The sequence below is a fragment of the Bradyrhizobium sp. CCBAU 53421 genome (assembly GCF_015291625.1).
In the GTDB taxonomy this organism is placed as follows: domain Bacteria; phylum Pseudomonadota; class Alphaproteobacteria; order Rhizobiales; family Xanthobacteraceae; genus Bradyrhizobium.
The window spans coordinates 5147268-5374097 of sequence record NZ_CP030047.1; the positions used below are offsets into that span (position 1 = coordinate 5147268).

Here is a 226830-nt window from a genome sequence, read left to right on the forward strand (position 1 = left end):
CAATATTGCGAGAATGACCACAATCAGTCCCACCAGATAGATCAACTGGTTCATGCAGACCTCCTCCGTTCAATTCGTTCTGACAATCTGTTCGGAATACCAAGGTTCCTATGCGTCGATCCGGCGCGGTTCGGCATGACCGGCCGACCATGAAAAAGGGCCCCGCCGAAGCGAGGCCCTCCTTTGACTGTGCGAGATGCGTGCGCATCCGTTAGTCGTCGTCCCAGTCACGACCGCGGATCACGACGCCACGGTCGCGGTAGTAGTCGCGATGATGGTACCAGCCATGGTGCCAGCCGCGATCGTGCTCCCGGTAGACGCGCGGACCGTCATATCGATCGCCGTAGTAACCGGGGCCGCTGCCGAAATAGACGCCCACACCTTGCGCGCTGGCAATGGTAGGTGCCGCTATCGAGAGCGCCGCCGCTGCGGCAAGTGCGTAAGTAAGCTTCGTCATGACATCCTCCTTTGCAGTCCCCGGTGCTAACGGCTGGCGTCCGCGCATGTTGCAGGAACACGCTCGGAACTTTCCTGAACGCCTGTTCAACGTCGTGGCGAGTTCGACGCGCCGAATCTCGCGTGTCCGCGCGATCCGTGTTTCTTCGGATTCCAATTTCGTAGGAACCGCGCTAACAGCCGGGAACCGGGGCTCGTTGGCGGCTCGGTTGATTTTTTTGGAATGCCGGCTGGGGCCGTTGGCCGAGCATACCCTGATCTACGTCAGTCGTAGCACCAGCAACTTACACGACAGTTCCGCGAGCGAGATCATTCGCAGCATCCTGCCCTAATCCCGTTCGAGGAATGCGCGGCGCGGCGTGACCGGCGCCCTGCTGTTCAGCGAGGGTTACTTCTGCCAGATCCTCGAAGGCGAGCGGGCTGCCGTCGAGGAGATTTTCAGCGCGGCACCGCGGCAGTCCCGATGCGAGGCTGCGTCAGAGCCTCAGGCATCGAAACAATTGGGCGAGCGCCGTGTTGGCGGATTGGGCGCGCCGTTCGAGGATTTCGGCAGCCGTAGCGTAGTTGCGAGCCAGGATCTGGAGCGCGCGCCGAGCATCCGGCAGCGTGGACTGCTTGGCCATCTCCAGGCACTGGTGCTCGAAGTAGCGAAGCTCCTCAAGTTCGGTCATTGCGATTCGTCCGATTTCAGCTGCATCTTCGAACTCAGTGCGCCAACGGCCTAGTGAAAGTTTGGCAAGATTGTTGCGGACGCGCGATGATCTGGTCGGAGTGTTTCTGGACGCATGATTTGACAATCACTGCTCCGTGACCAGTGCGGGTCGCGCGGATCGACAAGCGCGCCCGATCGCATCACAATGCGTGAGTCTTGCTTCGGACGCAGCAACGTCCTGACCGCAGTGTCGGGGTATCCTCGCGCGGATTGCGGTGGCCAGGCATTCGGTGGAGTGGTTGGCGCGGGCCCGTGGCCGGCATCCTTGAGCGGTCTTGTTGTATCAGATGATGAAACGCGATTGGGCCTTCGTGGCCGCCTGTGTGGCCGGTGCGCTGCTGTTCGGTGTCTGGAGCTTCGAGATGGGTAGCGCGTTTCATCGCTCCCGGCAGCGCGCGACCGATCTCTCCAGCTCGCACCGGCGTGGCCAGCACGGCTCGCAGGACGGCTCGTTTGCAAGCAGCCCTGCCCGGCCCGCGGCCGACGACGGCGAGGAACAGGCCCGGCCGCCGCGATAGGTGGCGCAATTGCGTTCCTCATCAAACTAAGCCCACGCCAGGCCGGCGACGACCGCGGGTTCATCATCGTCGGTCCTCGCGCTCGTCGGCCGTCTGCGGCGCGCGCTGTCCTTGGCGCGACGATGACGCGTGTCGAGCCGGCGTAGCGCCATCGGCACGCGCCGCGCGAGGCTTTGAGCGAACTCCATGGCCTGTCTGACGACGGCCATGACGGTCGCCACGCGCGTGAACAGGCCGATCAGGAAGATCATCGAGAAGACGTCGATATAGGCCAGCACATCGCCGACCAGCATCAATTCGGGAGGCAGCGGAATCCGGTGCAGATAGGCCGCGATCACGATGACGACCGGGATCAGGGCAATCAGCTTCCGCAACGTCAGTCGATCCAGCAGGGCGGCGAGCTCAACGACCAGGATCTGCCAGAGCCAGTCGCCAAGCGCGGCCGGCTTGTCGATCGTCCAGGTCCGCCACAACGACTGCCAGAACCGTTTCCACATCGCGGCGCCCGCATCCTCTCGCACGCAATACCGAGGCTATGGCTTGGACGACGCTTCGCTGCCGTCGTCCTCGAGCGCGGCGCCCTGCACGTCGGCCGAATCGGCAGACGGAAAGATGCGCTCGTAGTTGGCCCTGGCCTCGCGAATCAGCCGTGCACGTTCGCGTTCCGACTTCGAGATGAACCTGATGATCTCGCCCATGTGCTCTCCAACGCAGGGGGAATTATCCGATCATCGGCAATGCAACCATCGTGCCTGATGGCCGCCGAGCCGACATGCTGGCGGCGCTTACCGGATCCGCCGCGGCGATACGCGCTGCTGGCTGAACGCAACCCGCGGATTGATGCCGCAATAGGCATCGCGGCCTGACGCCGACGCCTGGCACTGTTCGTAGGTCTGGTAGCCGCAATAGCCGGGATATCCCTCGTCTCTGCCCTGGATGCACCAGGGATAATCGTAGGGATCGGCAGCCGCCGGCTGTGCGGAGCCGACAATCCAGCTCGTTCCGAGCGCCGCGAACGCCAGAATTGCCCAATTCGACCTGCGCATGATGCTGCTTCCTTCCTCGATCGGCACCCAGCGGTTGATCTAGGTACGCCGGGAAAATCCGCGAGGTTTCCGCTCACCGCCTCAAGAAGGTGTGACCCGAGCGCGAAGCAGGACACCGGAAGCAAGGCGCCCTCGATGGGTGGGGCACCCAACAAAAAACACGAGGCCCGGTGTGCCTAGGAGCCCGGGCCTCGTGTCTGATGTCCCCCGCCTCAGTGGCGGATCAGGTGTTTTGGTTACGCGAGCTTGTCCGCGCGATCCATCCCGGATGACTACGGGGTCGGGCGCGCGCAGATTTCACTTGCCGTAGCTGTAGAACCCCTGCCCGGTCTTGCGGCCGAGATGGCCCGCATCGACCATCTCCTTCAGCAGCGGCGCCGGCCGGTATTTGGGGTCGTTGAAGCCGGTGTAGAACACCTCCATCACCGACAGCATGGTGTCGAGCCCGATCAGGTCGGCAAGCGCGAGCGGGCCGATCGGATGGTTGCAGCCGAGCTTCATGCCGGCATCGATCTCTTCCGCGGTCGCAATGCCTTCCTGCAGCGCGAAGATCGCCTCGTTGATCATCGGGCACAGGATCCGGTTCACCGCAAAGCCCGGGCTGTTCTTCGCCGTGATCGCCACCTTGCCGACCCGCTTGGCGAACGCTTCGGCCTTGGCGACGGTGTCGTCCGAGGTCTGCAGGCCGCGGATCAGTTCGAGCAGCGCCATCACCGGGACCGGATTGAAGAAGTGCATCCCGATGAAGCGGTCGGGGCGATCGGTCGAAGCAGCCAGACGGGTGATCGAGATCGACGAGGTGTTGGTCGCAACCAGCGCGCTCGGCTTCAACCCGGCGCAGAGATCCTTCAGGATCTTGACCTTCAGCTCCTCGTTCTCGGTGGCCGCTTCGATCACGAGATCGCAGACGGCAAGCTTCGACTTGTCGGTGGTCGCGGTGATCCGCGCCAACGTCGCGTCGCGATCGGCCGCGGTCATCTTCTCCTTGGAGACCAGGCGGTCGAGACTGCTCCCGACCGTCTTCAGGCCGCGTTGCACCGCCGCGTCCGAGATATCCACCATGGTCACGTCAAGCCCCGCCGCCGCGCAGATCTGCGCGATGCCGTTGCCCATGGTCCCGGCGCCGATGATGCCAACCGTCTCGATCATTGTGTCAGTCCTTCCCGTCGCTTGCGCCGCCTCGCGGCCGCATCGTCAAAAACGGCGGACCCTTATGGGGTCCGCGGATGGCGCATGCATAGCAGTCCGGCTGAACGGCCGATACAGGAGGCGACGGTATTCCGGTGCGGTCTACTCCGGGCGCGGCGGGACCGGCCGCCGTGGCGGGGTGGCAGTGCGGGGCGGCAATTGGGTGCGCGGCGGCTCTGCCGCACGCGACGGCTCGAGCACGCGGTTGAGCCGCACGATCCACCAGGCGAACCGCCCGTAGCTGCGGCGCAGCGCCGACCCAAAGCCCTCGTCGATATCCTGGTCACGATCCATACCTCTATCGTTAACGTGCATCATTGAAGGAACGGTGAGCGCCATCACGCGCAGCGCCGGCAATCGTTAGGAGTTTGGCAACTATTTCGCGCAAGCCTTGGTGCGTTAACGGCGCGGGCACCGGTAATCTTCCGGATTGCGTATTGAAGACCCCGCGCCGCAGCATCGCCATGCTGGTGCGACTCGCATTTAGTTGATCGAATTTTCCGCGGAGCGCCGCGACATAAGGAAATTAGACGACGAGGGCTACGCCCATGCTTTCTGAAAAATTCTTTTTGGTTCTCGAGACATTGCTCAACGGCCAGACCCATTCCGACGGAAGCCCGCGCGTGGTGAGCACATCGCCCCACATCCCGGTCAAGCTGCCGCAGGAAAGCCAGCCGGAACGCAAGCTCCCTCGCTAGGCTTCTAGCCGGCGGCGCATCCAGTTGTCAGTCGCCGCGACGGCCTTGCGGAATCCTGCTCGCCGTTCCCGCGCCTGGTCGGCTCGACCGATCACCGCGATATGCGAAGCCTGTCGGCAGGCGCGTGCCCGTGATCCAGCTCATAGTCGGTGAAAGGTGAGCCGCGCTACACCACTCCCGCAACGAAGTGGTGCCGCCGTGGACCTTGAAACCGACAGCAAGACCGATTTCGGGAGCATCGCCGTCGCGATCTGCGTCGCCGCGTACACGGCGATCATGCTTGCCTATCTCGCCCAATACGACCTCGGGCTGACGGCCACGGAGACCCGTCATCTCTCGATGGCGGCTGCGCTGTTCCTCGCGCTGCCGATCGCGCTGGATTTGCTGCGCACCGGCCAGGGCAACGCGCGCTGACACGGATAGCGGCACGCCTGCAGCGTCCGATCTCCCCTGTCATAGAGGCGCCCGCACAACATAGCGCTAGGTGAAGCGAGGCGAATCAGCGTTACCTTGCAACCGATCACTTCGTGGGATTTGGCTGCATGACCCAGCCCAGCGTCCTGGATCAGAAGAGTTTGGATCAGAACATTCGCGAGCTGCAGGAATGGCTCCGCAACGCCTGGCAGCAGCTCGCTGACCCCACGCTCACCGCCTTCTCTCGCCGCGAACTGCGCAACCAGATGAAGCAATGCAACGCCGATCTGCGCGTGCAGCTGCAAGCCGCTTCCAAACAAATGCTGAGTCAGCCGGCCGCGCGGGGCAAGACCTTCGTCAAACCCGAGCTGCGGATACTCGCCTAGGAACGCTTTCCAGCGCGGCGGATTGCGGCTCGCGTCAGGAAAACGCGTCGGCGTCACGAGCGCCAGCGCGCCAAAATGCCGCGATCTCCTGCTGCATGCACGCCATACGCACCCTCTGCTTGTGCAGGAACGCCCGACAAGGCACAGCAAAACCGCGCCGGAATGCCTATATTGGGCGTCGTCGAGCGGCCAATGCCGCCAAACCTCAGGGACTCCCGTGTTATATCTGGAACTTGCGATCGTGGCGGTCTTGATCGTCGTCAACGGTCTGTTGTCGATGTCGGAGCTTGCGATCGTCTCCTCCCGTCCGGCGCGGCTTGCGGCGCTGGTCGAGAAAGGCGTCAGCGGCTCGCGCCGCGCGCTGGCGCTGGCCTCCGATCCCGGCAAATTCCTCTCCACGGTGCAGATCGGCATCACGCTGATCGGCGTGCTGTCGGGCGCCTTCTCGGGCGCAACGCTCGGCCAGCGCCTCTCGCAATGGCTGTTCGAGCTTGGCCTGCCGGCAAACGTCGCCGACGCGGCCGGTGTCGGCATCGTCGTCGGCGTGATCACCTATTGCTCGCTGATAGTCGGCGAGCTGGTGCCGAAGCAGATCGCGCTGCGCGATCCGGAAGCGATCGCGGTGCGCGCCGCGCCGGCGATGACCGTGATGGCCAAACTGTCGCTGCCGGTGGTGTGGCTGCTCGACCGCTCCGGCAAGTCGTTGCTCTGGCTGCTCGGCCATCGCGAGGATGCGCAGGACCGCGTCAGCGAGGACGAGATCAAGACGCTGGTGGTGGAAGCCGAGAATGCCGGCGTGCTCGAGCCCGGCGAAAAGGAGATGATCGCCGGCGTGATGCGGCTCGGCGATCTGCCGGTCGGCGCCGTCATGACGCCGCGCCACGAGGTCAGCCTGATCGATCTTGCCGCCCCCGCGCCCGAGATCCTGGCGGCGCTGCAGAAGAGCAGCCACTCGCGCTGCGTGGTGTTCGACGGCAACCGCGATCATGCGCTCGGCATCGTGCAGGCCAAGGACGTGCTCGACGTCTACCTCGCCGGCCAGACGCCCGACATCCGCGCGCTGACGCGCGATGCGCCGATCATCCCGGAGACCGTCGACGCCCGCGACGTGGTCGCAATCCTGCGCGACTCCGCGGTGCATATCGGCCTCGTGCACGACGAATACGGCACCTTCCAGGGCGTCGTCACCAGCGCCGACATCCTCGAGGCCATCGTCGGCGCCTTCCATACCGAGGAAGGCCCGGCCGAACCCGCCTATGTCAGGCGCGACGACGGCTCCTATCTGATCGCGGGCTGGATGCCGGCGCTCGAGTTCAGCGAACTGCTCGGCATCGCGCTGCCCTCGCCGCGGCCCTACCAGACCGCGGCCGGCTTCCTGCTGCATGCGTTCGGCGCGATCCCCGACACCGGTGCGAGAACCGCTGCGCAGGGCTGGGATTTCGAGATCGTCGATCTCGACGGCCGGCGCATCGACAAGGTGCTGGCGAGCAAGCGGCCCGCAGCCTGACATTGCCAGCCGGCCGGCCTGTTGATAACGGGCAGGACAGCAAAACAGGCGGCCGCTGTATGCTATCGGCATAACGGCCGCCGAAATCCCCTTCGAGTAAACCCCACGGAATTGATCCCATGCGCATTACCCTTGTCGGTTCCCGCCATTTCGGCGTGACGACCCTGAACATGCTGCGCGAGCACCACGTCACGCTGGTCAGGGTGGTCGTCCATGACGGCGAGGACCGGCTGGCGGCAGCGGCCAGGGCTGCCGGCGTCGAGGTCGTGGTCCAAGCCGATCCCAAGCTGGTGACGGCCGCCGAGATCGCCCCGGGCACCGACCTGATCGTGACCGCCCATAGCCACGCCCGCGTCAGCAGGGAGGCGCTTGCCGTGGCCAAGTTTGGCGGCATCGGCTACCACCCATCGCTGCTGCCGCGTCACCGCGGCATCGCTGCGGTGGAGTGGACCATCAAGGAAGGCGATCCGATCGCCGGCGGGAGCATCTACCACCTCGCCGACCGCATGGACGCCGGCGCGATCGCCGCCCAGGACTGGGTGTTCGTCAAGAAGGGCGAGACGGCCCGCGAGCTCTGGGAGCGCGCGCTGGCGCCGCTCGGGCTGCGTCTGCTCGGCGAGGTCATCGACTATGGCAAGGTCAATGGCGCGCTGCCGGCCAAGCCCCAGGACGAGCAGTTTGCGACCAAGGCGCCTAACCTCAGTCCCGGCAAGCACTAATCCGGATATCGGTATCGAGATACCAAAGTATTGAACATCCAGATCGGATTTTCCTGTTCCTGATCCGGAACCGAATTCACCATGAAGTGTTTGAGTTCACAGGAACATTCGGGGACTCTCGCGACGCAGCAAATTTTGAACACATTGTGACAGGATAAGCCGCGTCATCACACGAAATTACAGGGATTTGATTCATGCGTTCGATCCGCATTCGCGACCTGATTTTGGTCACTTCGGTCGCTTCGGCTGCCGCGCTCACCGCTGCTCCCGCATCCGCCCAGCAGCCTTATGACGGCCTCTGGAACGTCACTGTGGTCACCAAGACCGGCAGCTGCGAGCCGTCGACCAGCTCGACCCTGACCGTTTCGGAAGGAAAGATCACCGCGCCGGGCGCGACGATCTCCGGCACCGTCGGCAGTGGGGGCCTTGTGCGAGTCTCGATCAATGGTGCATATGCGAACGGACAACTCAGTGGCAACTCCGGATCGGGGAAGTGGAATGGGGCATCAGCTGGCGTACCGTGCAGCGGCCGATGGGAAGCATCCCGTCAGTAAGATCAGCAGCATATCGAGTTTCTTCGCCATCCCGCGGCGGCCAGCATTTGCAGCCGCCGCGTTTTTCGTGACCGTATTGGCAAGCACGGCAGGCCACGCCCAGTCCGGTCCGTTCGCCGGCATGGCGGGCACTTGGTCGGGTGCCGGCTCGGTTACCCTCGACGACGGATCCAGCGAACGGATTCGCTGCCGCGCGACCTATCACGTCGGCGGGCCCAGAATGACCATGAACCTGACCTGCGCCAGCGACGCCTACAAGTTCAACCTGGCGGCCGATGTGCAGGCCGAAGGCAGTGCAGTCAGCGGCAATTGGAGCGAGTCCAGCCGCAACGTCAACGGCTCGCTGGAGGGTCGCGGCGGCGGCGGCAACTTCCAGGTCGTTGCAAGCGCGCCCGGTTTCAACGCCGACATTTCGATGCGCACCAGCGGCAACAGGCAGTCCGTCACGATCAGGGCCGACAGCCAGTTCCGCGGCGCCAACATCACGCTGTCGAAGTAATCGACCGATACGCCGACGAGAAAAGCCCTCGGGTCATCCCCGAGGGCTTTTTGTTTGCTTGTGCTGCGATCGCTCCCGATTGTCTCGATGGTCCTATGCGGCAGGTACGAACGCCGTGACCTCGATCTCGACCTTGGCGCGCTGATCGACCAGCCCGTCGATGTAGAGCAGCGTGGAAGGCGGGAAATTGCGTCCGAGCGTCTCCTTCCACGCCGCCCCGATACCGGCGCCCGCGGCCTCGTATTCGCTGCGGCTGGTCAGATACCAGGTCAGGCGGACGATGTGCTCGGGACCGGCGCCGGCTTCGTTCAACAGCTTGATGATGCGCTTCAGTGCGGTACCGACCTGGGCGGCCATCTCGGGCGCGTATTCGCCCTTCTCGTCGCCGCCGGTCTGCCCAGCCAGCACGATCCATTTGCCGGGAGCGTCGAACGCGACCCCGTGCGAGAAGCCGCGGGGTTTCGACCACTCGGCCGGTTGCAAGACACGCATGAGCAGATCCTCCAGATGTGATTATTCCCGCCCTGCTTAGCAGAGATCACGCGGCCAGCGCACCACGCATCGGCAGAATTGCGCGTTGCAAATTCATGGCGGCTCACCGATACCGGGAATCCCTCCTGATCTCGTTCCCATCACATGGATCGCACGCCCTCAAAGACTCGCGCAGCACTGTGGATGTCCGGTTGGCTCGCGCTGATGCTGATCGTGGCAGTGGCCGGCCGCGAAGCGACGCGCGAGGTGAACGTCTTCCAGCTGATGGCCGTGCGCGGCGTGCTCGGCTTCGCGATGCTGTATCCGCTGGTCCACATCAATGGCGGGCTTGCGACCGTGAAGACCGCGCGCGTGCACCTGCACATCGCGCGCAACCTGATCCATTTCTGCGCGCAGCTTGGCTGGTTCTACGCGCTGACCTTAATTCCGATCGGCCAGGTGGTCGCGATCGAGTTCACGATGCCGATCTGGACCGCGATCCTCGCGGCGAGCTTCCTCGGCGAACGGATGACGTCCTGGAAGATCGTCGCGATCGTGCTTGGCCTGGTCGGCGTCATCGTGATCGTGCGGCCGGCGACCGGTGCGATCAATCCGGGCCAGCTGATCGCGCTCGCCGCGGCGATGGGCTTCGGCGTCTCGATCGCCGTGGTCAAATCACTGACGCGAACCGAGCAGACGCTGACGATCATCTTCTGGATGCTGGTGGTGCAGTCGCTCGCCAGCCTCGGGCCTGCGCTTTATGTCTGGACCTGGCCGCCGCTCTCCACCTGGGGCTGGCTTGCCGTGATCGCGTTCTGCGGCACGTTCTCGCACTATTGCATGGCACGCGCCCTGCTCCACGCCGACGCAACCGTAGTGATCCCGATGGATTTCGTCCGGGTCCCGCTGACCGCGATCGTCGGTTGGCTGATCTATGCCGAGCGGCTCGATGCCTACACGGTGCTGGGCGCGGCCATGATCCTCGCCGGCAATCTGCTGAACCTGAAGCCGGCCGGAAAGATCGCGGCGCGCGCAAGCTGACGCTGGCGCGCCGCCCGGCACACCGCTGCATCCATGATGGCAAAGAACCCGGGGATCATCCCGGGCTCCTCATCTTGGAAGCGTTATTTCCCGGCGGCCTTGCGCAGCGCCGCGTTGATGCGGTCCTGCCAACCGGGGCCGCCCGACTGGAAATATTCCAGCACATCCTGATCGATCCGCAGCGTGACCTGCTCCCGGACGCCGGGAACGGTCACAGTCTTTGGCACCGCGTCCGCGACCTTCGTGGTGGCCCGTTTGAACGCCGCCTCGGCTTCGCTACGGGCATCGTTCAGGGTTCGCGGGCGCCTCGGCTGATCGGCCATGTCTTGGATTCCTGTGTCTCAAATTCCTTCAAACAGCACTGTCGAGAGATAGCGCTCCGAGAACGACGGCACAATCGCCAGGACGGTCTTGCCCGCAGCCTCCGGCCGCTTGCCGATCTGCAAGGCGGCCGCGATCGCAGCCCCCGACGAAATGCCGCCGGGGATGCCTTCGTTGCGCGCCAGCGCGCGCGCGGTCTCGATTGCGGTCGCGCTGTTGACCTTGACGATCTCGTCGATCACCGAGCGGTCGAGGATGTCAGGGATGAAGCCCGCGCCGATGCCCTGGATCTTGTGCGGCGTATGCTGGCCGCCCGACAGCACCGGGCTCTCCTCCGGCTCCACCGCGACGATCCGCAATGACGGCTTGCGCGGCTTCAGCACCTGCCCGACGCCGGTGATGGTGCCGCCGGTGCCGACGCCGGCGACGAAATAATCGATGTTGCCGCCGGTGTCGTTCCAGATCTCCTCCGCCGTGGTGCGGCGATGGACTTCCGGATTGGCGAGGTTCTTGAACTGCTGTGGCATGACGGCGTTGGGCGTCGTGCGCACGAGTTCTTCCGCGGTCGCGATCGAGCCCTTCATGCCCTGCGCCGCCGGGGTCAGCACGATCTCCGCGCCGAGGAAAGCGAGCATCCGCCGCCGCTCGATCGACATCGACTCCGGCATCACGAGCTTCAGCCGATAGCCGCGCGATGCCGCGACATAGGCCAGCGCAATCCCGGTGTTGCCCGAGGTCGGCTCGATCAGCACGGTGTCGGCGTTGATGATGCCGGCCTTCTCCATCGCCACGATCATGGCCGCACCGATGCGATCCTTCACGCTGGCCGCCGGATTGAAGTATTCCAGCTTGGCGAGGATCGTCGCGTTGACGCCGTTTGCCTGCGGCAGTCTGCGCAGCCGCACGATCGGCGTCGAGCCGATCGCATCGACGATGGAGTCAAAGACGCGGCCGCGTCCGGGTTGCACTGCACTCGTTGTCGACGGCGCGTCCATCAAGCGGCTCCTGTTGCGGGATATGCTGGAAATATGCGGTCTTCTCTCATTAGAAGCAGCGCACCATGACGCGCAAGGGAGAAACCGCCGAGGCGCCAATTCGTTGCATCGCAAAATAAGAACCTACGCAAATAACGTAAAACCTACGCATTTGTGTTGCGACAAGGTCAAACAAGTGCGTCTATATACTTTCGTCAGGTGCAGCTCAAAACGCAAAGGGAGGCGCGCATGCCGGCACTTGCTGAAGTTCTGTCGACCGTAGCGTCCAGGCCCGATCCGCGCGGCAGCGATTTGCCGACCTGTCCAGTTTGTGCTGACTCCATGGTAGCGGCAGAAGCGTCCGCCTACCTGTTCGACAATTTGATCAGCTATCTCTGGACCTGCGACAATTGCGGTTACGGGTTCGTGACCAAGCACTCGGTGAAACCGATCGTGTGCAACTGATCACACAGCTCATTTCGGAGCGATGTCACCGCGCGCCCAACCGGCGCGCGTTTTCGTTCTGAAATCCTCGAAGGTGCCGTTTGCCACCGCGTCGCGGATGCCTTGCATCAGCTCCTGATAATAGGCGACGTTGATTTCGGACAGCAGCATTGCCCCAAGAGTCTCGCCGGCACGCACCAGATGGTGCAGATAGGCGCGCGCATAGCTGCGCGCCGCCGGCCACGTGCTATCTTCATCGAGCGGACGCGGATCGTCGATGTGCCTTGCGTTGCGCAGGTTGATCTGTCCGAACCGGGTGAACGCCATGCCGTGGCGCCCGTTCCGTGTCGGCATCACACAGTCGAACATGTCGACGCCACGCGCCACCGCCTCCAGAATGTCCTCAGGCGTGCCGACGCCCATCAGATAGCGCGGCCGATCGGACGGCAGCGCCGGCGCGGTCTCCTCGATCATCGACAGCATCACCGCTTGCGGTTCGCCGACCGCCAGCCCGCCGATCGCGTAGCCGTGAAAACCGATCTCGGTCAGCCCGCGCGCGCTGGCGTGGCGGAGATCCGGGATATCGCCGCCCTGAACGATGCCGAACAGCATGTAGCCGTCCGGCGCGCTTTCGAACGCTCGCTTGGAGCGCTCGGCCCAGCGCAGCGAAAGCTGCATCGCGCGCTCGATGTCGGCGCGCTCGGCCGGCAGCCGTACGCACTCGTCCATCTGCATCGCGATGTCGGAGCCGAGCAGCCGCTGCACCTCGACCGAGCGCTCCGGCGACAGCTCGACCTTGGCGCCGTCGATATGCGAGCGGAAGGTCACGGCCTTCTCGGTCACCTTGCGCAGCTCCGAGAGCGACATCACCTGGAAGCCGCCTGAATCGGTCAGCATCGGGCCGCCCCAGCCGGTGAAGCGCTGCAGGCCGCCGAGCCCTGCGATCCGCTCGGCGCCGGGCCGCAGCATCAGATGATAGGTGTTGCCGAGCACGATATCGGCGCCGGCATCGCGCACCTCGCGCCAATGCATGCCCTTCATCGCCCCGGCGGTGCCGACCGGCATGAATGCGGGCGTCCGGACGAGGCCGTGCGGCGTGGTCAGGCGCCCGGTCCGGGCGGCGCCGTCAGTGGCCAGCAATTCGAAATGATTGGGAAGATTCATGCGGCTGCTTATTGCGTGTCGCCGATGCCCGATCAACCCGTCGGTAACAGCTTCCGCGCGACTTCGTGAACGCCAAAGGCCGGGCGGATGCTTGCCCCGGAACCGTCCTTCGGTTAAACAAAACGAAACCGTATCGTTTTATGTTGAGAATATGGCGGCGGATCGTCCCTGCCGCGACGGCAATGCGCAAAACCTGACTGACCGAGATGTTCTCCCCCTCCAGTGCCCGGCCTGACGGCGTCCGTCATCGGATGACGGGCGCACATGCGATCCGGCAGGCGCTGCTGCTGTGCGCCCTCGCCTTCGCGCTGGCGGCCTGCAGCTCCCTGCCACGCACGCCTTACACGGCTGCCGACGCCGCCAGTTCGCGGGTGCTCGATCTCGACGGGCTGCGCCGCTACGCAGACGAACCGGCGGCCAAATTCCGGCTCGAGAAGAGCGACCATGCCCCGATCAAGACCTATCTCGCCCTCTCCGGCGGCGGCGCCGACGGCGCCTATGGCGTCGGTGTCCTCAACGGCTGGACCGCGGCCGGCAACCGTCCGAGCTTTTCGGTCGTCTCCGGTGTCAGCACCGGCGGACTGATTGCGCCCTTTGCGTTCCTCGGCCCGCGCTACGACGACACGCTGAAGGATGTCTACACGTCAGGCATCGCGGAAAGCCTGCTGCAGGACCCGAGCCTGATGCGGGTGCTGTTCGGCTCCGGCCTGTTCGGCAACAAGAGGCTGCGCGAGCTGGTGGCGCGTTATGTCGGCCCGGACGTCATGAGCGAGGTCGCGCGCGAAAACGCCAAGGGCCGCAAGCTCCTGATCGTCACCACCGATCTCGACACCCAGCGCACGGTGATCTGGGACATGGGACGGATCGCCGCCGTCGGAACGCCCGAGGCGCTGCAACTGTTTCGCGACGTGATGGCCGCCTCCGCCAGCATCCCGCTGGTGTTTCCGCCGATCATGATCGACGCCGAAGGCCAGGGTCGCAGATTCCAGGAGATGCATGTCGACGGCGGCGTGACGGCGCCGGTCCTGACGCTGCCGGACGCACTGCTGTTCCGCGAGCGCGCCTGGCCCGCCAGCAGCCGCATGGACATCTACATCCTCGTCAACAAGAAGCTCGAGGGCAACTTCCAACTGGTGTCGAACTCGACGATCGACGTTGCCTCGCGCAGCATCTCCGCGATCACCCAGGCGCAGACGCGCTCGGTCATTCTCTCGACCTATGATTTCGCCCGCCGCAACCGGCTGGGCTTCCATCTGTCCTATATCGAGCGCGACTATCCGGCGCCGGAAACCCAGGGCTTCGATACCGCCTATATGCGCGCGCTCTACCAGTACGGCTATCAGAAAGCCGCCGCGGGACAGGCCTGGACCTCGACGCCGCCTTGAAGCAGGCCTGCCCCGGGTACCACCGAATGGACGAATCCGCATCGCGCGGGTTATAGACCGGACGGACCCGTCCGAACGCACAACGAGATGAATGGGCAATGGGATTGACGGCAACCAAGGCCAAGGTAGCCAACAAGGCGGCCAAGCGCGGCGTGATCAAGTCACGCGGCGGCCGGCCGACCCGGGATGCTGCGATCGAGCGCGACCAGCGGCTGATCGAGGTCGCCACGCGCCTGTTCCTCGAGCGTGGCTTCGATGCGACGTCGATCGACGCGGTGGCCGAGGCCGCGCGCGTCAGCAAGCCCACCGTTTACGGACAGTATGGCGACAAGCGCGGCCTGTTCGCTGCGGTGCTCCGCCGCGAAATCGCCCGCTGGCTCGCCCCGCTCGCCGCAGCGGCCGCCGAGATGCACGGCGACGGCAGCTGCGACGGTTCGGTCGAGGAGCGCCTGATCGATCTCGGGCGGCAGTTGCTGGTACTGAACTGCAGCGCGGACTCGATCGCCTTCAGCCGGATCCTGACCGCGCAGGCGATCAATTTCCCTGAAGTGGCCAAGCTTGCCGTCGACGAAGGCTGGTCGAAAGCGGTATCGACGACGGCGGATTTCTTCGACCACCTGGTCGGCAAGGGCGCGCTTGACCTCGAGGACACCACGATCGCGGCCGAGACCTTCCTCAACATGGTGGTCGGCCACACCCACCGGATGGCGACATTCGGGATCCCGATCGACATGAAGGCGGCCGTGACGCGGATGGAAGTCTCGATCCGGCTGTTCCTCGCCGGTGCCGTGGGACCGCGGGACCGGCTGCGCGACGCCGCCAAGGCGCGTCGCCGGCCGGCGCGCTGACCGCTTTTTAGGATCGTTTCGTCGTCTTACACGTTGCCGTGATGAACCTTGAATAAACAGAACGAAACCGTATTGTTTAGTTGCAAAGAGGCGCCCGGGCCCGGATCAGCCCCCCAAGGGTTTTGCGTCACCTTGTAAACTTCGACCGTCACGACGGAGCCGCCGCCATCGCTCCGCCTGAACGTTCGGCGGCCGATCTCTGACTAACGGAGGTCGGCCGCAATTTTCCCGGCCCGCTCGACGAACGCGGGTCACGCGCGTGCACATATTTCGATACAGGTTCGACGATGAGGACAGGACGATTGCGCGCACTGAGGCATTGGACATTGGGAACGTGGCTGCTTGCAACCGCGCTGCTGGCCCTGCCCTTCGCATCCCCGGCTCAAGCGATCACGAACTCGGCTGCCGCAGCCCTCACCCCGCAGGACAGTGACAGCGCGCTCGATGTGCATGCGGTTCGCCGCGAGCTCGACAGCTTCCAGTCCGCCCAGATCTCGCTGCGCAAGGCGATGGCGATTGCGGAAGCGCTGCACACAGGTTCGATCACCGCCGATATCAGCTTCGATGGCGCGACCGAACCCGCGGTCTACCGGGTCAAGACCATGCAGCAGGACCGCATCTGGCAGCATGCCATCGACGCCTCGACCGGCCAGGTGATCGGCGGCGAGCCGCCTTCGCCGCTGGCCTCCCTCGGTGCCGAAGACCGCGACAACCTTGTCGTGCTCAAGGCGCTCCGGCATCGGCTCGCCGATGCGGTGCGAGTCGCCGAGCACACGACCTCGGGCAAGGCGATCAGCGGCGGCCTGATGCGCGAACGCGGCAAGCTCAATTTCGTCATCGTGGTGCTGACTGGCAGCGACCTGAAAGAGGTGATCCTCGAGCCGCCCGGCGCACGCCGGCGCTGAGGCCCGTTCAATCGCGGCCAAGTTTTCGCCCAAAAGCCGTTGACGGACGCCGATCTCTGCCGCATAAGTCCGCACCATGATCACCGCGACCAAACGCACCAGCAAAACCACCAAGCCCTCCGGGGCCTCGGGAGGCGTGCGCGCGTAGTCGGTCGTACCGCATCATCTTCACCCGAAGCCCCGCCTGATGAAGGTCCGGGGCTTTTTTGTTGTCTGCAGCACATCTCAAACGGAGGACAAAGTGAGTAACGATCCCGTCGTCGCGATTGTCGGCGTCACCGGCGCAGTCGGCGCCGAATTCATCGCCACCATGGACAAGCGCGGCTTCCGCGTCGGCAAGCTGAAGGCGCTGGCGAGCGCCCGCTCGGCCGGCAAGACCGTCAGCTTCCGCGGCAAGCCGGTCGTGATCGAGGAGCTGACCGAGCGCGCCTTCGAGGGCGTCGATATCGCACTGTTCTCGGCCGGAAGCGGCATCTCGAAGAAGTTCGCACCTGTCGCCGTGAAGTCCGGCGCCGTCGTGGTCGACAACTCCTCGGCGTTCCGGATGGATCCGAACGTGCCGCTGGTGATCCCCGAGATCAACGCCAACCGCATCCGCGACCACAAGGGCATCATCGCCAACCCGAACTGCGCCGCCATCACCGCGCTGGTGCCACTGTGGCCGATCCACCAGAAGAACCGCATCAAGCGCGTGATCATCTCGACCTACCAGGCCGCGAGCGGTGCCGGCGCAGCCGCGATGGAGGAACTCGTCGAATCCACCCGCGCCAATCTCAACGGACAGGTCTACACCCCGAAGGTGATGCCGCACCCCTACGCCTTCAACCTGTTCAACCACAACACGGCGATCGATCCGGAGACCGGCTACAACGACGAAGAGACCAAGGTCATCAAGGAGACCCACAAGATCTTCGAGGACGAGAAGATCGCGGTCGGCGTCACCTGCGTGCGGGTGCCGGTGCTGCGCGCGCATTGCGAGGCGATCACCTTCGAATGCGAGAAGCCGATCACCGAGGAGCAGGTGCGCGCGATCATGGCGCAGGCGCCGGGCGTCAAGGTCGTCGACGATCGCGTCAAGAACTACTTCCCGATGCCGATCGACGCCTCCGGCCAGGACGACGTGCTGGTCGGCCGCATCCGCAAGGATCTCAGCGATCCCTCCGGGCACTCGATCTCGATGTTCGTCGCCGCCGATCAGCTGCTCAAGGGCGCCGCGCTCAACGCGGTGCAGATCGCCGAGCTGCTGCCCGAACGCGCGATGGCGTGAGGGGATGACGCGGCGATGCTAGACCCGTCATCCTGAGGAGCCGCGAAGCGGCGTCTCGAAGGATGCATCGGCCCCAGTCGGGCCGTCGCCCTTCGAGGCCTCCGCTACGCTCCGGCACCTCAGGGTGACGGTGATGGAGCTATGCTTGCGGAGTTAATTGCCCGCGCGAAATAACAGGCAGGCATCACCGTACGAATAGAACCGGTAACCGTCTTTGATCGCGTGCGCATAGGCGCGCTGCATGGTCTCGAGGCCGGAAAAGGCCGAGACCAGCATGAACAGCGTCGACCGCGGCAGATGGAAGTTCGTCAGCAGGATATCGACCGCGCGGAAACGATAGCCGGGCGTGATGAAGATCGAGGTTTCCGCCGCAAACGGCCGGATGGTGCCGTCGGCATTGGCGGCACTCTCCAGCAGCCGCAGCGAGGTGGTGCCGATCGCGACGATCCGGCCACCCTTTGCGCGCGCGGCGTTGAGGGCCGAAGCGGTCTCGGCGGTGATGCAGCCCCATTCGGCATGCATCTTGTGTTCGGAGGTTTCGTCGACCTTCACCGGGAGGAACGTTCCTGCCCCGACATGCAACGTCAGCCGGTGCAGCGCGATGCCGCGGTCCTTCAGCGTGGCCTCCAGCGCCGGCGTGAAATGCAGCCCGGCCGTTGGTGCTGCGACCGCGCCTTCGTTGGCGGCGAACATGGTCTGGTAGTCGCTGACGTCCTTCTCGTCCGGCGTGCGCTTGGAGGCGATGTAGGGCGGCAGTGGCGTGGCGCCGACATCGGCGATGGCCTGGTCGAGCACCGGACCATGGAACGAGAATGACAGCGTCACCTCGCCTTCCTGCCCCTTGGCCTCGACCTCTGCATCGAGATTGCCGAGCAGGCAGACCTTGCCCTCATTGCCGAAGCGGATGGTGTCGCCGGGCGCGAGCTTCTTCGCCGGCTTCACCAGCGCCTGCCAGCGCGAGCCATCAAGCCGCTTGATCAGGGTCGCCTCGATCTTCGGCTCGGTCTCGCGCCCGATCCGGCGGCCCTTGAGCTGCGCCGCGATCACCTTGGTGTCGTTGACGACGATCTGATCGCCCGCCTCCAGCCAGTGCGGCAGATCGGTGATGGTGGCGTCGCGCAGCACGCCGTCCGGATGCACCACCAGCATCCGCGCGGAATCGCGCGGGCTCGCGGGGCGAAGCGCGATGCTTTCGGGCGGCAGTTCGAAATCGAAGAGATCGGTGCGCATGATTCAACGCTGTCATTCCGGGGCGCATCGTAGATGCGAACCCGGAATCTCGAGATTCCGGATGGCCGCGCAAGACGCGGCCTCCGGAATGACGGAAGTCTTGGCTACGCCGCGTCGGCGGCCATGCGCGCCTTGACGATCTTGTCCGGATCCTTCACCGGCTCGCCGCGCTTGATCTTGTCGACGTTCTCCATACCCTCGGTGACCTTGCCCCAGACCGTGTACAGGCCGTTGAGGAAGGAGGCGTCGTCGAAGCAGATGAAGAACTGGCTGTCGCCGGAATCCGGGTTGGCGGCGCGGGCCATCGAGGCGGTGCCGCGGACATGCGGCTCCTTGTTGAACTCGGCCTTCAGCTTCTTGCCGGAGCCGCCCATGCCGGTGCCCTGCGGGCAGCCGGTCTGCGCCATGAAGCCGTCGATCACGCGGTGGAACACGATGCCGTCGTAGAAGCCCTCGCGCACCAGCTCCTTGATCCGCGCGACGTGACCAGGTGCAAGATCGGGGCGCATCTCGATCGTGACCGGGCCCTGGGTGGTTTCGAGGATCAAAGTATTTTCGGTAGCAGCCATGCTCGCTTCTCCTGGCTTCGGGGTGGATACTTCTTATTCCTGAACGGGATCGCGAATGGGCGGCCCGCAACCGCGCCGCCCAGGCTCTCGGTAAATGGCATCGGCGTGCAGCGTTGCAACGCCTCCATCACGGCGACCCGGTACGCAATCCGGTCGTTGTCGCTTGCCTCCTGCGATTCATAGCTGATCCTGGGATGCCCGAGGATCGCGCCTTCACGGTTGAAGCTGACAATGACGGTAATGTCGATCGGCCCGGCCTTGTCCGCCGGCGGCGGCCGCCAGCAGCGATGGATGGCAAGAACAACGTCCCTGATCGTATTGAGTTGCTCCGGCTCGGCCGCCGCCGCTCCGCTCAGCGCGAGCCACACGACCAGCGGCGCGGCGAACCAGGCAAGTGGCTTGCTGCGCGCCGCCATCGCCGATCACTTGATGTCGGATGCGACCTGCACCTTCACCATCTTGTCGGGATCGGTGACCGCGCCGCCGGGCGAGCCTGCGGACGCCTTCTTCAGCTTGTCGACCACGTCCATGCCCGACACCACCTCGCCGACCACGGTATACTGGCCATTGAGGCTCGATCCGTCGGCGAACATGATGAAGAACTGCGAATTGGCGCTGTCGACGCTGTCGCCGCGCCGGGCCATGCCGACGATGCCGCGCTTGAACGGGACCTGCGAGAATTCCTGCTTCAGGTTCGGATATTTCGAGCCGCCGGTGCCATTGAAGTTCTGGCCGTCGCCGGTCTGCGCCATGAAGCCGTCCATCACGCGATGGAACGGCACGTTGTTGTAGAAGCCTTCGCGTGCGAGCTGCTTGATGCGCTCGGCATGCTGGGGCGCGATGTCGGTGCGCAGCTTGATGACGATGCGGCCCTTGGTGGTGTCGATCACGATCGCATTGGCCTTGTCGAGATTGGCAGGCAGCGGTTGCGCGACCGCGGGCACGACGCAGAGCAGCGCGGCAACGAATGCAAGAATGCGGATCATGGAAACTCCGGGTCTCTGGACGTTCTGGGTGTGGCGGGCCGCCGGGATCAGCCGGCGAACTTGGCCTTCAGGCTAGCGGCGACTGATGACGGCACGAATGCAGAGAAGTCGCCGCCCATCTGGGCGATTTGGCGCACCAGTGTGGCGGTGATCGGGCGGACCGCGACCGACGCCGGAACGAACACGGTATGCACCTCGGGCGCCATGGCCTCGTTCATGCCGGCCAGCTGCATCTCGTAGTCGAGATCAGTGCCGTCGCGCAGGCCGCGAATCATCAGCGTCGCCTTCGCCGCGCGCGCCGCTGCGACCGTGAGGTTGTCATAGGTCGAGGCCTCGAAGGCGCAGCCCGCCTTTTGGGCAATCGGGTCGAACACCTCATGGACCATGGCCAGCCGTTCCTCGGTTGAGAACAGCGGCTTCTTGCCGGGATGGACGCCGATGGCGACGATCAGGCGGTCGCAGAGGAAGACGGCCTGTCTCACCACGTCCAGATGGCCGTTGGTGACGGGATCGAAGGAGCCGGGGTAGATCGCGATACGGGACATGGTCCCTCCTAACCCGCCCGGCTCTCCCCGGCAAGCCGCCCGGGTTCCCTCGACCGCGCGAAATAAATCCCTCCTCGTCCAGTGAACGAGTCCTGGGATGCCAGCGTCTACGTGGGTGAATGTTTCGTCGGCCGTTGGCGGACGAAACAAACCGGCCGGCGATGAAACCATTTTCCACCCTGGCGAAGACACCAGGAAACGCGCGGCCGGTAGACATTGGACAACGAAACGACGGGCCCGGGGGGCCCGATCATATGGGGACCGTCATGATCAAGGCACTTTCCGCTATCGCTGTTGCCGCGTTCATTGCCGCCGCGCTCACCGTGCTGCCGGGCTTTGCGCCGCAGGTCGAAGCCTCCACCCCGCAGCCGCTGGCCAAGAGCGATCGTCTCGACAGCCACCCGGTCGGCAAGGACTGCTCGCAGCAGGCCTGGCCGAATTTCGAAGCCTCCTGCCTGCGCAGCGCCGGCAACAAGACGGTGGTTCGCGAAGCCCGCCTCGTCACCGCCGACCGCACCCCGTAGGTGATTTGAGGACACCGGGCACTGGTCCAGGTGCAGACGACGAATCCCCGACAGCCTGCATGGGGCGTTGCCAAAATATCGAAAACAACCCCATGCACAGTAGCCGCCCATCGTAGCAGCTCGAAGCCATCGCCTTGCCGCTCCGGCGCGATCGCACCGGAAACCGGCCCGTCAGTTCGGTGTAAGCTCAGTCCGTCACACAAAACCCAATGGTAATTTGCGACGTCCCGTCGCAGACTATCGTCTAAGGCACCCGACCGGATGATCCGGTGGGCGCAAGCCATTAGGGGATTGCCGTGACCAGTACGCCCGCCATCGTTTCTTCCGGCCACCCTCCAAGCAGTCCGATCCCGGTTGCCGTCACTCTCGGTGCCCTCGGCGTCGTCTATGGCGACATCGGCACCAGCCCCCTTTACGCCCTGAAGGAAGCCGCCAAGGCCGCCGCCCATGGCGGGCCGCTGACGCAAAGTGCGGTGCTCGGCGTGGTCTCGCTGATCCTGTGGGCGCTGATCCTCATCATTTCAGTCAAATACGCGATGCTGATCCTGCGCGCGGACAATCGCGGCGAAGGCGGCATTGTCGCGCTGCTGGCGCTGCTCTCGGCGCGCAACGCGGCGCCCGGCACCTGGCGCTCCCATCTGCTGGTGGTCGGCCTGATCGGCGCCGCCCTGCTCTATGGCGACGGCGCGATCACGCCGGCGATTTCCGTGCTGTCGGCGATCGAAGGCCTCAAGGTCGACGCGCCGTCGCTGACGCCGGCGGTGGTGCCGCTCACCGTCGTGATCCTGATCGGCCTGTTCTTCATGCAGAAGCAGGGCACGGGCTTCATCGGCAAGATCTTCGGCCCGGTGATGCTGTTCTGGTTCGCCGTGCTCGCAGCGCTCGGCATTCACGGCATCGTCAAGGCACCCGGCGTGCTGGTCGCACTAAGCCCGTTCTATGCGTTCGATTTCCTGATCCATCAGGATTTTCACGTCAGCTTCGCCATCCTCGGCGCCGCATTCCTCGCGGTTACCGGCGGTGAGGCGATGTATGCCGACATGGGGCATTTTGGCCGCTTTCCGATCCGGCTCGCCTGGTTCGCCATCTGCCTGCCTGCGCTGGTGCTGAACTATTTCGGCCAGGCCGGCGAGCTCATCAACGACCCGAATTCGATCGACAACCCGTTCTTCCAGCTCGCTCCCGACTGGGCGCATTACCCGCTCGTCCTGCTCGCGACCGTCGCCACCGTGATCGCCTCGCAGGCCATCATCTCCGGCGTGTTCTCGCTGACCCAGCAGTCGATCCAGCTCGGCTTCCTGCCGCGCATGCATATCCAACACACCACGAGCGATGCGATCGGACAGATCTATGTGCCGCTGGTGAACTGGCTGCTTGCAGCCGGCACGCTCGGCGCGGTGCTGGCGTTCGGCACCTCCGACGCACTCGCCGGCGCTTACGGCATCGCGGTGTCGCTGTTGATGGCGATCACCACGCTGCTCGCCGCACTGGTCGCGATCCAGTGGGGCTATTCGCCGATCATAGTGATCGCGGTGAACGGCTTCTTCTTCATCATCGACGCGATCTTCTTTGCGGCGAACACTGAAAAGCTGTTCGAAGGCGGCTGGTTCCCGCTGCTGCTTGCCGCGGCTGTGGCGTTCCTGATGATGACCTGGCGCGGCGGCGTCAAGCTGGTGGAAAAGGCGCGCGGCAAGCTTCGCCAGCCCGAGGAGGATCTGATCGAGACCGCGGTCAACAAGTGCAGCGCCCGCCTGCCCGGCACCGCGGTGTTCCTCGCCTCGGCTCCCAATGGCGTACCGCTCGCGCTGACCCAGTTCGTCAAGCACAATCACGTGCTGCATCAGCGCGTGCTGTTGGTCACCGTGCAGATCGAGGAGCGGCCGAGGATTCCCGACGAGGAACGCGCCGACGTCAACGAGATCAGCCCGGGCATTACAAGGATCATCCTGCACTACGGCTTCATGCAGTATCCGACGATTTACGAGGGACTGCAGCTCACCTGCCGGCAGGGCAAGCTGCCCGGCATCGATCTCTCCGACGTGACCTACTACATCGGCCGTGAAACCATCATCCCGCGCGAGGACATTCCGGGCATGTGGGTGTGGCGTGAATCGCTGTTCGCCTTCCTGCAACGCAACGCCGAACGGTCAGCGGCGTTCTTCGGCGTGCCGACCGGTCAGGTGGTGGAGTTCGGCACCGAAATCGAGATCTGATCGAGCGACCCGCGTAGCCCGGATGCCTCTGCATCACATTCCGGGCTACGGGCGGCAAGGCAAGCCTGGTTTGATCTTGGCCGTCGCCGGCCAACGATCATGCGGCATGCGGCGGGGCCGCGAGCACCATCGCAGGGCTGACAGGCTGCTCCATCACGAGCGTGCCTCCGTGGCCGTCGCTGGAGGCGACGAAGGTCGACGCGATGTAGTTGCCGAGCAGCGCAATGCTCGCGGCATGTGTGCCATCGGTCAAACTGAGCGTCCCGCCCGAGCTGTCGCCCGAATAGCCCGGGATGACAGCCTTCGAAAACGCGATGTCCGCGAAATCGATGGCGTCGCCGCCCGTCATTCCCGCAACCGTTCCGGTGAAGCTCCGGGAGTCGTCCAGCTTCAGCGTCCCGCTATCTGACGCAAAGGAAAGATCGGCAGCGCTCGCCGAAGGCAGATCAAGCGTTTGTCCGGCCGCGATGGTCGGCGGATCCTGAACCGTGAACGGGCTCGACCAGTTTCCCCAGACCGTGCCGTCGAACGCGCGAATCCACAGCGTGTCGCTGCTTGAACCGACCTTGTAGGTCAGCTGCGAAAGTTGGGACGCCGAGACATAGTTGTCCTGGTTCGGTGCCAGCGCCAGCCCATTGAGGTAGAACGCGCCGCCGCCGGCTCCGGTGTCCCATACGTCATATTGCGTGGCCGCGCTGCCGAACGGGTCGGAGTAGCTAAAGAGCACGGAACCGGGATAGATTTGGCCCTGGATGGATGTCACTGTCGGGTTGACCGGGGTGACGACCGGGCCGGTGTCGATCGGCGCGGTGACCGTGAACGCGCTGGACCATGCGCCCCACACCGTCCCATCATTGGCACGCACCCACAGTGTGTCGGCCCCCGATCCCGATTGGTAGGTCAGGTACGGAAGCTGTGCGGCGGTGAAGATGTTGTCGCCGTTGGGCTGGAGTGCCTGCCCGTTGAAGACGAAATGTCCACCGCCGCCGCCAGTGTCCCACACGTCATACTGCGTGGCCGCGCTCCCGAACGGGTCGCTGTAAGTGAACAGCGACGACGCGGCGTAGCTTTGCCCATGGGTCGCGTTCAGATTTTGCACGATCTCGACGGGGCCGGGATCGATCGGAGCCGAGATGGTAAAAGCGTTCGACCAGGCTCCCCAGACGGTCCCGTCATTTGCCCTTATCCAGAGCGTGTCGGTGCCCGATCCTGATTGATAGGTCAGCGATGAGAGTTGGGCGGCCGTGATGTAGTTGTCGCGGCCCGCCTGAAGCCCGAGGCCGTTGAGCGAAAAATGGCCGCCGGGGACGCCGCTGTCCCAGACGTCGTATTGAACCGCGGCGCTTCCAAACGGATCGCTGTAGGTGAACAGCGACGACACGGCATAGCTCTGGGCATGAGCAGCCGCATGGTTGGCAACGGTCTCGACCGGCCCGCTGTCGAGCGGGGCAGTCACCGTGAACGCTGCCGACCAATTCCCCCACACCGTCCCGTCATTGGCACGCACCCACAGCGTGTCCGCGCCGGAGCCCGACTGGTAGACCAGCTGCGAGAGCTGCGCGGCCGTGATGATGTTGTCCGTGTCGGGGTTGAGCGTCACGCCGTTCAGAACGAAATGCCCGCCGCCGGTGCCGCTGTCCCAGAAATCATACTGCGTGGCGCCGGCCCCGAACGGATCGCTGTAGGTGAACAGCGTGCTGGCCGCATAGCTCTGGCCGTGCGCCGCCTGGATCGACGCGACGGCCTCCACCGGTCCGGTATCGATCGGACCGACCACCGTGAACGCATTCGACCAGGAGCTCCACACGTACCCGTCGAACGCACGGACCCACAGCGTGTCGGAGCCGGAGCCAGCCGTGTAGGTCAGACTGGCGAGCTGACTGGCATTGATGATGATGTCTTGACCACCCGCATAAGGTGCGAGCGCGCCGAGCTGGAAATAGCCGCCGCCGGATCCCGTGTTCCAGAAATCATACTTCGTGGCGGCACTGCCGAGCGAGTCGCTGTAGCTGAACAGCGACGCCGCGCTGAATATCTGGTTGTGCGTGGCGGTCTTGGCGAATCCGACAACACTGGGCGTATCGACGGGGGCCGTGATCTGAATGGCCTGCCAGGAGCCCGTGACGCTTCCGTAGACGTACTGGACCCAGAACGTGTCGCTGCCCGATCCCGCGAAATAAGTGGCTTGTGCCAGTTGTGCGGCCGTCAGGCCGACCGTTACGCCGTTCGGCTGAACAAATCCGTTGACGGTGACCTTCGCCCCGCCGCTACCGGTCTCCCAGATATTGTAGAGCGTGATCGTGCCGCTCCCGGATGCGGCTCCCCCGGACACCAGGTTCGCCAGCGGCATGCTGCCGGCGTGCGCGAAACCGAACGAGGAAACGTTCAGTGATCCATACGTGTCGGCGTCAAGGATGTTGTAGTACCCGTGTCCGCCTGTCGAGGGATCTCCCGACCAGCGGCTGACCGCAGTAAAGCCGCTGACCGTGACGCCCCCGGACGCTCCGCTCACCGCCCAGGTCGTGCTCGCACCGTTGATGGCGAGCTGCACGATGCCAAAGTCGATCGCGCCCGCAGAAACCGGCTGGCCGTTGAGGAAATAGACCGGCGTGTCCCACTCAGTAGCGATCTGCGACAACACCTGAACTTCGGAGCCAAGCGCCGAGAAACCTGCATTCGCCAGCTCGGTTGCGTCGTTGGCCAGTTGCGAGCCTATCGCGAGCGGCGACTGTCCATTGGGTTGCAGCAGCGCATTGACCAACGGCTCGATCGCATCGAAGGTGCTCTGGACGCTGTAGCCGTTTGCGATGTAGGCGTTCAACGTCGATACGAATTGAACGTTCGCGGCGATCAAGTTGTTGTAATAGGCAAATGCGCCGACCTCGAGCGTGACCGTGATGGGGCTGCCCTGGATCGAGCCGAACGGTGTGTATTGGAGGAGCGTGAAGACCCCGTTGGCGCCGGTCTCATTGAGGTGGTCGACATATTCCGGGTCGGGGATCAGAAGCACGCCGGCGATGGCGTTTGTCGAGACCGTGTAACTCTGCACCAGCGTGGGCGAGGCCGAGATCGTCGTCTGCCAGGCAGGGCCGCCATTGGCGGCGATCAGTGTCGGACTTCCCAGAATTGAATAAGTCTGTACCGCGTTAGATAATATTATGAGCGCCATGCACCTGTACCTGCCGTCTAGACCGTAGAGGCAATGACAGTGAACTATCAGATGCTGCGGCAAATGGCGAGACGCCGGATTTCAGTTCGCTCAATCGGGGTCACCGCCCCCCTCCCGGACGGCCCATGTCAGACGATCCGCCTCTTCAGCTGAAGCCGCGACTGGCGATCTCGATCGACCAGGCGCAGGCGATCGTCAGCCGCGCCGCGGCGGGCGCACGAGTACGCGACATCACCGAGCTGCGCGGCGGCGAGATCAGCACGATCCTCGAGATCGTGCTGGCGGACGCACCGAACTGCATTCTCAAGGTCTACCCCGCCCAGCTGCATTGGAAGATGGCGAAGGAGGTCTATGTCCACGGGCTGCTGCGCGACGTCGATATCCCCGTGCCCCGCATTCTCCTCGCCGACGACACAAGCTCGGTGATCGATCTCAGCTTCGTGCTGATGAGCAAGCTCGACGGCGTCGAGCTCAGCCGGCGCGATCCTGAGCTGAGCGAGCAGGAGCAGTTTGCGATCTTCGCCGAGATGGGCGCGGCGCTGCGCAAGATCAACGCCATCACGCTCGACAGCTTCGGCTACATCGGCCCGAACGGGGTCTGGACCCCGCACCCGACCAATCGCGCCTACATGTCCGCCCAGTTCGAGCGAAAGCTGACGGAGTTTTGCTCACGCGGCGGAGATGTGGCGCTTGCCAAGCGGCTCCGGGCCGGCATCGCCACCCGCGCCCACCTGCTCGACTCCACCGACCGACCCCGCCTCTGCCACTACGATCTCCATGCCGGCAACGTGCTGGTGACGCCGGACGGCACGCCGCAACTCTGCGGCATCGTCGATTTCGAGAACGCGACGGCCGGCGATCCCCTGATGGATATCGCCAAGGCGCTCTACTACTTCACTCCCGAGGATGCGCCGAAGCGTGACGGGCTGCTTGCGGGCCACGGCACACGCGACCGCCCGGACTGGGAGGCCGCGATCGACCTCTACCGCCTCGCCTGCACCCTGGAGCTCTGGTGCTGGTACGCCCAGGTCGGAAAGATCGACGAACTCCCCAAACTCACTACGGAGCTGGAGAGCGCTGCGTGAACGCGCCTGCCTGACGAGCGTCGGATGCGGCCGACGCTGGCCTGGGCTGTCGTCTGGGAGGAACTCGAAGAGTCAAACAAACATGCCGGATGGTGCCAGCTTCTAGGTCAGAGCCTGACTCTTTTCGGTGGCCTCGATCGTCTTGGCTTTAGACAGACATGGAGCCAATAGATGAGCCTCGAGAATAAAGTCGCCGTCGTCACCGGCGGGAGCCGCGGTCTCGGCCTGGGTTTGGTTGAAGCGCTTGTTGCCGAGGGAGCAAAAGTCACGGTCGTTGCACGTGGAACGGACTCGCTCAAGGCCGCCAGCGATCGGCTCGGGGTGACGACGATCTCGGCGGATGTAACTGATCGCGCCGCCGCCAATCGAATCCTCTCCGACATCAAGCCGGACATTCTGGCGCTCAACGCGGGCATCACGCCGCGGATGGGCCGACTGGATCAGTTGAGCTGGGAGGAGTTCTCCGCAACCTGGGAAACCGACGTCAAAGCAGGTCTGTTCTGGCTTCAGGCAGCCCTCAATCTACCCCTGAAGCCGGGCAGCAGAGTGCTCGTCGGATCAAGCGGCGCCGCTGTCACGGGATCGCAGATGTCGGGCGGTTACGGCGGCTCCAAGCGAATGCTATGGTTCATGGCCAAGTATGCCAATGGTGTTTCGCAGGAATTGAATCTCGGCATCCGTTTTCAGGCCATCGTGCCGCGACAGATGATCCTGGGGACCGGGATCGGAGATGCGGCAGCTGGTGCCTATGCGGGATCGATGGGGATTACGCCCGAACAATTTGTCGCGCGCTTTGGCGCCCCCATGCCTCCTCGGGAATTCGGTGATCTGGTGATCTCAATCTTGAAAGACCCGCAATACTCCGACGGCATCGTATTCGGACTCAATGGCGATGCCGGCGTGACCGTCATGGAGGGAGCGGCAGCTTGACGAGCGGTGAAGAAGACCTTTCGAGCGCCAATCGGTGGGCCGCGCTTCTCGCACTCGCCGAAGAATTGCGGCCCGAGCTTCACCGATATTGTTCACGTCTGGTGGGCTCGGTGATCGAGGGCGAGGACGTCGTACAGGACACGTTCGCCAAGGCCTTCGTCGCCATGGAAGAAATGGTCGAATTGCCTCAACTTCGCGCGTGGTTGTTTCGTATCGCTCACAACCGTGCCTTGGATGTCTTGCGCAGCAAAGCCATCCGCGCCGCCGAGCCGATCGAGGCAGCGTACGACGTTGTCGACGGAGCAAGCCCTGATCCTGTGGAGCAGTTGATGCATCAGGAAGCGGTGCGGACAGCGGTATCGCGCTTTGCGGAGCTCCCGATTCTGCAACGTAGTGTGATTATCCTGAAAGATGTCCTCGATGAGCCGCTCGCCGATATCGCCTCGCTGCTCGGTCTGACCGTCGATTCCGTGAAGGCGCATCTTGCGCGGGGGCGCGCGCGTCTTCGCGAGATCAACGCAACCGCGTCGCGGCCGCCGGATGTCAGACCGCCCTCTGCAGCGGTCATGCGGTATGTCACCCTGTTCAACCAGCGGGATTGGGACGGGTTGCGCGCGATGCTGGCGGAAGATGTGAGGCTCAATCAATCAGCCCACCCCGTCCGGATCGGACGGATAGACGTTGGAATGTTCTTCAGCATCTACGGAAAAATGGACCGGATGCGGCTGGCGCCCGCCTGGTTGGAGGGCCGAGAAGTCATCGCGGTATTCGAGAACGATATGGAGACCAAGCCAAGCTACTTCATGTGGCTCGAGTGGCGAGGCGACGAAATTACGTTCATCCGCGACTACAGGTACGTCCGCTATATCATGGCGGACGCGGAGCTCACATTCTCAACCAGCGACGGAACGCCAGCGTGAGGAACGGTGCGTCCTGGCCAACGGCTGTTCGAAGACTGTATTCGCACCCAATTGCTCCGGGGTGAGCCTTCCGGCTCGCCCCGAGGCTCTCTCGACCGAGCCTGATCAGTTCCGCGCCTTGGCTAGCCGCCGTTGCCGTTCTCGCCGTTTTCCTCTTCCGGAATGTGCTCGACCGAGACCACGTGCTCATCCTCGGCGGTGTCGAACACGATCACGCCCTGGGTCGAGCGGCCGGCGACGCGGATGTCGGCCACCGGGCAGCGGATCAGCTGGCCCTTGTCGGTGACCAGCATGATCTGGTCGGCGTCCTCGACCGGGAACGACGCCACGAGGTTGCCGTTGCGGTTGTTGACGCTCATGGCGACGATGCCCTTACCGCCGCGGCCGGTGGTACGGTACTCGTAGGACGAGGTCCGCTTGCCGTAGCCGTTGACGGAGACGGTGAGCACCACCTGCTCGGCGGCCGACAGCTCGGCATAGCGCTCCTGCGACAGCTGGATCGCGTTCGTGGTCTCCTCGGCCTCGGTATCCGCCGGCTCTTCGCTTGCGGCCTCGCCGGCCACCGCACGGCGCATTTTCAGGTAAGCCGAGCGCTCGTCCGAGGTGGTCTCGACATGGCGCAGGATCGCCAGCGAGATCAGCTTGTCGGCCTCGGCCAGCGCAATGCCGCGCACGCCCATCGAGGTACGGCCGGTGAAGACGCGCACATCGGTGACCGGGAAGCGGATGCACTGCCCGCCGGCGGCGGTCAGCAGCACGTCGTCGCGCTCGGTGCAGATCTGCACGTCGACGATCGCCTCGCCCTCGCCGAGCTTCATGGCGATGATGCCGGAGCGGCGGACGTCGACGAAATCGGACAGCTTGTTGCGCCGGACGGTGCCGCTGGTGGTAGCGAACATCACGTCGAGATTGCTCCAGGAGGATTCATCCTCCGGCAGCGGCATGATCGTGGTGATGCGCTCGCCCTGCTCCAGCGGCAGGATGTTGATCAGCGCCTTGCCGCGCGCGTTTGGCGCAGCCATCGGCAACCGCCAGACCTTCTCCTTGTAGACCTGGCCGCGTGACGAGAAGAACAGCACCGGCGTGTGGGTCGAGGCCACGAACAGGCGCGAGACGAAATCCTCGTCGCGGGTCTGCATGCCGGCGCGGCCCTTGCCGCCGCGGCGCTGCGCCCGGTAGGTCGAGAGCGGCACGCGCTTGACGTAGCCGGCGTGCGACACGGTGACGACCATGTCCTCGCGCTGGATCAGGTCCTCGTCCTCGACCTCGCCTTCCTGCTCGACGATCACGGTCTTGCGCGGCGTCGCGAACTGCTGCTTCACCTCGGCGAGCTCGGTCTTGACGATGCCCTGCACGCGCGCCCGCGAGCGCAGGATGTCGAGATAGTCGGCGATCTCGGCCGCGAGCTTGTCGAGCTCTTCGGAAATCTCGTCCCGCCCCAGCGCGGTCAGGCGCTGCAGCCGGAGATCGAGGATCGCCCTGGCCTGCTCCATCGACAGCCGCAGCGTGCCGTCCTCGTTGATGCGATGCCGGGGATCGTCGATCAGCGTGATCATCGCCTCGACGTCGCGCGCCGGCCAGTCGCGCGACATCAGGGCCTCGCGCGCGGTGTTCGGATCGGGCGAGGTCCGGATCACCCGGATGATCTCATCGATGTTGGCGACCGCGATCGCAAGGCCGACCAGGATGTGCGCGCGATCGCGCGCCTTGCCGAGCAGGAACTTGGTCCGCCGCGTCACCACCTGCTCGCGGAACGCGACGAAGATGGTGAGCAGGTCCTTCAGATTCATGGTCTGCGGACGGCCGGAATCCAGCGCCAGCATGTTGGCCGGGAAGTTGGTCTGCAGCGGCGTGAACCGGTAGAGCTGGTTCAGCACCACGTCGGGCACCGCTTCGCGCTTCAGCTCGATGACGACGCGATAGCCGTCACGATCGGACTCGTCGCGCAGGTCGCCGATGCCTTCGATCTTCTTCTCTTTGACGAGATCGGCAATGCGCTCGACCATCGTCGCCTTGTTCACCTGATAGGGAATCTCGGTGATGACGATGGCTTCGCGATCCTTCCTGATCGTGTCGATCGTCACCTTGCCGCGCATCACGATCGAGCCGCGGCCGAGATGGTAGGCGCTGCGAATGCCCTGGCGGCCCAGGATGACGCCGCCGGTCGGGAAGTCAGGTCCGGGAATGATGTCGATCAGCTCGTCGATCGTGAGCGCCGGATTGTCGATCAGCGCCACGCAGGCGTCGACCACCTCGCCGAGATTGTGCGGCGGGATGTTGGTCGCCATGCCGACGGCGATACCGCCGGCGCCGTTGACCAAGAGGTTCGGGAACCGGGCCGGCAGAACCGACGGCTCCTTCTCGGAGTTGTCGTAGTTCGGCTGGAAATCGACGGTCTCCATGTCGATGTCGGCCAGCACGGCGAGCGCCGCCTTGGTCAGCCGCGCCTCGGTGTATCGATAAGCCGCCGGCGGATCGCCGTCGACCGAACCGAAATTGCCCTGGCCATCGATCAGCGGCACGCGCAGCGAGAAATCCTGCGCCATGCGGACCATCGCGTCGTAAATCGACTGGTCGCCGTGCGGGTGATATTTACCGATCACGTCGCCGACGACGCGGGCGGATTTCACATACTTCTTGTCCGGCGTGTGTCCCTGCTCATGCATCGAATAGAGGATGCGCCGGTGCACCGGCTTGAGCCCGTCGCGCGCATCGGGCAGCGCACGCGACACGATCACGCTCATCGCGTAATCGAGGTAGGACTTCTTCATCTCGTCGAGAATGGAAACGGGACGAATATCTGAGGGCCCCGGCGGCTCGCCGGGCTTGTGGTCGTCGTTATCGGACAAAGGGGAAATCCGGTCAGTTCTGCTGGGGAATCATATAGCCCATCGGGGGCCTGATAACCACCCTTGCGCGGCTCCGGCAAGCCGTTTTTCCCTTCGTTTTTTCATGCACTTACGGGCTTGTTGCCGGCTTCGATCGCTGCATGGCGCGGGAAGCCAATGGCGAGTGCCGAATTGCGCACGGAACGCGCGATTTCGCTTCCCTCAGTGCCCGAACACCACGGCGTGCATGATCCTCCCGGGCACGAAGGTGAACAGGCCGGCGATGACCAGCGCGCCGAAGAAGATGCCGATCATCGTGAACTTGTGGCGGCGAACGTTGTGGCTCCGCGCCGCCGTCACGCCGAGCACCAGCATGGCCAGCGAGAAGATCGACAGCAGATGGATAGGGCTCCACGGGCCCAGCAGCCGGATCTGGTGGATCCAGAACGAGCTCCCGGCGACGACCAGCATCAGGATCACCCAGATCCAGCCCAGCGTCCGGTGCGGCAGCGTGCCCTTCGGTGCGGCGAGCTGGATGGAGCCGAGCACGAAGGCGGCCATCGCGGCAAAGGCGTGGAGCGGGATCGCAGGCGCAGCGTCGAGCAATGGCGCGAGGCTCATGATGGCAGCCCTCGAGTGAAGCTCGCGGCCAGACATCACTTGCCGCAGGCCAATGTAAATATCATTTACATTTGCCTGTGTCAAAGTCCTAGGAACCCACACGGGACGCCATCAGCCGGACAAGACACTACAGACGTTTAGAGAGTTATCATCATAATTCACACGAAGATATTGCCACGACAAAACGCCACGCCGTTCCGCGAAATAATCTTCACGGAACGGCGGAGCGCTGGAACGCGCGAGCCGCGATCAGAACGGGATGTCGTCGTCCATGTCGCTGTTGCGGCTGCCGCCGCCGGCGGCGACCGCACGGCGCGGCGCCGAGCTGACCGGACCGGACGAGCCGAAATCGCTGCCGCCGTCATCGGAGAAGCTGCCGCCTCCGCCGCCCCGCCCGTCAAGCATGGTGAGGTTGGAGTTGAAGCCCTGCAGCACGACCTCGGTCGAGTACTTCTCGACGCCGCTCTGGTCGGTCCATTTGCGGGTCTGCAACTGACCCTCGATGTACACCTTGGCGCCCTTCTTCAGGTACTGCTCGGCGACCTTGCAGAGGCCTTCGTTGAAGATCACGACGCGGTGCCACTCGGTCTTTTCCTTGCGCTCGCCGGTGCCCTTGTCGCGCCAGGTTTCCGAGGTGGCGATGGAAAGATTGGCGATCGGACGGCCGTCCTGCGTCCGCCGGATTTCCGGATCCTTGCCGAGGTTTCCAACCAGGATCACCTTGTTCACGCTTCCTGCCATCGCATCATCTCCACTCAAAACCGGGCGTCCGGACATCGGCCGCCACTCTCAACCTTCGCCACTTACTTTGCAGGCGTCGTGGATGACCCTATACGCCGGAGCCGGCTCGCTGCCTTTGCCGTCGCGCGGTTTATCCACGGATATCGAGATATAGCACCGCCGCCGACAATGTTCCAGTTTTGTTCGCCACAACCAGCCGTAGAGCCCGCCGGCGCCGGTCGAGCGGCATCCGATTTCGATCCGGGGCTGCCTGCCGGTTCCACAGCACGAGAAAACCGGCGAAAAATCAATGCCTTGCAACGGCCACACTTCTTCCGCGAGTGTGGCTTTTGGGAGACGGCGCTTCCGGTTGAATCAGCGTATAGCTAGCACCCATCAGACGGGCGCTCGCGTCTGAGATCGCGCTTCGGGACCCTTTGGAAGCCGATTGGGAGCTGGGAGTTTCACGATGAAGAAGTTTTTGCTCGGTACGGTTGCCCTGATTGCATTCGCTGCGCCGGCCGCGGCCGCCGATCTTGCGGCACGCCCCTACACCAAGGCGCCGCCGCCGATGATCGCCGCCGTCTATGACTGGAGCGGCTTCTACATCGGCGTCAACGGCGGCTGGGGCTCGAGCCACAATTGCTGGGACCAGGTCCCGGGCGGCATCTTCATCGGATCGGATGGTTGCCATGATGCGACCGGCGGCGTCGCCGGCGGCCAGATCGGCTATCGCTGGCAGGCGGGCGCCTGGGTGTTCGGCCTCGAAGCGCAGGGCGACTGGGCCGACCTGAAGGGCAGCAACAACAGCGCGCTGTTCCCGGGCCTGTTCACCAACCAGAGCAAGATCGACGCGTTCGGCCTGTTCACTGGCCAGATCGGCTACGCCGTCAACAACGTGCTGCTGTACGCCAAGGGCGGTGCGGCGCTGACCGACAACCGCTTCAACACCTACTTCACGCCGACCGGCGTCCTCGCCGGCAGCGCCAGCGACACCCGCTGGGGCGGCACCATCGGTGCCGGCATCGAAGTCGGCTTCGCGCCGAACTGGACCGCCGGTGTCGAATACGACCACCTGTTCATGCAGGACAAGACCTACAACCTCACCACGCCGGCCGGCGCGCTGTTCAGCAGCATCCGCGATCGCCAGGACGTCGACCTCGTCACCGTCCGCGTGAACTACAAGTGGGGCGGCCCGGTGGTTGCGCGCTACTGATCGCGCGACTCGGATTTGACCTAAGGAAAGGCCGGCTTCGCGCCGGCCTTTTTGTGACCGGCTTGCCTGCGCAGCCGGCGCGCCGAACCATAGCCACGAATCAAGCGTGGTTCGCCGTCAACTGGTCGGCCAAGCTCGAGTACAACTACATCGATCTCGGCAAGGTCGCGCCGATCCAGTACACGCCCACACTCAACGATCGCTCGGAGTGGAAGGACACCTTCCACACCGTCAAGCTCGGCATCAACTACCACTTCAATTCGCCGGGCCCGGTCGTATCGGCGAAATACTGAGCTACCGGCGGTCGCACACGCACGTACACGACGAACACAAGAGCCGGCCGCGCGCCGGCTCTTGTGTTGCGTGCGAGCGCGCGCCACGCCTGGGCCGTTTTCCGTGCATTGTGGTTTCACGGATACACAACTTCCGAGGTTTCTATGTAGAAACACATGATCGTCACGCGACACTGCTGTGACGCTCCCTTCAACGTTTGAAGGGGACAACAAGAAAATGGGACTGGGACTTTGAAAATCAGGAATGTTTTGCTGGCCTCGGCCGGCATGTTTGCCCTCAGCGCAATTGCACCAGCAATGGCCGCCGATATGGCGGCACGCGCGCCTTACGTGAAGGCGCCGCCGCCGGCCGCGATCTACAACTGGACCGGCTTCTACATCGGCGGCTTCGGTGGCTATGCCAGCGAGGACTCCGGCAATCCGAAGATGGAAGGCGGCTTCGCCGGCGGCACCATCGGCTACAACTGGCAGGCCGGTAACATCGTGTACGGCCTCGAGGCTGACGGCGCATGGGCTGACGTCGACGCTTCGGTGAACACGCTCGGCGTCACCGTGAAGAGCAAGATCGACGCGCTCGGCACCGCGCGCGGCCGCATCGGCTTCGCCGTCGACAAGGTGCTGTTCTACGGCACCGGCGGCTACGCCTGGGTCGACAACAAGATCAGCGTCAGCGCGCTCGGCGTGACCGCCTCGCAGAGCAACTTCCACTCCGGCTGGACCGTCGGCGCCGGCATCGAGGCGTTCATCGCCCCGCAGTGGTCGATCAAGGGCGAGTACCTGTATCGCAGCCTCGGCAGCGAGACCTATTTCGGCGTTGCCTCGCCGGACCTCAACCTGCACAGCGTGCAGTTCGGCGTGAACTATCACTTCGGCGGCCCGATCGTCGCCAAGTACTAAGCTAAGTACTGAGCCGAATACTGAGATCGATCTGCGCGCAGATCGTACGGAAAGGCCGGCCTCGCGCCGGCCTTTTTGCTTATGAGTGCTTTCGAGCGAGGCCTGTCCCGGACTTGATCCGGGATCGATCCCGGTTCGCGTCGAGAAAACCGCGGCAAAACAGAAATCGAGAGCCCGTTCCGCTTCCATCGGAGCGGGAAAAGGCCCTGGCGGAACCGACCCCTGCTGACGGCTGCTGCCAACAGGCAAACTATCCGTTGATGGACGCGACTCAGCACTGGAAATTGTCGACCGTTCTTCCTACGTTCCAGTCTTCACACCCCATCGGCGCAAGCTCCCGGCATCACCGGCGATGCGCGCCCAAAAGGCGCCCGATCATGCGCCCGGAACTGTCGCAATGGATGAAGTGCTCAAGGCGAAGCGCCAACAGAACGCCGGCTCCTCATCGCGCGCCATCACGATCCGCGGCGCGCGCGAACACAATCTGAAGAACATCGACGTCGAGATTCCGCGCGACAAGCTCGTGGTGTTCACCGGCCTGTCCGGCTCCGGCAAGTCGTCGCTGGCATTCGACACCATCTACGCCGAGGGGCAGCGCCGCTACGTCGAGTCGCTGTCGGCCTATGCGCGGCAATTTTTGGAGATGATGCAGAAGCCGGATGTCGACCAGATCGATGGCCTGTCGCCGGCGATCTCGATCGAGCAGAAGACGACGTCGAAGAACCCGCGCTCCACGGTCGGCACCGTCACCGAGATCTACGACTACATGCGCCTGCTGTGGGCGCGCGTCGGCGTGCCCTATTCGCCCGCGACCGGCCTGCCGATCGAGAGCCAGATCGTCTCGCAGATGGTCGACCGCGTGCTGGCGCTCCCCGAGGGCACCCGCCTCTATCTGCTGGCGCCCGTCGTGCGCGGCCGCAAGGGCGAGTACAAGAAGGAGCTCGCCGAGTACCTCAAGAAGGGCTTTCAGCGCGTCAAGATCGACGGCACCTTCTACGAGCTGGCGGAGGCGCCCGCGCTCGACAAGAAATTCCCGCACGACATCGACGTCGTGGTCGACCGCATCGTGGTGCGCCCCGACCTCGCCCAGCGCCTCGCCGAAAGCTTCGAGACCGCGCTGAAGCTCGCCGAGGGCCTCGCGGTGATCGAATACGCCGACGCGCCCGCGGCCGCCGCCGAGGACAAGAAGAAGACCGCGAAGATCCACGACAAGAGCGGGCCCGAGCGCATCCTGTTCTCGGAGAAGTTCGCCTGCCCGGTCTCCGGCTTCACCATTCCCGAGATCGAGCCCAGACTCTTTTCCTTCAACAACCCCTATGGCGCGTGTCCGGCCTGCGGCGGCCTCGGCGTCGAGCAGCATATCGACGAGGACCTGGTCATCCCCGACAAGGAGCTGACCCTGCGCAAGGGCGCGATCGCGCCATGGGCGAAATCGTCCTCGCCCTATTACATCCAGACCCTGACCGCGCTCGGCAAGCACTACAAGTTCACGCTCGACACCAAGTGGAAGGACCTGACCAAGAAGGTCCAGAACGCGCTGCTGCACGGCTCCGGCGACGACGAGATCAAGTTCTCCTATGAGGACGGCGTCCGCTCCTACGACACCAAGAAGCCGTTCGAGGGCGTCGTCACCAACATCGACCGCCGCTACCGCGAGACCGAGAGCGAGTGGGCCCGCGAGGAGCTCGGCAAGTATTTCTCCGACGTGCCCTGCGAGGGCTGCCACGGCTACCGCCTGAAGCCGGAGGCGCTGTGCGTCAAGATCGGCGGCAAGCATATCGGCGAGATCTCCGAGCTTTCGGTGAAGCGCGCCGGCGAGTGGTTCGAGACGGTGCCGGAGGCGCTGAACGCGCAGCAGAACGAGATCGCGACCCGCATCCTCAAGGAGATCCGCGAGCGCCTGACCTTCCTGCTCGACGTCGGCCTCAACTACCTGACGCTGTCGCGCTCGTCAGGCACGCTGTCCGGCGGCGAGAGCCAGCGCATCCGCCTGGCGTCGCAGATCGGCTCCGGCCTCACCGGCGTGCTCTACGTGCTGGACGAGCCGTCGATCGGCCTGCACCAGCGCGACAATGCCCGCCTGCTCGACACGCTGAAGCGGCTGCGCGACCTCGGCAACACCGTGGTCGTGGTCGAGCACGACGAGGACGCGATCCGTTTGGCCGACTACGTGCTCGATATCGGGCCCGGCGCCGGCATGCATGGCGGCCACATCGTCGCCGAGGGCACGCCCGACCAGATCATGCGCAACCCGAAATCGCTGACCGGCAAATATCTCACCGGCGAGCTTTCGGTGCCCGTCCCCGACCGGCGGCCGCCGAACCACCGGCGCACCATCAAGGTCATCAATGCCCGCGGCAACAATCTGAAGAACGTCTCGGCCGAGATTCCGCTCGGCCTGTTCACCTGCGTCACCGGCGTCTCCGGCGGCGGCAAGTCGACGCTGCTGATCGATACGCTCTACAAGTCGATCGCGCGCAAACTGAACAACGCCAGCGAAGGCGCCGCGCCGCATGACCGCATCGAGGGCCTCGAGCACATCGACAAGATCATCGACATCGACCAGTCGCCGATCGGCCGCACCCCGCGTTCGAACCCCGCGACCTATACCGGCGCGTTCACGCCGATCCGCGAATGGTTCGCCGGCCTGCCCGAGGCCAAGGCGCGCGGCTACGAGCCCGGGCGCTTCTCCTTCAACGTCAAGGGCGGCCGCTGCGAGGCCTGCCAGGGCGACGGCGTCATCAAGATCGAGATGCACTTCCTGCCCGACGTCTACGTCACCTGCGACACCTGCAAGGGCAAGCGCTACAACCGCGAGACCCTCGAGGTGCTGTTCAAGGGCAAGAGCATCGCCGACGTGCTCGACATGACCGTCGAGGAAGCCGCCGAGTTCTTCAAGGCGGTACCGCGCGTGCGCGAGACGTTCCAGACCCTGCACCGGGTCGGCCTCGACTACATCCATGTCGGCCAGCAGGCGACGACGCTATCGGGCGGCGAAGCCCAGCGCGTCAAGCTGGCCAAGGAGCTGTCGAAGCGCGCCACCGGCCGCACGCTCTACATCCTGGACGAGCCGACCACCGGCCTGCACTTCCATGACGTCGCCAAGCTTCTGGAGGTGCTGCACGAGCTGGTCGCCCAGGGCAACACGGTGGTGGTGATCGAGCACAATCTCGAAGTCATCAAGACCGCCGACTGGGTGATCGACCTCGGCCCCGAAGGCGGCGACGGCGGCGGCGAAATCGTCGCCTGGGGCCCGCCCGAGGACATCGTCAAGGCGCCGCGCAGCTATACGGGCAAGTTTTTGGCACCGGTGCTGAAGAAGGCGAACAGCAAGCCGAGGAAGAGCTCAGCGAGCGAGGCGGCGGAGTGACATTGGTAGGGTGAGCGAGCCGCAAACAAGCTTCGCGTTCGGAGATGACAGCGCTCCGCACACCGCTGCGGCGCGCGCAAACATTCCCGAAAACGTGACAAGCAAAGCAGCGCTCTTGGCTACGCTCGCAGCGCAGCTCCGATTCCCCGATTACTTTGGCAACACTTGGGATGCATTCGAGGAATGTATTCGCGATCTCTCATGGTTGCCCCGCGGTCCCGTATTCGTAACGCATACGGACGTACCCCTGATTAGCGACGTGTCGAACGCCATGACCTATGTGGCAATTCTGAATGACGCTGTCTGCAAGATGTCGCGACCGGCGGACCATCCGCTTTCAGTCGCATTTCCACCCCAGTATCACGACCAGGTCATGTGGTTGCTTCGAGCGGACCAAGCCCGTCGCACGTAGCGCGTAGGATGGGTAGAGCGAAGCGAAACCCATCGACTCATCTCGCGGCCCGAACGATGGGTATCGCTTCGCTCCACCCATCCTACGGATTTCCTCGGTAAGTGGCTATCTGCCAGACGTTTGCCCAGGAATCCCGGACCGTCGCTCGCCTGTCGCCATAGGGCGTATCGGCAGGTGCCTCGATCGATTCAGCACCGGCCGCTATCGCCCGCCGATAGGTCTCGTCCGCGTCCTCGACGTAGACATAGAGAAAGGCCGGCATGGCCCCGCGGACGCCTCCGCCGTCGCTGATCAGGATGATCGAGTCTCCGATGCGCATTTCCGTTGGCGCGCCGGAGCGGACGTCGCCTTCCGCACCGAAAACGTCTTTCAGGAAGCCGGCCAAACCGGCGAGATCGCGCGTGACAATTCTCGGTATCACGGAAGGCCAGCCGGCGGGCTTGAATTGGGGCATGGGTCTGCCTTTGACGAAGCGACGATGGTGCGTGCTGATGAAAGCTACCAGAAGCGCAGGAGCAAGTAGACCGGATGAGCGAAGCGATATCCGGGACTGTCGGCCGAACAAGTGGATGGCTCCCGCATCTCTCTGAGCCTGTCATCGGGCGCGTGTTCGCGCGACCCGTTGGCTCATGCGGGATACGATGACTGGAGCAGCCCACTCCCGCCCTACACCGCCCAATAATTCGGGTGCGTGTACGCGTGCGAGCGGTCGCCCCAGTCGAATTCGTCGCCGTCGAACTCGGACGGGCCGGTGCGCAGATCGTCCAGCGTCACCTCGGCCTCGAAGGCCTGGCGCGCGGGATCGAATTTCAAGGCCGTCCATTTGACGGGATAATGGTGGTGAGTGCTGAGCACGCCACCAGTCTTGATCACGGCGTAGGCCACCGTGCCGCTCACCTTGTCGAGCATCAGCCGCTCGATCGAGCCGAGCTTCGTGCCGTCGCGTCCGAACACGCAGACATGCTCGACGCGGTCGCTGGGCACCAAGGTATGATGCATGGCATCCTCCCTGTTTTCCCTTGTTCGGCCGGGATTATAGCACCTGCGCGTCCCAATGTGCACAGGTCGTCGGGCGAATTGGCGAAGCGTAATCCGCCGTCACTGCCCGAGAAACTCCGGCGGCACCCGGTCGGTCAGCCATACCCCGTTGTCCGCCCGGTAAAACTTGAATCCCTTGCCGTGCATGGCACCTGCATCGACCTTGAAAATGTGGGGCTTGCCGTGACGCTGACCGACGCGCACGGCTGTCGCTTCATCGGCGGACAGATGCACCTGCTGGCGTGCCTGCGGCTTCAGGCCTTCCACCAGGATCGCATCGACAAACCGCGTCGCGGTCCCGTGATACAGGATCGACGGCGGCTGTTGCGGCGGCAGACCCAGCTGCACCGATACCGAGTGCCCCTGCGCGGCACGGATGTCGCGGCCATCGGCCGAGATCGAAAACCGCTTCTTGTCGCTGGCCGCGGCGACATCGAGCAGGTCAGCCCGGCTAAACCGCGTTCCGGCCGCGTTGGCTTTCTCAACCAGTTCATCAATGTTGGCCCAGCCGTCAGCGCTGAGCGTCAAGCCGATCTCGTCGGGCTTGTGCCGCAGCACGAAGCTCAAGAACTTGCTGAGCTGGATTTGATCGATCGGCATCGGGTGTGGTCCTGTCCGGCTGACTTATACCCAAGGCCAAACGTGACGAGCAAGTCACCCGGCAAGCGAAGAAATCGTAGCGGTGGGTGACGCGTCGCTAGCCCGCCCTGCGCAGCACACCTACTCCGTCCTTCTCAGAAACACCCCGAACGCCCTTGGGCTGTCGCCGACCTTGACCTCGCCAATCACCTTCAGCTCGGCGGCGTCGATCACGGAGAGCGTATTGCTCTCCCAGTTCGCGACCACCACCTGCTTGCCGTCGGCCGTGGCCTCGATGCCTTCGGGGTAATCGCCGACACTGATCCGCTTCACGGGCTGCAATGTCGCGAGGTCGAACACGCTGACCTTGCCGTCATACTGGTCGGTGACGAAGCCGCGGCCCTGCGCCAGCGCCACCGCATAGGGACGCAGGCCGACGTGGACGCGGCCGATCTCGCGCGCGGCCGCGATGTCGATCACCGAGACGTCGTTGGAGCCGACATTGGCGGTGTAGGCGCGCCTGCCCTCTGCATCGACGGTGACGCCGAACGGACGGGAGCCGACCTTCACGATCCCTCGCCGCTCCCGCGTGCCAGTGTCGATGATCGACACGCTGTCGTCGTCGCGGTCGGCCGAGAGCAGCCGCCGCCCGTCCGGCGTCACGGCAAGCCCGGACGGCGAAGCGCCGACCGCAAGATTGGCCACGACACGCTGCTCCCTGGCATCGATCACCCGCACCGCGGCGGCGTACCAGTCGGCGACATAGACCGTCGCGCCGTCGGGCGCCACGGCAATGCCGAGCGGCCCGCCGCCGACGTCGACCCGGCCGACCACCTTGCGCGTTGACGCGTCGACCACCGTGACCGCCTTGGCATCCGGGCTCGTCACATAGGCGAAGCGGCCGTCATTGCTGACAGCGACACCCGCGGGCTTGCCGCCGATCGGGATCGTTGCCACCGGCTTCGAGCTCGCAAGATCGACCACCGTCAGGTCGTCGCTGAGCTGGTTGGTGACGAACGCCTCCTCGGCCCGCGCGGCGCCGAGGCCGGCGAGCAGCGCCAGCAGCGCGATCGCGCGCATGCTCAGCTGCCGCTCTCGATCTTCTTCTTCAGCGCCGCCAGCCCGCCCCGGTAGAGCTCGCTCACCGCCTTCACGGCGGCCTCGTCGTTCAGCTCCGGCGGCGGATCGTTGTTCGGAAAGCCGCGGTAGAAGGCGCCGGCCCATTCCAGCTTCGCCTTGCCGCCCGGCGCCGGCGACACCGACAGGGTCGAGGAATAATTGGTGACCGGCAGCACCTTCACGTCGACCGCGGTGATCCGGTACGAATAGCTCATCATCTCGGGCTCGTATTTGTAGAGCTCCTCGTCGATGGTAATGCCAGGTGCCAGGGTCAGCCGCCGCGTGGCGCCGATCTCGTTGCCCTTCTCGCCCTCGGTCTTTGCGACACCGGCAAGCCAGCTCATGTCCTGGAAATTGCCGATCACCGCCCACACCTTGGCCTGCGGCGCATCGATCTCGATGGATTCCCGTACCTTCTGGCGGGTCGGCCCATGGGCCCAGGCGGCCCCCAACACGGTCAATGCCGCCGCCACCACGAAAGTCCGTGCGATCGTCCGCCTCATCCTTGGTCCTCTCCCGATGCCTGTCGGCCCTGCGCCGCCGGGCGCATGCCGCAGTTTATGATTGGAGGTTCTAGCCTAGACCGGCGACCTGTTTCTTGCACCAGAGCGAAGTCGCCGCCGCCGGCTTCCCCGGGAGGCAAGCCTGCCGGGCAGCGGCTTCAGTCCTCGATCGCCGCCTCGACGAACCCCTTGGGGTCGTCGCAGAACTCGCGCATCAGCCGGTAGTGATCGGTGTCCTTGAGGCCCACCGGCTCCAGCCCATATTTGGTAACCCGCAACAGCGTCGCGTTCGGATACGCCATCAGCACCGGCGCGTGGGTCGCCATGATCACCTGGCAGTGGCCGGTGCCGTTCATCCGGTGCAACAATTTGAGGAATTCGATCTGCCGCGACGGCGACAGCGCAGATTCCGGCTCGTCGAAGATGAAGATGCCCTGCCGCTGGCACCGCTCGTTGAAGAAGCGCAGGAACCCCTCGCCGTGGGAATAGGACAGGAAGTTCGGCGGCACGTCTCCGACATCCAGCGCGGCCTCGTCGACATAGCGCGCCACCGAGAAAAAGCTCTCGGCGCGGAAGAACCAGCCATTCGTGATCTTAGGTAGCCAGCTGGCACGCAGCGCCGACGCAAGTGAGCCGCCCATCTTCTCAACGGCATTGCCGTGGTCGACCGCGCGATAGCCCTTGCCGCCGCCGGCATCGTCATAGCCGGCCATCACCGCGATGCCCTCCAGCAGCGTCGACTTGCCGGTGCCGTTCTCGCCGACGATGATGGTGATCGCCTTGTCGAAGCTGAGTTCGAATTCGTCGCGCAGCAGCGGCAGCACGAACGGATATGCGTTGCGATCGGGAATGCGCGCGGGATCGAGCCAGACGCGCCTCAGGTACGGCGCGGGCATGTTGATCGGGCGGCTTCGTCTGGCCATATGCGCAAATCCGGGGAAACAACGGCGGGTGGCACAGTTTATGATCCCAGCCCGTCACAATCCTAGATGACGTGATATCCGATACCCCGCAAGGCCGACATGCCCAGCAAGGCTTACGGATTCTTCCGCAAGGCGATCCTCACCGAGCAGCAGGCGGTCTGCAGCTATGACGGCCGCCCGCGCCAGGTCTGCCCGCATATCATCGGCCACAACAAGAGCGGCGAAGAGGTCGTGCTGGCCTGGCAGTTCGCCGGCGAGAGCTCGGGCAGTCTGCCGCAATGGCGCTGCCTGCACCTCGCCAATGTCAGCGACGTCAGCCTGCGCAAGGGCCCCTGGTACGAAGGCGGCTCGCACCGCACCGGGCAGACCTGCGTCAGCGCCATCGACCTCGACATCAACATCCATGTCCGCAAGCGGCGGTGAGCGGGCCCTAGCGCCGCGACAAAGCGAAACTGCGTCCACCACCACAACTGTCATCGCCCGGCTCGACCGGGTCCAGTACGCCGCGGCCTCTCGGCTCAAGCAGCGGCGTCTCTGGAATGCTGGATCACCCGCGTGCGCGAAAGTGGGTGATGACCCTGGGTGCTTGGCTGTTTGACAGTTGAATCCGCTCTAAGTCCCGTCATCCTGAGGTGCGAGCGGAGCGAGCCTCGAAGGACGCACGGCCCGGCTGGTGGCCGTCGATCCTTCGAGACGCGCTTCGCGCTCCTCAGGATGACGGGATTAATTGTCGTCTTGTTGCACCGACCTGACCGCGACACTGTGCCCTGCCCCCTAAGGCTGCTCCGCCTCCTCCAGCACCTCGAGCACCAGCTCCATCGTCATCAGCACGGGATTGTCGCCGCGCACCAGGCGTCCCTCGGCGATACCGCCGAGATAGTCGACCAGCGCGACATCGAGACTGGCGCGCAGCCGGCGATTGGCGTCAAGCGCGATCTGCCCCGCGGTCACCGCAAGCTCGGTTGCGAACGGCACAACGCTGTGGCCGTCGCTGAAGACCGCGCCGATGGTCGAGCCGACCCCGCCATGTAGCCGCGCGCGCAGAATGCCGTGCTGGCGGCAAAAGCCTTCCAGCGTGCAGGCGAAATCCTGGTTCGGCCGCAGCCGCAACGCGAAGGCATGGCTGGTGGTCTTCGCACCCGCCGGCGCGCTTTCGACCGGACCGAACAGCTTGAAGTTGGTCTCGCTATCGGACTCGGCCAGGAACGTCGCGCCGTCGATCCCGAACGCGCTGACTTCGAACGGCTCGGCGACGATGGTTTCGTCCGGCAGCATGTGCCCGCCGTTGAAGCGGCCGTCGGCCTCGGTCCACAGGCCGTGGCAATGGAAGAAAGGCGCGCCGTCGCGCTCGCCGAAGGTCAGCGCCGCAAGCTTGAGCCGCGTCACGCCGTCGGGACGGAACGTGTCGCTGTAGAACGCAGCGTTGACGCCGTCCTTCGACAGCGCCGGCATCACATAGGCGAACGGCCCGAGCGCACCACCTGTGGCGCTTAGCACGCCGCCGGAAAATCCTTCCGCCGCAAAGCCGCGGCGCACCGCTTCGAGCAAGGGAATGCCGGCTTCCAGCACGAAGGAAAACGCGCGGCCGCGCGCGGCGACCCATTGGATGCGCTCAGAGACCGGAGTGCCAGGCTGGGCGATGCTGCGCATCGCCTCAATTGCCCGTCGATTTGGCGATCAGCTCGAGTAGCCCGCGCGCCTCGAGCTCGTCGCGGATCAGCCGCTTCGGCACCTTGCCGTAGCCGGACTTCGGCAGCGCCTCCCAGAAGAAGAAGCGTTTTGGCATCTTGTAGCGCGGCACCTTCGGCGCGAGATACGCCGCAAGCTCGGCCTCCGCAACCGCGTCCACACCCTCGCGCGCGACGCAGACGGCAATGCCGACCTCGCCCCAGAACGGATCGGGCACGCCGAGCACCGCGACCTCGCCGACCGCGGGATGCGTCAAGAGCTTCTCCTCGATCTCGCGCGGATAGATGTTGGAGCCGCCCGAGATGTACATGTCGGAGGCCCGGCCGGTGATGTAGACAAAGCCCTCCTCGTCCATGTGACCGAGGTCGCCGGTGCGGAACCAGCCGTCGCGGAACGCTTTCGCGTTGGCCTCGGGATTGTCGTAATAGCCGGCGAACACGCCGGGCCCGATCACGCAGATTTCGCCGGTCTCGTTCGCTTTCAGCTCGCGCCCGTCGTCGCCCTGGATCGAGACCTGCATGCCTGTTCGTTCGAAGCCGCAGGTGCCGATCCGCGCATGCGGGCCGTCCTCGGGATCGTGCAGGCCGGGCGGCAGCACCGTGATGTTGCCGGTGACTTCGCCAAGACCGAAATACTGCACCAGCACGCCGCCGAGCTTGGTCAGCGCGGCCTTCTGGTCCTCGCGGTACATCGGCGCGCCGGCATAGATGATGTAGCGCAGCGAGGAATGGTCGTGCTGGTCGGCGGCGGGATGCTCGACCATCATCTTCAGGATGGTCGGCACCGTGAACATGTTGCTGACGCGGTGCTTGGCGATCAGGCGGAACGCCTCGGCGATGTCGAATTTCTCCGACGGCAGCAGGATGGTCGGCACGCCGCGCGCCGTCTGCACCAGCTGATGCACGCCGGCGCCGTGCGACAGCGGCGCCACCACCAGCGAGGCGTCGTCCTCGGTGGTGCCGGGCATCAGGTCGGCCAGATGGTTGGTGATGACGAAGGCCATCTGGCCGTGGGTCAGGACCGCGGCCTTGGAGCGGCCGGTGGTGCCTGACGTGAAGAAGAACCAGCAGGGATCGTCGTACTCGACGGCAACGTTCTCGACCGCGGCGCCGGCATGTTTGGCGATGACGTCGCCAACCGTCGCCTCGCCAAACGTGCCCTCCTCGCCGATCCGCCAGACGAATTCGAGCGCGGGATTGGCGGCCGCCTTGGCGTGCTCGGGGAAGTCGGCGTGGCAGAGAAACGCCTTGGCGCCGGAGGCCGTCGCCAGATAGGCGACCTCGTCCGGCATCAGACGGAAATTGGTCGGCACCCAGACCGCGCCGAGCCGGAAGGCCGCGAACATCGACCAGAACATCTCGTCGCAGTTCTTGGAATGCACCAGGATGCGGTCGCCCTTGCCGATGCCGCGCGCGGCCAGCGCCGCCGCCAGCGCCGAGACGTTCTGATCGATATGACGCCACGACCAGGCCTTCTCGTTCCAGATGAAGCCGGGACGGTCGCCGTGGCGGCGGGCGTTCTGGGTCAGGAGGTAGGCGAGGTTCATCACCCGGCGCGACACCCGCGCGATCCCGCCGCGCGGCGCGGTCTCAGCCGACCCGCTCATTGCCGCCCCGCCGATACGCACAACAGACAGGGCAAGGTCGGAACGGTCATCGGATGTTTCCTCGGTCAGAACCGGGCGTCTTCAAGCGCCGCAAGGGGTTGATGCCACCCGGTTTATCGCCAAGCCGCCGCCCTCGGCAAGGCCCGACGACCGCGGCGCGACGATACCGCGCCGGCGGCTGCCAGCCCGACTATATTTGGCCCGAATACTTGCCCGAGACTTGGCCGAGACTTGGCCCTGGACCGCTACTGCGGATGCTTGGCCAGGTCCTGCTCGCTCAGGTTCCAGTCCTGCCAGAGCTGCAGTGCCCCGATCAGGGCCACCAGCCCGCCGAGCAGGATGTGCCAGAGCTGCAGCGTCTGGTCCTCCGAATAGCCGTAGATGTTGGGCGACGCGATCAGCCAGAGGCCGAGCGCGATGCTCGCCACCTCCTCCCAGCGATGCAAAGCGACATATTCGAGCTGGGCGAGGCCCAGCACCAGCATCCCGACCACGAAGCTGTTGAGCACCAAATGGCTGCGCTCGACATCGACGACGTCGCTGACCTGCATCGGAAACCAGGGCGAGACCATGATCAGCACGCCGAGCAGCATGCCGAGCCAGTCCTCCCAGGGGCGGTGTGTGCCGAAGAAACGATTGTCCGACATGACGAACCTCCTCGCGACAAGGGGCATACGTCAGCGGCCGGCCTCACCACTCCGTACCAAACGACCATCGGGCCGCATCACGGGCGTATGTCAGGGATCAATCCTAATCGAGTTGCATCGGCCCGCAAGGCCCGATCGGCGTATGTGCGATGCGGCAGGAGCGACGGCTACGGGCGCGGCCGTCAGCGCGTCCCACCGAGCCGGGCCAGCGCCTCCTTGGCGGTCTTCAGATCGGGCTGCAACTCCAGCGCCTTGCGGAAATCGGCTGCCGCGCCCGTCTTGTCGCCGAGCCGCAGCTTGGCCTGGCCGCGGTTGTTCCAGGAATAGACGTCGGCCGGATCGTATTGCAGCGCCTTGTCGTAATCGGCGAGCCCGCCCTTGTTGTCGCCCTGAAACAGCCGGATCATACCGCGGTTGCGCCAGCCGCGGGCGTCGGTCGGCGCCATCCTCACTGCCTCGCCGTAGTCCGCGGCGGCGCGATCGAGCTGCTCGGCATCGCGATAGACATTGCCGCGGTTGATATAGGCGAGCACGTTGGGCTCGAGCTTGATCTCGGCGGTGAAGTCGGCGATGGCATGCGCCGCGTCGTGCTTGCGGTAATAGACGAAGCCGCGATTGCCATAGGCCACAGAGAGTTGCGGGTTGTACTTGATGGCGAGGCTGAGGTCGGCCAGCGCGCGGTCGAGATCGCCCTTGTTGAGCCAGGCATCGCCGCGATTGTTGTAGGCCATCGCGAACGCCGGATCGATGCGGATCGCCTCGTCGTAGTCGGCGATGGCATGATCGAGATCCTGTTTGAAGGCGTAGACGCGGCCGCGATTGGTATAGGCGCAGGCAAAGGCGGGATCGAGCTCGATGGCCTCGTTGAGGTCGGCGAGCGCGGCGTCGAGCTCGCGCTTTTCGGTCAGTCCATGACCGCGGTTGCAATAGGCCCCGGCCAGCCGCCTCCCGGTCTGGGTCTTGCCGTCGATCACCGCCGTGCAGGCGGTGACGCGATCGCCTGGGGCCGTCGCGGCGCCGATGCAGGTCTGCCAGCTCGGATCATCGGCCGCAGCCGCTTTCGGGGGATTTGGCAGCGTCAACGCGGCGCCGAGCAATGCGGCGGTCAGGCAGGCAACAATGCGCATATCGTCAATCCACAAATGCCAATTTGCGGGTTGGTCGCAGCTTTGCACCGGCGGGTTCACGCGCTTAGATCATGGCGGGTGAATCAACCGGGATTTTGCGATGGCTGGCGTCCGCGACAACAAGGCCGAGAAGCGCTTCGAGCTCGATACCGAGGGCGGGCTTGCCTTTGCGAATTACCGGCGGACGCCCTCGGCGGTCATCATCACCCATACCGAGACACCGCGCGCCCTGCGCGGCCGCGGCATCGCGTCGGAGCTGGTCAAGGGAGCGCTGGAGCTTATCCGCGCCGACGGCCACAAGGTGATCGCCGGCTGCGGCTTCGTGGTGGACTACCTCGACAAGCATCCGGAATACGCGGATCTCGCCGGCTAACACCCTGCCCTTCGTCAGACGATCTTGATCGACATGTCGGGCAGGCCCTCGAGCTTGCAGAGCAGCACGTCGCCCTTGACCACCGGGCCGACATTCTCCGGCGTTCCGGAATAGATGATGTCGCCGGCCTTGAGCTCGAAGGCTTCGGAGAGCTTTGCGATCTGCTCGGCGACGCTCCAGATCATGTTCTTCAGATCCGAGCTCTGCCGCACCGTGCCGTTGACCGCGAGCAAGATCGCGCCTTGGGTGAAATGCCCGGTCTTATCGACCGGGTGGATCGGGCCGAGCACCGCGGCGTGGTCAAAACTCTTGCCGATCTCCCACGGCTTCTTCTCCGCGGCCATGCCGTTCTGCAAATCGCGCCGCGTCATGTCGAGGCCGAGCGCGTAGCCATAGACGTGATCGAGCGCCTTGTCGGCGGGGATGTTGCTGCCGCCGGACTTCAGCGCGGCGACCAGCTCGACCTCATGGTGATAGTTCTTGGTCAACGACGGATAGGGATGATCGGCAACCGTGCCGATCGCGACATTCTGGATCGCATCGGTCGGCTTCTGAAAGAAGAACGGGGGCTCGCGCGTCGGATCGGAGCCACGCTCGATCGCATGCGCGGCGTAGTTGCGGCCGATGCAGTAGATGCGGCGGACCTGGAATACCTCGGTGGCGCCGACGATCGGGATCGTCACGGCCGGGACCGGAAACATCGCCTTCGGCGCGGCCTCGGCATGGGCCGGCGCGGATTGTGCCGCGGCGCCGGCCAGTGCGAGGGCACCGGTCGCAAGCATCGTCCGGCGATCGAGATCAGTCATGAGCGTTCTCCTTCTTGTTCGCCGATCTATAGATGTTCGCCCGCGCGTAAAAAAGGGCCCGCGCTGGCGCGGGCCCTGGCCGTCTGCGGGAAGATGATCCCGTCAGTGCTTGATATCGGGCGGCAGCTTGCCGCCATTGGCCGCGAGCTTGGTCATCACCTGCTTGTGCAGCCAGATGTTCATGCTGGCGGAATCGTTGGTGTCGCCGGTGTAACCGAGCTCCTTGGCGAGCTCCTTGCGCGCCGACAGGCTGGAGTCGATGTCGAGCGCCTTCATCAGATCGACGATCGAGGTCCGCCACTCGAGCTTCTCGCCCTTCGCGGCAACAGCCTTGTCGAGGATGGGGGCCACGTCGACGGACTGAGCGGGCGCGGCACCGGCGGGTACCGCGGAAGGAGACGGCGATGCGCTACCGGATCCACCGGCGGGAGCTGCGCTTGTGGCCGTTCCGCCGGCGGGCGCAGCGCTGGCGCTACTGCCGAAGATCGCGCCCATGATTTTTCCGAAAATGCTCATCGTTCGCTCCCAAGAGAGTTGAGATGTGAAGGCCACACGGCAATGCGCCGGCTGACCGAGGTCGCAGTTGAAGTGTATCGCCCCCTCAATACCTTGCCAATGCGACATTCACTTAAGCGTGAGTGCTTTTGCCACGGTTTGGGAGTACCCTCACCAAACAGTTCGCGACACGGCCAGTTCCCTGCTCTGTCTTTCGCGTCTGGCTTGCTCGTGATCGCTTCGAGAGGCAGTACGTTTGTGCCCGCGCGCCGGGCGCAGAATGCGCCCGCCCAGAGGGAGACAACGACCATGGCCAGTCCATACCAAGGCAATGTCACATCGATGACGCAGAGCGGACAAGGCGCCGCATCTGCGCCGGTTATCCGCACCATCGGCCTGTCCGATTTGCATCTAGCGCTGCGTCTCGGCTGGGAAGACTTCAAGGCAGTCCCGAGCCACGCCATCATCCTGTGTCTGATCTATCCGGTGCTCGGCCTCGTGCTTGCGCGCACCGTGCACGGTTATTCCGTGCTGCCGTTGCTGTTTCCCCTGGCCGCAGGCTTTGCCCTGCTCGGCCCGTTTGCCGCCATCGGCCTCTACGAGATGAGCCGCCGCCGCGAGGACGGCGGGGAAGCTTCCGCATGGGACGCCATGGAGGTGTTCCGCTCGCCGTCATTCGGCGCGATGCTCGGGGTCGGAACGATCCTGTTCGCCCTGTTCGTGACCTGGATCGCGACCGCGCAGGCAATCTACACCGCGGTGTTCGGCTATGAGACCGCAGCCAACGTTCCCGATTTTGCCGAGCGCGTGCTCACCACTCCGCAGGGCTGGTGGTTGATCGTGGTCGGTTGCAGCGTCGGCTTCCTGTTCGCGTTGGTCGCGCTTTGCATCAGCGTGGTCGCCTTCCCCATGATGCTCGACCGCCAGGCAAGCGCCGGCGAAGCCATGGTGACGTCGATGCGCGCCGTCGCGCAGAACCCGGTGCCGATGGCGGCCTGGGGCCTGATCGTCGCGGTGTTGCTGGTGCTGGGCACGATCCCGTTCTTCCTCGGGCTTGCCGTGGTGATCCCGCTGCTCGGCCACGCCACCTGGCACCTCTATCGCGAGGTCATCGTCAAGGATCCGAACGCCCGGCCGGTGATCCCGGAGCCGCGCGAGCGCAAGCCCGCCGCCGACTTCCCGGCCAACCTGTTCCCGTGGCGGCGCAGCGATCGCGGATAAGCGCCGGCCCACCCGAGCTCGTAAACGCCAAAGCAACCGCCGGCCGATTATATTCGGCCGGCGGTTTGTCGTTCCGGATCGTCAAATGGGTGTGAAATTGGCGTGGCATTTGCAGCACTGCCTGAGATTTACGGCTCTTTCGCGAGCCTTGTTTTGGCCGCTGTTGCCGCGAACATACCCGCCGGCTTTCGCGACCAATCGATGACATCGCAGACTCCGGAGTGAATTGCTGATGACCTCTCGCTTTCCCTTTCGCGCCCTCGCCGCTGGCGCGTTGCTGTTGACCTCGACCGCCTCTGCGCTCGCCGCGCAATGCGGCACGGGCACGTTCGAGTCCTGGCTCGACGATTTCAAGAAGGAGGCTGTGACGAAGGGCATTTCGCAGAACGCGATCCAGGCCGGGTTGAATGGCGTCACACAGGACAAGGCGATCCTGGCGCGCGACCATTCGCAGCAGGTGTTCAGCCAGACCTTCGAACAGTTCTCCGGTCGCATGGTGCCGCCGCGGCTCAATCGCGGCTCCGACATGATGAAGCGCTACGGTTCGGTGCTGTCGCGAATCGAGGAATCCTACGGCGTGCCCGGCGAGATCCTGGTCGCGATCTGGGGGCTGGAGACCGATTTCGGCGTCAACACCGGCAAGTTTCCGACCCTGCGCTCGCTGGCGACCTTGGCCTATGATTGCCGCCGCTCCGACATGTTCAAGGCCGAGTTGATGGATGCGTTGCGCATCGTCGAGCGCGGCGATCTCGCTCCGCAGGAGATGCGCGGCGCCTGGGCCGGCGAGATCGGCCAGACCCAGTTCATGCCGTCGTCCTACATCAAGTTCGCGGTCGACTTCGACGGCAACGGCAAGCGCGACCTCCTGCACAACGTGCCTGACGTGCTGGCGTCGACGGCGAACTTCCTGAAGAGCTATGGCTGGAAGAAGGGCAAGGGCTGGGAGCCCGGCAGCGAGAATTTCGCGGTCATTCAGCAGTGGAACAAGAGCGAGGTGTACGCCAAGACGATCGGCTACTTCGCGACCCAGCTCGCCAAAGCGCCATAAGGTACGTCAAAGGGCCGACTGCCCCAGGCAATCGGCCTTTTTCGCCTTGATCAGCGGCGCAGCGATGCGGCGCGGATGTCCGACGGTGTTGCGCCGTAATACCGGCGAAACGTCCGATTGAAGTAGGACAGATCGCCGAATCCCGATTCAAACGCGATCGCGCCGATGGTGCTGTCGCTCCGGACCGGGTCCGTCAAGAGGCGATGCGCGCGCACCAGGCGCTGAGTCAGCACGAATTCCGAGAACGTCGTATCCACGCTTTCGAACAGTCTTTGGATGTAACGCGGCGTGAGCCGCAAGCGCGTCGCCACGGCGAGCAAGGTCAGATCGCCGTAGCTGAGATTCTCAGAGATGTCGGCCTTGAGCGCGGCGAACCGCGCGGCCGCCAGCCCTCGATCTTGCGCGACGGCCGTCCCATCCGGATTCGCGCCAACGACCAGCGACCCAAGGTCGATCAAATGGGTGACCACTGCATCGAGCAGTCCGGGTGTCGAAAGACGATATCCGTCGTCCAGTTTCCGAAGGTAAAGCGCGAGCAGCCGCAGTGCTTCCGTGTTCGATGGCAATGCGCGCATGAGCACGTCGTCGAGATTGGAGACCAGCGGCGCCAGCGCCTTGCGGGGCAGCCTGAGGCCGATGAAGCGGGTCGGCAATTGCGGGAGGACGGCCATGCGGCCGACTTCCGTACTGGACATCAGCACTGCTTCACCCGGGCCGATCTCAACCTCCCGACCGCGCTGCGATGCGTTCATGCCGCCGCTTGTTGCGATCGTCAGGACGAGGTCGTCAGTGCCGTCGAGCAGTTCGCGCGGTCTTACGACCCGCAGGTTGGTGCACGCCCAGGATCCGGTGCCAAGGCCGGGCAACTCACGCAACCTCGCTTCGGCATGGAATGCACCTTCGACCAGCGGCTCCGGCTCGAGCTTCATCACCAGCCGCCCGACCTGTTCCCGGAAAATCGCCAATCGATCTCGTTCGTCCCAATCAGCGGTCGAGAACCGAAATTCGATGATATCTTGCATTGTCATCGGTTCATCCTCGTCGGGGATGCGGCCGCCTACAGTCGGCTTACAGCGAGCGGTCAGAACGATGCGCAAGTGGTCGAGAGCGTGAGGCCAACCGACTGTTGATGAAAGCGCTGCCTGTATGCGGTGCTGATCTGTGTCAAGCGTGCCAAGGTCTCCGGGCTCTCGGCCGCGATGATGCGCACGACAAAGGACGGCTCGTGTGTGACCCGGCCGGTATCCGGGTCGCGCCATTGGCCAAAGGCCCTGAGCTGGGTCAATCCATCGGGGAAGCGCGGTGTCACCTCCCTCAGAAGGAAGTCCGACCACTGGGCGTCCGATACGCGGCCATGTCCGGCGATACGGCGTCCAAACAGCAGTTCGGCCTGCATCATCGCCTTGCCATTGATCAGCTGGCAGGACGTTGCCGCGCCTTCGGCGGCGGATGCGTTATTTCCCGCAACGAGGACCAGCCACACCGCGACATGGATCAGTGCGCGCATGAAGTTCGAGCCGTGAGCTTTACCACTCCGGTCGGCGACGTCTTGGAGGCTGCGGTCCGGTACACCATCCAGGCAAACGGTGACATTCCGAGGAACACGGCCAGTACGCCGATGATGCCCATGGCAAGCCCGACGTCGCCGGGCTGAACACGCAAAAGTAGCACCAAAATCACCAATATCCTTTTGCGAGCGAGTCAATATCGCGCTATGGAGTTTATTGACTTGTCCACCCGCCGGCTTGGACAGGCGCGACAACGCATTGGACGAAAACGACCTGGCGGGTCGGTATTTCAATTTGTATACGTTTCGGCCAATGGGACGTGCGTTCCACCTCGGACTGCCGCAGGGGCGAACCACGGATGGAGCATACCTAGGGCGCTTTAACACAGCCGAGTCATTGGCTAGAAGCCCGTGCGTCGCGTGCGGTTTTTGCCGCGGAACCGGGTCGCCTTCGTGAACCAGACGCGGCAAGTCGGCGACACCTATTGCGACAGCTTGAGTTTCCCGATGACCTCGACGGCCGACGACGTTGCACTTTCCAGGTTTTCCTTGGAAGATTTTGCCGAGCAGGACCGCATGGCCGCATGGCGTGATCTGTACGGCCGGCTGGTGCTGAATGCCGACCTCACGCCACTGCCGCATCATACTTTGCATGCGGACGTGACCGTGCGGATGCTGCCCGGGTTGTCCATCACGTCGGCCAGCATGTCGGCGTTTCGCTACGAGCGGGGGGCCGAACTGTTGGCGGATGGCAACGACGGGCTTGTCCTGGTGATGGGTTCGCACGATGCCAGGATGGTGCAGCGTGGATGCGAGGTCACGTGGAGCGCCGGCGACGGGCTGTTGGTCAGCTCGGCGGATCCGGTCGCGATGGTCTGCCCCGCCCCGGCGAAGATTCTGTGCCTTCACGTTCCACGGCCGGCGCTGGCGCCGCTGGTGAGCAGCGTCGATTCCTCCGTGATGCAGCCTATTGCGCACTCCACCGAAGCGCTCAAATTGTTGGTGAGCTATGTTGGGGCGCTGCAGGAGGATTATGCGCTTGCCACGCCTCAGCTACGGCACCACGTGGCCTCGCATGTGCACGATCTGATCGCTGTGGCGCTCGGCGCAACGAGAGACGCCGCGGCCCTTGCCCATGGGCGTGGCGTCCGCGCGGCGCGACTGCGTGCCATCAAAGCCGATATCATCGACCATCTCAATCATGGTAATCTCACGGTCGCGGCAGTAGCGCGGCGGCACGCCGTCACCCCGCGTCAAGTGCAACGGATGTTTGAAGACGACGGGACCACATTTTCACAATTCGTGCTCGGGCACCGTCTCGCGCGAGCGCATCGATTGCTCGTCAATCCGCGCTACGCCGATCGGCCTGTGAGCGCCGTCGCCTTTGAGGTCGGTTTCGGCGACGTGTCGTATTTCAACCGCACCTTTCGCCGGCAATACGGAGCGCCCCCCTCGGACGTGCGTGAATCGGCGCGAAGCGGGCCGATCAACGGCACTCCATCCGGAACACGTGAGGGGCATTCGATCGGGGCGCTCGCGCGGCGCGATGGCGCCCGCCCGCCGGAATAGCACGATTACATCGAGCGTTTGTCGCGGGCGAGACACCGCGCTTTTGGCAATCCGCAGCATGGACGGGCGGGTCTTCAGATTGCCCAAGTTGGTCGACCAATACGGCAGGCTCCGTTACCACACGCATCGAGGTCGGCTATTTCGCCACCCAACTCGCCATGGCGCCATAGAGCGAAGCACGTAACCGGCCGCTTCGATAAGTTTCGAAGCGTGACTGCAAGCAGTGGTTTTTCTGATTCAATCCGAACCGATCACGCGCCACCCAAACCAAAGGGCCGATCGCCCCAGGCAATCGGCCCCTATGCCATGATCAAAAGCTTACTTCGCCATGCTGGCTTCAGCAGCCTTGCCGAGGTGCTCGCCGCACGCGCCCCACTTGTTGTTCAGCATCGCGTCCTGGGCCAGCGAGACTTCCTTCTCCGCCGCGAATTTGACCTCATTGTCGGCCATGGCTTCGACGGCAGCTTCAGTCTTGCCGAAATTGGCACCGCTGCAGCCGACGCCCATGTGATGCCGATGAGCGGCCTGCGCGGGAGCAGCGACAGCGTAAGCAACGGCAGCCATCGTGGCTGCGGCGATGAATGTTTTAATCATGGGATGATCCATCTCTTGTTCTTGGACAGATCCCTGCGTGATTGCGGAATCTGCAGCGCAATTATTCGCTGTTCCCGGCGCCGTTCAGAATGAACTTCGCGCGATACGAATGTGATCGGCGCTGCACGCGGATCGCGCATGCGTTGCATAGTGTTTCGATTACATGTCGGTAAGGAAGCGGCGCCGCATTAGCATTGCCGCTCGCGTTCACTTCAATCGGTACGCATTTCCGGTAATCAGCAAAGCTTCCGGCGCGACATCTTTCTGCTGATCGAAACCCGAACGGGCGGCTTTGCCGTAATACCGTGCAAGTCAATGCGACTGATTGACGCTCTACGGATTAGAGCGGCTGAAGGACGATAAAATGAACTAATAATCATTTCAACGCCGATCCGCTGCATGCGAATCACGCATGGAACACATCGCTGTGATCCGATGCTCAAGCGGCCATTCCAGCTTGATTAGGCGGTCTTTAATTACCAGATAACGGCCAAGGGAAAGTAGGTTGAGTTCTCCTAACAAGCTGATTTCTAGACAGTTTTGTTCGAGTGCGCAACGCCCGTGGAACTTCTGTTGCCAGCCCCGCCTCCCACCCCGCAAACGGTTAACCGGAACTTACCGCCGCCATGCGTTTTGAGCCTAGCTGCATCGCAACATCGGAACTACCGCACTGCACTATATCATCTATATTCACTTCAACGATGAGGCTTTGGAAAAGCTGAATCTGAACTACTAGGAGACTACCATGTTGCTCTCGCTCATCCGCATGATCCAGGCTTTCCGGGATTATCAGCGCAATGTCAGCGAACTGTCCCAGCTCAGCGATCGTGAACTGGCCGATATCGGCCTCGACCGCTCGGACATTCCGCGCGTTGCCGCCGGTACCTACAACGGCTAATCGGCCGCAAGCCATCTGATGAACGGATAACGCCCGCTTCCACAGCGGGCGTTCTCGTTTTCAGAGCCCTTTCCGAAACAACCCGGGCCTGGTCCGCCGACGCGCTCTCAGGACGCGAACCGGTATCCTCTTCAGCTGAGGGCGCTTTGGCGGTTTCAGATGCATAGGCGATCAAAACGCGCTAACGCTGCGCGATGACACCGCATCAATCCTCTTCCCAACCCGTGCACATCGTGGGCGCGGGGCTCGCCGGCTCGGAAGCCGCCTGGCAGGTCGCCAACTCTGGCGTCCGTGCCGTCCTGCACGAAATGCGCCCGCACCGCATGACCGAGGCGCACCGGACCGAAGGCTGTGCCGAACTGGTCTGCTCGAATTCCTTCCGCTCCGACGACGCCGCCAACAACGCGGTCGGGCTGCTGCACGCCGAGATGCGGCGGCTGGGCTCGCTCATCATGCGCTCGGCCGATGCCAACCAGGTGCCGGCCGGCGGCGCGCTGGCGGTCGACCGCGACGGCTTCTCTGCTGCCGTCACCAAAGCACTGAACGAACACCCGCTGATCGAGATCAGCCGCGAGGAAGTCGCAGGACTCCCGCCGGCCGACTGGAGCAACGTGATCGTTGCCACTGGTCCCCTCACCTCCGCGCCGCTCGCCGACGCCATCAGGCAGCTCACAGACGAGAACGCGCTGGCGTTCTTCGACGCGATCGCGCCGATCGTGCACAAGGATTCCATCGACATGTCGGTGGCCTGGTTTCAGTCGCGCTACGACAAGGTCGGTCCCGGTGGCACCGGCGCCGACTACATCAACTGCTCGATGACCAAGGAGCAATATGACGGCTTCGTCGCCGCATTGCTCGACGGCGAGAAGGTCGACTTCAAGGATTGGGAGACCAACACGCCCTATTTCGACGGCTGCCTGCCGGTCGAGGTGATGGCCGAACGCGGCCACGAGACGCTGCGCCACGGCCCGATGAAGCCGGTCGGATTGACCAATCCGCACGATCCGACGGTCAAGCCATATGCGATCGTCCAGCTGCGGCAGGACAACAAGCTCGGCACGCTCTACAACATCGTCGGTTTCCAGACCAAGCTGAAGCATGGCGCGCAGCAGCGCGTGTTCCGCACCATCCCGGGCCTCGAGAACGCGGAATTCGCCCGCCTCGGCGGCCTGCACCGCAATACATTCCTGAATTCGCCGAAGCTGCTCGATGGCCAGCTGCGCCTGCGCGCGCAGCCGCGGCTGCGTTTCGCCGGCCAGATGACCGGCTGCGAGGGTTACGTCGAGTCGGCCAGCGTCGGCCTGATTGCCGGCCTCTGCGCCGCCGCCGACATGCGCGGCACCGCGCTGACGCCGCCGCCTGCCACCACCGCGCTCGGCGCGCTGCTCGGCCATATCACCGGCGGCCATATCGAAACCATCGACGCAGGCTCGCGCTCGTTCCAGCCGATGAACATCAATTTCGGCCTGTTCCCGCCGCTGGCCAGTGCTCCGACCAAGAAGCCGGACGGCTCGCGGCTGCGCGGCAACGAGAAGACCGTCGCCAAGAAGCAGGCGATCAGCGCGCGGGCACTTACCGACCTCGACCAGTGGATCGCAGAGCACCTGCGCGTTGCGGCAGCGGCCTGACCGTCATGAGCTTGCCGAAAGACGACGACGCCACCCTGTCGGCGCGATGGAGCCAGGGCGTACTGCTCAAGCGCGACGTGTTCTCGACCGTCGAGCGCGGCCGTTTCCGGTCCGATGACGGCGAGGTCGAGGGCGTGCTGCGCCGCCTCGATCAGGTGCCGTTCTGGTCGTTTGGCGTAGCGCTGCACCTGTTCTCGCGCGAACGCCGCGCGCTGGCCTTGGCGCGCGATCTCGACGTCGGCCCCAGGCTGTTGTGGGCAGGCAGGCGCGCGCTGGTGCGCGGCTTCATCGATGGCGCGGCGCTGCATCTGGCGAAGCCGCATGGCGACGTCGCCTATTTCCGCTCCGCCAAGGCTGCGTTGCGCAAGCTGCATCGCGCCGGCATCTGCCACAACGACCTCGCCAAGGAGCAGAACTGGCTGGTCGGCCGCGACGGCCGCGCCTATCTCACCGACTTCCAGCTAGCTGCCTGCTTCAAGACCCGAAGCCGGCTGTTCCGCATCGCGGCCTATGAGGATCTGCGGCATCTGCTGAAGCACAAGCGCAGCTACGCGCCGGAGGCGCTGACGCCGAAGGAGCGCAAGGTGCTCGCGAAGAAATCCGCGGTCGCCAGCGTCTGGCTCAAGACCGGCAAGAAGGTCTATCAAGCGATCACCCGCGGCATCTTCAATTTCACCGACCGCGAGGGCGGCGGAAGGCGACTGGTCAACGACGCACCGGTGCTGGTGGATCTGATCCGCAGGAATCCTGAGGTGCGCGACACCGCGATCGTGGCCTTTGCCGACCGGCGCGTCGGCGTCGGGCTCTACGCCTTCGTCGAGGCGGACCAGTCCGCGCTGGAAAGAACGCTGCGCAACGAGCTTGCCGCGGCCCGGGGCGTCAAGCCGCCGGAGCACATCCAGATCGTGCACGCACTGCCGCGCGATGCCGCCGGCAAGCCGCGCACCGAAATCCTGCAGCTCGTCGCCATGAACCAGATCGACCTGATCGAGCCGATGATGCGCAGCGACGCCGACCGCGAGTTCCTCAAGGACATCCTCGAGCAACGCAAGAACCTGCGCGACCGCTTCAATTTCGAGGTCGCCGAGATGGATCGGCCGGCGCGCTAGGGCGCGATGAAGGTGGATTTATCAACGCCGCGCTTCGCTTCCTGTTCGAGCATGATCTTCGCAAAAGACGCTGCGCACTTCCGGGCGCGCAGCCCTCGACAAACGCGGCGCGAAGCCCCACTCTTTGCGAGGCTAGCGCGCTCAAGGGACAAGTCTAATGCCACTCACCCGTGGCCGTATCGGGGGATATGATTCCGAACGCCTGGCGTTCGGCTTCACCATGATGAACGGCGACCAGGAAATCGAATGCCAGATCAGCGACGCCGCCATGGACGAGCTCGCCGGCACACGTGGAACCGCGAGCATGGCGCGACAGGCGCAATTCGTTGCGCTACGCGATGCCGTCGAGCAAATCGCATCCGACATTTATGACAGCAGCCCGGTGGTCAGGGGCGCGACGATCCGGATCTTCACCAAGCACATCTCGAAAGAGAGTAGCTAGCTTCCGAACTCTTCGGTGCGCGCGGCTCGCCACAACGTCCAGAGCGTGCGCAAGCGAGAGACCGGCTTCGGCAGGAACGGATCGTAGTCGGCCGTCCTCGCCCGGTTCAGCTCGCGCCTGACATGGGCGAGCGGCAGGAAGATCGGCCGCACGCCGGACGGCACATCCGCAAGCAGCCCGAATGCGGTCTTGAGATGACCCTGCGCCTCGTCCGCAAGCTGGTCGATCGCAGCGCGGATGTTCGGCGTGGGCTTGCCGGCAAACGCCTCCTCCTTGCTGCTGCCGTGCTGCTGCAGGAGCTCCAGTGGCAGAAACAGCTGCTGCCGCGACGCGTCGCGGCCGAGCGCCACGATGACCTGCGCCATGCCCTGGGCAAGGCCCGCATGACGGGCCAGGTGATCGATCGCTTCCGATGGCCGCGCCACCACGCGCGTGGCCTGCGAGAACAGCACTGAGGCCGTGGCGTCGAGATAGCCCTCGAGTGCGGCCAGCGTCGGCATCGGGTCGTTGTAGAGATCGAACTGATGCTCCTCGACCAGCTGCGAGAATGGCGAGACCGGCAAGCGGTGATTGCGGATCGCATACAGTAGTTCTGCCGCGACCGGATTGCCCTCGACGCCGCCGTGTCCGGCGCCGGCCAGCATATCGGTCCACCATTGCAGCCGCATCTCGCCGGGCAGCGGCTGGCTGACCTGCTCGTGCACGCGCGAGACCTCGATGTTGAAGGCGTAGATCGCAAGCAGCGCGCGGCGCTCCGGACCCGGCAGGAACAAGGTCGACGCGTAGCGCACGAAGTCGTGGGTCCGCACCAGATCGGCGCAGAAGGCCGCGCCGTCCTTCGGCGCCTCGGTCGCGCTCATGGCACCGCGATCAGCGCCGCCGCGACCCGGCGCCGCTCACCCAGCATGATGTTGTAGGTGCGGATCGCAGGGCCCGTCTGCATGGGGTCGAGCACCACCCGCACCGCGCGCAGGGCCTCGCGGAGGCCCTTCGGCGGCACCCAGACCTCGGTGCCGCTGCCGACGATCAACGTGTCGATCGCATTGGCGGCCGCGAATACCTTTTGCAGCGAATATTCGTCGATCTCCTGCGGCCGCGTGACCGGCCAGGCCCAGATCGAGTCCGGCAGGCACAGCAGCGAGCCGCGGTGCGACATATCGGCAAACGCGAAGCCGCCCTTGCCGTAGGCCTCGATCGGCGCCGACCTCGGAAGATGGGGAGCGTCCGAGGGATTGCTCATGGCCGGCTACTTCTTGGCTGCCGCGTTCGGCTTCTTCTCCGATTCATCGTCGGCGGCGTCGCGCCTCGTTGTGCCGACGCCGAGATAGATCAGAATCGGTGCCGCAATGAAAATCGACGTATAGGTGCCGACCAGCACCACGCCGAACATCATCACCGCGGTGAAGCTGTGGATCGCCTGGCCGCCGAACAGGAGCAGCGCGAGCAGCGCGAGGGTGACGGTGACGTGGGTGATGATCGAGCGCGACAGCGTCGAGTTGATCGATTCGTTGAGCAGCTGCGGCATCGGCATCTTCTTGTAGCGCCGCAGCATCTCGCGGATACGGTCGTAGATGACGACGGTATCGTTGAGCGAGTAACCGAGAATCGTCAGCAGCGCCGCGATGCTGGTGAGGTCGAAGTCGACCTGGCTGATCGACATGAAGCCGATCGTCAGCACGATGTCGTGGACGTTGGCGATCATGGCGCCGAGCGCGAACTGCCACTCGAACCGGAACCAGAGATAGATCAGGATGCCGACGATCGCGAGCATCAGACCGAGCATGCCGTAGGCAAGCAATTCGCCGGAGACGCGCGGTCCCACCACCTCGACGCGGCGGTAGTCGACGGAATCGCCGAGCGCGCCCCGCACCTTCGTCACTGCGTCCTGTTGCGCCTGGTCGCCGCCGGGCTGCTCCGCGACGCGGATCAGGACTTCGGCCGGACCTCCGAACTGCTGCAGCTGCACTTCGCCGAGGCCAAGCCCGTTCAAGGTCGTGCGCATCGCTGCGATGTCGGCCGTGCCGGACTTGGCCCGCACCTCCAGCAGCGTGCCGCCCTTGAAGTCGATGCCGAAGTTCAGGCCGTGGGTGAAGAACAGCGTGATGGCAAGGATCGAGAGCAGCGCCGAGATCGGAAAGCTGATGCGGCGGAAGCGCGTGAAGTCGAAATGCGTGTCGTCGGGCACGATGCGCAGCGACGGCATCAGCCCGAGCGCCGCGACCACGGTGAGCACGGCGATCAGGATGCCAAGGCCAATGAGAACAGTATGAGTCACAACAGGCCTCTCAGATCGGCACGGTTTGCGGCCGCTTCCACCGCACCCATGCCGCGACGATCAGGCGCGTCAGGGTAAAGGCGGTGAACACCGTGGTGATGATGCCGATGCCGAGCGTCACGGCAAAGCCGCGAACCGGTCCGGTGCCGATATAGAACAGCACGGCGGCAGCGATGAAGGTGGTGATGTTGGAGTCGAGGATGGTCGCCAGCGCCCGCTTGAACCCGGCGTCGATCGCCGAGATCGCGTTGCGGCCGCCGCGCAGTTCCTCGCGGATGCGCTCATAGATCAGCACGTTGGAGTCGACCGCGATGCCGACGGTGAGCACGATGCCGGCGATACCGGGCAAGGTCAGCGTGGCGTTGAGCAGCGACAGCAGCCCGAAGATCATGGCGACATTGATGGCCACCGCGATGTTGGCGAACACCCCGAACAGCCGGTAGGTGATCAGCATGAACACGATGACCAGGATCGAGCCGACATAGGCCGCAAGCTCGCCCTTCTCGATCGAGTCCTGGCCGAGGCCGGGACCAACGGTGCGTTCCTCGACCACCGTCAGCGGTGCCGGCAGCGCGCCGGCGCGCATCAGGATCGCCAGATCGTTGGCCGACTGCACGGTGAAGCTGCCGGAGATCTGGCCCTGTCCGCCGGTGATCGGCTCGCGAATCACGGGTGCCGAGATCACCTTGTTGTCGAGCACGATCGCGAACGGCTGGCCGACGTTGTCGGCGGTCGCCTGCGCGAATTTGCGCGCGCCCGACGTGTTGAACTTGAAGCTGACGATCGCCTCGCCGGTCCGCTGGTCGAAGCCGGGCTGGGCATCGGAGAGTTCGCTTCCGGAAACCAGGACCTGCTTCTTCACGATGTACGGAACCGGCGGCGGCGATGCGCTCACGAGCCGCTCCGAGTCCGCCGGCACCGTGGCCTGGTCGGGCGACGCCGTGGTGTCGACCATGCGGAATTCCATCTTCGCGGTCTTGCCGAGCAGCTCCTTAAGACGCGTCGGGTCCTGCAGGCCAGGCACCTGCACCAGGATGCGGTCGGTGCCCTGACGCTGGATCACCGGCTCGACCGTGCCGAGCTCGTTGACGCGGCGTTCGACGATCTGGATCGACTGCTCGATGGTCCTGCGCATCCGCTCGATCATAGCCGGCTGCGACACGGTCAGGCGGATCAAGCCGCCCCCGGCGTCGGCGACGTCGACATCGCGCTGGCCGCTGGAGCCGAGCAGGCCGCCGATCGGTTGCGCGACCTCGCGAAGCTTCGCCAGCGCCGCCGGAACGTCGGTCTCCTTCGCGATCCGGGCCTCGACGGCGTCGTTGCGGATCGTGATGCCTCCGGTGAAGCCGATCCGCGCGTCACGCAGCGCCTTGCGGGTGTCGTCGCGAACCTGCTCGAGCTTTTCCTTCTTCACGTAGTTGGCGTCGACCTCGAGCAGCAGATACGAGCCGCCCTGCAAATCGAGACCGAGAACGAGGCGGCGCTGCGCCCAGGCCGGCCAGGTCTTGACCTGCGCCTCGGGGAAGAAATTGGGCACGGCGCACAGGCAGACCACCAGCGCTGTCAGGATAATCCCCAGCGCTCGCCACCGCGTGAAATACAACATCGAATTGACCTGTCAGATTCGGCAAAAGGCTCCGCGATCAGCTCGCGGACGCCTCGTCCTTGGCGTCGCCCTTCGCCGGCTCGCCCTTGGTCCGCACGCCCGAAATCATCTGCCGCATCTGCCGCACGCGGACGCCGTCCGAAATCTCGAACTCGATCTGGTCGTCGTCGACCACCTTGGTCACCTTGCCGACCAGGCCGCCCGAGGTCACCACGGTGTCGCCGCGGCGGATGTTCTTCACGAGGTCCGCATGATCGCGCACCTTGCGCTGCTGCGGGCGCAGAATCAGGAAGTACATGATGACGAAGATCAGCGCGAATGGCAGCAGCGACATCAACATGCTGTTGGTGTCACCACTTGCTCCAGCCTGAGCAAACGCAGGAGTAATCAGCATTCGGACGATCCTCGGATAAGACGGGAAAGGACCGGCAGCGCCCTAGGGGTCGGGGCGGTATGGCGGTCCGGACAAATTCGCGCGGACTATAGCGGCCGCGGTCCCAATTGCAACGTTAACGGACCTTCATTTAGGGCGCTTGCGGGACCGCCGCCAGCCCGATAAGGCTGCGCCGTCAGGAACTGGACAAATGCCGAAAAAAGCCAAGAAAACCGACAAGAAAACCGATAAGAAAACCACCAGCAAAACGGCCGGCGGAGCCGCCGCCAAGCGCGCCGTAAACGCCGCGACAAAACGCCCGGTAATGCCGCTCGATGGCGCCACTGCCGAGCGGATCGCGAGCGCCCTGGAAAGCATCGCCAGCCGCCTTGCGGCCGCCTCCCCGACCCCCGATCCGGCCGAGTCGTTTGGTGCCGCGGACGCCTTTGTCTGGCATCCGGACGGACGCCTTGCCCCGGTGCCGCGCGTCAGCCGCGTCGAGATCGGCCTGCTCAAGGGCGTCGACCGGATGCGCGATATCCTGATGGAGAATACCGAGCGCTTCGCCAACGGGCTGCCCGCAAACAATGCGCTGCTGTGGGGCGCCCGCGGCATGGGCAAGTCGTCGCTGGTCAAGGCGACGCATGCCAGCCTCAATGTCGGCCGCAAGCCCGCCGACCGGCTGAAGCTGATCGAGATCCACCGCGAGGACATCGAGAGCCTGCCCGGTCTGATGGAGCTGCTGCGCAGCTCCTCGTTCCGCTTCATCGTGTTCTGCGACGACCTCTCCTTCGACGGCAACGACGCCTCCTACAAGTCACTCAAGGCGGTTCTGGAAGGCGGTATCGAAGGACGACCCGAGAACGTCATTCTCTATGCGACGTCGAACCGGCGGCATCTGCTGGCGCGCGAGATGATCGAGAACGAGCGCTCGACCGCGATCAATCCGGGCGAAGCGGTCGAGGAGAAAGTGTCGTTGTCGGATCGCTTCGGGCTCTGGCTCGGCTTCCATCGCTGCAGCCAGGACGAGTACCTCGCGATGGTGAAGGGCTATTGCGACCACTACGGCATCAAGATCGCCGACGACGAACTGGAGCGCGAGGCGCTCGAATGGTCGACCACCCGCGGCTCGCGCTCCGGCCGCGTCGCCTGGCAGTACACGCAGGAACTCGCCGGCCGGCTCGGCGTACGGCTCAGCGGGGCATAGCGCGCGCCGCACGTCCGGCCAATTGCAGGCCTTCTGAATCCGGTACGGCATGGGTACACTCGACGCATGCCGGCCGACCCCAGCACGACAGCGAGACGATGTGGCGAGTGCACCGCCTGCTGCGACGGCTGGCTGAAGATCCGGATTCGTGACCACGACGTCCATCCGGGACAGCCGTGCCCGTTCAGCAGCGCGGGCAAATGCACGATCTACGACGAGCGTCCGGTCGATCCCTGCCGGAACTTCGTCTGCGGCTGGCTGGCGCCGACAAGTCCGCTGCCCGACTGGATGCGACCGGACAAATCCAATGTCATCTTTCTTCCGGCAAGCTTCGTCTGGCGCACAATTCCAGTCGACGTTGCGGTTGCCATCGGCGCTCAGCCGAAAGCCAAGGCGCGCGCGTGGCTGGAAGCCTTCAGCCGCGACGCGCGCCGTCCCCTGCTGCTGCAGTCGGACGGGGACTGGCACGCGTTTGGACCGCCGCAATTCCTGAACGACATGGTCGAGCGTCTCGCAGACCGGCGAAACCCCTGGCAGCCCGTCTAGGCCTTGCACCAGGCGCTAGTTCGCTTCGAACCAGGCCGAAAATTGGCATCCATTATTCCAAAACAGCTCTCAGTTTCCGCACTGCAACATTTTATGTCAGCAATGCTGCCTGACTTCCGAGGCGGACTTTATGGTCGGGCATTCAAGTACATGAATGTAAGTCAAATTTTATTCCAGAATCCGATATGCGACAAATTGATGCAGTGCAATAGTATCATAGTACCATTTAAGTCACATCGCGTGTTTATCTCCCATACCTCGCCCGCGTCCATGTATCTGGTGTGTGGTATACATTAACGTCCCTCCACTTTGTGACCCTCAGCACACCGCTGAGGCGGTTTGACAAAGGGGGGATCAGATGAAGAAGGGACTTCTCGCCGGAACCGCGCTCGCGGCGATCGGCCTGGCGCTCACGCAACAGCCGGTGCAGGCAGCAACGCTCGATGACGTGATGGCGCGTCTGGATGCGCTCGAACGAAACAATGCGAAGCTTGCCAAGGAGAACGCGCAGCTGCGCGACCGAGTGAACCACATCGCGACCCGCAGCGCCGAGCCCGCTGCGGCGGCCTCAACGCCAAAGGGCAATCCGGTGCAGCACGCGGCCGTTGCGCCCTCCCCGAAGCCAGCGGCTCCCGAACACGCCGTGGTCAGCATCGGAGGCGCGCCGCTCTACAGCAAGGCGCCGGGCGGCAACGCCTTCGTCGATAACACCACCGTCACTCTCTATGGCCACGTCGATTTGTCCGGCGACGTCTTCAACGCCGGCGTGTTCGATCAGGGCACCAAGTTCGGTGTGGCAAGCAACCTCACCTTCTTCGGCGTCCACGCGCGTCACGATCTCGCACCCTATGGCTTCGAAGGGTGGGCCGCCGTCGCCCAGTTTGAATCCCTCGTCGAGGTCGCCGCGGTTCCGACCGAGCGTGCCGCGCTCGGAACGCGCGACAGCTTCATCGGGATGGCAACACCATGGGGCACGATCAAGGCGGGCAAATCGGACACGCCGTACAAGAAATCCACATCGAAGTTCGATCCGTTCTCGGCGACGCTCGGCGACTACAACTCGATCATGGGCAATACCGGCGGCGACCTGCGCGCGGAATTCGATTGGCGTGCGGCCCATGCCCTCTGGTACGAATCGCCGGTCTGGAACGGCTTCCAGACCACGCTGATGATCTCGCCCGGACAGAACACGGCAAGGGACAACAGCGATTTCGCGCTCGGCGACTTCAACTGTCCCGCCACGTCCGCGCGCGGCAGCGGCAGCGGCTTCCCGCTGACGTCAGCGCCGGAAGGCTGTACCGACGGCTCCTATGGCAACCTCTACAGCGCCTCGCTGACCTACAATCAGGGACCGTTCACGGCGGTCGCCGCCTACGAGATGCATGAGGGCACCAACCGCACCGGCGACGAGGCGGTCACGCCGCTCAGCAACGGCGGCGTGCTGATCGTTCCGCCGGGAGCCGTCGGCATCGCCAACGAATGGGCCGCGAAGATCGGCGCCGGATACCGCCTCGACGACGGCATCGGCAAGCTGCAGCTCTACGGCATCTACGAGGTGATGCGGCGCGAGAACACCGTGGCCGATTTCAACGAACGGTCACGCGACGGCTACTTCCTCAGCGCCACCCAGAGCGTCGGCGCCTGGGACGTCAGCGCGTCATGGGCCCACGCCAACGCCTCGCCGGGCTCGCCCGGGACCGGCATATTCAACAACTACACCGTCACGCCGGCCGCAGGATCGGCCGACTTCGCGCTCAACACGCTCGACAGCAGCGCCGATCAATATGCAGCCGGCGTCAAGTACCACTTCAGCCCGTTCGCGACCTGGTATCTCGTCGGCAGTTACCTGCGCAACGGCCCCGGCGCGCATTACTGCCTCGGCGTGAGCGGTCATGGCTATGGCGTGTGCGGTCGCGACGCCAACAACAACGTGGTCGCCGGCAACAAGGCGAGCGCCGTGACGACAGGCATGACGTTCGACTTCTAGAGCGTTCTCGCGCGAAGTGGATACCGGTTCGCGTGAAGAAAACGCGTCAACCCAAGAAGCTGGAGTTTCGGTTCTGATCCGTCAGAACCGAAACGCTCCAGCGCAAAACAAAACGGGGGAGGCCTGCGCCTCCCCCGTTGTCTTTGTTGTGAGACTTGGAAGTCCCTTGGAAGTCCCGGCGCGTAACTTACGCGCCGTTGAGGAACTGGAGCGGATCGACCGGAGACGATCCCTTGCGAATTTCGAAGTGCAGCTGCGGCGAGCCCGCCTCGCCGGACTGGCCGGACTTGGCGATCACCTGGCCGCGCTTGATGGTATCGCCGCGCTTCACCATCAGCTCGCTGGCATGGGCGTAGGCGGTGACATAGCCGTTGGAGTGGCGAACCAGCACGAGGTTGCCGTAGCCCTTCAGCTCATTGCCGGAGTACGCGACGACGCCGTCTTCGGCTGCCTTCACCGGCGTGCCCTCGGGCACCGCAACGTTGATGCCGTCATTGACCTTGCCATTGGTCTTCGAGCCGTAGGCGGTGATCACCTTGCCGCGCACCGGCCAGCGGAAGGTCGGCAATGCGCCGGTGGCTTCGCTCGACTTGGTGGCAACGGGTGCCTCTGCGGCGGCCGCCGGCTGCTCGACAGTCGCGGTCGGCTGAACCAGTCGGGCGCTCTGCTGCGGCAGCGCCGTGGCGACGACCTTCGGGGCCGCCATGGCCGGTGCCGGGGCAACGGCGACGGGCGCGGCAGCAACGGGTTGCGCAACCGGCGCAGGAGCCGCCATCGCAGTCTTGGCGCCAGGCACCACCAGCTTCATGCCGAGGCTCAGCCTTGCCGACTGATCGAGATTGTTGGCACGGGCGAGATCGGCCACAGGAATGTGGTGCTGGCGCGCGATGCTGTGCAGCGTGTCGCCGCGGTTGACGTAGTGGACGCCAGCAGGCGCGGCTGCCACGGCCACGGGCCGCGTGGCCGGCGCGGCCATCGCCGGCGCGGCTGCGGCGGCCGTCGGACGCGGAATGACCAGCTGCTGACCGGGCGACAGCGCGCGCGGTCCCTTGTAGCCGTTGGCACGCAGGATCTCGGCGGTCGAGACGTTGTAGCGGCGCGCCAGAACGTCGAGCGTATCGCTGGTGCCGACGATGATGGTGGTGCCGCTGTGTCCGGCGTGCGCTGCGGCGACCGAATGCGGAACGGTGCCGGTGGCTTCGATCTGCGGCTGGACAGGCGGCGGCGTGTAGGACGAAAGCCCGCGCCCTCCTCCGGAGACGCCGGCGTTGGCGACCGGGTAGGACTGCGGCGCTGCGACCGGCGGCGGCAACGGCTGTGACTGATATTGTGAATATTGCGGTTGCGTACGGGGCCGCGCGTATTGCGGCAGTTCGCGCGGCGGCTGTGCCTGCACGGTGCCGGTCGGCTGCGGATCAAACGCAAACGGATTTTGCGAGTAGGAGTTTTGCGAGAAGCGCGACGACATGTCGGCGCTGCAACCAGCAAAAGCCATGGACATCAGCGTCAGCACCGCAACCTGCGGTACGCGACGCGAGCGAAGCAACTCAACAACCCCAGACATGGTTACTCACTCGTACGCAACAAAAGACTGTTTTGAGTAAACACGTCGCGAGTAAATAACCGCTTAACCCTGCGAATAAGGCGTTGGCGCCAAGCAGCAAATCGCCAAATTCACAATTCGCGCGCGATTCCGGGCAGTGCCGGCACAAAGCGGACGTCGACCAATTCCTTGCGGTCGAAGCCGCTCTCCGTCCGCACCACGCGGACCAGGGTCTGGGTGCCCTGATGCGGTCCGACCGGGGCGATCAGGACGCCGCCCGGCTCGAGCCGCTCCAGCAGCTTCTCCGGGATCTGCTCCATCGCCGCGGTGACGATGATGCGGTCGAAATCGCCGGCCCCCGCCGGGACGTCGAAGCCGTCGCCGAGCAGCACCTCGATGTTGTAATAGCCCAGCTTTTCGAGGCGCTTGCGGGCGCCGTCGGCGAGCGTCCGGTAGCGCTCGATAGTCAGAACCTGCTTGCACAGCCGAGACAGGACGGCAGCCTGGTAGCCCGAGCCGGTGCCGATCTCGAGTACCCGGTGGTCCTTCTGCAGTTGCAGCTGCTCGGTCATGTAGGCCACGACGAAGGGCTGGCTGATGGTCTGCCCGCATGCGATCGCAAGCGCGCTGTCGCGATAGGCCTCGTTGCGATCGCGCGGATCGACGAACACCTCGCGCGGCACCTCCTCCATGGTCCGCAACACCGCCTGATCGCTGACCCCTCGCCGCCGCAGCGTCAGCTGAAACATCATCTTCTCGGTCGGGTCGGGCTTCACGGCCATGTTCATCAGCGTCTCTGGGCAGCGCTCGGAATCTTGCTCACGCTTGATGCCATTGAAATCCGAAATACCGCGTTAAGGAAAAATTTCCCGTCACCCTTTGTTCCCGGTCAGGAACCGGCAGTCCGATTTCGTGTTGGCGCCAACACGGCAGCTTCCCATATAATCGACAGCGATGCGCGGTGAACGCCCGGTCGCGGGGGCTTGTTCGGTTTACACCCCGCCCAGAGGCTGGACGAATCCCGCGCAACACGTCAGTCAAGGCAATCCGGCGATGCAGCGCGGCGCGCCGGAAACCGACTAATTCCCAAACGTTTGCATTGCGCCTTGTAATGTTATTTGCGAGCCTATTTCAGGGACGGGCAAGGATTCCATCATGACAGCGATACGGCCGGCGGGCTGTTCAGTTTTCCTCGTGGAGGACGAGGTCATGATCCGGATGATGGTCGCCGATATGCTGGAAGAGCTCGGCCATAGCGTCGCGGCCGAGGCCGGCGAGATCGGCGAAGCGGTCAAGCTCGCGCAATCGACCGAATTCGACCTCGCGATCCTCGACGTCAACGTCAACGGCAAGGTGATCACCCCGGTCGCCGAGCTGATCAACGCCCGCAACCGCCCCTTCATCTTCGCGACCGGCTATGGCTCGTCCGGCCTGCCTCCGGAGTATCGCGATCGTCCGGCGCTGCAAAAGCCCTTCCAGCTGGAGACGCTGGCGCAGGTGATCTCAAGCGCGATGCGGAGCGCGCCGGTCTGACGATTAGCTCGATGCCGTAGCCCCGGACGGGCTACAGAAGCTCACTTCAGCGTCGTGGCCAGCGTTTCCGAGAACGCCTCATCGGTGCGGTCGAGCCGCAGCGGCGTCACCGAGACGTAGCGCGCGGCAAGCGCGGCGAGATCGGTGCCTTCGGCCGGCGTATCCATCATCGCCGCGCGCTCGAAGCCAATCCAGAAATATGGATTGCCGCGTCCGTCGTGACGGCGATCGATCTTCAGGAAACCCTGATTGCGCTTGCCTTGCCGCGTGATCCGGATGCCCTTGACGTCGTCGGGCATGCAGGACGGGAAGTTGACGTTGATGACGGTGTTGCGCGGAACGCCCGCGCCGATCACCTTGCGGATGATGTCGGGCCCGAATTTCAGCGCGGTATCCCACAGCGGCGCGTTGCGCGTCTCGATCGAAAACTCCTGCGACAACGCAAACGACGGAAAGCCCAGGATGGTGCCTTCCAGCGCGCCGGCGATGGTGCCGGAATAGACCACGTCCTCGGCGACGTTGCGGCCCTTGTTGACGCCGCTCAGCACGAGATCGGGCAGCTTGTCTCCGAGGATGTGGCGCGCGCCCATGATGACGCAATCGGTCGGCGTGCCACGCACCGCGAAATGACGCGGGCTGACTTCGCGCAGACGCAGCGGATCGTTGAGCGACAGCGAATGCGAGACGCCGGACTGGTCGAGCTCGGGGGCGACGATCCAGACGTCGTGGGACAATGCGCGTGCAATCTGCTCGACGACCTGCAGGCCGGGGGCGTGGATGCCGTCATCATTGGTGCAGAGAATTCGCATCCGTCAAAGTGCCTTTTGTTCCGATTCGACGCGGGTTTTCTTGCGCCGCGGTTCCTGAATTGATTGCCGTCTTAACCGGCTAGGGCCGCGGAGGCAAACCCGACGACGGCCCGCGCCATCGCGCCGACGTCACGCGCCAGGGACGCACAAATCTGCCGCTGCCGGCGATCTTGCGGTCGAACACCGGCCAGGCCGGGCGGACCGACCGCCGGACGGCCTTGAGCACCGGCATGATCGGAGGCGGCGTGGGCGCCTCCGATTTAGGGGCTTCGGACTTTGGAGCCTCGGACTTGGGAGCCTCGGACTTGGGAGCCTCGGACTTGAGAGCCTCGGACTTGGGAGGGGCGTGCTCGGGAGCCTCGGACCTGATGGGCTCTACCTTGGGAGGCTCAGGCTTGGCAGCCTCGCGCTTGGCAGGCTCAGCCCTCGGCGATTCAATCCTGGACGGTTCAGCAGCGCTCCGAGCTTCAGACTTGAGCAGCACAGGCTTGGCAGGCTCAGTCTGTGGGGCTTCGAATGTCCGGGCTTCAGGCTTGAGCAGCTCGGGCGTGACCGAAGCCGCCCGGAGAGGCTCGGGCCTCGGAGCCTTCGGAGGCTCCGATCTTGGGATCTCGGATCTGGCTGGTTCAACCTTGCGAGGCGCAGGCTTCGGCGGTTCGGGATTTGGCGTTTCGAGTTTCGGCGGCGGCGACGCGGGCGCCTCCTCGGCCGGCTTTGCGACGGGCGCTGCCGCATACGATTTCGATTTCAGTCTCGCCAGCAGCTCCTCGATCGAAGGCGCCGATTCCGCGTCAAGCGGAGCCCGCCGCGCCACCGGCGGCGTAGCCCGGACCGGAGGCTGCGGCGGCGCGACGGCCGCGGGCGCGGGCAGATCGGCCGGCGCCAGATGGGCGAACTTGCTGCGCGCGATCTCCAGCGCCTTGTCGAAGTCGGGCCGGTCGATCCAGGCCTTCGTTTGCACCTCGGTCACGCGGGCTTCCCACAACCGTGCGGCCTCGATGTCGTAATAGCCCATCTGCTTCTGATTGATCAGCTGCAGACCATGGCCGGTCACGGCCCATTGTTTGCCAAGCCAGTGGATGTCACGGTGGAGCGGCATCGCACTGGCCCTCGCCTTACATGCCCTGCTCGATGACCTTGAGCCCGCCCATATAGGGCTGCAGCACATCGGGCACGGCGATCGAGCCATCCTGCTGCTGATAGGTCTCCATGACGGCGATCAAGGCGCGCCCGACCGCCGTGCCGGAGCCGTTCAGCGTATGCACGAAGCGCGGCTTGCCGTCGGGACCGCGGTAGCGCGCGTCCATGCGGCGCGCCTGGAAATCACCGCACACCGAGCAACTCGAGATCTCGCGATAGGCACCGCCATCGCCCTGCCCCGGCATCCACACCTCGATGTCGTAGGTCTTCTGCGCGGAGAAGCCCATGTCGCCGGCGCACAATGTCATCACGCGATAATGCAGGTCGAGCTTCTGCAGCACCTGCTCGGCGCAGGACAGCATGCGCTCGAGCTCGTCCTTGCTGGCTTCCGGCGGCGTGATCGACACCAGCTCGACCTTCGTGAACTGGTGCTGACGGATCATGCCGCGCGTATCGCGTCCCGCCGCGCCCGCCTCCGCACGGAAGCACGGCGTCAGCGCGGTGAGCCGCATCGGCAGCTCCTTCTCGTCGAGGATGGACTCGCGCGCGAGGTTGGTCAGCGAGACTTCGGCAGTCGGGATCAGGCCCAGGCGTTCGCTGCGCAGATCGGCATTCGGCGCCGAGAGCAATTCGCCCTTGATCGCCCAGAACTGATCGTCCTCGAATTTCGGCAATTGGCCGGTGCCGAACATTACGGCATCGCGCACCAGGAGCGGCGGATTGATCTCGGTGTAGCCGTGCTCGCCGGTGTGCAGATCGAGCATGAACTGCCCGATCGCGCGTTCGAGCCGCGCCAGCCCCCTCTTCAGCACGACGAAGCGCGCGCCGGACAATTTCGCCGCCGCCTCGAAGTCCATGTCACCGAGCGCGGTGCCGAGATCGTCATGCAGCTTCGGTGCAAAGCCGTAGTCGCGCTTCTTGCCGAACACATGGTGCTGGACGTTGCCGTGCTCGTCGGTGCCGTCGGGCACCTCGTCGAGCGGCAGATTCGGAATCGACGACAGCTGCTTCGTCAGCTCTTCATCGGCGGTCTTCGCCGACGCCTCGAGCTCGGGCATCGTGGTCTTGAGCTCGGCGACTTCGGCCATCAGCGTGGCCGCGCGCGCCTCGTCCTTCGCCTTCTTGGCATCGCCGATCTCCTTCGAGGCCGCATTGCGCCGCGCCTGGGCCTGCTCGGACGCCATGATCGCGGCACGCCGCTTCTCGTCGATTGCCAGCAGCGACGGCGACAGCGCCCCAAGTCCGCGGCGCTTCAGGCCGGCGTCGAAGGCTGTCGGGTTGTCGCGGATCGCTTTGATGTCGTGCATGGCAGTCGGGGTCCTAACGTCGCTCGGGCGGATAGCGTTGTATGTCAACGTTTTGCGGCGTGCCTCAACTAGCACAACTGTCATCGCCCGCGAAGGCGGGCGATCCAGTATTCCAGAGCCGTCGGCGTGTCCCCGAGAGGCCGCGGCGTACTGGATACCCCGCCTTCGCGGGGTATGACATCGAATGTGATGTGAAGACAGCCCTACTCGGCCGGGTTGGTCGCCGACGGCGCTCCGGACGAGGCGCTCGAGGCGGCGGCCTTCTTCTCCACGATCCGGACCGCGATGATCGCGCCCTCGTAGAGCGCGAGCAGCGGGATCGCGAGCGAGGCCTGGCTCAGCACGTCGGGCGGCGTCAGTACGGCGGCGATGATGAAGGCGACCACGATGAAGTAGCGCCGCTTCTCCTTCAACATCTTCGAGGTGACGATGCCGATGCGGCCGAGCAGTGTGAGGATCACAGGCAGCTGGAACGCGATGCCGAAGGCGAAGATCAGCGACATCATCAGCGAGAGATACTCGCCGACCTTGGGCAGCAACTGAATCTGGGCGGTCTCCGCGCCGGCGGTCTGCTGCATGCCGAGCGAAAAGCGGGTCAGCATCGGGAAAACCACGAAATAAACCAGCATCGCGCCCAGCACGAAGAAGATCGGTGTGGCGACCAAATACGGCAGGAAGGCATTGCGCTCATGCTTGTAGAGCCCGGGCGCCACGAACATGTAGACCTGCCCGGCAACGATCGGGAACGAGATGAAGGCCGCCCCGAACATCGCGAGCTTGAGCTGGGTGAGAAAATATTCGAGCAGCGCGGTATAGATGAATTTCGAATTCTCCGGCCCGGCCACCCAGATGAACGGCCAGACCAGGACATTGAATATCTGCTTGGCGAAGAAGAAGCAGATGATGAAGGCCACAGCAAAGCCGAGCAGCGCCTTGATCAGCCGCGAGCGCAGCTCGATCAGATGATCCATCAAGGGGGCCTTGCTGGCCTCGATATCTTCGGCGCTCATGACGCCCTCGCGTCCTTGAGCACGTCAGGCTGTGCCGGCGTCACGTCCTGCGCAGGCGCCGGCTCGGGCTTCACCTCGCTGGTGATCGCGAGCGGCTCGCTCGTGGCGGCGGCGTGCGCCTCAGCCTCGACGAAGGTCTCCGGTGTCGGCTCGGCCGGTGTGGTGGGCGTCACCGGTGCGTCGCTTGACGTCACCGGTGCATCGATCGCGGAGGCGACCTGCGCATCGACCGGCTTGTCGATCTGCAGGGCGTCGCTGACGTCCTTCTGCAGCGAGGTCATGATGCCGCCGCTGGTGATGCCGGTGGCAGCTTCCCTGACCTCGTCAAAACTCTTCTTGAGGTCGGCCATCTCGGCCTCGCGCATGGCCTCCTGGAACTGGCCCTGGAATTCGGCGGCCATCCTGCGGGCCTTGCCCATCCATTGCCCGACCATGCGCAGCACGCCCGGAAGTTCTTTCGGGCCGATGGCGATCAGCGCGACGACCGCGATGACGACCAGTTCACTCCACCCGATATCGAACATGAATTCTTCCGCCTAAGCGCGCCGCGATCCGCCCCATCGGTCCTCACAGGATCTGGGGCTGCCGGCGCCTTTTCTCAATCGGCGTCCATAGCGCGTCTGTGCGACGGCGTCACCGTTTCGCGCAAGGAAAAACGTCGAAATATGCGTCAGTACAAGCGCGTTAGACGGCCTTGCTGCCGACGTCCTGGCGCGCGGCCGACGGCGCCGCATTGTGGTCGATCGCCTTGGTGGACTCCGGCTTGTCCGCAACCTTGTCGTCGTCCTGCATGCCCTTCTTGAAGGCCTTGATGCCTTGGGCGACGTCACCCATCAGGTCCGAAATCTTGCCGCGTCCGAACAGCAGCAGGACCACTGCGATCACGACGATCCAGTGCCAAATGCTAAGCGAACCCATCCTGCAACCCTCCAGAAATGGCCGGGGGACCGGCCTGAACATGGTCGGAAGTTAGGCCCGCGGGGTGTCAAAAACAAGGACCTCGGCCGCGGCAAATCGCTGTCGCGGCTACGTAATATTGCTAGGCTTAACCGGGAATATTCCGGGCTATTCGCCCTTCTCCTCGGCGCCGTCGTCATCGCCCGCGTGGTCGATGTGCTCTTCCGGCTCACCAGCGTCAGGTTCGGCCGCGTCAACTTCGGTCGCGTCCTCCTCGGCGGCGGCTTCCGCCTCGAATTCGGCTTCCGCCTCGACCGTCATTTCGACCTCGGCAGTCTCGACCTCGGCAACCGCTTCGTTCTCGGCCGCTTCGCTCTCGGTCTTCGGTTCCTCGGCTTCCGGCTCGACCGCCGGCGCGAGCAGCAGTTCCAGCGTGTCGCCGGGCTCGAGCGGCTCCTCGTCCTCGCGCAGCGTCGCGTCATCCGACGGCGAGGGAACGGAAAAACCGGTCGGCAGGCGCGAGTCGAGCAGGCCCGTGCCCTTCAGTTCCTCCAGGCCCGGCAGGTCGCCGAGTGCTTCGAGGCTGAATTGCGACAGGAAGGCGTCGGTGGTTCCGAAAGTGAGCGGACGCCCCGGCGTCTTGCGGCGGCCGCGCGGGCGGATCCAACCGGTCTCCAGCAACACGTCGATCGTTCCCTTCGAGGTGACCACGCCGCGAATCTCCTCGATCTCGGCACGGGTCACCGGCTGGTGATAGGCGACGATCGCCAGCACCTCGATCGCCGCACGCGACAGCTTCCGCGTCTCGGTGCTCTCGCGCGTCATCAGCCACGACAGATCGCCGGCGGTGCGGAACGTCCACTTGTTGGCGACCCGAACCAGATTGACGCCACGCGGCGCATATTCCGCCTGCAGCTGTGCGAGTGCCGCCTTGATATCGACGCCGTCGGGCATCCGCTTTGCGAGCGTTGCCTGATCGATCGGCTCGGCCGATGCGAACAACAAGGCTTCCAGGAGCCGCAATTCCTCAGGACGCGCTACCGGATGATCCATAGGAGAAACCTCCTCCTCGGGCTCGTCTCTGCGCACTTCCGCCAAGCTTGCCATGGGCTTGCTCTCCTTCTTCCACTTACTCAACCGACAGGTCCGGCTTCTTCCACTTACTCAACCGACAGGTCCGGCGCGGCGATTGCAGCCTGCGCTTGACGCTTTCGGAAATAGATCGGCGCGAACGCCTGCTTCTGGTTGATCTCCATCTCGCCTTCGCGAACCAGCTCGAGGGCGGCAGCGAAGCTCGAGGCGAACACCGTCGCCTTCTGCTTGGGATCGGCGACGTACTTCATCAGGTACTCGTCGAGGCAGCTCCATTCCTCGGCGAGGCCGACCAGCCGCTCCAGCGAGGCGCGCGCTTCGGCCAGCGACCACACCGTCCGCTTCGCCAGATGCACCGAGGTCAGCACGCGCGACGCGCGCTGCGTGGCATAGGCCGACAGCAGGTCGTACAGGGTCGCGGTGAACTTCGGATGCTTGATCTCGGCGATCGATTCCGGATTGCCGCGCGGAAAGATATCGCGCTGGAACTGCGGCCGGTTCATCAGCCGGTTCGCCGCCTCGCGGATCGCCTCCAGACGGCGCAGCCGGTTGGCAAGCGCGGTCGCCATTTCCTCGGCGCTCGGTCCCTCCGCGGTCGGCGGCTCGGGCAGCAACAGCCGCGACTTCAGGAAGGCAAGCCAGGCCGCCATCACCAGATAATCGGCGGCAAGCTCGAGGCGGATTTTGCGCGCCGCCTCGATGAACGACAGATATTGGTCGGCCAGCGCCAGGATCGAAATCTTCGACAGGTCGACCTTCTGCTGCCGCGCCAAGGTCAACAGCAGGTCGAGCGGGCCTTCATAGCCCTCGACATCGACCACCAGCGCGGGTTCGCCGTCGGCGAGGTCGGCCGGCCGCCCGGTCTCAAACGATAGAATTTCAGCGGTCATGCCGTCCCTACCCGATCCAACAACGCATCCAGTTCAGCCCGTGCCGCCTGCCGGTCGAGCGCTTCAGGCTGCTTGCGCGCAGCGAGCGTCGCCCTGGCCCGCTCAAGCGCCTTGCCGGTCAATTCCGGCGTCTCCCGCGCAACCTCGCGCATTTCGTCGATATTGCCGTTGCAGTGCAGAACCATGTCGCAACCGGCGCTGACGATGGCGCGGGTCCGTTCGGCAATTGATCCGGCCAGCGCATTCATCGACACGTCATCACTCATCAACAAACCCTGAAACCCGATCAGGCCGCGAATCACCTGTTCGATGATTGTCGCAGAAGTCGTTGCCGGATGGACGGGGTCCAGCGCGCTAAACACAACATGTGCAGTCATCGCCATCGGCAGGTCCGCCAGGGGCTGGAACGCGGCGAAATCGGTCCGTTCCAGCTCGGATTTGGCGGTATCGACCGTCGGCAGACGGAAATGGCTGTCCGCGGTGGCGCGGCCATGGCCGGGAATATGCTTGAGAACCGGCAGCACGCCGCCCTGTTCCAACCCATCCGTGACGGCACGGGCGATCGCCGCGACCTTGTCCGGTTCGGTTCCGTAGGCCCGGTTCCCGATCACCGCATCGGCGCCGGCCACCGGAACGTCGGCCAAGGGCAGGCAATCGACGGTGATCCCGAGGTCGATCAGATCGGCCGCAATCAGCCTCGAGCTGAGCCGGGCTGCTGTGAGGCCAAGCTTCGGGTCGATGTCGTAGAGCGCGCCAAAGCTCGCGCCGGGCGGATATGCCGGCCAATGCGGCGGTCCGAGCCGCTGCACCCGCCCGCCTTCCTGGTCGATCAGAACCGGCGCGTCGGCCATGCCGGCCGCAGACCTGAGTTCCCCAACAAGAGCTGCCACTTGGGCAGGACTCTCGATGTTGCGCTTGAACAGGATGAAGCCCCACGGCCGCTCCGCACCAATGAGTTCGCGTTCAGCGTCGTTGAGGACCAGCCCGGATATGCCGGTGATGAATGCGCGGTTCGCCATTCGGCCGATTAGGCCGCATGCGGCCCACCGGTCAAGGAAACGGCCGCTAATTTCTTTGGATGAAGCAGTTCGGCAGGCCTGCCGACTTCAGGCGGTTGCAGAGCTGGTTCGCCTCCTCCGCGGAGCCGAGCGGGCCGGCGAAGGCGCGGTAGTACACCCCCTTCTCGGCGAGATCGACGCGCTTCACGACCAGCGGCTGGGAGGCCAGCAAGCTGGAATACTTGCCTTGCAGCACCTTGTACGACGCCTGCGCGTCCGCCTCATTCTTCTGCGACGACACCTGGACCAGATACCCACCGCCGCCAACCGAGGCCGTCGAGGTCGACGCCACCCGCGTCGGGGGCGCAGCCGGAGCCGCGTCAGCCTGCCCGGGAACCAGCGACATCGGCGCGTTCACGCTGGCATTGGCCGCCGACGGATTGCCGCGCGACACCGGAGGCTTCGCCGCTGCCGGAGGTTTCGCCGGCACGGCCGCGGTGGCCTGTGTGCCGTCGGGCCCATCGCCCTTGACCGAGAGGGTGCGGACCTTGCGCGGCTCGTTGTTCGGCAGGGTCCCGTTCGCGGTGATCGGCGCCGGCGCGGGCTGCGCGGTCTGCACGCTGGCGGCCGGCGGCGGATTGGTATTGGCGTTCAGCGGCGGAAACACCACGCGCGGTCCGGCGGTCTTCGAATTGACGTCGACCGGGGTCTCTTCACGCGACACGATCTTCTCGGAGCCGTCGCCTGTCGCCATACGGTCCGGCGTCTTCGCCGGCGCATCGGCCTGGGCCGGAATCACCTTGGTCGGCGTGTTGTCGGCCTTGATGATCGGCGGCTCGCCGGTACGGGGCGAGCCCACATAGGTGCGGTAGGCATAGGCACCGCCGACGCCGAACACGCCAAGCGCCAGGACAGCGGCGACCGTCATCAGGCCACTGCTCCGCCGGCGCGGTTCAGGCTCTTCCTCATCGGCTTCATAGGCGTAGGGATCGTCCGGATAGGATGGATCGCGCTGCAGATCCTGTTCACCGGCTTCCAGCTGACCGTAGAGCGCGTCGTCATAGCGCGACGGATCGTGGCCCTGATCGCCGCTCTGATAGTGCGGCTCGTCGTCAAAGGCCTCGGGTTGTCGCGGCGGCTCGACCGGCCGATAGGCTGCGACCGGCTCGGGCGCGGGCGGCTGCACCTGCTGGGCAGCGTAGCGGTGCAACGGATGCACCGGCTTCGGCTGGTAGTCCTGCTCGGGCTCTTCGTATTCGGTGTGCTGCACAGGCGGCGGAACGACAGTCTCCTGTCGCGCGCGCTGCATCCACGGCGGCGGGCCCGCGGCCGGCGCATCGTCGTCCTCGGCCTGCGGATCATATTGTTGCGGCCGCGCATTGGCGCGTGACTGCAGCGGGCGCGGCGGCGGCTTGTTGGCGGCGCCGAACGGATCCGTCTGGCCGATCAGCCGAGCCAGTTCCGCAAGCGGATCGCTCTCGGCCCTGGGGGCCGCGTCGGTGGAAAAAAGTCGGTCCTGATATCGATCAGCCATTGTGATGATGCATCCCCTTCGGGACAGCGCCAAGATCGCCGGCACAGCCGGTCCGAACGAGTTGGCCCCTGCCAGATGCCCTCACAAATCCCCACTCGTGAGGGCCTAATGCCCCTGCCTACCGCATCTCGGTCGGAGCGTGGACGCCTAGAACAGCTAAGCCCGATGCCAGAACCGAGACGACGCCCTGAACCATTGCCAGTCGCGCCCTCGTGATCTCTGCATCATTATTGATAATGAAGCGTAAATAGGGCAAATCGCGCCCCTTGGTCCACAGCGCATGAAATTCACTGGCCAAATCATATAGATAAAAAGCGATTCGGTGCGGCTCGTGTGCCACCGCCGCAGCCTCGATCATCCGGGGATAAAGCGCAAGCCGCTTGAGCAGGTCGAGCTCGGCCGGGTCGGTCAATCGTTCCACCGCGGCGTTCCGCAGATAGGCCAGCCGCGCCTCGTCGGTCTCGGGCAGATCGGGAACCGCCTCCTCCCGCGCATTGCGGAAGATCGAATGGCCGCGGGCGTGGCCGTACTGGACGTAGAAGACGGCATTGTCCTTTGACTGCTCGATCACCTTGGCGAGGTCGAAATCGAGCACCGCGTCGTTCTTGCGGAACAGCATCATGAAGCGCACGGCATCCGAGCCGACCTCGTCGACCACTTCGCGCAGCGTGACGAATTCGCCTGACCGCTTCGACATCTTCACCGGCTCGCCGTCGCGCAGCAGCTTGACGAGCTGCACGATCTTGACGTCGAGTGTCGCCTTGCCGGCAGTCACCGCCTTCACCGCCGCCTGCATCCGCTTGATGTAGCCGCCGTGATCGGCGCCGAACACGTCGATCAGGTTAGTGAAGCCGCGCTCGAACTTGTTGCGATGGTTGGCGATGTCGGATGCGAAGTAGGTGTACGAGCCGTCCGACTTGATCAGCGGACGATCGACATCGTCGCCATAGGCGGTGGCGCGGAACAGCGACTGCTCACGGTCCTCGTAATCCTCGACCGGCTTGCCCTTCGGCGGTGGCAGGCGACCCTCGTAGATATCGCCCTTGGCACGCAGGAAATCGATGGTCTCGGCGACCTTGTTGTTGCCTGATGTGATCAGCGAGCGCTCGGAGAAGAACACGTCGTGATGGATGTTGAGCGCGGCGAGGTCGCCCTTGATCATCTCCATCATCATGGCGATCGCCTTGTCGCGCACGATCGGCAGCCACGCGGCTTCGCTCATGTCGAGCAGCTTCTCGCCATACTCCTTGGCGAGCGCCGCGCCGACCGGCACGAGGTAGTCGCCAGGATAGAGCCCTTCCGGGATCGCGCCGATATCCTGCCCCAACGCCTCGCGGTAGCGCAGGAATGCCGAGCGCGCGAGCACGTCGACCTGGGCGCCGGCGTCGTTGATGTAATATTCGCGGCAGACGTCGAAGCCCGCGAATTGCAGCAGGCTGCACAGCGCATCGCCGAACACGGCGCCGCGGCAGTGGCCGACATGCATCGGCCCGGTCGGGTTGGCCGAGACATACTCGACATTGACCTTCTCGGCCTTGCCGACGTCGCTGCGGCCAAAGGCGGAGCCCGCGGCCAGCACGGCGCGCAGCGCGTCGGCCCAGACCTGCGGCTTCAAGGTCAGGTTGATGAAGCCGGGTCCGGCGACATCGACGGAGGCCACCAGCGCATCGGCGCGCAGCCGCTCGGCGATCTTGTCGGCGAGCTCGCGCGGCTTGGCCTTGGCATCCTTGGCGAGCACCATCGCGGCGTTGGTCGCCATGTCGCCGTGGCTGGCATCGCGCGGCGGCTCGACCACGACGCGGGACAGATCGATGCTCGCGGGCCAGTTGTCCTCGGCGGCAATAGCGGCACAGATCGCGTGCACGCGCGCCAGCATGTCGGCAAAAAGGTGTGGTGAAGCAGTGGTGTCGGCCATGGCAGGGCGCTAACGCAAATCCGGGGTCGAGTCAAAAAGCCTTTGGTGCTCGATCAGGGCGAAACGGTCGGTCATCCCGGCAATGAAATTGCCGATCCGCCTGTTCCGCGCGCTCGCGGTCTCCTGCACGCTGCCCTCGATCCATTCCGCCGGCAGATCGCCGGGCGACTGCCGGTAGCGCTCATACAGGTTGCGGACCACCTGCTCCGCTTCCCGCATCACCAGCATCACCCGCGGGTGGCGATACATCCGCCGGAACAGGAATGCCTTGATCGCCGCCTCCTGCTCGGCCACCTCGGGGGGAAACGCAATCAGCGGCGCATTGTGGTGACGCACGTCCTGGGCCGATTGCGGCTGGGCGGCCGCGAGGCGCCGGGTCGCCTCCGCGAAGACTGCATTGATGAAATGTGAGATCAGCTCACGCACCAGCTCGGCACCGCGCCGGACCTCGTCGAGCCCGGGGTAATGGCGGTCGATCTCGGCGATGATCTCTGAGGTCAACGGCATCTCCTTGAGGTCGTCGACCGCAAACAGACCGGCGCGCAGGCCGTCGTCGATATCATGCGCGTCATAGGCGATGTCGTCGGCGAAGGCCGCGATCTGTGCCTCGAGCGAGGCATAGCTCCAGAGCTCGAGATCGTAGGTCTGGTTATAGTCGGCGATCCCGATCGGAATGCCGCTGTCGAGATAGCGGCCGCTAGGTGCGCCGTTGCGCTCCGTCAGCGGGCCGTTGTGCTTGACGATCCCCTCGAGTGATTCCCAGGTCAGGTTGAGCCCGCCGAATTCAGGGTAGCGATGCTCCAGCGAGGTGACGACCCGCAGCGCCTGCGCGTTGTGGTCGAAGCCGCCGTCGTCCTTGAGGCAGTCGTCGAGCGCCCGCTCCCCGGCATGGCCGAACGGCGGATGGCCGAGATCGTGCGCCAGCGCCAGCGTCTCGGTCAGGTCCTCGTCGACCCCGAGCTGCCGCGCCAGCGCGCGGGCGATCTGGGCGACCTCCAGCGAATGGGTCAGCCTGGTGCGGTAGTGATCGCCCTCGTGGAAGACGAAGACCTGGGTCTTGTGCTTTAGACGGCGGAACGCGGTGGAATGGATCACCCGGTCGCAGTCGCGCCGGAACGGGCTGCGGGTCCGGCTCGGCGGCTCGGCGACCAGCCGGCCGCGGCTGCGGTCGGGGTCGCAGGCATAAGGCGCGCGGGGGGCAGCCATTCCGACCGACACGGTATTTTAGTCCTTATCCATTTGATTCCATGGTCCGACGCACTTAACTATGACTGAGGCGGCCGACCAAATGAATTGGGCATGACGCCGGGCATGATCCGATCCGACCATGCTCAAATAGGGTTTCGGAGACCGATATGACTGCTGCCATCACCGTCAGCGAACGGGCCGCCCGCCGGATCGGGCAGATCCTCAGCAAGGAAGGCGACGGCGCCAAGCTGCGCATTTCCGTCGAAGGTGGCGGCTGCTCCGGCTTCCAGTACAAATTCGACGTCGAGCGCACCCAGGCCGATGACGACCTCGTGATCGAGCGCGACAGCGCCGTGGTGCTGATCGATCCCGCCTCGGTCCCGTTCCTCGCGGGCTCGGAAGTCGACTTCGTCGACGACCTGATCGGCGCCTCGTTCCGCGTCGTCAATCCGAACGCCACCGCCTCCTGCGGCTGCGGCACCAGCTTCTCGATCTAACGCTTCCGCATCCCGAGTGGTTTCTTCGCGAGCCGTTTTGCGGCTCGCGCGGTACGGCTGACTATTCCGCCGCGAGCACCTGCGGGCGCTCGCCTTCCGCCTCCGCCTGCGGATCGAGCTTGCGGCGCAGCCGACGGTCGATGCGGTCGAGATAGATGTAGATCACCGGCGTGATGAACAGCGTCAGCAATTGCGACACGCAGAGGCCGCCGACCACGGCGACACCCAGCGGCTGACGCAGTTCGGCGCCGGCACCCGCGCCGAGCGCGATCGGCAGCGTGCCGAAGATCGCCGCGAACGTCGTCATCATGATCGGGCGGAAGCGCAGCAGCGCCGCCTCGCGGATCGCGTGCTCGGCGCTGAGGCCGACGCGGCGGCGCTCCAGCGCGAAGTCGACCATCATGATCGCGTTCTTCTTGACGATGCCGACCAGCATCACGATGCCGATCATCGCAATCACCGACAGCTCCATCCCGAACAGCATCAAGGTCAGGATTGCGCCGATGCCGGCCGACGGCAGGCCGGAGATGATCGTGATCGGGTGGATGAAGCTCTCGTAGAGAATGCCGAGAATCACGAAGGCCGCGAACACGGCGGCGAGGATCAGCACGCCCTGCCCGCGCAACGAATCCTGGAACACCTGCGCGGTGCCGGAGAAGCCGGTCGCAATCGTCGGCGGCAAATTCGCGGTCTGCTCGAGCTCGGTGATCTTGTCGACCGCGTAGCCGAGGGAGATGCCGGGTGCGAGATTGAACGAGATCGTTACCGCCGGCTGCTGGCCCTGATGGTTGATCTGCAGCGGCCCGACCGTCGGCACCAGCCGCGCCACCGCATCCAGCGGAATGGTCTGGCCGTTCGCGGTCTTCATGTAAAGCTTCGAGAGATCGGACGGATCGACGCGGAACTGCGGCTGTACCTCCAGGATGATCTGGTAGTCGTTCGACGGCATGTAGATGGTGCCGACCTGCCGCGAACCGTAGGCGTTGTAGAGCTGGTTGCGGACCTGATCGACAGTGACGCCGTAGACCGCGGCCTTCTCGCGATCGATGTCGACCGTCATCTGCGGGTTCTTGATGTAGAGGTCGGTGGTGACGTCGAGCAGGCCCGGGATTTTCTCGATCTTGTCCCGCATCTCCGGCGCCAGACGGTACAGCGCCTCGGTGTCGCCGCTCTGCATCACATACTGATACTGGCTCTTGGAGATGCGCCCGCCGATGTTGAGGTTCTGGACGCTCTGGAAGAACGCCTGCATGCCCGGGATCTCGCGCGCCTTCTGGCGCAGTCGCCCGATCACGACGGTGGCGTTGTCGCGGGTCTTCTGCGGCTTCAGCGCGATGAACAGCCGGCCGTAATTGGTGGTCGGGTTGGGGCCGCCGGAGCCGACCGTCGAGTTGATGTAGTCGACCGCCGGATCAGTCCGCATCACCTCGACCAGCGCCTGCTGGCGCACCTTCATCGCCTCGAACGAGGTATCGGTCGCCGCCTCCGTCACACCGATCAGGAAGCCGGTGTCCTCCTGCGGGAAGAAGCCCTTCGGCACGATCATGTAGAGATAGACGGTGCCGCCGAGGGTAGCGAGCGTCACCACCAGCATCAGGGCCTTCTTGGCCAGCACCCAGTCTAGCGCCCATTCATAGGCGCGCAGCCAGGCTTCGAACATCGCCTCGAACGCCCGCAGCACGATGTTCGGCCGCTTGGTCGCATCATGCGCGCGCAGCACGCGGGCGCACAGCATCGGCGTCAAAGTCAGCGACACGAAGCCGGAGACGATGATGGCGACCGAGATCGTGACGGCGAATTCGCGGAACACGCGGCCGACGATGCCGCCCATCAAGAGCACCGGGATGAAGACCGCGATCAGCGAGAACGTGATCGAGATGATGGTGAAGCCGATCTCGCGGGCGCCCTTCAGCGCCGCCTCGAACGGCTTCACGCCGTGCTCGATATGGCGGACGATGTTCTCAAGCATGACGATGGCGTCGTCGACCACGAAGCCGACCGAGAGCGTCAGCGCCAGCAGCGTCATGTTGTTGATCGAGTAATCCAGCGCGTACATCGCCGCGCAGGTACCGAACAGCGAGATCGGCACCGCCAGCGCCGGGATGAAGGTCGCCGACGCCGAGCGCAGGAACAGGAAGATCACGAGGATCACGAGCGCGATCGCGATCAGCAGGGTCTCCTCGACGTCGCTGACCGCCTGCCGGATCGAGACCGAGCGGTCCATCATGACCTGCATGGTCACGGACGGCGGGATCGCGGCCCGCAGCGACGGCAATTTCGCCAGCACGGCATCGACGACGGCCACGGTGTTGGCGTCGGGCTGTTTCTGGATCGCGAGCACGATCGCCCGCTCGTCGTTCATCCAGGTCGCGATCTTGTCGTTCTCGACGCTGTCATAGACCTTGGCGATCTCGTCGAGGCGAACCGGCGAGCCGTTGCGCCAGGCGACGTAGATCTGGCGGTAGTCGGCCGCCTTGTCCATCTGGCCGGAGGCCTGCAGCGCGACGTCCTGCTTGGGGCCGTTCAGCGTGCCGACCGGGGTCGAGGAATTGGCGCGCGACACGGCGGCGCGGATGTCTTCCATCGAGACGCTGCGGGCGGCCGCGGCCTCCGGATCGGCCTGGACGCGGATCGCGAATTTCTGCGCGCCGTAGATCAGGACCTGGGCGACGCCCGGCAGCTGCGACAGCGCCTGCCCGATCGTGATGTCGCCATATTCATTGACCGCCGACAGCGGCAGCGTCGCCGACCCCAGCGAGACGAACAGCACCGGGAAATCGGCCGGGTTCACCTTCCGGAAGCTCGGCGGGATCGTCATCTCGATCGGCAGCCGGCGCTGCGCGATCGTCAATGCCGTCTGCACGTCGAGCGCGGCGGCATCGATGTTGCGGTTGAGATCGAACTGGATGGTGATGACGCTCGTGCCCTGCGAGGAATTCGAGTTCATCGAGGAGATGCCGGCTATGGTCGAGAGCTGACGCTCGATGATGCCGGCGACCGAAGCGGCCATCGTGTCGGCGCTGGCGCCCGGCAGCGTGGCGGTCACCGCGATGGTCGGGAAATCGACCTTGGGCAGCGCCGAGACCGGCAGCAGGCGGAAGCCGAACACGCCGAATGCGATGATCGACGCCGTGATCAGCGTCGTCATGACCGGGCGGCGGATGCAGAGCTCGGAGAGCGTCATCGGTCAGGCTCCGGCCTTGCGCGCCCGCAGCTCGACCCGCGATCCCTCCGACAGCAGCAGCTGGCCGTCGACGACGATGCTTTCATCGCCCGCCAATCCGTCCGAGATCACCGATGAGCCCTGGAAGGTGCGATCGACCTTCACCGGCCGGACCTTGGCGACGCCGTCCTGGACGACGAAAACGAAATTGCCGTTCTGGCTGCGCTGCACCGCGACCGTCGGCACCACGACCGCGTCCTCGCTGCGGATGATCAGCTTGGTCTGCACGATGGTGCCGGGCCACAGCGTTTCGCTCGCATTGTTCATGATGCCGCGCACGGTGACCATGCCGGTGGTCGCGTCGACGGCGTTCTCGACCATCGCGACCTTGCCGCTCTCGGAGCGCTGATGGCCGGGAATGGTCGCGATGACCTGGGAATCGCCCTTCCCCATGGCGTCGCGCAGATCGACCAGCGCACGCTGCGGGATTGCGAAGGTGACGTAGACCGGCGCCATCTGGTTGATGACGGCCAGCGGCTGGGTGTCGGCGGGGCGGACGAAGTTTCCGACCTTGACGTTGGCGGCGCTGATCCGCCCCGCGAACGGCGCGCGGATCACGGTGAAGCTCTTCTGGACGCGGAGGTTTTCCAGCGCGAACTGGTCGGCCTTGATGGTGCCGATCAGGACGTCGGACTGGGTCTTGGCGTTGTCGAGATTGACCTGGGTGGTCGCGCCCTTGCCGACCAGCTCGGTGTAGCGGCGGAGGTCGCGCTGCGCGCCCTCGAGCTGGGCCTGGTCGCGGGCCAGCACGCCCTCGGCCTGCTCGATCTGCGCGTCGATCTGCCGCGCGTCGAGCATGAACAGCAGGTCGCCTTCATTGACCTTGGCGCCGTCCTCGAAGTGCACCGAGACGATGGTGGTCTCGAGCCGCGACTTCAGTGCCACACTGGAGATCGGCGTGACCTGTCCGATCGCGTCGACATCGACCGGCACCGATCTGCGTTCGGCCTTGGCGAGATCCACGGAGACCACGCGCGGCCGCGGAGTCCCTTGCGCGGTGACGGCACCGCCACCCATCCATGAAGAGCGCGTCATGTAAGCCGCCCCGGCCGCAATGCCGAGAACAGCGACAGTCAGAACCAAATTGCGTTTTTTCATAAGTCTTGCACGTGCGCCGCCCGCTCCCCCTTGAGGCCGGGACGCTTCGCAACTCCCCCATCGGCAATTGTTACGCCTTGTTTCCGGAGAGGGTTAGCACAGGCGGACCGCCCATGGTATGCCACCTAAGTAAAATCCTGCGGCTCCCCCGAATCGCGACCTTATGTCCAGCTCCGTTCTTGTCTGCACCTGGGAAGAGGCCCGCCAACGCTCCCGTGCCATCCGCTACAGCGTCTTCGTCGAGGAGCAGCGCGTGCCGGTAGAACTGGAATGGGACGACATGGACGCGTCTAGCTGGCATGCGCTGGCTTTTGCCGAGGACGGCATGCCGGTGGCGACAGGCCGCCTGCTGCCCGATGGCCATATCGGCCGCATGGCCGTGCTCAAACCGGCGCGCGGCACCGGTATCGGCGCCCGCGTACTGGACGCACTGATGGCCAAGGCAGCCGAACTCGGCTATCCGGAACTGATCCTCAACGCGCAGACGCACGCGGAACCGTTCTACGCGCGCGTCGGCTTCGAGCGCGCCGGCGCGGAGTTCGAGGAAGCCGGCATCCCACACATCGAGATGCGGAAGCGCTTGGTCTAAGCGGGGCGCTCGGTCGCGTGTCCCATCAATGAAGGAAGTCCGATGGCAGTTCGCATCGCTACGTGGAACGTCAATTCGGTCCGGCAACGGATCGAGCTGCTGGTCAGCTGGCTGAAGGAGTGTTCCCCCGACATCGTCTGCCTGCAGGAGATCAAATGCGTCGACGACGCGTTCCCGCGGCTCGAGGTCGAGGCGCTCGGATATAATGTCGTCACCCACGGCCAGAAGACCTTCAACGGCGTCGCGCTGCTGTCCAAGCTGCCGTTCGATGAGACCAAGTCGGGCCTCGCCGGCGACGACGAGGACGCCCACGCTCGCTTCCTCGAAGGCGTCGTCACGCTGAAGCAGGGCGTGGTCCGGGTCGCGTGCCTTTATCTGCCCAACGGCAACCCCGCCAATACCGACAAATACCCCTACAAGCTCAAATGGATGTCGCGGCTTCTTGAGTACGCGCAGCAACGGCTTAAGGCCGAGGAGCCGCTGATCCTCGCGGGCGATTTCAACGTCATTCCGGCCGCTCGCGACGTCTACAATCCGGCGGCCTGGGCCGGTGATGCCCTGTTCCGCCCCGAGACCCGCGAGGCCTTCCAGTCGCTGCTCGGCCTCGGCCTGACCGACGCGCTGCGGGCGGTCAATGACGAGCCCGGCCAGTACACCTTCTGGGACTACCAGGCCGGCGCCTGGCAGAAGAACTGGGGCCTGCGGATCGACCATCTCTTGATGTCGCCGCAGGCGAGCGACCGGCTGATCGATGTCGGGATCGACAGCTATGTCCGTGCCTGGGAGAAGCCGTCCGACCATGTCCCGGTCTGGGCCGATCTCGACTTCGAGACCGCCTGAGCCCACCGGTCGCCCGGGATCTCAGTCCCGGCGGCCTCTAATCGCGACGACCCTGCACCCAGTGCTCGAGCATCTGCAGCGCCATCGCACGGTCGTCCTCGGACGCCTTGGCGATCGCCCGGTTGTAGCTTTCCTTGATCCAGGCCTCGTCGGGCGTGGCGCTGTCGCGTGCCAGGGTCAGCCACATCAGGCCGCGCGCCCGCTGCGGCGGCAGCCGATCGCCGTTGAACAGCATCTGGCCGAGCAGCGCCTGCGCCTGATGCTGGCCCTTCTGGGCGGCGAGCCCGAGCCAGCGCGCGCCATAGCGGAAATCGTCCCGCGAGGCGTCCGGCGTCTTCAGGTACAGCCGGGCGAGGTCGTACTGGGCGTCGGCATTGCCGAAATAGGACGCGGCGTAGGAGAACATCTCCCGCGCCCGCTCGGTGTCCGCCTTCACCTTGGAATTGGGAATGCCGCTCAGATAGTAGCGGCCGAGCGCCACGAAGGCGTTGGCCACGATCGAGGCCTGCGGCGCCGACGGCGAATCCTCGGCATGCGCATTGGCGATCCGGCTGAAATACTCGAAGGCGCGCATGTCGTCCTGGATGACGCCGTCGCCCTCGGCGTACATCTTGCCGAGCTTCCACTGCGCCACCGGGTGGCCGCCCTCGGCCTGGTACTGCAATGTGCTGAAGGAGGAGGTCGGCGCGGTCGCCGTCGGAGCAACCGTCGTGGCACCGCGCTTCAGCGCGGCGGCCGTCCCCGGCTGCGGGGAAACCACCGGAAGAACCGTATCCTGGGGGCTGACCGGGGCGCCGTCGAATCCGAATCCAGGGCCTGCCACCGGAATGGCCCCTAACGCAAACGCAAAAATCGTACGCTTAAACGTCCGCATAACACTGTTTCTCGTGCGCGCCACCCGGATGGGTGACTGCGCCATCCACCGCCGGCCCCACTTGCTCGGCGTACTTCCACAGCGCACCAGATGTGTGGTTAGTCGCCCGAGGGACCCATTTGGTCTTACGATTTGCGAGCTCGGCGTCGCTCAATTTTACGTCAAGTGTGCCGGCGACCGCATCGATCTCGATGATGTCGCCGTCCTGCAATAACCCGATCGGCCCGCCGACGGCCGCCTCGGGTCCAATATGTCCGATGCAGAAGCCACGGGTGGCGCCGGAGAACCGGCCATCGGTGATCAGGGCAATCTTGCCGCCCATTCCCTGCCCGGTCAGCGCCGCCGTGGTTGCCAGCATCTCCCGCATCCCGGGACCGCCCTTCGGCCCCTCGTAGCGGATCACAATCACTTCGCCTTCCTTGTAGGTGCGCTTCTGCACCGCCTCGAAGGCGTCTTCCTCGCGGTCGAAGCACCGGGCCGGACCGGTGAACTTCAGGTTGGACATTCCCGCGACCTTCACGATCGCACCCTCCGGAGCGAGATTACCCTTCAGCCCGACAACGCCACCTGTCACGGTGATCGGATTGTCGGCGCGCCGCACCACGTCCTGGTGCGGATTCCATTTCACGCTTTTGAGGTTTTCGGCGATCGTTCGGCCAGTGACGGTGAGGCAATTCCCGTGCAGGTGGCCATTGTCGAGCAGCGTCTTCATCAGCAGCGGAATGCCACCTACTTCAAACATGTCTTTGGCAACATAACGGCCGCCCGGCTTCAAATCCGCGACGTAAGGAGTCTTTTTGAAGATTTCGGCAACGTCGAACAGATTGAACTTGATGCCGCACTCATGGGCGATCGCCGGCAGGTGCAGTGCAGCATTGGTCGAACCACCTGAGGCTGCAACCACGGCCGCAGCATTTTCAAGGGCTTCCCGGGTGACGATGTCGCGGGGCCGGATGTTTTTCTCGATCAGCTCCATCACCTTCTCGCCGGCGGCGGCACAGAAGGAGTCGCGGATCTCGTAGGGCGCCGGGGCGCCGGCCGAGTACGGCAGCGCCAGCCCGATCGCCTCGGAGACGGTCGCCATGGTGTTGGCGGTGAACTGGGCGCCGCAGGCGCCGGCCGAGGGGCACGCCACCCGCTCGATCTCGTCGAGGTCCTCGTCCGACATGGCGCCGACCGAGTGCTTGCCGACCGCCTCGAACATGTCCTGCACGGTCACCGGCTGCCCGCGGAAGTTGCCGGGCAGGATCGAGCCGCCATAGATGAAGATCGACGGCACGTTGAGGCGGACCATCGCCATCATCATGCCCGGCAGCGACTTGTCGCAGCCGGCGAGCCCGACCAGCGCATCATACGAGTGGCCGCGAACCGTCAGCTCGACCGAATCGGCGATGCATTCGCGCGACGGCAGCGACGAGCGCATGCCGTCATGGCCCATCGCGATGCCGTCGGTGACGGTGATGGTGCAGAACTCGCGCGGCGTGCCGCCGGCAGATGCCACGCCCTTCTTCACCGCCTGTGCCTGGCGCATCAGCGAGATGTTGCAGGGAGCGGCTTCATTCCAACATGAAGCAACGCCGACAAACGGTTGATGAATCTGGGTTGTCGTCAGCCCCATCGCATAGAGATAGGAACGATGCGGTGCGCGCTGGGGCCCCTCCGTCACATGACGGCTGGGCAGCCTGCCCTTGATGTTCGTCTTGCCGTCCACCTTGGCGTCCATCGCGACCCTGTTCCCGGCGCTCTTTCCTCCATCAACGCCGGAACCCGAAAAAATGTCCCGTCGTCGGAGCGCTGGCTATTCAGCTAGGTGAATATCCTTTCATGTCAGGGTGTGGCCAAAAAGCGGCGCGACTACGGACCGGCTGTGTTTAGGGTTAAATGCACAGTAACTGTTGCGAAGACGCAACAATCGTGGCTCCCGGGCAACCATGTATTATCGGTCCTTATGGGAACCTGACAGGTACCTGACCAAGTAGCCGTAAGATTGCTGTCTCGTGATGGAACGCGCCCGAGTTGTGGATCGATTGCCGCCCTCTCTTCGATCCGGAGGCGCAGAGAAAGCCCGGCGCCGATCGCACGCGCACGCCCCCTCCCTCCGTCGTCCCGGCGAAGGCCGGGACCCACCGACGCTGCTTGTCGCGCAACGCTAGAACGCCGAGTCCCACCTGCAACATCCGCTGCGGCGTATGCGTCCCGGCCTTCGCCGGGACGACAGTGAATTTGCGCCAACCGTGAGTCGTACTTCCGCACCCATGCGCCGTCGGACCACTCAGTAGCAGGGCCGCTGGTGTCTCCCCCTTCTCAATCCGCGGCGCGCCTTGGCGCGAACCCGGAATCCACACCCTCAGCCCGTCTAGCCCTGTGGGCGATCAGCGCGAGACGGTTATCGACCCCGGCTTCCGTCCGTCGCATCTTGAGCGCGATGAGCCGGTGGTTCATCCCGGATTCATGCAACGCGACCAGCAATCGTTCTTCGGTCTCGGTCCAGCCCTTGAATCGGTTCGCACGCATGCGCCACGCTCCCTATCCTGGCAATCATTGCTGATTCCCGGAATTTGCGCGTGTCCTAATTTGAGCCCGCGTGTAACCGGGGTCTTACGGCCTTGCGGTTGATGGCGCGGTCGAGTACCTGCGTACCCGCAACGTGGAGAAACAGTTACCGCCCGGCGGCCGCAAGGCCGCCGGGCGTTGTTCGTTCAGTGCCCTGAGCCCCGTTGCGAGCGTCCTAATCAGGACAACACCGACAAGCGGCATAGTGGATTCCGCGTTCTCGCTGCGCGAGCCCTCCGCTGCGCAATTGCGCTCGGGGGAATGAGGAAAGCAGCTCGAAGACAGTTCTACTCGGCCGCCAACTTCGGCGGCGCCGGCGTCGTCCAGCACGCAACGCGATTCCGGCCGCGCTCCTTGGCCTGGTAGAGCGCGGCATCGGCGGCCTTCATCAGCGCATCGATCCCGGGCATGCTGGTGAGGGCCTCGGCAACGCCGATGCTCACGGTGAGCGGCACCGGACGGTCATCAGTCCGCAACGCCAATCCCTCCGCCCTCTTGCGAATGCGCTCGGCGACGGTCCGGGCGCGCGACAACGTCGTCTCCGGCAGCAGAACCGCGAACTCCTCGCCTCCGACACGGCCGACGACATCGGACTTGCGCTTGCCGCGAACGCAAATCTCGGCGACGGCCTTGATGGCCTCGTCACCGACCGCATGACCGAATCGATCATTGATGCTCTTGAAGTGATCGATATCGACCATCAGGACGGATACCGAGCGATAGTAGCGCTGGAACCGGCTCCACTCTGCATCCAGCGTCGTCAAGAAGTGCCTGCGGTTGAACAGTCCAGTGAGCGGATCGGTGGTCGCGAGCACCTCGAGCTGTCGCGCGTTACCGACGAGATCGGTCACGTCGACAAAGGTCAGCATGCGGCCGCCGTTGGCCATCGTCGAGCAATGGATCCTGATATTGCGGCCATCCGGCGTCTGGACGTCGCGCTTGTGATCGCCTGCCTTGATCTCCGCAATCCGCTTCGCCGGAAAGGTCTTGATCTGCTCCGGAGTAGCGCCGGTCGGAACTGCCCGGCGATTGCGCGTGATGAGTGTGACGTATGCCGGATGCCGGGCAACCTCCTCCTCGCTCACCTCCCAGAATTCCCGCATTCGCCGATTGAGGAAGATCGCGTTGAGATCGCGATCGAGCAGGACGACACCGTCCTCCACGTTTTCCAGCGCACCGGTCAGCACCTTCAATTTGTCCGATGCGCGCACGATGTCGGTCACGGGCGTATAGCTCACCATCCGGCCGCCGTCGGGCAGCGGTGTGCACTGACATCGCACCACGTCGCCATTGCTGCGCCTGAGATCGATCGGATTTGCGTCGCCGACGCTGACCAGACGGACGCGCTCGGCGACGTAGGCTTGAAGCTGCTCAGCCGGCAGCTCATAGGCCATGGTCTTGCAGCCGTGATGCATCAGATCGGTGAAGGTGGGATTGCGGTCGGCAACCGCGTCCGGGAGCTGCCACATGTTCCGGAACGCGCGGTTGATGAACAGGGCTTTCAGCTCCGCGTCCAGCAGCAGGATGCCGACCGGAATCTGATCGAGCGCCGCGCGCAGCGCCAGCATGTGCCCGCGCAGAATATCGCCGCTGCGTCGCTCCGGAACGGCCGACGGTGCAGGCCTGGCAGACACGGCGCCGGCAGGCGCGGGAGCCGGATCGCTCGCCTGCTGCCCCTCAAACACCAGGCCGAGCTGACGGTCCGATTGCCACAGCCGTTTGCAAGGTCTCACCTGGTTGGTACCGACGATCAACAGTTGGACCTGGTCGGGAATGCCAACGACGCTTGCGAGTTCCACGGTCGCGCCCGTATCGGTGAGCTGCCGGACCGTGCAATCGAAGGCCGACCGACCGAAATTGAACACGATCTTTCCGGCCAAAAACGTTCGGCCGCGGGAAGCTGACACCTGTCCGGACATGGCGGGACCACCTGGAGCAAATTGCGAGCCCCCTCACCTCAGCACTTTTGAGTCACCAAGCCATGAACGCTTTCGAGGGGTTTTGAGCCGGAACCCAACGCTGTGTGCGCTGCAAAACGGGTTCCATTCGATGGTCCGCAACGCCACAGTCTCCCCCTTGCAATTCGAGGCGTGCGAAGCACCGGCCCGGAATCCATCGGACCGTTGGTGTGATCGTCATCGAGGGAGCATTGGTGAAGCCGCTCTCTGACTCCACGCCAGCTCAGACGGTATTCACGTTCTTCGCGGATCCGATCATCCTGCTGTTTTTAGTCGGAATGGCTATCGGTGTGTTGAAACGAAACCTGGGAGACCGTTTCGTTGTCCCCTGTCCGCTCCTTGTCGCGGCGGCGCTACTTGCGACACAGATCCTTGCGGCGATCGTTTTTCGAATCCCGCCACGTCTGCCCTTCCCGGAAATCATCTCGATCTGGATAGCTGGCGCTTTGGCTGTTGTGGCGTGCGCGTTCGCCAGGCCCCTATCGCCCGGCCGGTTTGAAACCGTTGCCGAGGCGCTGGGCGACGCATCGTACAGCACGCATCTGTTCCACATTTTCCTCGTCGTGGCGCTGAAAATGGTGTTCCCGATCACGCCGGTCACTGCGGTGTTCTTCGTGCTGCTGGCGCTGCTGATCTCGAACCTGGTCGGCCTCATGCTCTACCGGACCGTCGAGCGGCCGATTTCCGCCCTGCTCCCGATCAAATGGACCGCGGTGGCTGCACGGGCGACGATGCGATAGGGTTGCGGCCAAGCGCTTTCGATCCGTATCGCGCCCGCTCATCGAGCTACGGCGACAGGTCGTCCGACCGATCGTACAATACTGCTCAGGCTTTCAGCCGCTTCCGCTTCGCGTTCAGCGCCGAGGCGACGCGGCTCACCGGCGGGCGGCCGAGCAATCCGGCCATCTCGTTGGTCGTGGCCAGCAGCTTGTCCATATCGATACCAGTTTTCACGCCCATGCCTTCGAGCATGTAGACGACATCCTCGGTCGCGACGTTGCCTGTGGCGCCGGGCGCATAGGGGCAGCCGCCAAGGCCGCCCGCGGCGGCATCGATGACGCGCACGCCCTCCTCCATGCCGGCATAGAGATTGGCGAGCGCCTGGCCATAGGTGTCGTGGAAGTGCATCGCGAGATTGCCGACCGGAAGCTCGGCGCCGACCGCGCGCAGCATCTCCTTCGCTTTGACCGGCGTGCCGACGCCGATGGTGTCGCCAAGCGAGATCTCGTAGCAGCCGAGATCCCACAGCGTCACGGCGAGGTCGGCGACCGCCTTCGGCTTGATCTCGCCATCGAACGGACAACCGAGCACGCAGGAGATATAGCCGCGCACCTTGACGCCATCGACCTTGGCACGCGCCAGCACCGGCCTGAAGCGCTCGATCGATTCCGCAATCGAACAGTTGATGTTGGCGCGCGAAAACCCTTCGGAGGCCGCCGCGAACACCGAGACCACCTGCGCGCCGGCCGCGCGCGCGGCGTCATAGCCCTTCTCGTTCGGCACCAGCACGTGGAATTCGGCGCCCTTGATGTGGCTAACGCCGCGCAGCACCTGGTCGGAGCTCGCCATCTGCGGGATCGCCTTCGGCGACACGAAGGCGCCGACCTCGACGGTGCCAAGCCCTGCCGCCACCAGCGCCTCGACGAAGGCGATGCGCGCCTCGACGCTGACCGGCGTCTTCTCGTTCTGCAGGCCGTCGCGCGGCCCCATCTCGACGATGTGGATTTGATCGCTCATGACGCCGCCTGGGGCTCGACTTCGGCAAGCTCGACGCCCTCGTCGACGATGTCGCCGACCTTGCATTTGAGCTTCTTCAGCACCCCGGCATAGGGCGCGCGCAGGGTCTGCTCCATCTTCATCACTTCGAGCGTGAGGATCGGGGCGCCCTTCTCCAGGGTCGCGCCCTCCTCGGCCAGCAGCGCAACCACGGTGCCCGGCAAGGGTGCCACGATCTTGTCCTCGCCGACCTGCTCCTCGCTCTCGCCGCCGAACGGGTCGACCCAGTGCAGGTCGAAGCGGCCGTTGCGGGTGCGCAGGTACAACTCGTGGCCCTCGATAACAGATGCGACGCGCGACTTGAGGCCGTCGAGCGTCAGGTCGAAGCCATCCTCGCCGGGTGACGAGATGGCAAAGGCAAGCTCGCGCCCGCCGACGCAGAGCGTCGAGGGTCCATTGCCATAGTGCAGCGTGATGGCGTGGGCGGGCTCGTGGCCCTGCCGGAGCGAGAACACCCGCTGACGGCGGCCGACCGGCATCCAGCCGAACGCCTGCCAGGGCGAGTTCGCCTCGTTCCGCGCTGCCTTCTGCTCGGCGTTGACGATCGCAGCCACCGCCGCGCACAGCTCGAACTCGCCGGCCACGCCCGTGCCTGATGTCAGGTTCTTCAGCTCGCGCTCGATGAAGCCGGTATCGATCGCGTTGGACCTGGTGTTGGGATGTGTCACCAGCGCAGACAGGAACGGGATGTTGGTGACGATGCCGCGGACATCGGTCTCCTGCAGGCCGCGGTTGAGCTTCTCGATCGCGCCCTCGCGCGTCGGCGCCCAGGCGATCACCTTGGCGAGCATCGCGTCGTAATACGGTGAGACGTTGTCGCCGCTGCGATAGCCGGCATCGATGCGCAGGCCGTCGCCCTCCGGCGGCGTCCGCCAGGTCTTGATGCGGCCGACCGAGGGCATGAAGTTCTTTTGCGGGTTCTCCGCGTAGACACGCGCCTCGATGGCGTGGCCGTTGAGCTTGATCTCGTCCTGCTTCAGCGGCAGCGCCTCGCCGAACGCGACGCGCAGCTGCCATTCGACGAGATCGACGCCGGTGATCAGCTCGGTGACGGGATGCTCGACCTGCAGGCGGGTGTTCATCTCGATGAAGAACACGTCCTTGCCGTCGGAGACGAACTCGATCGTGCCGGCGCCGACATAGTTGACCGCACCGGCCGCTTTTCGCGCGGCTTCGCAGACGGTGTCGCGCTGCGCGGCATTCAGCGTCGGCGACGGCGCCTCCTCGATCACCTTCTGGTGGCGGCGTTGCAGCGTGCATTCGCGCTCCCACAGCGAGAGCAGATTGCCGTGGCTGTCGCCGATGATCTGCACCTCGATATGGCGCGGGTTCTGCACGTACTTCTCGATCAGCATGCGGTCGTCGCCGAACGCCGCCTTGGCCTCGCGCTTGGCGCTGGTGATCGCGGCCGAGAGCTCGCCCGCCGAACTGACCACGCGCATGCCGCGGCCGCCGCCGCCGGCTGACGCTTTCACCAGGACCGGGAAGCCGATCCGGTTGGCGGCCTCCGCCAGGATCGCCTCGTCCTGCCCCTCGCCGTGATAGCCGGGCACCAGCGGCACGCCGGCCTTCTCCATCAGTGCCTTCGAGCCGGATTTCGAGCCCATCGCCGTCATCATCTCGGCGGTCGGGCCGACGAACACCAGACCGGCATCGAGGCAAGCCTGCGCGAACTCGGCATTTTCAGACAGGAAGCCGTAGCCGGGATGCACGGCCTCGGCGCCGGTCTGCCTTGCGGCCGCGATCACGCGCTCGATGTTGAGGTAGCTGTCGCGCGCCCGCGCAGGCCCGAGCAGCACCGCCTCGTCGGCGAGCGCGACATGCATCGCATCGCGGTCGGCCTCGGAATAGACCGCGACGGTGCGCAGCCCCATGGCGCGCGCCGAGCGGATCACGCGGCAGGCGATCTCGCCGCGGTTGGCGATCAGCAGCGTGCGGAAACGCCGATAGAGTTTTGAACGGTCCATGATCAGATCCTGGGTCACATCCTGAACAGGCCAAACTTGGTGGGCTCGATCAGCGCATTGGCCGCGGCCGACAGGCCGAGCCCGAGCACCAGGCGGGTGTCGGCCGGATCGATCACGCCATCATCCCAGAGCCGCGCGGTGGCGTAATAGGGATTGCCCTGCTTCTCGTATTGCGCGCGGATCGGCTCGCGGAATTTGTCTTCCTCTTCCGCCGACCAGCTCTCGCCCTTGGCCTCGATGCCGTCGCGCCGCACCTGGCTCAGCACCATCGAGGCCTGCTCGCCGCCCATCACGGAGATGCGGGCGTTCGGCCATAGCCAGAGGAAGCGCGGGCTGTAGGCGCGGCCGCACATGCCGTAATTGCCGGCGCCGTAGGAGCCGCCGATCACGACGGTGAATTTCGGCACGCCGGCGGTCGCAACCGCCGTCACTAGCTTGGCGCCGTCGCGCGCTATGCCGCCTGCCTCGTACTTCTTGCCGACCATGAAGCCGGTGATGTTCTGCAGGAACACCAGGGGAATGCCGCGCTGGCAGCACAGCTCGATGAAATGCGCGCCCTTCAGCGAGCTCTCGCTGAACAGGATGCCGTTGTTGGCGATGATGCCGACCGGATAGCCCCAGATATGGGCAAAGCCGCAGATCAGCGTGGTGCCGTAGAGCTTCTTGAATTCGTCGAACTCGGAACCGTCGACGATCCGCGCAATGATGTCGTGCACGTCGAACGGCTTGCGGCCGTCGGCGGAGACCACGCCGTAGATCTCCTCGGCCGGAAACAGCGGCTCCTGCGGGGTGCGCATGTTGAGCTGTGCCTTCGCCGGCTGCTTCAGCGTGCCGACGATGCGCCGCGCGATCCCGATCGCATGGGCGTCGTTCTGCGCGTAGTGATCGGTGACGCCCGACTGCCGCGAATGGACGTCGGCGCCGCCGAGCTCTTCGGCGGTGACGACCTCGCCGGTCGCAGCCTTCACCAGCGGCGGGCCGCCGAGGAAGATGGTGCCCTGGTTGCGCACGATGATGCTCTCGTCGGACATCGCAGGCACATAGGCGCCGCCCGCGGTGCAGGAGCCCATCACGATGGCGATCTGCGGGATGCCCTGCGACGACATTTGCGCCTGGTTGTAGAAGATGCGGCCGAAATGCCGTTCGTCGGGAAAGATCTCATCCTGCAGCGGCAGGAAGGCGCCGCCGGAATCCACCATGTAGACGCAGGGCAGATTGTTCTGCCGGGCGATGTCCTGGGCGCGCAGATGCTTCTTCACCGTCATCGGGTAATAGGTGCCGCCCTTGATGGTGGCGTCGTTGGCGACGATGATGCATTCGCGCCCCGAGATCCGTCCGACACCAGTGATGACGCTCGCGGAATGCACGTCGCCGCCGTAGAGCCCGTTGGCGGCGAGCGGCGACAATTCCAGGAACGCGGTGCCGGGGTCGACCAGGAGATCGACGCGATCGCGCGCCAGCATCTTGCCGCGCGAGGTGTGCCGCTTGCGCGAGGTCTCGCCGCCGCCGCCGGCAACCTGCTTGAGCTTGTCGCGGAGCTCTGCGACCAGGCTGCGCATCACATCGGCGTTGCGGGCGAATTCGGAGGATGTGGGATCGATCGTCGAATGAAGCGGCATCGGTGTTGCACGTTTCGTTGGAGGAGCCGACAGGATTTGGGAAGGCGGGCCGTCGCGCGAGAGGCGCGACGGTGCGCAGGTCAGGCCGTCTTGGCGAACAGCTCGCGGCCGATCAGCATGCGGCGAATCTCGCTGGTGCCGGCGCCGATCTCGTAGAGTTTCGCATCGCGCAGCAGCCGGCCGGTCGGATAGTCGTTGATGTAGCCATTGCCGCCGAGCAGCTGGATCGCATCCAGCGCGCATTGTGTGGCCTTCTCGGCGGCATAGAGGATGGCGCCGGCGGCGTCCTCGCGCGTGGTCTCGCCGCGGTCGCAGGCCTTCGCCACCGCGTACACATAGGCGCGCGAGGCGTTCATCGTGGTGTACATGTCGGCGATCTTGCCCTGCACCAGCTGGAACGAGCCGATCGGCTCGCCGAACTGCTTGCGCTCGTGGACGTAGGGCAGCACCACGTCCATGCAGGCCTGCATGATGCCGATCGGTCCCGCCGCCAGCACCGCGCGCTCATAGTCGAGGCCGCTCATCAGCACGTTGACGCCGCGGCCGACCTCGGAGAGCACGTTCTCCTCCGGCACCTCGCAGTCTTCGAACACCAGCTCGCAGGTGTCAGAGCCGCGCATGCCAAGCTTGTCGAGCTTCTGCGCGGTGGAGAATCCCTTCATGCCCTTTTCGATGATGAAGGCGGTGATGCCCCGCGGTCCGCCGTTCGCATCGGTCTTGGCATAGACGACCAGCGTCTCGGCGTGAGGACCGTTGGTGATCCACATCTTGCTGCCGTTGAGCACGAAGCGGTCGCCCTTCTTCTCGGCGCGGGTCTTCATCGAGACCACATCGGAGCCGGCCGACGGCTCCGACATCGCCAGCGATCCGACATGCTCGCCGGAGATCAGCTTGGGCAGATATTTGCGCTTCTGCGCCTCGTTGCCGTTGCGGCGGATCTGGTTGACGCAGAGGTTGGAATGCGCGCCGTAGGCCAGCCCGACCGAGGCCGAAGCGCGCGAAATCTCCTCGACCGCGATGCAATGCTCGAGATAGCCGAGACCCGACCCGCCATACTCCTCCTCGACCGTGATGCCGTGCAGGCCGAGTGCGCCGATCTTGGGCCAGAGATCACGCGGAAACGTGTTGGAGCGATCGATCTCGGCGGCGCGCGGCGCAATCTCGTTGGTCGAGAAATCATGCACCGTCTCGCGGATAGCATCCGCGGTCTCGCCAAGGTCGAAATTGAAGATTGCTGCCCGGTTCGAGGCCATGATCCCTCCCGTGAGATTCATCTTGCAATTAAACGATCATACGTTTTTTTCTTGGCTTCGCAAGCGACTGTGCTATGGTTTGCGCGCGAAATCCGCAGTTCATTGAATTCACTGGGATTTCATGCGATAAACATACGGTCGTTCGCTTGTTTCCTGCGCTCCCTGGCAAGCCAACACCCTCCGAGGCCCGCGATGGCACGCACGATCGGCTCACATGGCCCCACCACGCTGGAGGCGATCCGCAAGGCCGGCGTGCGCCTGATCTTCGAGCATGGCTACGAGGCGATGAGCCTGCGCCAGCTCGCCGCCGAAGTCGGCATCCAGGCGGGCTCGCTCTACAACCATATCTCAACCAAGCAGGACCTGCTGTTCGATCTGGTGCAGGAGCATATCAACGATTTGCTGCGCGAGCTCGACCTTGCGCTGGAGGGCCAGGCCGATCCGGTCGAAAGGCTGCGCGCCTTCGTGGCCTTCCACGTCACTTACCACATGACCCGCAAGCGCGAGGTCTTCATCGCCAATTCCGAGCTGCGCAGCCTCGATGCCAAGAACTACGACGCCGTGGTGGCACTGCGCGGCGCCTATGAGCAGCGTCTGGCGCAGATTCTCACCCAGGGAGTCTCGGACGGCGTGTTCGAGGTCGTCGATATCCAGGTCGCGACCTTCGCCATCATCTCGCTGCTGACCGGTCTTTGCACCTGGTACCGCCCCGGCGGCCGCCTGACCCGCGACGCCATCATCTCGGCGCATGAGAAGCTGGTGCTGTCGGGTGTCGCGCCACAGGCCGCGCGCAGTCAGGTCCAGAGCGGCGGCAAGAGCCCACGCACTGCGGTAGCGGGCTCGTGACTGTGACAGAGCGCCCACAGCTCGATGACATCGACCTGCGGATCCTGTCCGAATTGCAGCGGGACGGCCGGATCAGGATCAACGAGCTTGCCGAGCGGGTCGGCATCACCGCCCCGCCCTGCCTGCGCCGGGTCCGCGCCTTGCGCAGCCGCGGCGTGGTGCAGGCGATCCGCGCCACGCTTGACGAACGGCTGCTCGGCTATGAGGTGACGACCTTCGTCCTGATCCAGCTCGACAGACAGAACCTGATCGCGATCGAGGCGTTCGAGGCCGCGGTGGCGGCCGTGCCGCGCTTCCTGCAATGCTGGCGGATCTCGGGCGACGCCGACTTCATGCTGAGATGCGTCGCGCCCAGTGTCGACGACATGCGTCAGCAGCTGCTGCAGTTCGCCGGCCTGCCCAACGTGCGTAAAATTAGAAGTTTTCCGGTGCTCGGCATCTCCAAGGATGCGCCGCTGCCGATCCCGGGCGCCCTCGCCGCGCCTACCCCCGCGAGTTGATCGTCAGCCCTGACGGGCCCGATCCAACCCTAATGGGTCCACGGCTCCCAGCGGCGGAATGCGAAATTGTCGGCATAGGCGATCTGGCGGTGCGCCGAATCTTTCGGCTCGATCACCTGGTAGGCGATGCCCTTGCGCTCGCAATAGGCGACCGCCTCCTCCTTGGTCTCGAACTGCAGCGTGAGCTGCTGCTTCATGTCGGTGGACGAGGTCCAGCCCATCAAGGGCTCCACCGTGCGCGGCTGCTCCGGCTCGTAGTCCAGCTGCCACTCCTTGGTCTTGGCACGTCCCGATTGCATCGCGTTTTTGGCGGGCTTAAAAATGCGTGCGGTCATGGATGGTCGGGCCCCGTGGGATGTGCGACATGGAAGCGATTTGAAGGAAACCGCCGGGATAGTATAGAGACACCGTTCAACGAACTGATCGGTGATTCCTCGATCTCGGAGGGAGCCTTCGCCGGACCGGTATAGTCATTCTACCGCGCTGTGACAATCTGGCCCCGGGAGGCTTCCCTTTGGAGTCCCTTGGGCCCGCGGCGCGGCCTTCTCGACAGCATCATCTCGAGGAAGCGGCGCTCCCATGGAAATCCACGCCACCCTGCCCGAAAAAGGACGTGACCTCCGCCTCGACCTGTTCCGCGGGGTCGCGAACTGGGCGATCTATCTCGATCACATCCCCGACAATATCGTGAACTGGATCACGACCCGGAATTACGGCTTCAGCGACGCCGCCGACCTGTTCGTCTTCATCTCCGGCTACACCGCATCCTTCGTCTATGCCCGCATGATGCTGGAGCGCGGCTTCATCGTCGGCGCCACCCGGCTGACCAAGCGGGTCTGGCAGCTCTATGTCGCCCACATCATCCTGTTCGTGATCTACATCGCCTCGATCAGCTATTTGGCGCTGCGCTTCGGCGATTCCGAGATCATCAACGAGTTCAACGTCGCCGGCCTCGTCGACAACGCCACCGAGACGCTGCGCCAGGGCCTGTTCCTGAAATTCAAGCCGGTCAATCTCGACGTGCTGCCGCTCTACATCGTGCTGATGGGGCTGTTTCCGCCGGTGCTGTGGTTCATGCTGCGGCAGCCGAACTGGACCATGATCGCCTCGCTCGCGCTGTGGCTGGTGTCGCGGCACATGGGCTGGAACCTGCCCGCCTACCCCGCCGGGACCTGGTACTTCAATCCGTTCGCCTGGCAGGTGCTGTTCGTGTTCGGCTCGTGGTGCGCGATGGGCGGCGCGCGCGCCAACATGCACATCATCAATTCGCGCTACACGCTGTGGTTCTGCATCGCCTATATGATCTTCGCCCTGATCATGACGATGGCCGGCCGCTTCCCGGACTTCGGCGCGATGTTCCCGGACTGGCTCTATTCAACCTTCAACCCGAACGACAAGACCAACCTCGCGCCCTATCGCTTCCTGCATTTCGTGGTGATCACCGTGCTGGTGATCCGCTTCGTCCCGAAGGACTGGTCGGCGCTGGAGTGGAAGGTGTTCGACCCCCTGATCGTCTGCGGCCAGCAGTCGCTCGCGGTGTTCTGCGTCGGCGTGTTCCTGTCCTTTGTCGGACATTTCGAGCTCTCGATGAGCTCGGGCTCGCTGTTCGCGCAGATTTTCGTCAGCATCTCCGGCATCGCGATCATGACGATCGTGGCCTATTACATCTCGTGGTCGAAGCGGCAGGACAAGCCGGTCAAGCCGCCGGCGCAGAAACCGGCGGCACCGGCGAAGGCGGCCTAACGGGCTTCAAGCCCCGCCGCGGCTGGGATCCTGCGTCGTCGAGGAGACGATGGTGGCGACGTCGCCGAACGTCGTCATCACGGGCGTGACCACCTTGTGCATCGCGGTCTTCGTCACCAGCGTGTCGTGCAGCACGAGGTTGTCGATCCCGGTGGTGAGGAAGCAGCTCACCGCATCCTGCGGCGTCTCGATGATCGGCTCGCCCTTGACGTTGAACGAGGTGTTGATCAAGACCGGCACGCCGGTCAGCGCCTCGAACTCCTTCAGCAGGCGATAGAGCGCCGGGTTGGTTTCCTCCCGCACGCTCTGCACCCGCGCCGAGCCGTCGACATGCACGATCGCCGGGATCCGGTCGCGCCATTCCGGCCGTACCGGCTTTGCGATCAGCATGTAGGGTGAGTCCTCCTCACCCTCGAAGATTTCCTTCATGCGCTCGGCCAGCACGATCGGCGCGAACGGACGGAACGCCTGGCGGTGCTTGACCCGGCTGTTGAGGATGTCCTTCATCTCGGCCTTGCGCGGATCGGCGATCAGGCTGCGGTTGCCGAGCGCGCGCGGACCGAATTCGGAGGGGCCCTGAAACCAGCCGATCACGCGCTGATCGGCGAGCAGCTTCGCGGTATCGCGGCAGATGTTGTCGCTGCGCTTGGCCTCGATCTGGATGCGCACCAGGAAGCCTTGCAGGGCTGCCGCGACCTCGGCGTCGCTGTAGCGCCGGCCGACATAGGCATGGTCCATCACGAAGGAGCGGCGTGCTTTGAGGATTTCCAGCCAGCCGTAATAGGCGCAGCCGATGGCGATGCCGTCGTCGCCGGCGGCAGGCTGGATCCAGACGTTCTCGAAGCCGGCCTCGCGCGCGATGCGCCCGTTGGCCACGCAGTTCAGCGCGACGCCGCCGGCAATGCAGAGGTTCTTCGCGCCGGTGGTCTCGCGCAGCCAGCGCGCCCGCGCCAGCAGCACATTCTCGGTGTCGTCCTGCACCCGCCAGGCGATGTCCTCCCAGTGCCGCATCGTCGGGCTCTTGTCCCAGCTGCCGCTGTCGAGCACGAAGGGCTGCCGGTTCTCCTCGCCCCAGAACGGCACGTGCAGCCTGCCATCCTGCATCTCGAGCAGATGGCCGACCTGCCCATGGCGGCCATAGGGCGCAAGCCCCATCAGCTCGCCGCACTTGTTCCAGTCGCCGAACACATAGGTCGAGACCCGGCTGTACAGCGCCCCTAAGCCCGGCATGTTGTAGAACTCATCCGACAACAGACCGCGCGCCGGCTCCATGAAGACCTTCTTCAGGCATTCGAGCTTCGTATCATCGAACCTGTAATAGCTCTCGGACTCGCGGGCGAGCGGCGACGCCCCATCCTGCGGATAGGACTCCATCGCGTCAGCCTGATAGCTGCCGACGCCGTCGACGATCATCACGACGCCGTCCTTGAACGGCGACACCGCAAACGCGCTGTAGGCATGCGCGAGGTGATGCGAGATCGACACGACCTTGTCGGACTTCGAGCGAAACAGCGGATGCTTGATCGCCTCGTTGCGCTCGGCGATCGGCAGGAAGCCCGGCATGTCCTGGTGGAGCATCCGCTCCTCCATTTCGGGCACCGGCAGGATGTAGCTGTTGCGCACCACGAGATCGACGTCGTCGAGCGTGATGCCCTCGGCGGACAGGCAGTAGTCGACGACCTCCTTGTAGAAGCCGGAGGCGTGCTTCTCGCGGGTGATGCGCTCCTTGGAGATCGCGTAGGCGATCGCGCCGTCACGCAGCAGGCAGGCGCTCACGTCATGGTCGTAGACGTTGAGACCAAGGACGTAGGTGTGTTGTTTCGGCATGGGCACTCTTCAGGGAGGATTCTCGAACGCTCAGAGAACATGATCGTGTCGACTTCAAGTTCTCGACGGCATTTTTCGCGGCCCGCAAATCTCTGCTTCTGCGATGCACAAATCAATTCGACGCAATGCAAGATGAACAGAATGAACGGCGGATGAACGACAAGATGAGCGTAGCAACCACATCATCCTTTGCAGATAGGAACGTAACTTGACCTTACCTGTTGCTCTCAATAGAGTCGTTAAAGCTCGCAAGAACCTTAGTGAAAATATTGTCTTAGCATGCTCGAACCGGACGCCGGTCTCGCGCGTCTAAGCGAGACAGCCAGCATCGGTTCAGATGTTTGGAAGTGACTGGAGATCTTCAGAATGACTAAACGCTACAATATCCTGACTCGTTGCCTCGCAGCGGTCGCTTTGTTGTTCGTCTATGTCGCAAGCACCTCCGCCATCCTGGTCGGCGCCACCACGTCGTCTGCGCAGGCGCAATGGCGCGGACGTGGCTATGGGTATCGCGGCGGCTGGGGACGCGGACGCGGATGGGGTTATGGTCGCGGATATGGTTATGGCCGCGGCTATGGCTACTACGGCGGTTATGTCGGTCCCCGTTGCTGGTGGACCCCGCGTGGTGTTCGCGTTTGCCGGTGGTAACAACCGCTCGGCCGACACAAGCGATATCGAAGACACCAATCAGGTGCGTCGGTCCCGACGCACCTGATTTCGTTTTGGAGCTTGCTTCGTCTGCCGGAGGCTTGGATTTCCTGCTGGGGCTTGGTTCTCTTGGCGGGCTTGGCTCACCAGCGGCGCGCAAGAAAGAGCCCCGGGAGACGCCGGGGCTCTAGTCACGGGAGAGAACGCGTCGGAAATCGGGATGCGAGGAAGAGCCGCCGGCCCGATCACCCAATGCATCTACGACGTGCATCAGAGCAGATTCGCCTGCCTCAGGCTGTAGCCGTGCCGCAACAACCTGCGGGAATGAACGGCCTGTCCACCGGTTCCCGAACGTGACCAAAATCTCCGAAGCGCCTAGAGCCTACCCCGTTCCGATTAAATCGGAACGCGGCTCTGGATTCTTGCTTTGACGCGTTTTCTTCACGCGAACCGGTATCCACTTCGCTCGAAAACGCTCTAGCCATCGAGGATCGCGACGGCCCGCGTCCACCCGGCCGACGCACGTTCGATCTTCACCGGGAAGCACGACACCATGAAGCCGGTCGACGGCAGCTGCTCGAGATTGTGCAGCTTCTCGATGTGGCAGTAGCCGATGTGCCGCCCGGCCTTGTGGCCCTCCCAGATCAGGCTGGCGTCCCTGGTCTCGGCGTATCTTTTCGCGGTGAAGACGAACGGCGCATCCCAGCTCCAGCCATCGATGCCGGTCAGCCGCACGCCGCGCTCGAGCAGATACATCGTCGCCTCATAGCCCATGCCGCAGCCCGAATTGACGTAGTCGGCCTGGCCATACTTCGCGCCGGCGCTGGTGTTGACGACGACGATCTCGAGCGGCGACAGCGTGTGGCCGATGCGCTTCAGCTCGGCTTCGACATCGCCCGCGGTCGCGACGTAGCCGTCAGGCAGATGGCGGAAGTCGAGCTTCACGCCGGGCTGAAAGCACCACTCCAGCGGCACCTCGTCGATGGTCCACGAGCGCTCGCCGCGGTTCATGGTCGGATGGAAATGCCAGGGCGCATCGAGATGCGTGCCGTTGTGGGTCGAGAGCGAAACCTGCTCGACGGCCCAGCCCTGCCCGTCAGGCAGATCCGCGGCCTTCAGCCCATCAAAGAACTGCAGCATGCGCGGCAGCCCTTGTTGATGGTCGATATACTGGATGGTCGGGTGATTGCCCGGCGGATCGGCCGGAACGTCGTTCTGCAGGGGAACGGAGATATCGATCAGTCTGCGCGCCATGGTGCCTCCTCGCGGATTGGTCTTGTCAGGCTGAGCCAACCTGCCAGTCCGCGTGCTCCATCGGCAAGCCACATCCGCTGGAGATCAGGCCGCGGCCTGCCCCGGTTGCGACAGCGGCAAGGAGCCGCAGCATTGAACCTATTTCCCGCGCGGACGACCCATGGGCACTGGGGATTTCAGGGCCCAGTATTCGGCGACGCCGTCTGGGCGAATATATTCCGTCCAGGCGGCGTTGTTGCGTCAGGCGAGACATCCCGGCCGGAGCGTGATTACCCGGGCCAGAGTGCTGTTCACGTACAGAGAGACGCAGAAACAATCCGTGTGCTCATATCGGGCGGATTGCCGGTGGTGTTGCCACGGCGATACAGAGATACCCCTGCAACGATGCTAACCAACCTGCATCTGAACCAAGACGGGGTTGCGTCGTGTCGGGATTTGATCACTGGAACGGTGCAAATAGAGCTTACTCGTCCGCCGAAGCGCCACACCTGCGCGATGAGCAGCAGCAGTTCGATCGCTATCACAAATTCGACGACGCCATCCCGCGGCCGTCGGAGCGTGGCCCAAGAACAGTGATCCTGGATCGCTACAACCCGCCGGCTCGTTGATCTGGTCAGCGCCCGGGCGGCCGAAGTTGCCGGGAACGGACCGCGGGGCTCCGGTCCGCGCTTGCTCTTTCAAAATGCCAACTGACCGCGATTTGTCGATCAACGGCGCATCGTGATGAGCTTGTCGCTAACTACCGGCTGGTTCGGACCCCAGTCATTGGTAAGCTGAGCGAGAGCGTTTCGCCACAGGCGTGCGTTGCCGCCCCAGCCTCACCCGCTAGCTGACCATCAGGATCCGCAAATTCAGCAATGGGCTTCGCTACGAAAGCGATCCGCTAGCGGATTCGTCAAAAACGCCGCCCGCTTCCTTCCGCCCTCTTCCCAAACGCAAAATCTGGGATAAAGAGCCTCGAAAACTATTAAGTCTTTGATCTGGATGGTCGGGGCAGCTGGATTCGAACCAACGACCTGCAGTACCCAAAACTGCCGCGCTACCAGGCTGCGCTATACCCCGACATTTCCGAGAAGCCCCGTGGATACACGCTTCAGCCAGCGCCAGCAAGGCACCGGTGCGGGGCCTGCCGCGACGAAATCGGCGGCGGTTTCCGCCCCCGCAATCGCCTCAAAACGCTAGTGGCCGGCGAACAGCGGGTGGCCGACCCGGTCGCCAGGCTGGATGCCGTATTTCTGCGCGGTGCCGGCAATCACCTCGAGGACGCCCCGGGCGAGCCCCCGCGACGGAATGATCTTGGTCGACATCGGCTCGGTGTTTTCGGCGATCCGCAGAATGCGCCCGTCGGCGCGGATGAATATCATGTCGAGCGAGATGTAGGTGTTCTTCATCCACATCGACACTTCCTGCTCCGGCGTGAAGTCGAACAGCATGCCTTTGCCGTCCGCGAGCTCCTTCCGGTACATCAGGCCGGTCTCCTTCTCCTGCTCGGTGGTCGCCATTTCGACCGAGAAGACGTGCACGCCTGACTTGGTGACGATCTCGAGCGGCTGGACGCTGGCGGCCTGCGCGGCCGGCACCAGCAGCACGCCCAACGTGATGACGAGGCAGGCCAGCAGTTGCGGGTGAAGGCGCCCAACCATGCGAACGAAATTCATCGACAAATACTCACACCGGAGAAGATTTTCCGGCGGACCCTAACCCGATGATTGCGGCAAATGCCAGAGCCCTGAAGGCTCGCCGACGGCTCACGTTTGCGTCAGGCAGTCTCCGCTCGGAGCTCAGTGTGACGACAGCGCCGAGGGGCCGGTCTCCGGATGGATCTCGGCGGCCATCATGCCCTTGGAGCCGGGCCCGAATCGCACCAGCACATACTGGCCGGGGCGCAGCTCGGTCATGCCGAAGCGGCGCAGCGTCTCCATGTGCACGAAGATGTCGGGCGTGCCCTCCCCGCAGGTCACGAAGCCGAAGCCGCGCAGCCGGTTGAACCATTTGACCTGTGCACGCTCGAGCCCGCTGGTCGCCGTCACCGTGACATGGGTCCGCGGCGGCAGCATTTGCGCCGGATGGATCGCGGTCGACTCGTCCATCGAGACAATGCGGAAGGCCTGGTAACCCTTCGCGCGCTGCACGCACTCGACGACGAGGCGCGCGCCCTCATAGGCGGTCTGGTAGCCGTCGCGGCGCAGCACCGTCACGTGGAGCAGGATGTCGGGCCAGCCATTGTCGGGGACGATGAAACCGTAGCCTTTCGAGGCATCGAACCATTTGATGACGCCGGAGACTTCGACGAGGTTGGCTGCGGTGTCGCCGAGACCGGAGAAGGCATCGATTGCCGGATCGCGCGGCGCGCTGCCGTACTCGCCTTGTGCAATCCTGCTTTGCCCAACTCCGCCTATCGGCGGTCCGCCGAGCTTCTTGGACTCAAATCCGTCCGACCCCATGACCCCGGACCCCACACATCAAATGCAGAGCGCCGACGTTGCGGCGCACCCTGTACACGCTGCTTTCCATGACCAACTCATTTGGACGCTGCGCGAATCTCTCAACCAAAAGATAACACTCCCGCTTGCCGGGCATAGCTAAAAAACGATTCTTGCCGGAACTATGAACAGGCTTGCACAGCCGCGAATCAAGCAGGCATCAATTGCCTACGAACGGACCAAGCGTGTCGCCGATGTCGTGGCGGATCACCAGGTCGGCGATGTTGTCCTGATCGGTCGGCTCGTTGTTGATGATCACGAGCCGCGCGCCGCTCTCCTTCGCCATCATCGGAAAGCCTGCGGCGGGCCACACCACCAGCGATGAGCCGATCGCCAGGAACAGGTCGCAGTGCCTCGAGAGTTCCGCCGCGCGGCGCATCGCATCCTCGGGCATCGACTGCCCGAACGAGATCGTCGCGGTCTTCACCGGATCGCCGCAGTCAGCGCAGTCGGGCGCACCACCGGCCTTGTCGAAGTGCAGCTTCACCCACGCGAGGTCGTAGTCCTTGCCGCAACCGATGCAGCGGGCGTAGGTGGTGTTGCCGTGCAGCTCGATGACGTCGTCGGCCTTGAAGCCCGACGCCTGATGCAGATTGTCGATGTTCTGGGTGATGATGCCAGGAACCTTGCCTGCCCGGTAAAGCGAGGCCAGCGCACGATGCCCGCGACCGGGCTTTGCGGCCACAAATGTCGGTTCCATCGCGAAGCGCCGGCGCCATGACTCGTCACGCGCCTCCTGGCTGGCCACGAACTCGTCGAACGGGATCGGCCGGTTGCGGGTCCACAGCCCGCCAGGCGAGCGGAAGTCGGGAATGCCGCACTCGGTGGAGATGCCCGCTCCGGTGAAGGGCACGATCGATGATGCCTCGGCAATCATGTTGCCGAGCCGCTCGACGCCGCTGCGCAGATCTTTTGCAATCACTGGGAATGATCCGGTTGACCGGCGGCGACTATAGCACGGTCGAACCGATTGCGAGCTCAACCATCACGCGAGCGATCTGCTGCGGTCGGGCCGCAGCTTCGCCGGGCGCATCAGCTTCGTCGCTCGTCCGCTGCCTTTCTTCCGCTGCCTTGGCTTCATCACAATCCTGCAAAGCCCGCTCCGCATTGACGCCCAATTCACTGATGCCAATGCGCGGCGGGGATAGGACCATGACGAAGAGGATGGGCAATGGCCGATCAGGAAGACAGTGCCGCGCGCGAGCGCGAAGAGATCGTCGCGCGCGTTGCCAGCTTCCGGGCGACGCAGCGGAAGTTCGAGCGCGATCGCCAGGAATATTACGACAACACGCTCGGCAATGTCTGGAGTGGGTTTCAACGCAAGAGCGCCTGATGTCGCTCGCCGAAGGATCGAGGCCAAAGCGCTTCCGCGCGATCACACCTTGACGCACGGTTGAGAAAGCCCGGAGCGATGTGCTCCGGGCTCGTCGCCGTTACCAGTAATGGCGATAGTAGTGGTGCCGATAGTACGGACCGCGATAATAGCCGTATCCGTCGTCGTAATAGCCGTAACGCGGGCCATAATAGCCATAGTAGTCGGGCCCGTAATAGCGTGGGCCGTAATACGCACCGGCCGCGCCTGCGGCGAGTGCGCCGGCGGCCAGACCGAAAGCCAGACCAGGTCCGATGTGACGCGCCTGCGCCGGCGCGCTGACCATCGTTGCGCCCACCGTCGCAACCGTCGCCAAAACCGCCAATGTCTTTTTCATGGCAACCTCCTCACGTGGTTATGCGCACCAACGCGGGCATAATGGGATGGTTGCAGCAAAATGGCGGTTCGGGTTCCACAGCCATGCGAAAGCGCAAAGCTACCATCGGTTAGCGCTGGAACAAAAACACAACCTCAATGATTAGCTTGAGTTGAGCGAGGTTGGCATCGATGCCGGCGTGGATGGAACTGCTGCTGAACGTGATGGGCTTTGCCGGCTTTATCGGCATCGCGATGTATCACAAGCATCCGAACGGAAAGCTGCCGGACTAGGCGCCGCGGCGCAGCTCAATTTGCCTGTTCTAGTTTGATTTCCGCGGCTCGCCCGCCGTACGGACCAGCCGGTCCGCCTTCACGAGCACCTTGCCACCGTCCGGCTGCGGCCGAAGCCAGAAGCTGATCACGACAAAGGCGGCACAGAACAGCAGGCCCACGACCATCACACGGCGGTGGGTCGATCTGTCAGCACGATGGAACGATGGCGTCATGGCTGTCATCTGCAGCCATCTCAGCTGCAATCGCAGGTAGTGGCAACGCAATATCGCTCTTAACCTAACCTAGTAGGGTTAGCGGTGGTCCGGGAAGGCATCGTCGGACGGCGTCATTGGCCGCGCCGCCTCATCCACAAAGATATCCAACGTTCGTCCGCAGCAAATCCACAGCCGCAGCAGGTCGATTTGCCAAGCAGAATGCGGAGCTTGCTGCGCACCCGTCCACAGGCTGCCGCCAATCAGGCATCGGCGAGGCGCTTGAGGGTCGCCTGGAAGCTCAGACTGCGGGTTCCAACCAGCACGGTCCCGAACACCTCGGCCTCGTCACCGCTGAAGATGCCGGAAAAGCCACTCGTCACCTCCTGCCCTGCGAACAGCGGCCGGGCGAACGGATCGGAAAACGGGGAGTGCTGGTTGGTCCTGAGGTGCCCCTTCCAGGTGCCCTCACCGGCCGTGTAGGCCCCGATCGACCAGAAATACGGCCCGCCGCCGATCAGCAGACCATCGCGCAGGATCAGGACGCCGCTGTCGCGGCCGCGCACGCCATCCATCATATGGATATGGATCGAATAGAGCCCGTTCCTCATCGGTCGCGCCGTCCGGTCCCGAAAGCGCACAGTATGGCGCCAAGCCGGCCGGCACGCGAGCGGCCCGATCCCGCCCGGCCGTCGAATCGGGCCGGACGCGCGGTTCCAGGCCGCTTACAAATCGTTAACAAAGCCCTGACAAGGTCCGACCGCCGGAGGGAGAGAGCCATGCTCATTTACCCCGTACCCGTCGAAGTGACGCAAGCCCGCGTGCATCTCGTCGTCGATCAGACGGCGAAGGAAGAGCCGCGCATCATCAGCGAGGATGTGCTCGACGTCTTCGCCGCCAAGAACAAGGCCGATCGCGACGCCGTCGAGGCCATCCTCGACATCAAGGTGTAAAAGGCGCGAGCGGCAAGTGTTCCCGAGACACAGCGGCACCATTCGCACGTTGGCCGCGGCTCGCCCCATTCCGGTCGACGCGATCAAGAGGAACTACTCGACTGCGCGCGGGTCATCCTGGTGACGCCAGGAGACATCAATGTACAAGCCGATCGTCGTCATCATCTTCACCTTGATCTGCGGCACGGCCTTTGCCCAAGACATAGGTCCAGCCCCGCAAAGCGGGATGGAGCGTCCTGAAAACACCAATGGAGCCACTCCGAACGGCTCGATGGATACCACGGGCATGGATACGAAACGGGCCAATGAAGCCGAGACGAGAGGCACGGCGCGTGGCACGACGGATGCCTCAAAACCCGGGACCAAGGCGCAGAAGCCGAATTGATGGCGAAATATCGAGACCGGGTGGTGCCAGCCGCCCTTGCGGCTTTGGCACTGCGTGTCCCACGCGAGGTCCTTGAACCTTTTGTTTTCCCCGAAGACTTATCCGCACTGGGGATTTCAGGGCCCAGTATCCGGCACAGCGCTGTGGGACGAAGATATTCCGTCTACGCGGCGCTGTTGCATTTTGCAAATTCAACCTTAAGTTTGGTCCCCAACAGTTGACGGCTCACGCCCTGAGAGATCCCCAGTCCGTCAACTGGGAAAGCCCCGCATCCAGCCTGCGGGGCTTTCTATTTTTCGGATGCTGGAACCTTGCGCCGTGCGCATCGTTGGATGTCTGGTTGCCGGCACGATCTCCCCAAGGCCGGTCGGCATCAGACCTCGCGAGCCCCACTCGCGGGGTTTTGCGTTTTAGAGAAGGTCCAACCTCGCGCGTCCTTGATTGGCCGTGATGGGCATTCGATGAGATAGAGGGCCGTGCCTCCAAGGCTCGACCACGAAAGCCCCGTCCCAGAATTTTCCTGGGCGGGGCTTTCCCGTATCGCCCGCCGCATCAGCGTGTCGCAGGTCGCCCCGTCCTCACCCGGCCAGGTGAAGCCATCTCGCTCAATGCAAGGGCTCGCGAAAGCTTGAGAACGCAAGCGCCCGGAGCTGCGGCAAAAGTCGTCTGGGCCCCTGCCGCGCGCAGCGTTTTGCTGCTATTTCTTGGCGCGTCTCGCCCGAGCCCAAACAAAATCTCTGAATTTCCAGGAGGACAAGAAAATGCGCTATCTGCACACCATGCTGCGCGTCCGCAATCTCGATGTCGCGATGAAGTTCTATCAGGACGCGCTGGGGCTGAAGGAAGTGCGCCGCATCGACAACGACAAGGGCCGCTTCACGCTGGTGTTTCTCTGCGCCGAGGAAGACCTCCATCTGCTGAAGTCGCTGCCGCAGACCCGCGGCGCGCCGCTGGTCGAATTGACCTACAATTGGGACGAGGAGAAATACGGCGAGGACCGCCATTTCGGTCATCTCGCCTACGAGGTCGACGACATCTACGCGACCTGCGAGAAGCTGATGAAGATGGGCGTCACCATCAACCGTCCGCCGCGCGACGGCAACATGGCGTTCGTGCGTTCGCCCGACCTGCACTCGATCGAGATCCTGCAGAAGGGCGATCCGAAGGCGCCGGCCGAACCGTGGGCCTCGATGCCGAACACCGGGCACTGGTAAACGCCACGCCTACGCACGCGTTCCTATCCGTGCTTCTCCATCGGTGAAGCGCGGCGCGACCGCGAGGAACGTGGCGCTTTGGTTGACGTTGCCTCCTCACACAAGGAATGCGAGGAGGCAACGAGAGATGGGAAAAGGAATTTTGCTTTGGCTGTTGGGTGTGCCGATCCCGGTGATCATCGTGCTGTGGTTGCTGTTCGGTCACTGACCGCGCTTTGACTGAAATTGAAGAGGCTCTGCCGCATCGCGGCGGAGCCTCTTTTTTTGCGCTCGGTGCAATTCACCCCGCGCATTTCCCCGACGGTTCGGCTAAGAACGCGCGCAAAGCGCAATAGCGGGAAGAAAAGCGTGATGGACAGCAAGCCGCAACTGACGATCTGGGGCCGGCCCAACTCGGTCAATGTGCAGAAGGTGCTCTGGTGTCTTGCCGAGCTCGACCTGCCCTATCATCGCATCGATGCCGGCATGCAGTTCGGCAAGAACGATCAGCCTGACTATCTCGCTATGAATCCGAATGGCCGCGTCCCGACGCTGGTCGACGGCGACTATGTGCTGTGGGAATCCAATTCGGTGATGCGCTATCTCTGCATGGCCTACGGTCAGGGCTCGCCGATCTATCCGCAGGCGCCGAAGGCGCGCGCCGCCGTCGACCGCTGGCTCGACTGGACGCTATCGACGCTGCAACCGGTCGAGCGCCCGCTGTTCTGGGGACTGGTGCGCACGGCACCGGACAAACGCGACATGGTCCAGAGCCAGAAGGACGCCGATGCCGCGGGCCTGGTGTGGCAGGTCGTCGAGGCGCAGCTTGCAGGCCGCCGCTATGTCGAGGGCGATCAGTTCACGATCGCCGACGTCGCGCTCGGCGCCTTTGCGCGGCGCTGGTTCGGCGTCGAGGGCGTGACCAAGCCGAAGCTGCCCCATCTCGAGCGCTGGTTCGGCGAGATCGCACAGCGGCCGGCCTTCGTCCGCTTCATCGCACCGCCGATGTCGTGAGCGGCGAGCCGCTCAGCGGCCGCTCGACACCCCCGCGCCGACACTGATGGCGCCACCTAACCTCACGCAGGTGTCGGAGCCCTCGACCTTGACGAAGCCCGGTCCGTACGAGGAGCAGGGATTGCTCCGCGTCGCGGATTTCGACGGCAGCGTCCTGCCGGCATCGGTCGGCGTCTGGAAATTGCGGCGGTCGCCGGCTTGCGCGAACGCAGCGGCGGGAAGCAGCACGGCGATGATGGCGAAGCAGGTCTTGCGCATCCGGCCTTTTATCGCGCGCCGGCCGGTGAGGCTAGCGCACGAATCTGACGCCGAACGTCCTGCCTTCGCGCCAGACCACTTCGCAGGCGCGCCCGGTGCGGGCGTCGCGCGAAAACGCCAGCCGCAGCTTGGCCGGCAGCGTGTTGTTGTCCTGCACGGTGATCTTGGCACCCGACGAGGACATGTCCTCGACAACGCAAGGCCGTGCGGCGAATCCGCCGTCGAGCGTGATCCAGCCGGATTGACGCAGCGATTTGCGCGTTTCGCGCTTCTTGGACCCTAGAGCCATCACATCATCCCCGGCGACCACGCCTATCGCCGCTGGCTTACCAAAGGGTTGCGAAATCGCGGCGGATTGCAGTGATTGCCGGTTTGTTCACACCCGCCGAACGGCACGGCAAGGCGTTCGCCGGCGCGACAATTGGTTGAGACTGCTGGATTACCGGTTTGGCGCTGGTGGCGCTCCCTAGCGGAATCGAACCGCTCTCTCCACCGTGAAAGGGTGGCGTCCTAACCGATAGACGAAGGGAGCAAAACTCCCGGCAAATCAATACGTTAGACGTGAGATAGGCCGGACTGGCCGTGACCTGCAACCGGCCGCGACGGGCGAACGTATAGTGGCGATTGGCCGGACGGGCAAGCGTTCAGAACGCTTTTCCCGGATTGCCGCCCGGATCACCCGCCGAAGGTCACCTGCAGGATAACCCGGCCTCGATCGAGGTCCAGAAGCCGCAATGCGACGGCGCATGCGCATGGGCACGCGAACCGCCCCCATGAATCAGGATGGCGGCCGCAAGCGCGACGACGACGGCGGGAACAATGAATCTACGGAACGACATGGGCCTGCGCATCGAACGACATCGTGGCCTAACTAAGGCCTGCGGGCCGGACGGCAGCAGCACGCTCCGCGCCGGCGGCTAAAGCGTTTTCAAGCGAAGTGGAACACCGGTTCGCGTGAAGAAAACGCGTCGAAACAAAAATCTAGAGCCCCGTTCCGATTCAATCGGAACGGTAATGGCTCTAATGATTGCTGGCGACGTCCTGACGATTGGTCGGCTGCGCCGCCGCCACCGCCGGCTTCGGCTTGATGCAGGTGCTGCAGATCACGAGCTTGCGCGCCAGCCGGTCGTCGGCATCCTCTTCCGACAGTTGCGTCTCCGCTGCTGCCGGTGACGCATTCCGCGCGTGGCGTCGCGGCTGCGGCTGATTGGGATCCTGCCCGGCGCCATCCCAGGCGAGCGGACCTGCTCCCGGCGGCGTGGTGGTCATGCTGTATTGCTGCGAGTATTGCGCGCAGGCGCCGAGCGCGATCGGGAGAAACAGCACAGCGGCCTTGCGGGCCCAGTTCCTGAATGCAGACATGATCACACTCACACGCTATTCGTACCGCGACATCAGTTCTGCGAACTAAGAGCAGAACCGCTAAGAAATCGTTCACCCTGATTGTTCCGTCGCATCCAACCGCGACGGCATCAAGACGGGATTGCGGCACCAAGAAGCTAATCAAAGACGCTCATCCGGAGTCCAACCATGCCAGGCATCAACGGTCGCTTCGACGGCCAGCGCGTACTCGCCGATCTCAATGCGCTGCGCGCGATCGGCGCCTACAAGACCGGCGTGCACAAGCCGACATTCTCGGAGCCGCATCTGCGCTCGCTGGACTGGCTTGCAACGCACCTGCCCGATGCCGGCCTCACCGCGACGACCGACGGCATCGGCAATGTGTTCGGCGCCAGCGCGAAGACGGGACCGAAGCTGCTCGCAGGCTCGCATCTCGAAAGCCAGAACCATGCAGGCTGGCTCGATGGACCGCTCGGCGTGATCTATGCGCTGGAGGCCGCGCGCGTCATCAACGGCGCTTCCGGCATCAACGGCGCGGTCGAGGTCGCCGCATGGTGCGACGAAGAAGGCCATTTCGGCAGCTTCCTCGGCAGCCGGTCCTTTGTCGGCGCGGTGACCGAGGCTGACATCGATGCGGCGCGCGACCGCTCCAGCGATCGCACCATGCGACAGGCGTTGCGCGATGCGGGCTTCGCCGGCCGCCCGCGCCTCACCGCCGAACCCGGCCGCCATATCGGATATCTCGAAGCCCATATCGAGCAAGGCGACACGCTGGAAAGCAGCGGACTCAAGATCGGCGTCGTCACCTCCATCGTCGGAATCTGGCAATTTCGCATCACCTTCACCGGCGAGCAGAACCACGCCGGCACCACGCGGATGGCGGTGCGCCGCGATGCGGGCCTGGCGCTGGCGCGGTTCTGCGTCGCGATCGACGACAGCTTCCCTGCCCTGTGCGGGCCGCGCACGGTCTGGACCACCGGCCGCATCACGCTGGACCCGGGCGCGCCGAGCATCATTCCAGGCGGCGCCGAGATGCTGTTCCAGATCCGCGACGACAATCCCGAGGTGATCGCGCGGCTCGAGGCGCACCTGCATCAGCTGGCGGAAGCAGCCACCGCGCAGGGCCGCTGCGGCGTGACAGTCGAGCGCATCCGCACCGGCGTGCCCGCCATGATGACGCCGGCGTTCCAGGATGCGATCGAGGCCGCGAGCGCCGCCTGCGCCGGAGGCAAATCAATCCGCATGCCGAGCGGCGCCGGCCATGACGCCCAGGTCCTCGCCACCATCATGCCGGCAGCGATGCTGTTCGTGCCGTCGATCGGCGGCATCAGCCATCACTGGAGCGAGAACACCGACGACGCCGATATCGTCACGGGCGCCGAGGTGTTCGTCGAAACCTGCCGGCGCCTCTTGGCAGGCTAGAGCGTTTTCGAGCGAAGTGGACACCGGTTCGCGTGAAGAAAACGCGTCGGTTCTGATTTAATCAGAACCGAAGCTCTAGCCGCCTTGCGAACGCCGCCCCGCGGTATCGTCGCCATCAGGTCGGACCGCACCGATTCCGGATCGCAGCGGAGCCAGCGCGGGCGAACTCTGCACGTTGCCTCTCCGCGCGGTGAAGAACACGTACAACAGGCAGACGTCGATCAGGATCGTGCAGGCCATGACGCTGTAGGCCCACGGGCTGTCGATCAGCTTCACTTCCATCAACACACGCGACAGGCCGAATCCCACGACCCACGCGTCGAAGCTCATGCAGATCCGGCGAAACGTCTCGGCATCCAGCCGCCGGATCAGCCAGGCACCGAACGGTATGCCGACGGCGACGCAGGGAACCAGCACGAACAGGATGCTCCGGCTCTCCTCGATGAACAGACCGAGCTTGTAGTACGCGATCGCAGTCAGACCGGACTCCGTCACCCGAACCAGCGCGAGGCCGGCCCGAAATTCGTCTTTGACGAGGCCCTGATTGTTGAAAAGGATCGCCAGCGGCGGTCCCGAGATGGTCGTGACCGAGTACAGGACCCCGAGAGCTGCTCCAAACGGCAAACCGACCAGCCATTTCGACTGCATCGGCTTTCGCCAACCGGCCGCTTGCAGCAGGATCAGCGGCAGAATGATCGAGTAGGTGGCGAATTTGATCCAGCCCGGTTGCAGTGACGTCAGAGCAAAGGCTCCGACTGCGATGCCGGGCAGCATGCCGATGAGAATAGGCAGCACGCGCCGCCACACCGCGGGAACGCCGCTCAGGTTGATGCACAGAACATACAGGTTGACGAAGACTTCGACGATGACGACCGCGGGATTGAGAACGCGGTTGGTGTAGAAGACAAGCGCGACCGGCACCGTGAGCGAGGAAAACCCGTAACCCAGCGCACCGTTTACAAAGGCCGCAAACAGAGCGATCACGGCAAGAACGATCACAGCAGAATCAATCGAAAGCATCTTTGGCGTTTACCGGATCAGTCGCTTTGCCCGCGGCATTATAGCCCAACCAAAGGGACGCGGTGCCGAAACTTGATCGCCGCCTCATGGCGCCGCGGCCACGCGCCATGCGGCTCGCGACATTCAGACGAACCGGCTGGACCCACAGGTCGCTGCTCGATCACAGTTAGGGGACCGAAGCTCTCAACCTGGAACGCCGCATCGGCGTTTCGCCGTCAGGAACCTGCCCGGCAGCCCTTGGCCGCCCTCTGCCTTGAGCTGATCGAGGCACGAGCCGCGCTTTGGCGCGCAACCGTGGCATAATGGACACGAGAACGGCACCAGCCGAGCCGATTCCGCCCGCTGCCCGATTTGCAATCCGCTGAACTTGCTGCCATTTCTTCAGCACGCATCGCTTTGGTGCCATTAAGGGAGCCGTCCGGCTCATGTTGTTGCTTGAGTCGCTTCCGACCGTGATTGGCGCCGCCGCCATCGCACCTGCACTCTTGGTACTGTGGCTGGTGATTGCCGCCGACGAGCGCCCCGGACCGCCGGTGCAGGTTTGGCTCGCCTTCGTGCTCGGCGCGGCCAGCATCTCGCTGCTCGGACTGGCGCGAATTCCCTTCAATGCGCTGCTCGCCATTCCCGACAATCCCTGGGCGACGCAGGCGGTGCGCGCGCTGTTCGGTGTCGCGGCGCCGGAGGAGATCGTCAAGGTTCTCGTCATCGTCGTGATTTCGACGCGGCGCCGCGCCTTCGCCGATCCGATGGACACGGTGGTATACGGCGCGGCCGCGGGCCTCGGATTTGCGGCTTACGAGAACCTCGCCTATCTGGTCCAGCACAAGGACATGTGGCGGGCGCTCGCGGCGCTGCGCAGCGTGCTCACCGTGCCGTTTCACGGCGCGCTCGGCATCATCGCCGGCGCCTACCTTGCGATCGCGCGCTCCGGCGGCGCGCTTGGCGCCTACCGGGGCCACCGCGACTGGGCGCGCATCACGAACTGGACGTTGGTGCTGGTCGCGCCGGTCTTGCTCCACGCGGCGTTCGATTTCCCGCTGCTCGCGCTGCAGCGCATTCCCGATCTCTCCTCGACCGCCCGGCTGCTGCTCGGTTCGGCCAGCGTACTGATCGGCTTCTCCTCGATCGGCTTTGCGATTCGCCTGGTGCACCGCCTCGGCAAGCATCATGCCCCGCGCACGGACGTTGCGCGCGAACGGCTGAGCCAGCTGCGGCGGATGTGGGCGCTGCTGCTGGTCGGCGGCGGTGCCGGCTTTGTCGGGGTCGCCTTCCTGCTCACCTCGCTGCATCATTGGTACGTCAATCCCGAGCGCAATGCCTCGTTCATCCTGGTCCCGATCGGCTTCACCTCGATCCTGATCGGGCTGGCGCTCTTGATCGCGACCACCACCGTCTATTTCCTCGGCCGCAACCGGATGCGGACCGCCTCGGAGGGCTTCCCGTCCGCGCCGGGCCAGAGCTAGGATAAGGCGCACGCTCGCAGACCTTGCCGTTGCAGATTCGGAGAGCCGCGATGACCCTGTCCAACGATCTCGACAGACTGCGATCGGAGATGCAGGCCGCGGTCAAGCAACACTGGAAGGCGTTCCTGTTCGAGGGCATCCTGCTCGTGATCCTCGGCATCGCGGCGATGATCGTGCCGACCTTCGCGAGCCTTGCCGTCACCATCTTCCTCGGCTGGATGTTCCTGATCTCGGGCATCGGCGGGCTGATCGTGACGTTCTGGGCACGCAACATGCCGGGCTTCTGGTGGTCGCTGATCTCGGCCGCGCTCGCCGTGCTGGCCGGCATGGTGCTGCTCGCCCGTCCGATGCAGGGCGTGGTGACGCTGACCATCGTGATCGGCGCCTATTTCGTCGCCGAGGGCGTCGCCACCATCATGTACGCGCTGGAGCACCGCCGCGAATTGTCGGGACGCTGGTCCTGGCTCCTGATCGCCGGCCTGATGGATGTCGTCGTCGCCTTCTTCATCGTCGCCGGCCTGCCGGAGTCGGCGGGCTGGGCGATCGGCCTCCTGGTCGGCCTCAATCTGATGTTCGGCGGGGCGACGCTGATAGGTATGGCGTTGGCCGCGCGCAACACCTGACGGCCAACTGGCTGCCCTCGCGGATTTGGGGGGTGACAGGTCGAAATCCCTGCGCTATAGACCCGGCGCATGATCACCGTCGCCACCAGCTATTTTTGGTACTTTAGCTACGACAGCTCGCTGGCGGCAGGAGGATCGCGCTCAATCTGAAGAATTGCAGCAAACGTCCAAAACAAGCCGCCAGACCTGGCGGCTTTTTTGTGTGCCGGCAGGTCCCGAAAATCCAAAGGAGCCAGCCGTGTTGAGTACGACAGACGACCTTCGCATCAAGGAATTGAAAGAACTGAGTACGCCCGAAGAGGTGATGCGGGAGGTCCCGCGCACCCTGACGGCGACCCGCGTCGTGATGGGCGCCCGCAACGCCATCCACGCGATCCTCAACGGCACCGATGACCGCCTGCTGGTCGTCGTCGGCCCCTGCTCCATTCACGATCCCGCGGCGGCCGTCGACTACGCCGAGCGTCTCGCCAGCCTGCGCGAACAGCTTGCCGACCGCCTCGAGATCGTGATGCGGGTCTATTTCGAGAAGCCGCGCACCACCGTGGGCTGGAAGGGCCTGATCAACGACCCCGACCTCGACAACAGCTTCGACATCAACAAGGGCCTGCGGCTCGCCCGCAACGTGCTGTCGGCCGTGAACAATCTCGGCCTGCCCGCCGGCACGGAATTCCTCGACATGACGACGCCGCAATACATCGCCGACCTGGTCTCCTGGGCCGCGATCGGCGCGCGCACCGCCGAGAGCCAGATCCATCGCGAGCTGGCCTCCGGCCTGTCCTGCCCGGTCGGCTTCAAGAACAGCACCGACGGCGGCGTGCGGATCGCGGCGGACGCGGTGAAATCGGCGTCGCACCCGCACCACTTCATGGCGGTCACCAAGGGCGGCCGTTCGGCGATCGCCGCCACCAGCGGTAACGAGGACTGCCACGTCATCCTGCGCGGCGGCCGGGTGCCGAACTATGATGCAGCGAGCGTCGATGCCGCCGCCGCCGAACTCGGCCGCGCCGGCGTCGCAGCGCGGCTGATGATCGACACCAGCCACGCCAACAGCAGCAAGAAGCCGGAGAACCAGCCGCTGGTGGCCACTGACATCGCACAGCAGGTCGCAAGCGGCGAACAGCGCATCATCGGCGTGATGATCGAGAGTAACCTTGTCGCGGGACGCCAGGACGTCGTGCCGGGCAAGCCGCTGACCTATGGCCAGAGCATCACCGACGGCTGCATCGACCTCGCAACGACGGCTGACGTCTTGAAGCAGCTGGCCGATGCCGTCGACGCAAGGCGCAGCGTGCGGCGTGACGGCCTGCAGGAGCGTTCGGCCTGAACCGGCCGGACGGATTGAGCGTTACCGGCGGGGCGTACATCGCGCTCCGCCGGTCTTTCCGTGGCCTAGCAGCCGCGGCAGATGCTCTTGATCTTCTTGTCGAGCGCAGCGTCTTCCTTGTTCGCCTGGCTGTTCGGGTCGCTGATACCCTTTTCATTCCCAACGTCGCCGCGGCGCGGCTGACGATGTCCGATCGGCGCTTCCGGCACCCCCGAATTCTTCTGCATGGAGGACGATCCGCCCTGTTGCTGCGCCCAGGCTTTGGACGTTCCAAGCTGGGGCGCCCCGACCGCAACAATCACCAGAGCCATCAACAAAACAGTCTTCCGCATCTCGCGTCTCCGCTTCTCAACCCTATTGCGCCCGTTCCGGCACCTCGACGGTAGCACAGTTGCGAGGCCCTTGCGCTGCGCAATCCTGGACCTTCCGTATATCGGCCATGGTGCCAGGGAGCCAGATTCCCGCGGCGACCAGCACCACAAAGAGGCCGAACATCACAGCATTTTCGATGCCGCGGCTGCCCTCGCCGTCGGGTGGCTCCTGCCGTCCGCCCCCCGGCCCCGCTCATCACAGGCTCATGATTGCGGCGGGTAGAGATGAACGTCACCGCAATAATCGACGATGCGGTACCGCTGTTCCGAGGAATCTTCACGTTCGCGGGAAGCTGGCTGCGACAAATAGCTCGGGCCGATCGGCGCCTTGCCGTGGCCGCCGGGGATGTCGAGCACATAGTCCGGCTGACACAGTCCGGAGACGCGCCCGCGCAACGCCCGCATCAATTCCTGCCCGGCTTCGATCGTGGTGCGCAAATGCGCGGTGCCGGGTGCAAGGTCGCCGTGATGCAGATAATACGGCTTGATCCGGCACTCGACGAAGGCGCGCATAAGCGCCGCGAGCGTCGCAGCATCGTCATTGATGCCGCGCAGCAAGACGGACTGGCTGACCAGCGGAATGCCGGCGTCGGCAAGGCGCGCGCACGCCGCGCGTGCGTTGGCGGCGAGTTCACGCGGATGGTTGGCGTGGATCGCAACCCAGGTCGTCGCCCCCTCGACCCGCAGGGCCGCGATCATCTCGGGATTGATGCGTCCGGGATCGGCGATCGGAACACGGCTGTGAAGGCGGATGACCTTCACATGATCGATGGCGGCGAGATCGGCCATGATCTCCGACAGCCTGCGCGGCGACAGCATCAAGGGATCGCCGCCGGTCAGGATGACTTCCCAGACCTCTTGATGGGTGCGGATGTAGTCCAGCGCCGCGCGGTAGGCCTCGTCGGACAGGACCGAGGCCTTGCCCGGCCCGACCATTTCGCGCCGGAAACAGAACCGGCAATAGACCGCGCAGACATGGACGAGCTTGAACAGCACCCGGTCCGGATAGCGATGCACGATGCCGGCGATCGGCGAATGCGCATCGTCGCCGATCGGATCGGCGTTCTCGCCCGCCTGCTCCACGAGCTCGTCGGCGCTCGGGATGAACTGCCGCGCGATCGGGTCGTTGGCGTCGGCCGGATCGATCAGCCCTGTGAGCTCCGGCGTCACCGCGACCGCGTAGCGTGCAGCCACCTGTTCGAGCTCGGCAAGGGCTGCGACTGGCACGAGGCCCGCTTCGGCCAGCTCGCGCGGCTGGCGCAGCGTCGCCGCCAGTTTCGGATCGATCCTGTTCATGGCTCTCCTGCAGGCGGCGTCCAGACCACCTGATCAATTCGCGGCGCGCCGCTCGCCAGCATGACCAGCCGGTCGAAGCCGAGCGCGACGCCGCTCGCCTCGGGCATCTGGCCGACGGCGGCAAGGAAATCGTCGTCGAGCGGATAGCGCTCGCCGTAACGGCGGGCCTTCTCGTCCATCGCTGCGGTGAAACGATGGCGCTGCTCGGCTGCATCGGTCAACTCGCCAAAGCCGTTGGCGAGCTCGACACCGCAGGCATAGACCTCGAAACGCTCGGCGACGCGTGGCTCGCCCGCCTTGGTGCGCGCCAGCGCGGCCTCCGGCGACGGGTACTCGAATAGCACCGTCAGACGGCCCTGTCCGAGATGGGGCTCGACGTGCTCGACCAGCACCTTGCTGAAGATGTCCGACCAGGTGTCGTCATCGACGATCCGCACCCGCTCGCGCGCGGCGGAGGCCAGCGCCGCGCGATCGCCCTCGCCGCCCGAGATCGTCGCCAGCAGGTCGATGCCGGCGAAGCGCTCGAAACCGGCGGCAACCGTCAGCAGCTCCGGCTCGGCAAAGGGATCGGCGGTCTTACCGCGGAAGGAAAATCGCCCGATCCCGGTCGCCTGCGCCGCATGGGCGATCACGACGATCGTGTCGGCCATGATGGCGTCGTAACCGGCATTGGCGCGGTACCATTCCAGCATGGTGAATTCGGGCAAATGCAGGTCGCCGCGCTCGCGATCGCGGAACACCCGCGCGAACTCGTAGATCTTGGGCTCGCCGGCGGCGAGCAGCTTCTTGCAGGCGAACTCGGGGGAGGTGCGCAGATAGCGCGGCGCCGGTGAGCCGTCGGGTCGCCTGAGCTCAGTGCGCGGAGCGTGCAGATGCGTCTCATTGCCCGGCGATATCTGCAGGATGGCGGTCTCGACCTCGGCAAAGCCCTGCTCCTCGAACCAGGCCCGGAGCGCCCGCGTGATCGCGGTCCGCGCCTGCAGGAATGGCCGGCGATCGGCGTAGCGTGACGGCGTCCACCAGGACGAGGGGTGGTCACGCGCGGTCATCGGCCGGCCACCCCAGCGGCTGCGGATTCAACATCAACAAGCCACCGCCCCGATTGAGGAGTCGGGCGCAAATCCTTGATTCCATACAAATACATGGTCGGCACGGCCTTGGCCTCAACGGAACACGGCGAAACGAGCCCCTTCTTGTCGAAAGATGCCGGCGTTGTCCATGCGCAGCCTCGACTGAACCTGAGCGGGTGGCCCAGCGTCCTACACCCAACTCAACTCAACTCAACTGGAACGGATCAAGCCATGTTCCGCCGATTGCGAACCGCTGGATGCACTTTGCTGCTTGGGCTGGCCCTGCTCGCGCCGGCCAACGCCGACGGCCCGGGAAAGCAGTTCAAGCGCGTCACCGATGCGGCCACGTTCACCTCACCGGACGGCAAGGTTCGACTGGAGCAATATGCGCGCGACCTGGGCGACGATGGCCTGCTGTTTCAGTTCTGGACCTTTGACCCTGCCCACCAGCACGCCGCGCTCCTCAACGAGGGCGAAACCACCGATCAAGCCGGATATCAGGCCGGCTTCCGCTTCAGCCCGGACAGCCGCTGGCTGGTGCGGATGCAGAAGATCGGCTCCGGCACTCACACCCTCTACCTCTACAAACGGACCGGCGACCGGTTCGTGCCGGCCACCGGAAAGCCGCTCGGCGAGGCCGCGTGGGACTTCTTCTACACCCAGCCGGCGGCTGACGGCGTGCGCCGCGACCCCGAAGACCCCTATGGGCTCGATCACATGCAGGTCGGGCTGATCAAGGGCCTGGAGGACAACTACGCCTCGATGGGGCAGCATTGGCCGGACAGCCGGTATCTCGTGATCGGCCTGTCATTCGACATCCAGGGCGAGGAGACGCCCTTCCCCTGGGTTGAGGACTGGCGCTGCGTTTACGACCTGAAAACCGGGACATTCTCGGTTCCCACGAGCCTCGCCGAACATAACGAGAAGGCCCGAAAGATCCCGGGCAAGGACCCTCGTTAGCGGCTTCCCGGGGGCGGCTACCAGCAATTGGCAAACTGCCGAATCCGGCCGCAAAAGACTGGCATCTCAGGGACAAATCAGTATGTTGCAGCCCGAAATCGCCGCCACGGCCGAGGGGCTGCCGGTCCGGTTTGCGCCCCCGCTTCTCAAATTCAGGAAAACACCTTTGAAAGTCATCGCCAGTTCCATCCGCAAGGGCAACATCATCGAGCAGGATGGCAAGCTCTATGTGGTCCTCTCCGCCGAAAACATTCATCCCGGCAAGGGCACCCCCGTCAGCCAGATCGAAATGCGCCGCATCGGCGACGGCGTGAAGGTGTCGGAGCGCTACAAGACCACCGACCAGGTCGAGAAGGCCACCGTCGAAGACCACAACTACAACTACCTCTATGAGGACGGCGACGGCTTCCACTTCATGAACAACGACAACTACGACCAGGTCCAGGTCTCCAAGGAGATCGTCGGAACGTCGGCGCCGTATCTGCAGGAGAACATGACGGTGAAGCTGTCGATGCACGACGGCAATCCGGTCGCGATCCAGCTGCCGCAGCGCGTGACGCTGGAAGTGGTGGAGACCGAGCCTGTGACCAAGGGCCAGACCGCCTCGTCGTCGTACAAGCCCGCGGTGCTGTCGAACGGCATCCGCACCGGCGTGCCGCCGCACGTCTCCACCGGCACGCGCATCGTCGTGATGACCGAGGACGGTTCCTACGTCGAACGCGCCAAGGACTGAGCGGAAGGATTGAGCATCAACGCGCGGTGACATTCATCACGAATCATCACCGCGCATCAGGTTGTTGTTTAAGCTCAAACTTTCCGGAAAACTGCTACACACTTTTCCGGAACTTGCTCTAATCTCTCGCGATCAAACATGAATCGGGGAGTGCAGTGAACAGGAAGGTCGTCAGCTTCATCAGTTGCTGGCTGGCAGCCCTGCTCTTGCCTCCTCCCGGCGCTCATGCCGACGAATTCCGGACGCCTTCGATCTCGGCGATGCGGGTCGAATGGCGCGCCGTGCTCGACCAGCTACGGCAAGAGATCACCACCCGCCCGGCCGTCGCCACCGGCTTCACGTTCGCCGGACAGCGCCGCGTCGCGGCCTCCGATCCGCGCGCGATGCCCGCGCTGGTGCAGCTGAACGCGGTGACATCGCCGCTCTTCCCCGGCATTGCGCAGAGCCCGATCCCGGTGCTGCTGCCCTTCGACCCCGCAAGCTATCTCGACGCACGACAGAACGGCGCAGCGGCCAGCCTGCCGGTCGCGCGCTACCAGGCCGACTTCCGCGCGGCCGATGTCTTCCACGCCGGCGCGGCCGGCTATGACGCGGTGTTCTCGCTCGACCCGGGCGCCGGCGACGGCATGCCGCCGCGGACCTTTGCAAAACCGGTCGAGGTGCAGATCTCGGGCTCGATCCTGGTCTACGACCTCGCCGACCGACTCAGCGGCAAAGGCGAACCGGTCAAGACGCTGGCCGCGCAATTTCCGGACCTGCGCCGCTTCATCCGCGAAGGCTATGTCCGCTACGCGTTCACGCGCTTCGGGATTCCCTACGTCGTCTCGATCCAGTGCCTCGACAGCGCGCCGCGATCGAAGCGGCTCGCCTGTCGCGAGGCCTATCCGGTCGCCGAGCGCTTCCTCAAGGCGCTGCGCATCGCCGGCGGGCAGCCGTCACGGCCGCGCAGCGACATCGGCTCCGACATCGCCGAGCGGCCGTTCGCGCCATCGGCGGATTTCAGCTACCGCCCGAGCGGCGACATCGTCGCGGGCAGCGGCGGCCGCAGGCAGCAAGGCGGCCACGCCGACTTCACCGTGTATTCGCAGATCCGCTTTCCGCTGCAGAAGGCGCCGGCCTTCGCGCACTCGCAATCCTTCGCCAGGCGCAAGGCCGGCGCGACCGTCGACGAGTATCCTTGGCAGGACAATTTCTGCGAGGCGCGCAGCTTCGAGGTCGGCCAATGCGCCAGCGGCTACGGCCACCAGGGCCAGGATATCAGGCCGGGCGCGTGCCCCGCCGACAGCAAGGACGGGTGCGACCCCAGGCAGCAGGCCGTCGTCGCGGTGCGCGATAGCATCGTGATCCGCTCGGCGCAGCAGCAGGCCGCAACCTTGCAGGTCAACACCCGCACCGAGCATGTCCGCTTCCGCTACATGCACATGAACCCGTCGGTGATGGATGCCGACGGCCTGCTCAACGGACGCTACGTCAGCGAGGGCGAGAAGATCGGCGTGGTCTCGAACTATCTCGACCATCCCAACGGCACGTCACGGCATCTGCATTTCGACGTGCAGGTATTCACGCGCGACGGCTGGCTCTGGGTCAATCCCTACACCACGCTGGTGTCGGCCTATGAGCGGCTGATCCGCGGCCGCGGCCGCGAGATCGGGCCGGAGCCAGGGCCTGCGGCCGCCGTGGCCCATGCCCTGCCCGACGATGTCGTGCATCGCATCGACACCCAGGAAGGCGGCGGCAATTAGGGCGAGCGAACCGCGGTTCGCGGACGCACTGCCGAAATATCGAAAACAACCCCATGCACAGTAGCCGGCGGCTGCCGTCATCAGGCACGACGTCTTGACACGTCGGGCAACTCAGCGGCATCATTCCATTATTCCGAAATCGTGCAGCCGCCGCTCGCCTGGGAGCCATGGCCATCGGCTCCGTCGACACCACTTTCCGGAACGTCCGTTCCCGTGGGTCACATCGACTTGCAGAATGGCGGCGGCGCGATCATGGACGATGGCCCCTAAACATCATCCCACACCCCTCTTCGCAAAGCCGCTAAGAAGCTCCGCGTGCCAGAGCGGTCACGGCGATCCTCGCAACGTGTTGGGCCGAGAGGCGCGCCGCCGGCGAGGCGCTGATCCGCGAGGCCGGCGCCCTGCCCTGCGAGAGCTGGAACGAGAAGATGTGGGCCGGCGGCGGCTCGGTCGATCCGCTGCCCTCGATCGACCATGCCATCAACGCCGGCTACACGTCTGCGAGACCCTCGCGGAGATCCTCGACGGTTTGAGCAGAGGGCGCTCACATGCTGTCGCATTTTTTTTTGCGAAGACCTCTTGACACTTTCTGAGCTCGATTTAATTCGTGGCACGTCGGCCCGCGTGGCCGATCACCTGGACGCCAGTCGGGTCCAGGCGTAACGGGCACCGGTCGTGTCCGGTGCTTCTCATACCCATCTTGCTCTTTGGAGGATTTGGCTATGCGCACGTACGATTTCTCTCCCCTCTTCCGGTCGACGATCGGGTTCGATCGTCTCTTCGATCTGGCCGAGACAGCTCAGCGGGCCACCGAAGACAACTACCCGCCCTACAACATCGAGCGACTTGCCGAAGATCGCTACCAGATAGCGCTCGCGGTCGCAGGCTTCTCACCGGACGAGATCTCGGTTACTGCCGAGCAGAACGTCCTGACGATCGAGGGCAACAAGGTCGAAAAAGCGGACCGCGACTATCTCTATCAAGGTATCTCGACCCGTCGATTCAGGCGGCAATTCAGCTTGGCGGATCATGTCCTGGTGAAGAACGCCGCGTTCGACAATGGTCTGCTCAGGGTCGAACTGGCGCGCGAAATTCCGGAAGCCATGAAGCCGCGGCGGATCGCGATCAACGCAACGCAGCCGAACCGGCCGCAACAGCTCGAATCAGCTGCAGCTTGACACACGAGAAGCCGCGTTCGGAACGCCGAGCGCGGCCTCAACATTCAATTCTCGTCTTAGAACGGAGGCAAACATGCGGCCGACGACCGCCAAAGTTATTTGTTTGAAGTCTGACCGCAGTAAGGCGCGGTTCAATCATCCCCGGGATGTCTTGGCAGATCTCTCCCTGACCATGGAAGAAAAACGTGCTCTCCTGGCGTCATGGGCGTCTGACGCTGCCGCAGTCCCGTGTCGTCCGGACTTACGGGCGCCAACAGAGCTGCGATCACCCGTAACCATCGATGCAATTCTCGACGCGCTATGTCGTCTCGACAGCGATCCTCATCATCCGCCGGGCGGCAAGCCCCATCGTCTTCGTTCAACGGTGCGTCCGCTCGCGGCGTAGGAGGGTGATATGAACGACATCAATCTTCCGAAACACATCGTAGACAGAATCGAAGCCCGCTGGTGCGCCAGGCAGGAGAAGCGCGAGATCGTCGACCGCCAGCTCGAACAGCTTCGGGCGCATCGCAACAACATCCGGCGGTATCGGCGGTTACTCAGCACCAAGCTGAGCGACCTGGAGCGCCAGTTCATCGAACGACGTCTCTCCGAGGAATCCTCGGCGATGGAGGCTCTGGCGGCCGGCATGCCCCCTCTCTTACGTGAACGGCCATCGCTGAGCGTCAGTAGATCGGAAGGCGCCTCACCGTGAGCACGACGCAGTTTCTGATACGCGGAAGCGAGAAGGTAATCCGTCACTATCAATTCTTGCTCGACACTGCCAAATCGGACCAGGAGCGGGAGAAGTTCGCAAAAAGGATCGACGAAGAGAAGCGCAACCTGGAACGGCTGTATGCTCTCACTCAAGCGGCCCAGGCCGCTTGATCGTGTTGCCCATGGACAACGTGTGGATGGCGAGGCTCAACGATGAGAACGCCAATATCGGCAAGAGACCTGGAGTTGATTGCGCTGCGCGAAATACGCAGCTGTCCCGGCGGAGAGCACGTATGCCACGTGGAAGTCGTCTCAGCGAATGGAGACTGGAGCCTTCATGCATCGGTGCGGGACGGCGGAGATATCAACCGGATCCAGCACGCGACGAGCGTCACGGCGACCCGCCTGAAGAGCCGGTATCAACTGCGAAGCGATTGGTGAATAACACCACATTATGCAGCGAGACGTCGGCAACCGCGGGGATCGATGCGGCCATAAAGCCGATCAGCGCGAACGTCGCACCCGTGAGCACGCGCCGGACGGGGGCCCGCATGGTGAGCCGCGTCCGCCTATTTCTTCCACGGGGCATCGCCGCGTGCCGCGGCGTCCGCGAAGATGCCCTGCTCGTAGTCGATGAAAGCGTGCACCATCGCGCGATAGGCGGCTTCCGCGACCTTCGGCGACAGCCCGTCCGCTTCCGCAAGCGCCATCGCCTTCTTTACCACCGCCTCGGCGCGCTCGGGCGCCTCGACCTGCGCGGGGTTGGCCTTGAAGCGCGCGGCTTCATGGACGTAGCGGCCGCGCTCGGCCATCAGGCGCACGATCTCGCGGTCGAGCCGGTCGATGTTGCTGCGTACCTCGCCAAGCGTTTTGCAGCAGGCGCCGTTGTCGACGGTGGGACTGCCCCACAACGCCGGCGCGTTGGTCGCGGGCTCCTCCGCCCACGCCACGGCAGGGATCAGAAGCATCAACAGAGCTACCGGCAATCGCATCGAACGTCTCCCAGTCAACGAGCACGATGGCCGATTGTTATGCCGATTTTGCACGCGCGTGGAAGCCGCGATGGCGCTGCAGCGACCGCGAATTCCGTTGCGAACCGCGGCGATGATCAACCGATGTCCATTCCGGCCAACACCTCGCTGACCTTCTTCTGGGCGTCCGCCGGCAACGGCAGGATCGGACGCGGAGGCTCGGCCGCACAGATCCCCCTGAGATTGGCGATCGCGTAGGCGACCCGCACGCTCGAGAATGTCTTGAACAGCTGCCAGACCGGTTGCAGACGCGCATCAAGCTGCCGCGCCCTGGCGGCGTCTCCATTTGCCACGGCACGGACGATGTCGAGGCAGACCTTGGGGAAAACTCCGGCGAGAACGCTGTACCAGGTCTCGCCGCCCGCCAGCAGAGCTTCGGTGCAATTCCAGTCGGCGCTGTAGCCCAACGAGAAGCCGTTCGGCACCACAGCCCGTAATTCAGCGATATGGCCCGGCACCGCGGCAGCGTCCAGCGCGGGACTCTTCACCGCCACGATTCCCGCAACGTGACTCAATCGGCCGACCAGGTCAGGCGTGAATCGAAAATGCGTCGTGCCCGGATTGTCGTAGATGCAGATCGGCAATCCGCTTTCACGCGCCACTGTCTGAAAGTGCTCAAACACCTCGTCATCGGTCAGCGGCGTATAGGACACCGGCGCCAGCAGGCCTGCCACCGCGCCGGCATCACGCGCATCCTGCGCCAGCTTCACCGCATCATCGGTGCGCAGCGCGCCGACGCCGACCAGGAGCGGCGTCTTGCCATCTGCCAGGCCGGCAGCCACCTGCACCGCACGCCGCCGTTCATCGCGGCTGAAATACGGATATGAGCCGGTGCTTCCGAGCAGCCCGATCGAATTCACCTTCGCCGCAATCAAGGGCTCCAGCAATGCGCGAAGCGCTCCCGCATCGACCTGCCCATCTCGGTTCGAGGGCGTGATCGGAAAGGCGGAAAGCCCCTTGAGATTGATCATCGGTTGCTCCTGTCTGGTGACCCGCCGCGCAAACGGCGAGATCGCATTGCGGCCGTCGCCGCCGCGCCATCAATCACCGCGCCCTACTCTGCCTGCAAGGTCCAGTTTGCTGCGGACTTCACAGCAAACTGGTCCAGTGCGCGGCATCGCTTGCAGCCCGCGGAATTGGGCCGGCTTCGATCGGAATTGCCGGTGGCTATTCCAGCATCGTGGTCAGCTGCGCGCCCTCGTCCGCGACGAACACCGCGATCAGTTCCGCCGGCTCCGTGGTGCTCGCATTGGCCGAGACCACATGGGTCGATCCCGGCGGCTCGAAGAAGGACTGGCCGACCTTGAAGGTCTCGACCGGCCCGCCGCCGAGCTGAGAACGGATCTCGCCCTTGGTGATGTAGGCCGTCACCGAGCCGGAATGGCGGTGCGGCGGCGTGAAGCCGCCGGGACCATAGAACACGCGCACGACGGTGACGCGCTTGCCCGGCACGTTGGGCAGCGCGTGCGAGGTAATGACCTCGACCTTGTCGAGCGGCGATGCCGCGTTGGCACTGGCGCAGAGCGGCGCGATCACCGCCGAGATCGCATCCATCGGGGTCGGCAAGGCCTTGCCGATCACGAAGGCTGAGGCCAGCCCCGCAATCACGGCCAGCGAAACCGCACGCGGCGGCCGCGCGAATGAAACAGATGCTGTCATCGCCATCGAGGTCATCGGTTGTTCTCCCCTGTCGATTGCCGTTCGATCCGTCTCACGAAGCCGCCGGCTGCCGGCGCGGCGGCGGCGTCCAGCGATAGGCGGCGCCGAACCGGTTCCAGACATTGATCGAAGCGATCGCCGAGGTCAGGTAGGTCAACTCCTTCTCTGAGAATTCAGCCGCGACCTCGGCATAGACCTCGTCGCTGACGCCGTTCGGCAAGGTCGTCAGCGCCTCGGTCCAGGCCAGCGCCGCGCGCTCGCGCGCCGAGAATTGCGGCGCCTCGCGCCACACCACGACGAGGTTGAGCTTGTCGACGGGCACGCCAAGGCTCTCGCCTTGCAGGATGTGATACTGCACGCAGAAGGCGCAGCCATTGATCTGCGAGGCGCGCAGCTTGACCAGTTCGAGCAGCTGCTTGTCGAGGCCGGCCTTCGCCGCGAACTGGCCGAGGTCGCGCACGACGGCGAAGACATCGGGGGCGAGCTTCTCGAAGTCGATGTATTCCTTGCGGGCATGTGACATTGGCTCGGCCTCGTGTTATCAGTGTGCTGACATGTTATCAGAGCTCTGATATAGAGCAAGATGCAGATATTCGCGAAGGCAACATGGCGGGAATGCAGAAACGAGGGAAATCCGGCGCCGCCGCGCGGCGGCCGGCGGGGAAAGCGGCGGCGGGCAAGGTCGCGACCGGGGCGGCCGCGGACGCCCTGCCCGCCTCCGTCATCCCGCCGCCGGGCGAGGGCAAGCGCGGCGAACAGGGCTATCTCGCCTATCTGCTGCGCCAGGCGCATGCCGCCTCACGGCTGTCGATGGAGCGCGAACTCGAACATCTCGGCGTCACCTCGCCGCAATTCGTGGTGCTAACGATGCTGAAAGCCTATCCGGGCCTTTCGGGCGCCGATCTCGCGCGGGTGGCATTGCTGACGCCGCAGACCGTCAGCGTGATCATCCGCAACCTCGAGCGCGACGGCGCGATCCGCAAGACGCCGCACCCGGTCCACGGCCGGATGCTGCAATGGACCCTGACCAGCCATGGAACCGCGCTGCTGGAGAAATGCCGCCATATCGCCCAGGCCCAGGAGCGGCGGCTCGCCGCCAGCCTGGACCCGAAGTCGGAACAGGTAGTCCGGCAATGGCTGTCAAAAATCGCCACAGATTTGCAGGATACCTAGAGCATGCCCCGGAAAAGTGGGAACCGGTTTTCCGAGAAGGGCATGCTCAAATAATGCTCCTGTGGCGGCGTGGCTTTTGGCTCACCCGATCGGCGCCGCTAGACTGGGCCGATGAAACAGCCTGATTCTTTGCAATCCCCTGCCCGCCGCACCGTCCTCAAAGCGGCGCTCGCGGCAGGCGTGACGCTCGGCACTCCGCTCGGCGCGCTGGCGGCCGCGCCTGCCGGCTTCGACCAATGGCGCGAGAATTTCCGCGCCCGTGCACTGGCAAAGGGCATTTCGGAGGCGACCTGGAATCGCTGCATGGGACGGGTCGAGCCCGACATGAGCGTGTTCAAGCAGATGCGCAACCAGCCAGAATTCCACGAGCAGATCTGGCAGTACATCAACCGCCGCGTCTCCGACTGGCGGGTCATCCACGGCCGCGAGGCGCTGAAGAAGAACGAGGCGCTGTTCGCCAGGATCGAGCGCGACTTCGGCGTCGAGCGCGGCACGCTGCTCGCGCTGTGGGGCGTTGAATCGGCCTATGGCGATCCGCTGGTGCAGCAGAACCACATGACGCCGGTGTTTCCCTCGCTTGCGGCGCTCGCCTGGAACGAGCCGCGCCGCAAGGCCTATTGGGAGACCGAGTTGATCAACGCGATGAAGATCGTGCAGCGTGGCTGGAGCACGCCGGAGGAGATGAACGGCTCCTGGGCCGGCGCGATGGGCCATTCGCAGTGGATGCCGGAAGTCTGGCTCAATGTCGGTTTCGACTATGACGGCGACGGCAAGGTCTCGCCGTTCGGCCGCCCCGACGACGCGCTGGGCTCGACCGCGAAGTACCTCGTCAATCGCGGCAAATGGCACCGCGGCGAGCATTGGGGCTACGAAGTCCGCGCGCCCGGTGGCGGCGCCAGCGGCAGCCGCACCTACGCGGCCTGGGCCAGCGCCGGCGTCGTCCGCGCCGACGGCCAGCCGTTTCCGCAGCCGAATGCGTCGGCGCAGCTCTGGATCCCGGTCGCGGGCGGTCCCGCTTTCCTGCTCGGCCCGAACTTCAATTCGGTGAAGAGCTACAATCCGTCGATGAACTACGCGCTGGCGATCTGCCATCTCGGCGACCGCTGTCTCGGCGGGCCGCCCTTCATCCAGCCGTTCCCGGGCTCGGAGCGCGCGCTGACGCTCGCCGAGGTGCAGGAGATGCAGACGCGGCTGACCAAGGCCGGCTTCGACACCGGCGGCACCGACGGCCGCGTCGGCAACGACACCATGCAGGCGATCAAGGATTTCCAGACCAGGACGGGCCTGTTGCCCGCCGATGGTTACGGCGGGCTCAAGGTGTTGGCGCGGCTGCGGCAAGGCGGCTAGCCGTCCACCGTTGTCATTGCGAGCGCAGCGAAGCAATCCAACTCTCCGCATATGCGGCACTGTGGATTGCTTCGTCGCTTCGCTCCTCGCAATGACGGAGACTATTTCGGAGGCTGCCGCACCACGCCGCCTGCGTTCATGCCGCCGTCGATCACGAGCTCGGTGCCGGTGACGTAGCGCGAAGCATCCGAGGCGAGATAGAGCACGCCTTGCGCGATCTCGAAGGCCTGGCCGGCGCGGCCGAGCGGCGTTGCGAACCTTGCCCGCTCCTCGGGATCGATCGGCGCGTTCTGGCCGGCGCCGGTCGCGCCGGTCGGGATCTTGCCCCAGATCGGCGTGTCGATGATGCCGGGATGCACCGAGTTGACGCGGATGCCGTCGTTCACCTGCGCGCATTCCATCGCGATCGACTTGGCGAACAGCCGCACCGCGCCCTTGGTCGCGCTGTAGCCGGAGAGCGTCGCCGCACCGCGCAGGCCCGCCAGCGACGACATCATGATGATCGAGCCGCCGCCAGTTTTACGCATCAGCGGCAGCGAATGCTTCACCGACAGGAACACGCCGTCGATATTGATCGCGGTCTGCCGGCGCCAGTCTGCGAGCGACATCTCGACAATCGACGGCGCGCCAATGCCGATGCCGGCGTTCGAGACCATGATGTCGAGGCGGCCGTAGCGCTTGCCGATCTCAGCTACGATTTCGATCCAGCGCTCCTCGCTGGTGACATCCTGCGGCAGGAAGACCACCTCGCGACCGGCCTTCTTGAGCCGCGCGGCGAGCTCGGGTCCCCGCAACTCGTCGATATCGGTCGCAACGACCGTCGCGCCTTCCTGCGCGAACAATTCGACGATCGCCTCGCCGATCCCCGACGCGCCGCCGGTCACCAACGCGACCTTGCCTTCAACCTGTCCTGCCATGTCCACTCCCGACGTTTCTTATCTGATCACCGCCGGGCCCTGATCCGGTGCCGCGACGTCGAGCACACGGAATTGCACACGTTCGGTGCCTTGCCAACGGTCGACTGCAAGAGAGCCCGCCACGTGCAATTGCTGGCCGCGATTTTGCGTCAAGGCGCTGCCGAGCTTCTGTCCGACCGAGCGGAATGCGATACCGTTGACGATGGAACCGTCGCCGGACTTGAAGCGCAGCCGCAAATGCGCCTGCCCGACCTCGTCGGCATAGACCAGCTGGTGTGACGGCAGCGCGATCACCGGCTCGGGATTGGCGGCACCGAACGGACCTGCGCGATTGAGCGTCGCGGCGAATTCCGGCGTCACCGCGCGCGCGGTGACGGCGCCGTCGATGAACAGCTCGTTCTCGTGCCGTGAGTTAGCGACGTCATCAGCCAATGCGCTTTCCATGTAGGCGCGGAATTCGGCGAGCTTTTCCTTGCGCAGCGTGACGCCGGCCGCCATCGCGTGCCCGCCGCCCTTCATCAACAGGCCGTCGTGCACCGCCTGCCGCACGGCCTTGCCGATATCGACGCCGCCGATCGAGCGGCCCGATCCGGTGCCGATGCCGCCGGGCTCGAGCGCGATCGCAAAGGACGGCCGCGCGAACTTCTCCTTCAGCCGCGCGGCGACGAGCCCGACCACGCCGGGGTGCCAGCCTTCCGCCGCGGTGACGATGACAGCGCCCTTGTCCTCGAGCCCGAGCGCGGCCAGCGCCTCGGCTTCGGCCTGCGCCTCGGCCGCCTGCTCGATCACCCGCCGCTCGGCATTGAGGCGATCAAGCTCGGCCGCGATCCGCGCGGCCTCCGAGACGTCGCCTTCGAGCAGCAGCCGCACGCCGAGATCGGCGCGCCCGATGCGGCCGCCGGCATTGATGCGCGGCCCCAGCATGAAGCCGAGATGCCAGGCCTCCGGCGGCCCATTGAGCCGCGACACATCCATCAGCGCGGTGTGGCCGACATGATCGCGGCGGCGCATCGCGATCAGGCCCTTTGCAACGAAGGCCCGGTTGAGCCCGATCAGCGGCGCGACGTCGGCGACGGTGCCGAGCGCTACGTGATGCAGCACGCTGAGCAGATCGGGCTCCGGCATCTCGCGGGTCCAGTAGCCGCGCTGGCGCAGCTCGCGGTTCACCGCGACCAGCGTCACCAGCACGAGGCCGACCGCCGCGAGATGGCCGAGCCCCGAGAGATCGTCGGGCCGGTTCGGATTGACCAGCGCGTCGACCTCGGGCAACTCGTCGCCGGTCTGGTGATGATCGATCACCACGACCGACATCCCGAGCTTCCTGGCTTCCGCCAGTGGCTCGATGCTGGTGGTGCCGCAATCGACCGTGACCAGCAAGGTCGCGCCCTTGGCCGCCAGCGCGCGAACGGCGTCGACGTTCGGTCCATAGCCTTCGAAGATGCGGTCGGGAATGTGGATCAAGGGATCCAGCCCGCAATGGCGCAGGTGCCAGGTCAGCAATGCCGCCGAGGTCGCGCCGTCGACGTCATAGTCGCCGAAGATCGCGACCTTCTCGCCACGTACTGCCGCATCGGCGATACGCTTGGCGGCGTGTTCCATCTCGGTGACGGTGTGCGGGTCGGGCATCAGCTTGCGGATCGTCGGATCGAGGAAGTCGGCGACTTCGTCGATCGCGACGTCGCGCCCCGCCAGTACGCGCGCCAGCATTTCCGGGAGATTGTGCCGCTGCACGATCGCGAGCGCCCGCGCCGCCCCGCGCGCATCCAGCCGGTCGCGCCAGAGCTTTCCGGTCAGCGACCGCGTCACGCCAAGGAACGCCTGTGGCGCCTCAACGGGCAGTGCGGATGCGTGGAGCGTCATGATTCCCTTCCAATCATGCGGGAATCGTAGCGCCTCAGTGAATCCCAAGCCAGTTCTAGCAGCCCATCCGGCTGGCGATTTCCCCGAAATCCTTGGCCACGATGTCCCAGCTACCCGTGGCCTCGAAATCGACTTTCTGCAATGGACCGTATTCGGTCGGCCGCGCCACGAACGCCGTCTTCAGGCCGTGCTTCTGCGCGTTCTTCAGATCGTAATTGTGGGCGGCGACCATCATCACCTGCTCAGGCGGCAGGCAGAGCAGTTTTGCCGCGCCGAGATAGGTTTCCGGATCGGGCTTGTAGTGCTCGAACAGCTCGGCCGACATCACGAGGTCCCAGGGCAGGCCTGCGAACTTCGCCATGTTGGTCAGCAGCGCGACGTTGCCGTTCGACAGCGGCGAGATGATGTATTTGCTCTTCAGCCGGGTCAGGCCGGCGACGCTGTCCGGCCACGCATGCAGGCGGTGCCATCCCAGCGTGAGGTGCTGCAGGTCAGGCTCGGTCAGCCCCTTGATGTCGAACTGCGCGACCAGCGTCTCCAGCGAGCGGCGATGCAGCACGTCGAGGATGACGTAGCCGTTCTGCGGATTCTTGCGCACCTCGTCCATCGAGGCCGCGTAGACCGCGCGCCAACCATCGACCAGCGCCGTCCAGTCGGCCTTGATGCCGCGCTTCTCTCCCCATGTCGTGAAGTCGTTGATCAGGCTGGTGCGCCAGTCGACCACTGTGCCGAACACGTCGAACACCAGTGCCTTGACGCCGGAAAGATCGGACATGCTCGTCTCCCTTGTTGTTTTTGTTGTCGTCATTCCGGGGCGCGCGTGAGCGCGAACCCGGAATCTCGAGATTCCACAATGCGCATTGCGCATTGGGGTTTGTCCTTCGGACGCCCCGGATTGGCTGGGCAGATCAATCCAGGTGGAATTTCTCCAGCTGGCGGTGCTCGGCCTTGATGTAGCGCACGGTGCCGGTGACCGAGCGCATCACGACCGTCTCGGTCTCGATCACGTCCTTCTTGAACTTCACGCCCGTCAGCAGCGAGCCGGTGGTGACGCCGGTGGCGGCGAACAGGCAGTCGCCCTTGGCCATGTCCTCGATGCCGTAGATCATCTTCGGATCGGTGACGCCCATCTTGTGCGCGCGCGCGCGTTTCTCTTCGGTGTCGAGGATCAGACGGCACTGCATCTGACCGCCGATGCAGCGCAGCGCGACCGCCGCCAGCACACCCTCGGGCGCGCCGCCGGTGCCGATGTACATGTCGACGCCGGTCTCGTCGGGCTTGGCGCAGTGAATGACGCCGGCGACGTCGCCGTCGGTGATCAGCTGCACGGCAGCGCCGGTCGAGCGCACGCTGTTGATGATGTCGGCATGGCGCGGACGGTCGAGCACCAGCACGTTGATGGCGGTGGGATCAACACCCTTCGCCTTGGCGAGCCGGCGGACGTTGTCGGCCGGCGGCGCGTCGAGCTCGATCACGTTCTTGGCGTAGCCCGGGCCGATCGCGATCTTCTGCATGTAGACGTCGGGCGCGTGCAGCAGCGTGCCGCCGTCGGCCATTGCCATGGTGGCGATCGAGCCCGGCATGTTCTTGGCGCACAGCGTGGTGCCTTCGAGCGGGTCGACCGCGATGTCGACCTTCGGGCCGGCGTTGAGGCCAACCTTCTCGCCGATGAACAGCATCGGCGCCTCGTCGCGCTCGCCCTCGCCGATCACGACCGTGCCTTCGATCGGCAGCTTGTTGAGCTCGCGCCGCATCGCGTCGACCGCAGCCTTGTCGGCGGCCTTCTCCTGGCCGTGGCCGCGCAGCCGCGCGGCCGACACCGCCGCGCGCTCCGTCACGCGCACGATTTCGAGCGTCAGGATGCGCTCGAGCAGCATCTGCGGCGGAACGGAAATATGGGTCGACATCGGCGTACTCCTTAAGCCTCGGGGACAGGCCAGCCTGCCCGCATCAATCGTCTCACGCTCGACCCGTTCAGGCCATGCGCTAGTTTTTCTCGATCCGGATCACCTGCGGCCGGCCGCTGATGACCTTATCGCGCTGCACTGCGGCCAGCGCACGATGCACGGCATCCTCGCTGGTCGCATAGGTAATCAGAATGACCGGGACCGGTGAAGGTTTTTTGGCCGCACCGTTCACATCGACGCCATCGGGGTGCCGTTGCACGATGGATTCCAGAGATATCTTCTGTTCCGCCAGCCTCGTGGCGATTGTTGCGGCAGTGCCTGCAAGATCGCGCGCCATCAGGCGGATATAGTAGCCACCCTCATGGCGTTCCATCGGCGCCTTGGAGGTGTCGCGCAACCGCTCCACCGGGCGCCCGAACGGCTTGGCACGGATGCCGCGGGCGACATCGGCGATGTCGGCGACCACGGCGGAGGCGGTCGCGCCGCCGCCGGCGCCCGGACCCACCAGCGTGATCGGCGGAATCCCCTCGCCGTCGATCGCGACCGCATTGGTCACGCCCATCACCTGCGCGATCGAGGATGATTTCGGCACCATGGTCGGGTGCACGCGCTGCTCAATGCCCTTTGCCGTGCGCACGGCAACCCCGAGCAGCTTGACGCGGTAGCCGAGTTCCGATGCCGCCTTGAGGTCTTCCGGCGTGATCGAGGAGATGCCTTCGACATAGACCGCGCTTTCCGCGACCTTGGTTCCGAAGGCGAGGCTCGCCAGGATCGCAAGCTTCTGCGCGGTGTCGTGACCATCGACGTCGAATGACGGGTTGGCTTCGGCATAGCCGAGACGCTGGGCGTCCTTCAGGCATTCCTCGAATGACAGGCCCTCCTGCTCCATCCGGGTCAGGATGTAGTTGCAGGTGCCGTTGAGGATGCCGTAGACGCGGTTGACGGTGGTGCCGGCGAGGCCCTCGCGCAGCGTCTTGATGACCGGGATCGCCGCACCGACCGCCGCCTCGAAGTTCAGCGCGCCGCCGTGCTTCTCGGCGGCTGCGGCAAGTCGCAGGCCGTGCTTGGCGATCAGCGCCTTGTTGGCGGTCACGACCGACTTGCCGGCCTTCAGCGCGGTCTCGATCGCAGTGAGCGCGGGATCGCCGGCGCCGCCCATCAGTTCGACGAAGCAGTCGATATTAGGATCTTCGGCGAGCGCCTCGGGGCTTTTCGCCCAGGCGACGCCGCGCAGGTCGAGGCCGCGCTTCTTGGCTTTCGAGCGCGCCGTGACGGCGACGACGCGAACCGGCCGGCCGCTGCGCTCGGCCAGCGTCCGTCCTTGCGTTTCGATGAGGCGGACGACATCGGCACCGACGGTGCCGAGCCCCGCTATGCCCACGTTCAGGGGTGCAACCATGAGATAAAGCAACCTGGAAGGATTAGCGTCGGTTGGCGAGAGGAACGACGTTGTGCAACGTTTCGATGCCGCTTTCAAGGAAGCGGCGCACGCCGCGCGCGGCCTGCCGGATGCGCTGCTCGTTCTCCACCATCGCGATGCGGACATAGCCCTCGCCATGCTCGCCGAACGCCACGCCTGGCGACACCACGACGCCGGATTTCTCCACCATCAGCGTCGCGAACTGCATGCTGCCGACCGCCTCGAACGCCTTGGGCAGCGGCGCCCAGGCGAACATCGAGGCCTGCGGCGGCGGAATGTCCCAGCCGGCGCGGCCAAATGACTCGACCAGCGCGTCGCGGCGCTTGCGGTAGGTGTCGCGCATCTCGCGGATGCAGTCGTCCGGACCGTTCAGCGCGGCGGTCGCCGCCACCTGCACCGGCGTGAAGGCGCCGTAATCGAGATAGGATTTGACCCGCGCTAGTGCCGCGATGATGCGCTCATTGCCGACCGCAAAGCCCATGCGCCAGCCGGCCATCGAGAACGTCTTCGACATCGAGGTGAATTCGACGGTGACGTCGAGCGCACCGGGCACCTGCAGCACCGACGGCGGCGGCTTGTCCTCGTCGAAATAGACTTCGGCGTAGGCCAGATCGGACAGGATGAAGATGTCGTGCTTCTTCGCGAACGCGACCAGATCCTTGTAGAAATCGAGGTCCGCGACATAGGCGGTCGGGTTCGACGGATAGCAGACGATCAGCGCGATCGGCTTCGGGATCGAGTGGATGATGGCCCGCTCGACCGCCTCGAAGAATTGCGGCGTCGGCTCCGAGGGCACCGAGCGGATCACCCCGCCCGCCATCAGGAAGCCGAACGCATGGATCGGATAGCTCGGATTCGGGCACAGCACGACGTCGCCGGGCGCGGTGATCGCCTGCGCGACGTTGGCGAATCCTTCCTTCGAGCCGAGCGTCGCAACGACCTGGGTATCGGGGTTCAGCTTGACCCCGAAGCGGCGCCCATAATAGGCGGCCTGGGCCTTGCGCAGGCCGTTGATGCCTCGGGAGGCCGAGTAGCGGTCGGTCCGCGGCTTGCCCAGCGTCTCCTTGAGCTTCTCGATCACATGCGGCGGGGTCGGCAGGTCCGGATTGCCCATCCCCATGTCGATGATGTCGGCCCCGGCATTGCGCGCGGCCGCCTTGGCCTGGTTGACCTTTTCAAAGACGTAAGGCGGCAGACGACGAATGCGGTAAAAATCTTCCATGGGACCCTTGCTCCGACAACCGCGATGCCAGAATCGACCCCCTTGGTTGAGATGCGGAAGCCGGCTCGGCCTCTTACAGAAATCGCACTGAATCAATGACTTAGAGCGAATTCAGGCGCACGATCGGGGGGCTGCGGCCGGATCTGCGGTTGAATTGGGTTTCTTTTAGCACGGACGCCGGGCGGCGCCAGCGCTGATCGGCCTGTCCCGCGCGCTCACTTGCCGCTTTGGGCTGCGGCCGACGCCTGCGCCTGGGCTTGGGTCTGGCGTTCACGGGCGGCAATCAGCTCCTGCTCGATCTTGGCCTGGTCCGCGGGCTTGATGGTCGGATCGGCGCGGTCGGGCGGGAGATCGTGGACCGGGAGATAGCCGTTTGCATCCTTTTGCCGCGCCGGCGCATCGGCCGGCATGGCCATATCGGCGATCGTGCTCGAGCACCCGCTCAGCGCCAGCATCGACGCGAGCAGCGCTGCGGCTGCGAGCCCCCTGTTCATTCGATCGATCGGCATGCGCCGAATTGTCCCCAACAAGCTAGCGCGCACGTCGCACGTTGCCGACACGGGTCGCACTGGTACGAGCCTTGCAGCGTCCCCGCTGCAATTAATCCTGGCTTTAGTCGTTTCAAACCATTGTCGCCCGAAACGCTTAAAGCGTGAACAGCAAAAGCGACCCCTGAGGCTTCAATATGACGGAACAAAGATTTTTTGTCGCACCGCAACAGAGCGAAACGGCGAATTTTGCCTGATTCTCGTTGCCGCACCGCGCGATGACGCCCTCCAAACGACGCGATATTGTCCTTCCGATGAGCAACGTCAGTACCGACACCCAAGCCACCCCGAAATTCAACGCCGAAGCCTTCGCCATGAATATCGCGCGGGCGATGGAGAGCAGCGGCCAGGCGCTGGCCGCCTATCTGAAGCCGCGCCAGACCGGGGAAGTCCGCGACAAGCCGCCGAACGAGCTCGGTGAGGTCATCAAGACCTTCAGCGTGATCGCCGAATACTGGCTGGCCGACAAGGAACGCGCCTCCTCGCTGCAGATGCAGCTCGGCAAGGATTACCTCGACCTCTGGGGATCGGCCGTGCGCCGCATGGCCGGCGAAGCCGATGCCAAGCCCGCGATCGTGCCGGCCCCGCGCGACAAGCGCTTCCAGGATCCGGAGTGGAAGTCGAATCAGTTCTTCGACTTCATCCTCCAGCTCTATCTGCTGACCGCGAAATGGGCGCAGCAGCTGGTCCACGACGCCGACGGAATCGATCCGCACACCCGCAAGAAGGCCGAATTCTACGTCCAGCAGATCACCAACGCGCTTGCGCCGTCGAATTTCGTGCTGACCAATCCGGAAGTGCTGCGCGCCACGGTCGAGACCAATGGCGACAATCTGGTCCGCGGCATGAAGATGCTGGCCGAGGACATCGAGGCCGGCCACGGCTCCTTGCGGATCCGCCAGTCCGATTCGAGCAACCTCGAGGTCGGCGTCAACATGGCGACGACGCCGGGCAAGGTGATCTTCCAGAACGAGCTGATGCAGCTGATCCAGTATTCGCCGGCGACGGAGAACGTGCTGCGCACGCCGCTCCTGATCGTGCCGCCATGGATCAACAAGTTCTACATCCTCGATCTGCGCCCCGAGAAATCCTACGTCAAATGGTGCGTCGACCAGGGCATTACGGTGTTCGTGATCTCCTGGGTCAATCCGGACAAGGAGCTCGGCAAGAAGACCTGGGCCGACTACATGACCGAAGGCCCGCTCACGGCGATGGACGTGATCGAGAAAGTCACCGGCGAGTTGAAGGTGCACACCGCCGGCTACTGCGTCGGCGGCACCCTGCTCGCCTCGACGCTCGCCTATCTTGCCGAGAAGCGCCGCCAGCGCGTGACGTCGGCGACGTTCTTTGCCGCGCAGGTCGACTTCACCCACGCCGGCGACCTGCTGGTGTTCGTCGACGAGGACCAGATCTCGGCGCTGGAACGCGACATGCAGGAATCCGGCGTGCTCGAAGGCAGCAAGATGGCGATGGCCTTCAACATGCTGCGCTCCAACGACCTGATCTGGTCGTACGTCGTGAACAATTATCTGAAGGGCCAGCCGCCCTCCTCGTTCGACCTGCTGCACTGGAATTCGGACGCGACGCGGATGCCGTCGTCGAACCATTCCTACTATCTGCGCAACTGCTATCTGGAGAACCGGCTGTCGACCGGCACGATGGTGCTCGACAACACGCTGCTCGATCTGTCGAAGGTGAAGGTGCCGGTCTACAACCTCGCGGCACGCGAGGATCACATCGCGCCGGCGGAATCGGTGCTCTACGGCTCGCAGTTCTTCGGCGGCCCGGTGAAGTATGTGCTGTCCGGCTCCGGCCATATCGCCGGCGTGGTCAATCCGCCCGCCTCGAAGAAGTATCAGTACTGGACCAACGACAACATCAAGGACATCAAGCTCGCTGATTGGCTGAAGGGCGCCGAGGAGCACAAGGGATCGTGGTGGCCCGACTGGCGCGGTTGGCTGGAGAGCCATGATCCGGAGACGGTCCCGGCGCGCATCGTGGGCTCGAACGGAGCGTCGGTGCTCGAGGACGCTCCGGGCAGCTATGTCCGCGTCCGCGCGTAGCGCCAAGTCTTCGCGTAGCGCCAAGTCTCCCGCTCAGCTATAAGCAGATCGTCCCGACGGTCGGGAATCGAATTCACGTGAGGGGGAGACGATGACGCGCGAACTGTTCTGGCTGTCGCTGACGGTGATCCTGACCGGGCTGCTCTGGATCCCCTACATCATCAACCGCTGCCAGGTGCGCGGCCTCTCCGGCGCGATGGGCAATCCCTCGCGTGGCGACAAGCCGCACGCCGAATGGGCCAACCGGCTGATGTTCGCCCATGACAACGCGGTCGAGAATCTCGTGATCTTCGCGCCGCTGGTCCTGATCCTCAACGCAGCCGACTATTCCACCAAATGGACGGTGCTCGCCTGCGCCGTCTATTTCTGGGCCCGCGTCGCGCATCTGATCGTCTACACGCTCGGCCTGCCGGTGTTCCGCACCCTGGCCTTCACGGTCGGTTTCATCGCCCAGGCGGTGCTGGCGCTCGCGGTCTTCAAGATCGTCTGAGCGACAATTGGCGCCGGCCATCGTGCCGGCGCTATTCCTCGCGCTTCCGCACCACGATGTGCAGCATCGTCGCGGGCGCCTCGTCGAAGCTCTTGATCTCGCTGGTGTCGGACGAGACCTGCGTCCAGGCCCCCGACGCGGCGTAGGTCGCCGCCAGCCAGTCTGCCGCGGGATAATTGTAGTAGCGGCCGATGCTGTCGCGGCCGTCGCCATGGCCAACCTTGTAGCTCGCGTAGAAGATGCCGCCGGGCTTCAGCGCACGATGGATACGGCCGAGAATGCCGGCCAATTCGATGCGCGGCACGTGCAGCAGGCAGGCGCTGGCCCAGACACCGTCATAGGCCGCACGATCCTCGAGTTCATCGAACAGCATCGCCTCGACGGGATGGTTGATGCGGCGCGCGGCGACGTCAGCCATCTCGGGTGAACCGTCGGTGGCGCGCAGCACGAAGCCTTGAGCGAGCATAACGGCGGCATGATTGCCGGCGCCGCAGCCGAGTTCGAGGATCGCGCCGCCCGGCGGCAGCAGTTTGAGAAAACCGATCAGCCGGGTGGACGGTGCTTTCGCCCACCCGGCATAGGCCTCGGCATTGCGCCGGTAGAATTGCAGCGTGGCGTCGTCCACGATGCCCTGCCGTCAGCTGTCGGAAAGCCCGAGCATCAGCCGCATGTTCTGGACCGCGGCACCCGAGGCGCCCTTGCCCAGATTGTCGAGCCGGGCGACCAGCACCGCCTGGCGGTGCTTGTCGCTCGCGAACACATAGAGCTCGAGCTGGTTGGTCTCGTTGAGCGCTTCCGGCTCGATCTTGCCGCCCTTGCTGGCCTCGTTCTGCAGCGGCATCGCCGAGACATATTTGCTGCCGGCGTACCACTTCGCCAGCACGGCCTGCAAATCAGCGCCGGTCGGCTTGCCCGGCAGCGCGTCGAGCTGCAGCGGCACCGAGACCAGCATGCCCTGTCGGTAGTTGCCGACCGACGGGATGAAGAGCGGGCGCCGCGTGAGATGCGAGTAGAGCTGCATCTCCGGTACGTGCTTGTGCTCGAAGCCGAGCCCATAGAGATGGAATGCCGGCGCCGAGCCGTCCTCGAAGCTTGCGATCATCGACTTGCCGCCGCCCGAATAGCCGCTCACCGCGTTGATGGTGACGGGATAGTCGGCCGGGAGCAGGCCGCCGTCGACGAGCGGCCGCAGCAGCGCGATCGCGCCGGTCGGATAGCAGCCCGGATTGGAGACCTTCTTCGCGTTGCGGATCTTGTCGGCCTGGTCGGGCGCAAGCTCGGCGAAGCCATAGGCCCAGTCGGGCGCGACCCGATACGCCGTCGACGCATCAAGCACCTTCGGCGCCGAATTGCCCATCGTGTCGATCAGCGCGACGGTCTCCTTGGCGGCATCGTCCGGCAGGCAGAGGATCACGAGATCCACCTCCTCCATCAGCGCGCGCTTGGCGCCGGCGTCCTTCCGCTTGTCCTCGGCGATGTGCTTCACCGCGACGTCGCCGATGGAATGCAGCCGCTCCTGGATGCCGAGGCCGGTGGTGCCCGAGCCGCCATCGACGAACACGGTGGCCTTGGTCGCACCGCTCCTGGTTTTCGGCTGGTTGGTGTCGGTGACGGTCATGGCATGGTCCTTTCGAGCTCGTTCGTTTCGTTTAACACATCTGGCCGCGCCGGCGCCGCCAACGGGGACGGGCAGCTACCCTTAGATTGAGCGCACCCTCGCCCACGACAACAACCCCTGCTCATGGAAACAGCGCGATCTGCTCCAGCCCGGTGGTCTCGGGCAAGCCGAACATCAGGTTCATGTTCTGGATCGCCTGTCCGGCCGAACCCTTCACAAGATTATCGAGCGTCGAGAGCACGATGGCGCGGTTCTTGATCCGGTCGGCGACGACGCCGATCTGAACGTAATTCGAACCACGCACGTTCTGCGTCTGTGGCAGCACACCCTTCTTCGTCACATGTACGAACGGCTCCTTGGCGTAGGCCCTTTCCAGCTCGGCGCGCAAATCGTCCGGCGTCGCCCCGTTGAGCTTGACATAGGATGTGCAGAACTCACCCCGCGCCATCGGAATGAGATGCGGGGTGAAGTTCACCGTCACAGCCGAGCCAGCGGCCGCGCCGATCTCCTGCTCGATCTCCGCCGAGTGTCGATGGCTTCCGATCGCATAGGGCGACAACCCTTCGCCGGCCTCGCTGAACAGCGTGTTCTGCTTCAGTCCGCGTCCGGCGCCGGTGACGCCCGACTTTGCGTCGATGATGATGTCGTCGACGTCAATCAGCTTTGCCCTCGCCAGCGGAACAAGCGCCAGCAGCACCGCCGTCGGATAGCAGCCGGGACAGGCCACCAGCCGCGCGGCCATGACCTTCTCGCGGTAGAGTTCGGTCAGCCCATAGACGGCCTCGTCCTGCAATTCGAGCGCCCGGTGCTCATGGCCGTACCATTGCGCGTAGCTGTCCTTGTTGCGCAGCCGGAAATCCGCGGACATATCGAGGATCTTGATTCCGGGATTGGCTTTCAGCACCGCGGCGATGATCTCTTGCGTCGTCCCGTGCGGCAGTCCGCAGAACACGGCATCGAGCCGCGTCCAGTCGACCTTTTCCCATTCCACGAGTTTTGGCAGGTCGAGCATGAAGAAGTGAGGAAACACCTCGCTCATCGCCTTCCCGGCATGGGTGTTGGCGGTAAGTGCGGTGATTTCGGCGTTCGGGTGCCGCGCCAACAGGCGCACCGCGTCGGCGCCGGTGTAGCCGGACGCGCCCAAGATTCCGATTTTCTTCTTCGTCATTACTCGCTCCTCGGAAGCGCAGTCATCTCGGTCTGTGTCATCGCGAAAGCCTGCGGGCGCACCTCGCGCATCAAAGCCGCGATGTCCCGGGCACCAGCTTCGGCCTGCAATGCGAGCGTGTTGCCGACCGCCGCGAAATCGGTTTCAGACTTGTGCTGGTTCAGCTTGAAGCTGCCCTCCACCTCTTCCACCATCATCTCGAGACCCACGATGGCCTTCTTCATTGCTTCCAGCCGCGCGGCGGTCATCTTGCCCGACACCCACGGCTTTTTCGGCAGCAGCCGGTCCTCGAACTTGGCGCTCAGTGCGTCGATCTGAACGGCAAGCTCCTCATCCGACAACCTCCGCACCGGCCCGGTCAGATGCACCGCCTGATAGAGCCAGGTCGGCACCTGATCGGGTGACACGTACCAGTCCGGCGAAACATAGGCGTCGGCGCCGTTGACGGCCAGCAGCCAGGACGTGCCACCCGCCAGCTTTATCAGCGGATTGTGACGGGCGGCATGAAACAACGCCCGCGGCGTACCGTCAGCCGTATAGGTCAGATAGAACGGCAGCGCGGAAGCAATCGGCTTGGCACCGTCCCACGCACAGGCAAGACCGAAACCGCGCGCTTCCACGAACGCAAGGCTTGCGGCGCGGTCGGGCTTGAAAGGCGGTGGCGTATACATGGTCGAAAACTCCTGCATGACGAAGGAGCCGCCAGATCGAACCGCGTGTCTTTTTTCAGGAGAGCGCCGCGGGATCGGGTCCGGCGGCAGAGGCGATGGTCTAAACGCGAGCGACCGCCCATACCGCGAGAATGCGGCGGCGGCGGGCGATGATGATGGTCGCGGCGTTGATCATGGGCGCGGCTATAAGGCCGCGCCGGTTTTGCGTCAAGATGTTGCTTGTCATTCCGGGGCGATGCGAAGCATCGAACCCGGAATAACGGCTCACATGACCGGATTCCACGGCGCCGGCACGACGCGGTAGCCGCTGCCGTCCTTGACCACGTTGCCGAGGCCCGGGAACGGATAGTGGAAGCCCTGCACCTGGAGCCGCTCGGCAACCACCATGTCGTAGATGCGGCGGCGGGTCTTCTCCGCGACGTCGCCGTCCTGATCGAAGAACGCATGCCAGCCGGGATTGGCCGCGAACAGGTTCGGATTGTTGGTGACGTCCGACTGGATGAAGACCTTGTCCGAGCCCGACGCCAGCACGTAGGAGGTATGGCCCGGCGTGTGGCCGACGGTCTCGACCGAGGTCAGGCCCGGCGCGATCTCCTTGCCCCATTCGTAGGGCGTGACCTTCTTCTTCAGGCCCGCCTCGAAGATGTTGCGGTTGTTCTTGAACAGGCCCGCCATGCGCCCGGCCGGCGCCCGGCTCATCTCGCCGTCGTCCATCCAGAACTTCCATTCGGTCGCCGGCACCAGCACCTCGGCATTCGGGAAAGCCGGCGTGCCCTCGGCCGTCAGCAGGCCGTTCACGTGGTCGCCGTGAAAGTGCGAGATCACGACCATGTCGACATTCTTGGGATCGAAGCCGGCCGCGACGAAATTGTCGGCGAACAGACCATTGGCCCCCTTCGTGCTGGCCTTCGCCAGCGCACCATTGCCGGTGTCGATCACGACCAGCTTGCCGCCGGTGTTGAGCACCAGGGGCGCGAACCAGATCGACACCATGTCGCGCGGCATGAACGCCTTCTCCAGCGCAGCGTTCACCTCGTCGCGCTTCGCATTCGGGATGAACGAGTCTTCCAGCTTGAAGACGTTCTTGCCGTCGGACACCACGGTGACGAGGATGTCGCCGACCTTGTAGCGATAGAAGCTCGGCGCCTGCTTGTCGGCTGCGGGCGCTGCGGCGGCCACGGGAACGGCAGGCAATAACGGTGCGGCGGCGAGGCCGGCCGCGCCGGCGAGAGCGTGACGTCGTGTCAAATCCATCTGATGTCCTCCCAGTGAATGATGCGCCCGGCGGAGCCGCGTCTGCCGCAGTGAGCTTCGATCAGCTTTCTTACAGTCGCGCGACGACGGCCGCGCAAGCAATTGTTCTTCCGCCTAACCCCTGCACCGCAGCGATATTCCTGACGTCGTTACACCACCCGCCACATCCACTCGACGACCTGGCCGATGACGTCGCCGAACAACAGCAGCGCCGCCGACCAGACCAGGGCTGAAACGAAATTGGCGATCTGGAATTGCCAGTACGACATTTCGAAAATGCCGGCCGCAAGCGGCACCGAGGCACGCAGCGGACCGAAGAAGCGGCCGATGAAGATGCTGGGCACGCCCCAGGTCTTCACGAAGGCCTCGCCGCGCGGCAGGATTTCGGGATAACGCGACAGCGGCCACATCTGCGCGACCTGCTCCTTGTAGCGATAGCCGAACCAATAGGAGACCCAGTCGCCGAGCGCGGCGCCGATGCCGCCCGCGATCCAGATCGGCCAGAAGTTGATCCCGCTGACGCCGATCAGCGCGCCGATCGCAACCAGCGCGCCCCAGGCGGGCACCAGCAATGAAATGAAGGCGAGTGATTCAGCGAACGCCAGCAACATGACGATCGGAGCGGCCCAGGCCTGGTGGTGGCGCACGAATTCGGCCAGGGCCCGCGCAAAGTCTTCCATCTCGTCGAGTGCCTTCCGCTCCGTTGAACCTCGAATGAACCTTTCTAGCCGCATGCAGCCTAAGAACAGGTAAGCCAGCCCATTGCGTGACATCAAGTCACAAAGGCGGGGATCGATCGTGATTTCCGGTAAGGCCCTGCGGTCCAGGCTGGCTGGCATCTCCCTCATAAGAAAAAGGAATCACTTGATGATCGGGTCACTGATGATGTGCGTCGGCGTTCTCGTCTTGTTGTTCGGAATGCTCGCGGGCATCGCCATGGGTATCCAGCACGACTTCACGTTGGGGCCGGCGCACGCGCATCTCAATCTCGTCGGCGGCGTGCTGCTGTTCCTGTTCGGCCTGTACTACCGGCTGGTGCCGGCGGCGGGAACCATGCTGCTCGCCAGGATCCAGGGCTGGCTGCATATCGTCGGCGGCATCCTGTTTCCGGCCGGAGTGGCCGCCGTTCTGCTGAAGGGCCCCTCGTTCGAGGCGGCGCCGATCGTGGGGTCGCTGATGGTGGTCGCCGCCATGGCCCTGTTCACGGTCGTTGTATTCCGCACCTCGCGGGCGTAATCGCAAGGCGCCTATGTACACAGGCGACCGGGCCCTGACGGCGCGGCCGCCCCCATTTGGCAGCCCATCCGTGGCATAGTCAGAGCAACCGATTCGCTGCGCCATGACCGGCGCACCACTTGAAGAACCATGTCCAAGCCGCTGAAATCAAACGCCAAAAGTAAATCTGCTGACGATCTGTTTGGAGCCCCGGAGCCGAAGGGACGCGCCCCGGCGAAGGCTGCTTCGCGGCCCGCGGGAGGCGCCGAAGCCGGCTATACGGCGGCTGATATCGAGGTACTGGAAGGGCTGGAACCGGTCCGCCGGCGGCCCGGCATGTATATCGGCGGCACCGACGAGAAGGCGCTGCACCATCTGTTCGCCGAGGTGATCGACAACTGCATGGACGAGGCGCTGGCCGGCCACGCCACCTTCATCGACGTCGAGTTGACCGCCGACGGCTTCCTGACGGTGACCGACAATGGCCGCGGCATTCCGGTCGATCCGCATCCGAAATTCCCGAAGAAGTCGGCGCTCGAAGTCATCATGTGCACGCTGCATTCGGGCGGCAAGTTCGACTCCAAGGTCTACGAGACCTCAGGCGGTCTGCACGGCGTCGGCGTGTCCGTGGTCAACGCCCTCTCCTCGCGACTCGAGGTCGAGGTCGCGCGCAGTGGGCAGTTGCATCGCATGACCTTCGAGCGCGGCCATCCCAAGGGCAAGCTCGAAGACCTCGGCAAGGTCAACAACCGCCGCGGAACGCGCATCCGCTTCAAGCCGGACACCGACATCTTCGGCGCCAAGGCGGCGTTCAAGCCGCAACGCCTGTTCAAGATGACGCGCTCGAAGGCCTATCTGTTCGGCGGCGTCGAGATTCGCTGGCACTGCGATCAGGAGCTGTTGAAGGGCGTCGAAGACGTCCCGGCGGAAGCCAAGTTTCACTTCCCCGGCGGCCTGAAGGATTATCTCGCCGCCGCGATCCACGCCGACACGCTGGTGCATCAGGATATCTTCTCCGGCAAGTCCGGCCGCAGCGGCGCGCACGGCGCCTGCGAATGGGCGGTGGCCTGGACGGCCGATGCCGACGGCTTCCTGTCGTCCTACACCAACACGGTGCCGACGCCTGACGGCGGCACGCATGAATCCGGCCTGCGCAGCGCGCTGCTGCGCGGCTTGAAGGACCACGCCGAGCGCGCCGGTCAGGGCAAGCGCGCGGCCTCGATCACATCGGAAGACGTGATGGTGGGCGCGGCCGTGATGCTCTCGGTGTTCGTGCGCGAGCCTGAATTCCAGGGTCAAACCAAGGACCGCCTCGCCACCGCCGAAGCGCAGCGCATCGTCGAACAGGCGATGAAGGATCCGTTCGACCATTGGCTGTCGGGCAATCCGAACCAGGCCAACCGGCTGCTCGATTTCGTGATCGATCGCGCCGAGGAGCGGCTGCGCCGCCGCCAGGAAAAGGAAACCGCGCGCAAGACCGCCGGCAAGAAGCTGCGGCTTCCCGGCAAGCTCGCGGATTGCTCCGATGCCGGCACCGAAGGCTCCGAACTCTTCATCGTCGAAGGTGACTCGGCCGGCGGCAGCGCCAAGCAGGCGCGCGACCGCAAGACGCAGGCCGTGCTGCCGCTGCGCGGCAAGATCCTCAACGTCGCCTCTGCCGGCAAGGACAAGCTGACCGCCAACGCGCAGCTCTCTGATCTCGTGCAGGCGATCGGCTGCGGCACGCTCGCCCATTACCGCGAAGAGGATCTGCGCTATCAGCGCATCATCATCATGACCGACGCCGACGTCGACGGCGCGCACATCGCCTCGCTCCTGATCACCTTCTTCTACCGGCAGATGCCGCGGCTGATCGACGAGGGGCATCTCTATCTGGCGGTGCCGCCGCTCTACAAATTGAAGCACGGCACCAAGTCGGTCTACGCCCGCGACGACGCGCACAAGGAAGAGCTGCTCAAGAGCGAGTTCAACGCCAACGCCAAGGTCGAGGTGAATCGCTTCAAAGGCCTCGGTGAAATGATGCCGGCGCAGCTGAAGGAGACCACGATGGATCCGGCCAAGCGCACGCTGCTGCGCGTGGTGCTGCTTGCCGACGATCGGGAGGGCACCGCCGACTCGGTCGAGCGGCTGATGGGCACCAAGGCGGAGGCACGTTTCGCCTTCATCTCCGACAAGGCCGAGTTCGCCAGCGACGACCTGCTCGACGTCTAGCGTCCAACCGGCTGATTTGAAATGACTTTCCGGCCGCCTCCAAATCGGGGCGGCCGTTTTCATTCGCCTTCTCGGAGAGTGCCTGCGGTTTCGTTTTCGGGCGGTTGTGTCTCACCCGCAACAGCATTTCCGGCGGAACCACGTATAGTCCCGAACATGAGTTTCGGGAATCGGTCCCACCGCGCCCCGTCAGCGACCCGATCGAACGCTAAAGTCGAGGATTTGGATATGAAGAAGATTTTGCTCGCTCTGACCGCGGTTGCTGCGATGACGGGTTCCGCGTCGGCTGCCGACTTGGCCGCCCGCCCCTACACCAAGGCTCCGGCCCCGATCGCGGTGGCGCCGAGCTGGACCGGCTTCTACATCTTCGGCGGCGGCGGCGGCGGCGTCTGGGACGCTGACACCGGTGTCCAGTCGACCGTCACGGGCGCGCCGATCCTCGGCTTCAATCAGCGCCAGGGCGGCGATGGCTGGTTCGGCACCGTCGGTGCCGGTTACGACTGGCAGACCGCCAACAGCTGGGTCATCGGCGTGTTCGCTGACGGCCAGTTCGGCAGCCTGAAGGGCACGATCCAGGATCAGGGTCCGTTCCTCGCCGGCAACATCAAGAACGACTACAGCTGGGCTGCCGGTGCGCGCCTGGGCTACCTGATCGCTCCGAACGTTCTGTCCTACGTCAACGCCGGTTACTCCAGCTCGCACTGGAAGGGCACCACGCTGTTCAACACCGCGACCGCCCTCCCGTCCGGCCTGCACACCAACGGCTTCGACCGCAGCGGCTGGTTCGTCGGCGGCGGCGTCGAGAACAACCTGAACATCTTCGGCATCACCGCGCCGGGCTGGTTCATGAAGACCGAGTACCGCGCTGCCTACTACGACAACAGGAACATCTCGGAACTCGCCGACGTCACCAACATCTCGAACGGCCGCGACATCACCTTCAAGCCGTTCGTCCAGACCATCAGCACCTCGCTGGTCTACCGCTTCAACTGGACCGGTCCGGTTGTTGCCAAGTACTGAGCTGAATACTGATCCCTGCTGATTGAGCAGACGAAAAGCCCCGGCGTTGTCCGGGGCTTTTTTGTTGCCTGAACACCTTCGAGACCGATCTCGCGCGCCTCCTGATGCAGGGCCGACCGGCCGCGCCTGATCTGGTCAGCGCTGTGGCGATCGGGCACTCTCGCGACCAGATTCAAACCACAGCGGACAACAACAATGAAAAACGGACAGTTTGATCTCTCGGGCCGGGTTGCGATCGTCACCGGCGGCAATGGCGGCATCGGGCTTGGCATGGCGCGCGGCCTGGCGGACGCCGGCGCGGCGGTTGCCGTGGTCGGCCGCAACCAGGCGAAGTCGAAGGCGGCCGTCGAGGATCTCGGCAAGCGCGGCGTCAAGGCGATCGCGGTGGCTACCGACGTGACCGACAAGGCCGCGGTCGCGGCGATGGTCGAGCGGGTCACAGGTGAGCTCGGCCGGATCGACATCCTCGTCAACAACGCCGGCATGAGCATCCGCAAAGCCCCGCACGAGCTCGAGCTCGACGAGTGGAGCCGCGTGATCGACACCAACCTCACCAGCGCCTTCCTGTGCTCGAAGGCGGCCTATCCGGCGCTCAAGGCGTCGGGCCACGGCAAGATCATCAATATCGGCTCGATGATGTCGATCTTCGGTGCGAGCTTCGCGGCGGCGTATGCCGCGAGCAAGGGCGGCATCGTGCAGTACACCCGCGCCTGCGCCAACGCCTGGGCGCCCGACAACATTCAGGTCAACGCCATCCTTCCCGGCTGGATCGACACCGATTTGACCAAGGGCGCGCGTCAGCAGGTCGCCGGGCTGCACGAGCGCGTGCTCGCACGTACGCCGGCGGCACGCTGGGGTGTGATCGACGACTTCGCAGGCATCGCCGTGTTCCTGGCCTCGCCGGCCTCGGACTTCGTCACCGGCACCGCGATCCCGGTCGACGGCGGCTATTCAGTGATGGCCTGAACCACAGCATCCATGAAACACAAGAGCCCCGGCGCCGGCCGGGGCTCCTGCATCCTGTTCGCCTCAGTGTAGATTCAGTAGCGCGCGATGGTCGGCGCGTCGAACTTGTAGTTCATGCGGACCACCGCCCACTGGATGTCGCGCGGCTTGGCGTCGAACGTGTAGGTGCCCGCCGCGGTGCCGGCGAGCTGATAGGTCTGGCGCTCGAACGCCGCGTAATTGTATTCGACGCCGATGGTCCAGTTGCGGGTGATACCATATTCCCAGCCGGCGCCGACCGTCCAGCCGCTGGCCCAGTGGGTCTGGCTGCCCGAGCCGGTCGCCGGCGGCAGGTTGTCGACCACGGACAGGCGATTATTCACGCCGGCATAGCCGCCCTTGAAGTACAGCAGATTGTTCTGGATCGCGTAGCCGGCACGGCCGACGATCGTCGCCATCGCGTTCGAGCGCCAGCTGAATTGATCGTCGCGGCTAAGGCCGAACACCGTGTTGGTGACGCGGCCGGAATTGTCGAGCGCGGAGATCGTGCCTTCGACGCCGAACACGAAGTTGTTGGCCTGCCAGTTGTAGCCGATCTGACCGCCACCCATGAAGCCCGAGCCGCGCTGCCGAAAGCCCTGGCCAGGTGCGAGATCGCCGAACACAGTCGTGTTCGCGCTATTGACCCACTGCTCGTTGGTCCATGCGCCGCCGAGATGGCCGCCGACGTAGAAGCCGGACCAGTTGTAGACCGTCTCCACATAGGCCGGCGCCTTGGTGTACGGACGGGCGGCAAGGTCGGCCGCCGACGCAGAACTGAAGCCGAGCGCCGTGGTCACGGTCAGCGCGGCAATGAATTTGGCGTGAGACATGGTGGCACCCCCAGATTGTCCGATGGGGATGAGCTTTCCCAGAGAGACCCTTACCAAACGCAAATCGTGGGAACCGGTCGTGCAGAATCCGTGTGCGCCGGGTTCGAATCATGTCTGTCTGTTGCAATCACGCAACGTCTAACGACATTCTTAAGGTGCTGTTATCCTTGATAAATTCCTTCGCTGCACGCAACGCCTGTCAGCTCGCGGCCGGCGAATGGACGTGCTCCGGCCGCACCCCGACCGCGACAAGACGCGCCGTCAGGCCTTGCAGCCAGGGCATTGCAGTGATCAACCGCAACGCGAACGGCACCGGCTGATCGCCGCCCTTCAGCGCGGCGCTGATGATGTTGTCCTGCGCGATCACCTGCATGCGCTGCGTCACCCGCACCGGGAATTCACGGCGACGGCGCACGGCGTCGAGTTCGTCCTCCGGCGGACAACCTTGCACGAGCTTTGCCGCCAGGATGTTGGCGGTCGCGACCGCGTCCTGCACCGCGAGGTTGACGCCGACGCCGCCGATCGGCGACATCGCATGCGCGGCGTCGCCGATGCAGAGCAGGCCGGGACGGGTCCAGCGCTTCAGGCGATTGATCGCGACCGTGAGCAGCTTGACGTCGTCAAAGCTCTTCACATCGGCAATGCCGGCCTTGAGGATCGGCGCCAGCCGCAGCACATCGTCGAGCAGCGCCGGCAGCCCCCTCGCCTTCACGGCCTCGTATTGTCCCTTGGCGATCACATAAGCGCATTGCCAATAGTCGCCGCGATCGAATGTCACCATCATCTTGCCGTGCTCGACGCGGGCGAACAAATTCTCGGTCTCGTCCGGACGCCGCCCGACGCGAAACCACAGCACGTCCATCGGCGCGCCGATCTCCTCGACGTCGAGGCCGGCGCGCTCGCGCACGATCGAATGGCGGCCGTCGCAGCCGATGGTGAGATCCGCCTCGATCTCGACGCGGCCGTCAGGCGTGTTCACATGGACGCCCGCAACGGTGTCGCCACGCCGGATCAGGTCGGTCACCTCGGCGTTCATCAGCACCTGCAGTGATGGGAAGCGCCTGCCGCTCTCGCGCAGGTAATTGAGGAAGTCCCACTGCGGCATCATCGCGATGAACGGATATTTGACGCTGAGCCGGCTGAGGTCGGCGATCCGCACCGAAGTGCCGCCGAACATGCCGTCGAGCGTCTGGATGTCCTGGTGCGGCAGCTTTAGGAAGCCGTCGATCAGACCGAGCTCGTCCATCACCTGCAGGGTCGACGGATGCACGGTGTCGCCCCGGAAGTCGCGGAAGAAGTCGGCGTGCTTCTCCAGCACCACGACATCGACCCCGGCGCGCCCGAGCAGGTAGCCGAGCATCATGCCGGCTGGTCCGCCGCCGACGATGCAGCAGCGCACCTTCATCTGATGCCTGTTCGATCCTGCCGGATTGCCTGCATCCATGATGCCGTCCTTGCCGTTGCCTCGCCGCTCCCACTGTAACGCGGACTGGACGACAAGGATGCAAGGCTATCGCCTGAACGTCTTGATTTCCGACACGCTGCCGTCGCGGTAGGTCAGCTCCACCGAAACCGACTTGGTCTGCGGCGCGAGCTTCAGATAGGGCTGCGCATCGGACGGGATGGCGCTCGGATCGCGCGAATTGCAGGCCGGCATCTTCAACACCTTGTCCGGCACCGCGGTGTCGATGCCGATCCGCACCTCGCGGATCGCGCAGCGATACGACATCAGGTGCGTATAATAGACCAGCAGCCCGTTGAACTCGCGGAACGACAGCCAGCTCGTCGCGGTCATGTCGAGGATCTTGCGCTGATCGCGGATCAGCGCGGCATCGGGATCGAACTTGATCGGGAAAGGCCCCTGCATCTCGCCCTGGGTATCGACATAGCGAAGCTGGATCGTGGCCGCCGGCGCGTCGGCCGGCAGCTCGATCGATGGATTGGGCATCCGCTTGCGGGTGCGCGGATCGAGCGTGTCCATGAAGCCGGTTTCACGGAAATCGCCGCTATCGCCGATCCGCCAGGAAATGCCGAGCGTCGGATCGGCGATCGAGAACACGACGGTCCAGCCGCCATTGTGCCGCGAGAAGCTCGCGATCGGCGCGTTGATGGAGTCCTCCTTCGGCAACTTAGGCACCGATACCGGCGGCAGCGCGGCCACCTGCTGCGGCGGAGCCGACGGCTTGGCCGCCTCGGCCTGCGCCTTTGCGATCCCGTTCAGGAAGACGTCATCGACCATCTGGTCGAAATAGACCGGGATCTGCTTGTGCTTCACGGTCTCGGCCATCTCGCTGACCAGGCGCCGCGTGCGCTGCGCGACCTGCACGAGGTTTTCGCCGGGCTGCAGCAGCTCCCTGGCGAAGGTTCGCGTGAACACCGAATTGGGATTGGCGTCGTCGTTCGACAGACGATCGAGCGCGGTCTGGCGCGGCCCCGCCGAAAACACCGAGAACACGCCTTCCGGCAGCTGCGTCATCGGCGCCAGACCACCGCCGCCGGCAACGGCGCGCGTGCCGGCGCGCTCGAACGGATTGTTGCGGCAGGCGTCGAACACCAGGATCGAGGTACGCGCTCTCTTGTTCTGCAACCGCTCGATGATGCGGTCGGCGAGCACGGAAGCGTCGCGCACCAGCTCCTCCTGCCCTTCGGTGGCGGCCGGTACGTCGGTCGGCAGCAGGAAGTTCTGGCCGGCGATCTCGAAGCCGTGACCGGCATAGAAGAAGAACGCGGTGTCGCCGGGCTCCACGGCGCGGTCGAAGGCGAGCAGCGTTTCGGAGAACGCTTGCCGGTTCAGATTCTCGGCCACCATGACGTTGAAACCGAGCTGCTTCAGCGTGTCGCCCATGGTGCGGGCGTCATTGACCGCCTTCTGCAGCTTGGGCACGTTCCTGTAGTCATTGTTGCCGATCACCAGCGCGACGCGCTTTTCGGCCTGGGCGGGCGCCGCCGATGCGACGAAGGCGACCGCCAACAGGGTCGCTGAAAGTCTCGAAAGCCAGCTCTTCATCCCAATTCCCGCCTGCACGACACCTGCGCCGCTCGTGCGACCGCCGCCTAATAGTCGGACCAGCCGTTTGGCCGGTTCAAGGCCGACGCCGGATCGCCGCCGTGACCGCCCTGTTTTGCGACCGTCTCGGCCACCATGGGGCGTCCCGTCCGCCCCAGGTCAAGTTTCTTTTTACGGCCCGCGTGCTAGATTCGGGCCCTCACTCCCGCGCAAGCTCTCCACAGGTCCCAAGGGCTTTTCCGTGTACACATGGTCCACTGAGCAGGTCGATCCCCGGGATCGCTTCGACTATTGGCGCGAGGTCCGCGCCAAGGGATTGTTCGGCGTCACCGCTGAACTCGAACCCGAGCACCGCCGCGACTTCTTCGGCGAGTTCTCGCTGCGCCAGCTCGGCGATGCCGGACTGGTCGAGCTGCGTGCCTCGCCCTACCGCGTCGAGCGGCGCGCCGGCGACATCGCTGAGGCGGCCAGCGACAGCCTGTGCATTTACCAGCAGCTCGGCGGTGGCGGCTGGTTCGGCGGCGCACGGCTCGACGAATTCGCGGTGCGCGACGGCATGTTCGCGACCAGCTATTCGGACCTGCCTTATCGCACCGTCCCGCTGCACCATGACGGCTTCCACCTGCGCATCATCAAGATCCCGGTGACGAACATCGTCCCGCCCGGCGCCGAGCTCGGCGAACTGGTCCCAAAACCCGTGCAGGATGAGACCGCGCTGCAGCCACTACTGGAATCCTGCTTCCGCGACCTCGTCGAAGGCCACGACGCCAGCGCGGCGGACGCGGCCCCGCTGGTGCAGGCGCTCGCCCATATTGCGCTGATCGAGCGCGGCATCATGCGACCGAAGAGCAGGCTCGCACAGCAGGCGCTGCGAAGCGCCCATCTGTCGCTGGCCCGCCGCCTGATCCGGCGGCATCTGTCGAGTGCGGCACTGACGCCGACGCTGATCGCCGGCCTGCTCGGCATCTCGGTGCGTCACCTGCACATCCTGTTCGAGGAAACGGGGAACACCTTCTCGGAGACAGTCACCGCGCTTCGCCTCGCGCAAAGCCGCCGCCTGCTCCGCGAGCGGTCGGGGCAGACGATCGCCGAGGTCGCCTTTGCCTGCGGCTTCGAGAGCCTCGCGACGTTCTACCGCCTGTTCAATGCGTCCGAATCCATGACGCCGGGCGATTACCGGGCGCGCGTGGCCTGAGCACCCGTTCGGTCCGGCGGCGGCCTAGCCCGTCGCACGATCCAGCATTCTTCGAGCCGAAGTGATCAGCCTGCGCGCATTGAGAAGATAATTTCCGGCGATTTCGCCAGAACCGCGCAGGCGCTTCGCCCGGACCAGACACAGCCAAATTCCTTACCGGCGACGCGCGCTCTGATGCAGAGCGAGGGGTCATGCACGATGCGCGGTAAGCACGAGGATCACAGCACGGAAACGCTGGCCACAGGCCCAGCGTGCGTTGAAATCCCGGCCATCGAGCCTGCCCGCCACGGCTCGCCAACGACAAGCAACCGCGGCTGGGCGCCGTTGCTCGAAGCCTGCCTTGCCGACTTCAAGGACGCCACCGAGGCCGGTGATACCGCGTGCATTCCTGCGCTGGTCAAGATCGTTGCTGACCTTGCGCTGATCGAGCGCGGCGCGATCCGGCCGGGCAGCCGCCGCGCCCAGCAGGCGCTGCGGGTCGGCCGGCTCAGCCTGGCGCGCCGCCTGATCACGCGCCATCTCGAAAAGCCGGCGCTGTCGCCAGGCATGATCGCCGAGATGCTCGGCGTCTCGATCCGCTACGTGCACGTCTTGTTCGAGACGACGGGGGCGAGCTTCTCGCAGACCGTCACCGCCCAGCGCCTGAGCGAGAGCCGCAGGCTGCTGTGCGAGAAGCCGCCGCGGCCGATCGCCGACATCGCCCTCTCCTGCGGGTTCGGCAGCCTCGCGACCTTCTACCGGATATTCAGCACATCCGAGGGCCTGACGCCCGGCGAATTCAGGGGGAAAAGCGGCACGGACGCCCTCGCCGACGCCTCACCATCCGGTCCGGGGGTGGTGATTCATTTGACCGCCAAATGACGGAAATGACGGTTATTTTGGCGAAAACGTTAAGCTTTTTCGGCTATCCGGCCGGTTCCAAGATTGACTTTACCGGTTTCGCCCCTATGTTGCGGGGCAACGCGGCCCTCGGATCGAAACGCGATTCGTCAGGTTTGCCGTCCGTCAGCGTTAGTCAGAGCCCCCGAGCTTTATAGAAAAGCGAGCCGTTTCGGGGCCGAACGCGACAGCCTTTTACCTTCGATTCCGAACGGCGGTTTCGACCAGAGGCTCAATGTCTTTTTCCAATCTAGGCCTGTCCGATAAGGTCCTCGCCGCAGTTGCGGCAACCGGTTACACCAACCCCACTCCCATCCAGGAACAGGCAATCCCGCACGTTCTCGCCCGGCGCGACGTCCTCGGCATTGCCCAGACCGGCACCGGCAAGACCGCTGCCTTCGTTCTCCCGATGCTCACTCTCCTCGAGAAGGGCCGCGCCCGGGCACGGATGCCCCGCACCCTGATCCTCGAGCCGACCCGCGAGCTTGCCGCGCAGGTGAAGGAGCAGTTCGACAAATACGGCGCCGGTCAGAAATTGAACGTGGCGCTGCTGATCGGCGGCGTCTCGTTCGGCGACCAGGACTCCAAGCTGATGCGTGGCGTCGACGTCCTGATCGCAACGCCCGGCCGCCTGCTCGACCACACCGAACGCGGCGGACTGCTGCTCACCGGCGTCGAGCTGCTGGTCATCGACGAAGCCGACCGCATGCTCGACATGGGCTTCATCCCCGACATCGAGCGCATCTGCAAGCTCGTCCCGTTCACGCGGCAGACCCTGTTCTTCACCGCGACGATGCCGCCGGAAATCAGCCGCATCACCGAGACCTTCCTGCACAATCCGGCCCGGATCGAAGTCTCCAAGCCGGCGACCACCGCCGTCACCGTGACGCAATTGCAGGTTCCGGCCGGTCGCGAAGCGCATGACAAGCGCGAGATCCTCCGCCGCCTGCTGCGCGAGGCCAAGGATCTCAACAACGCGATTATCTTCTGCAATCGCAAGCGCGAAGTCGCCGTCCTTCACAAATCACTGCAGAAGCACGGCTTCAGTGTCGGCGCCCTGCACGGCGATATGGATCAATCCGCCCGCACCGCGGCCCTCGATCAATTCCGCAAAGGCGAGATTCCGCTGCTCGTCGCCTCCGACGTCGCGGCCCGCGGTCTCGACATTCCCGCGGTGAGCCACGTCTTCAACTTCGACGTCCCGCATCACCCCGACGATTACGTCCACCGCATCGGCCGCACCGGCCGCGCCGGACGCACCGGCACCGCGATCTCCATCGTCACCTCGCTCGATAGCAAGTCGATGACTGCGATCGAGAAGCTGATCGGCCAGCCGATCCCGCGCGCCGAGGGCGACTACGCCGTTCACAGCGAGGCCTCCGACGAGGACGCCGCACCGCGCCGCTCGCGCAGCCGCGAAGGTTCGCGCGATGGCGCCCGCGGCGGCCGCAAGCCGCGGCGCGAGCGCGAACCACGCCACGGTGAGCGCGAGGCGCGTCACGGTGAGCGCGAGCCGCGTCAGGACCAAGAGCCACGCCAGGAGCGTGCCGCCAAGCCGGAGCGCGAGCCGCGCCAGGGCCGCAACACCACCCCGTCGCATGTGCCGTCGATCGGGCGTGCCGAACCACGCCGGCCGCAGCGCGAGGTCGACCACGAGCCGGCCGATCATTCGCACCTGCCCGCCTTCCTGCTGCGACCTGTCCGCGCACGCGCGTAAGGTCTGCTGTGTTGCCGCCGCGTCAGCGGCGGCAGTCCGTGCGATTTGCGCGACCGCCGGCGAACCACTCCCACCCCGATCCGCCACGTTTGAAGCAAATGCGCACGGTTTTCGCAGCGCCATCGCGCGCAAGGGAAAGGCTTCCGAAAAGCCCCGGTCGATTCGCAACGGGGGAGCGTTCGTACGACGATAGTCGCGGCGAAATCCCCGTAGTTCCACTGTTTACCTTGCTTTCATCCTCGTCCCGTACCGTCGCGCCAATAGTTTAATTATTGCCGCCGGACACGACCGGCATGGGTGCATTGGGGACGTAACAGTGGTCAAACTACTGGACGAACACGAACGTACGTTGGCCTTTGCCGAAGTCGCGCTTGGCCAGATCCGCTCGCTTCGCCAGACCGCCGTCCCGCGCAACTACGAGATCTGGTACGTCTACGCGACCGGATACAACGCACCGCTCAACAAGGTCATCAACGAGACGCTGGCGCGCAGCGGCAAGCTCTCTGAATCCGATCTCGAGCAGATCTACGAAACCTACCTTTCGCACATCAAGACCTCGGACCGCATCGACAAGGTCGGCGCGCGCGTCATCGGCGAGATCGATGCCGTCATGCGGCTGATCACCGATGCGCTCGGCGTGTCCGCGACCTACGACGCCAGCCTGGCCGGCGCCACCGATCGGCTCTCGACTGCGACCACCCGCGACCAGATCAAGGCCATCGTCGAGGCGCTCGCCAAATCGACGCGCGAGATGCGCGAGACCAATCAGGCCCTGGAGAACCGGCTCGCGCTGTCGAAGTCGGAGATCAGCGACCTGCAACACAGCCTCGAGGCGATCCGCGCCGAGAGCCTGACCGATCCGCTCACCGGCCTCGGCAACCGGAAATATTTCGACCGCTCGATCGACATGGCGGTGCAGGCCGCATTGGCCAGCGGCGAGCCGCTGTCGCTGCTGATGTTCGACATCGATCACTTCAAGTCGTTCAACGATTCCTACGGCCATCTCACCGGCGATCAGGTGCTGCGGCTGGTGGCGCAGTCGCTGAAGCAGACCATCAAGGGCCAGGACATCACCGCCCGCTATGGCGGCGAGGAATTCGCGGTCGTGCTGCCGAACACCGCGCTGCGCCAGGCGCTGACGGTCGCCGACCATATCCGGCGCGCCGTGATGGCCAAGGAGCTGAAGAAGAAGTCGACCGGCGAGATCCTCGGCCGCGTCACGATCTCGGTCGGCGTCTCCATGCTGAAGCCGGCCGACGACACGGATTCCCTGATCGATCGCGCCGACGCCTGCCTTTACGCCGCCAAGCGCGCCGGCCGCAACCGCGTGATCTGCGAAACCGACCCGGAATACAGCGCCGAGACCCAGACCCGGGTGGCGTGATCCGCCGCTTGACGTCCTCCACCGTCATTGCGAGCGAAGCGAAGCAATCCATCGCGCCGCATATGCGGAAGAATGGATTGCTTCGTCGCTATCGCTCCTCGCAATGACGTGGATGTATTCAGCCTCGGGATCAGGACCTTTTCGCTGGCGCCCGCTTCTTCCTGGCTGGCGGCCTCCTCGCGGCCGCCTTCTTCAGTGTTGCCTTCATTGCGGCGCTCTTCTTCGCTGCAGCCTTCTTCGCCGGCGTCTTCGCCTTTCCCGCAGCGGCCCGTTTCCTCGGCCGCTTGCGCAGCGCGGCGCGCTGGGCGGCGCCGAGCGCCGAACGTGCCCAGACCGCGAGCTCCTCGGCATCGTCGAACAACCGCGCCGGCAGCTGCCAGTAGGAGTTCACCGTGACGGTCTTCGAACTCGTCTGGTACTGGAACGGCCCGCAGCCTTCGGCCTCGAATTGCGGGATGGTCTCCTCGTCGGCGCGGAAGTAGAGCCCAGCCCGCAAAGCCAGCGCGAAGTTGGTGCCATCAGCGGAGATGCCGTAGCCGGAGAACATCCGGCGCAGCGTGACCGGGCCGAAATCGGCGAACAGGTCGGTCAGGAATTCGCGGTCCATGTGCGTGCCTCGTGCCCCGGCTCTGCAGCGCAGCGTGGAACGATGCGCTGCAGAGCCGGGGCCCATCGGCCTTTGCGCAATTGAGAAATGGGTCCCGGCTCTGCGATGCGGCGTTACACACCGCATCGCGTCCGGGACACGATGTCTAAACCGTGGCCGGCTTGAGCTGAACCGATTCGCCGCAACCGCAGGCGGAGACCTGGTTCGGGTTGTTGAACACGAACTGGGCCTGCATCCTGTCGGCCACGTAGTCCATCTCGGTGCCGAGCAGGAACAGCACGGCCTTCGGATCGACCAGGATCTTCACGCCCTTGTCCTCGACCACTTCGTCGGTCGGACGGATCTCGTGGGCGTATTCGACGGTGTAGGACTGTCCGGCGCAGCCGCCGTTCTTGATGCCGACGCGCAGGCCGACGATCTCGGAATCGGCGCGCTTGGTCAGCTCGGTGATCCGCTCCGCCGCGGCGTCGGTCAGTTTCATGACCTGCGGGCGCGGCCGCTTCGGCTTGGCTGGGGTTGGTGAAGCTTGCGTCATGTCACTCATGTGGTCAGTCCCAGCGGCAATTCAATCTCGAGCTTAGGTTCAATCCCCTAACGCATCACCACATATTGAGGACGAGGCGCGCCTCATCCGACATCCGGTCCGGCGTCCAGGCCGGATCCCACACCAGATTGACGTTGACGACGCCGACGCCGGGAACGCTGGCGACCGCGTTCTCCACCATCTGCGGCAATTCGCCCGCGGCCGGGCAGTTCGGCGTGGTCAGGGTCATCAGGATGTCGACCGAGCGATCATCCTTGAGATCGACCTTGTAGATCAGGCCGAGCTCGTAGATGTCGGCCGGGATTTCCGGGTCGAACACCGTCTTCAGCGCCGCGACGATCTCGCCGCTCATGCGCTCGGTCTCCTCCGCCGGCAGTGCCGAGGTGGTTTCCATGGTGGCCGTCTTGACTTCGGCTGTATCGGTCATGCGAACAATTCCCGCGCCTTGAGCAGCGCCTGCGCCAGATGGTCGACTTCTTCCCGTGTATTATACATCCCGAAGGACGCCCGGCAGGTGGCCGTGACGTTGAACCGCTCTAAAAGCGGCATCACGCAATGGGTGCCGGCGCGCACCGCGATGCCCTGGCGGTCGATCACGGTCGCAACGTCATGGGGATGCGCCCCCTTCATCTCGAAGGAGATCACCGGCCCCTTGTCGCGGGCGGTGCCGATCACGCGCAGCGAGTTGATCTCGCGCAGGCGCTCCTGCGCATAGGTCAAGAGCTCATGCTCATGCGCGGCAATGCGCTCCTTGCCGATCGAATTGACGTAGTCGATCGCGGCGCCCAGCCCGATCGCCTCGACGATCGGCGGCGTGCCGGCCTCGAACTTGTGCGGCGGATCGCCATAGGTGACCCAGTCCCTGGCCACTTCACGGATCATCTCGCCGCCGCCGTTGAACGGCCGCATCGCCACCAGGTGCTCGTGCTTGGCATAGAGCGCGCCGATGCCGGTCGGCCCGTACACCTTGTGGCCGGTGAAGGCGTAGAAGTCGCAATCGAGGTCCTGGACGTCGATCGGAAGATGCACCGCGCCCTGTGCGCCGTCGACCAGCACCGGAATTCCGCGGGCGTGGGCGAGCCGGATCACCTCCTTGACCGGAACCAGCGTGCCGAGCGCGTTCGACATCTGGGTGATGGCGACGATCTTGGTGCGCGCCGTCAGGAGCTTCTCGAACTCCTCGATCAGGAAATTGCCCTCGTCGTCGACCGGTGCCCACTTGATCACAGCACCCTGGCGCTCCCTCAGGAAGTGCCACGGCACGATGTTGGAGTGGTGCTCCATGATCGAGAGGACGATCTCGTCGCCCTCCTTGATGTTTTCCCCGCCCCAGGACGATGCGACGAGGTTGATCGCCTCGGTGACGTTGCGGGTGAAGACGATCTCTTCGTTACGGCCGGCATTGATGAACTGCGCGACCTTGCCGCGGGCGCCCTCATAGGCCTCCGTCGCCGCATTGGCGAGGTAATGCAGGCCGCGATGCACGTTGGCGTATTCGGACTTGTAAGCCTCGGTCATGCGGTCGAGCACCGCATTCGGCTTCTGCGCCGAGGCGGCGTTGTCGAGATAGACCAGCGGCTTGCCGTAGATCTGCATGGCGAGCGCCGGGAAATCCTGCCGCACCAGCGCGACGTCGTAAGAACCGTTGGCGACCGCCTTGTGCATGCTCACGCCCTCGCCTGAAGCCAGCGCTGTGCGGTGGCAATTGCGACCTCGCGCAACGCGTCGCTGGCAATGGTCTCGATCGCCTCGCCGACGAAGGCCTGGATCAGAAGCGCCTGCGCTTCCTTCTCCGGCAGGCCGCGGGCGCGCATGTAGAACAGCAGGCTCTCGTCGAGCGCGCCGGTGGTCGCACCGTGACCGCAGGTGACGTCGTCGGCGAAGATTTCCAGCTCCGGCTTGTTGTCGGCCTCCGCGTCATCGGACAGCAGCAGCGCGCGGGTCATCATCTTGGCGTCGGTCTTCTGCGCGTCCGGACGAACGATGATGCGGCCCTGGAACACGCTATGCGCACGGTCGTCGACGACGGCACGGAAGATCTCGCGGCTCGCGCAGTGCGGCACCGCGTGATCCATGAACAGCGTGGTGTCGGCGTGCTGTGTGCCGTTGATCAGATTGACGCCGTTGGTCTCGACGTTGGAGCCCTCGCCGGCGCAGGTCACCGTCAGCTGGTAGCGGCTGACATGACCGCCCGAGGTCAGGCCGAAGGTGTTGAAATGGGCATGCGCCCCGAGCGACACGGTCGCCGAGGAAATGTTGAAGGCGTCGATGGCGTCCTCGACCAACCTGATGTGATCGAGCCGCGCATTGTCGCCGATCGCGACAACCAGCCCGTCATGGGTCTGGTAGGCCTTGGCGCCCTCGCCGGCGAGATAGCTCTCCACCAGCGTCACGCCGGTATCGCGGCCGAGCCGCAGCAGCGAGCGCGTGAACATCGAGGCCGGCGCCGTGCCCGACGCGACGTGGACGATATGCAGCGGCTGAGCCAGCACCGTGCCATTGGCGATTTCGATGACGACGCCATCGGTCGCCATCGCGCCGTTCAGCGCGATCATTGGATTGGTGATGTCGGTAGCAAAGGCCTGCGCCGACAGCGCGCCGTCGCCGGCGTCGAGCACCTCGCGCAGCAGGCGGATGCCGAGGCCCTTTTCGAGATTGCCGAGATCGGAGAGATCGGGCGCGAACGCGCCATCGACCAGCACCAGGCGGCGCACGCCGTCGATCGCGCGCAGCTTGACGGCAGCGGCGGCACGCCCCAGCGCTGCGGCGTCCGGCGCAGGGGCCAGCGGCAGCACCTCGCGCATCAGCGCGCGCAGGTCGGTGTATTTCCAGTCCTCGATCCGGCGGTGCGGCAGGCCAAGGCGCTCATAGGCCTCGAATGCCTCGCGGCGCTGATCGGCGATCTTGCCCTTGCCCGGCAGACGGTCGCGCGCGACGGCGAATGCATCGCCCAGCGCGCGCCCGGTCTCGGTCTTTGCAACAACGTTCATCTGAGAACCCGTATCTGTCAGGCAGCGTCTTCGAACTGCGCGTAACCGGACTCTTCCAGCTCCAGCGCCAGTTCCTTGCCGCCGCTCTTCACCACCCGGCCCTTCGACATCACGTGCACGACATCGGGCACGATGTAGTTGAGCAGCCGCTGATAGTGGGTGATGACGACCATCGCGCGCTCCGGCGAGCGCAGCGCGTTGACGCCGTCGGCCGCGATCCGCAGCGCGTCGATGTCGAGGCCGGAATCCATTTCGTCGAGGATGCAGACGGCCGGCTCGAACAGCGCCATCTGCAGGATCTCGTTGCGCTTCTTCTCGCCGCCGGAGAACCCGACATTGACGCCGCGTTTCAGCATGTCCTGCGGAATGTTCAGCGACTTGGCGACCTCGCGGACCTTCTTCAGGAAGGCGGGCGACGACATCTCGTCCTCGCCGCGCGCCTTGCGCTGGGCATTGAGCGCTGCGTGCAGGAAGTTCCAGGTGGTCACGCCGGGGATTTCCACCGGATACTGGAACGCCAGGAACACGCCCTTGGCGGCGCGCTCGTTGGGCTCCATCTCCAGCAGGTCCTCGCCCCTGAACAGGATCTGGCCGCCGGTGACTTCATAGCCCGGCTTGCCCGCGATGACGTGGGACAGCGTCGACTTGCCGGAGCCGTTCGGCCCCATGATCGCGTGCACCTGGCCCGGGTTCACCGTGAGCGACAGTCCGTGGAGAATCTCGCGCTCCTCGACACGGACCTTGAGATCTTTCACTTCAAGCAGAGACATCTGATTTTTCCTGAACATCATCCGCAAGGCGCGTCGGCCGCGCCTTCGAGCGGGATGGATTAGCCAACCGAACCTTCAAGGCTGATCGAGATCAGCTTTTGCGCTTCCACCGCGAACTCCATCGGCAGTTGCTGCAGCACGTCCTTCACGAAGCCGTTGACGACGAGGCCGACGGCTTCCTCCTGCGAGAGCCCGCGCTGGACGCAGTAGAACAGCACGTCCTCGGAAATCTTCGACGTCGTCGCTTCGTGCTCGAACGTCGCCGAGGAATTCTTGGCCTCGACATAGGGCACGGTGTGCGCGCCGCATTTGTCGCCGATCAGGAGCGAGTCGCAGGCGGTGTAGTTGCGCGCGCCGGTCGCCTTGCGATGCGCGCTGACGAGGCCGCGATAGGTGTTCTGCGACTTGCCGGCGGCGATGCCCTTGGAGATGATCCGGCTCGACGTGTTCTTGCCGAGGTGGATCATCTTGGTGCCGCTATCGACCTGCTGGAAGCCGTTCGAGATCGCGATCGAGTAGAACTCGCCGCTCGAATTGTCGCCGCGCAGGATGCAGCTCGGATATTTCCAGGTGATCGCCGAACCGGTCTCGACCTGGGTCCAGGAGATCTTGGAATTCTTGCCGCGGCAGTCGCCACGCTTGGTGACGAAATTGTAGATACCGCCCTTGCCCTCGGAATTGCCGGGGTACCAGTTCTGCACCGTCGAATACTTGATCTCGGCGTCGTCGAGCGTGACGAGCTCGACCACGGCGGCGTGCAGCTGGTTCTCGTCGCGCTGCGGCGCAGTGCAGCCTTCGAGATAGGAGACGTAGGAGCCCTTGTCGGCGATGATCAGCGTGCGCTCGAACTGGCCGGTGTTGCGCTCGTTGATGCGGAAATAGGTCGACAGCTCCATCGGGCAGCGCACGCCCGGCGGCACGTAGACGAACGAGCCGTCGGAGAACACCGCCGAGTTCAGCGTCGCGAAGTAGTTGTCCGAGGTCGGCACCACGGTGCCGAGATATTTCTGCACCAGCTCGGGGTGCTCGCGGATCGCCTCCGAGATCGGCATGAAGATCACGCCGGCCGCCTTCAGCTCCTTCTGGAAGGTGGTGGCGACCGAGACCGAATCGAACACGGCGTCGACCGCGATCTTGCGATTGGCCGACGGCGGCCCGCCAGGCGGCGGCTCGACGCCCTCGAGGATCGCGACCTCGCGCAAGGGAATGCCGAGCTTCTCGTAGGTCTTGAGGATTTCAGGATCGATCTCGTCGATCGAGGACAGCGTCTTCTTCGGCTTCGGCGCCGCGTAGTAGTAGATGTCCTGGTAGTCGATCTTCGGATAGTCGACGCGCGCCCAGGTCGGCTCGGTCATGGTCAGCCAGCGGCGATACGCCTCCAGGCGCCATTCCAGCATCCAGGCCGGTTCATTCTTCTTTGCCGAGATGAAGCGGACGGTGTCTTCCGACAGCCCCTTCGGGGCCTTGTCGGACTCGATCTGCGTCTCAAACCCATATCGATACTGGTCGACGTCGATGCGCCGGACGCGCTCGACCGTCTCTTGTACAGCAGGCATTCAATCCTCCGCTCGCGGTTTCAAGGACCGCGGTGGATCTCAAGTTCCGAAAATCTCTTAGCGATGCTTTGAAGACGAAATCCGCTTAGAACAGTTCAAGCTGTGTTTCGTCGTTCCCCCTTAACTAAGGTATCGGCGAGCTTTCGCCAAGCCTTGAGGGTCAAATCCACGTCTGTCTCCGTGGTAGACCAGCCAAGACTGAGCCGCACCGCTCCCTGGGACACCTCCGAGCGGTATCCCATTGCCTCCAGCACGTGGGATGGCTGGACCTTGCCCGACGAACAGGCGGAACCGGAGGAGACCGCGATTCCCCCAAGGTCGAACCCGATGACCGCCGTTTCCGCCTTCATACCGGGCGCAGTGAACAGAACGGTATTTGGTAACCTCTTAACGTCATCGGAGAACACCTGCACGCCCGGCGTCTGCCGCAACCCGTGCTCGAGCCGGTCCCGCAGCCCCCTGACGCGGGCGGCGTCGGCCCTCAGGGCCGCCATTGCGGCGTTCGTCGCCGCACCAAAGCCTGCGATCCCCGCGACGTTCTCGGTCCCTGCCCGCCGCCCGAGCTCCTGCCCGCCGCCGCGCAAGAATGGCTCCAGTCCCTCGATGCCTTCAGCGAGCATCAGCGCGCCTGCGCCCTTCGGTCCGCCGATCTTGTGCGCCGACAGCGTCACGAGGTCGGCTCCCGTCGAGGCGAGATCGAACGGGACCTTGCCGAACGCCTGGATCGCATCGACATGCAGCAGGCCGCCGGCCGCGTGGACGATCGCGGCGACATCGGCCACCGGCTGGATCGCACCGGTCTCGTTATTCGCCAGCATCACCGAGACCAGAGCGGGCGGACCGTCCGCCAGCAGCGCGCGCAGATGATCGAGATCGATCACCCCGGCGCGCGAGACATTGATTGCGGAGATCGCCTCGCGCGCAAACCGTCCGCCCACGAGAACCGACGCATGCTCGATCGCGGACACGAGCAGCCGACCGACCGGCTCGCTCGCTGCGCGGTGCAATCCCGGCGTCAATGCGAGCGCATTGGCTTCGGTCCCGCCGGAGAGAAACACGACGTCCTGCGGCCGGCCGCCGACCGCCTTCGCCACCGCATTGCGGGCATCCTCGACCAGCCGGCGCGCGCGGCGTCCCTCGCTGTGCACCGAGGAGGGGTTGCCGCTCAACTCCCATGCAGCCGTCATCGCCGCCTTCGCCTCCTGGCGAAGCGGCGTGGTGGCATTCCAGTCCAGATAGACGCGATCGGCCATCGAGCTTGTCCGCGGCAACCACCGTGGTTGCGGCCTTCCACTGCGACATAACGACAGTCGGGCAGCGAGGCCAGATCAGAGTCAGCGGCGCGCGAGATTTTTCACGCGCACGGAAACCTCGCCCGTCTTGCCAGGCAAGACATCCGTTCGCGCCGCGCGCGATAGCAATATGACAAAGCAAAACTTCAGGTAGTTAGCGAACTATTCCGCGCGTTGATCCGGATCGCCGCCAATGCGCCGGCTGTGAGCGCGCCAGGAAGCGGATTCGCCTCTGCCAAGCGGCACAATTTCCTTGATTTTTGCCCCTTGCGTCATGCTAGAAGGCCCTCCAGCGTGCCGCCCGGCGGCGCCTGCGCCCGATTTCATCATGAGCCGCTCTGCTCGCGCCCGTCGCCGAAGATGGCTCCAACCGGTTGATTGATCGACGTCAATCAAGGGAACGCGTCAATCAAGGGAACACAATGCCTGAAGTCATTTTCACCGGCCCTGCTGGCCGTCTAGAAGGCCGCTACCATCCGGCCAAGCAGAAGAACGCGCCGATTGCGATGATCCTGCATCCGCATCCGCAGTTCCACGGCACGATGAATCACCAGATCGTCTATCAGTGCTACTACGCGTTCGCGCATCGCGGCTTCTCGGTGCTGCGCTTCAACTTCCGTGGCGTCGGCCGCAGCCAGGGCTCGTTCGATCACGGCACCGGCGAATTGTCCGATGCCGCGAGCGCGCTCGACTGGGCGCAGGCGATCAATCCGGAGGCGCGTGCCTGCTGGGTCGCCGGCTTCTCGTTCGGCGCATGGATCGGCATGCAGCTCCTGATGCGCCGGCCGGAGGTCGAGGGCTTCATCTCGATCGCGCCGCCCGCCAATCTCTACGACTTCTCGTTCCTCGCGCCCTGCCCGTCGTCCGGCCTGATCGTGCACGGCGACAAGGATGCCGTGGTGCCGCCCAAGGACGTCAACACGCTGGTCGAGAAGCTGAAGACGCAGAAGGGCATCGTGATCGACCAGCAGGTCATCCCCGGCGCCAACCATTTCTTCGACGGCAAGCTCGAGCCGTTGATGGAAACGGTGACCGGCTATCTCGACATGCGCCTCGCCAACGTGCGCTGAGCGACACCGCTCTTGTAGCCCGGATGGAGCGCAGCGAAATCCGGGACCATCCTCACCGCGGATAAGAGACCCGGATTGCGCTTCGCTCCATCCGGGCTACGGCACCGACCTACTCCGGCGCGAATTTCAGCGCGGCGATGCCGACCAAGACCAGCGCGATCCCCGCCACCTTCATCGGGTTCAGCGCTTCGCTGAACAGCAGCACGCCCATGGTCAGCGTGCCGACCGCGCCGATGCCGGTCCACACCGTGTAGGCGACGCCGATGCCGAGCACCTGCAGCGCGCGCCCGAGCAGGAATACGAACGCGGCGAGCAGCGCCAGCGAGACCAGCGTCCAGCCGAGCCGCGTATAGCCTTCGGCATATTTCATCGAGATCGCCCAGCCGACGTCGAGCAGACCGGCGACGACCAGCGCGATCCAGGCAATGGAATGCGACATGGCTTACGCGGCAAGCTTCAGCATATGCGCGCGGTGACCGACCAGGAACGCGTGCAACAGCGCGGGATAGTCAGGCGAGACGGCACTGCGCACGCTCGGCCGCTGCGCCAGCGCGCTGCGCCAGGCGCGAAGCTTTGGCGTGTGGGTGAAGACGGAAAGATCGGTCAGCTGGTCGAACAGATCGAAATAGCGGAAGACCGGAGCGAACACCGCATCCACCAGGCTGAACCGCTCGCCGGCGAAGAACGGACCCGCGCCGAGCGCCGCCTCGACGCGCGCGAATTTCGCGGCGACCGCCTGCCGCTTGCTCTCGAAGGTCGCGGCATCGGTCGCGGTCTCCAGCCCCCAGAGGTCGCCGAGAATCGCCGAGCCGAACTCCATCCAGGCGCGATGCTCGGCGCGGGTCAGCGCATCCTGCGGATGCAGTTTCGCGCCGCCTTGCGTCTCCTCGATGTACTCGCAGATCACGTTGCTCTCGAACAGCGCGACCTCCTTGCCGTCGTCGCCGGTCACGACCAGCACCGGCACCTTGCCGAGCGGCGAGATCTTCAGGAACCAGTCCGGCTTGTTGGCGAGATCGATGTCGATCCGCTCGAACGGCACGCCCTTCTCGCGCAGCGCGATCACCGCGCGTTGCACATAGGGACAGAGCTTGTGGCTGATCAGCTTCAGGGCGGCCATGACGAACCTCGCGTTCAATGCAACTGCATCCAACTAAATGCAGCGGCATGGAACTGTCAAGGTAGATGCATTTGCATCTAAATCACGGTCGCGCGATGATGCCCCCGGTCATCGGGATCGGCACCCCCGTGGTGGCGGGATAGCTCAGCGGCAACCCCTTCATGCCGCGCGCGGCGAGGAAGCCGAACGCCTGCGCCTCGATCGCATCCGCCGCCCAGCCGAGCGCCTCGGCGGGCTCGACGGTCGCCGGCGCCAGGCGCTCGCGCAGCATCCGCAGCATCGTGAGGTTGGAGGCGCCGCCGCCGCAGATGATCCAGCTCTTCGGCCGTTTCGGCAGCAGCGGCACCACCCGCGCGATCGCCGCCGCGGTGAAGGCGGTCAAGGTCGCGGCGCCGTCGGCCGGCGCCACGGCGCCGAGCTTCAGGCCGGCAAAGTCGTTGCGGTCGAGCGATTTCGGCGGCGGAACCGAGAAGAACGGCAGCCTAAGCGCCTGGGTGATCCAGGCTTCGTCCGGTTTGCCCAGCGCGGCGAACTTGCCGGCGGTGTCGAACGGCTGATGCATCTGGCGGAACATGAAATCGTCGAGCAGCGCGTTGCCGGGCCCGGTGTCGCAGGCGATCAGCGTGTCGGCGCCGTCGATATAGGTGATGTTGGAGACGCCGCCGATATTGACCACGACGATCGGCCCCTCGCGGTTCAGCGATTGCGCCAGCGCGCGATGGTAAACCGGCACGAACGGCGCGCCCTGCCCGCCGGCCTCGACGTCGGCGGCGCGGAAATCATGCATCACCGGGATGTGGATCGCCTTGGCGAGCGCCAGGGCATCACCGATCTGCACCGTCAACCTCCGCTCCGGGCGATGCAGCACGGTCTGGCCATGGAACCCGACGATGTCGATGTCCTGGGCGGAGATCCGAGTCTGCGCCGTGAAGCTGGCGACCGCCTCGGCGTGGGCCGTCGTGACGGCCTGCTCGGCCTGCCGCAAGATCCCCGGCCGGGCGTCGCGCTGCGACAGATGAACGGCCTCGGTCAGCGCATGACGCAGCAGGCTGCGCTCGGCGTCGGTATAGGGCCGATAGCCGGTAGGTCCGAAGGCCTTGATCTGGCGGCCGTCGGTCTCGATCAGTGCCACGTCGACCCCGTCGAGCGAGGTGCCGCTCATCAGACCGAGTGCCGTTAACATCATCGTGGAAGCGCCCCAGCCGGGAACCCCCGGCTTGTCTCAAACAAGTACATCCTATAATGCCACTGCGCGTCCGCCTGCGGCAGCCCACCAAGCATCAAGGTTCCGCAAATAGATGCAAAAACCGTAAAACAAGAATGATCTGGCTCGCCGACAAATGACTGCATTTAAATCGGATTTCCTGAACACTCTACAGGAACGCGGCTTCGTCCACCAGTGCTCCGATTTCGAGGGCCTCGACGCGCTTGCCGCGAAGGGCGAGGCGATCGCCTATGTCGGCTACGACTGCACCGCGCCGTCGCTCCACATCGGCAACTTCCTCACCATGATGATGCTGTACTGGCTGCAACAGAGCGGCAACAAGCCGATAACATTGATGGGCGGCGGCACCACGATGGTCGGCGACCCCTCCGGCAAGGACGAGACGCGCGCGATGCGCACGGTCGCGGAGATCGAAGCCAACAAGGCCTCGATCCGCGGCGTGTTCGCCAAGGTGCTGCGCTATGGCAACGGGCCCTCCGACGCCATCATGCTCGACAACGCCGAGTGGCTGACGAAATTGAACTGGATCGAGATGCTGCGCGACATCGGCCGGCACTTCTCGGTCAACCGCATGCTGACGATGGACTCGGTGCGGCTCCGGCTCGAGCGCGAGCAGGAGATGAGCTTCATCGAGTTCAACTACATGGTCTGCCAGGCCTACGACTTCGTCGAGCTGTCGCGCCGCACCGGCTGCCGGCTGCAGATGGGCGGCTCCGACCAGTGGGGCAACATCGTCAACGGCGTCGATCTCGGCCGCCGCATGGGCACGCCGCAGCTGTTCGCTCTGACCACGCCGCTGCTGACCACCGCCTCCGGCGACAAGATGGGCAAGACCGCCAAGGGCGCGGTGTGGCTCAACGCCGACCAGTTCTCACCATACGACTTCTGGCAGTACTGGCGCAACGCCGAGGACGCCGACGTCGTCAAGTTCCTCAAGCTGTTCACCATCCTGCCGATGAGCGAGATCAACAAGCTCGCGGCGCTCGGTGGCAGCGAGATCAACGAGGCCAAGAAGGTGCTGGCGACCGAAGCGACCGCGCTGCTCCATGGCCGCGATGCGGCCAATGAAGCCGCAGAGACGGCGCGCCGCACCTTCGAGGAAGGCGCGCTGGCCGAGACCTTGCCGACGGTGGAAATTCCGCGCGGCGAGTTCGAAGCCGGCGTCGGCGTGCTCGCCGCCTTCGTCAAGGCCGAGCTCGTCGCCTCCAACGGCGAAGCGCGGCGGCAGATCAAGGGCGGCGGCCTGCGTGTCAACGATGCAGCCGTCACCGACGAGAAGATGCTGCTGACGCCGGCCAATCTCACGCCGGAAGGCGTCGTCAAGTTGTCGCTCGGCAAGAAGCGCCACGTCCTGCTGAAGCCTGCATAGGCGCATTCGGATTTGTCGGTTGCAGGGAGTGCCGAAAGCGCGCTCCCTGCTTTCCAAATGGACCAGATCACGACTCCGAACGACACGCTCGCAACGCCGGCGAAACAGTCGCGCGTCGCGCTGAACGTGCTCGCGCTCTGCTTCGTGCTGTCGGTGCTCGGGCGCGGCCTCAGCGACAGCTTCACGGTGTTCCTGAAACCGATCTCGGAGAATTTCGGCTGGGACCGCGCCTCGGTGGTGTCGGTCTATTCGCTGACCTGGCTCGCCAGCGGCTTGACTGCGCCGCTGGTCGGACGGTTGTTCGACCGCTCGGGCCCGCGCGTGGTCTATGCGCTCGGCCTGTCGCTGCTCGGCTGCGCGTTTCTCATCGCCTCGCGCGCGCAAGCGCTCTGGCAATTCCAGCTCAGCGTCGGCCTCTGCGTCGGCTTCGGCACCGCGCTGATCGGCAACGTCTCGAATTCGATTCTGCTCGGCCGCTGGTTCGGCCCAAGGCTGCCGACCGCGATGGCCGTGATGTATTCGGCGACCGGCGCCGGCCTCCTGTTGTTGCTGCCGCTGTCGCAGGTCTTGATCGACCGGATCGGCTGGCGCGAGGCCTATCAGGTGTTCGGCATCGGTGCGCTTGGCCTGCTCGTGCCGCTTGTCTTCCTGCCGTGGCGGCTGCTCGCCGGCGGATCGCCGCACATCGTCAGGAAGGCGCAAGCCGGACTCGCCGAAGAAGGCTGGACGTTGCTGGCCGCGATGCGCCACCACGCCTTCTGGGCATTGTTCTCTACCTTCTTCTTCACCGCGGTCGCGATGTATGCGCTGACGGCGCAGATCGTCGCCTACCTGATCGATGTCGGCTTCCCGCCGCTGCAGGCCGCCACCGCTTGGGGATTCTCCGGCGTCGCGCTGTTCGTCGGCATGCTCGGCGTGTCGACCCTCGACGGCATCATCGGCCGCCGTCCGAGCGTGCTGTTCAGCTACGGCGTCTCGATCCTCGGCATCGTCCTGCTCTGGCTGTTGCAGTGGTATCCGAACTACTGGCTGCTGACCGGCTTCATCATCTGCTTCGGCAGCATGATTGGCTCGCGCGGCCCGCTGATCACCGCGACCGCGCTGAAAATCTTCCGCGGCGAGCGCGTCGGCACGATCTACGGCAGCATCATGATCGGCAGCGGTCTGGGCTCAGGGCTCGGCTCCTGGGGCGGCGGCCTGATCCATGACTGGACCCACAGCTACAATCCGCTGATTGCCTTCGCGCTGGTCAACGTGGTGCTCGGCCTGATCCCGTTCCTGGTGGTGCCGGCGCTGCGGCGCTGAGCCAAAAAGCGATGGCTTGGACCGGATGTTAGTGAACAGCCTCTCCCCACAGGTACATGGGGAGAGGCCGAAGGCTGCCACATCGGTCGTTCAGTCGGTGTCGCGGCAATCGTCGCTGCGGTGATCACGGCCGCAGGAGCCGCGGTCATGGGCCTCCTCCCGGCCATCGCCGGTGCCCGGCGTGAACGACACGCCACGCAGTGCTTCGCCGGAGTTCGCGGTCCGCAGCGTGACGAAGCGCTCGCCGGCCGGCAGCGTGGTCGCGGAAAGCTTGTCCGTGATCATCACGAGCTTGTTCGGGTCGGCACCCTGGTCGCCGCTGCCGCTCACGGTGGAGGTGATCGCCCAAATCGACACGCTGCCGTCACGATTGACGCGGCCGGTGATGTTGCGCAGGCCGTCGGTCGCCGGCGACCACGGCTTGCCGGTCGCGGCGTTGTTGCCGGTTGGATAGCCCTGCACCGTGTACGGCACGCCGAGGTCGAGTCCCGCCTGCAAGGTATAGACCTGCTTCCACGCGCCGGCAGTGCCGTCGAACACCCACTTCTGCAACCCGGCTGATGTCTGCGCCTTGGCAGCGGTATAGCTGTTCGACGTCGGGTCGAATGTCGCGGTGCCGTTTCCTTCGTCGGCGACGTAGAGCGTGTTCGCGTCGGCGAACCAGATGCCGAACGGGAACGAGGTCGTGCTCTTGAGCGCGGTCGGGAAACCGCTCAGCACGCACATGTTGTAGGGCGTGACGCCCTGCGCCGCCAATTTCGAACCGTCGTAGAATATCTGCGTCGTCGGCAGCGATGCGGACGGGGCCGGCACGCCGACGCCGTTCGGGCACGCCTTCGGGTTGCCATTGGCGGCGTTGCCGGTGGTGTCGATGAAGTAGACGGTGTTGATTCCGTTACCCCCGCTGCCCTTGGTCGTGTAGATCACGTTGTTGAACACGGTGAGGCCGCGGAAATTGGTGTCCTTGCCGATCTTGTCGGCCTTCTGGCCGAGCTCGGTGATGTTGAAGCTGCCGAGCGGGAACGGTCCACCCGGATCCGCCTGCCGCGCGAGCGGCGCGTCGGCCTCTTTCGCGATCTGCATGCCGGCGCCGGTGATGACCCCGGCAGGCTGCGGGTTGCCGCCATTGCCCGCGTTGCCGGCTGTGTAGAACACCCCGGCACCATGCCGGTCGTTGAAGATCGCGGCGCGGCCGTTGTTGCCGCTATAGCCATTCACCTTGGTGAAGTGGAAGTGACCGTTCTCGTCGACCTCGGCGACCAGGCGAAAATAGGTGGCGGGCACCGGATTGGTCGGGTCGATGACGTCAGGCGTGTTGGAGTTCGACACGTCGATGGCGCCGATCGGCGCCAGATAGCCCATGAAGGTCACGCTGCGATGATCGAGCGACAGGTTGAGCGCCAGTTCGGATTTCGACGAGAAGCTGGTGACCATCTGGTCCTTGCTTTGCGACACGCCGCGCTGGGTGCTGTTCGGCACCTCGAGCGACTGCACATGTCTGCCGTCGAGACGCAGTTCGTCGAGCAGGATCTTCGCGGTCAGGCCGAATGAGCCGTCGACAGCGTCGTTGTTGAACACCGTCGGATAGGTGCCATCAGCCGTAGCGGTCACGCAATTGGGCGACACGCAATTCGGCGGCAATTGCGTCACGCCGGGCGTGATGGTGACGGCGTTGTTGACGAACACCGCACGGCTCAACAACAGATGACCCGGCCGGAAATGAACATCGTCGCCGTCGGCGTGCGCAAGACTGCCGGCCAGCGCCGTGGAGGCGAGCAGCGTCAACGCAAGTACCGCACGAGACAGCGGAAGCCCCACAGACGGGCGCAATCCTTTGGCGATCATTGCTTTTCTCCCAATGTAAGATTTTCTCAGAAAGCGAGGGGGCGTATAGCCGCCCGCGATGTCGGCGGTCGGCGCGCGCAATCTGCGGGCGGACTGTTACGGGCGTGCGACAATCCACCACACGTCCACAGCGGCACCACACTCGTCACGATGGATGATGAAGCCGGTCATGCCCGGCAATTTTGTCCAGGCCGTCGGCGGCCGCCGAGAGAATGTGCCGGCGCGCTAGTTGTTCGTCGTCGGCAGGTCGGTCGGGCCGTACTGCTTGAACTCGAAGATCTTGCGCGTGAGGCCGGGCGCAAGCGCCGAGATCGGGTTGACGCGCAGCACCGGCGCGCTCGGCGTTCCCACCACTTCATAGGTCACGCCGATCAGGCCTTCGTTGCTGCCGGCGCCGAGGAAAATCCCGAAGAACGGGATCTGGCCGAACATGTTGTTCAGGCCGTACATCGGAATGAAGGTGCCGTTCATCCGCACTTGGTTGCCGACATAGTCGATGCTGCCTTCGATGGTCGCGCCGATGGTCGGTCCCTTGACCACACCGTTGCGGATCGAGAGCTGGCCGCTCTGGCGCGTGAATTCGGCGCGCAGCGCGTCGAACCCGATGCCGTTCTGGGTGCTGACGGGCCCGCCGGCGACAGCGCGGTCGAGCTGGGTTTCGCCCTTCACCGAGAAGCCGGTGATATTGAGCAGCCCTTCCCTCGGGCCCGGATCGGGAATCGGCGGCTCCATCGCAAGCATGAGCTGGCCGCCGACCACCTTCGAATAAGTGTCGATGAAGCGCAGGAACGCTCCGGCGTCAGCGGTCTGCAGGTAGATCACCTCGCGCGCCTGCTGGCGCCGCAGGTCGGCGCTGACCGGGGTATCGCGGCCGACCCTGCCGCTCAGCGTGAACGTCTTGAAGTACCCGTTGCGACGCGAGACCTTGGCGTCGACGCCGCGCAGCGCTTCTCCGTTGAAGCCGGCCACCGCGCCGAGCTTCAGGTCGACGTCGAAATCGGTGGTCTTGGCCTTGTTCTTGGAATCGTTATCGCGGCCGGAGATCGCCGATTTCAGGAAGCCGCGGCCATCGAACACGTCGCCGCGCATCGTCACCTTGATCACGCCGTCAGGACCGCGATCGGCCCGCAGCGATGTCTTGTCGCCGTCCGACGGCGCATAGGTCGGGAAGTTCGCATTCATCAGGTCGCCGTTCTGGTCGACCTCGAGCGCGCCCTTGATCGAGACACCGCTGCCTTCGATCGAGATATCCTCGAACCGCGTCGACTGCCCCTTCGGCACCACGTTGAAGGTTGCCTTGCCGGCCCTGCCCTGCGCCTTGACCCATCCGGGCAGGATGTTGTCGAGCTTGAGCTGGGTCAGGTCGGCCTCGACGCCCATCTTGGTGGCGGGATTGTCGCCGCTGCCGATCTTGCCGGAGAGCTTGATCGGGATCGCGCCTGACACCGCCGGGCCGAGATCAAGCCCGAGCCGTGCACGGCTCGCATCGTCCAGCGTCGCCTGCAGCTTGACGTCGGCATCGCCGTCGGCCGGCTTGCGATAGTCGAGCGAGGCCGCCTGTCCGTTGATCTTGACGTCGCCCTTGACCTGGAAACCGGCGTTGCTGGCAACCAGCTTCAGCGTGTTGGCTTCGAGCTTCTGGTTCATCACCAGCTTGTCGACGGCGACGCCGGAGATGTCGGCAGCGACGGAATAGGTCGTGTCGGCCTTGGTCAATTCGCCCTTCACCGGCATGCCGAGATTGATCGTCGCGGTGACGTTGCCCTTGCTGGCGTTGGGATCGATCAGCGGACCTGAGAGATCGCTGAGCCGGTCGGATGCAAGGATTTCGGCAGCGGCCGGCACCGGACAGTCGACCCGGAACTTGACCTTCGACGGCGACGGCTTCGGCGCCATGTCCGGCACCTCGAAGGTGAAATCCGACAGCGTGATCTTGCGGCCTGCCGGCGTGTCGGCGATGCCCTGATTGATGGTCACGGTCGCGGTGCGCCCGGTGACCCTCGCCTTCAGATCCGCATCATGGACCGCGGGCATCTGATCCACCGGGCGCACCGTGACGCCCGAGGCGACGATGTTGACCGACAGACCGTCGTCCGGAATCGGCGGTCCCTTGCGCGACAGATTATGCACCGGCGAATTGACGCCGACATCGATGCGCTGGAGCGTGCCGCGGTCGATCCGCTCGAGCACCCATTCGCGCACCTCGGGCACGATGATGATCGGCCACATCCGCTTCAGGGCCGAGGCCGACATCGGCGTGCCGGCGAATCCGAGTTGCAGTCGCGGCTCGCCGGAATAGTCGATGCTGCCGGTGCCGGCGACGCCGATCTCGCCATTGGAGATGTCGGCCTGGGTCAGCAGCACCCGCTTCTTCTCGGTGTCGAACCGGAAGCCGATGTTGATGCGATTGAAGATCAGCGGCGGTTCGTTCTTGTCGGCACCGGCCAGCACGATGGTGCCGCCGGACAGGCCGGCCTGCCAGTCGGTGACATTGTCGTTCGGCGGCTCGAGATGGCCGAGCAGCGTGATGCGGTTGGCACCCGAGACGATCTTGATCGGCGCCAGCAGCACGCGCCGCCCCGAATCCCATTCGACGCTCATCTCGGCCGAATCGACCGGCATCGGGTAGTCCGGCGTGTCGGTATCGATGATGTTGCCGGCGCCGACATTGATCTTGCCGCGGAAATAGGTCGGCAGCCCGTCGCGGCCGAGCTCGCCTTTCATTTCGCCCGACAGTGGCAGGTCGGCGGTGTAGGTGAGATCCTTGGTCCGCATCGCGAGCAGGATGTTCCGGGTGGAAACCTTGTCGGCCTTGACGTCGACCGAGCGCACGCCGTTCTGCTGCGGTCCAATCAGGACGCGGACCGACCAGGGCTTTGCGCCATCCTCGCCGAAGCTGAGCGCAACCCCGCCGCCGTTCGGGCGCCGCAGGCTCAGGCTGATATTCTCAAAGCTCCATTTGTTGCCGCGCTGCTGGTCGTCGACGACGAGATTGCCATTCTTCAGACCGATCTCGTTGAGGTTTTGACCGTCGAGGCCGGTCATGCTGAGGCTGTCGAGCCAGTCGAGGCCGGCGAGCAGCCCGCTCTGGGCCGAATCGGCTGAGGCCGCCGAGGGCTCGGAGGCAACCGGCGGCGCGGCAGCCTGCGGCTGCGGAGCGGCAGGCATCGGACGCGGGAATGTCGGCGGCAGCCCCGCTTCCCGCTTGGAGGCAACGCCGGTGGCGAGCGGCTTTGCGGTGTCGCCGGCAGACACAGTCACGTTGCCGTCGGGTGTGATCCGCACCGACAGTTCCGCATCGACCAGATTGAGGCTCTCCGCCCGCAGCTGGCCCATCAGCAGCGCGGTTCCGGATAGGCGCACTTCGGCTTTCGGCGCGCTCGCAACCACCGCATGATCGCGATCGCGGACGATGATGTCGCGGATGCGCACCGCGATCCTGACCCGGCCGGCGCGCTCGATCTGCGTTCCGCCGACCTCGACCGTATTGCCGTGGCCGATATTCTCCTCGATCGCTGCGGCAAGCCACGGCGTCGCCAGATCGAGATTGATTGGACCCGCGCCGAGCCGCCACCACAATGCGCCGAAGCAGGTCGCGAACATCACGACCAGCACCACGAGCACCAATCCGATGCGACGGATCCAGCGCTCGCCGTGCAGCCAGCGCTGCATGCCGGAGCAGAAATCGGTGAAGCGATGCAGGTTGGTGTTGGAACGCGCCAGCAATTGCCGCGCACGGTTGCCCGCCGCCTCATCCTGCTCGTCCCACGCGGCGTCGCCTTCCCATTGCGAGAAGTCGGTCCCGGCGCGCGGATTTGGACCTTGCGGCGACGTGTTCCTTGCCATTGCCTCTCGGTGCTGACGGCGAAGCTGATCGCCGCCATCGGGGCGCCCGTCGATTCGTATCGAGCGCTCCTGTGCCGGCATCGCCGCCTATCCTCGCCTAATCATGTTACTCGCCGATGGCCCCAAGAACGGACCAAAAGAACGGACCCAACCAACCGATCAAAAGCCAATTCAGCAAGCGGACGGGTAACGCGTCGAATTCCTTGTCACCATACTCCGTGGCCATCAAACTTGCCCAGCGGCCGCTGCGAATCCGGCCGCCGCGAATGAGACCCGCAATACCCCAATGGTTGAGCTTCTGAAAGCGACGAAAGGAAGGCGTATGTCCAAGAAAACGCGCAAGAAATCCTCCAACACAACCGGAAAGCGGGTCGCAACAAAGGTTGCGCGCGCCGCAAGCGCAAGCACTGGGAAGTCCGCGACCAAAACCCGCACAACGGTTGCGAAGAAGGCAGCTGCCAAAACCGCAAAGACCAAGCCCGGAGCGGGTGTTCAAGAGAAAGCCTCGCACAAGGCCGCATCGAAACCGTTAAAGGCGAAGCCGGCCGCGAACGTGACCAGGTCGTCCACCATCACACTCACCGAGGGCGCCGCGGCGCCCGGCTTTGACCTGCCGCGCGACGGCGGCGGCAGCGTGTCGCTGAAGGATTTTGCCGGCAAGAAGCTGGTGCTGTTCTTCTATCCTCGCGCCGACACCCCCGGCTGCACCCGGGAGGCGATCGACTTCACCCGGCTCAAGAGCGACTTCATCGCCGCGGGGGCCGAGGTGGTCGGCATTTCCGCCGATACGGTTAAGGCGCAGGAGTCATTTCGAAACAAACACCAACTGTCGGTGCCGCTCGTCTCGGACGGCGCCCATCAGATGCTGGAGGCGTATGGCGCCTGGGGCGAAAAATCTATGTACGGCAGGACCTTCATGGGAATTATTCGCACCACGGTTCTGGTCGATTCCGGTGGAAAAGTCGCCCGTATCTGGCGCCATGTGAAGGTCGACGGCCATGCCGAAGCGGTATTGGAGGCCGCCCGCTCGCTCTGATCGGAGCGGTTCCGTTTCCTGAAAATTAACCATGGCGGGCTCAAATCGGCCCCGCAAATTAGCCGTACGGAGCTTGGTCCGACCGGCCGCGGGAGTACCGATGTCGAGCCGGTCCGGTCATCACCAGGAATACCAGAAACACCATCATCCTCAGGACCATGGCCGGTCACCGGCGCGCCGTCCGGCAGCCCAGCATGGCGCGGCTGCCGTCGCCGCCTCCGGCGAGGGCTATACCCTGGTCCATGCCGGCAAGCAGGTCCGGATCGGGCCGGTGGTGTTCTGGATCATCGTTGGCACCGTGGTGCTGCTCGGCATGTGGTCGGCTGCGACCGCGACCTATTTCGCGTTCCGTGACGACGTACTCACCCGGCTGATCGCGCGCCAGGCCGAGATGCAATACGCCTATGAGGACCGCATCTCGGAGCTGCGCGCCAAGGTCGACCGCACCACCAGCCGCCAGCTGCTCGACCAAGAGCAGTTCGACCAGAAGCTCGACCAGATCATGAAGCGGCAGTCGACGTTGGAATCGCGCGCCACCGCGCTCGGCGCGATGCCCGATGCGACCTCAACCGGATCGATCAAGCCGCAGGGCCGCGCCGACGCCGCGCCGTCGTCCGGCACGCCGAAGCCCTCCCCGATCAGCGACACCGTGATCTTCGTGGCGCCGCCGGATCGCGAGGCGCGGCTGGAGTCGCGCGCGCCGCTGATCGCCAAGGCGCAGCCGAACCAGTTCGCCAAGGCCCAGGGTGTCGACAACGTCCTGGTTCGTCTGCAGACCTCGCTCGACCAGGTCGAGCGTCGCCAGGTCGCCGCGCTGTCCTCGGTCGAGGACGGCATCGAATCGCGGGTGCGCAGGATGCGCGGCGTGATTTCCGATCTCGGCCTCAACATGGCGCAGCTCGAAGCCGCGACACCCCGCTCCGGCATGGGCGGGCCCTATGTGCCCGTGAAGCTCGCGCCCGACGCCGGTTCGTTCGAACGCCAGCTCTACCGCATCAACATCAACCGCGCGCAGATGCAGCGCCTGAACCAGACGCTGTCGCTGGTGCCTTACCGCAAGCCCGTGGTCGGCGAGGTCGAGTTCACCAGCGGCTTCGGCGTTCGCTCCGATCCGTTCCTCGGTCGTCCGGCGATGCACACCGGGCTCGACTTCCGCGCCGCGCAGGGTGATCCGGTGCGCGTCACCGCCAACGGCAAGGTGGTGTCGGCGGGTTGGGCCGGCGGCTACGGCCGCATGGTCGAGGTCGATCACGGCAATGGGCTCTCGACCCGCTACGGCCATCTCTCCGAGATCGGCGTCAAGGTCGGCGAATACGTCAAGATCGGCCAGGTGATCGGCGCCGTCGGTTCGACCGGCCGCTCCACTGGACCGCATCTGCATTACGAGACACGCATCGACGGCGAAGCGGTCGATCCGCAGAAATTCCTCCGCGCCGGCGTCCGGCTCAGCGCGGGCTAAAACTTTCCGATCGCACCGCGTGTTCTGAAACCGGCGCTGGCCCAAGCCCGCGCCGGTCTTGCTTTTGCCGGATCAGCGGCGACCACCGCCACCCATGCCGCCGGGCGGCCCGCCGCCACCGAATCCGCCGCCGGGTCCGAATGGGCCACCAGCACCGCCGGGACCAAAGGGTCCGCCGGGCGAGCCGAAGCCGCCCGGACCAGGACCGGTCGTTCCGCCATTCAGCGGATCGGGCGCAGGACCGCCGCCAGGCGGTGGCCCGCCGCCGGGCGCACCAGACGGCCCGCCAGGGCTGCCACCGGGACCGCCGCCACCAGGCGCGCCGCGCCTGCCCGGCCCGGATCCATGTCCCGGCCCAGAGCCCCCGCCGCCGGACCCGCGGCCCGGCGTGCCGGGGCTCTTCACCGACGAGCCCGGGAATCTCGTGACCGATTGCACCGACTCGACACGCAGCTCGCGCGTGCCCGACAGCTGCGCGTTGACGACCACGCGCGAATCGGCCGCTGGCGAGAACCGCGAGTTATCACGCGCGACGAAGCCGGAACCGAGCTGCAGGTCGTTGCCGACCCGCCGCACATAGGCCTCGATCAAAAGCCGCTTGGCGCCGACAAGATCGGAGAAGTCGTCGGCGCGGCTGCGCGACACCTGCATCACACCCTGCGCGACATGGCCTTCGGCCTGCACGCGCTGACCGACCAGAGCCGCGTCGACACCGCTCAGCTTGAGCTCGCCGATCCGCAACGCGCCGGCGCGATCGCGCTCCAGCGGTCCTGCGACGCGCATCGCGGTGTCATCGCGTTCCTGCACCAGGCTTGCGACCACGACACCGTCGGTGCGGCGCAGGCCGAACACGGCGACATGCGCGCCCGGCTTGAGCCAGCTCTCGCTGCCGGTCCAAGCGACCTTCTGGCCGAGCACGGTCAGCTCGCCCGCTTTCACCTGCTCGACCGGCCCGGTCACTTCGCTCGCGACGTCGATACGCCTGGTCGACAGCGTGCCGCCGGCATCGCGCTCTGCCACCACGCGCGCGAGCTGGCCGATCCGCAGCGCTTTCGCGCTCGCCGCCTCGCCGTCGATCCGGACCGGCACGTCGGCCGCATAGGAAACCCGCTCCCCATTGACATAGATCGAGCCGAACCGCTGGATCACGCCGACAATGCCGGTGCCGCCGATGCCCTGGTCGGAGCCGGTGATCCCGGTGCCGCCGATGCCCTGATCGTTGCCGCGCTTCTTGACCTGTGCGCCGGCGAGCGAGGTTCCGGCAAGCCAGAAGCCGATCAGCAATGCACGGCGCGAAATGACGGGCGGGCGCTTCATGCCGCACCGCCTTCGTCCGCATCGTCATCGACCGGGCCGTCAGGTCCCTCGCGGTAGATGTAGATGCCGAAATTCCAGCGGTAGTCGCCGCCCTTGTCTTTCGCGAGCGCGCGGTTGGCTTCGCGGTTGGCGACCTTCAGCGCCTCCATCGCAAGCTCGCGCGAGCGGCCCTCGAGCCGCTTGGCGAGCTTGGCCGACAGCCCGTCGTAATGCACCGCGCGTTCGAGGAAGCGCGGCGTCGCCGACGACACGTTCATTTCGGCGGCCGCGACATGGTCGTGCAGGTTACGGCCGAGATAATGCCATTTGCGGTCGTCGTCGCCATGCGGGACGAAGGCCTCCTCGACCAGCATGATCTCATCATCGTCATTGATGGTGACGAGCTTGCGGTCGAGCCATTCGTCGAGCACGGCGCGCGGCCGCACGTCCTTGGTGATCGATTCGACCAGCGTCTCGAACGACGGCGCGCCGCCATCGGCAGTGCGCGGCAACGGCAGCGGATCGCCTTTGGCGTCGGTGAATTCGGGCGCGGCCAGCCAGCGCGCGATGATCGCACTGGTGCGCGACAGCGTCGCCGGCACAGCATTGACCGGCGCGCCGGCGCCGCGCAGCCGCGCCACCTCCTTGCGGTGGATGCCGGTCAGCAGGCTGACGCGGCTGTCGGTCTGTTCCTTGCCTTCGAGCGCGAAGTCGTGCTCGGCCACGTTGACATAGAGCTCGCGCAACAGCTGGGTCAGCGCCGGAAACGTCATGCCGCCGCGGATGCAAAGCCGCACCAGCGGACGCAGCATCCGCGCCAGCGGCGCATGCAGCTTCGCGGCGGCGATCGGCGCGGACGATCCCACCTTCGACTTCGGGCCCTTGGCGTTCATGCCTAACTTTTAGCCGCCCTCCGCGTGGGACACAATCCCACCTTACTTGACGTGTGACATTTTCCCACTTATGGGAAACAAAGTCACCTCTGGACACGACGCGCCCGCTGGCACTGGTGTCACGGGTGCCACGGGCACTGCCGCCATCGCCACGGACCGCTCCATGACTTCAACCCGATTCGACCTTGCGATCGCGGAAGCCTGCCGGATTGCCCAGGTTCCCTACGAGGAGTTCGTGTCGACGGTGATGGCGGGCGGCTATCCCTGCCTGCCCGGCGTGGTGCCAGGCTCGCCGCGCCGCTTCGACGAAACCGATCTGCTGGCGCTGTACATTTATGGCCGCCTGCTCGCCTTCGGCTTCGGCGGCTTGCGCGCCGGCGAATATGCTAGCCGCGCACATGCCGGCCTCACCGCCGAGCCACGCGCGAACTCGATCTCGATCGCGCTGACATCGGACGGCGGCAAGCGTGTCGTGATCGAGCAGTATCTGCAGCGGCCCGCCGCCGCGATGCTGCCCGAGCGGATCCATTTCGACATCCCCGCGATCAGGCGTCAGTTGCAGCAATCGACCGAACGCAGTTCGATCGAACCGGCCTGACACCTCGCTAGCACTCACGGCTCACTCGCCTTGTGCTGTCACGGCGCGATCGCGCCATCGCGCCGTCATGCGCGCCGATCCTCTCCCCTCAAAAAGTTTTCCACCGCCTTACGTGGGACATAATCCCACATTTTAGTTCGGTGCCATTGACGTGTGAAATTTTCCCACGTATCCAGAATCCGTTCAGCAGGGAATCCGACGCAATGTCTCTTCATTCGTTTCGCGAACCCGGTTCATCCTACGAACCCGGTTCGTCTTGCGAACCCGGCCGGTTCGCCGCCACCGCGCTCCGTTTCACGCCGCAGGCGCCCTTCTGTTCCACGCCGCAGGCGCCTTGCGGCCCGATCGAGCCGGTGTTTCCGGCGCTGCTGCGCTCGCTGGTGTTCGCCGCCGCGCTGGCACTGCCGTTCATCGTCGCCCTGTTCGTCGCATGATCCGGATCGAGCCGCCCATGACTGGTCTCAACGCGCCGGCCCGGCGTCCGTCGGTGCTCCACATCTTCAAGGTCTACTACCCCGATCTGTTCGGCGGCACGCTGACCGTGATCCGCGATATCTGCGCCGGCCTGAAGGAGACCTTCAACGCCGCCGTGCTGGTCTGCTCGCGCTCCGGCGGCGAGCAAAAGATCGTGGTCAATGACGTTGCGGTCGAGCGCGTGCGTTCGTTCGGCGACGTGCTGTCGCTGCCGGCGGCGCCGACCTATCCGTGGCGGCTGTGGCGCCGCATCGCCGAGCACGATCTGCTGGCGCTGCACGCCCCCTTCCCGCTCGCCGACCTCGTGTTCGCATTCGGGCTCGGCCGCGCCCGTCCGCTGGTCGTGCACTGGCACGCCGACATCGTCTCGCACGCCGCCCTGCGCTTCCTGGTCGAGCCGATGATGCGGCGGACACTGCGCCGCGCCGCCGCGATCATCGTCTCCGAGCCGGTGCTGATCGAAACCACGCCGCTGCTGCAGGAATTTTCCGACAAGTGCCACGCCGTTCCGTTCGGCGTCGATGTCGAGAAGTATGACCGGCCCGCCGCGCAGGCCGACGACGTCAACACCCGCGGCCGCCTCGTCCTCGCCTGCGGCCGGCTGGTGCCCTACAAGGGCTTCGACGTGCTAGTGCGCGCCGCCCACGCCCGCAATTTCGAGGTCTGGATCGTCGGCGAGGGCCGCGAGCGCGAGCGTCTCGAGCAGCTGATCCGCGACTACGGCTTGCAGGACCGCGTCCGCCTGCTCGGCTCGGTGTCCGAGAGCGAACGCGTCAAGCTGATGCGCATCGCCGACGTCTTCGTGATGCCGTCGGTGACCAATGCGGAGACCTTCGGGCTGGTACAGCTCGAGGCGATGGCGGCGAGCCGCCCGATCGTCAACACCGCGCTCGACACCGGCGTTCCGCATGTCGCCCGCGACGGTCTCGAGGCGATCACGGTGCCGCCCGGCGACCCAACCGCGTTCGCCGACGCCATCGAAACGCTGATCGCCGATCCGGAGCGGCGCCGCCGCATGGGCCAGGCCGCGCGGCATCGCGCGATCACGAAATACTCGACATCAGCCTTCAAGGAGGGAGTGGAAACGGTGTATCGCAAGGTCGTTTCCGAACAGGCCGCCGCAAAGGACGCAGGGTCGTCAGCCCCAGCCCCGCGTCCCCGAACGGCCGGTCTCGTCGGCGCGATCCAGATCGCGGCAGCGCTGGCATGGTCGGACGTCCGCCATCGCTACGTCCGCTCCCTCCTTGGACCTTTCTGGATGTCGATCCAGATGGCGATCATGGTGGCCGTGCTCGGCTCGGTCATCGGCCATCTCTCCAACGCCAGCGCAGTGGCGCGGCTGCCGATGCTGGCTGCGAGCCTCACCGCCTGGACCTTCCTCAACAGCGTGGTGCTCGACGCCACCACCGCGCTGCAAGGCTCGGCCAGCCTGATCAAGGATCGCGCGCTGCCGCCGGTGATCTTCCTGCTGCAATGTACCTTCCGGCAGGCGCTGTTTGCGGCCCACAACGCGGTCGTGCCGCTGATCCTGTGGCTCGCGCTGACGCCGCGGGACGTCGGCGGCGCGATCGCCGCCCTGCCCGGCCTCGTCCTGTTCGTCATCTGCACGCTCGGCGTCAGCCTCGTGCTCGGCGCGCTGGCGACGCGCTACCGTGACATCAAGCCGATCATCGAGTCCTCGCTGACGCTGGCCTTCCTGGCTTCGCCGATCATCTGGACGCCGGAGATGATCGATCGCGGCTCCACCGTGATGCGGCTCAATCCGCTGACGCATCTGTTCGCGGTCTGGCGCGACCCGCTGGCATCGGGTCACGTCGCGATGACGAGCGTGATCTACGTGCTGGCCTGCCTTGCTGCGCTCGCGGTCGCCGCGATCGTGACGGTCGCTCAATTGCGCAAAGCGGCATTCTGGATCTAGGACATGGCAAGCATCCACCTGCGCGACGTCTGCCTCGACTATCCGCTCTACGGCGCTTACGACTTCTCATTGAAGCGCCGCCTGCTCGGCCGCCTGTTCCGCCAGGCCAGCGAGATGCGCACCATCCGCGCGGTCGACAACATCTCGATCGAGGCGAAGGCCGGCGCCCGCATCGGCCTCGCCGGGCCGAACGGCTCCGGCAAGTCCACGCTGCTGCGGCTGGTCGCCGGGGTGTTTCCGGCAACCAGCGGCGAGGTCCGGATCTCAGGCAACATCGTGCCGCTGCTTGGCTTAGGGGCCGGCGTCAATCTCGATTTCGTCGCCGGAGACAATATCAGCCTTCTGTTGCGGATATCCGGCCGCAAGCCGACGCCGGCGATTTTGGACGAGATCTGGGCGTTCACCGAACTGGAGGAGCGCATGCGGCGGCTGCCGCTGCGGATGTTCTCGTCGGGCATGCTGATGCGCGTGCTGTTCGCGACCGCAACCGCGTTTCCCGCCGACATCCTGCTGCTCGACGAATGGCTCAGCGTGGTCGACGAGAGTTTTTCGGCCAAGGCCGAGCAGCGGCTGCGCAAGATGGTCGAGGCCGCGGCGATCGTGATCATCGCCTCGCACGATCACGCGCTGCTGCGCCGGACCTGCAACCGCATCGTCAATCTCGATCACGGCCGCATCGCCAGCACCGTCGCGCTGGATCCGCCCGTTCCGCATCACCTCGAGCTCAGAGAAATAACCGCATGACAAAGATCCTGGTCGTCAGCGAGGCGCTCGGTGAACCCAACCACAAGCGCGGCATCTTCCATTTCACCCGCGAACTGATCCGCTCGCTGGCCGGCGACGGCCACGAGCTGACGCTGCTGGTCGAGACCACGCGCCGCTATCGCAAGCTGCGCCAGCGCCAGCAGCGTACCAGGCTGCTGCCTGACGGCTCGCGGTTGATCGAGCTGCTCGCGCTCTATCGCTTCCTCGACGAGGCCGACATGAATGCGTCGGTCATGCGCAGCAGCGGCGGCCTGCGCCGCACCGTCGACTGGTTCCGCGGCAAGCTACGCGCCGCGACCTCGCTGGAATTCGCCGTCAGCTTCCTGCGCGCACTCCATGTGCTGCCGGCCGGCGTCAGCCTGATCGAGAACCACGCCGACGGTCTGGAATACATCCCGACCGATTTGCGCCATCTCAGGCTGTTCGGCGACTTCCTGCTCGAGCCCGGCTTCTACAGCTATCAGGATACGTCGGCACTGCTGCGGCTGCCGCCGCCGCGGGTCGATGCCCGCGGCTACGATGTCATCCTCGTTGACACCCCGACCCGGGTCGCGATCCAGCGCAAGCGCGGCGCCAAGGTGATCTGCGTCGTGCACGACCTGCTGCCGCTCACCGACCTCAAGCTCAGCGACGTCGCGACCCGGCTGTTCCTGTCGCGCCTGTTCACCAGCCTGCAGCAGGCCGACGAGCTCGCCTTCGTCTCTAATTACAGCCTTGGCCGGTTCCGCGCGTTGCTGCCGCAGTTCGCGCATCTGCCGGCGCGGGTGGTCTATCCCCGCACCCGGTTCGATGCAGCGGCGCTGCCAACGGCAGGGCCCCCAAGCGGGCGGCCGTACTTCGTCGTGATCGTTTCCGCCGAGCCGCGCAAGAACCTCGCTGCTGTTATCCGCGCCTTCCGCAAGCTGCCGCAGGCCGATCTCGTCGTGATCGGCTACACCGGCGCGCCCAGCCTGACCCGCAACGCGCCGCCCAACGTCCGCTTCTCCGGCTATGTCGAGGAGCACGAGAAGGCCGCTCTCATTTCCGATTCCCATGGCTTGATCATGCCGAGCCTCGCCGAGGGCTTTGGCGTGCCGATCATCGAGGCGCTGGCCGCCAACACGCCGGTGTTGTGCTCCGACATCGCCGTGTTCCGTGAGGTCGCGGGCGAGCTCGCCGATTATTTCGACCCGTTCTCGATCGAGTCGATCGGCGCCTCGGTCATCCGGGTTCTGGCAGACCAGGAGCAATGGCGGACCAATATCCGCGCGCGGCGGGCCGAGCTCGCCGATCGCTTCGGCCACCACACCCAGGCGCGCGACCTGCTGTCGCATCGGGCCGTCGCGGAAACTGCGACCGCCGTGCCGGCACCGCCGGCCGCGATGGCGGCATTCAACGGCGCGACCGTGTAGGCCGGCCATGACCAGCGATACCCACGCGATCGGCGGCGCCGTCGAGCCCGCACCACGATGGCGCGACCGCGTCCGTGCCTGGTCCGGCTCGGTCGCCTGTGCCCGGACGACGGACGCTCTAATCGTGCTGGCTGCGGCTTCGCTGCCCTGGTCGACGACCGCACTTGCCGTCTTCATGCTGCTATGGCTCGTCGCGGTGATCCCCACCATTGACTGGGAACAGTTCGTTCTCGACCTCGCGCAGCCGGCCTTTGCATTGCCGGTCGCGCTGGTCACCCTCGCCGTGCTCGGCCTGGCATGGTCGGAGACCGGCTGGGCCGAACGGCTGCAAGGCCTCAAGCCGCTCAGCAAGCTGCTGCTGCTGCCATTCCTGCTCAACCATTTCCAGCGTTCGCAGCGCGGGCCCTGGGTGTTCGCCGCTTTCCTGATGTCGTGCACGCTGGTGATGATCCTGTCCTGGATCGTGCTGTCGCTGCCGCAGCTCAAGCTCGCGCACACCGCCTCCGACGGCGTGCCGGTCAAGAATTACCTCGACCAGAGCCAGGAATTCGTGCTGTGCGCCTTCGCGCTGATGCTGCCGGCGTTGACGGCGCTGCGAGCCCGGCAATGGCGCATCGCAGCCGGCGCCATCGCGCTGATCCTGCTGTTCGTCGTCAACATGCTCTACGTCGTCTCGGCGCGGACCGCGCTGGTCACCATGCCGGTGCTGTTGGTCGTGTTCGCCTCGCTGCATTTGTCCCGCCGCGCCACCCGCCTGCTGTTCGCCGCGTTCGCGCTGGCGAGCCTGCTGGTCTGGACGACGTCCCCCTATCTGCGCCAGCGCATCGCCGATGTCGGTATCGAGTATCGCGCGCACGATATGTCCGGGATCGCCTCCACCGCGCAGCGCCTGACCTATTGGCGGAAGTCGCTGAAGTTCATCACCGAGGCGCCGTTGCTTGGGCACGGCACCGGCTCGATCAGACAGATGTTCACGCGGGATGCAGCCGGGAAAACCGGCCTGGATGCCGAGGTGATCAACAACCCGCACAACCAGACCTTCAATGTCGCTATCCAGTGGGGGCTGATCGGCATCCTGCTGCTCTACGCGATGTGGATCAGCCACGTCATGCTGTTCGCTAGCCGCGATCTCGTGAGCTGGATCGGGCTCGCCGTCGTCGTGCAGAACCTCACGAGCTCGCTGCTCAACTCGCATCTGTCCGATTTCCACGAGGGCTGGATGTATGTGATCGGTGTCGGCGTCGCCGGCGGCATGGCGCTGCGCACCTACCGGCCGGAGAAGATTCTGTAAGCGCGCGGCTCAAAGCCCGTGCCACGCATTCGGCGTCGTCCCTGCGAAAGCAGGGACCCATAACCACGAATGGTTATTGCTGCACGATGTCGGGACGACGAGTCCCGTTCACAACGCGGGCCGCGGAGTATGGGTCCCTGCTTTCGCAGGGACGACAGCAGTGGGTTGGCACGAGCAATCGCCTGACCGGCGAACTCCTACCGCGTTGCCTCGTGCCCGACCTCGCCGGTGATGACGTCGCCGAACAGCTCCCACGCCTCGCCGTTGAACCGCATCAGTTGCATCTGCTCGATCGGGAAGTAGTCATCCGGTGAGGTGTTGACCATGACGCCGGGCAGCATCAGGTCGGAATGGAAGTTCTTCAAATTGGCGGCCTGCTTCATGACGTTCTCGCGCGTGAGGTTGTCGCCGCATTGCTTCAGCACCTGCACCATGGCCTCGGCCTGCACGTAGCCATAGAGGTTGTTGGCGTTGCCCTTGTCGCCGTCGGGATAATACTTGTCCATGAAGGCGCGCCAGTTCTGCACGGCCGGATCCTTGTCCCAGGTGGGATCGGTCGGGTCCTTCAGATAGGCCGTCGAGATGATGCCCTTGGAATATTCGAGCCCGGCCGGCTTCAGCACCGAGGCGACCGAGGTCGCGGTGTTGGCGAGGAAGAATTTCGGCTTCCAGCCGAGCTCGCCCACTTTCCGGATCGCCTGCGCCGAGCCCTTCGGCGCCGCCCAGGAGAAGAAGATGTCGGCGCCGGAATCGTGCAGCGCGACGATCTGCGAATCGATCGAGGGGTCGGAGACCTCGTAGGACTTGTCGGCGATGATCATGCCGACCTTGTCGCCGAGCCCGTCCTTCAGGCCCTTGAACTGATCCTTGCCGGCATCGTCGTTCTGCCAGAACACCGCGATCTTGCTGTCGGGGAATTTGTCGCGAATGTATTTCGCATAGATGCGTCCCTCGCTCTGGTAGTTGGGCTGGAAGCCCATCGTCCAGGGGAAGTTCTTGGGGTCGCCGAATTTGGTGCCGCCGGAGGCGACGAACAATTGCGGCACCTTCTTGGCATTCATGTATTTCATGATTGCCGAATTCGACGGCGTGCCGAGTGCCTGGAAGATCAGCAGCACCTCGTCGCTCTCGACCAGCTTGCGCGCCTGCTCGATCGCCTTCGGCGGCGAATAGGCATCGTCGTAGCTGATGAAATTGACCTTGCGGCCGTTGATGCCGCCCTGCTCGTTGATCATCTTGAAGAATGCGGCCTCGGTCTTGCCGATCACGCCGTAGGACGACGCCGGGCCGCTATACGGCATGATGTTGCCGATCTTGATTTCGCCATCACTTGCGCCGGGATCGTATTTCTTCTGCGCGTGGACCGAGGTCGCGGTCAGTGCGACCGAGGTCGCAACCAATGCGGCACTTGCGAAGGCCACGATCGCGCCAATATATCCAGAACGAGCCGGCATCGTTTTCTCCCGATTTTTGTCGTTGGTTTTGGCGGCAAGTCTCGCAAGAGACGCATGTGCTGGCAAGCGCTGGGTTTTTCCGTTGGGCGAAACGGCATTGTTGCCTGGCGCTATTTGTGATTGAAGGTCGATCTGGGGATCACGAGTCGAGGCGTTCTGATTGCGTAAACCCGACATTCGTACCGGTCCGCGGCATCCGCGTATTGCGGCCGCGGGCTATGGGATCACGCGCCAGCTCAGCGAACGTGCGATGGCGAAGCGTGGCCTGCACAAGCTCAATGGCGAGTTCGCGCAGCGCACGATCGCTTCGATCCGCGAGAAGCTGCAACGCGGCGAGACCGTTTACGTCGCAGGCCTCGCCTGCCCCGGCACGCACAACACCGGCGTCGCGCTGGTCGAGATCACCCAGAAGGACGGGCCGCGCCTGATCGTCAACAACGAGGAAGAGCGCTTCTCCGGCAACAAGCACACCAACGAGTTCCCGCGACACGCGCTCGACGACATGCGCAAGGTGTTGCAACGGATGGGCCGCGACATCGGCGACATCGCCGCCTTCGTCACGACATGGGACTATCCGGCACTGCTGGCGATGCTGATCCGCACCTCACTGGAGGAAGCACCGGCGAGCCTCAAACTGCTGCGCGCCCCGATCGCACCCGCGATCAATCTGCGGCAGCTGGATCAGGTGCGACGGCTGTCGCGCAGGCTCGGCAGGATGTACGGGCTCGGCGAGCAGCTGCCGCTGATCTGCATGCCGCATCACGACAATCACGCCTGGTACTCGTTCACCGCCTCGCCGTTCGCCGACGTGCGCGAGCGTGTCGCAATCGCGGTGCTCGACGGCACCGGCGACGTCGGCTCGATCTCGCTCTATGTCGTCGAGAACGGCGAGATGAAGCAGCTCTACTGCAACGAGAGCCTGTTCGATTCGCTCGGCGCCTTCTACACGGTGATCTCGTCGAGCCAGGGCGGCTGGACCTGGCTGTCCAGCGAGGGCCGCTACATGGGCGCCGCGGCGTGGGGCGACATGAACCGCGCCACCAACCCGTATTATTCGCGCCTGAAAGCCGTTTTGCAGCTCGGGCCCAACGGCAGCGTGCAGCTCAATCGCGCGATGGCCAATTGGTATGCCGATCCCGCCGACAATCCCTACCATCAACCGCTGATCGATATCCTCGGCCCGCCGCTCCGGCCCGACCAGCTGTGGAATCCCGACGCCGTGTTGCGCGTCGAGGACATCCATCACAGCCCCGGCACCAAGGACCGCGTCGACAAGGCCGCCGCGACGCAACTGGTGTTCGAGGACGCGATGATCCATGTCATCGATCATCTCCTGCGCATCACCGGCACCGACCGCCTGGTGCTGACCGGCGGCGTGGCGCTGAACGCGCTCGGCAACATGCGGCTGCTCGAACATTTCGACGAAGCCTGGTTCGAACGCGTGCAGCAGCGCAAGACGCTGCTGCATATGTGGGTGCCGCCGGTGCCCGGCGATCCCGGCGTGCCGATCGGCGCGGCGTGGCTGTTCGCGCATATGGCGGGCGCCGCGCGCGGTGCGCCGCTGTCGCACGCATTCTATTGCGGCCTGCCGCCCGCGAATGCCGACATCACCGCGGCGCTGCGTGCCGATGACATTGCCTCGACCGCGATCGGCAATGTCTCAACGCCGGACGGGCGCGATGCGATCGCCGATCTGATGGCCAGCATGGTGGCGCAAGGCGGCGTGATCGCGATCTATCAGGGCGCGGCCGAGACTGGCCCGCGTGCGCTTGGCCATCGCTCGATCCTCGCCAATCCCTGCGATCCCGAAGTGCGCGAGCGGCTCAACGAGCGCGTCAAATATCGCGAGGCGATCCGGCCGCTGGCGCCGATGGCGACGCTGCAGGCCGCGCGCGACTATTTCGAGCTGGAGGACGGCGCCTCGGACGCCGACTACAACGCGTACAACTACATGGTGCTCACGGCGCATTCGAAGCCGGAAGCGCGCGCGAAAATTCCCGCCGTGGTGCACGCCGACGGCACCGGCCGCATCCAGATCGTGCGCGACGCCGACGATCCCCTCACCTACGCCTATCTGAAGGCGCTCGGCCGCCATATCGGCGTCGAGATGTCGGTCAACACGTCGTTCAATGTCGCAGGTCCGATCGCACAGACGCCGGTGCAGGCGATGGACACGCTGCGCCGCTCCAAGGGGCTCGATGCCGTGGTGCTGGTTGCCGACGACGGAGCGACCTATGCCGCCTGGCACGGCGGCGAGCGCGACAGCGGCCGCTTCACCGGCTGGTATGCGGCGTGGAAGCAGGCGCGCGGCTGAACCAGGTTAGCACGCGCCCGTCGATCAAGAGCAGCGCGCTCGCGATCACGAGCGCGCCGATCACCTCGCGCGGCGCGATCGGCTCGCCGAGCACGAGATATCCGAGCAGCATTGCAGTGACCGGAATCAGCAGCGTCACCAGCATCACATTGGTCGCGCCGGAGCGCTGCAGGATCTGGAAGAACACGATATAGGCCAGCGCCGTTGACAGCGCCGCGAGCCCGAGCACGGCGAGCCATGTCGTTGCGTGCGGCATCGCGAGCTGCCAGGGCCGCTCGACCAGGGCGGTGATCGGCGCCATCATCGCGGCCGACGTGATCATCTGGAACGTCGCCGTGCCCAAGGGCGGCACGCGCTGCGGCAGCCGCCGCCCGACCAGCGCCGCGAGGCCGTAGCTGAAGGCGCCCGCGAGGCACAGCAGGATGCCGATGCCCTGCCGGCTCTCGAAGCCGAGCGCGTCGCCATGCAGGATCGTGACCCCGATCAGTCCGACCACCACGCCCGCCACGCGCCGCGCTTGCAGCCGCTCCTCGCCGGCCGCGGCCATCACGATCACCGCAAACAGCGGCGTCGTCGCGTTGAGGATCGAGGCCAGCCCGCTCGGAATGTAGGTCTGCCCGAATACGATCAGCGAGAACGGCAGCACGTTGTTGAACAGCCCCATTGCGAAGAACGGCGCCCAGCCGGATACGCCGCGCGGGAATTCAATCTTCCGGGACCGCAGCAGCGGCAGCAGGATGATCGTGCCGAGCACGACACGCAGCAGCACCAGCGTCAGTGGCGGCAATTCGCGCAGGATCACGCCGTTGAAGAAGAACGAGCCGCCCCAGAGCACCGACAGCAGACCGAGCAGCCCCCAGTCGCGGCTATCAATGCGGTTGTCGGCGGAAGGCATGTCGGGCACTCACCTGCAGTCGGAAGGTGACTAGCGCAGGCTTGCGAATATTCCCACCCGTTTTCCGTGAATGGTGGCCCTGCCTATTTCGGCCGCGACACGATCTCGATCATCTGGCCTTCGTCACCATCGGGCGCGTGAGCCTTCGCCTTGTCGTAGGCGGTGAGCGCGGCGCGGCTCACGGGCACGCCGGGCAGCAGCGTCTCGGCGAGGCGCACGGCATAGTCCGCATCCTTGTGGCGCAGTGCTGCCGTGAACGACGCGCCGGAGAAGTTGCGGTCGATCATTCGCCTCGAGTGGCGTATCACCTGCGGACTTGCGACTGCGCCGGTGGCGAGCGCCTCGGCGACCAATTGCATGTCGAGGCCGGCCTGCTCGGCGATCGCGACGCCCTCGGCGAGGCCCGCGATCTGCACCGCGCCGATCAGATTGTTGATCAGCTTGAACACGGTGCCGGTGCCGACCGCGCCGAAATGGCGGATCGTGCTGCCGATCGGTGCGAGGAACGGTTGCGCCCGTTCGAGATCGGCCGGATCAGCCCCCACCAGCAACGTCAGCTTGCCGCTAGCCGCCGCCTCCGGCAGCCCGGTGACGGGACAATCGATGTAGATCAGGCTGCGGCTCTGCAGCTCGCGCGCCATGTCGAGCGTGTGCTGATACGAGACCGTGGAGCATTCGATCGCGAGCGTGCCGGCCTTCATGGTGGCGGCGGCGCCATCCTTGGTCAGCCAGACCGCGCGCGAAGCCTCATCGTCGGCGACCATGGTCACGACGGCATCTGCATCGATCGCGGCATCCTCGGGCGAAGTCGCCCACAGTGCGCCGCGCGCGATCAGGTCCTCGGCCTTGGTCTTGCTCCGGTTCCACACAGCGACCGTGAAGCCGGCATCGAGGTAACGGCCGGCCATGCCGTGGCCCATGCGTCCCAATCCGATGAAAGCGACGCGCGGCATGGGCTAATCCACATCCTCGACGGAGCCGGGCCCGGTGCCGAAGGCACGCTGCGCCAGGGTCGCCGCCATGAATTCATCGAGGTCGCCATCGAGCACCCCCGACGTGTCGGAGGTCTGCACACCGGTGCGCAAATCCTTCACCATCTGATAGGGCTGCAAGACGTAGGAGCGGATCTGGTGACCCCAGCCGATATCGGTCTTGGCGGCCTGATCAGCAGCGGCCTGCTCCTCGCGCTTCTTCAGCTCGATCTCGTAAAGCCGCGCGCGCAGCATGTCCCAGGCCTGCGCCCGGTTCTTGTGCTGGGAGCGGCCGGCCTGGCAGACCACCGCGATGCCGGTCGGGATGTGCGTCAGGCGCACCGCCGACTCGGTCTTGTTGACGTGCTGACCACCGGCACCGCCCGACCGCATCGTGTCGGTGCGAACGTCGGATTCCTTGATCTCGATCTTGATGCTGTCGTCGATCACGGGGAAAATCTGCACCGACGAGAACGACGTATGCCGCCGCGCATTCGAGTCGAACGGCGATATCCGGACCAGGCGATGCACGCCGGCCTCGGTCTTCAGCCAGCCATAGGCATTGTGGCCGGAGATCTGGATGGTGGCGGATTTGATGCCGGCCTCTTCGCCCTGGGACTCTTCGAGGAACTCGATCTTGAAGCCGTGCTTCTCTGCCCAACGCGTGTACATGCGCAGCAGCATCTGCGCCCAGTCCTGGCTCTCGGTGCCGCCGGCGCCGGCATGGACCTCGAGATAAGAGTCGAACTTGTCGGCCTCGCCCGAGAGCAGCGCCTCGAGCTCGCGCCGGGCGACCTCCTTCTTGAGGTCCTTGAGCGCCTTCTCGGCCTCGGCAACCACGCCCGCGTCGTTCTCGGCCTCGCCGAGCTCGATCATGCCGACCTGGTCCTCGAGCTCGCGCTCGACCTTGCCGATGCCCGAGAGCGAGTCCTCCAATGAGGTGCGCTCCTGCATCAGGCGCTGGGCCTTCTGCGGGTCGTTCCAGAGATTGGAATCTTCTGCGAGCTTGTTCAGCTCAGCGAGGCGTGCCGTCGACTGTTCGACGTCAAAGATGCCTCCTCAGCAGCCCGACTGACTGCTTGATCTCTTCAACAAGGCGTTCGATTTCCGCGCGCATGGTCTTTCAGGTGTTGGCAAAAAAGGTTCCGGGGGATGTAGCGACCGGCGCGGCAAAGCGCAATCGGCTTGGTCGCACTATCCCGGCGATTTGGCCGGATAGGCGGCTAGTAAAGCCCCCCGGTTCCCGGCCGCATGAAGAAGCCGCCATCCGGCTGGGCCCCATTCTGTGACGGCTGCGGGCCGGGCGCAGGGCCGCGCCCATCGGCATCGGCAACGCCGATGACCGAATAGTTCTCCGGCGGCGCGGTGCCCGGCTTGAAGGCTTCGAGGATGGTGTTGCCGCCGTCGCCGGGGCCGGCACGCATACCGGTCTTGGCATCGACCCGGATCAGCTTGATGCCGGCCGGAACCTTGAACGGGGTCGGCGGCTTGTCGGCGAGCGCAAGCTTGAGGAAGTCGCGGGCGATCGGCGCCGCCACATGACCGCCGGTGGCGGTGCGGCCGAGATTGCGCGGCTTGTCGTAGCCCATGTAGACGCCAACAGCGAGATCCGGCGAGAAGCCGACGAACCAGACGTCCTTCTCGTCATTGGTGGTGCCGGTCTTGCCGGCGATCGGCTTGCCGACCTCCTTTACGACGGTGGCGGTGCCGCGCTGGACCACGCCTTCCATCATCTCGGTGATCTGATAGGCCGTCATCGGATCGAGCACCTGCTCGCGGCGATCGACGAGCTGCGGCTCCGGCTGGCTCTTCCAGCCCCCGGGCGCGTCGCAGCCGCGGCATTCGCGGCTGTCGTGCTTGAAGATGGTATGGCCGTAGCGATCCTGGATGCGATCAATCAGCGTCGGCTTCACGCGACGGCCGCCATTGGCGAACATCGAATACGCCGTGACCATGCGCATGACGGTCGTTTCGCCCGCACCCAGCGCATACGATAGATAGTTCGGCAATTCGTCATAGACGCCGAAGCGTTTTGCATACTCGCCGACCAAGGGCATGCCGATGTCCTGCGCGAGCCGCACGGTGACGGTGTTGAGCGAGCGCTGCAGCGCGTTGCGCAGCGTGGTCGGGCCGTAATACTTGCCGGACGAATAGTTCTCCGGACGCCACACGCCGGCGCCCTGCCCTTGATCGATCTCGATTGGCGCGTCGATCACCGTGGTCGACGGCGTATAGCCGTTGTCCAGCGCCGACGAGTACACGATCGGCTTGAACGACGAGCCGGGCTGCCGGTAGGCCTGCGTCGCGCGGTTGAACTGGCTCTGGTCGAACGAGAAGCCGCCGACCATTGCGAGCACGCGGCCGGTCCACGGATCCATCGCCACCATGGCGCCGGACACTTCAGGCAATTGCCGCAGGCGGTACTGGCCCTCGACCGCCGTGCCCTCCTTGGTCACCAGCGGGTCGGCATAGATCACATCGCCCGGCTGCAGCACCTGCGAGACCGCCGTCGGCGCCTTGCCCTTGCTCTTGGCCCAGCGCACGCCGTCGATCGTTATGATGCCGGTCTGCCGTTCCTTGCTGACCGCGCCACCGAGCTCGCGGCCGGGCTGGAAGCCGATTCGCGCCGACTGATCGCTGGTCTCCAGCACCACCGCCATCCGCCATGGCGAAATGTCGGAGAGCGATTTGACGTCGGCTAGCTTGACGCCCCAATCGCCTGAAACGTCGAGCTTATGAACCGGCCCACGCCAGCCCTGCGCCTCGTCATAGTTCACGAGACCCGCGACCATGGTCTTGCGCGCCATCACCTGGATCTTGGGATCCAGCGTGGTGCGGACCGACAGGCCGCCCTCGTAGAGTTTCTTTTCGCCGTAGCGCTCGAAGATGTCGCGGCGGACTTCCTCGGCGAAATACTCGCCGGCGAAGATGTGCGCGCCATTGCTGCGGTTGGTGACGATCAACGGATCCTTGCGCGCCTTGTCGGCGTCGGCCTGCTTGATCCAGCCGTTCTCCAGCAGGCGGTCGATCACGTAGTTGCGGCGCTCGATCGCGCGGTCACGGTTGCGCACCGGATGCAGCGCGGCCGGCGCCTTCGGCAGCGAGGCGAGATAGGACGCTTCCGCGATCGTCAGTTCGTTGACCGACTTGTCGAAGTAGACCAGCGACGCCGCCGCGACACCGTAGGCGCCAAGCCCGAGATAGATTTCGTTCAAATAGAGCTCGAGGATGCGGTCCTTGGAATAGGCGCGCTCGATGCGCATCGCCAGCAAGGCTTCCTTGATCTTGCGGCTGAACGAGACCTCGTTGGTCAGCAGGAAGTTCTTGGCGACCTGCTGGGTGATGGTCGAGGCACCCTGCGGGCGGCGGTTGGAGCCGTAATTCTGCGCGTAGAGGATCGCGGCGCGCGCCATGCCCTGATAGTCGATGCCGCCGTGCTCGTAGAAGTTCTTGTCTTCGGCAGCGAGGAACGCGTTGATCACGAGCTTCGGCACCGCCTGGATCGGCAGATAGAGCCGGCGCTCCTTGGAATATTCGCCGAGCAGCGCGCCGTCGGCGGCGTGCACGCGGGTCATCACCGGCGGCTCGTAGTCCTGGAGCTGCGAGTAGTCGGGCAGATCCTTGGAGAAATGCCAGATGGCGCCGGCAACGGCGGCAACACCGACCAGGAACACGACGGTTCCGGCGGCGAACAAGAAACCCATGAACCGCACGAGCAGGCGCATTATCGACGTTCCGTTCCTACCCTCCGGCGCTCAGTCGTCAGAAGCGCCTGTCCAAAAGTGCGAAGCTCACACAACAGAGGCTCATACAACGAGGCCTTTGCATCGAGGCCTTCACTTTCAAAGCCTTGGCCCAGCGAGCCGCCTTGCGCACACGAATATACAAGAGCCGCCGGACAATATGGTCGATTCTGCGGACCTACGGTGCCTTGTCTATAGCGTCGCCGCTGTGGCCAAACTAGGGCTTCCGGGCAACGGCCCAGGCTTTTCAGGCGGCCAATTTCACTTTGCCGGTCCGGCGGTTGCCAGCCGTTTGGCGAAGAACGTGTCGATCGCCTGGACCATCGATCCGACGGCCTTGTTCCGCCAGTTCTCGGAAACCAGATGTTCGAGGTCGCCTTTGTTGGAGACGTAGCCGATCTCGACCAGCACGGACGGCACGTCGGGCGCCTTCAGCACCCGGAAGCCGGCCGATTTGAGCGGATGCTTGTGCATCCGCACCGTGCTCTTCATCTCGTCCATCAAGAGACGGGCGAAGCGGTTGGAGAAGGTCTTGGTCTCGCGCTGCGCGAGGTCGATCAGGATGTCGGCGACCTCGGTCGGCTCGTCGGTCAGGTTCACGCCAGCGATCGCGTCGGCCTTGTTTTCCGCTTCCGCCAGCCGCTCGGCCTCGGCGTCGGAAGCCTTGTCCGACACGGTGTAGATCGTGGCGCCCTGGGCGTCGCCTTCGCGACGCGGCAAGGCATCGGCGTGGATCGAGACGAACAGCGCCGCAGATTGCGAGCGCGCGATCTTCACCCGGTCGTTGAGCGGGATAAAGGTGTCGTCGGACCGGGTCATGACCACACGGTATTTGCCCGACTTCTCGATCCGGTCGCGCAAAGCAAGGCCAAAGCCCAGCACCAGGTTCTTCTCGGTCTGGTCGCCGGACTGGGTGCCGTTGTCGATACCGCCATGGCCGGGATCGATCACGATCAGCGGGCGCGGGTCAGAGGCCGCAACCGGCGGCAGCGCCGCCGTGGTGACGGCTGGAATGGTCGCCGTGGTGGAATCGGAAATCGCCGGCTTCAATTCCGGCCGGCTCTCCGGCGCCAGCGACTGCACGAAGCTGGTGCGATCGACCTGCTCGAAGTCGAGCACCAGCCGAGGTGGCTGGTCATTAGCGGCATCGAGCACATAGGAATTGGCGATCTTCACCGGGCCGGTCATGTCGAACACGATCCGGGAGCCGCCGGGCATCACGAGGCCGTAGCGGAACGCCTTAACCAATCCCCGCGCCGCCGAGCCGGTGCCGGCAGCGAGCTGGAAATTGACCTGCGGGATATCGACCACGACGCGGTACGGGGCGGCCAGCGGAAAGGCGCGAAACTCGATCTTGCGGTCGAGATCGAGGATGAATCGGGTCTGCTTGTCGTCGCCGGCGAGCCTGGCGCCTGATGCGACCGGGAAATTCTGGGCGCTGGCGGTGGAGGCGCTTGTGGCCGGAACTGGCTGGCCGTCCTGTGGTCCTTCAGCCGCGCTCGGGGCGCTGGCCACGGCAAGCGCCAATGCTGCAGCGCACAACAGCCCGCATCCCAGGAAAACAAGGTGTTTTGCGCGGTTCTCCACCCGATTCGGAGCCTCCCAGCTGTTTATTATCGCATTAGAACCACACGGTTAATCGCACCCTAATGACGCGCCGGCGAAAAGAAGCGAGTGTTGCGGCGGCGTGACGCTTCCCTTGCACGCGACGGGCAATCCACGTATGTACGGGATGCTGACGGCTAGTACTCCCGGTTGTGTCGCGTTCAGCCTCTCGGTGCAGCGGTGGAACCTTCCAAGTTGAAGATCCCGCCGTGTTTTTCCGGTCCCTCCCCAGCCAGCGCCGCGCGCGGCTGACACGGAGTGGCGGATTCAAGCCCGAGCGGTGTCCGGTCCCAGACACACTCCCTCGCCAGAGGGACGGTTTGAGACACGGCGTAACCGATTATCCGGTCCCCTGGTGGATTCCTTGGGGCTCTCGATATGCGATGGCCGGCAGGCGCTTCGGCGCCGGACGGGGCTTTCAGCAAAAGATACGGCGGTAATTTTCGCCGCCAACATGTTTAGACGGGCCGACGCTTAATGCGCCAGACTGCATTGCCGACCAGGATCCCCCGAATGATCGCGCTGACGCGAGGTGAAAACGTCGCCCGTCGCATCATCCCGGTGAGTTCCCGTCCGGCGCTGTGCCGCGAGACGCGTTTTGGCCTTCCCCTCACCCCCGAATCAGGTGGACCGTCGCGTCACCGGGCGGCGCAGTTTGCGCGCGCCATGATCCGCGCCCGCCGCCGTCAAGAGCTCCAAAATGCCCAACAAGATGTTGATCGATGCCACCCACCCGGAAGAGACCCGGGTCGTCGTGGTCCGTGGCAATCGCGTCGAAGAGTTTGATTTCGAGACCGCCCAGCGCAAACAACTGCGCGGCAACATTTACCTCGCCAAGGTCACGCGCGTAGAGCCGTCGCTGCAGGCTGCCTTCATCGAGTATGGCGGCAACCGTCACGGCTTCCTGGCCTTCAGCGAAATCCATCCCGACTACTACCAGATCCCGGTCGCCGACCGTCAGGCGCTGATCGAGGCCGACGAGCGCGCCCACCGCGAGGCCGAGGAAGAGCACGAGAACCGCGGCCATCGCCGCCGGTCGCGCCATCGCAATGCCCGCCGCCGCGGCCATGGCGACCGCGTCCAGAGCGAGGTGATCGAGGGTGCCGCCGACGCGCAGGCGCTGCCCGTTGCCGAGGCTCACGAACATCCCGTCGATGCCGGGCATCCTGAACATGATGCCGATCATCACGAGCACGGCGTGATCGCCCATGAGGGTCACGAGCATGAGGCGCATGATCATGCGCATCACGAGGACCATGGGCATCATCACGATCACGAGCACGATGACCATGGTCACGACGATCATGGCCACGATGATCACGATCAAGACCACCACGACCACGATCATGCGCACGATCACGACCACGCCCCGGTAACCAGCGAGGTGCCGGCCGCCGAGGCCCCGTCCGACCCTGTCGTCGCGGTGGTCGAAGCCTCCGTTGCATCAGCCGCGCCGGAGGCCTTCGAGGCCCCCGAGGTCAATCATGAGCCCGAGCGGGCCCATGAGGAGCAGGTCGAGGAAAACGCCGCGCATGCCGACGACGCGCCGCATGTGGTGGCCGACGAAGTTCTCGCGGTGGCCGATGAGCACGCCGTCACCGAATATGCGACGCTTGCGGAGGTGGCCGCGCCCGAGGCTCGGCTCGGCGACGAGGCCGGCGAAGATGACGAAGAGGACGACGGCGAGGAAGGCGAGGAAGAGGACGTCGTCGAGTCCGTCGGCGGCGACGACGTGCTCGAGGAGGTTCCGGAGCGCGCGTTCCGCCCGCGTCGCCAGTACAAGATTCAGGAAGTGATCAAGCGCCGGCAGGTGATGCTGGTGCAGGTCGTCAAGGAGGAGCGCGGCAACAAGGGCGCCGCGCTGACCACCTATCTGTCGCTCGCCGGCCGCTACGCCGTGCTGATGCCCAACACCGCGCGTGGCGGCGGCATCAGCCGCAAGATCACCTCCGCCCAGGACCGCTCGCGGCTGAAGGAAGTGGTGCAGGACCTCGACGTGCCCGAGGGCATGGGGATCATCCTGCGCACCGCCGGCGCCTCCCGCAGCAAGCCGGAGATCAAGCGCGACTTCGAGTACCTGATCCGGATGTGGGAGACGGTGCGCGACCTGACGCTGAAGTCGCAGGCGCCGACCCTGGTCTATGAGGAAGGCTCGCTGATCAAGCGCTCGCTGCGCGACCTCTACAACAAGGAGATCGACGAGATTCAGGTGGCGGGCGAAGCCGGCTACCGCGAAGCCCGCGACTTCATGAAGATGCTGATGCCGGCCAATGTGCGGGCGGTGAAGCAATATCGCGACGGCCAGCCGTTGTTCTCGCGCATGGGCGTCGAAAGCCAGCTCGATGCGATGTTCTCGCCGACCGTGCAGTTGCGCTCCGGCGGCTACATCGTGATCAACCAGACCGAGGCGCTGGTCTCGATCGACGTCAACTCCGGCCGCGCCACGCGCGAGCACCATATCGAGGACACCGCGCTCAAGACCAATCTCGAGGCGGCGGAAGAAGTCGCGCGACAGCTCCGCCTGCGTGACCTCGCGGGCCTGATCGTCATCGACTTCATCGACATGGACGAGAAGCGCAACAACCGCGCGGTCGAGCGCAAGCTGTCCGACTGCCTGCGCCAGGACCGTGCCCGGATCCAGGTCGGCCGCATCTCGCATTTCGGCCTCCTGGAAATGTCGCGACAGCGCATCCGCGCCAGCGTGCTGGAGAGCTCGACCGAGCCCTGCCCGCAGTGCGGCGGAAGCGGCCACGTCCGTTCGGTCTCGTCGGTTGCGCTACAGCTGTTGCGCGGCATCGAGGAGATCCTGATGAAGGGCGCGACCCACAATCTGGTGGTCCGCACCCGCACCGACGTCGCGCTCTACGTGCTCAACCACAAGCGCGGCCATCTGCGCGACCTCGAGGACTCCTTCCGAGTCTCGCTGTCGATCGTCGCCGACGCCACGGTGCACGGCCAGCAATCCTACATCATCGATCGCGGCGAGCAGGTGCATACGCTCGAAGCCGCCAAGGCGCTGCTTGCCGCGCAAGCTGCCGCTGCGCCGGCCCAGGTCGAAGAGGCCGATGACGAGGAAGAACTGTTCGAATACGAGGCCGAGATCGAGACCGACGAGACCGAAGGCCTCGCCGACGACCGGGCAGCCAGCGAAGAAGCGGGGTCCGCTGAGGGCGAAGGCGACGGCCAGCGCCGCAAGCGCCGCCGCCGGCGCCGCGGCCGTGGTGGCGCCAATGAGCCGCGTGACGGCGCTCAGCCGCCGCGCGAGGACGGCGATCTCATGCATGTCCTGCCCGAGGGCACCGAGGCGGTTGCCGCGGGCGAAGCCGAAGGCGACGAGGACGAAGGCGACGAAGCACAGGGCGCAGGGCGCGACGACCAGGCTGCCAACGGCGATCGCCGCCCGCGGCGCCGCGGACGTCGTGGCGGCCGCCGCCGTCGCGGCAGTGGCGGACCGGATGACGGTCTCGCCGGATCGATCTCCGACGAGTTGAGCCCGGCGGCAGCGCCCGAGGCCACCGATGCGGTCGCCGATTTCGACAGCCATGACGCGGAGCCGGCTCCCTCGCTTGCGCAGCCGGAACTGTTCGCACCGCCGCCGGAATGGCAGCCGGTCGAGACCGCGCCCATCGCGTCCGCTGCAGCGCCTGCTCCGGAGGCCCCGCCCGCGGCCGCCGAGGACACGGCCGCCGAAAGCGACCGCGCGCAGCGGCGCCGCTCGACGGTGCGCGAAAAGGTCAGCTTCGGATCGAGCCCGCAGCCCGAGGCTGCGGCGCCCGCTCTGGTCCAGAGCCCCGCGGAAGAAGCAGCTCCTGCGCCCGAGCCCGCTGCGGCGGCCCCGGAGCCGGCGCCAGCCGCCGCAGCCGAGGCTCCGGCCCGCAAGGGCTGGTGGTCGCGCCGGTTCGGCGGCGGCAACTAGCACCACCCGCAAGTCAAAACGCCCGGTTCACGCCGGGCGTTTTTATTGGACAGGCCATCCGTTCGTCAGACCCCGGCGTGACGGAGCCTGACGGAGACGGATCCCAATGCAAAGCGCGATCGTTCTTGGCGGCGGCATGGTTGGCGTCAGCACGGCGCTCCACCTGCAACGCCGCGGCTGGTCGGTGACGCTCGTCGACCGCAAGGAGCCGGGCCGCGAAACCAGCTACGGCAACGCCGGCATCATTCAGAGCGAGGCCGTGCGGCCCTACCCGATGCCGCGCGATCCGGCCACGCTCGCGAGGATCGCGATGGGGCGCACCAACGACGTGCGCTATCGCCTGGCCTCGCTGCCGCAGCACGCCGGTCCGCTGCTGCGCTACTGGTGGAACTCGACGCCCGAGCGGCACCGCGAAGCCACCCTCGCCTGGGCGCGCCTGATCGCCTACGCCACGGCGGAGCATGACACGCTGATCCGCGACGCCCATGCCGACAATCTGATCCGCTGCGCCGGCTATCGCCTGCTGCATCGCGACCCGGCGGCACTGGAGCAGGCGATCGCGACCGCCGAAGAGAACCAGCGCGACTTTGGCGTGACGTTTCGCGTGCTCGATGGCCGCGAGCTCGCCAAGGCGGAGCCATTGCTGCGCGACGACCTGCCCGGCGCCATTCACTGGCTCGGGCCCTGGACCGTGTCGGACCCCGGCGGTCTGGTCTCGGCCTATGCCGGATTGTTCGAGCGTCTCGGCGGGACACTGCTGCGCGGCGACGCGCAGACGTTGGCGGAGACCGCAACCGGCTGGTCGGTCGAGACGACCGGCGGCCGGATCGATGCCGCCCATGTCGTCGTCACGCTTGGGCCGTGGTCACCGCAATTGCTGCGCAAGTTCGGCTACCGGATCCCGCTGGTGCGCAAGCGCGGCTACCATATGCACTACCAGGGTGGCCGCTCGCTCGACCTGCCGCTGGTCGATACCGCGAACGGCTATGCCATGGCACCGATGGCCAAGGGGATCCGCATCACGACCGGCGCGGAGCTGACCAGCCCCGACGCGCCGGCGACGCCGATCCAGCTTGGCTATGCCGAAGCCGCGGCACGCGAACTGATCGAGATCGGCAGCCGCGTCGAGCCCGAGCCCTGGTTCGGCACCCGCCCCTGCACCACCGACATGCTGCCGATACTCGGTCCCGCGCCGCGCCATCGCGGGCTGTGGGTGAATTTCGGTCACGGCCATCAGGGCTTTACGCTCGGCCCTGCGACCGCGCGGGTGCTCGCCGAAACGATGAACGGCGAGGCATCCGCGGTGGACACCTCGCCGTATCGGCTCGATCGCTTCTGACTCGGGACGAGAGTTAGTCCGTCGTCAGCGCGGTCTCCATGTCAGTCGGGTCGATCTGCCTGGCGAGATTGGCGTTGAGCTTGTCGCGATCGAGCTCGCCCTCCCACCAGGCGACGATCACGCAGGCGACGCCGTTGCCGCACAGATTGGTCAGCGCGCGACACTCGCTCATGAACTTGTCGATGCCGAGCACGATCGCCATGCCCGGCACCAGCCGCGGATCGACCACGGCAAGCGTCGCCGCCAGCGTGATGAAGCCCGCGCCGGTGATGCCGGAGGCGCCCTTCGAGGTCAGCATCGCGACGACCAGGATCGTGAGCTGCTGGCTGAACGAGAGGTCGTAGCCCAGCGCCTGCGCGATGAACAGCGTCGCCAGCGTCATGTAGATGTTGGTGCCGTCGAGGTTGAAAGAATAGCCCGTGGGCACCACGAGGCCGACCACGGATTTCGAGCAGCCGAGACGTTCGAGCTTCTCCATCAATGACGGCAGCGCGCTCTCGGAGGACGAGGTGCCGAGCACGATCAAGAGCTCATCCTTGATGTAGGCCAGGAACCTGAAGATCGAGAACCCGGCGATCCGCGCGATGATGCCGAGCACCACGAGGACGAACAGCGCGGCGGTCAGATAGAACGTTGCGATCAGCCCCATCAGATTGAGGATCGCGCCGGTGCCAAACTTGCCGATGGTGAAGGCCATCGCGCCGAACGCACCGATCGGCGCCGCCCGCATCACGATCGAGATGACGCCGAATACCGCATGCGCGGCGTCGTCGATGAACGAGCGGATGGTGTGGCCGCGCTCGCCGAGGCCCATGATCGCGAAGCCGAACAGCACCGAGAACAGCAGCACCTGCAGGATCTCGCCCTGCGCGAAGGCGCCGACGACGGTGTCCGGGATGATGTGCAGCACGAAGTCGACGCTCTTCTGCGCCTCCGCCTGCTTGGCATAGCCGGCAACCGCCTGGGCGCTCGCCGCCGCGCCGCCGAAGCCCGCGCCCGGCTTCACGATGTTGCCGACGAGCAAGCCGATCACCAGCGCGAAGGTCGAGACGACCTCGAAATAGACCAGCGCCTTGACGCCGATGCGGCCGACCTTCTTGGCATCTTGTATATGCGCGATGCCTGACACCACGGTGCAGAAGATGATCGGCGCGATCACCATCTTGATCAGCTTGATGAAGCCGTCGCCGAGCGCCTTGATCCACTCGTTGGTAGCGAGCGACGGCCAGAATGCGCCAACCAGCGCGCCGAGCACGATCGCGATCAGAACCTGCACATAGAGAATCTTGTACCACGGCTTGCTGCCGGCAGACGCCGGTGAAGCCGTGGCAACGGTTGCCGTTGCCATGTGTCACTCCCCCTCAGAAATGGCGGAAATAGCCAAGATCAACTTGGCCGTTCAAGTCAAATGGAACTGTGTGGGCCCTGCCGTTTATCCGCGGCGATCTGTCGCGTGCTGCTCTGCCGAAAGCGCGGCCAGCGGCTGCGAAACCGATCCAACCGACGAGGCGGAGGGCTCTTGAAGATTGCCGGCTATTTAAGCCAATGCGCGATCCGCGCAACTGCTTCCTGCATCTCCGCCGCCGAACGCGCATAGGAAAATCGGATGAAGGCGCGGCCGTGGATCGGATCGAAATCGACGCCCGGGGTCGCTGCGACGTGCGCCTTTTCGAGCATCTCGCTGGCGAAGGCGAAGCTGTCGGAGGTGAAGTCGGAGACGTCGGCATAGAGATAGAACGCGCCGTCGGCCGGCAGGAACTTGGTCAGCCCGGCCTTGGGCAGGCCTTCGATCAGGATGCGGCGGTTCTCCTGATAGCCGCGCTTGATCGCCTCCATCTCCTCGCGGCCCTCGAACGCCGCTTCGGCGGCGATCTGCGACAAGGTCGGCACCGAGATCGACAGGTTCTGCTGCAGCCGCTCGATCGGCCGCACCAGCACGTCGGGCACCACCATCCAGCCGACGCGCCAGCCGGTCATGCAGAAGTATTTCGAGAACGAGTTGATCACGAGCGCGTTCGGCGACAGCTCCGCCGCCGTCACCGCGGGGAACGCGTAGTCGAGGCCGTGATAGATCTCGTCGGAGATGAAGCGGATGCCCGCGCTGTCGGCGGCCGCCATCAGGCTCGACAGCGCCTCGCGCGACATCATCGTGCCGGTCGGATTCGCGGGGCTGCCGACCAGCACGCCCTTGAGCGGCGCCTTGCGGTGGGCGGCCAGCAACGCCTCCCCGGTCAGCGCATGGCGGGTGTCGCCGGAGGTCTCGATCAGCACCGGCTCGCAGCCGAGCGCGGTCAGGATGTGCCGGTACGGCGGATAGCCCGGCACGGTGACCGCGACCCGGTCGCCCGGCTCGAACATCGCAAGAAACGCCAGGATGAAACCGCCCGACGAGCCGGTGGTGACGATGATGCGCTCCGGATCGACCGCGCAGCCATACGTGTCGCGGTAATGCCGGGCGATGCGCGCGCGCAGACTGGGAATGCCGAGCGCCGAGGTATAGTCGATCCGCCCGCCGGCAAGCGCGGCCTGCGCGGCCGCGATCGCCTGCTTCGGCGCCCCTTCGGCGGGCTGCCCGACCTCCATGTGGATGACATGGCCGCCGGCGGCCTCGATTCGCGCCGCGGCGGCCATCACGTCCATCACCATGAACGGCGGAACATCGCTCCGGCCGGACGCTGTCAACAGGCTGTTCAGTCGGTCTCTCGGTGTCGCTTCACGCATGGATTTCTGCTATTGCACGGCCGCTGCCGAATTCGGGTTCCCGTTACCGGCTACCGCCCCAGACTGGCCGCATTCGGTGGCTCCTTATAACGCTTTCAGGCCAAGTGAATACCCCAGTGCATACCCGGTTCGCGTGAAGAAGAACTGCAAAAACAACAGACTGTGCCACGCGCCTGATCCGGTCGGGTCGGGAACCGGACTCTGCCGCAGCGCGGCCAGTCATCGCCGATAGATCGCCCATGCTGTTCCGCCTCACGCTTCGCACCAGAACCTTCAAGCTGACCGGGTTCAAGCTGACCGCACTCATGACCGCGGTTGCGCTCGCCGTCGGTTCCGTCGTCCCGGCACGCGCCCAGCAGAAGGGCCCGCCGGTGCTGCGCGACACCGAGTCCGAGCAGCTGCTGCGCGAATACACGAGGCCGATCCTGCGCGCTGCGGGCCTCGAGAAGCAGAACATCCAGATCGTGATCATCAACGAAGGCTCGTTCAACGCCTTCGTTGCAGATGGCCGCCGCATCTTCGTCAATTACGGCGCGCTGCTGCAATCGGAGACGCCGAACCAGATCATCGGCGTGCTGGCGCACGAAACGGGCCATCTGGCCGGCGGCCATCTCGCCAAGATGCGCGAGCAGCTCGCGCAGGCACAGACCCAGATGATCATCGCGATGCTGCTCGGCGTCGGTGCGCTGGCCGCAGGCGCTGCCAGCGGCGGCGTTGGAAACGGCCTCTCCAGCGCAGGTGCCGCCGCGATCTCGGCGCCGCAGTCGGTCATTCAGCGCACGCTGCTCTCCTACCAGCGCCAGCAGGAGGAGAACGCCGACCGCGCCGGCGTCAAGTTCCTCAACGCGACCGGCCAATCCGCCAAGGGCATGTACGAGACGTTCAAGCGCTTCACCGACGAAAGCCTGTTCGCCGCGCGTGGTGCCGACCCCTATCTGCAGTCGCACCCGATGCCGGTCGATCGCGTTTCCGCGCTGGAGGAGCTGGCGCGCTCGAGCCCCTATTGGGACAAGAAGGACGATCCGGCGCTGCAGCTGCGTCACGACATGATGCGCGCCAAGATCTCGGGCTTCATGGAGCGGCAGGACACGGTCTACCGCCGCTATCCGCTGTCCAACACCAGCCTGCCGGCGCGCTATGCGCGCGCGATCACCACCTATCTGCACGGCGATCTGCGCTCGGCGATCGCGCAGATCGACGGCCTGATCCAGCTCCAGCCCAACAATCCCTATTTCTACGAATTGCGCGGCCAGGCGCTGCTCGAAGGCGGCCGGCCGGCGGAGGCGATCGCGCCGCTGCGCCGCGCGGTACAGCTCTCCGGCAACTCGCCGCTGATCGAGATGCTGCTCGGGCAGGCCCTGGTTGCCTCGGACAACAAGGCCTACACCGACGATGCAATCAACATGCTGCGCGCCGCCGTGGCGCGCGAGCCCGAGGCGCCGCTCGGCTATACCCAGCTCGCGATGGCCTACGGCCGCAAGGGCGACTATGCCCAGGCCGACCTTGCCTCGGCGCAGGCCGCCTATCTCCGCGGCGACAACAAGACCGCCCGCGAGCTTGCCTCGCGCGCCAAGACGCGGTTCGCGATCGGCACGCCCGGCTGGGTCAAAGCTGACGACATTGTGAGCGCCAAGCCGATGCCGGGTCAGAAAAACAACTAGAAATAAACCGTAGTTCCATACAACGATCACCGAAACCGGCCCACGGCCCCGCCGTGTTTTGGGCCACCTCGAACAAGGATTTTGCCATGCCAGCGCTTCGTTTTCTCGCCCCTGCCCTGCTCGCGCTCGGCATTTGCACAGCGCCGCTGACTGCGTCCGCGCAGAGCTTCAACGACACCCAGCGCGGCGACATCGAGACCATCGTGCGCAACTACCTGATCGCGCATCCCGAGGTGCTCGAAGAGGCGATGAACGAGCTCAGCAAGCGACAAGCCGCCGCCGAGGCCGAGAAGCACGAGCAGAGCGTCGCCAAGAACGCCGACACGATCTTCAACTCGCCGCGCGGCGTCATGATCGGCAACAAGGACGGCGACGTCACCTTCGTCGAGTTCTTCGATTACAATTGCGGCTACTGCAAGCGCGCTATGTCCGACATGCTCGACCTGATGAAGTCGGATCCGAAGCTGAAGGTCGTGCTGAAGGAGTTCCCGGTTTTGAGCCAGGGCTCGGTCGAGGCCGCCCAGGTCGCGGTCGCCGTGCGCATGCAGGATCCGACCGGCAAGAAGTATCTCGAGTTTCACCAGAAGCTCTTGGGCGGCCGCGGCGCCGCCGACAAGGCGCGCGCGCTGGCGGTCGCCAAGGAAGTCGGTCTCGACATGACCAAGATCGAGAAGGACATGGCAAGCCCCGAGGTGAAGGCGACCATCGAGGAGAACTTCCGCCTCGCCGAATCCATGGGCATGAACGGCACGCCGAGCTACGTGATCGGCAAGCAGGTCGTGATCGGCGCGGTCGGCGTCGACGGTCTCAAGGAGAAGATCGGCATTGCCCGCTGCGGCAAGGCGACCTGCTGATCGTCCTTTCGACAGCGCTTATCCACTCAGCAAAATCCGGCTGCCTGGCAGCCGGATTTTTTGTTGGCAGCACCGAACCACTTCCGCGCCGGCTGCAACCAAGGGCGGTCACCAACAATGGAAGCCGCACGCCATGCCCCTGGCCCCGCCAACCTTTGCTCCACCAACACTCGGCTACGATCTCACGCTGCTGAAGACGGCGCCACAGCGCGGCACCGACCAGGATCACGGCTGGTGCTACGGCCTGCCGCCCGGCATTGGCAGCGAGCAATGGCCGCTCAGCCCCCACGACGGCTTTCCGATGCAGCACTGCTTCACGCTGCGTGTTCCGCCGCAGTATCGCGTCAAGGGTGAGACCCATGTCGCTCTCGCCATGTTCGCCGATCAGCAATATGACGAGCCCGTCGAGATCGACGCGGTCGCGCAATATCTCGCGGCGGAGACCATCGCGCGTCCATCCGATCCCAACCTGCTGCCGTACTTCGCCTATCGGCAGAACCGTCATCCGATGGAGTTTCGGATGAAGGACATCATCGACCACAATTTCGCGGCGATCTGGCTCACGGAGACCGAATTCGCAGGACCGCTGTGCCGGCCGCCGGAGCTTGCCGGCAATCCGTTGCTGGAAGCCAATTCGCCGCCGCGCTGGCTCGTGAAGGGCGCGGCGCGCACGGCGTTCGACGTCAACGTCGGCCGCACCAGCCGCATCGACGAACTGGAGAAGACGTACTGGTACCGCCTGTTCGGCCGCATCCCCGAGACCGGGCACCACGGTTACGGTATCGGGCTTGCGCTGCGCGACGACGATCCCAATGTCGGCAAGCCGCCGCGCGATCATCTGCTGCACAAGGGCGAGCTCGGCGATTACATCGCGCCGTACGGCGAGCAAGGCAGTGCACGCGGTCTCGAGCGGTTGCACGGGCGCAACCATCTCGGCGGCACGATGTTTCCGAACCAATGGACGCCGAAATACAGCGCGACCTATCTCGAGATCGAGGAGCATTTCGGCGGTTTCAATTTCGGCGGCGGCAACGGCCAGCTCGATCTTGCGAGCATGGAGTTCGACTGGGCCTGCGGTTGAAGCGCTAATTGTTCATCGCGCATTCACCCAGGAAACTAACCGCGGGGAACCGCAAATCAACAGGAACATCGCACATCCTCTCCCGTTGTCGGCGCGGGCAATGCTGAAAAACGAGGAGGAATTTCGATGTCTAAACGCTTTCTGATTTCGGTTGCTGCGGCGGCCCTGATCGCCGGCACCGGTTTCGCGAACGCACAGGGCGCCGGCGGCGCCAACAAGGAGTCCGGGGCCGGCGGTGGCGCGACCGCACAGCACTCTGCACCGTCCGGTGGCGCGTCGTCGGGCACCATGGAGCACGATAAGAGCGGCATGAAGGGTTCCGAGCATTCCACGACTGGTCAGTCTTCTTCAGGCATGAAGGATGACTCGTCCAGCATGAAGGGCGCCGAGTCCGAGAAGTCCGGTACCGCCACCAAGGGTGCCCAGGAGAATACGCAGAAGTCGAAGGGCATGAGCTCGGAGAACGATGCGACCAAGGGCTCCAAGGAAGGCTCGAAGGACATGAAGGCCGAGGGCCGCGACAAGAGCGGCAACATGAAGGCCGAGGAGCGTGACAAGAGCGGCAAGATGAACGCGGAAAGCCGTGAGGGCCGCGATCGCAACAACGCCGCCGAGAGCCGCGACAAGAGCGGTGCCACCACCAACCAGAACGCTCAGACCAAGAGCCCGACCGACACCAACCGCGCCCAGACCAACGACACCAGCCGGACCCAGACCACCACCGGCAACGCGGCGACGTCGGCCACCGCGGCGCCGCCGGCCGAGAAGCGCACCCAGATCTCGACCGCGATCAAGTCGGAGCACGTCACCGAAGCCACCAATGTGAACTTCAACGTGGCGGTCGGCACCCGTGTCCCGGCTGACGTTCACTTCTATCCGGTGCCGGAGCGGGTCGTGACGATCTACCCGCAGTGGCGCGGCTACGAGTTCATCCTGGTCCACGGCCGCTACGTGATCGTGGAGCCGCAGACCCACGAGATCGTCTACATCATCGAGGGCTGACCCGGGCCTCGGCGCGAGGGTGCCATGACGGGCCCTCGCCGCAATCCCAACCCCGCCCCTTTGGGGGCGGGGTTTTGCATTCGGCCACAACCCGGTGGATGGCTCGCCAGGGACAGCCGAGGGGCGCCTTCCGTCAGATTTGGTTAATCAGTAATTTCCGCAGGTTACGCCAACCACCTAACAGGGTGGAGGAAGCTGTTGAAGACGTTCCGATTTCACCTAAAGACTTCCCCTGCGGCCGGTTGTTACCTATAACCCGGCCCACTCCACCCCTCGTCGGACCCCCTCGGACCCCTTGGCCGGACCCCTTGGCAGGAAACTCTGGAATGGCTGCTGCCGGAACGATCTATGTGCTGAACGGCCCGAACCTCAATCTGTTGGGGACGCGCGAGCCGGAAACCTACGGCCATGCCACCCTCGCCGATGTCGAGAAGCTGTGCGTGGACACCGCGCGCCAGTTCGGCTTGACCGCCGACTGTCGGCAGTCCAACCGCGAGGGTGAACTGATCGACTTCATTCACGAGGCCTACGCCAAGAAGGCGGTCGGCATCATCATCAACGCCGGCGGCTACTCCCATACCTCGATCGCGCTGCATGACGCGCTGGTCGCGGTCCGGATTCCCGCCGTCGAAGTCCATGTCAGCAATATCCACGCCCGCGAGAGCTTTCGGGACCACTCGTTCACTGCTAAAGCCGCCTTCGCGTCACTTTGCGGCTTCGGCATCGACGGCTACCGGCTTGCGATCATCGGCCTCGCCACCAGGATCGGAGCGAAGGCCGATGCCAGGACCGATGCCAAGGCAAAGACTTAATCGTCAATCCTGACGTTCCCCGTCACCAGACAGAGATTTCGGATCAAACAACATGGCGCGCCAGCCAGACGACAAATCAGCCGCAAAATCCAAGGGCGACTCCAAGAATGACGACAGCGTGCTCATTCGCGAGCTCGCGCTGCTGCTTGCCGAGACCAACCTCACCGAGATCGAGATCGAGCGCGCCGGTCTGCGCGTCCGGGTCGCACGCAACATCAGCATCGCCGCATCGTTGCCCACCGCCGCCATCCATGCGGTTGCCGCACCGGCCGCCGTGGCGATGCCAGCTACCGCCGTTGCGGCTGCCACCGACCTCGCAAAGCACCCGGGCGCCGTGCCCTCGCCGATGGTCGGTACCGCCTATTGGTCGCCCGAGCCGGGCGCCAAGCCGTTCATTGAAGTCGGCACCAAGGTCTCGGCCGGCCAGACGCTTCTGATCATCGAGGCGATGAAGACGATGAACCAGATCCCGTCGCCGCGCGCGGGCACCGTGACGCAGATCCTCGTCGAGGACGGCCAGCCCGTCGAATTCGGCGAGCCGCTCGTCATCATTGAATAGCTTCCGTCAACCTCAGGCGCTGCGATGTTCGACAAGATCCTCATAGCCAATCGCGGCGAGATCGCGCTTCGCGTGCTGCGCGCCTGCAAGGAGCTCGGCATCTCGACCGTCGCGGTGCATTCCACCGCCGACGCGGACGCCATGCATGTGCGGCTCGCCGACGAAAGCGTGTGCATCGGGCCGCCGCCGTCGAAGGATTCCTATCTCAACATTCCGGCGCTGCTGGCGGCCTGCGAGATCACCGGCGCCGACGCCGTGCATCCCGGCTACGGCTTCCTGTCCGAGAATGCGCGCTTCGCCGAGATCCTCGCCGACCACAATCTGGGCTTCATCGGACCGAAGGCCGAGCACATCCGCCTGATGGGCGACAAGATCGAGGCCAAGAAGACCGCAAAGCGCCTCGGCATTCCGGTGGTGCCGGGCTCGGACGGCGCGGTGACCTCGGAGGCCGACGCGCTGGCGATCGGCAGGGAGATCGGCTTTCCGGTGCTGGTGAAGGCAGCGGCCGGCGGCGGCGGCCGCGGCATGAAGGTCGCCCACACCGAGGCCGACCTCGCGCTGGCGCTCTCGACCGCGGCCAACGAGGCCAAGTCGGCGTTCGGCGACGCCTCGGTCTACCTGGAGAAATACCTGCAGAAGCCGCGCCACATCGAGATCCAGATTCTCGGCGACGGCCGCGGCGGCGCCATCCATCTCGGCGAGCGCGACTGCTCGCTGCAGCGCCGTCACCAGAAGGTCTGGGAGGAAGGCCCCTCGCCGGTGCTCGCGGCAGCGGCGCGCGCCAGGATCGGCGAGACCTGCGCCAAGGCGATGCGGGACATGAAGTATCTCGGCGTCGGCACCATCGAATTCCTCTACGAGGACGGCGAGTTCTATTTCATCGAAATGAACACGCGCATCCAGGTCGAGCATCCCGTCACGGAAAGCATCACCGACATCGATCTGGTGCTTGAGCAGATCCGGATTGCCGCCGGCGGTGACCTTCCGGCCAAGCAGAACGACATCGCGATCATCGGCCACGCCATCGAGTGCCGCATCAACGCGGAGAATCCGCAGACCTTCCGTCCCTCGCCTGGACGGATCACGCAATTCCATCCGCCCGGCGGCCTCGGCGTGCGGATCGATTCAGCAGTCTATCAGGGCTACGTGATTCCGCCCTATTACGACTCGCTGGTCGGCAAGCTGATCGTGCACGGCAAGACCCGCGGCGAATGCCTGATGCGGCTGCGCCGGGCGCTGGACGAGATGGTGGTCGACGGCATCGAGACGACGCTGCCGCTGTTCCGCGCACTGGTGCGCGAGCCCGACATCATCGAGGGCGACTATCACATCCACTGGCTCGAGCAGTATCTCGCCGGCCAGCCAGCCGACGCCCCGAAATAGTTTGGAACTTCGTGGAACCCAAGGCCCCGTTCAAGCGTACTTAAGGGCTATTGGCTTTCCACGGGGACGCATTGAATCCCACTTCCGCAACGAGACCGTCGTGACGGCAGTTTCACGACGCCGGTCCACGCTACAGATCCTGCTGCTTTCGGCGGGATTTTTCGTGCTGGTCGCGGTCAGCGTCGCATCGGTCCTGCTGGTCAACAAGGCGCGTGAGGACAACGCCCTGGTGGTCCATACGGTCGAGGTCGAGAGCCAGGTCGCCAACCTGTTGGTTGACATCAGGCGCGCCGAAAGCGCGACCAGGGCGTATCTGCTGACGTCAGCACCACAATACCTGTCCGAGTACCAGGCCGCGGCAGCAGGACTCCCTGCCGCGCTCGGTCATCTCCAGATGATGACCGTCGACAATCCGGCGCAGGTCGCCAATACCGCGAAGCTCAAGGCCGCCGTCGAGCAGCGGCTGGCGGAGTTCGCCCTCAGCGTCGAGCGCGTCAAGAACAATGACGCGGTGACCAGCATCGACGTGCTGCGCAAGAGCACATCGACCGATGCGGTGCAAGCGATCGCCAGGATCGGCCGCGACATGCGCGCCGAGGAGGCTCGCCTGCTGGCGCTGCGCACCGCGACGGCGGACCGGACCCAGGTGCTGGCTTCCTCCGTCACCATCGCCGGCTCCTGCATGGTGCTGGCGCTCGCCGCCTTCTCGGTGGTGCTGCTGCGGCAATCGTCGCGGGCGCGCGACGAGGCCGAGGCCAAGCTGCGCGACAGCAACCTCAATCTCGAGACCATCGTGGACGAGCGGACCTCCGACCTGCGCGAGGCCAACGAGGAAATCCAGCGCTTCGCCTATATCGTCAGCCACGACCTGCGCTCGCCGCTGGTCAACATCATGGGCTTCACCAGCGAGCTTGAGGAGCTGCGCAGCGACATCTTCAAGCGCATCGCCACGCTCAATCGCGCCGCGTCGCTGGCGCCGGCGATACCGGAAGATGCGACCGACGTGGCCGAGCCCGAGCTCGAAGGCTCCGACAAGCAGCTGTCCGAGGATTTCAACGAGTCGCTCGGCTTCATCAAATCGTCGATCGCCAAGATGGACCGCCTGATCAGCGCGATCCTCAATCTGACCCGCGAGGGCCGCCGCGAGTTCAAGCCGGAGCGGATCGACACGCGCGAGCTGATCGACGGCATCGTCAAGACGGTCGCGCACCAGGCGGCCGAGGCCAATGCGACCGTCGAGATCGGTGCGCTGCCGAATATCGTCAGCGACCGCCTCGCGCTGGAGCAGATCTTCTCCAACCTGATCGACAATGCACTCAAGTACCTCAAGGACGGCGTCCCCGGCGAGATCGCGATCGAGGGCCGCACCAAGCTCGGCTTTGCGATCTTCGAGGTCACGGATAACGGCCGCGGCATCGATCCGAAGGACCACCAGCGCATCTTCGATTTGTTCCGCCGCGCCGGAACCCAGGACAAGCCCGGTCAG

The 226830-nt window shown here is 64.8% G+C and carries 219 protein-coding genes, 2 tRNA genes and 1 pseudogene (1 of these 222 cut by a window edge); 95 read left to right on the top strand and 127 right to left on the bottom strand.

Annotated elements, in window-relative coordinates:
* Window positions 1-211: 211 nt before the first annotated feature.
* Window positions 212-457: a hypothetical protein gene (locus XH92_RS24585; RefSeq protein WP_194461703.1), complete on the bottom strand. Its 246-nt coding sequence runs from the start codon at window positions 455-457 to the stop codon at window positions 212-214.
* Window positions 458-815: 358 nt separating this feature from the next.
* On the opposite strand from XH92_RS24585, the gene XH92_RS24590 reads away from it, so the two are divergent.
* Together XH92_RS24590 and XH92_RS24595 are read left to right on the top strand one after the other, a co-directional pair.
* Window positions 816-1181 carry a BLUF domain-containing protein gene (locus XH92_RS24590; RefSeq protein WP_194454406.1) on the top strand — a complete coding sequence of 122 codons (366 nt, stop codon included), beginning with the start codon at window positions 816-818 and terminating at the stop codon, window positions 1179-1181.
* A 277-nt stretch (window positions 1182-1458) separates the two neighbouring features.
* A complete protein-coding gene (locus XH92_RS24595) occupies window positions 1459-1686 on the top strand; it encodes a hypothetical protein (protein ID WP_210345473.1) in 228 nt (75 codons plus the stop codon).
* A gap of 26 nt (window positions 1687-1712) precedes the next feature.
* Here XH92_RS24595 and XH92_RS24600 read toward each other — a convergent pair whose 3' ends face one another.
* The 5 genes from XH92_RS24600 to XH92_RS24620 form a co-directional block, all read right to left on the bottom strand.
* On the bottom strand, window positions 1713-2183 hold the full coding sequence (locus XH92_RS24600) for a hypothetical protein (protein ID WP_194454408.1): 471 nt from the start codon (window positions 2181-2183) through the stop codon (window positions 1713-1715).
* A 36-nt stretch (window positions 2184-2219) separates the two neighbouring features.
* The gene (locus XH92_RS24605) at window positions 2220-2384 is read right to left on the bottom strand and encodes a hypothetical protein (protein WP_194454409.1); all 165 of its coding nucleotides are present in this window, start codon (window positions 2382-2384) and stop codon (window positions 2220-2222) included.
* Between the two features lie 87 nt (window positions 2385-2471).
* Entirely contained in the window at window positions 2472-2732 is a 261-nt protein-coding gene (locus tag XH92_RS24610; RefSeq protein ID WP_194454410.1) for a DUF3551 domain-containing protein, read from the bottom strand.
* 297 nt (window positions 2733-3029) lie between these two features.
* Window positions 3030-3881: a 3-hydroxybutyryl-CoA dehydrogenase gene (locus XH92_RS24615; RefSeq protein WP_194454411.1), complete on the bottom strand. Its 852-nt coding sequence runs from the start codon at window positions 3879-3881 to the stop codon at window positions 3030-3032.
* 141 nt (window positions 3882-4022) lie between these two features.
* Window positions 4023-4214, bottom strand: a complete 192-nt coding sequence (locus tag XH92_RS24620; RefSeq protein WP_194454412.1) for a hypothetical protein — start codon at window positions 4212-4214, stop codon at window positions 4023-4025.
* Between the two features lie 254 nt (window positions 4215-4468).
* On the opposite strand from XH92_RS24620, the gene XH92_RS24625 reads away from it, so the two are divergent.
* The 7 genes from XH92_RS24625 (at window position 4469) to XH92_RS24655 (ending at window position 8697) form a co-directional block, all read left to right on the top strand.
* Window positions 4469-4618, top strand: a complete 150-nt coding sequence (locus XH92_RS24625; protein ID WP_194454413.1) for a hypothetical protein — start codon at window positions 4469-4471, stop codon at window positions 4616-4618.
* A 198-nt stretch (window positions 4619-4816) separates the two neighbouring features.
* Window positions 4817-5032, top strand: a complete 216-nt coding sequence (locus tag XH92_RS24630; protein WP_194454414.1) for a hypothetical protein — start codon at window positions 4817-4819, stop codon at window positions 5030-5032.
* 128 nt (window positions 5033-5160) lie between these two features.
* Entirely contained in the window at window positions 5161-5418 is a 258-nt protein-coding gene (locus tag XH92_RS24635) for a hypothetical protein (RefSeq protein WP_194454415.1), read from the top strand.
* A 217-nt stretch (window positions 5419-5635) separates the two neighbouring features.
* Window positions 5636-6925 carry a hemolysin family protein gene (locus XH92_RS24640; RefSeq protein WP_194454416.1) on the top strand — a complete coding sequence of 430 codons (1290 nt, stop codon included), beginning with the start codon at window positions 5636-5638 and terminating at the stop codon, window positions 6923-6925.
* A gap of 119 nt (window positions 6926-7044) precedes the next feature.
* Complete coding sequence (locus XH92_RS24645) at window positions 7045-7644, top strand: formyltransferase family protein (RefSeq protein ID WP_194454417.1); 600 nt, start codon at window positions 7045-7047, stop codon at window positions 7642-7644.
* A gap of 194 nt (window positions 7645-7838) precedes the next feature.
* Window positions 7839-8198 (top strand): hypothetical protein, encoded by a 360-nt coding sequence (locus tag XH92_RS24650; RefSeq protein WP_246787598.1) that lies wholly within the window; start codon window positions 7839-7841, stop codon window positions 8196-8198.
* A gap of 67 nt (window positions 8199-8265) precedes the next feature.
* The gene (locus XH92_RS24655) at window positions 8266-8697 is read left to right on the top strand and encodes a hypothetical protein (protein WP_246787600.1); all 432 of its coding nucleotides are present in this window, start codon (window positions 8266-8268) and stop codon (window positions 8695-8697) included.
* 93 nt (window positions 8698-8790) lie between these two features.
* Here XH92_RS24655 and XH92_RS24660 read toward each other — a convergent pair whose 3' ends face one another.
* Window positions 8791-9189 (bottom strand): RidA family protein, encoded by a 399-nt coding sequence (locus tag XH92_RS24660; RefSeq protein WP_194454419.1) that lies wholly within the window; start codon window positions 9187-9189, stop codon window positions 8791-8793.
* A gap of 144 nt (window positions 9190-9333) precedes the next feature.
* Between XH92_RS24660 and XH92_RS24665 the strand changes: the two genes are divergently transcribed.
* Window positions 9334-10209: a DMT family transporter gene (locus XH92_RS24665; RefSeq protein ID WP_194454420.1), complete on the top strand. Its 876-nt coding sequence runs from the start codon at window positions 9334-9336 to the stop codon at window positions 10207-10209.
* Between the two features lie 83 nt (window positions 10210-10292).
* On the opposite strand, the gene XH92_RS24670 is transcribed toward XH92_RS24665, so the two are convergent.
* Both XH92_RS24670 and cysK read right to left on the bottom strand, forming a co-directional pair.
* Window positions 10293-10532 (bottom strand): BrnA antitoxin family protein, encoded by a 240-nt coding sequence (locus XH92_RS24670; RefSeq protein ID WP_194454421.1) that lies wholly within the window; start codon window positions 10530-10532, stop codon window positions 10293-10295.
* A gap of 18 nt (window positions 10533-10550) precedes the next feature.
* A complete protein-coding gene (gene cysK, locus XH92_RS24675) occupies window positions 10551-11525 on the bottom strand; it encodes a cysteine synthase A (protein ID WP_194454422.1) in 975 nt (324 codons plus the stop codon).
* Window positions 11526-11753: 228 nt separating this feature from the next.
* On the opposite strand from cysK, the gene XH92_RS24680 reads away from it, so the two are divergent.
* Window positions 11754-11969: a hypothetical protein gene (locus tag XH92_RS24680; protein ID WP_194454423.1), complete on the top strand. Its 216-nt coding sequence runs from the start codon at window positions 11754-11756 to the stop codon at window positions 11967-11969.
* Between the two features lie 9 nt (window positions 11970-11978).
* Here XH92_RS24680 and tgt read toward each other — a convergent pair whose 3' ends face one another.
* Window positions 11979-13112 (bottom strand): tRNA guanosine(34) transglycosylase Tgt, encoded by a 1134-nt coding sequence (gene tgt, locus XH92_RS24685; RefSeq protein WP_194454424.1) that lies wholly within the window; start codon window positions 13110-13112, stop codon window positions 11979-11981.
* Window positions 13113-13363: 251 nt separating this feature from the next.
* Between tgt and XH92_RS24690 the strand changes: the two genes are divergently transcribed.
* The 4 genes from XH92_RS24690 to XH92_RS24705 all read left to right on the top strand — a co-directional run bounded on the left by XH92_RS24690 (window position 13364) and on the right by XH92_RS24705 (window position 17517).
* On the top strand, window positions 13364-14497 hold the full coding sequence (locus tag XH92_RS24690; protein WP_194454425.1) for a patatin-like phospholipase family protein: 1134 nt from the start codon (window positions 13364-13366) through the stop codon (window positions 14495-14497).
* A gap of 98 nt (window positions 14498-14595) precedes the next feature.
* A complete protein-coding gene (locus tag XH92_RS24695) occupies window positions 14596-15345 on the top strand; it encodes a TetR/AcrR family transcriptional regulator (RefSeq protein WP_194454426.1) in 750 nt (249 codons plus the stop codon).
* Window positions 15346-15647: 302 nt separating this feature from the next.
* A complete protein-coding gene (locus tag XH92_RS24700) occupies window positions 15648-16250 on the top strand; it encodes a PepSY domain-containing protein (RefSeq protein ID WP_246787601.1) in 603 nt (200 codons plus the stop codon).
* A 187-nt stretch (window positions 16251-16437) separates the two neighbouring features.
* Window positions 16438-17517 (top strand): aspartate-semialdehyde dehydrogenase, encoded by a 1080-nt coding sequence (locus tag XH92_RS24705; RefSeq protein ID WP_371817817.1) that lies wholly within the window; start codon window positions 16438-16440, stop codon window positions 17515-17517.
* Window positions 17518-17670: 153 nt separating this feature from the next.
* Here the strand turns inward: XH92_RS24705 and queA are convergent, their stop codons facing one another.
* The 5 genes from queA to coaD form a co-directional block, all read right to left on the bottom strand.
* A complete protein-coding gene (gene queA / locus XH92_RS24710; RefSeq protein ID WP_194454429.1) occupies window positions 17671-18747 on the bottom strand; it encodes a tRNA preQ1(34) S-adenosylmethionine ribosyltransferase-isomerase QueA in 1077 nt (358 codons plus the stop codon).
* 104 nt (window positions 18748-18851) lie between these two features.
* Entirely contained in the window at window positions 18852-19316 is a 465-nt protein-coding gene (locus XH92_RS24715) for a peptidylprolyl isomerase (protein ID WP_194454430.1), read from the bottom strand.
* Window positions 19292-19732: a hypothetical protein gene (locus XH92_RS24720; protein WP_194454431.1), complete on the bottom strand. Its 441-nt coding sequence runs from the start codon at window positions 19730-19732 to the stop codon at window positions 19292-19294. The genes XH92_RS24715 and XH92_RS24720 overlap by 25 nt, the downstream gene beginning before the upstream one ends.
* A 6-nt stretch (window positions 19733-19738) precedes the next feature.
* Window positions 19739-20302: a peptidylprolyl isomerase gene (locus XH92_RS24725; protein ID WP_194454432.1), complete on the bottom strand. Its 564-nt coding sequence runs from the start codon at window positions 20300-20302 to the stop codon at window positions 19739-19741.
* Window positions 20303-20349: 47 nt separating this feature from the next.
* Window positions 20350-20847: a pantetheine-phosphate adenylyltransferase gene (coaD, locus tag XH92_RS24730; protein ID WP_194454433.1), complete on the bottom strand. Its 498-nt coding sequence runs from the start codon at window positions 20845-20847 to the stop codon at window positions 20350-20352.
* A 266-nt stretch (window positions 20848-21113) separates the two neighbouring features.
* On the opposite strand from coaD, the gene XH92_RS24735 reads away from it, so the two are divergent.
* Together XH92_RS24735 and XH92_RS24740 are read left to right on the top strand one after the other, a co-directional pair.
* A complete protein-coding gene (locus tag XH92_RS24735; RefSeq protein WP_194454434.1) occupies window positions 21114-21371 on the top strand; it encodes a hypothetical protein in 258 nt (85 codons plus the stop codon).
* 347 nt (window positions 21372-21718) lie between these two features.
* A complete protein-coding gene (locus XH92_RS24740; protein WP_246788581.1) occupies window positions 21719-23584 on the top strand; it encodes a potassium transporter Kup in 1866 nt (621 codons plus the stop codon).
* Between the two features lie 97 nt (window positions 23585-23681).
* On the opposite strand, the gene XH92_RS24745 is transcribed toward XH92_RS24740, so the two are convergent.
* Window positions 23682-26816, bottom strand: a complete 3135-nt coding sequence (locus XH92_RS24745; protein WP_194454435.1) for a hypothetical protein — start codon at window positions 26814-26816, stop codon at window positions 23682-23684.
* Between the two features lie 62 nt (window positions 26817-26878).
* Here XH92_RS24745 and XH92_RS24750 point away from each other — a divergent pair, with 62 nt between their 5' ends.
* The 3 genes from XH92_RS24750 (at window position 26879) to XH92_RS24760 (ending at window position 29688) form a co-directional block, all read left to right on the top strand.
* Complete coding sequence (locus XH92_RS24750; RefSeq protein ID WP_194454436.1) at window positions 26879-27838, top strand: phosphotransferase family protein; 960 nt, start codon at window positions 26879-26881, stop codon at window positions 27836-27838.
* Between the two features lie 171 nt (window positions 27839-28009).
* Window positions 28010-28768: an SDR family oxidoreductase gene (locus XH92_RS24755; RefSeq protein ID WP_194454437.1), complete on the top strand. Its 759-nt coding sequence runs from the start codon at window positions 28010-28012 to the stop codon at window positions 28766-28768.
* The gene (locus XH92_RS24760; RefSeq protein ID WP_194454438.1) at window positions 28765-29688 is read left to right on the top strand and encodes a sigma-70 family RNA polymerase sigma factor; all 924 of its coding nucleotides are present in this window, start codon (window positions 28765-28767) and stop codon (window positions 29686-29688) included. Before XH92_RS24755 ends, XH92_RS24760 begins: the two co-directional genes overlap by 4 nt.
* Window positions 29689-29810: 122 nt before the next feature.
* Here XH92_RS24760 and gyrA read toward each other — a convergent pair whose 3' ends face one another.
* The 3 genes from gyrA to XH92_RS24775 form a co-directional block, all read right to left on the bottom strand.
* Window positions 29811-32537 (bottom strand): DNA gyrase subunit A, encoded by a 2727-nt coding sequence (gene gyrA, locus XH92_RS24765; RefSeq protein WP_194454439.1) that lies wholly within the window; start codon window positions 32535-32537, stop codon window positions 29811-29813.
* 201 nt (window positions 32538-32738) lie between these two features.
* Window positions 32739-33137 carry a DUF2306 domain-containing protein gene (locus XH92_RS24770; protein ID WP_194454440.1) on the bottom strand — a complete coding sequence of 133 codons (399 nt, stop codon included), beginning with the start codon at window positions 33135-33137 and terminating at the stop codon, window positions 32739-32741.
* Window positions 33138-33386: 249 nt separating this feature from the next.
* Entirely contained in the window at window positions 33387-33878 is a 492-nt protein-coding gene (locus XH92_RS24775) for a single-stranded DNA-binding protein (protein ID WP_021081257.1), read from the bottom strand.
* Between the two features lie 448 nt (window positions 33879-34326).
* Here XH92_RS24775 and XH92_RS24780 point away from each other — a divergent pair, with 448 nt between their 5' ends.
* From XH92_RS24780 to XH92_RS24800, 5 genes are all read left to right on the top strand, one after another.
* Window positions 34327-35073 carry an outer membrane protein gene (locus XH92_RS24780; RefSeq protein ID WP_194454441.1) on the top strand — a complete coding sequence of 249 codons (747 nt, stop codon included), beginning with the start codon at window positions 34327-34329 and terminating at the stop codon, window positions 35071-35073.
* A gap of 62 nt (window positions 35074-35135) precedes the next feature.
* The gene (locus XH92_RS24785) at window positions 35136-35366 is read left to right on the top strand and encodes an outer membrane protein (RefSeq protein ID WP_371817820.1); all 231 of its coding nucleotides are present in this window, start codon (window positions 35136-35138) and stop codon (window positions 35364-35366) included.
* 237 nt (window positions 35367-35603) lie between these two features.
* A complete protein-coding gene (locus XH92_RS24790) occupies window positions 35604-36263 on the top strand; it encodes an outer membrane protein (RefSeq protein ID WP_194461408.1) in 660 nt (219 codons plus the stop codon).
* Window positions 36264-36660: 397 nt separating this feature from the next.
* Window positions 36661-39633 (top strand): excinuclease ABC subunit UvrA, encoded by a 2973-nt coding sequence (gene uvrA, locus XH92_RS24795; protein ID WP_194454442.1) that lies wholly within the window; start codon window positions 36661-36663, stop codon window positions 39631-39633.
* A gap of 94 nt (window positions 39634-39727) precedes the next feature.
* Complete coding sequence (locus XH92_RS24800) at window positions 39728-40045, top strand: barstar family protein (RefSeq protein ID WP_246788582.1); 318 nt, start codon at window positions 39728-39730, stop codon at window positions 40043-40045.
* Window positions 40046-40127: 82 nt separating this feature from the next.
* Here XH92_RS24800 and XH92_RS24805 read toward each other — a convergent pair whose 3' ends face one another.
* From XH92_RS24805 to XH92_RS24830, 6 genes are all read right to left on the bottom strand, one after another.
* On the bottom strand, window positions 40128-40499 hold the full coding sequence (locus XH92_RS24805) for a glyoxalase/bleomycin resistance/extradiol dioxygenase family protein (protein WP_194454444.1): 372 nt from the start codon (window positions 40497-40499) through the stop codon (window positions 40128-40130).
* A gap of 212 nt (window positions 40500-40711) precedes the next feature.
* Window positions 40712-41044 (bottom strand): PRC-barrel domain-containing protein, encoded by a 333-nt coding sequence (locus XH92_RS24810; RefSeq protein ID WP_194454445.1) that lies wholly within the window; start codon window positions 41042-41044, stop codon window positions 40712-40714.
* A gap of 99 nt (window positions 41045-41143) precedes the next feature.
* Window positions 41144-41683, bottom strand: coding sequence for an RNA 2'-phosphotransferase (locus tag XH92_RS24815; protein WP_194454446.1), 540 nt, complete (start codon window positions 41681-41683; stop codon window positions 41144-41146).
* A 120-nt stretch (window positions 41684-41803) separates the two neighbouring features.
* Window positions 41804-42742, bottom strand: a complete 939-nt coding sequence (locus XH92_RS24820; protein ID WP_194454447.1) for a cytochrome D1 domain-containing protein — start codon at window positions 42740-42742, stop codon at window positions 41804-41806.
* A 2-nt stretch (window positions 42743-42744) separates the two neighbouring features.
* A complete protein-coding gene (locus tag XH92_RS24825; protein ID WP_194454448.1) occupies window positions 42745-43284 on the bottom strand; it encodes an SRPBCC family protein in 540 nt (179 codons plus the stop codon).
* A gap of 158 nt (window positions 43285-43442) precedes the next feature.
* Window positions 43443-44207: an AAA family ATPase gene (locus XH92_RS24830; protein WP_194454449.1), complete on the bottom strand. Its 765-nt coding sequence runs from the start codon at window positions 44205-44207 to the stop codon at window positions 43443-43445.
* 99 nt (window positions 44208-44306) lie between these two features.
* Here XH92_RS24830 and XH92_RS24835 point away from each other — a divergent pair, with 99 nt between their 5' ends.
* The gene (locus XH92_RS24835; protein WP_194454450.1) at window positions 44307-44630 is read left to right on the top strand and encodes a hypothetical protein; all 324 of its coding nucleotides are present in this window, start codon (window positions 44307-44309) and stop codon (window positions 44628-44630) included.
* 351 nt (window positions 44631-44981) lie between these two features.
* On the opposite strand, the gene XH92_RS24840 is transcribed toward XH92_RS24835, so the two are convergent.
* From XH92_RS24840 to XH92_RS24855, 4 genes are all read right to left on the bottom strand, one after another.
* Window positions 44982-45857 (bottom strand): PCC domain-containing protein, encoded by an 876-nt coding sequence (locus tag XH92_RS24840; protein WP_194454451.1) that lies wholly within the window; start codon window positions 45855-45857, stop codon window positions 44982-44984.
* Between the two features lie 4 nt (window positions 45858-45861).
* Window positions 45862-47502, bottom strand: coding sequence for an acyl-CoA synthetase (locus tag XH92_RS24845; protein WP_194454452.1), 1641 nt, complete (start codon window positions 47500-47502; stop codon window positions 45862-45864).
* A 245-nt stretch (window positions 47503-47747) separates the two neighbouring features.
* On the bottom strand, window positions 47748-48149 hold the full coding sequence (locus XH92_RS24850; protein WP_194454453.1) for an SPW repeat protein: 402 nt from the start codon (window positions 48147-48149) through the stop codon (window positions 47748-47750).
* A 182-nt stretch (window positions 48150-48331) separates the two neighbouring features.
* Entirely contained in the window at window positions 48332-49276 is a 945-nt protein-coding gene (locus tag XH92_RS24855) for a tetratricopeptide repeat protein (RefSeq protein ID WP_194454454.1), read from the bottom strand.
* Between the two features lie 100 nt (window positions 49277-49376).
* Between XH92_RS24855 and XH92_RS24860 the strand changes: the two genes are divergently transcribed.
* Window positions 49377-49649, top strand: a complete 273-nt coding sequence (locus XH92_RS24860) for a GNAT family N-acetyltransferase (protein ID WP_194454455.1) — start codon at window positions 49377-49379, stop codon at window positions 49647-49649.
* A 14-nt stretch (window positions 49650-49663) separates the two neighbouring features.
* Here the strand turns inward: XH92_RS24860 and XH92_RS24865 are convergent, their stop codons facing one another.
* Together XH92_RS24865 and XH92_RS24870 are read right to left on the bottom strand one after the other, a co-directional pair.
* Window positions 49664-50455, bottom strand: coding sequence for a fumarylacetoacetate hydrolase family protein (locus XH92_RS24865; protein WP_194454456.1), 792 nt, complete (start codon window positions 50453-50455; stop codon window positions 49664-49666).
* A 102-nt stretch (window positions 50456-50557) separates the two neighbouring features.
* The gene (locus XH92_RS24870; RefSeq protein ID WP_194454457.1) at window positions 50558-50971 is read right to left on the bottom strand and encodes a DUF3597 domain-containing protein; all 414 of its coding nucleotides are present in this window, start codon (window positions 50969-50971) and stop codon (window positions 50558-50560) included.
* A 288-nt stretch (window positions 50972-51259) separates the two neighbouring features.
* Here XH92_RS24870 and XH92_RS24875 point away from each other — a divergent pair, with 288 nt between their 5' ends.
* Together XH92_RS24875 and XH92_RS24880 are read left to right on the top strand one after the other, a co-directional pair.
* A complete protein-coding gene (locus XH92_RS24875) occupies window positions 51260-52171 on the top strand; it encodes a DUF2189 domain-containing protein (protein ID WP_194454458.1) in 912 nt (303 codons plus the stop codon).
* Between the two features lie 232 nt (window positions 52172-52403).
* Window positions 52404-53219, top strand: a complete 816-nt coding sequence (locus XH92_RS24880; protein WP_194454459.1) for a lytic transglycosylase domain-containing protein — start codon at window positions 52404-52406, stop codon at window positions 53217-53219.
* Window positions 53220-53269: 50 nt separating this feature from the next.
* Here XH92_RS24880 and XH92_RS24885 read toward each other — a convergent pair whose 3' ends face one another.
* Window positions 53270-54247, bottom strand: coding sequence for an AraC family transcriptional regulator (locus XH92_RS24885; RefSeq protein ID WP_194454460.1), 978 nt, complete (start codon window positions 54245-54247; stop codon window positions 53270-53272).
* 53 nt (window positions 54248-54300) lie between these two features.
* On the bottom strand, window positions 54301-54726 hold the full coding sequence (locus XH92_RS24890) for a DUF3574 domain-containing protein (protein ID WP_194454461.1): 426 nt from the start codon (window positions 54724-54726) through the stop codon (window positions 54301-54303).
* Between the two features lie 453 nt (window positions 54727-55179).
* Here XH92_RS24890 and XH92_RS24895 point away from each other — a divergent pair, with 453 nt between their 5' ends.
* On the top strand, window positions 55180-56295 hold the full coding sequence (locus XH92_RS24895; protein ID WP_194454462.1) for an AraC family transcriptional regulator: 1116 nt from the start codon (window positions 55180-55182) through the stop codon (window positions 56293-56295).
* A 318-nt stretch (window positions 56296-56613) separates the two neighbouring features.
* Here the strand turns inward: XH92_RS24895 and XH92_RS24900 are convergent, their stop codons facing one another.
* Window positions 56614-56901, bottom strand: a complete 288-nt coding sequence (locus XH92_RS24900; protein ID WP_194454463.1) for a hypothetical protein — start codon at window positions 56899-56901, stop codon at window positions 56614-56616.
* 733 nt (window positions 56902-57634) lie between these two features.
* On the opposite strand from XH92_RS24900, the gene XH92_RS24905 reads away from it, so the two are divergent.
* From XH92_RS24905 to XH92_RS24920, 4 genes are all read left to right on the top strand, one after another.
* Window positions 57635-57787 carry a DUF1127 domain-containing protein gene (locus XH92_RS24905; RefSeq protein ID WP_016846063.1) on the top strand — a complete coding sequence of 51 codons (153 nt, stop codon included), beginning with the start codon at window positions 57635-57637 and terminating at the stop codon, window positions 57785-57787.
* A gap of 194 nt (window positions 57788-57981) precedes the next feature.
* Complete coding sequence (trmFO, locus tag XH92_RS24910) at window positions 57982-59415, top strand: methylenetetrahydrofolate--tRNA-(uracil(54)-C(5))-methyltransferase (FADH(2)-oxidizing) TrmFO (RefSeq protein WP_194454464.1); 1434 nt, start codon at window positions 57982-57984, stop codon at window positions 59413-59415.
* Between the two features lie 5 nt (window positions 59416-59420).
* The gene (locus XH92_RS24915) at window positions 59421-60524 is read left to right on the top strand and encodes a serine/threonine protein kinase (RefSeq protein WP_194454465.1); all 1104 of its coding nucleotides are present in this window, start codon (window positions 59421-59423) and stop codon (window positions 60522-60524) included.
* A 157-nt stretch (window positions 60525-60681) separates the two neighbouring features.
* Complete coding sequence (locus XH92_RS24920) at window positions 60682-60966, top strand: DUF1488 family protein (RefSeq protein ID WP_194454466.1); 285 nt, start codon at window positions 60682-60684, stop codon at window positions 60964-60966.
* Here XH92_RS24920 and XH92_RS24925 read toward each other — a convergent pair.
* Genes XH92_RS24925 through yajC form a run of 5 tightly spaced genes read right to left on the bottom strand, consistent with a single transcriptional unit; the run spans window position 60963 to window position 65241 of the window.
* Window positions 60963-61826 carry a phytoene/squalene synthase family protein gene (locus tag XH92_RS24925; RefSeq protein WP_194454467.1) on the bottom strand — a complete coding sequence of 288 codons (864 nt, stop codon included), beginning with the start codon at window positions 61824-61826 and terminating at the stop codon, window positions 60963-60965. The genes XH92_RS24920 and XH92_RS24925 overlap by 4 nt on opposite strands.
* Entirely contained in the window at window positions 61823-62206 is a 384-nt protein-coding gene (locus XH92_RS24930; RefSeq protein ID WP_194454468.1) for an Mth938-like domain-containing protein, read from the bottom strand. Before XH92_RS24930 ends, XH92_RS24925 begins: the two co-directional genes overlap by 4 nt.
* Before the next feature lie 6 nt (window positions 62207-62212).
* Window positions 62213-63241: a protein translocase subunit SecF gene (secF, locus tag XH92_RS24935; RefSeq protein WP_194454469.1), complete on the bottom strand. Its 1029-nt coding sequence runs from the start codon at window positions 63239-63241 to the stop codon at window positions 62213-62215.
* A 10-nt stretch (window positions 63242-63251) separates the two neighbouring features.
* Window positions 63252-64847, bottom strand: a complete 1596-nt coding sequence (gene secD, locus XH92_RS24940) for a protein translocase subunit SecD (protein WP_194454470.1) — start codon at window positions 64845-64847, stop codon at window positions 63252-63254.
* Window positions 64848-64884: 37 nt separating this feature from the next.
* Window positions 64885-65241 (bottom strand): preprotein translocase subunit YajC, encoded by a 357-nt coding sequence (yajC, locus tag XH92_RS24945; RefSeq protein ID WP_194454471.1) that lies wholly within the window; start codon window positions 65239-65241, stop codon window positions 64885-64887.
* Window positions 65242-65431: 190 nt separating this feature from the next.
* On the opposite strand from yajC, the gene XH92_RS24950 reads away from it, so the two are divergent.
* From XH92_RS24950 to XH92_RS24960, 3 genes are all read left to right on the top strand, one after another.
* Window positions 65432-66427, top strand: coding sequence for an ATP-binding protein (locus XH92_RS24950; protein ID WP_194454472.1), 996 nt, complete (start codon window positions 65432-65434; stop codon window positions 66425-66427).
* Window positions 66428-66493: 66 nt separating this feature from the next.
* Entirely contained in the window at window positions 66494-66973 is a 480-nt protein-coding gene (locus XH92_RS24955; RefSeq protein WP_194454473.1) for a hypothetical protein, read from the top strand.
* A gap of 358 nt (window positions 66974-67331) precedes the next feature.
* Window positions 67332-68960, top strand: coding sequence for a porin (locus XH92_RS24960; RefSeq protein WP_194454474.1), 1629 nt, complete (start codon window positions 67332-67334; stop codon window positions 68958-68960).
* Window positions 68961-69147: 187 nt separating this feature from the next.
* Here XH92_RS24960 and XH92_RS24965 read toward each other — a convergent pair whose 3' ends face one another.
* Both XH92_RS24965 and XH92_RS24970 read right to left on the bottom strand, forming a co-directional pair.
* A complete protein-coding gene (locus tag XH92_RS24965; RefSeq protein ID WP_194454475.1) occupies window positions 69148-70524 on the bottom strand; it encodes a LysM peptidoglycan-binding domain-containing M23 family metallopeptidase in 1377 nt (458 codons plus the stop codon).
* A gap of 110 nt (window positions 70525-70634) precedes the next feature.
* Complete coding sequence (locus tag XH92_RS24970) at window positions 70635-71291, bottom strand: protein-L-isoaspartate(D-aspartate) O-methyltransferase (RefSeq protein WP_194454476.1); 657 nt, start codon at window positions 71289-71291, stop codon at window positions 70635-70637.
* Window positions 71292-71658: 367 nt separating this feature from the next.
* Between XH92_RS24970 and XH92_RS24975 the strand changes: the two genes are divergently transcribed.
* Window positions 71659-72036: a response regulator gene (locus tag XH92_RS24975; protein WP_095734447.1), complete on the top strand. Its 378-nt coding sequence runs from the start codon at window positions 71659-71661 to the stop codon at window positions 72034-72036.
* Between the two features lie 41 nt (window positions 72037-72077).
* On the opposite strand, the gene surE is transcribed toward XH92_RS24975, so the two are convergent.
* The 12 genes and pseudogenes from surE to XH92_RS25035 form a co-directional block, all read right to left on the bottom strand.
* Window positions 72078-72845, bottom strand: coding sequence for a 5'/3'-nucleotidase SurE (gene surE / locus XH92_RS24980; RefSeq protein WP_194454477.1), 768 nt, complete (start codon window positions 72843-72845; stop codon window positions 72078-72080).
* Window positions 72846-72924: 79 nt separating this feature from the next.
* Complete coding sequence (locus XH92_RS24985) at window positions 72925-73860, bottom strand: hypothetical protein (RefSeq protein ID WP_194454478.1); 936 nt, start codon at window positions 73858-73860, stop codon at window positions 72925-72927.
* Window positions 73861-73960: 100 nt separating this feature from the next.
* Window positions 73961-75292 carry a serine--tRNA ligase gene (gene serS / locus XH92_RS24990; RefSeq protein ID WP_194454479.1) on the bottom strand — a complete coding sequence of 444 codons (1332 nt, stop codon included), beginning with the start codon at window positions 75290-75292 and terminating at the stop codon, window positions 73961-73963.
* 203 nt (window positions 75293-75495) lie between these two features.
* Entirely contained in the window at window positions 75496-76302 is an 807-nt protein-coding gene (tatC, locus tag XH92_RS24995; protein ID WP_194454480.1) for a twin-arginine translocase subunit TatC, read from the bottom strand.
* Window positions 76299-76826: a Sec-independent protein translocase protein TatB gene (gene tatB / locus XH92_RS25000; RefSeq protein ID WP_194454481.1), complete on the bottom strand. Its 528-nt coding sequence runs from the start codon at window positions 76824-76826 to the stop codon at window positions 76299-76301. Before tatB ends, tatC begins: the two co-directional genes overlap by 4 nt.
* Before the next feature lie 160 nt (window positions 76827-76986).
* Window positions 76987-77220 carry a twin-arginine translocase TatA/TatE family subunit gene (locus XH92_RS25005; RefSeq protein WP_050400528.1) on the bottom strand — a complete coding sequence of 78 codons (234 nt, stop codon included), beginning with the start codon at window positions 77218-77220 and terminating at the stop codon, window positions 76987-76989.
* Window positions 77221-77534: 314 nt separating this feature from the next.
* Window positions 77535-78306, bottom strand: a pseudogene (gene scpB / locus XH92_RS25010) (SMC-Scp complex subunit ScpB); the annotation flags it as partial.
* 53 nt (window positions 78307-78359) lie between these two features.
* A complete protein-coding gene (locus XH92_RS25015; RefSeq protein ID WP_194454483.1) occupies window positions 78360-79181 on the bottom strand; it encodes a ScpA family protein in 822 nt (273 codons plus the stop codon).
* A complete protein-coding gene (gene nagZ, locus XH92_RS25020) occupies window positions 79178-80200 on the bottom strand; it encodes a beta-N-acetylhexosaminidase (RefSeq protein WP_194454484.1) in 1023 nt (340 codons plus the stop codon). The genes XH92_RS25015 and nagZ overlap by 4 nt, the downstream gene beginning before the upstream one ends.
* Window positions 80201-80246: 46 nt before the next feature.
* Window positions 80247-81713: an SPOR domain-containing protein gene (locus XH92_RS25025; protein WP_194454485.1), complete on the bottom strand. Its 1467-nt coding sequence runs from the start codon at window positions 81711-81713 to the stop codon at window positions 80247-80249.
* A gap of 118 nt (window positions 81714-81831) precedes the next feature.
* A complete protein-coding gene (gene argS, locus XH92_RS25030; RefSeq protein WP_194454486.1) occupies window positions 81832-83628 on the bottom strand; it encodes an arginine--tRNA ligase in 1797 nt (598 codons plus the stop codon).
* 9 nt (window positions 83629-83637) lie between these two features.
* The gene (locus XH92_RS25035; protein ID WP_194454487.1) at window positions 83638-84846 is read right to left on the bottom strand and encodes a deoxyguanosinetriphosphate triphosphohydrolase; all 1209 of its coding nucleotides are present in this window, start codon (window positions 84844-84846) and stop codon (window positions 83638-83640) included.
* 137 nt (window positions 84847-84983) lie between these two features.
* Here XH92_RS25035 and erpA point away from each other — a divergent pair, with 137 nt between their 5' ends.
* Window positions 84984-85313 (top strand): iron-sulfur cluster insertion protein ErpA, encoded by a 330-nt coding sequence (gene erpA / locus XH92_RS25040; protein WP_021081206.1) that lies wholly within the window; start codon window positions 84984-84986, stop codon window positions 85311-85313.
* A 61-nt stretch (window positions 85314-85374) separates the two neighbouring features.
* On the opposite strand, the gene XH92_RS25045 is transcribed toward erpA, so the two are convergent.
* A complete protein-coding gene (locus XH92_RS25045) occupies window positions 85375-88497 on the bottom strand; it encodes an efflux RND transporter permease subunit (RefSeq protein WP_194454488.1) in 3123 nt (1040 codons plus the stop codon).
* A 3-nt stretch (window positions 88498-88500) separates the two neighbouring features.
* Window positions 88501-89634 (bottom strand): efflux RND transporter periplasmic adaptor subunit, encoded by a 1134-nt coding sequence (locus tag XH92_RS25050; protein WP_194454489.1) that lies wholly within the window; start codon window positions 89632-89634, stop codon window positions 88501-88503.
* Between the two features lie 163 nt (window positions 89635-89797).
* Between XH92_RS25050 and XH92_RS25055 the strand changes: the two genes are divergently transcribed.
* Both XH92_RS25055 and xth read left to right on the top strand, forming a co-directional pair.
* Window positions 89798-90223 (top strand): GNAT family N-acetyltransferase, encoded by a 426-nt coding sequence (locus XH92_RS25055; protein ID WP_194454490.1) that lies wholly within the window; start codon window positions 89798-89800, stop codon window positions 90221-90223.
* A 42-nt stretch (window positions 90224-90265) separates the two neighbouring features.
* Window positions 90266-91063 (top strand): exodeoxyribonuclease III, encoded by a 798-nt coding sequence (gene xth / locus XH92_RS25060; RefSeq protein WP_194454491.1) that lies wholly within the window; start codon window positions 90266-90268, stop codon window positions 91061-91063.
* A 37-nt stretch (window positions 91064-91100) separates the two neighbouring features.
* On the opposite strand, the gene XH92_RS25065 is transcribed toward xth, so the two are convergent.
* The 3 genes from XH92_RS25065 to XH92_RS25080 form a co-directional block, all read right to left on the bottom strand.
* A complete protein-coding gene (locus XH92_RS25065; protein WP_194454492.1) occupies window positions 91101-91937 on the bottom strand; it encodes a tetratricopeptide repeat protein in 837 nt (278 codons plus the stop codon).
* The gene (gene ilvD / locus XH92_RS25070; protein WP_194461409.1) at window positions 91924-93648 is read right to left on the bottom strand and encodes a dihydroxy-acid dehydratase; all 1725 of its coding nucleotides are present in this window, start codon (window positions 93646-93648) and stop codon (window positions 91924-91926) included. The genes XH92_RS25065 and ilvD overlap by 14 nt, the downstream gene beginning before the upstream one ends.
* Window positions 93649-94777: 1129 nt before the next feature.
* The gene (locus XH92_RS25080; protein WP_246787605.1) at window positions 94778-96355 is read right to left on the bottom strand and encodes a sensor domain-containing diguanylate cyclase; all 1578 of its coding nucleotides are present in this window, start codon (window positions 96353-96355) and stop codon (window positions 94778-94780) included.
* A 263-nt stretch (window positions 96356-96618) separates the two neighbouring features.
* On the opposite strand from XH92_RS25080, the gene XH92_RS25085 reads away from it, so the two are divergent.
* A complete protein-coding gene (locus XH92_RS25085) occupies window positions 96619-97188 on the top strand; it encodes an acyltransferase family protein (RefSeq protein ID WP_194454495.1) in 570 nt (189 codons plus the stop codon).
* Window positions 97189-97273: 85 nt separating this feature from the next.
* On the opposite strand, the gene XH92_RS25090 is transcribed toward XH92_RS25085, so the two are convergent.
* The 4 genes from XH92_RS25090 to XH92_RS25105 form a co-directional block, all read right to left on the bottom strand.
* A complete protein-coding gene (locus XH92_RS25090; protein WP_194454496.1) occupies window positions 97274-98185 on the bottom strand; it encodes a hydroxymethylglutaryl-CoA lyase in 912 nt (303 codons plus the stop codon).
* Window positions 98182-100191 (bottom strand): acetyl/propionyl/methylcrotonyl-CoA carboxylase subunit alpha, encoded by a 2010-nt coding sequence (locus XH92_RS25095; protein ID WP_194454497.1) that lies wholly within the window; start codon window positions 100189-100191, stop codon window positions 98182-98184. Before XH92_RS25095 ends, XH92_RS25090 begins: the two co-directional genes overlap by 4 nt.
* Window positions 100192-100205: 14 nt before the next feature.
* Window positions 100206-101810, bottom strand: coding sequence for a carboxyl transferase domain-containing protein (locus tag XH92_RS25100; RefSeq protein WP_194454498.1), 1605 nt, complete (start codon window positions 101808-101810; stop codon window positions 100206-100208).
* A gap of 80 nt (window positions 101811-101890) precedes the next feature.
* Entirely contained in the window at window positions 101891-103063 is a 1173-nt protein-coding gene (locus tag XH92_RS25105) for an isovaleryl-CoA dehydrogenase (RefSeq protein WP_194454499.1), read from the bottom strand.
* A gap of 192 nt (window positions 103064-103255) precedes the next feature.
* Between XH92_RS25105 and XH92_RS25110 the strand changes: the two genes are divergently transcribed.
* Together XH92_RS25110 and XH92_RS25115 are read left to right on the top strand one after the other, a co-directional pair.
* Window positions 103256-103909 (top strand): TetR/AcrR family transcriptional regulator, encoded by a 654-nt coding sequence (locus XH92_RS25110; RefSeq protein WP_194454500.1) that lies wholly within the window; start codon window positions 103256-103258, stop codon window positions 103907-103909.
* A gap of 2 nt (window positions 103910-103911) precedes the next feature.
* Entirely contained in the window at window positions 103912-104409 is a 498-nt protein-coding gene (locus XH92_RS25115) for an Lrp/AsnC family transcriptional regulator (RefSeq protein WP_194454501.1), read from the top strand.
* A 29-nt stretch (window positions 104410-104438) separates the two neighbouring features.
* Here XH92_RS25115 and XH92_RS25120 read toward each other — a convergent pair whose 3' ends face one another.
* Entirely contained in the window at window positions 104439-104744 is a 306-nt protein-coding gene (locus XH92_RS25120; protein ID WP_092113947.1) for an ETC complex I subunit, read from the bottom strand.
* A gap of 244 nt (window positions 104745-104988) precedes the next feature.
* On the opposite strand from XH92_RS25120, the gene XH92_RS25125 reads away from it, so the two are divergent.
* Complete coding sequence (locus tag XH92_RS25125) at window positions 104989-106152, top strand: OpgC domain-containing protein (protein WP_194454502.1); 1164 nt, start codon at window positions 104989-104991, stop codon at window positions 106150-106152.
* Between the two features lie 6 nt (window positions 106153-106158).
* Here the strand turns inward: XH92_RS25125 and XH92_RS25130 are convergent, their stop codons facing one another.
* Entirely contained in the window at window positions 106159-107979 is a 1821-nt protein-coding gene (locus XH92_RS25130) for a carbamoyltransferase C-terminal domain-containing protein (protein WP_194454503.1), read from the bottom strand.
* A gap of 366 nt (window positions 107980-108345) precedes the next feature.
* Between XH92_RS25130 and XH92_RS25135 the strand changes: the two genes are divergently transcribed.
* Window positions 108346-108627, top strand: coding sequence for a hypothetical protein (locus XH92_RS25135; protein ID WP_212317329.1), 282 nt, complete (start codon window positions 108346-108348; stop codon window positions 108625-108627).
* Window positions 108628-109104: 477 nt separating this feature from the next.
* Here XH92_RS25135 and XH92_RS25140 read toward each other — a convergent pair whose 3' ends face one another.
* The 6 genes from XH92_RS25140 to XH92_RS25165 all read right to left on the bottom strand — a co-directional run bounded on the left by XH92_RS25140 (window position 109105) and on the right by XH92_RS25165 (window position 113536).
* Window positions 109105-109881, bottom strand: a complete 777-nt coding sequence (locus tag XH92_RS25140; protein ID WP_194454504.1) for a cyclase family protein — start codon at window positions 109879-109881, stop codon at window positions 109105-109107.
* 985 nt (window positions 109882-110866) lie between these two features.
* Window positions 110867-110943, bottom strand: a tRNA-Pro gene (locus XH92_RS25145).
* 116 nt (window positions 110944-111059) lie between these two features.
* The gene (locus tag XH92_RS25150) at window positions 111060-111539 is read right to left on the bottom strand and encodes a DUF192 domain-containing protein (protein WP_246787608.1); all 480 of its coding nucleotides are present in this window, start codon (window positions 111537-111539) and stop codon (window positions 111060-111062) included.
* 123 nt (window positions 111540-111662) lie between these two features.
* Window positions 111663-112325 carry a cold-shock protein gene (locus XH92_RS25155; RefSeq protein WP_194454505.1) on the bottom strand — a complete coding sequence of 221 codons (663 nt, stop codon included), beginning with the start codon at window positions 112323-112325 and terminating at the stop codon, window positions 111663-111665.
* 199 nt (window positions 112326-112524) lie between these two features.
* Window positions 112525-113286, bottom strand: a complete 762-nt coding sequence (locus XH92_RS25160; RefSeq protein ID WP_194454506.1) for a Sir2 family NAD-dependent protein deacetylase — start codon at window positions 113284-113286, stop codon at window positions 112525-112527.
* A 28-nt stretch (window positions 113287-113314) separates the two neighbouring features.
* Window positions 113315-113536, bottom strand: coding sequence for a hypothetical protein (locus tag XH92_RS25165; protein WP_194454507.1), 222 nt, complete (start codon window positions 113534-113536; stop codon window positions 113315-113317).
* Here XH92_RS25165 and XH92_RS25170 point away from each other — a divergent pair.
* Window positions 113536-113697, top strand: a complete 162-nt coding sequence (locus tag XH92_RS25170; protein ID WP_194454508.1) for a hypothetical protein — start codon at window positions 113536-113538, stop codon at window positions 113695-113697. The genes XH92_RS25165 and XH92_RS25170 overlap by 1 nt on opposite strands.
* A gap of 100 nt (window positions 113698-113797) precedes the next feature.
* Here XH92_RS25170 and XH92_RS25175 read toward each other — a convergent pair whose 3' ends face one another.
* From XH92_RS25175 to XH92_RS25185, 3 genes are all read right to left on the bottom strand, one after another.
* Window positions 113798-114073, bottom strand: a complete 276-nt coding sequence (locus tag XH92_RS25175) for a hypothetical protein (RefSeq protein WP_194454509.1) — start codon at window positions 114071-114073, stop codon at window positions 113798-113800.
* Between the two features lie 301 nt (window positions 114074-114374).
* The gene (locus XH92_RS25180; protein ID WP_194454510.1) at window positions 114375-114569 is read right to left on the bottom strand and encodes a hypothetical protein; all 195 of its coding nucleotides are present in this window, start codon (window positions 114567-114569) and stop codon (window positions 114375-114377) included.
* 233 nt (window positions 114570-114802) lie between these two features.
* Window positions 114803-115150 carry a GrlR family regulatory protein gene (locus XH92_RS25185; protein ID WP_194454511.1) on the bottom strand — a complete coding sequence of 116 codons (348 nt, stop codon included), beginning with the start codon at window positions 115148-115150 and terminating at the stop codon, window positions 114803-114805.
* A 168-nt stretch (window positions 115151-115318) separates the two neighbouring features.
* Here XH92_RS25185 and XH92_RS25190 point away from each other — a divergent pair, with 168 nt between their 5' ends.
* The 4 genes from XH92_RS25190 (at window position 115319) to XH92_RS25205 (ending at window position 118084) form a co-directional block, all read left to right on the top strand.
* Window positions 115319-115492 (top strand): hypothetical protein, encoded by a 174-nt coding sequence (locus XH92_RS25190; RefSeq protein WP_194454512.1) that lies wholly within the window; start codon window positions 115319-115321, stop codon window positions 115490-115492.
* 139 nt (window positions 115493-115631) lie between these two features.
* Window positions 115632-115877: a hypothetical protein gene (locus XH92_RS25195; RefSeq protein ID WP_194454513.1), complete on the top strand. Its 246-nt coding sequence runs from the start codon at window positions 115632-115634 to the stop codon at window positions 115875-115877.
* 761 nt (window positions 115878-116638) lie between these two features.
* Window positions 116639-117091, top strand: a complete 453-nt coding sequence (locus XH92_RS25200) for a VOC family protein (RefSeq protein WP_050420326.1) — start codon at window positions 116639-116641, stop codon at window positions 117089-117091.
* A gap of 351 nt (window positions 117092-117442) precedes the next feature.
* Window positions 117443-118084 carry a glutathione S-transferase family protein gene (locus XH92_RS25205; RefSeq protein WP_194461412.1) on the top strand — a complete coding sequence of 214 codons (642 nt, stop codon included), beginning with the start codon at window positions 117443-117445 and terminating at the stop codon, window positions 118082-118084.
* Between the two features lie 12 nt (window positions 118085-118096).
* On the opposite strand, the gene XH92_RS25210 is transcribed toward XH92_RS25205, so the two are convergent.
* From XH92_RS25210 to XH92_RS25225, 4 genes are all read right to left on the bottom strand, one after another.
* Complete coding sequence (locus XH92_RS25210) at window positions 118097-118342, bottom strand: hypothetical protein (protein WP_194461704.1); 246 nt, start codon at window positions 118340-118342, stop codon at window positions 118097-118099.
* A gap of 31 nt (window positions 118343-118373) precedes the next feature.
* Window positions 118374-118631: a PilZ domain-containing protein gene (locus tag XH92_RS25215; protein ID WP_194454514.1), complete on the bottom strand. Its 258-nt coding sequence runs from the start codon at window positions 118629-118631 to the stop codon at window positions 118374-118376.
* Between the two features lie 168 nt (window positions 118632-118799).
* A tRNA-Glu gene (locus tag XH92_RS25220) sits at window positions 118800-118874 on the bottom strand.
* 488 nt (window positions 118875-119362) lie between these two features.
* Window positions 119363-119704, bottom strand: a complete 342-nt coding sequence (locus XH92_RS25225; protein WP_194454515.1) for a hypothetical protein — start codon at window positions 119702-119704, stop codon at window positions 119363-119365.
* A gap of 168 nt (window positions 119705-119872) precedes the next feature.
* Here XH92_RS25225 and XH92_RS25230 point away from each other — a divergent pair, with 168 nt between their 5' ends.
* On the top strand, window positions 119873-121105 hold the full coding sequence (locus tag XH92_RS25230) for a Zn-dependent hydrolase (RefSeq protein ID WP_194454516.1): 1233 nt from the start codon (window positions 119873-119875) through the stop codon (window positions 121103-121105).
* A gap of 75 nt (window positions 121106-121180) precedes the next feature.
* On the opposite strand, the gene XH92_RS25235 is transcribed toward XH92_RS25230, so the two are convergent.
* Window positions 121181-122125, bottom strand: a complete 945-nt coding sequence (locus tag XH92_RS25235) for a sulfite exporter TauE/SafE family protein (protein WP_194454517.1) — start codon at window positions 122123-122125, stop codon at window positions 121181-121183.
* Between the two features lie 425 nt (window positions 122126-122550).
* Between XH92_RS25235 and XH92_RS25240 the strand changes: the two genes are divergently transcribed.
* The 3 genes from XH92_RS25240 to XH92_RS25250 all read left to right on the top strand — a co-directional run bounded on the left by XH92_RS25240 (window position 122551) and on the right by XH92_RS25250 (window position 125535).
* Window positions 122551-123588, top strand: coding sequence for a PrsW family glutamic-type intramembrane protease (locus tag XH92_RS25240; RefSeq protein ID WP_194454518.1), 1038 nt, complete (start codon window positions 122551-122553; stop codon window positions 123586-123588).
* Between the two features lie 50 nt (window positions 123589-123638).
* A complete protein-coding gene (locus XH92_RS25245) occupies window positions 123639-124211 on the top strand; it encodes an HdeD family acid-resistance protein (RefSeq protein WP_194454519.1) in 573 nt (190 codons plus the stop codon).
* Window positions 124212-124449: 238 nt separating this feature from the next.
* Window positions 124450-125535, top strand: a complete 1086-nt coding sequence (locus tag XH92_RS25250; RefSeq protein WP_194454520.1) for a 3-deoxy-7-phosphoheptulonate synthase — start codon at window positions 124450-124452, stop codon at window positions 125533-125535.
* A 65-nt stretch (window positions 125536-125600) separates the two neighbouring features.
* Here the strand turns inward: XH92_RS25250 and XH92_RS25255 are convergent, their stop codons facing one another.
* The 3 genes from XH92_RS25255 to epmA all read right to left on the bottom strand — a co-directional run bounded on the left by XH92_RS25255 (window position 125601) and on the right by epmA (window position 128251).
* Window positions 125601-125867, bottom strand: a complete 267-nt coding sequence (locus XH92_RS25255; protein WP_194454521.1) for a hypothetical protein — start codon at window positions 125865-125867, stop codon at window positions 125601-125603.
* A 243-nt stretch (window positions 125868-126110) separates the two neighbouring features.
* Complete coding sequence (locus XH92_RS25260; protein ID WP_194454522.1) at window positions 126111-127202, bottom strand: lysine-2,3-aminomutase-like protein; 1092 nt, start codon at window positions 127200-127202, stop codon at window positions 126111-126113.
* A complete protein-coding gene (epmA, locus tag XH92_RS25265; protein WP_194454523.1) occupies window positions 127199-128251 on the bottom strand; it encodes an EF-P lysine aminoacylase EpmA in 1053 nt (350 codons plus the stop codon). The genes XH92_RS25260 and epmA overlap by 4 nt, the downstream gene beginning before the upstream one ends.
* A gap of 252 nt (window positions 128252-128503) precedes the next feature.
* Here epmA and XH92_RS25270 point away from each other — a divergent pair, with 252 nt between their 5' ends.
* The 3 genes from XH92_RS25270 to XH92_RS25280 all read left to right on the top strand — a co-directional run bounded on the left by XH92_RS25270 (window position 128504) and on the right by XH92_RS25280 (window position 131707).
* A complete protein-coding gene (locus XH92_RS25270) occupies window positions 128504-129232 on the top strand; it encodes a hypothetical protein (protein ID WP_194454524.1) in 729 nt (242 codons plus the stop codon).
* A 166-nt stretch (window positions 129233-129398) separates the two neighbouring features.
* A complete protein-coding gene (gene efp / locus XH92_RS25275) occupies window positions 129399-129965 on the top strand; it encodes an elongation factor P (RefSeq protein ID WP_194454525.1) in 567 nt (188 codons plus the stop codon).
* A 155-nt stretch (window positions 129966-130120) separates the two neighbouring features.
* Window positions 130121-131707, top strand: coding sequence for a M23 family peptidase (locus XH92_RS25280; RefSeq protein WP_194454526.1), 1587 nt, complete (start codon window positions 130121-130123; stop codon window positions 131705-131707).
* Window positions 131708-132008: 301 nt separating this feature from the next.
* Here XH92_RS25280 and XH92_RS43950 read toward each other — a convergent pair whose 3' ends face one another.
* Window positions 132009-132188, bottom strand: a complete 180-nt coding sequence (locus tag XH92_RS43950; RefSeq protein WP_194454527.1) for a hypothetical protein — start codon at window positions 132186-132188, stop codon at window positions 132009-132011.
* 241 nt (window positions 132189-132429) lie between these two features.
* Here XH92_RS43950 and XH92_RS25290 point away from each other — a divergent pair, with 241 nt between their 5' ends.
* From XH92_RS25290 to XH92_RS25300, 3 genes are all read left to right on the top strand, one after another.
* On the top strand, window positions 132430-132885 hold the full coding sequence (locus XH92_RS25290; protein WP_194461413.1) for an Hsp20 family protein: 456 nt from the start codon (window positions 132430-132432) through the stop codon (window positions 132883-132885).
* A 394-nt stretch (window positions 132886-133279) separates the two neighbouring features.
* Window positions 133280-133579: a hypothetical protein gene (locus XH92_RS25295; RefSeq protein ID WP_371817823.1), complete on the top strand. Its 300-nt coding sequence runs from the start codon at window positions 133280-133282 to the stop codon at window positions 133577-133579.
* Window positions 133576-133752: a hypothetical protein gene (locus XH92_RS25300; protein WP_194454528.1), complete on the top strand. Its 177-nt coding sequence runs from the start codon at window positions 133576-133578 to the stop codon at window positions 133750-133752. The genes XH92_RS25295 and XH92_RS25300 overlap by 4 nt, the downstream gene beginning before the upstream one ends.
* Before the next feature lie 220 nt (window positions 133753-133972).
* Here the strand turns inward: XH92_RS25300 and XH92_RS25305 are convergent, their stop codons facing one another.
* The 5 genes from XH92_RS25305 to XH92_RS25325 form a co-directional block, all read right to left on the bottom strand.
* The gene (locus XH92_RS25305) at window positions 133973-134134 is read right to left on the bottom strand and encodes a hypothetical protein (protein WP_194454529.1); all 162 of its coding nucleotides are present in this window, start codon (window positions 134132-134134) and stop codon (window positions 133973-133975) included.
* A gap of 16 nt (window positions 134135-134150) precedes the next feature.
* A complete protein-coding gene (locus tag XH92_RS25310; protein WP_210345474.1) occupies window positions 134151-134573 on the bottom strand; it encodes a chorismate mutase in 423 nt (140 codons plus the stop codon).
* Window positions 134574-134689: 116 nt separating this feature from the next.
* Entirely contained in the window at window positions 134690-135583 is an 894-nt protein-coding gene (locus XH92_RS25315; RefSeq protein WP_194454530.1) for a dihydrodipicolinate synthase family protein, read from the bottom strand.
* Between the two features lie 196 nt (window positions 135584-135779).
* Window positions 135780-136286, bottom strand: coding sequence for a cupin domain-containing protein (locus XH92_RS25320; protein ID WP_194454531.1), 507 nt, complete (start codon window positions 136284-136286; stop codon window positions 135780-135782).
* A 37-nt stretch (window positions 136287-136323) separates the two neighbouring features.
* Window positions 136324-136794 carry a carboxymuconolactone decarboxylase family protein gene (locus tag XH92_RS25325; protein ID WP_194454532.1) on the bottom strand — a complete coding sequence of 157 codons (471 nt, stop codon included), beginning with the start codon at window positions 136792-136794 and terminating at the stop codon, window positions 136324-136326.
* 83 nt (window positions 136795-136877) lie between these two features.
* Between XH92_RS25325 and XH92_RS25330 the strand changes: the two genes are divergently transcribed.
* Both XH92_RS25330 and XH92_RS25335 read left to right on the top strand, forming a co-directional pair.
* Entirely contained in the window at window positions 136878-137444 is a 567-nt protein-coding gene (locus tag XH92_RS25330; RefSeq protein ID WP_194454533.1) for a MarR family winged helix-turn-helix transcriptional regulator, read from the top strand.
* A 111-nt stretch (window positions 137445-137555) separates the two neighbouring features.
* Entirely contained in the window at window positions 137556-138791 is a 1236-nt protein-coding gene (locus XH92_RS25335) for a lytic murein transglycosylase (RefSeq protein ID WP_194454534.1), read from the top strand.
* Between the two features lie 101 nt (window positions 138792-138892).
* Here XH92_RS25335 and XH92_RS25340 read toward each other — a convergent pair whose 3' ends face one another.
* From XH92_RS25340 to XH92_RS25370, 7 genes are all read right to left on the bottom strand, one after another.
* Window positions 138893-139708 (bottom strand): SDR family NAD(P)-dependent oxidoreductase, encoded by an 816-nt coding sequence (locus XH92_RS25340; protein ID WP_194454535.1) that lies wholly within the window; start codon window positions 139706-139708, stop codon window positions 138893-138895.
* Window positions 139709-139726: 18 nt separating this feature from the next.
* A complete protein-coding gene (gene recJ / locus XH92_RS25345; RefSeq protein ID WP_194454536.1) occupies window positions 139727-141568 on the bottom strand; it encodes a single-stranded-DNA-specific exonuclease RecJ in 1842 nt (613 codons plus the stop codon).
* A gap of 55 nt (window positions 141569-141623) precedes the next feature.
* Window positions 141624-142343, bottom strand: a complete 720-nt coding sequence (locus tag XH92_RS25350) for a haloacid dehalogenase type II (RefSeq protein WP_194454537.1) — start codon at window positions 142341-142343, stop codon at window positions 141624-141626.
* A gap of 133 nt (window positions 142344-142476) precedes the next feature.
* Window positions 142477-143475, bottom strand: a complete 999-nt coding sequence (glpX, locus tag XH92_RS25355) for a class II fructose-bisphosphatase (protein ID WP_194454538.1) — start codon at window positions 143473-143475, stop codon at window positions 142477-142479.
* Window positions 143476-143554: 79 nt separating this feature from the next.
* The gene (locus tag XH92_RS25360; RefSeq protein WP_194454539.1) at window positions 143555-144874 is read right to left on the bottom strand and encodes a homoserine dehydrogenase; all 1320 of its coding nucleotides are present in this window, start codon (window positions 144872-144874) and stop codon (window positions 143555-143557) included.
* A gap of 22 nt (window positions 144875-144896) precedes the next feature.
* Window positions 144897-146117 carry an LL-diaminopimelate aminotransferase gene (locus XH92_RS25365; RefSeq protein ID WP_194454540.1) on the bottom strand — a complete coding sequence of 407 codons (1221 nt, stop codon included), beginning with the start codon at window positions 146115-146117 and terminating at the stop codon, window positions 144897-144899.
* 215 nt (window positions 146118-146332) lie between these two features.
* Window positions 146333-146626 (bottom strand): hypothetical protein, encoded by a 294-nt coding sequence (locus tag XH92_RS25370; RefSeq protein WP_194454541.1) that lies wholly within the window; start codon window positions 146624-146626, stop codon window positions 146333-146335.
* 293 nt (window positions 146627-146919) lie between these two features.
* Here XH92_RS25370 and XH92_RS25375 point away from each other — a divergent pair, with 293 nt between their 5' ends.
* Both XH92_RS25375 and XH92_RS25380 read left to right on the top strand, forming a co-directional pair.
* Window positions 146920-148728: an alpha/beta hydrolase gene (locus tag XH92_RS25375; protein ID WP_194454542.1), complete on the top strand. Its 1809-nt coding sequence runs from the start codon at window positions 146920-146922 to the stop codon at window positions 148726-148728.
* Between the two features lie 91 nt (window positions 148729-148819).
* The gene (locus tag XH92_RS25380; protein ID WP_194454543.1) at window positions 148820-149218 is read left to right on the top strand and encodes an MAPEG family protein; all 399 of its coding nucleotides are present in this window, start codon (window positions 148820-148822) and stop codon (window positions 149216-149218) included.
* Window positions 149219-149249: 31 nt separating this feature from the next.
* On the opposite strand, the gene XH92_RS25385 is transcribed toward XH92_RS25380, so the two are convergent.
* From XH92_RS25385 to XH92_RS25410, 6 genes are all read right to left on the bottom strand, one after another.
* Window positions 149250-149843: a bifunctional 2-polyprenyl-6-hydroxyphenol methylase/3-demethylubiquinol 3-O-methyltransferase UbiG gene (locus XH92_RS25385; protein ID WP_194454544.1), complete on the bottom strand. Its 594-nt coding sequence runs from the start codon at window positions 149841-149843 to the stop codon at window positions 149250-149252.
* 12 nt (window positions 149844-149855) lie between these two features.
* A complete protein-coding gene (gene argC, locus XH92_RS25390; RefSeq protein ID WP_194454545.1) occupies window positions 149856-150836 on the bottom strand; it encodes an N-acetyl-gamma-glutamyl-phosphate reductase in 981 nt (326 codons plus the stop codon).
* A gap of 121 nt (window positions 150837-150957) precedes the next feature.
* Entirely contained in the window at window positions 150958-152004 is a 1047-nt protein-coding gene (argC, locus tag XH92_RS25395) for an N-acetyl-gamma-glutamyl-phosphate reductase (RefSeq protein WP_194454546.1), read from the bottom strand.
* A complete protein-coding gene (locus XH92_RS25400; protein ID WP_194454547.1) occupies window positions 152004-152675 on the bottom strand; it encodes an FMN-binding negative transcriptional regulator in 672 nt (223 codons plus the stop codon). Before XH92_RS25400 ends, argC (XH92_RS25395) begins: the two co-directional genes overlap by 1 nt.
* A gap of 264 nt (window positions 152676-152939) precedes the next feature.
* Complete coding sequence (locus tag XH92_RS25405) at window positions 152940-153929, bottom strand: MBL fold metallo-hydrolase (protein WP_194454548.1); 990 nt, start codon at window positions 153927-153929, stop codon at window positions 152940-152942.
* A 149-nt stretch (window positions 153930-154078) separates the two neighbouring features.
* Complete coding sequence (locus tag XH92_RS25410; RefSeq protein WP_050420265.1) at window positions 154079-154609, bottom strand: DedA family protein; 531 nt, start codon at window positions 154607-154609, stop codon at window positions 154079-154081.
* Window positions 154610-154796: 187 nt separating this feature from the next.
* Between XH92_RS25410 and XH92_RS25415 the strand changes: the two genes are divergently transcribed.
* The 4 genes from XH92_RS25415 to XH92_RS25430 all read left to right on the top strand — a co-directional run bounded on the left by XH92_RS25415 (window position 154797) and on the right by XH92_RS25430 (window position 159341).
* Window positions 154797-155165, top strand: coding sequence for a hypothetical protein (locus tag XH92_RS25415; protein ID WP_194454549.1), 369 nt, complete (start codon window positions 154797-154799; stop codon window positions 155163-155165).
* Between the two features lie 129 nt (window positions 155166-155294).
* A complete protein-coding gene (gene parE / locus XH92_RS25420) occupies window positions 155295-157355 on the top strand; it encodes a DNA topoisomerase IV subunit B (protein WP_050400594.1) in 2061 nt (686 codons plus the stop codon).
* Between the two features lie 228 nt (window positions 157356-157583).
* Window positions 157584-158375 carry an outer membrane protein gene (locus XH92_RS25425; RefSeq protein WP_194454550.1) on the top strand — a complete coding sequence of 264 codons (792 nt, stop codon included), beginning with the start codon at window positions 157584-157586 and terminating at the stop codon, window positions 158373-158375.
* 195 nt (window positions 158376-158570) lie between these two features.
* Window positions 158571-159341: a glucose 1-dehydrogenase gene (locus XH92_RS25430; RefSeq protein ID WP_194454551.1), complete on the top strand. Its 771-nt coding sequence runs from the start codon at window positions 158571-158573 to the stop codon at window positions 159339-159341.
* Between the two features lie 74 nt (window positions 159342-159415).
* On the opposite strand, the gene XH92_RS25435 is transcribed toward XH92_RS25430, so the two are convergent.
* The 3 genes from XH92_RS25435 to XH92_RS25445 form a co-directional block, all read right to left on the bottom strand.
* Window positions 159416-160192, bottom strand: a complete 777-nt coding sequence (locus XH92_RS25435) for an outer membrane protein (protein WP_194454552.1) — start codon at window positions 160190-160192, stop codon at window positions 159416-159418.
* Between the two features lie 199 nt (window positions 160193-160391).
* Complete coding sequence (locus XH92_RS25440) at window positions 160392-161636, bottom strand: FAD-dependent oxidoreductase (protein ID WP_194454553.1); 1245 nt, start codon at window positions 161634-161636, stop codon at window positions 160392-160394.
* A gap of 66 nt (window positions 161637-161702) precedes the next feature.
* Window positions 161703-163199, bottom strand: coding sequence for a caspase family protein (locus XH92_RS25445; RefSeq protein WP_194454554.1), 1497 nt, complete (start codon window positions 163197-163199; stop codon window positions 161703-161705).
* A gap of 241 nt (window positions 163200-163440) precedes the next feature.
* On the opposite strand from XH92_RS25445, the gene XH92_RS25450 reads away from it, so the two are divergent.
* The 4 genes from XH92_RS25450 (at window position 163441) to XH92_RS25465 (ending at window position 168374) form a co-directional block, all read left to right on the top strand.
* Complete coding sequence (locus XH92_RS25450; RefSeq protein WP_194454555.1) at window positions 163441-164394, top strand: helix-turn-helix transcriptional regulator; 954 nt, start codon at window positions 163441-163443, stop codon at window positions 164392-164394.
* Window positions 164395-164592: 198 nt separating this feature from the next.
* Complete coding sequence (locus XH92_RS25455; protein WP_246787612.1) at window positions 164593-165255, top strand: helix-turn-helix transcriptional regulator; 663 nt, start codon at window positions 164593-164595, stop codon at window positions 165253-165255.
* A 253-nt stretch (window positions 165256-165508) separates the two neighbouring features.
* Window positions 165509-166990: a DEAD/DEAH box helicase gene (locus XH92_RS25460; protein ID WP_194454557.1), complete on the top strand. Its 1482-nt coding sequence runs from the start codon at window positions 165509-165511 to the stop codon at window positions 166988-166990.
* Window positions 166991-167306: 316 nt separating this feature from the next.
* On the top strand, window positions 167307-168374 hold the full coding sequence (locus XH92_RS25465; protein WP_194454558.1) for a GGDEF domain-containing protein: 1068 nt from the start codon (window positions 167307-167309) through the stop codon (window positions 168372-168374).
* Window positions 168375-168504: 130 nt separating this feature from the next.
* Here the strand turns inward: XH92_RS25465 and XH92_RS25470 are convergent, their stop codons facing one another.
* From XH92_RS25470 to XH92_RS25505, 8 genes are all read right to left on the bottom strand, one after another.
* Window positions 168505-168981 carry a TfoX/Sxy family protein gene (locus XH92_RS25470; RefSeq protein ID WP_194454559.1) on the bottom strand — a complete coding sequence of 159 codons (477 nt, stop codon included), beginning with the start codon at window positions 168979-168981 and terminating at the stop codon, window positions 168505-168507.
* Between the two features lie 145 nt (window positions 168982-169126).
* Window positions 169127-169516 carry an iron-sulfur cluster assembly accessory protein gene (locus XH92_RS25475; RefSeq protein ID WP_194461416.1) on the bottom strand — a complete coding sequence of 130 codons (390 nt, stop codon included), beginning with the start codon at window positions 169514-169516 and terminating at the stop codon, window positions 169127-169129.
* 64 nt (window positions 169517-169580) lie between these two features.
* Window positions 169581-169952 (bottom strand): SUF system Fe-S cluster assembly protein, encoded by a 372-nt coding sequence (locus XH92_RS25480; protein ID WP_028342143.1) that lies wholly within the window; start codon window positions 169950-169952, stop codon window positions 169581-169583.
* Window positions 169949-171196, bottom strand: coding sequence for a cysteine desulfurase (locus XH92_RS25485; RefSeq protein WP_194454560.1), 1248 nt, complete (start codon window positions 171194-171196; stop codon window positions 169949-169951). The genes XH92_RS25480 and XH92_RS25485 overlap by 4 nt, the downstream gene beginning before the upstream one ends.
* Window positions 171193-172515 (bottom strand): Fe-S cluster assembly protein SufD, encoded by a 1323-nt coding sequence (gene sufD / locus XH92_RS25490; protein ID WP_194454561.1) that lies wholly within the window; start codon window positions 172513-172515, stop codon window positions 171193-171195. The genes XH92_RS25485 and sufD overlap by 4 nt, the downstream gene beginning before the upstream one ends.
* Before the next feature lie 17 nt (window positions 172516-172532).
* Window positions 172533-173285, bottom strand: a complete 753-nt coding sequence (gene sufC / locus XH92_RS25495) for a Fe-S cluster assembly ATPase SufC (RefSeq protein WP_194454562.1) — start codon at window positions 173283-173285, stop codon at window positions 172533-172535.
* A gap of 59 nt (window positions 173286-173344) precedes the next feature.
* A complete protein-coding gene (gene sufB / locus XH92_RS25500; protein WP_194454563.1) occupies window positions 173345-174841 on the bottom strand; it encodes a Fe-S cluster assembly protein SufB in 1497 nt (498 codons plus the stop codon).
* A 95-nt stretch (window positions 174842-174936) separates the two neighbouring features.
* Window positions 174937-176094 (bottom strand): cysteine desulfurase family protein, encoded by a 1158-nt coding sequence (locus tag XH92_RS25505; RefSeq protein WP_194454564.1) that lies wholly within the window; start codon window positions 176092-176094, stop codon window positions 174937-174939.
* 461 nt (window positions 176095-176555) lie between these two features.
* Between XH92_RS25505 and XH92_RS25510 the strand changes: the two genes are divergently transcribed.
* Window positions 176556-177203 carry an alpha/beta hydrolase gene (locus XH92_RS25510; RefSeq protein ID WP_016843213.1) on the top strand — a complete coding sequence of 216 codons (648 nt, stop codon included), beginning with the start codon at window positions 176556-176558 and terminating at the stop codon, window positions 177201-177203.
* 109 nt (window positions 177204-177312) lie between these two features.
* Here the strand turns inward: XH92_RS25510 and XH92_RS25515 are convergent, their stop codons facing one another.
* The 3 genes from XH92_RS25515 to XH92_RS25525 form a co-directional block, all read right to left on the bottom strand.
* Window positions 177313-177642: a multidrug efflux SMR transporter gene (locus XH92_RS25515; RefSeq protein ID WP_194454565.1), complete on the bottom strand. Its 330-nt coding sequence runs from the start codon at window positions 177640-177642 to the stop codon at window positions 177313-177315.
* Window positions 177643-177645: 3 nt separating this feature from the next.
* Entirely contained in the window at window positions 177646-178323 is a 678-nt protein-coding gene (locus tag XH92_RS25520) for a glutathione S-transferase family protein (RefSeq protein WP_194454566.1), read from the bottom strand.
* 82 nt (window positions 178324-178405) lie between these two features.
* The gene (locus XH92_RS25525) at window positions 178406-179509 is read right to left on the bottom strand and encodes an anhydro-N-acetylmuramic acid kinase (protein WP_194454567.1); all 1104 of its coding nucleotides are present in this window, start codon (window positions 179507-179509) and stop codon (window positions 178406-178408) included.
* A gap of 154 nt (window positions 179510-179663) precedes the next feature.
* Between XH92_RS25525 and tyrS the strand changes: the two genes are divergently transcribed.
* Window positions 179664-180917 (top strand): tyrosine--tRNA ligase, encoded by a 1254-nt coding sequence (gene tyrS, locus XH92_RS25530; protein WP_194454568.1) that lies wholly within the window; start codon window positions 179664-179666, stop codon window positions 180915-180917.
* A 57-nt stretch (window positions 180918-180974) separates the two neighbouring features.
* Window positions 180975-182222 carry an MFS transporter gene (locus XH92_RS25535; protein WP_194454569.1) on the top strand — a complete coding sequence of 416 codons (1248 nt, stop codon included), beginning with the start codon at window positions 180975-180977 and terminating at the stop codon, window positions 182220-182222.
* Between the two features lie 90 nt (window positions 182223-182312).
* Here the strand turns inward: XH92_RS25535 and XH92_RS25540 are convergent, their stop codons facing one another.
* Both XH92_RS25540 and XH92_RS25545 read right to left on the bottom strand, forming a co-directional pair.
* On the bottom strand, window positions 182313-184067 hold the full coding sequence (locus XH92_RS25540; RefSeq protein ID WP_194454570.1) for a hypothetical protein: 1755 nt from the start codon (window positions 184065-184067) through the stop codon (window positions 182313-182315).
* Between the two features lie 225 nt (window positions 184068-184292).
* The gene (locus XH92_RS25545; protein ID WP_194454571.1) at window positions 184293-187994 is read right to left on the bottom strand and encodes a DUF3971 domain-containing protein; all 3702 of its coding nucleotides are present in this window, start codon (window positions 187992-187994) and stop codon (window positions 184293-184295) included.
* 241 nt (window positions 187995-188235) lie between these two features.
* On the opposite strand from XH92_RS25545, the gene XH92_RS25550 reads away from it, so the two are divergent.
* Window positions 188236-188949, top strand: coding sequence for a peroxiredoxin (locus tag XH92_RS25550; RefSeq protein WP_194454572.1), 714 nt, complete (start codon window positions 188236-188238; stop codon window positions 188947-188949).
* Between the two features lie 100 nt (window positions 188950-189049).
* Complete coding sequence (locus XH92_RS25555; protein WP_194454573.1) at window positions 189050-190408, top strand: M23 family metallopeptidase; 1359 nt, start codon at window positions 189050-189052, stop codon at window positions 190406-190408.
* A 72-nt stretch (window positions 190409-190480) separates the two neighbouring features.
* On the opposite strand, the gene XH92_RS25560 is transcribed toward XH92_RS25555, so the two are convergent.
* Window positions 190481-191725, bottom strand: a complete 1245-nt coding sequence (locus XH92_RS25560; RefSeq protein WP_194454574.1) for a DUF5666 domain-containing protein — start codon at window positions 191723-191725, stop codon at window positions 190481-190483.
* The gene (locus XH92_RS25565) at window positions 191722-192597 is read right to left on the bottom strand and encodes a DUF6502 family protein (RefSeq protein WP_194454575.1); all 876 of its coding nucleotides are present in this window, start codon (window positions 192595-192597) and stop codon (window positions 191722-191724) included. Before XH92_RS25565 ends, XH92_RS25560 begins: the two co-directional genes overlap by 4 nt.
* Before the next feature lie 163 nt (window positions 192598-192760).
* On the opposite strand from XH92_RS25565, the gene XH92_RS25570 reads away from it, so the two are divergent.
* The 6 genes from XH92_RS25570 to XH92_RS25595 all read left to right on the top strand — a co-directional run bounded on the left by XH92_RS25570 (window position 192761) and on the right by XH92_RS25595 (window position 199034).
* Window positions 192761-193195, top strand: a complete 435-nt coding sequence (locus XH92_RS25570; protein WP_194454576.1) for a hypothetical protein — start codon at window positions 192761-192763, stop codon at window positions 193193-193195.
* 203 nt (window positions 193196-193398) lie between these two features.
* On the top strand, window positions 193399-193629 hold the full coding sequence (locus tag XH92_RS25575) for a hypothetical protein (RefSeq protein ID WP_194454577.1): 231 nt from the start codon (window positions 193399-193401) through the stop codon (window positions 193627-193629).
* 17 nt (window positions 193630-193646) lie between these two features.
* Window positions 193647-195587, top strand: coding sequence for a glycosyltransferase (locus tag XH92_RS25580; protein WP_246787614.1), 1941 nt, complete (start codon window positions 193647-193649; stop codon window positions 195585-195587).
* A gap of 3 nt (window positions 195588-195590) precedes the next feature.
* The gene (locus tag XH92_RS25585; protein WP_194454579.1) at window positions 195591-196331 is read left to right on the top strand and encodes an ABC transporter ATP-binding protein; all 741 of its coding nucleotides are present in this window, start codon (window positions 195591-195593) and stop codon (window positions 196329-196331) included.
* On the top strand, window positions 196328-197743 hold the full coding sequence (locus XH92_RS25590) for a glycosyltransferase family 1 protein (RefSeq protein WP_194454580.1): 1416 nt from the start codon (window positions 196328-196330) through the stop codon (window positions 197741-197743). Before XH92_RS25585 ends, XH92_RS25590 begins: the two co-directional genes overlap by 4 nt.
* Before the next feature lie 7 nt (window positions 197744-197750).
* Window positions 197751-199034 (top strand): O-antigen ligase, encoded by a 1284-nt coding sequence (locus XH92_RS25595; protein WP_194454581.1) that lies wholly within the window; start codon window positions 197751-197753, stop codon window positions 199032-199034.
* 197 nt (window positions 199035-199231) lie between these two features.
* Here XH92_RS25595 and XH92_RS25600 read toward each other — a convergent pair whose 3' ends face one another.
* The gene (locus XH92_RS25600) at window positions 199232-200488 is read right to left on the bottom strand and encodes an ABC transporter substrate-binding protein (RefSeq protein WP_194454582.1); all 1257 of its coding nucleotides are present in this window, start codon (window positions 200486-200488) and stop codon (window positions 199232-199234) included.
* Between the two features lie 250 nt (window positions 200489-200738).
* Here XH92_RS25600 and XH92_RS25605 point away from each other — a divergent pair, with 250 nt between their 5' ends.
* The gene (locus XH92_RS25605; RefSeq protein WP_246787616.1) at window positions 200739-202802 is read left to right on the top strand and encodes a carbamoyltransferase C-terminal domain-containing protein; all 2064 of its coding nucleotides are present in this window, start codon (window positions 200739-200741) and stop codon (window positions 202800-202802) included.
* Here the strand turns inward: XH92_RS25605 and XH92_RS25610 are convergent.
* From XH92_RS25610 to XH92_RS43750, 6 genes are all read right to left on the bottom strand, one after another.
* Window positions 202762-203697, bottom strand: coding sequence for a DMT family transporter (locus XH92_RS25610; protein ID WP_194454584.1), 936 nt, complete (start codon window positions 203695-203697; stop codon window positions 202762-202764). The two genes, XH92_RS25605 and XH92_RS25610, sit on opposite strands and share 41 nt — an antisense overlap.
* An 83-nt stretch (window positions 203698-203780) precedes the next feature.
* Window positions 203781-204650, bottom strand: coding sequence for an NAD(P)-dependent oxidoreductase (locus tag XH92_RS25615; protein ID WP_194454585.1), 870 nt, complete (start codon window positions 204648-204650; stop codon window positions 203781-203783).
* A 3-nt stretch (window positions 204651-204653) separates the two neighbouring features.
* A protein-coding gene (gene prfB, locus XH92_RS25620; RefSeq protein WP_194454586.1) for a peptide chain release factor 2 occupies window positions 204654-205785 on the bottom strand; the annotation gives its coding sequence in 2 pieces (ribosomal slippage) (window positions 204654-205715 and window positions 205717-205785; 1131 coding nt in all).
* 106 nt (window positions 205786-205891) lie between these two features.
* Window positions 205892-208393 carry a penicillin-binding protein 1A gene (locus XH92_RS25625; protein ID WP_194454587.1) on the bottom strand — a complete coding sequence of 834 codons (2502 nt, stop codon included), beginning with the start codon at window positions 208391-208393 and terminating at the stop codon, window positions 205892-205894.
* A gap of 279 nt (window positions 208394-208672) precedes the next feature.
* A complete protein-coding gene (locus XH92_RS25630; protein ID WP_194454588.1) occupies window positions 208673-209998 on the bottom strand; it encodes an N-acetylmuramoyl-L-alanine amidase in 1326 nt (441 codons plus the stop codon).
* A 628-nt stretch (window positions 209999-210626) separates the two neighbouring features.
* Window positions 210627-211382, bottom strand: a complete 756-nt coding sequence (locus tag XH92_RS43750; RefSeq protein ID WP_305824999.1) for a hypothetical protein — start codon at window positions 211380-211382, stop codon at window positions 210627-210629.
* Window positions 211383-211439: 57 nt separating this feature from the next.
* On the opposite strand from XH92_RS43750, the gene XH92_RS25635 reads away from it, so the two are divergent.
* A complete protein-coding gene (locus XH92_RS25635; protein WP_305825879.1) occupies window positions 211440-213932 on the top strand; it encodes a ribonuclease E/G in 2493 nt (830 codons plus the stop codon).
* Window positions 213933-214038: 106 nt separating this feature from the next.
* Window positions 214039-215271 (top strand): FAD-binding oxidoreductase, encoded by a 1233-nt coding sequence (locus tag XH92_RS25640; protein WP_194454590.1) that lies wholly within the window; start codon window positions 214039-214041, stop codon window positions 215269-215271.
* Between the two features lie 13 nt (window positions 215272-215284).
* Here the strand turns inward: XH92_RS25640 and XH92_RS25645 are convergent, their stop codons facing one another.
* A complete protein-coding gene (locus XH92_RS25645; RefSeq protein ID WP_194454591.1) occupies window positions 215285-216619 on the bottom strand; it encodes a dicarboxylate/amino acid:cation symporter in 1335 nt (444 codons plus the stop codon).
* A gap of 185 nt (window positions 216620-216804) precedes the next feature.
* A complete protein-coding gene (locus XH92_RS25650; protein ID WP_194454592.1) occupies window positions 216805-217992 on the bottom strand; it encodes a pyridoxal phosphate-dependent aminotransferase in 1188 nt (395 codons plus the stop codon).
* 239 nt (window positions 217993-218231) lie between these two features.
* Here XH92_RS25650 and XH92_RS25655 point away from each other — a divergent pair, with 239 nt between their 5' ends.
* The 8 genes from XH92_RS25655 to XH92_RS25690 form a co-directional block, all read left to right on the top strand.
* The gene (locus XH92_RS25655) at window positions 218232-219653 is read left to right on the top strand and encodes a M48 family metalloprotease (protein ID WP_194454593.1); all 1422 of its coding nucleotides are present in this window, start codon (window positions 218232-218234) and stop codon (window positions 219651-219653) included.
* 86 nt (window positions 219654-219739) lie between these two features.
* Window positions 219740-220507 carry a DsbA family protein gene (locus XH92_RS25660; RefSeq protein ID WP_194454594.1) on the top strand — a complete coding sequence of 256 codons (768 nt, stop codon included), beginning with the start codon at window positions 219740-219742 and terminating at the stop codon, window positions 220505-220507.
* Window positions 220508-220640: 133 nt separating this feature from the next.
* Window positions 220641-221588: a hypothetical protein gene (locus XH92_RS25665; protein WP_194454595.1), complete on the top strand. Its 948-nt coding sequence runs from the start codon at window positions 220641-220643 to the stop codon at window positions 221586-221588.
* A gap of 126 nt (window positions 221589-221714) precedes the next feature.
* Window positions 221715-222590 (top strand): DUF1236 domain-containing protein, encoded by an 876-nt coding sequence (locus XH92_RS25670; protein WP_194454596.1) that lies wholly within the window; start codon window positions 221715-221717, stop codon window positions 222588-222590.
* A gap of 326 nt (window positions 222591-222916) precedes the next feature.
* On the top strand, window positions 222917-223402 hold the full coding sequence (gene aroQ, locus XH92_RS25675; RefSeq protein WP_194454597.1) for a type II 3-dehydroquinate dehydratase: 486 nt from the start codon (window positions 222917-222919) through the stop codon (window positions 223400-223402).
* Window positions 223403-223454: 52 nt separating this feature from the next.
* Complete coding sequence (accB, locus tag XH92_RS25680; protein WP_194454598.1) at window positions 223455-223961, top strand: acetyl-CoA carboxylase biotin carboxyl carrier protein; 507 nt, start codon at window positions 223455-223457, stop codon at window positions 223959-223961.
* 24 nt (window positions 223962-223985) lie between these two features.
* On the top strand, window positions 223986-225344 hold the full coding sequence (accC, locus tag XH92_RS25685; RefSeq protein ID WP_194454599.1) for an acetyl-CoA carboxylase biotin carboxylase subunit: 1359 nt from the start codon (window positions 223986-223988) through the stop codon (window positions 225342-225344).
* Window positions 225345-225444: 100 nt separating this feature from the next.
* A protein-coding gene (locus XH92_RS25690) for an ATP-binding protein (RefSeq protein ID WP_246787618.1) crosses the window boundary here: on the top strand, window positions 225445-226830 show its 5' portion. Its footprint extends 156 nt past the window's final position; 1386 of the gene's 1542 nt are visible here — the first part of the coding sequence; the start codon lies at window positions 225445-225447; the stop codon falls past the right edge of the window.

Bases quoted from the DNA above. Each gene is read 5' to 3' on its own strand.
- XH92_RS24585 (WP_194461703.1), bottom strand. From the start codon at position 457: ATGACGAAGCTTACTTACGCACTTGCCGCAGCGGCGGCGCTCTCGATA.
- XH92_RS24595 (WP_210345473.1), top strand. From the start codon at position 1,459: ATGAAACGCGATTGGGCCTTCGTGGCCGCCTGTGTGGCCGGTGCGCTG.
- XH92_RS24600 (WP_194454408.1), bottom strand. From the start codon at position 2,183: ATGTGGAAACGGTTCTGGCAGTCGTTGTGGCGGACCTGGACGATCGAC.
- XH92_RS24605 (WP_194454409.1), bottom strand. From the start codon at position 2,384: ATGGGCGAGATCATCAGGTTCATCTCGAAGTCGGAACGCGAACGTGCA.
- XH92_RS24610 (WP_194454410.1), bottom strand. From the start codon at position 2,732: ATGCGCAGGTCGAATTGGGCAATTCTGGCGTTCGCGGCGCTCGGAACG.
- XH92_RS24615 (WP_194454411.1), bottom strand. From the start codon at position 3,881: ATGATCGAGACGGTTGGCATCATCGGCGCCGGGACCATGGGCAACGGC.
- XH92_RS24620 (WP_194454412.1), bottom strand. From the start codon at position 4,214: ATGGATCGTGACCAGGATATCGACGAGGGCTTTGGGTCGGCGCTGCGC.
- XH92_RS24625 (WP_194454413.1), top strand. From the start codon at position 4,469: ATGCTTTCTGAAAAATTCTTTTTGGTTCTCGAGACATTGCTCAACGGC.
- XH92_RS24635 (WP_194454415.1), top strand. From the start codon at position 5,161: ATGACCCAGCCCAGCGTCCTGGATCAGAAGAGTTTGGATCAGAACATT.
- XH92_RS24645 (WP_194454417.1), top strand. From the start codon at position 7,045: ATGCGCATTACCCTTGTCGGTTCCCGCCATTTCGGCGTGACGACCCTG.
- XH92_RS24650 (WP_246787598.1), top strand. From the start codon at position 7,839: ATGCGTTCGATCCGCATTCGCGACCTGATTTTGGTCACTTCGGTCGCT.
- XH92_RS24660 (WP_194454419.1), bottom strand. From the start codon at position 9,189: ATGCGTGTCTTGCAACCGGCCGAGTGGTCGAAACCCCGCGGCTTCTCG.
- XH92_RS24665 (WP_194454420.1), top strand. From the start codon at position 9,334: ATGGATCGCACGCCCTCAAAGACTCGCGCAGCACTGTGGATGTCCGGT.
- XH92_RS24670 (WP_194454421.1), bottom strand. From the start codon at position 10,532: ATGGCCGATCAGCCGAGGCGCCCGCGAACCCTGAACGATGCCCGTAGC.
- cysK (WP_194454422.1), bottom strand. From the start codon at position 11,525: ATGGACGCGCCGTCGACAACGAGTGCAGTGCAACCCGGACGCGGCCGC.
- XH92_RS24680 (WP_194454423.1), top strand. From the start codon at position 11,754: ATGCCGGCACTTGCTGAAGTTCTGTCGACCGTAGCGTCCAGGCCCGAT.
- tgt (WP_194454424.1), bottom strand. From the start codon at position 13,112: ATGAATCTTCCCAATCATTTCGAATTGCTGGCCACTGACGGCGCCGCC.
- XH92_RS24690 (WP_194454425.1), top strand. From the start codon at position 13,364: ATGACGGGCGCACATGCGATCCGGCAGGCGCTGCTGCTGTGCGCCCTC.
- XH92_RS24695 (WP_194454426.1), top strand. From the start codon at position 14,596: ATGGGATTGACGGCAACCAAGGCCAAGGTAGCCAACAAGGCGGCCAAG.
- XH92_RS24705 (WP_371817817.1), top strand. From the start codon at position 16,438: ATGAAGGTCCGGGGCTTTTTTGTTGTCTGCAGCACATCTCAAACGGAG.
- queA (WP_194454429.1), bottom strand. From the start codon at position 18,747: ATGCGCACCGATCTCTTCGATTTCGAACTGCCGCCCGAAAGCATCGCG.
- XH92_RS24715 (WP_194454430.1), bottom strand. From the start codon at position 19,316: ATGGCTGCTACCGAAAATACTTTGATCCTCGAAACCACCCAGGGCCCG.
- XH92_RS24720 (WP_194454431.1), bottom strand. From the start codon at position 19,732: ATGGCGGCGCGCAGCAAGCCACTTGCCTGGTTCGCCGCGCCGCTGGTC.
- XH92_RS24725 (WP_194454432.1), bottom strand. From the start codon at position 20,302: ATGATCCGCATTCTTGCATTCGTTGCCGCGCTGCTCTGCGTCGTGCCC.
- coaD (WP_194454433.1), bottom strand. From the start codon at position 20,847: ATGTCCCGTATCGCGATCTACCCCGGCTCCTTCGATCCCGTCACCAAC.
- XH92_RS24735 (WP_194454434.1), top strand. From the start codon at position 21,114: ATGATCAAGGCACTTTCCGCTATCGCTGTTGCCGCGTTCATTGCCGCC.
- XH92_RS24750 (WP_194454436.1), top strand. From the start codon at position 26,879: ATGTCAGACGATCCGCCTCTTCAGCTGAAGCCGCGACTGGCGATCTCG.
- XH92_RS24755 (WP_194454437.1), top strand. From the start codon at position 28,010: ATGAGCCTCGAGAATAAAGTCGCCGTCGTCACCGGCGGGAGCCGCGGT.
- XH92_RS24770 (WP_194454440.1), bottom strand. From the start codon at position 33,137: ATGAGCCTCGCGCCATTGCTCGACGCTGCGCCTGCGATCCCGCTCCAC.
- XH92_RS24775 (WP_021081257.1), bottom strand. From the start codon at position 33,878: ATGGCAGGAAGCGTGAACAAGGTGATCCTGGTTGGAAACCTCGGCAAG.
- XH92_RS24780 (WP_194454441.1), top strand. From the start codon at position 34,327: ATGAAGAAGTTTTTGCTCGGTACGGTTGCCCTGATTGCATTCGCTGCG.
- uvrA (WP_194454442.1), top strand. From the start codon at position 36,661: ATGGATGAAGTGCTCAAGGCGAAGCGCCAACAGAACGCCGGCTCCTCA.
- XH92_RS24805 (WP_194454444.1), bottom strand. From the start codon at position 40,499: ATGCCCCAATTCAAGCCCGCCGGCTGGCCTTCCGTGATACCGAGAATT.
- XH92_RS24810 (WP_194454445.1), bottom strand. From the start codon at position 41,044: ATGCATCATACCTTGGTGCCCAGCGACCGCGTCGAGCATGTCTGCGTG.
- XH92_RS24815 (WP_194454446.1), bottom strand. From the start codon at position 41,683: ATGCCGATCGATCAAATCCAGCTCAGCAAGTTCTTGAGCTTCGTGCTG.
- XH92_RS24820 (WP_194454447.1), bottom strand. From the start codon at position 42,742: ATGCGCGCGATCGCGCTGCTGGCGCTGCTCGCCGGCCTCGGCGCCGCG.
- XH92_RS24825 (WP_194454448.1), bottom strand. From the start codon at position 43,284: ATGAGGCGGACGATCGCACGGACTTTCGTGGTGGCGGCGGCATTGACC.
- XH92_RS24830 (WP_194454449.1), bottom strand. From the start codon at position 44,207: ATGGCCAGACGAAGCCGCCCGATCAACATGCCCGCGCCGTACCTGAGG.
- XH92_RS24835 (WP_194454450.1), top strand. From the start codon at position 44,307: ATGCCCAGCAAGGCTTACGGATTCTTCCGCAAGGCGATCCTCACCGAG.
- XH92_RS24840 (WP_194454451.1), bottom strand. From the start codon at position 45,857: ATGCGCAGCATCGCCCAGCCTGGCACTCCGGTCTCTGAGCGCATCCAA.
- XH92_RS24845 (WP_194454452.1), bottom strand. From the start codon at position 47,502: ATGAGCGGGTCGGCTGAGACCGCGCCGCGCGGCGGGATCGCGCGGGTG.
- XH92_RS24850 (WP_194454453.1), bottom strand. From the start codon at position 48,149: ATGTCGGACAATCGTTTCTTCGGCACACACCGCCCCTGGGAGGACTGG.
- XH92_RS24855 (WP_194454454.1), bottom strand. From the start codon at position 49,276: ATGCGCATTGTTGCCTGCCTGACCGCCGCATTGCTCGGCGCCGCGTTG.
- XH92_RS24860 (WP_194454455.1), top strand. From the start codon at position 49,377: ATGGCTGGCGTCCGCGACAACAAGGCCGAGAAGCGCTTCGAGCTCGAT.
- XH92_RS24865 (WP_194454456.1), bottom strand. From the start codon at position 50,455: ATGACTGATCTCGATCGCCGGACGATGCTTGCGACCGGTGCCCTCGCA.
- XH92_RS24870 (WP_194454457.1), bottom strand. From the start codon at position 50,971: ATGAGCATTTTCGGAAAAATCATGGGCGCGATCTTCGGCAGTAGCGCC.
- XH92_RS24875 (WP_194454458.1), top strand. From the start codon at position 51,260: ATGGCCAGTCCATACCAAGGCAATGTCACATCGATGACGCAGAGCGGA.
- XH92_RS24880 (WP_194454459.1), top strand. From the start codon at position 52,404: ATGACCTCTCGCTTTCCCTTTCGCGCCCTCGCCGCTGGCGCGTTGCTG.
- XH92_RS24885 (WP_194454460.1), bottom strand. From the start codon at position 54,247: ATGACAATGCAAGATATCATCGAATTTCGGTTCTCGACCGCTGATTGG.
- XH92_RS24890 (WP_194454461.1), bottom strand. From the start codon at position 54,726: ATGCGCGCACTGATCCATGTCGCGGTGTGGCTGGTCCTCGTTGCGGGA.
- XH92_RS24900 (WP_194454463.1), bottom strand. From the start codon at position 56,901: ATGGATCATCCCATGATTAAAACATTCATCGCCGCAGCCACGATGGCT.
- XH92_RS24905 (WP_016846063.1), top strand. From the start codon at position 57,635: ATGTTGCTCTCGCTCATCCGCATGATCCAGGCTTTCCGGGATTATCAG.
- trmFO (WP_194454464.1), top strand. From the start codon at position 57,982: ATGACACCGCATCAATCCTCTTCCCAACCCGTGCACATCGTGGGCGCG.
- XH92_RS24915 (WP_194454465.1), top strand. From the start codon at position 59,421: ATGAGCTTGCCGAAAGACGACGACGCCACCCTGTCGGCGCGATGGAGC.
- XH92_RS24920 (WP_194454466.1), top strand. From the start codon at position 60,682: ATGCCACTCACCCGTGGCCGTATCGGGGGATATGATTCCGAACGCCTG.
- XH92_RS24925 (WP_194454467.1), bottom strand. From the start codon at position 61,826: ATGAGCGCGACCGAGGCGCCGAAGGACGGCGCGGCCTTCTGCGCCGAT.
- XH92_RS24930 (WP_194454468.1), bottom strand. From the start codon at position 62,206: ATGAGCAATCCCTCGGACGCTCCCCATCTTCCGAGGTCGGCGCCGATC.
- secD (WP_194454470.1), bottom strand. From the start codon at position 64,847: ATGTTGTATTTCACGCGGTGGCGAGCGCTGGGGATTATCCTGACAGCG.
- yajC (WP_194454471.1), bottom strand. From the start codon at position 65,241: ATGCTGATTACTCCTGCGTTTGCTCAGGCTGGAGCAAGTGGTGACACC.
- XH92_RS24950 (WP_194454472.1), top strand. From the start codon at position 65,432: ATGCCGAAAAAAGCCAAGAAAACCGACAAGAAAACCGATAAGAAAACC.
- XH92_RS24955 (WP_194454473.1), top strand. From the start codon at position 66,494: ATGCCGGCCGACCCCAGCACGACAGCGAGACGATGTGGCGAGTGCACC.
- XH92_RS24960 (WP_194454474.1), top strand. From the start codon at position 67,332: ATGAAGAAGGGACTTCTCGCCGGAACCGCGCTCGCGGCGATCGGCCTG.
- XH92_RS24965 (WP_194454475.1), bottom strand. From the start codon at position 70,524: ATGTCTGGGGTTGTTGAGTTGCTTCGCTCGCGTCGCGTACCGCAGGTT.
- XH92_RS24970 (WP_194454476.1), bottom strand. From the start codon at position 71,291: ATGAACATGGCCGTGAAGCCCGACCCGACCGAGAAGATGATGTTTCAG.
- XH92_RS24975 (WP_095734447.1), top strand. From the start codon at position 71,659: ATGACAGCGATACGGCCGGCGGGCTGTTCAGTTTTCCTCGTGGAGGAC.
- surE (WP_194454477.1), bottom strand. From the start codon at position 72,845: ATGCGAATTCTCTGCACCAATGATGACGGCATCCACGCCCCCGGCCTG.
- XH92_RS24985 (WP_194454478.1), bottom strand. From the start codon at position 73,860: ATGGGCTATTACGACATCGAGGCCGCACGGTTGTGGGAAGCCCGCGTG.
- serS (WP_194454479.1), bottom strand. From the start codon at position 75,292: ATGCACGACATCAAAGCGATCCGCGACAACCCGACAGCCTTCGACGCC.
- tatC (WP_194454480.1), bottom strand. From the start codon at position 76,302: ATGAGCGCCGAAGATATCGAGGCCAGCAAGGCCCCCTTGATGGATCAT.
- tatB (WP_194454481.1), bottom strand. From the start codon at position 76,826: ATGTTCGATATCGGGTGGAGTGAACTGGTCGTCATCGCGGTCGTCGCG.
- XH92_RS25005 (WP_050400528.1), bottom strand. From the start codon at position 77,220: ATGGGTTCGCTTAGCATTTGGCACTGGATCGTCGTGATCGCAGTGGTC.
- XH92_RS25015 (WP_194454483.1), bottom strand. From the start codon at position 79,181: ATGACCGCTGAAATTCTATCGTTTGAGACCGGGCGGCCGGCCGACCTC.
- nagZ (WP_194454484.1), bottom strand. From the start codon at position 80,200: ATGGCGAACCGCGCATTCATCACCGGCATATCCGGGCTGGTCCTCAAC.
- XH92_RS25025 (WP_194454485.1), bottom strand. From the start codon at position 81,713: ATGGCTGATCGATATCAGGACCGACTTTTTTCCACCGACGCGGCCCCC.
- argS (WP_194454486.1), bottom strand. From the start codon at position 83,628: ATGGCCGACACCACTGCTTCACCACACCTTTTTGCCGACATGCTGGCG.
- erpA (WP_021081206.1), top strand. From the start codon at position 84,984: ATGACTGCTGCCATCACCGTCAGCGAACGGGCCGCCCGCCGGATCGGG.
- XH92_RS25045 (WP_194454488.1), bottom strand. From the start codon at position 88,497: ATGACGCTCTCCGAGCTCTGCATCCGCCGCCCGGTCATGACGACGCTG.
- XH92_RS25050 (WP_194454489.1), bottom strand. From the start codon at position 89,634: ATGAAAAAACGCAATTTGGTTCTGACTGTCGCTGTTCTCGGCATTGCG.
- XH92_RS25055 (WP_194454490.1), top strand. From the start codon at position 89,798: ATGTCCAGCTCCGTTCTTGTCTGCACCTGGGAAGAGGCCCGCCAACGC.
- xth (WP_194454491.1), top strand. From the start codon at position 90,266: ATGGCAGTTCGCATCGCTACGTGGAACGTCAATTCGGTCCGGCAACGG.
- XH92_RS25065 (WP_194454492.1), bottom strand. From the start codon at position 91,937: ATGCGGACGTTTAAGCGTACGATTTTTGCGTTTGCGTTAGGGGCCATT.
- XH92_RS25090 (WP_194454496.1), bottom strand. From the start codon at position 98,185: ATGAGCGATCAAATCCACATCGTCGAGATGGGGCCGCGCGACGGCCTG.
- XH92_RS25095 (WP_194454497.1), bottom strand. From the start codon at position 100,191: ATGGACCGTTCAAAACTCTATCGGCGTTTCCGCACGCTGCTGATCGCC.
- XH92_RS25100 (WP_194454498.1), bottom strand. From the start codon at position 101,810: ATGCCGCTTCATTCGACGATCGATCCCACATCCTCCGAATTCGCCCGC.
- XH92_RS25105 (WP_194454499.1), bottom strand. From the start codon at position 103,063: ATGGCCTCGAACCGGGCAGCAATCTTCAATTTCGACCTTGGCGAGACC.
- XH92_RS25110 (WP_194454500.1), top strand. From the start codon at position 103,256: ATGGCACGCACGATCGGCTCACATGGCCCCACCACGCTGGAGGCGATC.
- XH92_RS25120 (WP_092113947.1), bottom strand. From the start codon at position 104,744: ATGACCGCACGCATTTTTAAGCCCGCCAAAAACGCGATGCAATCGGGA.
- XH92_RS25125 (WP_194454502.1), top strand. From the start codon at position 104,989: ATGGAAATCCACGCCACCCTGCCCGAAAAAGGACGTGACCTCCGCCTC.
- XH92_RS25130 (WP_194454503.1), bottom strand. From the start codon at position 107,979: ATGCCGAAACAACACACCTACGTCCTTGGTCTCAACGTCTACGACCAT.
- XH92_RS25135 (WP_212317329.1), top strand. From the start codon at position 108,346: ATGACTAAACGCTACAATATCCTGACTCGTTGCCTCGCAGCGGTCGCT.
- XH92_RS25140 (WP_194454504.1), bottom strand. From the start codon at position 109,881: ATGGCGCGCAGACTGATCGATATCTCCGTTCCCCTGCAGAACGACGTT.
- XH92_RS25150 (WP_246787608.1), bottom strand. From the start codon at position 111,539: ATGAATTTCGTTCGCATGGTTGGGCGCCTTCACCCGCAACTGCTGGCC.
- XH92_RS25155 (WP_194454505.1), bottom strand. From the start codon at position 112,325: ATGGGGTCGGACGGATTTGAGTCCAAGAAGCTCGGCGGACCGCCGATA.
- XH92_RS25170 (WP_194454508.1), top strand. From the start codon at position 113,536: ATGGCCGATCAGGAAGACAGTGCCGCGCGCGAGCGCGAAGAGATCGTC.
- XH92_RS25175 (WP_194454509.1), bottom strand. From the start codon at position 114,073: ATGAAAAAGACATTGGCGGTTTTGGCGACGGTTGCGACGGTGGGCGCA.
- XH92_RS25180 (WP_194454510.1), bottom strand. From the start codon at position 114,569: ATGACAGCCATGACGCCATCGTTCCATCGTGCTGACAGATCGACCCAC.
- XH92_RS25185 (WP_194454511.1), bottom strand. From the start codon at position 115,150: ATGAGGAACGGGCTCTATTCGATCCATATCCATATGATGGATGGCGTG.
- XH92_RS25190 (WP_194454512.1), top strand. From the start codon at position 115,319: ATGCTCATTTACCCCGTACCCGTCGAAGTGACGCAAGCCCGCGTGCAT.
- XH92_RS25195 (WP_194454513.1), top strand. From the start codon at position 115,632: ATGTACAAGCCGATCGTCGTCATCATCTTCACCTTGATCTGCGGCACG.
- XH92_RS25200 (WP_050420326.1), top strand. From the start codon at position 116,639: ATGCGCTATCTGCACACCATGCTGCGCGTCCGCAATCTCGATGTCGCG.
- XH92_RS25205 (WP_194461412.1), top strand. From the start codon at position 117,443: ATGGACAGCAAGCCGCAACTGACGATCTGGGGCCGGCCCAACTCGGTC.
- XH92_RS25210 (WP_194461704.1), bottom strand. From the start codon at position 118,342: ATGCGCAAGACCTGCTTCGCCATCATCGCCGTGCTGCTTCCCGCCGCT.
- XH92_RS25215 (WP_194454514.1), bottom strand. From the start codon at position 118,631: ATGGCTCTAGGGTCCAAGAAGCGCGAAACGCGCAAATCGCTGCGTCAA.
- XH92_RS25225 (WP_194454515.1), bottom strand. From the start codon at position 119,704: ATGTCTGCATTCAGGAACTGGGCCCGCAAGGCCGCTGTGCTGTTTCTC.
- XH92_RS25230 (WP_194454516.1), top strand. From the start codon at position 119,873: ATGCCAGGCATCAACGGTCGCTTCGACGGCCAGCGCGTACTCGCCGAT.
- XH92_RS25235 (WP_194454517.1), bottom strand. From the start codon at position 122,125: ATGCTTTCGATTGATTCTGCTGTGATCGTTCTTGCCGTGATCGCTCTG.
- XH92_RS25240 (WP_194454518.1), top strand. From the start codon at position 122,551: ATGTTGTTGCTTGAGTCGCTTCCGACCGTGATTGGCGCCGCCGCCATC.
- XH92_RS25245 (WP_194454519.1), top strand. From the start codon at position 123,639: ATGACCCTGTCCAACGATCTCGACAGACTGCGATCGGAGATGCAGGCC.
- XH92_RS25255 (WP_194454521.1), bottom strand. From the start codon at position 125,867: ATGCGGAAGACTGTTTTGTTGATGGCTCTGGTGATTGTTGCGGTCGGG.
- XH92_RS25260 (WP_194454522.1), bottom strand. From the start codon at position 127,202: ATGAACAGGATCGATCCGAAACTGGCGGCGACGCTGCGCCAGCCGCGC.
- epmA (WP_194454523.1), bottom strand. From the start codon at position 128,251: ATGACCGCGCGTGACCACCCCTCGTCCTGGTGGACGCCGTCACGCTAC.
- XH92_RS25270 (WP_194454524.1), top strand. From the start codon at position 128,504: ATGTTCCGCCGATTGCGAACCGCTGGATGCACTTTGCTGCTTGGGCTG.
- XH92_RS43950 (WP_194454527.1), bottom strand. From the start codon at position 132,188: ATGGCATGGTCGATCGAGGGCAGCGGATCGACCGAGCCGCCGCCGGCC.
- XH92_RS25290 (WP_194461413.1), top strand. From the start codon at position 132,430: ATGCGCACGTACGATTTCTCTCCCCTCTTCCGGTCGACGATCGGGTTC.
- XH92_RS25295 (WP_371817823.1), top strand. From the start codon at position 133,280: ATGAACGACATCAATCTTCCGAAACACATCGTAGACAGAATCGAAGCC.
- XH92_RS25305 (WP_194454529.1), bottom strand. From the start codon at position 134,134: ATGCGGGCCCCCGTCCGGCGCGTGCTCACGGGTGCGACGTTCGCGCTG.
- XH92_RS25310 (WP_210345474.1), bottom strand. From the start codon at position 134,573: ATGCGATTGCCGGTAGCTCTGTTGATGCTTCTGATCCCTGCCGTGGCG.
- XH92_RS25315 (WP_194454530.1), bottom strand. From the start codon at position 135,583: ATGATCAATCTCAAGGGGCTTTCCGCCTTTCCGATCACGCCCTCGAAC.
- XH92_RS25320 (WP_194454531.1), bottom strand. From the start codon at position 136,286: ATGACCTCGATGGCGATGACAGCATCTGTTTCATTCGCGCGGCCGCCG.
- XH92_RS25325 (WP_194454532.1), bottom strand. From the start codon at position 136,794: ATGTCACATGCCCGCAAGGAATACATCGACTTCGAGAAGCTCGCCCCC.
- XH92_RS25330 (WP_194454533.1), top strand. From the start codon at position 136,878: ATGGCGGGAATGCAGAAACGAGGGAAATCCGGCGCCGCCGCGCGGCGG.
- XH92_RS25335 (WP_194454534.1), top strand. From the start codon at position 137,556: ATGAAACAGCCTGATTCTTTGCAATCCCCTGCCCGCCGCACCGTCCTC.
- XH92_RS25340 (WP_194454535.1), bottom strand. From the start codon at position 139,708: ATGGCAGGACAGGTTGAAGGCAAGGTCGCGTTGGTGACCGGCGGCGCG.
- recJ (WP_194454536.1), bottom strand. From the start codon at position 141,568: ATGACGCTCCACGCATCCGCACTGCCCGTTGAGGCGCCACAGGCGTTC.
- XH92_RS25350 (WP_194454537.1), bottom strand. From the start codon at position 142,343: ATGTCCGATCTTTCCGGCGTCAAGGCACTGGTGTTCGACGTGTTCGGC.
- glpX (WP_194454538.1), bottom strand. From the start codon at position 143,475: ATGTCGACCCATATTTCCGTTCCGCCGCAGATGCTGCTCGAGCGCATC.
- XH92_RS25360 (WP_194454539.1), bottom strand. From the start codon at position 144,874: ATGGTTGCACCCCTGAACGTGGGCATAGCGGGGCTCGGCACCGTCGGT.
- XH92_RS25365 (WP_194454540.1), bottom strand. From the start codon at position 146,117: ATGGAAGATTTTTACCGCATTCGTCGTCTGCCGCCTTACGTCTTTGAA.
- XH92_RS25370 (WP_194454541.1), bottom strand. From the start codon at position 146,626: ATGCCGATCGATCGAATGAACAGGGGGCTCGCAGCCGCAGCGCTGCTC.
- XH92_RS25375 (WP_194454542.1), top strand. From the start codon at position 146,920: ATGAGCAACGTCAGTACCGACACCCAAGCCACCCCGAAATTCAACGCC.
- XH92_RS25380 (WP_194454543.1), top strand. From the start codon at position 148,820: ATGACGCGCGAACTGTTCTGGCTGTCGCTGACGGTGATCCTGACCGGG.
- argC (WP_194454545.1), bottom strand. From the start codon at position 150,836: ATGACCGTCACCGACACCAACCAGCCGAAAACCAGGAGCGGTGCGACC.
- argC (WP_194454546.1), bottom strand. From the start codon at position 152,004: ATGACGAAGAAGAAAATCGGAATCTTGGGCGCGTCCGGCTACACCGGC.
- XH92_RS25400 (WP_194454547.1), bottom strand. From the start codon at position 152,675: ATGTATACGCCACCGCCTTTCAAGCCCGACCGCGCCGCAAGCCTTGCG.
- XH92_RS25405 (WP_194454548.1), bottom strand. From the start codon at position 153,929: ATGGATTTGACACGACGTCACGCTCTCGCCGGCGCGGCCGGCCTCGCC.
- XH92_RS25410 (WP_050420265.1), bottom strand. From the start codon at position 154,609: ATGGAAGACTTTGCGCGGGCCCTGGCCGAATTCGTGCGCCACCACCAG.
- XH92_RS25415 (WP_194454549.1), top strand. From the start codon at position 154,797: ATGATCGGGTCACTGATGATGTGCGTCGGCGTTCTCGTCTTGTTGTTC.
- parE (WP_050400594.1), top strand. From the start codon at position 155,295: ATGTCCAAGCCGCTGAAATCAAACGCCAAAAGTAAATCTGCTGACGAT.
- XH92_RS25425 (WP_194454550.1), top strand. From the start codon at position 157,584: ATGAAGAAGATTTTGCTCGCTCTGACCGCGGTTGCTGCGATGACGGGT.
- XH92_RS25430 (WP_194454551.1), top strand. From the start codon at position 158,571: ATGAAAAACGGACAGTTTGATCTCTCGGGCCGGGTTGCGATCGTCACC.
- XH92_RS25435 (WP_194454552.1), bottom strand. From the start codon at position 160,192: ATGTCTCACGCCAAATTCATTGCCGCGCTGACCGTGACCACGGCGCTC.
- XH92_RS25440 (WP_194454553.1), bottom strand. From the start codon at position 161,636: ATGGATGCAGGCAATCCGGCAGGATCGAACAGGCATCAGATGAAGGTG.
- XH92_RS25445 (WP_194454554.1), bottom strand. From the start codon at position 163,199: ATGAAGAGCTGGCTTTCGAGACTTTCAGCGACCCTGTTGGCGGTCGCC.
- XH92_RS25455 (WP_246787612.1), top strand. From the start codon at position 164,593: ATGCGCGGTAAGCACGAGGATCACAGCACGGAAACGCTGGCCACAGGC.
- XH92_RS25460 (WP_194454557.1), top strand. From the start codon at position 165,509: ATGTCTTTTTCCAATCTAGGCCTGTCCGATAAGGTCCTCGCCGCAGTT.
- XH92_RS25470 (WP_194454559.1), bottom strand. From the start codon at position 168,981: ATGGACCGCGAATTCCTGACCGACCTGTTCGCCGATTTCGGCCCGGTC.
- XH92_RS25475 (WP_194461416.1), bottom strand. From the start codon at position 169,516: ATGACGCAAGCTTCACCAACCCCAGCCAAGCCGAAGCGGCCGCGCCCG.
- XH92_RS25480 (WP_028342143.1), bottom strand. From the start codon at position 169,952: ATGACCGATACAGCCGAAGTCAAGACGGCCACCATGGAAACCACCTCG.
- sufD (WP_194454561.1), bottom strand. From the start codon at position 172,515: ATGAACGTTGTTGCAAAGACCGAGACCGGGCGCGCGCTGGGCGATGCA.
- sufC (WP_194454562.1), bottom strand. From the start codon at position 173,285: ATGTCTCTGCTTGAAGTGAAAGATCTCAAGGTCCGTGTCGAGGAGCGC.
- sufB (WP_194454563.1), bottom strand. From the start codon at position 174,841: ATGCCTGCTGTACAAGAGACGGTCGAGCGCGTCCGGCGCATCGACGTC.
- XH92_RS25505 (WP_194454564.1), bottom strand. From the start codon at position 176,094: ATGGCCGATCGCGTCTATCTGGACTGGAATGCCACCACGCCGCTTCGC.
- XH92_RS25510 (WP_016843213.1), top strand. From the start codon at position 176,556: ATGCCTGAAGTCATTTTCACCGGCCCTGCTGGCCGTCTAGAAGGCCGC.
- XH92_RS25515 (WP_194454565.1), bottom strand. From the start codon at position 177,642: ATGTCGCATTCCATTGCCTGGATCGCGCTGGTCGTCGCCGGTCTGCTC.
- XH92_RS25520 (WP_194454566.1), bottom strand. From the start codon at position 178,323: ATGGCCGCCCTGAAGCTGATCAGCCACAAGCTCTGTCCCTATGTGCAA.
- XH92_RS25525 (WP_194454567.1), bottom strand. From the start codon at position 179,509: ATGATGTTAACGGCACTCGGTCTGATGAGCGGCACCTCGCTCGACGGG.
- tyrS (WP_194454568.1), top strand. From the start codon at position 179,664: ATGACTGCATTTAAATCGGATTTCCTGAACACTCTACAGGAACGCGGC.
- XH92_RS25535 (WP_194454569.1), top strand. From the start codon at position 180,975: ATGGACCAGATCACGACTCCGAACGACACGCTCGCAACGCCGGCGAAA.
- XH92_RS25540 (WP_194454570.1), bottom strand. From the start codon at position 184,067: ATGATCGCCAAAGGATTGCGCCCGTCTGTGGGGCTTCCGCTGTCTCGT.
- XH92_RS25545 (WP_194454571.1), bottom strand. From the start codon at position 187,994: ATGCCGGCACAGGAGCGCTCGATACGAATCGACGGGCGCCCCGATGGC.
- XH92_RS25550 (WP_194454572.1), top strand. From the start codon at position 188,236: ATGTCCAAGAAAACGCGCAAGAAATCCTCCAACACAACCGGAAAGCGG.
- XH92_RS25555 (WP_194454573.1), top strand. From the start codon at position 189,050: ATGTCGAGCCGGTCCGGTCATCACCAGGAATACCAGAAACACCATCAT.
- XH92_RS25560 (WP_194454574.1), bottom strand. From the start codon at position 191,725: ATGAAGCGCCCGCCCGTCATTTCGCGCCGTGCATTGCTGATCGGCTTC.
- XH92_RS25565 (WP_194454575.1), bottom strand. From the start codon at position 192,597: ATGAACGCCAAGGGCCCGAAGTCGAAGGTGGGATCGTCCGCGCCGATC.
- XH92_RS25570 (WP_194454576.1), top strand. From the start codon at position 192,761: ATGACTTCAACCCGATTCGACCTTGCGATCGCGGAAGCCTGCCGGATT.
- XH92_RS25575 (WP_194454577.1), top strand. From the start codon at position 193,399: ATGTCTCTTCATTCGTTTCGCGAACCCGGTTCATCCTACGAACCCGGT.
- XH92_RS25580 (WP_246787614.1), top strand. From the start codon at position 193,647: ATGACTGGTCTCAACGCGCCGGCCCGGCGTCCGTCGGTGCTCCACATC.
- XH92_RS25585 (WP_194454579.1), top strand. From the start codon at position 195,591: ATGGCAAGCATCCACCTGCGCGACGTCTGCCTCGACTATCCGCTCTAC.
- XH92_RS25590 (WP_194454580.1), top strand. From the start codon at position 196,328: ATGACAAAGATCCTGGTCGTCAGCGAGGCGCTCGGTGAACCCAACCAC.
- XH92_RS25595 (WP_194454581.1), top strand. From the start codon at position 197,751: ATGACCAGCGATACCCACGCGATCGGCGGCGCCGTCGAGCCCGCACCA.
- XH92_RS25600 (WP_194454582.1), bottom strand. From the start codon at position 200,488: ATGCCGGCTCGTTCTGGATATATTGGCGCGATCGTGGCCTTCGCAAGT.
- XH92_RS25605 (WP_246787616.1), top strand. From the start codon at position 200,739: ATGGCGAAGCGTGGCCTGCACAAGCTCAATGGCGAGTTCGCGCAGCGC.
- XH92_RS25610 (WP_194454584.1), bottom strand. From the start codon at position 203,697: ATGCCTTCCGCCGACAACCGCATTGATAGCCGCGACTGGGGGCTGCTC.
- XH92_RS25615 (WP_194454585.1), bottom strand. From the start codon at position 204,650: ATGCCGCGCGTCGCTTTCATCGGATTGGGACGCATGGGCCACGGCATG.
- XH92_RS25625 (WP_194454587.1), bottom strand. From the start codon at position 208,393: ATGCGCCTGCTCGTGCGGTTCATGGGTTTCTTGTTCGCCGCCGGAACC.
- XH92_RS25640 (WP_194454590.1), top strand. From the start codon at position 214,039: ATGCAAAGCGCGATCGTTCTTGGCGGCGGCATGGTTGGCGTCAGCACG.
- XH92_RS25645 (WP_194454591.1), bottom strand. From the start codon at position 216,619: ATGGCAACGGCAACCGTTGCCACGGCTTCACCGGCGTCTGCCGGCAGC.
- XH92_RS25650 (WP_194454592.1), bottom strand. From the start codon at position 217,992: ATGCGTGAAGCGACACCGAGAGACCGACTGAACAGCCTGTTGACAGCG.
- XH92_RS25655 (WP_194454593.1), top strand. From the start codon at position 218,232: ATGCTGTTCCGCCTCACGCTTCGCACCAGAACCTTCAAGCTGACCGGG.
- XH92_RS25660 (WP_194454594.1), top strand. From the start codon at position 219,740: ATGCCAGCGCTTCGTTTTCTCGCCCCTGCCCTGCTCGCGCTCGGCATT.
- XH92_RS25665 (WP_194454595.1), top strand. From the start codon at position 220,641: ATGCCCCTGGCCCCGCCAACCTTTGCTCCACCAACACTCGGCTACGAT.
- XH92_RS25670 (WP_194454596.1), top strand. From the start codon at position 221,715: ATGTCTAAACGCTTTCTGATTTCGGTTGCTGCGGCGGCCCTGATCGCC.
- aroQ (WP_194454597.1), top strand. From the start codon at position 222,917: ATGGCTGCTGCCGGAACGATCTATGTGCTGAACGGCCCGAACCTCAAT.
- accB (WP_194454598.1), top strand. From the start codon at position 223,455: ATGGCGCGCCAGCCAGACGACAAATCAGCCGCAAAATCCAAGGGCGAC.
- accC (WP_194454599.1), top strand. From the start codon at position 223,986: ATGTTCGACAAGATCCTCATAGCCAATCGCGGCGAGATCGCGCTTCGC.